The sequence below is a fragment of the Chitinophaga sp. 10T418 genome (assembly GCF_056394125.1).
Window position 1 is genome coordinate 402,340 of sequence record NZ_JBFTHG010000001.1, and the last position, 230,686, is coordinate 633,025.

At 44.7% G+C, this 230,686-nt stretch carries 190 protein-coding genes and 9 tRNA genes (2 of these 199 running past the window's edge); 136 read left to right on the forward strand and 63 right to left on the reverse strand.

Going from position 1 to position 230,686, the window contains the following annotated elements:
• The 5 genes from AC1DCV_RS01665 to AC1DCV_RS01685 all read left to right on the forward strand — a co-directional run.
• Positions 1-56, forward strand: the 3' end of a protein-coding gene (locus AC1DCV_RS01665; RefSeq protein WP_477021549.1) for a SusC/RagA family TonB-linked outer membrane protein. It extends 3,265 nt beyond the left edge of the window; 56 of the gene's 3,321 nt are visible here — the last part of the coding sequence; its start codon lies beyond the left edge, outside the window; its stop codon occupies positions 54-56.
• A 43-nt stretch (positions 57-99) separates the two neighbouring features.
• Positions 100-1,569 carry a SusD/RagB family nutrient-binding outer membrane lipoprotein gene (locus AC1DCV_RS01670; protein WP_477021550.1) on the forward strand — a complete coding sequence of 490 codons (1,470 nt, stop codon included), beginning with the start codon at positions 100-102 and terminating at the stop codon, positions 1,567-1,569.
• Positions 1,570-1,722: 153 nt separating this feature from the next.
• A complete protein-coding gene (locus AC1DCV_RS01675) occupies positions 1,723-2,034 on the forward strand; it encodes a DUF3467 domain-containing protein (protein WP_133808729.1) in 312 nt (103 codons plus the stop codon).
• 10 nt (positions 2,035-2,044) lie between these two features.
• Complete coding sequence (locus tag AC1DCV_RS01680) at positions 2,045-3,118, forward strand: Ldh family oxidoreductase (RefSeq protein WP_477021551.1); 1,074 nt, start codon at positions 2,045-2,047, stop codon at positions 3,116-3,118.
• Between the two features lie 80 nt (positions 3,119-3,198).
• On the forward strand, positions 3,199-4,521 hold the full coding sequence (locus tag AC1DCV_RS01685) for an aspartate kinase (RefSeq protein WP_477021552.1): 1,323 nt from the start codon (positions 3,199-3,201) through the stop codon (positions 4,519-4,521).
• Positions 4,522-4,592: 71 nt separating this feature from the next.
• Here the strand turns inward: AC1DCV_RS01685 and AC1DCV_RS01690 are convergent, their stop codons facing one another.
• The 4 genes from AC1DCV_RS01690 to dinB all read right to left on the reverse strand — a co-directional run bounded on the left by AC1DCV_RS01690 (position 4,593) and on the right by dinB (position 9,847).
• Positions 4,593-5,051 (reverse strand): RES family NAD+ phosphorylase, encoded by a 459-nt coding sequence (locus AC1DCV_RS01690; protein WP_441572535.1) that lies wholly within the window; start codon positions 5,049-5,051, stop codon positions 4,593-4,595.
• Between the two features lie 18 nt (positions 5,052-5,069).
• A complete protein-coding gene (parS, locus tag AC1DCV_RS01695; RefSeq protein ID WP_166649941.1) occupies positions 5,070-5,522 on the reverse strand; it encodes a type II RES/Xre toxin-antitoxin system antitoxin in 453 nt (150 codons plus the stop codon).
• Between the two features lie 42 nt (positions 5,523-5,564).
• On the reverse strand, positions 5,565-8,522 hold the full coding sequence (locus AC1DCV_RS01700) for a DNA polymerase III subunit alpha (protein WP_477021553.1): 2,958 nt from the start codon (positions 8,520-8,522) through the stop codon (positions 5,565-5,567).
• A gap of 110 nt (positions 8,523-8,632) precedes the next feature.
• Positions 8,633-9,847 (reverse strand): DNA polymerase IV, encoded by a 1,215-nt coding sequence (dinB, locus tag AC1DCV_RS01705; RefSeq protein ID WP_477021554.1) that lies wholly within the window; start codon positions 9,845-9,847, stop codon positions 8,633-8,635.
• A gap of 317 nt (positions 9,848-10,164) precedes the next feature.
• Between dinB and AC1DCV_RS01710 the strand changes: the two genes are divergently transcribed.
• Positions 10,165-10,836 (forward strand): SdpI family protein, encoded by a 672-nt coding sequence (locus AC1DCV_RS01710; protein ID WP_477021555.1) that lies wholly within the window; start codon positions 10,165-10,167, stop codon positions 10,834-10,836.
• 99 nt (positions 10,837-10,935) lie between these two features.
• Here AC1DCV_RS01710 and AC1DCV_RS01715 read toward each other — a convergent pair whose 3' ends face one another.
• A complete protein-coding gene (locus AC1DCV_RS01715) occupies positions 10,936-11,382 on the reverse strand; it encodes a hypothetical protein (protein WP_477021556.1) in 447 nt (148 codons plus the stop codon).
• A gap of 109 nt (positions 11,383-11,491) precedes the next feature.
• On the opposite strand from AC1DCV_RS01715, the gene AC1DCV_RS01720 reads away from it, so the two are divergent.
• The 22 genes from AC1DCV_RS01720 (at position 11,492) to rpoC (ending at position 31,482) form a co-directional block, all read left to right on the forward strand.
• Complete coding sequence (locus AC1DCV_RS01720) at positions 11,492-12,244, forward strand: XRE family transcriptional regulator (RefSeq protein ID WP_441572528.1); 753 nt, start codon at positions 11,492-11,494, stop codon at positions 12,242-12,244.
• Positions 12,245-12,543: 299 nt separating this feature from the next.
• Entirely contained in the window at positions 12,544-12,870 is a 327-nt protein-coding gene (locus AC1DCV_RS01725) for a cupin domain-containing protein (protein ID WP_477021557.1), read from the forward strand.
• Between the two features lie 71 nt (positions 12,871-12,941).
• Positions 12,942-13,139 (forward strand): 30S ribosomal protein S21, encoded by a 198-nt coding sequence (gene rpsU, locus AC1DCV_RS01730; RefSeq protein WP_079470678.1) that lies wholly within the window; start codon positions 12,942-12,944, stop codon positions 13,137-13,139.
• Between the two features lie 86 nt (positions 13,140-13,225).
• The gene (locus AC1DCV_RS01735; protein WP_477022071.1) at positions 13,226-14,167 is read left to right on the forward strand and encodes a tyrosine-type recombinase/integrase; all 942 of its coding nucleotides are present in this window, start codon (positions 13,226-13,228) and stop codon (positions 14,165-14,167) included.
• Between the two features lie 161 nt (positions 14,168-14,328).
• The gene (locus tag AC1DCV_RS01740; protein WP_133808740.1) at positions 14,329-14,628 is read left to right on the forward strand and encodes an HPF/RaiA family ribosome-associated protein; all 300 of its coding nucleotides are present in this window, start codon (positions 14,329-14,331) and stop codon (positions 14,626-14,628) included.
• A 235-nt stretch (positions 14,629-14,863) separates the two neighbouring features.
• Positions 14,864-14,937, forward strand: a tRNA-Thr gene (locus AC1DCV_RS01745).
• 55 nt (positions 14,938-14,992) lie between these two features.
• Positions 14,993-15,074 (forward strand) — tRNA-Tyr (locus tag AC1DCV_RS01750).
• Between the two features lie 199 nt (positions 15,075-15,273).
• Positions 15,274-15,346: transfer RNA gene (locus tag AC1DCV_RS01755), tRNA-Gly, on the forward strand.
• 21 nt (positions 15,347-15,367) lie between these two features.
• Positions 15,368-15,442: transfer RNA gene (locus AC1DCV_RS01760), tRNA-Thr, on the forward strand.
• A 112-nt stretch (positions 15,443-15,554) separates the two neighbouring features.
• Positions 15,555-15,628: transfer RNA gene (locus AC1DCV_RS01765), tRNA-Lys, on the forward strand.
• A 72-nt stretch (positions 15,629-15,700) separates the two neighbouring features.
• Positions 15,701-16,888, forward strand: a complete 1,188-nt coding sequence (gene tuf, locus AC1DCV_RS01770) for an elongation factor Tu (protein ID WP_441572526.1) — start codon at positions 15,701-15,703, stop codon at positions 16,886-16,888.
• Between the two features lie 103 nt (positions 16,889-16,991).
• Positions 16,992-17,062 (forward strand) — tRNA-Trp (locus AC1DCV_RS01775).
• Between the two features lie 111 nt (positions 17,063-17,173).
• Positions 17,174-17,374: a preprotein translocase subunit SecE gene (gene secE, locus AC1DCV_RS01780; RefSeq protein WP_106527941.1), complete on the forward strand. Its 201-nt coding sequence runs from the start codon at positions 17,174-17,176 to the stop codon at positions 17,372-17,374.
• The gene (gene nusG, locus AC1DCV_RS01785; protein ID WP_089902937.1) at positions 17,375-17,941 is read left to right on the forward strand and encodes a transcription termination/antitermination protein NusG; all 567 of its coding nucleotides are present in this window, start codon (positions 17,375-17,377) and stop codon (positions 17,939-17,941) included.
• Positions 17,942-18,028: 87 nt separating this feature from the next.
• On the forward strand, positions 18,029-19,228 hold the full coding sequence (locus AC1DCV_RS01790) for a transglutaminase domain-containing protein (RefSeq protein ID WP_477021558.1): 1,200 nt from the start codon (positions 18,029-18,031) through the stop codon (positions 19,226-19,228).
• Between the two features lie 130 nt (positions 19,229-19,358).
• Positions 19,359-20,555 carry a transglutaminase domain-containing protein gene (locus AC1DCV_RS01795; protein ID WP_477021559.1) on the forward strand — a complete coding sequence of 399 codons (1,197 nt, stop codon included), beginning with the start codon at positions 19,359-19,361 and terminating at the stop codon, positions 20,553-20,555.
• A gap of 221 nt (positions 20,556-20,776) precedes the next feature.
• Entirely contained in the window at positions 20,777-21,220 is a 444-nt protein-coding gene (gene rplK, locus AC1DCV_RS01800; protein ID WP_331964243.1) for a 50S ribosomal protein L11, read from the forward strand.
• Positions 21,221-21,264: 44 nt separating this feature from the next.
• A complete protein-coding gene (gene rplA, locus AC1DCV_RS01805; RefSeq protein WP_089902929.1) occupies positions 21,265-21,954 on the forward strand; it encodes a 50S ribosomal protein L1 in 690 nt (229 codons plus the stop codon).
• Between the two features lie 58 nt (positions 21,955-22,012).
• Complete coding sequence (rplJ, locus tag AC1DCV_RS01810; protein ID WP_133808747.1) at positions 22,013-22,540, forward strand: 50S ribosomal protein L10; 528 nt, start codon at positions 22,013-22,015, stop codon at positions 22,538-22,540.
• 124 nt (positions 22,541-22,664) lie between these two features.
• Complete coding sequence (gene rplL, locus AC1DCV_RS01815; protein WP_441572523.1) at positions 22,665-23,033, forward strand: 50S ribosomal protein L7/L12; 369 nt, start codon at positions 22,665-22,667, stop codon at positions 23,031-23,033.
• A gap of 219 nt (positions 23,034-23,252) precedes the next feature.
• Entirely contained in the window at positions 23,253-27,062 is a 3,810-nt protein-coding gene (rpoB, locus tag AC1DCV_RS01820; protein ID WP_477021560.1) for a DNA-directed RNA polymerase subunit beta, read from the forward strand.
• Between the two features lie 121 nt (positions 27,063-27,183).
• Positions 27,184-31,482 (forward strand): DNA-directed RNA polymerase subunit beta', encoded by a 4,299-nt coding sequence (rpoC, locus tag AC1DCV_RS01825; RefSeq protein ID WP_477021561.1) that lies wholly within the window; start codon positions 27,184-27,186, stop codon positions 31,480-31,482.
• 174 nt (positions 31,483-31,656) lie between these two features.
• Here rpoC and AC1DCV_RS01830 read toward each other — a convergent pair whose 3' ends face one another.
• Positions 31,657-32,214 (reverse strand): hypothetical protein, encoded by a 558-nt coding sequence (locus AC1DCV_RS01830; protein WP_477021562.1) that lies wholly within the window; start codon positions 32,212-32,214, stop codon positions 31,657-31,659.
• A gap of 130 nt (positions 32,215-32,344) precedes the next feature.
• On the opposite strand from AC1DCV_RS01830, the gene AC1DCV_RS01835 reads away from it, so the two are divergent.
• The 7 genes from AC1DCV_RS01835 to AC1DCV_RS01865 all read left to right on the forward strand — a co-directional run bounded on the left by AC1DCV_RS01835 (position 32,345) and on the right by AC1DCV_RS01865 (position 39,182).
• On the forward strand, positions 32,345-33,031 hold the full coding sequence (locus AC1DCV_RS01835; RefSeq protein WP_477021563.1) for a DUF4397 domain-containing protein: 687 nt from the start codon (positions 32,345-32,347) through the stop codon (positions 33,029-33,031).
• 222 nt (positions 33,032-33,253) lie between these two features.
• Positions 33,254-34,285, forward strand: coding sequence for a glycerophosphodiester phosphodiesterase family protein (locus tag AC1DCV_RS01840; protein ID WP_477021564.1), 1,032 nt, complete (start codon positions 33,254-33,256; stop codon positions 34,283-34,285).
• Between the two features lie 115 nt (positions 34,286-34,400).
• The gene (locus tag AC1DCV_RS01845) at positions 34,401-35,009 is read left to right on the forward strand and encodes an OmpH/Skp family outer membrane protein (RefSeq protein WP_477021565.1); all 609 of its coding nucleotides are present in this window, start codon (positions 34,401-34,403) and stop codon (positions 35,007-35,009) included.
• Between the two features lie 79 nt (positions 35,010-35,088).
• Complete coding sequence (locus AC1DCV_RS01850; protein ID WP_477021566.1) at positions 35,089-36,513, forward strand: APC family permease; 1,425 nt, start codon at positions 35,089-35,091, stop codon at positions 36,511-36,513.
• A 755-nt stretch (positions 36,514-37,268) separates the two neighbouring features.
• A complete protein-coding gene (locus tag AC1DCV_RS01855; protein ID WP_477021567.1) occupies positions 37,269-37,874 on the forward strand; it encodes a DUF4254 domain-containing protein in 606 nt (201 codons plus the stop codon).
• Positions 37,875-37,885: 11 nt separating this feature from the next.
• Positions 37,886-38,926 (forward strand): glycosyltransferase family 9 protein, encoded by a 1,041-nt coding sequence (locus AC1DCV_RS01860; protein WP_477021568.1) that lies wholly within the window; start codon positions 37,886-37,888, stop codon positions 38,924-38,926.
• Between the two features lie 185 nt (positions 38,927-39,111).
• Positions 39,112-39,182: transfer RNA gene (locus tag AC1DCV_RS01865), tRNA-Gln, on the forward strand.
• 499 nt (positions 39,183-39,681) lie between these two features.
• On the opposite strand, the gene AC1DCV_RS01870 is transcribed toward AC1DCV_RS01865, so the two are convergent.
• The 10 genes from AC1DCV_RS01870 to AC1DCV_RS01915 all read right to left on the reverse strand — a co-directional run bounded on the left by AC1DCV_RS01870 (position 39,682) and on the right by AC1DCV_RS01915 (position 55,704).
• Positions 39,682-39,951, reverse strand: a complete 270-nt coding sequence (locus tag AC1DCV_RS01870) for a hypothetical protein (RefSeq protein WP_477021569.1) — start codon at positions 39,949-39,951, stop codon at positions 39,682-39,684.
• A 98-nt stretch (positions 39,952-40,049) separates the two neighbouring features.
• Positions 40,050-41,927: an IPT/TIG domain-containing protein gene (locus AC1DCV_RS01875; RefSeq protein ID WP_477021570.1), complete on the reverse strand. Its 1,878-nt coding sequence runs from the start codon at positions 41,925-41,927 to the stop codon at positions 40,050-40,052.
• Between the two features lie 13 nt (positions 41,928-41,940).
• Entirely contained in the window at positions 41,941-44,049 is a 2,109-nt protein-coding gene (locus AC1DCV_RS01880; RefSeq protein ID WP_477021571.1) for a hypothetical protein, read from the reverse strand.
• Between the two features lie 8 nt (positions 44,050-44,057).
• Positions 44,058-44,699, reverse strand: a complete 642-nt coding sequence (locus AC1DCV_RS01885; RefSeq protein WP_477021572.1) for a hypothetical protein — start codon at positions 44,697-44,699, stop codon at positions 44,058-44,060.
• A gap of 1 nt (position 44,700) precedes the next feature.
• A complete protein-coding gene (locus AC1DCV_RS01890; protein ID WP_477021573.1) occupies positions 44,701-50,196 on the reverse strand; it encodes a hypothetical protein in 5,496 nt (1,831 codons plus the stop codon).
• 11 nt (positions 50,197-50,207) lie between these two features.
• Positions 50,208-51,950, reverse strand: coding sequence for a hypothetical protein (locus AC1DCV_RS01895; RefSeq protein ID WP_477021574.1), 1,743 nt, complete (start codon positions 51,948-51,950; stop codon positions 50,208-50,210).
• A 97-nt stretch (positions 51,951-52,047) separates the two neighbouring features.
• Positions 52,048-52,899 carry a hypothetical protein gene (locus AC1DCV_RS01900; RefSeq protein WP_477021575.1) on the reverse strand — a complete coding sequence of 284 codons (852 nt, stop codon included), beginning with the start codon at positions 52,897-52,899 and terminating at the stop codon, positions 52,048-52,050.
• 49 nt (positions 52,900-52,948) lie between these two features.
• A complete protein-coding gene (locus AC1DCV_RS01905; RefSeq protein WP_477021576.1) occupies positions 52,949-53,680 on the reverse strand; it encodes a hypothetical protein in 732 nt (243 codons plus the stop codon).
• A gap of 101 nt (positions 53,681-53,781) precedes the next feature.
• Positions 53,782-54,399, reverse strand: a complete 618-nt coding sequence (locus AC1DCV_RS01910) for a hypothetical protein (protein WP_477021577.1) — start codon at positions 54,397-54,399, stop codon at positions 53,782-53,784.
• Between the two features lie 240 nt (positions 54,400-54,639).
• Positions 54,640-55,704, reverse strand: coding sequence for an SDR family oxidoreductase (locus tag AC1DCV_RS01915; protein ID WP_477021578.1), 1,065 nt, complete (start codon positions 55,702-55,704; stop codon positions 54,640-54,642).
• 103 nt (positions 55,705-55,807) lie between these two features.
• On the opposite strand from AC1DCV_RS01915, the gene AC1DCV_RS01920 reads away from it, so the two are divergent.
• Together AC1DCV_RS01920 and AC1DCV_RS01925 are read left to right on the forward strand one after the other, a co-directional pair.
• Positions 55,808-56,644, forward strand: a complete 837-nt coding sequence (locus AC1DCV_RS01920; RefSeq protein WP_477021579.1) for a helix-turn-helix domain-containing protein — start codon at positions 55,808-55,810, stop codon at positions 56,642-56,644.
• A 265-nt stretch (positions 56,645-56,909) separates the two neighbouring features.
• The gene (locus tag AC1DCV_RS01925) at positions 56,910-58,385 is read left to right on the forward strand and encodes an RICIN domain-containing protein (RefSeq protein WP_477021580.1); all 1,476 of its coding nucleotides are present in this window, start codon (positions 56,910-56,912) and stop codon (positions 58,383-58,385) included.
• A 78-nt stretch (positions 58,386-58,463) separates the two neighbouring features.
• On the opposite strand, the gene AC1DCV_RS01930 is transcribed toward AC1DCV_RS01925, so the two are convergent.
• Positions 58,464-59,588, reverse strand: a complete 1,125-nt coding sequence (locus AC1DCV_RS01930) for a fatty acid desaturase family protein (protein WP_477021581.1) — start codon at positions 59,586-59,588, stop codon at positions 58,464-58,466.
• 189 nt (positions 59,589-59,777) lie between these two features.
• Here AC1DCV_RS01930 and AC1DCV_RS01935 point away from each other — a divergent pair, with 189 nt between their 5' ends.
• Both AC1DCV_RS01935 and AC1DCV_RS01940 read left to right on the forward strand, forming a co-directional pair.
• Positions 59,778-60,566 (forward strand): TerC family protein, encoded by a 789-nt coding sequence (locus tag AC1DCV_RS01935; RefSeq protein WP_477021582.1) that lies wholly within the window; start codon positions 59,778-59,780, stop codon positions 60,564-60,566.
• 182 nt (positions 60,567-60,748) lie between these two features.
• Entirely contained in the window at positions 60,749-61,141 is a 393-nt protein-coding gene (locus AC1DCV_RS01940; RefSeq protein ID WP_477021583.1) for an acyl-CoA thioesterase, read from the forward strand.
• Positions 61,142-61,143: 2 nt separating this feature from the next.
• Here AC1DCV_RS01940 and AC1DCV_RS01945 read toward each other — a convergent pair whose 3' ends face one another.
• Genes AC1DCV_RS01945 through AC1DCV_RS01955 form a run of 3 tightly spaced genes read right to left on the reverse strand, consistent with a single transcriptional unit; the run spans position 61,144 to position 63,047 of the window.
• On the reverse strand, positions 61,144-61,539 hold the full coding sequence (locus AC1DCV_RS01945) for a DUF1634 domain-containing protein (RefSeq protein ID WP_477021584.1): 396 nt from the start codon (positions 61,537-61,539) through the stop codon (positions 61,144-61,146).
• Positions 61,540-61,549: 10 nt separating this feature from the next.
• Positions 61,550-62,383, reverse strand: coding sequence for a sulfite exporter TauE/SafE family protein (locus AC1DCV_RS01950; protein ID WP_477021585.1), 834 nt, complete (start codon positions 62,381-62,383; stop codon positions 61,550-61,552).
• Between the two features lie 10 nt (positions 62,384-62,393).
• A complete protein-coding gene (locus AC1DCV_RS01955) occupies positions 62,394-63,047 on the reverse strand; it encodes a FadR/GntR family transcriptional regulator (RefSeq protein ID WP_477021586.1) in 654 nt (217 codons plus the stop codon).
• 194 nt (positions 63,048-63,241) lie between these two features.
• Here AC1DCV_RS01955 and AC1DCV_RS01960 point away from each other — a divergent pair, with 194 nt between their 5' ends.
• The 3 genes from AC1DCV_RS01960 (at position 63,242) to AC1DCV_RS01970 (ending at position 67,876) form a co-directional block, all read left to right on the forward strand.
• Complete coding sequence (locus AC1DCV_RS01960; RefSeq protein WP_477021587.1) at positions 63,242-63,970, forward strand: SGNH/GDSL hydrolase family protein; 729 nt, start codon at positions 63,242-63,244, stop codon at positions 63,968-63,970.
• Positions 63,967-65,613: an FAD-dependent oxidoreductase gene (locus AC1DCV_RS01965; RefSeq protein WP_477021588.1), complete on the forward strand. Its 1,647-nt coding sequence runs from the start codon at positions 63,967-63,969 to the stop codon at positions 65,611-65,613. The genes AC1DCV_RS01960 and AC1DCV_RS01965 overlap by 4 nt, the downstream gene beginning before the upstream one ends.
• Positions 65,614-65,941: 328 nt before the next feature.
• Complete coding sequence (locus tag AC1DCV_RS01970) at positions 65,942-67,876, forward strand: hypothetical protein (RefSeq protein ID WP_477021589.1); 1,935 nt, start codon at positions 65,942-65,944, stop codon at positions 67,874-67,876.
• Positions 67,877-67,981: 105 nt separating this feature from the next.
• Here the strand turns inward: AC1DCV_RS01970 and AC1DCV_RS01975 are convergent, their stop codons facing one another.
• Complete coding sequence (locus tag AC1DCV_RS01975; RefSeq protein WP_477021590.1) at positions 67,982-68,314, reverse strand: magnetosome magnetite crystal formation protein family; 333 nt, start codon at positions 68,312-68,314, stop codon at positions 67,982-67,984.
• A gap of 244 nt (positions 68,315-68,558) precedes the next feature.
• On the opposite strand from AC1DCV_RS01975, the gene AC1DCV_RS01980 reads away from it, so the two are divergent.
• Together AC1DCV_RS01980 and AC1DCV_RS01985 are read left to right on the forward strand one after the other, a co-directional pair.
• Entirely contained in the window at positions 68,559-69,041 is a 483-nt protein-coding gene (locus tag AC1DCV_RS01980; RefSeq protein WP_477021591.1) for a hypothetical protein, read from the forward strand.
• 77 nt (positions 69,042-69,118) lie between these two features.
• Positions 69,119-69,189 (forward strand) — tRNA-Gln (locus AC1DCV_RS01985).
• 374 nt (positions 69,190-69,563) lie between these two features.
• On the opposite strand, the gene AC1DCV_RS01990 is transcribed toward AC1DCV_RS01985, so the two are convergent.
• The 3 genes from AC1DCV_RS01990 to AC1DCV_RS02000 form a co-directional block, all read right to left on the reverse strand.
• Positions 69,564-70,088 carry a recombinase zinc ribbon domain-containing protein gene (locus AC1DCV_RS01990; protein ID WP_477022072.1) on the reverse strand — a complete coding sequence of 175 codons (525 nt, stop codon included), beginning with the start codon at positions 70,086-70,088 and terminating at the stop codon, positions 69,564-69,566.
• Complete coding sequence (locus AC1DCV_RS01995; RefSeq protein ID WP_477021592.1) at positions 70,085-70,249, reverse strand: recombinase family protein; 165 nt, start codon at positions 70,247-70,249, stop codon at positions 70,085-70,087. The genes AC1DCV_RS01990 and AC1DCV_RS01995 overlap by 4 nt, the downstream gene beginning before the upstream one ends.
• Before the next feature lie 421 nt (positions 70,250-70,670).
• Positions 70,671-71,537, reverse strand: a complete 867-nt coding sequence (locus AC1DCV_RS02000; protein WP_477021593.1) for a LysR family transcriptional regulator — start codon at positions 71,535-71,537, stop codon at positions 70,671-70,673.
• Between the two features lie 123 nt (positions 71,538-71,660).
• Between AC1DCV_RS02000 and AC1DCV_RS02005 the strand changes: the two genes are divergently transcribed.
• The 11 genes from AC1DCV_RS02005 to AC1DCV_RS02055 all read left to right on the forward strand — a co-directional run bounded on the left by AC1DCV_RS02005 (position 71,661) and on the right by AC1DCV_RS02055 (position 89,760).
• On the forward strand, positions 71,661-72,068 hold the full coding sequence (locus AC1DCV_RS02005) for an EthD family reductase (protein ID WP_477021594.1): 408 nt from the start codon (positions 71,661-71,663) through the stop codon (positions 72,066-72,068).
• Between the two features lie 1,020 nt (positions 72,069-73,088).
• Positions 73,089-76,310, forward strand: a complete 3,222-nt coding sequence (locus AC1DCV_RS02010; RefSeq protein ID WP_477021595.1) for a SusC/RagA family TonB-linked outer membrane protein — start codon at positions 73,089-73,091, stop codon at positions 76,308-76,310.
• A gap of 20 nt (positions 76,311-76,330) precedes the next feature.
• Positions 76,331-77,827, forward strand: coding sequence for a SusD/RagB family nutrient-binding outer membrane lipoprotein (locus AC1DCV_RS02015; RefSeq protein WP_477021596.1), 1,497 nt, complete (start codon positions 76,331-76,333; stop codon positions 77,825-77,827).
• Between the two features lie 28 nt (positions 77,828-77,855).
• Positions 77,856-80,186: an arylsulfatase gene (locus AC1DCV_RS02020; RefSeq protein ID WP_477021597.1), complete on the forward strand. Its 2,331-nt coding sequence runs from the start codon at positions 77,856-77,858 to the stop codon at positions 80,184-80,186.
• A gap of 2 nt (positions 80,187-80,188) precedes the next feature.
• A complete protein-coding gene (locus AC1DCV_RS02025) occupies positions 80,189-80,317 on the forward strand; it encodes a hypothetical protein (protein ID WP_477021598.1) in 129 nt (42 codons plus the stop codon).
• Between the two features lie 19 nt (positions 80,318-80,336).
• Entirely contained in the window at positions 80,337-81,401 is a 1,065-nt protein-coding gene (locus tag AC1DCV_RS02030; RefSeq protein WP_477021599.1) for a sterol desaturase family protein, read from the forward strand.
• Positions 81,402-81,548: 147 nt separating this feature from the next.
• Entirely contained in the window at positions 81,549-82,121 is a 573-nt protein-coding gene (locus AC1DCV_RS02035) for an RNA polymerase sigma-70 factor (protein WP_477021600.1), read from the forward strand.
• A 74-nt stretch (positions 82,122-82,195) separates the two neighbouring features.
• Positions 82,196-83,170, forward strand: coding sequence for a FecR family protein (locus AC1DCV_RS02040; RefSeq protein ID WP_477021601.1), 975 nt, complete (start codon positions 82,196-82,198; stop codon positions 83,168-83,170).
• Positions 83,171-83,335: 165 nt separating this feature from the next.
• Positions 83,336-86,677 (forward strand): SusC/RagA family TonB-linked outer membrane protein, encoded by a 3,342-nt coding sequence (locus AC1DCV_RS02045; protein ID WP_477021602.1) that lies wholly within the window; start codon positions 83,336-83,338, stop codon positions 86,675-86,677.
• Between the two features lie 28 nt (positions 86,678-86,705).
• Positions 86,706-88,328 (forward strand): RagB/SusD family nutrient uptake outer membrane protein, encoded by a 1,623-nt coding sequence (locus tag AC1DCV_RS02050; protein ID WP_477021603.1) that lies wholly within the window; start codon positions 86,706-86,708, stop codon positions 88,326-88,328.
• 34 nt (positions 88,329-88,362) lie between these two features.
• Positions 88,363-89,760 (forward strand): alpha-L-fucosidase, encoded by a 1,398-nt coding sequence (locus tag AC1DCV_RS02055; RefSeq protein ID WP_477021604.1) that lies wholly within the window; start codon positions 88,363-88,365, stop codon positions 89,758-89,760.
• A 72-nt stretch (positions 89,761-89,832) separates the two neighbouring features.
• Here the strand turns inward: AC1DCV_RS02055 and AC1DCV_RS02060 are convergent, their stop codons facing one another.
• The 10 genes from AC1DCV_RS02060 to AC1DCV_RS02105 form a co-directional block, all read right to left on the reverse strand.
• Positions 89,833-91,437 carry an NAD(P)/FAD-dependent oxidoreductase gene (locus tag AC1DCV_RS02060; RefSeq protein ID WP_477021605.1) on the reverse strand — a complete coding sequence of 535 codons (1,605 nt, stop codon included), beginning with the start codon at positions 91,435-91,437 and terminating at the stop codon, positions 89,833-89,835.
• A 386-nt stretch (positions 91,438-91,823) separates the two neighbouring features.
• Entirely contained in the window at positions 91,824-92,672 is an 849-nt protein-coding gene (locus AC1DCV_RS02065) for a hypothetical protein (RefSeq protein WP_477021606.1), read from the reverse strand.
• 8 nt (positions 92,673-92,680) lie between these two features.
• The gene (locus AC1DCV_RS02070) at positions 92,681-93,637 is read right to left on the reverse strand and encodes a Fic family protein (RefSeq protein WP_477021607.1); all 957 of its coding nucleotides are present in this window, start codon (positions 93,635-93,637) and stop codon (positions 92,681-92,683) included.
• A 272-nt stretch (positions 93,638-93,909) separates the two neighbouring features.
• A complete protein-coding gene (locus AC1DCV_RS02075) occupies positions 93,910-94,389 on the reverse strand; it encodes a macro domain-containing protein (RefSeq protein WP_477021608.1) in 480 nt (159 codons plus the stop codon).
• 71 nt (positions 94,390-94,460) lie between these two features.
• The gene (locus AC1DCV_RS02080; protein ID WP_477021609.1) at positions 94,461-94,865 is read right to left on the reverse strand and encodes an SMI1/KNR4 family protein; all 405 of its coding nucleotides are present in this window, start codon (positions 94,863-94,865) and stop codon (positions 94,461-94,463) included.
• Between the two features lie 9 nt (positions 94,866-94,874).
• Positions 94,875-96,608, reverse strand: a complete 1,734-nt coding sequence (locus tag AC1DCV_RS02085) for an alpha-L-arabinofuranosidase (protein ID WP_477021610.1) — start codon at positions 96,606-96,608, stop codon at positions 94,875-94,877.
• 75 nt (positions 96,609-96,683) lie between these two features.
• Positions 96,684-97,940, reverse strand: a complete 1,257-nt coding sequence (locus tag AC1DCV_RS02090) for a glycan-binding surface protein (protein WP_477021611.1) — start codon at positions 97,938-97,940, stop codon at positions 96,684-96,686.
• 18 nt (positions 97,941-97,958) lie between these two features.
• A complete protein-coding gene (locus AC1DCV_RS02095; RefSeq protein WP_477021612.1) occupies positions 97,959-99,608 on the reverse strand; it encodes a RagB/SusD family nutrient uptake outer membrane protein in 1,650 nt (549 codons plus the stop codon).
• 18 nt (positions 99,609-99,626) lie between these two features.
• Positions 99,627-102,818 (reverse strand): SusC/RagA family TonB-linked outer membrane protein, encoded by a 3,192-nt coding sequence (locus AC1DCV_RS02100; RefSeq protein WP_477021613.1) that lies wholly within the window; start codon positions 102,816-102,818, stop codon positions 99,627-99,629.
• A 201-nt stretch (positions 102,819-103,019) separates the two neighbouring features.
• Positions 103,020-107,120, reverse strand: coding sequence for a hybrid sensor histidine kinase/response regulator transcription factor (locus tag AC1DCV_RS02105; RefSeq protein ID WP_477021614.1), 4,101 nt, complete (start codon positions 107,118-107,120; stop codon positions 103,020-103,022).
• 394 nt (positions 107,121-107,514) lie between these two features.
• Between AC1DCV_RS02105 and AC1DCV_RS02110 the strand changes: the two genes are divergently transcribed.
• Both AC1DCV_RS02110 and AC1DCV_RS02115 read left to right on the forward strand, forming a co-directional pair.
• Positions 107,515-107,760, forward strand: coding sequence for a hypothetical protein (locus AC1DCV_RS02110; RefSeq protein WP_477021615.1), 246 nt, complete (start codon positions 107,515-107,517; stop codon positions 107,758-107,760).
• A gap of 59 nt (positions 107,761-107,819) precedes the next feature.
• Positions 107,820-108,440 (forward strand): hypothetical protein, encoded by a 621-nt coding sequence (locus AC1DCV_RS02115; protein ID WP_477021616.1) that lies wholly within the window; start codon positions 107,820-107,822, stop codon positions 108,438-108,440.
• Positions 108,441-108,843: 403 nt separating this feature from the next.
• On the opposite strand, the gene AC1DCV_RS02120 is transcribed toward AC1DCV_RS02115, so the two are convergent.
• Together AC1DCV_RS02120 and AC1DCV_RS02125 are read right to left on the reverse strand one after the other, a co-directional pair.
• Complete coding sequence (locus AC1DCV_RS02120; RefSeq protein ID WP_477021617.1) at positions 108,844-109,587, reverse strand: hypothetical protein; 744 nt, start codon at positions 109,585-109,587, stop codon at positions 108,844-108,846.
• A gap of 260 nt (positions 109,588-109,847) precedes the next feature.
• A tRNA-Gln gene (locus AC1DCV_RS02125) sits at positions 109,848-109,918 on the reverse strand.
• Between the two features lie 234 nt (positions 109,919-110,152).
• Here AC1DCV_RS02125 and AC1DCV_RS02130 point away from each other — a divergent pair.
• The 7 genes from AC1DCV_RS02130 to AC1DCV_RS02160 all read left to right on the forward strand — a co-directional run bounded on the left by AC1DCV_RS02130 (position 110,153) and on the right by AC1DCV_RS02160 (position 120,443).
• Positions 110,153-111,691 (forward strand): hypothetical protein, encoded by a 1,539-nt coding sequence (locus AC1DCV_RS02130; protein WP_477021618.1) that lies wholly within the window; start codon positions 110,153-110,155, stop codon positions 111,689-111,691.
• Positions 111,692-111,788: 97 nt separating this feature from the next.
• Positions 111,789-112,340: an RNA polymerase sigma factor gene (locus AC1DCV_RS02135; RefSeq protein ID WP_477021619.1), complete on the forward strand. Its 552-nt coding sequence runs from the start codon at positions 111,789-111,791 to the stop codon at positions 112,338-112,340.
• A 90-nt stretch (positions 112,341-112,430) separates the two neighbouring features.
• Positions 112,431-113,471 carry a FecR family protein gene (locus AC1DCV_RS02140; protein ID WP_477021620.1) on the forward strand — a complete coding sequence of 347 codons (1,041 nt, stop codon included), beginning with the start codon at positions 112,431-112,433 and terminating at the stop codon, positions 113,469-113,471.
• A 108-nt stretch (positions 113,472-113,579) separates the two neighbouring features.
• On the forward strand, positions 113,580-116,939 hold the full coding sequence (locus tag AC1DCV_RS02145) for a TonB-dependent receptor (RefSeq protein ID WP_477021621.1): 3,360 nt from the start codon (positions 113,580-113,582) through the stop codon (positions 116,937-116,939).
• A gap of 12 nt (positions 116,940-116,951) precedes the next feature.
• Positions 116,952-118,343 (forward strand): RagB/SusD family nutrient uptake outer membrane protein, encoded by a 1,392-nt coding sequence (locus tag AC1DCV_RS02150; protein ID WP_477021622.1) that lies wholly within the window; start codon positions 116,952-116,954, stop codon positions 118,341-118,343.
• Positions 118,343-119,383, forward strand: coding sequence for a cyanophycinase (locus AC1DCV_RS02155; protein WP_477021623.1), 1,041 nt, complete (start codon positions 118,343-118,345; stop codon positions 119,381-119,383). Before AC1DCV_RS02150 ends, AC1DCV_RS02155 begins: the two co-directional genes overlap by 1 nt.
• 22 nt (positions 119,384-119,405) lie before the next feature.
• Complete coding sequence (locus AC1DCV_RS02160; RefSeq protein WP_477021624.1) at positions 119,406-120,443, forward strand: isoaspartyl peptidase/L-asparaginase family protein; 1,038 nt, start codon at positions 119,406-119,408, stop codon at positions 120,441-120,443.
• 65 nt (positions 120,444-120,508) lie between these two features.
• On the opposite strand, the gene AC1DCV_RS02165 is transcribed toward AC1DCV_RS02160, so the two are convergent.
• Positions 120,509-120,781 (reverse strand): hypothetical protein, encoded by a 273-nt coding sequence (locus AC1DCV_RS02165; RefSeq protein ID WP_477021625.1) that lies wholly within the window; start codon positions 120,779-120,781, stop codon positions 120,509-120,511.
• 177 nt (positions 120,782-120,958) lie between these two features.
• Between AC1DCV_RS02165 and AC1DCV_RS02170 the strand changes: the two genes are divergently transcribed.
• Positions 120,959-121,405, forward strand: coding sequence for a hypothetical protein (locus AC1DCV_RS02170; RefSeq protein ID WP_477021626.1), 447 nt, complete (start codon positions 120,959-120,961; stop codon positions 121,403-121,405).
• Positions 121,406-121,408: 3 nt separating this feature from the next.
• On the opposite strand, the gene AC1DCV_RS02175 is transcribed toward AC1DCV_RS02170, so the two are convergent.
• Together AC1DCV_RS02175 and AC1DCV_RS02180 are read right to left on the reverse strand one after the other, a co-directional pair.
• The gene (locus AC1DCV_RS02175) at positions 121,409-122,158 is read right to left on the reverse strand and encodes a LytR/AlgR family response regulator transcription factor (RefSeq protein ID WP_477021627.1); all 750 of its coding nucleotides are present in this window, start codon (positions 122,156-122,158) and stop codon (positions 121,409-121,411) included.
• A complete protein-coding gene (locus AC1DCV_RS02180) occupies positions 122,155-124,860 on the reverse strand; it encodes a sensor histidine kinase (RefSeq protein WP_477021628.1) in 2,706 nt (901 codons plus the stop codon). The genes AC1DCV_RS02175 and AC1DCV_RS02180 overlap by 4 nt, the downstream gene beginning before the upstream one ends.
• A 180-nt stretch (positions 124,861-125,040) precedes the next feature.
• On the opposite strand from AC1DCV_RS02180, the gene AC1DCV_RS02185 reads away from it, so the two are divergent.
• Positions 125,041-125,619 (forward strand): Crp/Fnr family transcriptional regulator, encoded by a 579-nt coding sequence (locus AC1DCV_RS02185; RefSeq protein ID WP_477021629.1) that lies wholly within the window; start codon positions 125,041-125,043, stop codon positions 125,617-125,619.
• Between the two features lie 63 nt (positions 125,620-125,682).
• On the forward strand, positions 125,683-126,096 hold the full coding sequence (locus tag AC1DCV_RS02190; RefSeq protein ID WP_477021630.1) for a DUF4267 domain-containing protein: 414 nt from the start codon (positions 125,683-125,685) through the stop codon (positions 126,094-126,096).
• A 38-nt stretch (positions 126,097-126,134) separates the two neighbouring features.
• Here AC1DCV_RS02190 and AC1DCV_RS02195 read toward each other — a convergent pair whose 3' ends face one another.
• The 4 genes from AC1DCV_RS02195 to AC1DCV_RS02210 form a co-directional block, all read right to left on the reverse strand.
• Positions 126,135-127,118: a hypothetical protein gene (locus tag AC1DCV_RS02195; protein ID WP_477021631.1), complete on the reverse strand. Its 984-nt coding sequence runs from the start codon at positions 127,116-127,118 to the stop codon at positions 126,135-126,137.
• Between the two features lie 175 nt (positions 127,119-127,293).
• On the reverse strand, positions 127,294-127,767 hold the full coding sequence (locus AC1DCV_RS02200; protein ID WP_477021632.1) for a PRC-barrel domain-containing protein: 474 nt from the start codon (positions 127,765-127,767) through the stop codon (positions 127,294-127,296).
• Between the two features lie 32 nt (positions 127,768-127,799).
• On the reverse strand, positions 127,800-128,426 hold the full coding sequence (locus tag AC1DCV_RS02205) for an OmpA family protein (RefSeq protein ID WP_477021633.1): 627 nt from the start codon (positions 128,424-128,426) through the stop codon (positions 127,800-127,802).
• A gap of 254 nt (positions 128,427-128,680) precedes the next feature.
• A complete protein-coding gene (locus AC1DCV_RS02210; RefSeq protein ID WP_477021634.1) occupies positions 128,681-129,436 on the reverse strand; it encodes an RNA polymerase sigma-70 factor in 756 nt (251 codons plus the stop codon).
• A 12-nt stretch (positions 129,437-129,448) separates the two neighbouring features.
• Between AC1DCV_RS02210 and AC1DCV_RS02215 the strand changes: the two genes are divergently transcribed.
• Genes AC1DCV_RS02215 through AC1DCV_RS02240 form a run of 6 tightly spaced genes read left to right on the forward strand, consistent with a single transcriptional unit; the run spans position 129,449 to position 139,111 of the window.
• Positions 129,449-130,417: a FecR family protein gene (locus AC1DCV_RS02215; protein WP_477021635.1), complete on the forward strand. Its 969-nt coding sequence runs from the start codon at positions 129,449-129,451 to the stop codon at positions 130,415-130,417.
• Positions 130,418-130,434: 17 nt separating this feature from the next.
• A complete protein-coding gene (locus AC1DCV_RS02220; RefSeq protein ID WP_477021636.1) occupies positions 130,435-133,764 on the forward strand; it encodes a SusC/RagA family TonB-linked outer membrane protein in 3,330 nt (1,109 codons plus the stop codon).
• A gap of 18 nt (positions 133,765-133,782) precedes the next feature.
• Positions 133,783-135,522: a RagB/SusD family nutrient uptake outer membrane protein gene (locus AC1DCV_RS02225; RefSeq protein ID WP_477021637.1), complete on the forward strand. Its 1,740-nt coding sequence runs from the start codon at positions 133,783-133,785 to the stop codon at positions 135,520-135,522.
• A gap of 18 nt (positions 135,523-135,540) precedes the next feature.
• Positions 135,541-136,878, forward strand: a complete 1,338-nt coding sequence (locus AC1DCV_RS02230; RefSeq protein ID WP_477021638.1) for an alkaline phosphatase family protein — start codon at positions 135,541-135,543, stop codon at positions 136,876-136,878.
• Between the two features lie 59 nt (positions 136,879-136,937).
• On the forward strand, positions 136,938-138,629 hold the full coding sequence (locus AC1DCV_RS02235) for an RHS repeat domain-containing protein (protein ID WP_477021639.1): 1,692 nt from the start codon (positions 136,938-136,940) through the stop codon (positions 138,627-138,629).
• Between the two features lie 5 nt (positions 138,630-138,634).
• Positions 138,635-139,111 carry a hypothetical protein gene (locus AC1DCV_RS02240; protein ID WP_477021640.1) on the forward strand — a complete coding sequence of 159 codons (477 nt, stop codon included), beginning with the start codon at positions 138,635-138,637 and terminating at the stop codon, positions 139,109-139,111.
• Positions 139,112-139,368: 257 nt separating this feature from the next.
• Here AC1DCV_RS02240 and AC1DCV_RS02245 read toward each other — a convergent pair whose 3' ends face one another.
• The 5 genes from AC1DCV_RS02245 to AC1DCV_RS02265 form a co-directional block, all read right to left on the reverse strand.
• Positions 139,369-140,301 (reverse strand): hypothetical protein, encoded by a 933-nt coding sequence (locus AC1DCV_RS02245; RefSeq protein ID WP_477021641.1) that lies wholly within the window; start codon positions 140,299-140,301, stop codon positions 139,369-139,371.
• Positions 140,302-140,313: 12 nt separating this feature from the next.
• Positions 140,314-141,315 carry a redoxin domain-containing protein gene (locus AC1DCV_RS02250; protein ID WP_477021642.1) on the reverse strand — a complete coding sequence of 334 codons (1,002 nt, stop codon included), beginning with the start codon at positions 141,313-141,315 and terminating at the stop codon, positions 140,314-140,316.
• Positions 141,316-141,549: 234 nt separating this feature from the next.
• Positions 141,550-142,302, reverse strand: a complete 753-nt coding sequence (locus AC1DCV_RS02255; protein ID WP_477021643.1) for an SOS response-associated peptidase — start codon at positions 142,300-142,302, stop codon at positions 141,550-141,552.
• A 6-nt stretch (positions 142,303-142,308) separates the two neighbouring features.
• On the reverse strand, positions 142,309-142,803 hold the full coding sequence (locus AC1DCV_RS02260; protein WP_477021644.1) for a hypothetical protein: 495 nt from the start codon (positions 142,801-142,803) through the stop codon (positions 142,309-142,311).
• Between the two features lie 15 nt (positions 142,804-142,818).
• Complete coding sequence (locus AC1DCV_RS02265; RefSeq protein ID WP_441572435.1) at positions 142,819-143,238, reverse strand: LexA family protein; 420 nt, start codon at positions 143,236-143,238, stop codon at positions 142,819-142,821.
• A gap of 462 nt (positions 143,239-143,700) precedes the next feature.
• On the opposite strand from AC1DCV_RS02265, the gene hisG reads away from it, so the two are divergent.
• From hisG to AC1DCV_RS02375, 22 genes are all read left to right on the forward strand, one after another.
• Complete coding sequence (gene hisG / locus AC1DCV_RS02270; protein WP_477021645.1) at positions 143,701-144,555, forward strand: ATP phosphoribosyltransferase; 855 nt, start codon at positions 143,701-143,703, stop codon at positions 144,553-144,555.
• 15 nt (positions 144,556-144,570) lie between these two features.
• Positions 144,571-145,851, forward strand: coding sequence for a histidinol dehydrogenase (gene hisD / locus AC1DCV_RS02275; RefSeq protein WP_477021646.1), 1,281 nt, complete (start codon positions 144,571-144,573; stop codon positions 145,849-145,851).
• A 23-nt stretch (positions 145,852-145,874) separates the two neighbouring features.
• Positions 145,875-146,948: a histidinol-phosphate transaminase gene (gene hisC, locus AC1DCV_RS02280; protein ID WP_477021647.1), complete on the forward strand. Its 1,074-nt coding sequence runs from the start codon at positions 145,875-145,877 to the stop codon at positions 146,946-146,948.
• Positions 146,945-148,081 carry a bifunctional histidinol-phosphatase/imidazoleglycerol-phosphate dehydratase HisB gene (gene hisB / locus AC1DCV_RS02285; protein WP_477021648.1) on the forward strand — a complete coding sequence of 379 codons (1,137 nt, stop codon included), beginning with the start codon at positions 146,945-146,947 and terminating at the stop codon, positions 148,079-148,081. The genes hisC and hisB overlap by 4 nt, the downstream gene beginning before the upstream one ends.
• 336 nt (positions 148,082-148,417) lie before the next feature.
• On the forward strand, positions 148,418-149,830 hold the full coding sequence (locus tag AC1DCV_RS02290) for an anthranilate synthase component I family protein (protein ID WP_477021649.1): 1,413 nt from the start codon (positions 148,418-148,420) through the stop codon (positions 149,828-149,830).
• 1 nt (position 149,831) lies between these two features.
• Positions 149,832-150,401: an anthranilate synthase component II gene (locus AC1DCV_RS02295; protein WP_477021650.1), complete on the forward strand. Its 570-nt coding sequence runs from the start codon at positions 149,832-149,834 to the stop codon at positions 150,399-150,401.
• A gap of 78 nt (positions 150,402-150,479) precedes the next feature.
• Positions 150,480-151,475, forward strand: a complete 996-nt coding sequence (gene trpD, locus AC1DCV_RS02300) for an anthranilate phosphoribosyltransferase (RefSeq protein ID WP_441572427.1) — start codon at positions 150,480-150,482, stop codon at positions 151,473-151,475.
• Between the two features lie 11 nt (positions 151,476-151,486).
• Entirely contained in the window at positions 151,487-152,287 is an 801-nt protein-coding gene (gene trpC, locus AC1DCV_RS02305) for an indole-3-glycerol phosphate synthase TrpC (protein ID WP_477021651.1), read from the forward strand.
• Between the two features lie 7 nt (positions 152,288-152,294).
• Positions 152,295-152,930 (forward strand): phosphoribosylanthranilate isomerase, encoded by a 636-nt coding sequence (locus tag AC1DCV_RS02310; RefSeq protein ID WP_477021652.1) that lies wholly within the window; start codon positions 152,295-152,297, stop codon positions 152,928-152,930.
• Positions 152,931-152,936: 6 nt separating this feature from the next.
• Positions 152,937-154,145, forward strand: coding sequence for a tryptophan synthase subunit beta (gene trpB, locus AC1DCV_RS02315; protein ID WP_477021653.1), 1,209 nt, complete (start codon positions 152,937-152,939; stop codon positions 154,143-154,145).
• An 8-nt stretch (positions 154,146-154,153) separates the two neighbouring features.
• Complete coding sequence (gene trpA, locus AC1DCV_RS02320) at positions 154,154-154,927, forward strand: tryptophan synthase subunit alpha (protein ID WP_477021654.1); 774 nt, start codon at positions 154,154-154,156, stop codon at positions 154,925-154,927.
• 4 nt (positions 154,928-154,931) lie between these two features.
• A complete protein-coding gene (gene hisH / locus AC1DCV_RS02325) occupies positions 154,932-155,525 on the forward strand; it encodes an imidazole glycerol phosphate synthase subunit HisH (protein WP_477021655.1) in 594 nt (197 codons plus the stop codon).
• 1 nt (position 155,526) lies between these two features.
• On the forward strand, positions 155,527-156,672 hold the full coding sequence (hisA, locus tag AC1DCV_RS02330; RefSeq protein ID WP_477021656.1) for a 1-(5-phosphoribosyl)-5-[(5-phosphoribosylamino)methylideneamino]imidazole-4-carboxamide isomerase: 1,146 nt from the start codon (positions 155,527-155,529) through the stop codon (positions 156,670-156,672).
• Between the two features lie 11 nt (positions 156,673-156,683).
• Entirely contained in the window at positions 156,684-157,439 is a 756-nt protein-coding gene (gene hisF / locus AC1DCV_RS02335; RefSeq protein WP_477021657.1) for an imidazole glycerol phosphate synthase subunit HisF, read from the forward strand.
• A 21-nt stretch (positions 157,440-157,460) separates the two neighbouring features.
• Positions 157,461-158,057: a bifunctional phosphoribosyl-AMP cyclohydrolase/phosphoribosyl-ATP diphosphatase HisIE gene (hisIE, locus tag AC1DCV_RS02340; RefSeq protein WP_477021658.1), complete on the forward strand. Its 597-nt coding sequence runs from the start codon at positions 157,461-157,463 to the stop codon at positions 158,055-158,057.
• Positions 158,058-158,292: 235 nt separating this feature from the next.
• Positions 158,293-159,378, forward strand: coding sequence for a redoxin domain-containing protein (locus AC1DCV_RS02345; protein ID WP_477021659.1), 1,086 nt, complete (start codon positions 158,293-158,295; stop codon positions 159,376-159,378).
• Positions 159,379-159,448: 70 nt separating this feature from the next.
• Positions 159,449-160,588 carry a redoxin domain-containing protein gene (locus tag AC1DCV_RS02350; RefSeq protein WP_477021660.1) on the forward strand — a complete coding sequence of 380 codons (1,140 nt, stop codon included), beginning with the start codon at positions 159,449-159,451 and terminating at the stop codon, positions 160,586-160,588.
• 144 nt (positions 160,589-160,732) lie between these two features.
• A complete protein-coding gene (locus AC1DCV_RS02355) occupies positions 160,733-161,092 on the forward strand; it encodes a BlaI/MecI/CopY family transcriptional regulator (protein WP_211971861.1) in 360 nt (119 codons plus the stop codon).
• A gap of 13 nt (positions 161,093-161,105) precedes the next feature.
• Positions 161,106-162,716: a M56 family metallopeptidase gene (locus AC1DCV_RS02360; protein WP_477021661.1), complete on the forward strand. Its 1,611-nt coding sequence runs from the start codon at positions 161,106-161,108 to the stop codon at positions 162,714-162,716.
• 170 nt (positions 162,717-162,886) lie between these two features.
• A complete protein-coding gene (locus tag AC1DCV_RS02365; RefSeq protein ID WP_477021662.1) occupies positions 162,887-164,194 on the forward strand; it encodes a M56 family metallopeptidase in 1,308 nt (435 codons plus the stop codon).
• A gap of 110 nt (positions 164,195-164,304) precedes the next feature.
• Entirely contained in the window at positions 164,305-164,757 is a 453-nt protein-coding gene (locus AC1DCV_RS02370) for a redoxin domain-containing protein (RefSeq protein ID WP_477021663.1), read from the forward strand.
• A gap of 5 nt (positions 164,758-164,762) precedes the next feature.
• Positions 164,763-165,272: a DsbA family protein gene (locus AC1DCV_RS02375; protein ID WP_477021664.1), complete on the forward strand. Its 510-nt coding sequence runs from the start codon at positions 164,763-164,765 to the stop codon at positions 165,270-165,272.
• On the opposite strand, the gene AC1DCV_RS02380 is transcribed toward AC1DCV_RS02375, so the two are convergent.
• Complete coding sequence (locus AC1DCV_RS02380) at positions 165,255-166,301, reverse strand: formylglycine-generating enzyme family protein (protein WP_477021665.1); 1,047 nt, start codon at positions 166,299-166,301, stop codon at positions 165,255-165,257. The two genes, AC1DCV_RS02375 and AC1DCV_RS02380, sit on opposite strands and share 18 nt — an antisense overlap.
• Positions 166,302-166,558: 257 nt before the next feature.
• Between AC1DCV_RS02380 and AC1DCV_RS02385 the strand changes: the two genes are divergently transcribed.
• A complete protein-coding gene (locus AC1DCV_RS02385; RefSeq protein ID WP_477021666.1) occupies positions 166,559-167,923 on the forward strand; it encodes a GH1 family beta-glucosidase in 1,365 nt (454 codons plus the stop codon).
• 108 nt (positions 167,924-168,031) lie between these two features.
• Here AC1DCV_RS02385 and bamG read toward each other — a convergent pair whose 3' ends face one another.
• Positions 168,032-169,261, reverse strand: a complete 1,230-nt coding sequence (gene bamG, locus AC1DCV_RS02390) for a BamG family beta-barrel-assembly machinery protein (RefSeq protein ID WP_477021667.1) — start codon at positions 169,259-169,261, stop codon at positions 168,032-168,034.
• Between the two features lie 9 nt (positions 169,262-169,270).
• Complete coding sequence (locus tag AC1DCV_RS02395; protein WP_477021668.1) at positions 169,271-170,605, reverse strand: hypothetical protein; 1,335 nt, start codon at positions 170,603-170,605, stop codon at positions 169,271-169,273.
• Positions 170,606-170,852: 247 nt separating this feature from the next.
• Between AC1DCV_RS02395 and AC1DCV_RS02400 the strand changes: the two genes are divergently transcribed.
• The 4 genes from AC1DCV_RS02400 (at position 170,853) to AC1DCV_RS02415 (ending at position 174,399) form a co-directional block, all read left to right on the forward strand.
• Positions 170,853-171,851, forward strand: coding sequence for a Kelch repeat-containing protein (locus tag AC1DCV_RS02400; protein WP_477021669.1), 999 nt, complete (start codon positions 170,853-170,855; stop codon positions 171,849-171,851).
• Positions 171,844-172,194, forward strand: a complete 351-nt coding sequence (locus AC1DCV_RS02405) for a DUF4907 domain-containing protein (RefSeq protein ID WP_477021670.1) — start codon at positions 171,844-171,846, stop codon at positions 172,192-172,194. The genes AC1DCV_RS02400 and AC1DCV_RS02405 overlap by 8 nt, the downstream gene beginning before the upstream one ends.
• Before the next feature lie 217 nt (positions 172,195-172,411).
• On the forward strand, positions 172,412-173,671 hold the full coding sequence (locus tag AC1DCV_RS02410; protein WP_477021671.1) for a sensor histidine kinase: 1,260 nt from the start codon (positions 172,412-172,414) through the stop codon (positions 173,669-173,671).
• On the forward strand, positions 173,668-174,399 hold the full coding sequence (locus AC1DCV_RS02415) for a LytR/AlgR family response regulator transcription factor (protein WP_441572404.1): 732 nt from the start codon (positions 173,668-173,670) through the stop codon (positions 174,397-174,399). The genes AC1DCV_RS02410 and AC1DCV_RS02415 overlap by 4 nt, the downstream gene beginning before the upstream one ends.
• Before the next feature lie 537 nt (positions 174,400-174,936).
• On the opposite strand, the gene AC1DCV_RS02420 is transcribed toward AC1DCV_RS02415, so the two are convergent.
• A complete protein-coding gene (locus tag AC1DCV_RS02420; RefSeq protein WP_477021672.1) occupies positions 174,937-175,680 on the reverse strand; it encodes a hypothetical protein in 744 nt (247 codons plus the stop codon).
• Positions 175,681-176,002: 322 nt separating this feature from the next.
• Between AC1DCV_RS02420 and AC1DCV_RS02425 the strand changes: the two genes are divergently transcribed.
• Complete coding sequence (locus tag AC1DCV_RS02425) at positions 176,003-177,130, forward strand: cysteine desulfurase family protein (protein ID WP_477021673.1); 1,128 nt, start codon at positions 176,003-176,005, stop codon at positions 177,128-177,130.
• 117 nt (positions 177,131-177,247) lie between these two features.
• Here AC1DCV_RS02425 and glmM read toward each other — a convergent pair whose 3' ends face one another.
• Entirely contained in the window at positions 177,248-178,630 is a 1,383-nt protein-coding gene (glmM, locus tag AC1DCV_RS02430) for a phosphoglucosamine mutase (protein WP_477021674.1), read from the reverse strand.
• Between the two features lie 167 nt (positions 178,631-178,797).
• Here glmM and AC1DCV_RS02435 point away from each other — a divergent pair, with 167 nt between their 5' ends.
• From AC1DCV_RS02435 to flxY, 30 genes are all read left to right on the forward strand, one after another.
• Positions 178,798-180,816, forward strand: a complete 2,019-nt coding sequence (locus AC1DCV_RS02435; RefSeq protein ID WP_477021675.1) for an LTA synthase family protein — start codon at positions 178,798-178,800, stop codon at positions 180,814-180,816.
• Positions 180,817-180,927: 111 nt separating this feature from the next.
• The gene (locus tag AC1DCV_RS02440; RefSeq protein WP_477021676.1) at positions 180,928-181,671 is read left to right on the forward strand and encodes a class I SAM-dependent methyltransferase; all 744 of its coding nucleotides are present in this window, start codon (positions 180,928-180,930) and stop codon (positions 181,669-181,671) included.
• A gap of 2 nt (positions 181,672-181,673) precedes the next feature.
• Positions 181,674-182,252, forward strand: coding sequence for a phosphatase PAP2 family protein (locus tag AC1DCV_RS02445; RefSeq protein ID WP_477021677.1), 579 nt, complete (start codon positions 181,674-181,676; stop codon positions 182,250-182,252).
• Entirely contained in the window at positions 182,249-182,980 is a 732-nt protein-coding gene (locus AC1DCV_RS02450; RefSeq protein WP_477021678.1) for a ZIP family metal transporter, read from the forward strand. The genes AC1DCV_RS02445 and AC1DCV_RS02450 overlap by 4 nt, the downstream gene beginning before the upstream one ends.
• A gap of 23 nt (positions 182,981-183,003) precedes the next feature.
• The gene (locus AC1DCV_RS02455; protein WP_477021679.1) at positions 183,004-184,293 is read left to right on the forward strand and encodes a hemolysin family protein; all 1,290 of its coding nucleotides are present in this window, start codon (positions 183,004-183,006) and stop codon (positions 184,291-184,293) included.
• Positions 184,294-184,441: 148 nt separating this feature from the next.
• Positions 184,442-185,977: a flexirubin biosynthesis tyrosine ammonia-lyase FlxA gene (flxA, locus tag AC1DCV_RS02460; protein ID WP_441572395.1), complete on the forward strand. Its 1,536-nt coding sequence runs from the start codon at positions 184,442-184,444 to the stop codon at positions 185,975-185,977.
• A gap of 46 nt (positions 185,978-186,023) precedes the next feature.
• Positions 186,024-186,752: a flexirubin biosynthesis SDR family reductase FlxB gene (gene flxB, locus AC1DCV_RS02465; protein ID WP_441572394.1), complete on the forward strand. Its 729-nt coding sequence runs from the start codon at positions 186,024-186,026 to the stop codon at positions 186,750-186,752.
• A gap of 151 nt (positions 186,753-186,903) precedes the next feature.
• Positions 186,904-188,130, forward strand: a complete 1,227-nt coding sequence (locus AC1DCV_RS02470; RefSeq protein ID WP_477021680.1) for a beta-ketoacyl-[acyl-carrier-protein] synthase family protein — start codon at positions 186,904-186,906, stop codon at positions 188,128-188,130.
• Positions 188,131-188,224: 94 nt separating this feature from the next.
• Positions 188,225-188,482, forward strand: coding sequence for a phosphopantetheine-binding protein (locus tag AC1DCV_RS02475; protein ID WP_441572392.1), 258 nt, complete (start codon positions 188,225-188,227; stop codon positions 188,480-188,482).
• A complete protein-coding gene (locus AC1DCV_RS02480; RefSeq protein ID WP_477021681.1) occupies positions 188,482-189,357 on the forward strand; it encodes an LpxL/LpxP family acyltransferase in 876 nt (291 codons plus the stop codon). Before AC1DCV_RS02475 ends, AC1DCV_RS02480 begins: the two co-directional genes overlap by 1 nt.
• 75 nt (positions 189,358-189,432) lie before the next feature.
• Positions 189,433-189,858, forward strand: coding sequence for a hotdog family protein (locus tag AC1DCV_RS02485; RefSeq protein ID WP_477021682.1), 426 nt, complete (start codon positions 189,433-189,435; stop codon positions 189,856-189,858).
• Positions 189,859-189,864: 6 nt separating this feature from the next.
• The gene (locus AC1DCV_RS02490; RefSeq protein ID WP_477021683.1) at positions 189,865-190,620 is read left to right on the forward strand and encodes a hypothetical protein; all 756 of its coding nucleotides are present in this window, start codon (positions 189,865-189,867) and stop codon (positions 190,618-190,620) included.
• A 3-nt stretch (positions 190,621-190,623) separates the two neighbouring features.
• Positions 190,624-191,043, forward strand: a complete 420-nt coding sequence (locus tag AC1DCV_RS02495) for an acyl-CoA thioesterase (protein WP_477021684.1) — start codon at positions 190,624-190,626, stop codon at positions 191,041-191,043.
• Positions 191,044-191,054: 11 nt separating this feature from the next.
• On the forward strand, positions 191,055-192,200 hold the full coding sequence (locus AC1DCV_RS02500) for a beta-ketoacyl-[acyl-carrier-protein] synthase family protein (RefSeq protein WP_477021685.1): 1,146 nt from the start codon (positions 191,055-191,057) through the stop codon (positions 192,198-192,200).
• Between the two features lie 13 nt (positions 192,201-192,213).
• Positions 192,214-193,275, forward strand: a complete 1,062-nt coding sequence (locus AC1DCV_RS02505) for an SAM-dependent methyltransferase (RefSeq protein WP_477021686.1) — start codon at positions 192,214-192,216, stop codon at positions 193,273-193,275.
• 49 nt (positions 193,276-193,324) lie between these two features.
• The gene (locus AC1DCV_RS02510; RefSeq protein ID WP_441572387.1) at positions 193,325-194,581 is read left to right on the forward strand and encodes an NAD(P)/FAD-dependent oxidoreductase; all 1,257 of its coding nucleotides are present in this window, start codon (positions 193,325-193,327) and stop codon (positions 194,579-194,581) included.
• Positions 194,574-195,203 carry a hypothetical protein gene (locus tag AC1DCV_RS02515; RefSeq protein WP_477021687.1) on the forward strand — a complete coding sequence of 210 codons (630 nt, stop codon included), beginning with the start codon at positions 194,574-194,576 and terminating at the stop codon, positions 195,201-195,203. Before AC1DCV_RS02510 ends, AC1DCV_RS02515 begins: the two co-directional genes overlap by 8 nt.
• A 19-nt stretch (positions 195,204-195,222) precedes the next feature.
• Complete coding sequence (locus AC1DCV_RS02520; RefSeq protein ID WP_441572385.1) at positions 195,223-195,489, forward strand: phosphopantetheine-binding protein; 267 nt, start codon at positions 195,223-195,225, stop codon at positions 195,487-195,489.
• Positions 195,486-196,679: a beta-ketoacyl-[acyl-carrier-protein] synthase family protein gene (locus AC1DCV_RS02525; RefSeq protein WP_477021688.1), complete on the forward strand. Its 1,194-nt coding sequence runs from the start codon at positions 195,486-195,488 to the stop codon at positions 196,677-196,679. Before AC1DCV_RS02520 ends, AC1DCV_RS02525 begins: the two co-directional genes overlap by 4 nt.
• Positions 196,680-196,820: 141 nt before the next feature.
• Positions 196,821-197,885 (forward strand): beta-ketoacyl synthase N-terminal-like domain-containing protein, encoded by a 1,065-nt coding sequence (locus AC1DCV_RS02530; RefSeq protein ID WP_477021689.1) that lies wholly within the window; start codon positions 196,821-196,823, stop codon positions 197,883-197,885.
• Complete coding sequence (locus tag AC1DCV_RS02535; protein ID WP_477021690.1) at positions 197,879-198,658, forward strand: polysaccharide deacetylase family protein; 780 nt, start codon at positions 197,879-197,881, stop codon at positions 198,656-198,658. Before AC1DCV_RS02530 ends, AC1DCV_RS02535 begins: the two co-directional genes overlap by 7 nt.
• A complete protein-coding gene (gene lolA2, locus AC1DCV_RS02540; protein WP_477021691.1) occupies positions 198,651-199,283 on the forward strand; it encodes a flexirubin biosynthesis/transport protein LolA2 in 633 nt (210 codons plus the stop codon). The genes AC1DCV_RS02535 and lolA2 overlap by 8 nt, the downstream gene beginning before the upstream one ends.
• On the forward strand, positions 199,261-199,884 hold the full coding sequence (gene lolB2, locus AC1DCV_RS02545) for a flexirubin biosynthesis protein LolB2 (protein ID WP_477021692.1): 624 nt from the start codon (positions 199,261-199,263) through the stop codon (positions 199,882-199,884). Before lolA2 ends, lolB2 begins: the two co-directional genes overlap by 23 nt.
• Positions 199,885-199,911: 27 nt before the next feature.
• Positions 199,912-200,271, forward strand: a complete 360-nt coding sequence (locus AC1DCV_RS02550) for an ApeI family dehydratase (RefSeq protein ID WP_441572380.1) — start codon at positions 199,912-199,914, stop codon at positions 200,269-200,271.
• Complete coding sequence (locus tag AC1DCV_RS02555; RefSeq protein WP_477021693.1) at positions 200,272-201,465, forward strand: DUF2062 domain-containing protein; 1,194 nt, start codon at positions 200,272-200,274, stop codon at positions 201,463-201,465.
• Entirely contained in the window at positions 201,458-205,333 is a 3,876-nt protein-coding gene (locus AC1DCV_RS02560; RefSeq protein ID WP_477021694.1) for a 1-acyl-sn-glycerol-3-phosphate acyltransferase, read from the forward strand. The genes AC1DCV_RS02555 and AC1DCV_RS02560 overlap by 8 nt, the downstream gene beginning before the upstream one ends.
• Positions 205,320-206,837 carry a phytoene desaturase family protein gene (locus AC1DCV_RS02565; protein ID WP_477021695.1) on the forward strand — a complete coding sequence of 506 codons (1,518 nt, stop codon included), beginning with the start codon at positions 205,320-205,322 and terminating at the stop codon, positions 206,835-206,837. The genes AC1DCV_RS02560 and AC1DCV_RS02565 overlap by 14 nt, the downstream gene beginning before the upstream one ends.
• 2 nt (positions 206,838-206,839) lie before the next feature.
• Positions 206,840-208,531, forward strand: coding sequence for a C45 family autoproteolytic acyltransferase/hydolase (locus tag AC1DCV_RS02570; protein ID WP_477021696.1), 1,692 nt, complete (start codon positions 206,840-206,842; stop codon positions 208,529-208,531).
• 14 nt (positions 208,532-208,545) lie between these two features.
• Positions 208,546-208,923: a holo-ACP synthase gene (gene acpS, locus AC1DCV_RS02575; RefSeq protein WP_477021697.1), complete on the forward strand. Its 378-nt coding sequence runs from the start codon at positions 208,546-208,548 to the stop codon at positions 208,921-208,923.
• A gap of 11 nt (positions 208,924-208,934) precedes the next feature.
• Positions 208,935-210,227 (forward strand): flexirubin biosynthesis putative acyl-CoA ligase FlxY, encoded by a 1,293-nt coding sequence (gene flxY, locus AC1DCV_RS02580; RefSeq protein WP_477021698.1) that lies wholly within the window; start codon positions 208,935-208,937, stop codon positions 210,225-210,227.
• 89 nt (positions 210,228-210,316) lie between these two features.
• On the opposite strand, the gene AC1DCV_RS02585 is transcribed toward flxY, so the two are convergent.
• The 3 genes from AC1DCV_RS02585 to AC1DCV_RS02595 all read right to left on the reverse strand — a co-directional run bounded on the left by AC1DCV_RS02585 (position 210,317) and on the right by AC1DCV_RS02595 (position 211,635).
• Positions 210,317-210,697, reverse strand: a complete 381-nt coding sequence (locus tag AC1DCV_RS02585) for a helix-turn-helix domain-containing protein (RefSeq protein WP_477021699.1) — start codon at positions 210,695-210,697, stop codon at positions 210,317-210,319.
• A 53-nt stretch (positions 210,698-210,750) separates the two neighbouring features.
• The gene (locus AC1DCV_RS02590; protein WP_477021700.1) at positions 210,751-211,044 is read right to left on the reverse strand and encodes a type II toxin-antitoxin system HigB family toxin; all 294 of its coding nucleotides are present in this window, start codon (positions 211,042-211,044) and stop codon (positions 210,751-210,753) included.
• 102 nt (positions 211,045-211,146) lie between these two features.
• Entirely contained in the window at positions 211,147-211,635 is a 489-nt protein-coding gene (locus AC1DCV_RS02595; protein ID WP_477021701.1) for a DUF6702 family protein, read from the reverse strand.
• A 70-nt stretch (positions 211,636-211,705) separates the two neighbouring features.
• Between AC1DCV_RS02595 and AC1DCV_RS02600 the strand changes: the two genes are divergently transcribed.
• The 3 genes from AC1DCV_RS02600 to AC1DCV_RS02610 all read left to right on the forward strand — a co-directional run bounded on the left by AC1DCV_RS02600 (position 211,706) and on the right by AC1DCV_RS02610 (position 215,515).
• Positions 211,706-212,287 (forward strand): HupE/UreJ family protein, encoded by a 582-nt coding sequence (locus tag AC1DCV_RS02600; protein WP_477021702.1) that lies wholly within the window; start codon positions 211,706-211,708, stop codon positions 212,285-212,287.
• Positions 212,288-212,295: 8 nt separating this feature from the next.
• Positions 212,296-214,620 (forward strand): M1 family metallopeptidase, encoded by a 2,325-nt coding sequence (locus AC1DCV_RS02605; RefSeq protein WP_477021703.1) that lies wholly within the window; start codon positions 212,296-212,298, stop codon positions 214,618-214,620.
• An 85-nt stretch (positions 214,621-214,705) separates the two neighbouring features.
• Positions 214,706-215,515 carry an alpha/beta hydrolase gene (locus tag AC1DCV_RS02610; protein WP_477021704.1) on the forward strand — a complete coding sequence of 270 codons (810 nt, stop codon included), beginning with the start codon at positions 214,706-214,708 and terminating at the stop codon, positions 215,513-215,515.
• Between the two features lie 257 nt (positions 215,516-215,772).
• Here the strand turns inward: AC1DCV_RS02610 and AC1DCV_RS02615 are convergent, their stop codons facing one another.
• The 7 genes from AC1DCV_RS02615 to AC1DCV_RS02645 form a co-directional block, all read right to left on the reverse strand.
• On the reverse strand, positions 215,773-217,395 hold the full coding sequence (locus tag AC1DCV_RS02615) for a RagB/SusD family nutrient uptake outer membrane protein (protein WP_477021705.1): 1,623 nt from the start codon (positions 217,393-217,395) through the stop codon (positions 215,773-215,775).
• A gap of 26 nt (positions 217,396-217,421) precedes the next feature.
• Complete coding sequence (locus tag AC1DCV_RS02620) at positions 217,422-220,538, reverse strand: SusC/RagA family TonB-linked outer membrane protein (RefSeq protein ID WP_477021706.1); 3,117 nt, start codon at positions 220,536-220,538, stop codon at positions 217,422-217,424.
• Positions 220,539-220,926: 388 nt separating this feature from the next.
• Positions 220,927-222,507: a SusD/RagB family nutrient-binding outer membrane lipoprotein gene (locus tag AC1DCV_RS02625; protein ID WP_477021707.1), complete on the reverse strand. Its 1,581-nt coding sequence runs from the start codon at positions 222,505-222,507 to the stop codon at positions 220,927-220,929.
• Between the two features lie 12 nt (positions 222,508-222,519).
• Positions 222,520-226,002 (reverse strand): SusC/RagA family TonB-linked outer membrane protein, encoded by a 3,483-nt coding sequence (locus AC1DCV_RS02630; protein ID WP_477021708.1) that lies wholly within the window; start codon positions 226,000-226,002, stop codon positions 222,520-222,522.
• Between the two features lie 5 nt (positions 226,003-226,007).
• Entirely contained in the window at positions 226,008-227,033 is a 1,026-nt protein-coding gene (locus AC1DCV_RS02635; protein ID WP_477021709.1) for a FecR family protein, read from the reverse strand.
• A 115-nt stretch (positions 227,034-227,148) separates the two neighbouring features.
• Positions 227,149-227,733, reverse strand: coding sequence for an RNA polymerase sigma factor (locus tag AC1DCV_RS02640; protein WP_477021710.1), 585 nt, complete (start codon positions 227,731-227,733; stop codon positions 227,149-227,151).
• A gap of 139 nt (positions 227,734-227,872) precedes the next feature.
• The gene (locus tag AC1DCV_RS02645; RefSeq protein ID WP_441572360.1) at positions 227,873-228,748 is read right to left on the reverse strand and encodes an AraC family transcriptional regulator; all 876 of its coding nucleotides are present in this window, start codon (positions 228,746-228,748) and stop codon (positions 227,873-227,875) included.
• Positions 228,749-229,062: 314 nt separating this feature from the next.
• On the opposite strand from AC1DCV_RS02645, the gene AC1DCV_RS02650 reads away from it, so the two are divergent.
• Positions 229,063-230,082, forward strand: a complete 1,020-nt coding sequence (locus tag AC1DCV_RS02650; protein WP_477021711.1) for a LacI family DNA-binding transcriptional regulator — start codon at positions 229,063-229,065, stop codon at positions 230,080-230,082.
• A gap of 314 nt (positions 230,083-230,396) precedes the next feature.
• Positions 230,397-230,686: the 5' portion of a SusD/RagB family nutrient-binding outer membrane lipoprotein gene (locus tag AC1DCV_RS02655; protein WP_477022073.1), read on the forward strand. 184 nt of this gene lie beyond the right edge of the window; only the first 290 of its 474 coding nucleotides appear in the window; its start codon is at positions 230,397-230,399; its stop codon lies off the right edge, out of view.

Sequence of the window (230,686 nt, forward strand, 5' to 3'; positions counted from 1 at the left end):
AATACCAGATTCCTTCAAACAGGAGCATAGGTCTGAAATTAAATCTGAATTTCTAACATAGTAGTGAAGCGGATTGATGATTTAACTAAAATTATTATTATGAAACTGTATAATAGAAGATTTTCGAAATTTATCCTGGCGGGCGCATTGATTTTGGTAACTGGCGGAAGTTGCACCAAAAGCTTTGACAGAATAAATCAGAATCCAAATACTCCGGAAAAGGTGCCTGGCAACAATACGCTGGCATATTCGATTGCTTATTATGGAGAATTCCTTTATGATTTATGGGGAGATATGAATGAACCCGAATGTTTTGGTGGCCATCTGGGTAAGATCCAGTATATAGATGAGTCACGTAATGTATACAGGGGAGTAGTGATGGAGAATTTATGGACATATCATTACAGAGTTTTAAATAACCTTCAGATCACCATTAATGATGCCGTAACCAACAATAAAGTGAACGTGCAGGCGGCAGCACTTACTTTTAAGGCCTATGTGGCACAAATAGCCACAGATAGCTGGGGGAACATACCTTACTCCGATGCACTGAAAGGTAATTCTGGTGTTATTACGCCAAAATATGATGACCAGAAAGCTATTTATGCGTCATTACTGGCGGATCTGAAAACGGCTAATGATCTGTTTGCGAAGAACAGTCCTGATGTGCTGGGTGACGGAGATTTCCTGTTTTCGGGCGATGTAACCAAATGGCGTAAATTCTGCAATTCCGTTCGGTTAAGAGTATCCATCCGTTTAAGCAAGGTGGATCCGGTAACGGCCAAATCCAATATTGAAGAAATTGCCGGGGATCCGGTGAAGTACCCTATCATGACAGACAACAGTGATAATGCATTCCTGACCTGGCCTGGAGGTAAACCTTACAATGAACCATGGTCATCCAATAAATCGGATGATGGCCGTGATGATCATGCTGTAAGCGACACGTTGGTAAATATTCTCAGCCGGTTGAAAGATCCGCGGTTGTCAGTTTATGCCAAACCTGCCAGCGATGGCCAGTTCCGCGGTGTAGGAATAGGCATACCAGATAATGACAGACTGCCTTCCCTTGCGCTTTATTCCAGGATCGGCGCCCGTTTCAGAGACAATAAGCAAGGGTTTACGCCGTACATGCGTGTAGCGGAAGTGAAATTCATTCTGGCGGAAGCTGCAGCCAATGGCTGGAACGCAGGTGTTAGTGCTCAGCAGGCCTATGAGGCTGGTATTGACGCCTCTCTCGCAGAGAACCAGATCACCAACGCAGCGTATAAAACCAATTCAGGCGTAAAATGGGATGGTGATGTGAAGAAAATATATCTGCAGAAATGGATTGCGCTGTTTAAAGATGGTCATGAAGCGTGGGCGGAAACCAGGAGAACAGATGTCCCCGTATTACCTGCTGCAAAGGGATCTCCTTATCCGGGCCATACACGTGTATCCTTTCATCTGCCTTATCCCAACAGTGAAACTACATTGAATAGCGCAAATAGCGGACCTACTGTGGGCCAGGTGAAAGATAACTTCTGGGGTAAGCAAATGTATTGGGACACAAGAACAGGTATAAATTGATGCCTGAAAAGGAAAGAGGGACATTGTCTGTCCGATATTTAGCGGACAAATTCGATAAAGATGACTAGTAACAGACGCTAATTTGCTGTTTCTAAAAAAAGAGGACTCATTTGAGTCCTCTTTTTCTATTTTTGTACGGCAAAAACGTACAACATGGAAAATCAGGAAGAACAGAATCAGCTTAATATAGAGTTGAATGAAGAAATCGCCGAGGGTCAATATGCGAATCTTGCTATCATTACTCATTCAAACGCCGAATTCGTGGTAGACTTTGTGAATGTGATGCCCGGTCTGCCTAAGGCGAAGGTCAAATCCCGTATAATACTTACCCCGCAGCATGCCAAGCGCTTTATGAAAGCGATGCTGGATAATATTAAGAAATACGAATCTGTACACGGCCCCATCCAGGATCAGGAGCAGGTATCTGTACCATTGAATTTTGGTGGACCCACCGCTCAGGCTTAATTCGTTGCAGATGGAACATATTTTTTCTTATCATCATTTGAGGGAATTTACCCGCGAGGTGTTTATTCACATGGGTTGTAGCCTCGAACATGCTGCATTAGCCAGTGAAGTATTGGTATCGGCAGATTTGCGTGGTATAGATTCTCATGGAATAGCCCGTTTATCGGGCTATGTTCGTTTATGGGAGGCAAAGCGGATCAATGCACGTCCTGATATTCGCATTGTGCATGAAACGCCCAGCACCGCTGTTATTGATGGGGATGCCGGTTTGGGACTGGTGGTAGCGCCTTTTGCCATGGAAATAGCTATGCAGAAAGCAGCTGCAGTAGGTACTGGCTGGGTAAGTGTGAAAAATTCCAATCATTTTGGTATTGCCGGCTATCATGCCATGATGGCTTTGGAAAGGGATATGATAGGCATGGCCATGACCAATGCCAGTCCGCTGGTAGCACCTACTTTCTCTACAGAGCGGATGTTGGGCACCAATCCTATCGCAGTAGCCGTTCCGGCTAAAGAGCAACCAGCTTTCGTGGCTGATTTTGCTACTACCACTGCAGCCAATGGTAAACTGGAGATCCTCCAACGCAAAAATGAAGAAGCGCCTTATGGCTGGATACAGGATAAAGAAGGTAACCCCAGCAAAAATCCTCACGAACTTAAGGACGGTGGGGCTTTGCTGCCACTGGGTGGTGATCGCGAACATGGAAGTCATAAGGGGTATTGTTTGGGAGCAATAGTTGATATATTTTCGGCCGTTCTTTCAGGAGCTAATTATGGTCCCTGGGCGCCTCCATTCGTGAGTTTTCTGCCATTGGCGCCTGATCCGGTAGGAGAAGGACTGGGACATTTCTTCGGTGCTATGCGTGTAGATGCATTCCGGCCGGCAGAAGAGTTTAAGATGAATATGGATACCTGGATCAATCGCTTCAGAGCTGCTGAACCGATAGCAGGGAAAAAAGTGTTGATACCCGGAGATCCGGAAAGAGAAATGCAGCACGAAAGACTGGAAAAGGGAATTCCTGTAATAGCCCCTGTGGTAAAGGATATGAAGGAAGTAGCTGCAAAGTTTAATTTGAATTTTTAAATCATAATCGTTCATAAAAAAACACCAGGAATAAAGCCCGTGCTGGATTTCAGGTAGCTAAAGCAAAACAAAACATTCAGATGAAAGTGTTAAAATTTGGTGGAACCTCCGTGGGAAAACCAGAGCGTATGCAGTCGGTATCGCAACTGATCACAGCAGATAATGATCAGAAAATTGTGGTCCTGTCTGCACTGTCAGGCACCACAAATTCCCTTGTGGAAATTAGTCAGTCACTGTCAGGAGGTAAGAAGGAACAGGCGAAGCAGCAGATAGATAAGCTGGAGAACCACTACCGTACCTTTTGCGATGAACTGGTGAAGCAGGAAGCCGGCCGCGCAAATGCCAAGGCGATTGTTGATGAACACTTTGAATTTCTGAACATCATTCTGAAGATATCCTTTAATGAAGCGCTGAATAAAGATATTCTTGCACAAGGCGAATTATTATCTACCCGCCTGTTCTGCGTATATCTCGAAGAAGCTGGTATCCCTGCAGTACTGTTGCCTGCACTGGATTTCATGAGTATTGATGAATTTGAAGAACCAGAAATTCCAAAAATAAAAATCAAACTGGCTAACCTGATCAGCCAGCATAAAGGTCAAACGGTATTTATTACCCAGGGATATATTTGTCGCAATGCACGTGGAGAGGTGGATAACCTGAAACGTGGCGGCAGTGACTATTCTGCATCCCTGATCGGTGCTGCTATCCAGGCAGATGAAGTGCAGATATGGACAGACATTGATGGTATGCACAACAATGACCCGCGTGTGGTGAAAAAAACTTTCCCCATTGAGCAGCTCTCTTTTGATGAAGCGGCGGAACTGGCGTACTTCGGTGCTAAAATCCTCCATCCGGCTTCTATCTGGCCTGCACAACATTTCAATATCCCGGTGAAATTGCTCAATACCATGCAACCGGAAGCCAAAGGCACTATCATCACTGAAATGCCTAATGGTAACGGGGTAAAGGCAATTGCAGCGAAAGATGGCATCATTGCTATTAAAATCAAATCCAGCCGAATGCTGCTGGCATATGGTTTCCTCCGCAAAATTTTTGAAATATTCGAAAAATACCGCACTCCAATTGATATGATCACTACTTCTGAAGTAGCGGTGTCTGTAACGATCGATAACGAGCAATACCTGGATCAGATCCTGAAAGAACTGCAACCATTCGGTACTGTAGAACTGGATTATCATCAAACCATTGTATCTATTGTTGGTAACGAAGTAGCGGCTACTCCCTCCATTATCACCAAATTATTTGATGCCATTGAAGAAATTCCTTTGCGCATGATCTCTTATGGTGGCAGCAGACACAATATCTCTATCCTGATTAATGGTCAGTTTAAAGAGAAAACATTGCAGGTGCTGAATAAAGGGCTGTTTGGTCTGGAATAGACATAGGATATGAACGTATAAAAGAAATGCCACGGATATTATCCGTGGCATTTCTTTTATACGTTTGAAAATTATTTTTTCAGCCGCTGGTCAAAGACAAATGGCTGTGTATTGACGATTGTTATACTCTCTGCATCCGGATGAAGGGGGTTAATCAGGTAATTATATTCATCTGCTATCACAACAGAAGGAATCCTCAGTACCGCATATTTAGCGGTATCTGCCCATTCATCACCAATACCCTGCAGCTCCGGATCCGGACCAAGTGACTGCCAGCCTGAAGGCAGGTCATGTTTGGTCAACACCTTAATGGCAAGGTTATCCGGGATGTTGATAGTAGCAATACAGAAATCCTGTACTATATTTTTCAAAGGAATATGCACAAGCACTTCCAATGCGGATAATGCTCTGCTGCCAGCGGTGTACACAATGGAATGCCCTGGACTGTTCCAGCGTCCTCCGTACAGACGCGCACCTGTTCCACTCAGATCATTGATGTAAGCGCACTTACTGATCCTGTATACTTCCATGTTGATTGATTCGTTGATTTATGCAAAGATGCCATGCTCAATGCGCCCCAGCTCATCTTGTATCAGCTGAAACCCAAAAGTGGTATCTAAAAGCGAAATAGGGGTTTGATAGTTGAAGGCAGGTAAAGATGTTCTCATCCATTCCTTGAAATTTTCAAGCTGACCGAACACTTCGGTCCCGCGTTGATAGAGCTGAGAGAGCAAAATGGCACGCTCAGAGGTATCGGCAGACAATTTTGCATCGTCTGCGTAGCGCTGTAGTGTTCTTTCTGAAACATGTACTACCTGCGCAAGTTCTGATAAAGAAAAAGAAAGCTGTCTGCTCAAATTTAATAATGCTTGTTTAATAATTCCACTACGGGAAAGTTGTATAAAATCAAAATAGCCGCTACCGGCAATGAAAGCCGCCCCAGGTGCTTCTACTATCAGTAATGCATTTTCCTGCACGCGGTATCCTTTTACGTGTTTCATAATACCCGACATTTGTCGCAAAAATACAACATTTTGTCGGTTTTATGCTTTTTTATCTTCAAAATACCCAATCTTCCACATCTTGTTGATTTCCAAGGTTATTACATCATGTTCTTTCGCCACCTTACCTTGTAAAACATAAAAACCACCTTTTTGAAAGGGATATTGCCGCAGACTATCAGGGAAATGCACGGTATCCACAAAAGTGCCTTCTTTATCCAGAAAAGTACCAAAACACATGGGCTCTCCTTTATTGCTGCGTAAAAATTTAGTGGTCACCAGGTAGCCCAAAGTAGTAACCGGCAAACCCACATATTTTCCGAACTCACGGGCAGGCATATACGTACTTTGATTGTGTTGCAATACACTGAAAGGGGATTGTAGCGGAAAACCCAGCAGATCAATCTCATCAAAGGCATCTTCATGCGCATGATACGCCAGGGTAGGGAGTTCACAGTTAACAGTCGTATTTCCAAACAGCGGGAGACTATGGGTATTATTGGTTTCTTTACTTTTTACGAGCATACTGCTTTTCCACAATAATTCTTTTTTAGTGTAGCCTGTAAAGTTGAAACAGCCGATGCGGATCAGTATTTCCAGTTGCTCCGGCGTTGGTGAGATGCGGTTGGTAAAGTCTTCCAGATGTGCAAATGGTCCATAGGCTAACCGGTCGGCCAATATTCTTTCTGCCAGTAATTGTTCGAGTCCTTCTACGTGAATCAGCCCCACATATACATCCTGGCCTTTGATATTTGTGGAATATTCACTGTTATTAATGCAGGGCGGATGCATGGTTACTCCTGTTTTCTGCAGCTCCCGGAAATAAAGTTCCCGGTTATAAAAGCCGCCAAAGTTATTGATGACAGCCACCATGAACTCTGCCGGGAAATATGTTTTCAGGTACAGACTCTGATAACTTTCTACTGCAAAACTGGCGGAATGGGCTTTGGAAAAAGAGAAGTTGGCGAAGCTGGCTATTTGTCGCCATACTTCCTGCGCCACTTGTGGGGAATGGCCACGTGCGGCACAGTTTTCAAAAAATCTATCTTCTATTTGTTTAAAATTATTAGCGTCTCTATACTTTCCTCCCATGGCGCGGCGGAGTGTATCCGCATCTGCCAGTTCCAAACCGGCAAATCGATGGGCTACTTTAATTACATCTTCCTGGTACACCATAATACCAAAAGTTTCTTTCAACAGTTCTTCAATCACCGGGTGCAGGTATTCCACTTTATCGGGATGGCGATATCGTTGTACATATTCTTTCATCATGCCCGATTGTGCTACACCGGGGCGGATAATAGAACTCGCTGCTACCAGTGCCAGATAATTATCGCATCGCAGCTTCAGTAGCAGCTGTCGCATGGCGGGAGATTCTATATAAAAACAGCCAATTGTATTTACGGTGGCCAGGTTATTTTTTACACGGGTATCTATCTGGAATGCTTTGACATTATGGATGTCGATATCCACATGTTTGTTTTCTTTTATGATGTCGATGGCATCGCGTATATGCCCAAGTCCGCGCTGGCTGAGGATATCAAACTTATACAGTCCTATGCGTTCTGCCTGCCACATATCCAGTTGTGCCGTTACAAAACCTTTCGGTGGCAAATAGGTGGTGCAGTAATGATGAATAGGTTCATCACTGATCAGTATTCCTCCCGCATGAATGCTGAGATGGTTGGGGAATGCAGGTTTTCTATCCATCAGGTCGCAGTAATGCGCTATTTTCTGATGGATGTCATCTGCCTCCAGTTGAACATGAAATCCATTCTCCAGTATTTTGTCAATCTCTTTTTTGGGTAGTCCATATACTTTGCCCAGTTCCCGTATAATGGCATTTGTTTGGAAAGTGGTGACGGTACCCAGTAACGCTGTATAATCTTTTCCATAGGTATCAAAAACATACCGGATGATATGATCACGATCGCGCCACGAAAAATCAATATCAAAATCCGGTGGAGAACTACGGGAAGGATTAAGAAAGCGTTCAAAATACAGGTCCAGCTCTATGGGATCTACATCCGTAATTTTTGTACAATAGGCAATAATGGAATTAGCGCCGCTGCCCCGGCCTACGTAGAAAAATCCCTGTTCCTGTGCATACCGGATGATATCCCAGGTGATCAGAAAATACGATTCGAAATCCATTTGAGCAACAATGGCCAGCTCTTTTTCAATACGGCTAAGCGCTTCTTCATGATCATCGCCATACCGGTAGTACATGCCTTCCAGGGCCAGTTCCCGCAATTTGGCGCGGTCTCCTTCCACGCTTCCTGTAAAATGCTTTTTGTTGCGGGGAATGTGAGGGGTTACGTCCATTTCCACCTGGCAGGCTTCCATTATTTCCACTGTATTTTGTACAATATGTGGATAGTCTGAAAAATGTTCCACCATTTTTGAAGGATGTACGAATTGTTCTGCCGGATGGCCCGTCATATCGGGCGTTAGTTGTGAAATAAGAATATTCTGATCTACTGCCCGCAGCAGGCGATGTAGTTCAAAATATTCTTCATCCTGGAAGGTTACTGGTTGCAGAATAACCAGTTTATCCCGGATAGATGAGGTATTTGTTCTGAATAATTTATTACGCTCCCAGGGCTTTACGCCGATTAATTCGTGTGCTGCCAGTTTTTCCGGAGCGCGGCTTCCCCAAGCGTAAATAACAAAGGTATGAGGGATAAAAGGTGCCTGGTCAGGAAACGGAATTTCGTGTTGCAAATGTTCGGACAGAAAATGGTTGATGGCATACCAGCCTTGCTGGTTACGTGCCAGCAGGATATATTTAAAATCGTTTTCGTTTCTGCATTCCAGGCCCAGTATAGGTTTAATCAAATATTTATTGCAAAGTTCCACGAACTCCCATGCATCGGAAGTTATGTTGATATTCGTCAGTGCCAGGGTGCGAATGCCCAGTTCATATGCTTTTTCTACGAGCATTTCTGCATGCATAGTGCCATAGCGCAGGCTGAAAAATGTTTTGCAATTGAGATACATAATTGAATTGGGTGTTCCTTTTTACGTGCTGTTATTTTTTATCGGGAGATGTTGAACTTTACCATGCAATATCATCTACACTCCCGAACGACTGTTATCAGCCAGCGATATTAAACTTTGAAATACGGCATGATATCTTTTTTCGGTGCCGGCTGTTTTTTTCGATCAGGTGGTATCACATTGGTACCTTTCATCAGATACTCCCATCCAAAACGATTTTTGATTTGATCAATGGCCTGATAAAGCGCGATCATTTCTTGTTTATCGTCAAATAAACTGATCTGGTAGTTTCCCTGCACCAGGTGGCTGAAACGTACGCCAATAAGGCGTACGAGCAAACGACGGTCATATAGTTTTTTAAACAGTTCTTTTACTTTTTCCAGCAACACATGATCGGCACAGCAGTAAGGAATTGACATTTGTTTGGTAACGGTTTCAAAATCGGAATAGCGTAGTTTCAGGGTAATGCAGCCGGTAAGTTTATTTTGCTGTCTTAATTCAAATGCTATTTTTTCCGTCATGCGTACTAATTCTGCATGTAGAAATTCCATGTCAATGGTGTCTGCAGGAAAAGTACTTTCTGTAGAAATAGATTTTTGTTCATAAAAAGGCACTACCGGCGATTCATCGATACCATTGGCTTTTTTCCAAAGCGCTATTCCGGTTTTCCCCATCCATGCTTCCAGCAGGGAGATGGGCACTTCACTCAGTGTTTTCACGGTTTCTACGCCACGGCGCCTTAGCTGGGCACCGGTTTCGCGGCCTACCATCGGAATCTTTTCCACCGCCAGCGGTGCCAGAAAACTTTTCTCTTCGCCAAACAGTATTTCCAGTTGACCGTTTGGCTTAGCCTCATCAGTGGCTACTTTGGAGATCAACTTGTTGGACGCCAGTCCGAATGAAATAGGTAGCCCTGATTCTTTCATGATGGCTTTCCGCAGCTCTGTCGTCCATTTCAGGGAGCCGAAGAATTTATCCATGCCGGAAAGGTCCAGGTAAAATTCATCGATAGATGATTTCTCATATAGCGGTGCTTTGCCGGCAATGATCTCCGTGATCTCCCTGGATTTTGCACTGTACAATTCCATATCCCCACTGCGTACAATGGCATGCGGACAAAGCCGCAATGCTGTTTTCATGGGCATAGCAGAATGAATACCATAGCGTCTGGCCTCATAGCTGCAGGCAGCTACCACAGCACGATCACTGCTGCCGCCCACCAGCAGCGGTTGTCCGCTTAACCGGCTATCCCGTTGGCATTCCACTGACACAAAAAAACAGTCAAGGTCGAAATGCGCAATGGTACGCTGTTGTAACGTAATCATAATAACGTTGGTTTATGGATAAACAAAGGACGGAACAGCTAGACCGTATAAAAGCGATACGGATGGCGGACCGGGCAAAGGGAGAGGATAGTAAAGCAGCAGGCCTGCCAGCCGGAATCACTTTTATCTGCGACTGCTAAATTACTAATTATTTTAGTAATACTAATAAATTTAGTAAAATATTATTGGGATTTCTCTAAGAATCAATTTTCGTAACTTTAATAAACATAACTGGCATCCAATATGTAATAGATAAGAGAATGGAAATGAAGGAAAAAGGGAGTATGTGAGTGGTTTTACATTTAAACTTATCTCCAATGAAACAGCCGGATTTTACCAAAGAATTGCTTATCCTCGCGTTGCTGCTGGTCCCCATGGGCTACCTGGCTATTATCTGGAATTCGATACCTGCAGTTGTCTCTACAAATTTAAGCGCATCAGGCGCCCAGGAAATGGGATCAAAGAGAGACTTCCTGTTGCTGATGATCTTCCTGTTTTTTACAAATGCTCTCATCTATTTCCTGTTTCGCTATATTCCAGCTGCAGGAGAAAAGCAGATTACACCGTCTGCCATAGAAGTGGAGCACAAAGAATATTATCGCATTCGATTTTTGATTCATTCTTATCAGGCAGTTTTTACCTGCATTATCATTTTCCTGGTGAGCCAGGGAAAATCGTTCATCATGGAACGCTGGGCATTTATAGGAGTGGGATTGCTGATTACCGGCATCGGTTTTTATCTGCGTAATCTGAAGCCCAACAATTATGTAGGTGTAAGAACACCATGGACATTACAAAGCCCTACTGTATGGACAGAAACCCATCTGATGGCCAGTAACCTGTGGGTAAGTGCAGGTGTAGTAATCATCATAGCCGGATTCTTCCTGTCGTTGATCACCGGTGTATTTATCATTTTCTTTGTGGCGATTGTACTGGCGGCATTGCCGTATATCTATTCGTTCAGATTGTACAACAAGGACAAAGGTTAATTAGTTATTCAGTGGTCAATCAATAAAAAGAAAATGGCGTCCCTGACAAGGACGCCATTTTGCTTAATCGTTTTTATTATCTGACTGTCAGGGCAGTTATTAAAACCATCCTTTACCGAGTGCTGCACGGAAAGGCCATGGGATAAGTGCTAGTATCACCACCAGTGCGAGACCAAAGAAGATCAGGCCCAGTTTATGTTTTTGTGCATCGGAGGCTGCTTTCTTTATTTTGGATTTACCGATGTGTACGAGAGCAATGGCGATGATGGCCATCGTTTCATGTTCTACGGTAAAAAATCGCAGTACAGGATCTTTCATCGCAGCGCCCATGTCTGATATGCCGGCTTTAGATAAAGGACTCACGAAGAAAAGAATGAGTCCCACTAACAATTGCAGGTCACAGAATATCATGAAGAAAAGTCCTGCTTTACTGTCTGCTGCAGTGAATGGTGTTTTGCCTGTTACGCCCTTTAATGAACGGACAACGGCCCAGATCCCAGCGAGTAATAGCGCCCATCTTAAAAACGAGTGTATGTAATTTAACATATCGAGTTGGATTTTACCGGGCAAAAATAAGCGAAGCGACCCGAATATATTTGGTAATTCATAAAAATATTTGCTAATTTTGTTAGCAAGGTACTAAATTATTTAGGTTATGTCCGTAGTATGTCAGAATTTGAAATATCTGCGTAAGCAAAAAGCCTGGACGCAGCAAGAGTTTGCCGATAAACTCGGTATTAAGCGATCCCTGCTGGGTGCATATGAAGAGGAGCGAGCTGAACCCCGTACAGAAATCCTGGAACAGGTAAGTGATATGTTCCGGGTATCTATCGATGATCTGCTCCGCCGCGATCTTGGCTCCCAGAAAGACAGTTTCCTGGAAAAGCGTCGTCAGCTGAAGTTGGGCAGTGCCCGGCAGGCAATACAGTTTGTACCGGTAAAAGCAGCTGCCGGTTATCTCGCTGGTTATAATGATGATGAATTTATAGAGGAACTGAATACGTTTACATTGCCTATGCTGGGTGCCGGGGATTACCGGGCCTTTGAAATAGCCGGAGACTCTATGTTGCCGGTTACCTCCGGTTCTGTTATCGTTTGCCATAAGGTAGACGGATGGGAAGAAATTAAGAACAATGAAACCTATGTGGTGATTACTTCCCGTGAAGGCATTGTTTTTAAACGTATCCTGAAGAATAACCGCTCCAAATCAAAAATCACCCTGGTATCAGATAACCCACAGTTTGAGCCATATGGAGTGGAAATGGAGGAGGTGCTGGAATTATGGCAGTCTGATGCCGTAATCAGCAAAGCAGGGCAACAAAGCCGTATGAGTGTGAACCACCTGGCGGATATGGTTAGCCATCTGCAGGATCAGGTGAGTTTGTTAAAGAAGAAGCTGAAAGACTAAAAAAACTAAGTTTCGGGGATCTCAGGAAAGATAGGCGCGGTGACTACCGGGTAGATCTCTCCTGAGATTCCTGTTTGTATAGCACAGCATCATTATGCTCCCGAAATGCTGTGATCTGTCAGGTAACAGGTCTTTTGCCGTCTGTCTTCCTTCGCTTGCGCTGCCGCTACCATCAGATTTCATCGTTGGCCAGCCCATACTATTGTCATCTGCGCCCAATGCCAGCGCCTATCTTCAGTTCAAATTCCCAATTCTTTCTTAATTTCGGGTTATCTCAGCACATGTTAAATAACCAGCGTATGAGGTTTCATGTTTCTTTTGCCGAGTCCTTAACACAATTGCAGAAAAGCGAAGATGACTTCGCGGTATTGTTTGAACACGGTTCCATGCGGGGGATTATCTTTGGCCCGGATGAGATAGATGGACAGGAACCTCATGTTCAGGACGAAATCTACCTGGTAATGCGGGGAAGCGGGGAATTTGAAATGGAGGGTAAAGTGGTACACATTGGGGTGGGCGATTTCCTGTTTGTGCCCGCCGGGGCTACACATCGCTTCCGGAATTTTACGGCCGATCTGCTATTATGGGTGATATTTTATGGTCAGGAGGGAGGGGAGACAGAATAATTCTGATAGTCTTTTGTTTTTTCACAAATCTTGTTTTATCTTTGCGTTCCTAAAAATAAGAGGCAAAAATTATGTTGATCATTGATTCTAAAGATTGCGAAAACATAGACAAGGCGCTTAAAAAATATAAAAAGAAGTTTGAGAAAGCTCGCATATTACTGCAGCTGAGAACGCGCCAGTCTTTTACTAAACCATCTGTTAAACGTCGTAACCAGGTGTTAAAAGCCGTTTACAAGCAACAGTTGGCTACCGGTAAGTTTGAAGATTAATATTGCATTGGCAATAAGCTGAGTGCAACTCAAAATATTTGATGATTGTAAGGTTATTTAATAACTTTACAATCATCAATCTTTTTGTGTTGAACGAACCATTATATTCCTTAGCAGAGCGCTTTATAGCCTATATCCAGCTCGAAAAACGGTACTCAGCGCATACCTGCACTGCCTATCGTAACGATCTTTTACAGTTTATCGATTATATTACCCTCAGCTACAACAGTACCGCTGTAGAGGACCTTACTCATGTAATGATCCGTAGCTGGCTGGCCCGTCTCATGGAGGATGCCATGACGGCCAAAAGCGTAAACCGCAAAATCTCCACACTCAAATCCTTTTTCAAATATTGCCTGCGTCAGGGTCTGGTTAAACAGTCGCCTATGACCAAAGTGATTGCGCCCAAAATAAGCCGCCGTTTGCCGGGTTATATTGAGGAGAAGGGCATGCGTGCCCTGGAAGATAATATCAGCCCCGTTTCCCTTACTTCCGTTCAGATTTTTGCCAATGATTTTGAAGGTACTACCCATCGGCTCATTTTTGAAATCTTTTATCAGACAGGTATCCGTTTGTCGGAGCTGATTTCTTTACAGGAGTTCAGGGTAGACAAAGGGAATCTTTCCATTAAGGTAATGGGGAAAGGCGGAAAGGAGCGGATCATTCCTATTAGCCAGGGGTTGCAGATGCAAATAGGCGACTATATGGATCAGAAGCGTAGTTACCTGGAAGAATTTGAAGCAGGGGTATTGCTGGTGCATCCACACAGCGGCCAGCGACTATATCCCAAATATGTGTATCTGACAGTACGGAAATATCTCACAGAACATCAAATCACTACTTTAAAAAAGAAAAGCCCGCATATACTTCGTCATACGTTCGCTACTCATCTTGCAAACAATGGTGCAGATCTGAATGCCATCAAAGAATTGCTGGGTCACTCCAGTCTCGCTGCCACACAGGTTTACACGCACAATACGATTGAGCAGTTGAAGAAAGTATATCAACAGGCACACCCGAAAGCGTAGCAGTTATTTTTGGCTTTTAACAAAATATTACGCGGCTATTCCGCATTGCATTGCAAAAGTGACTATATTAGTAATCCAGTTCATTATACTAAAAGAGAGTGCCTATGACCTTCCTTTACTAACTAGAACTTAGATTGTTAAATATTTAAAAAATTAGTGCTATGAACGTACAAATTCAAACTGTGCATTTTGATGCTGATTCCAAATTGATCGATCATGTGAACAAGAAACTTCAGAAGTTAAACACCTTTTATGACCGTATCATTAGTGTGGATGTATTTTTAAAAGTGGATAATTTAGCCCATCAAATTAAAGACAAAATAGCCGAGATCCGAGTTCGAATACCCCGTCAGGACTTGTTTGTCAAGCACGAGTCTAAGTCCTTCGAAGAGTCTTTTGACCTTGCCTTCGAATCCCTTGTAGAGCAGGTGAAAAGAAAGAAGGAAAAGAAATTTCAATAATTTTCTGAAATAATTTTGGAAATATTAATCTCTTTGCTACCTTTGCCATCCCGATTCAAAAAGAGGGTCGGTAAAGGTAGCAAAGTTCTTTATGGTAGGGCGTTTTCAGGGAAGCAGATAAATTTTTAAATATTTGTAACAAACTGAAAAAAAGATTTTGAGAATTGAAAAATTCGTTTAATTTTGCGCTCTCTTTCAACGAGTTACTTTATTGAAAGAATGTTTTTTGAAAGATGCCAGCATAGCTCAGTTGGCCAGAGCTACTGATTTGTAATCAGTGGGTCGGGGGTTCGAATCCCTCTGCTGGCTCATCGATTTTTATTTGGTTATTGAGATAACCGGATGACAAAATCCAAAGATGTTAGGGCAGGTTCCAGAGCGGCCAAATGGGGCGGACTGTAAATCCGCTGACTACGTCTTCATAGGTTCGAATCCTATCCTGCCCACAAATACAGCGTGTTCCGCTTTTGCCCTTCGCAGAGGCGGAACATAGTTGTTGAGTAGAAGGTGAGTAATTCAGAAGTAGTAGACAGAATACCCTAAACCTGTGGTACAACAGCCTTTTAAAGTTCTTATTTTTATTCTAATAATTCTATAAGTGGAAAGTTGCAGTGTTGTTTGCCGGAAACTTAGTGAATTAAAAATGCGGGAGTAGCTCAGTTGGTAGAGCGACAGCCTTCCAAGCTGTAGGTCGCGGGTTCGAACCTCGTCTCCCGCTCGCATTAAAGCAATTTTTTAAGCTGTTGTAGCTCAGGGGTAGAGCACTTCCTTGGTAAGGAAGAGGTCGTGAGTTCAATTCTCATCAACAGCTCCATTGAATTTTAGAAGAATAGTTGTAGTGACTTTTTTAATCGCCTCAACAAACTCCATAAAATTCGAATTTCGGAATTCGAATTTGTAAATTCTGCACTCCGAAATTAAAACTTAGCGTTGTAGCTMAATGGAAGAGCGACCCATTTTTATTTAGGGGAGGCCATGAGTTCAATTCTCATCAACGGTACAAGTTTGTAAAACCGTTTTTTTAAAACAACAATCAATACAATCTTTACAAACCATCTAAAAAGAAAATACAATGGCAAAAGAAACCTTCAAGCGGGATAAACCCCACGTAAACATTGGTACCATCGGCCACGTGGATCATGGTAAAACTACTTTGACTGCTGCCATTACCACAATTTTGGCAAATAAAGGTCTGGCAGAGAAGAGAGGATATGATGAGATCGATGCTGCTCCTGAAGAAAAAGAAAGAGGTATTACTATCAATACAGCTCACGTTGAGTATCAGACAGTTGCTCGTCACTACGCTCACGTTGACTGTCCTGGTCACGCGGATTATGTGAAGAACATGATCACCGGTGCTGCTCAGATGGACGGTGCTATCCTCGTGGTGGCAGCTACAGATGGTCCTATGCCGCAAACAAGAGAGCACATCCTGCTGGCTCGCCAGGTAGGTGTACCTCGTATCGTGGTATTCATGAATAAAGTTGATCTGGTAGACGATCCAGAACTGCTGGAACTGGTAGAAATCGAAATCCGTGATCTGCTGTCTTCTAACGGTTTTGACGGTGATAACGTTCCTGTAATTCAGGGTTCTGCAACTGGCGCTCTCGCTGGTGACGAAAAATGGGTTGCTGCTATCGATCAACTGATGGATGCTGTTGATACTTACATCCCACTGCCTCCACGTCCGGTTGATCAACCGTTCCTGATGTCAGTAGAAGATGTATTCTCTATCACAGGTCGTGGTACAGTTGCTACAGGTCGTATCGAGCGCGGTCGCATCAAAGTTGGTGAGAACGTTGAAATCGTAGGTCTGCAGGAAGAACCACTGAAATCTACTTGTACTGGTGTTGAGATGTTCAAAAAACTCCTCGACGAAGGTGAAGCAGGTGATAACGCTGGTCTGTTACTCCGCGGTATTGAGAAAACTCAGATCCGTCGTGGTATGGTTATCTGCCAGCCAGGTACTATCAAACCTCACTCCGAATTCAAATGCGAAGTATACGTACTGAGCAAAGAAGAAGGTGGCCGTCACACTCCGTTCTTCAACAAATACCGTCCTCAGTTCTACTTCCGTACTACTGACGTAACAGGTGAAGTTGAATTACCAGCTGGTGTTGAAATGGTTATGCCTGGTGATAACGTTAGTCTGACAGTTAAGCTGATCCAGCCTATCGCTATGGACAAAGGTCTGAAGTTCGCTATCCGTGAAGGTGGTCGTACAGTAGGTGCTGGTCAGGTTACTGAAATCCTGAAATAAGCAACTAAATAATATTAAGAAGCCATTAGCTTTGGCGATTAAATGTCAGAAAATTTATATAGATTTGCTGGCTGCTAAAAGCTCACTGCTAATGGCTTTATACACGGGTATGGTGCAACGGTAGCATACGGGTCTCCAAAACCTTTGATCTGGGTTCGAATCCTAGTACCCGTGCAAGGTTTAAAAAATATAATTAAATGGTTGAATTGTTGTTATTACAAAATAAAACAAGTCAACCATTTTTTAGGCTTTAAACAATTGACCATAAATAGTTAACTTTATAGAATGAATAAGATCAGAAATTATTTCCGCGAGTCTTATCATGAATTGGTTTACAAGGTGTCCTGGCCTACCTGGCAAGAGCTCCAGTCATCTACCATGATTGTACTGATAGCAACAATATTTGTTACCGCGCTGGTATGGGGTATGGATGCCGCTTCCAATTTTGTGTTAACACACTATTACGAAATTTTCAAAGCTAAATAAATGGATGCAGCCAATCTTCCTGCTCAGGAAACAAAGTGGTATGTACTCCGCGTTGTTAGTGGCAAGGAAAAAAAAGTGAAGGAATACCTGGATATTGAAGTACGCCGCTCCGATTGGGGGAACGTAATCAGCCAGATCTTCCTGCCGGTAGAAAAAGTTTATAAAGTGCAGGCTGGTAAAAAAGTGATGCGCGAAAAAAACTTCTATCCCGGATATGTGATGATCGAAGCGGTAGATGGTAAAATGACCGATGAAGTAATACAAGCCATACGTAATGTATCAGGCGTTATTCACTTCCTTGGAAAAGAAAAGCCAATCGCACTCCGTAAAGCTGAGGTAAATAAAATGTTAGGTAAAGTGGATGAACTGAGCGATCAGGGATTAACCATGAGTGAACCTTTCATCGTAGGTGAAACCATTAAGATTATTGATGGTCCATTCAACGACTTTAACGGCGTGATCGAAGAAGTAATCGAAGACAAGAAAAAACTGAAAGTAACTGTAAAGATCTTTGGCCGTGCTACTCCGGTAGAGCTGAACTTTATGCAGGTAGAAAAACTTTCTTAATTTTTTATACAACATCTTTATTGAAGAGCGTTCCGGAACACCGGAGCGCTTTTCTCATTTACCTATGGCCATGAACATCAAATAACCATGAATATCAAATGCCTGGTAATGGGTGCCATCTGCTTCTTCCTCCTCGGAAGCATAAAGGCCCAGACTGTAGCCCAAAAAACCGTTAAACCGGTGGCCTTTGCCGTTAATTTTGCACGCGTGCCTGATTCGGTGACCACCACGCCAGCCGCAATGGCGGCCTACCTGGTAGCCCACAACAAAAGCCAGGTTGCCATACTTAAATCCCTTTACAGCTGGATGTCTGACCATATCAGCTATGATATGGTGAATACCTTTAAACCAGATTATTATAAAGATACCGCTGAAGCCATCAACAACACCCTGAAAACCCGCATCGCTGTTTGCCAGGGATATGCCAGCCTGTTCATGGACATCTGCCGCCGCGCCAATATTCCTGCGTGGCTGGTGAGCGGATATACACTCAGTGCGGGGAGGCCTAATAATGCCAGTCATGTATGGGTGGCTGTGTTTACAGAAAATAAATGGCTGTTGACTGATCCTACCTGGGGATCCGGCTATGCAAGGGATAATGAATATGTGCAACAGATTAACTGGCAACATTTTCTCATAGCTCCAGCTGTATTTATTAAAACACATGTACCCTTCGATCCTTTGTTCCAATTCCAGGACCAGCCCTTACGACACGATGAAATCCGGGATGGAAAGTGGACCGCAGGCAGCAGTCGCCCGGTATTTAATTACAGGGATACGCTGGCGGCGTATGCGCTAATGCCGGAACTGGCCCGGGCTGAGAATTCGGTGAACAGAATAACGCAGTATGGCATTACTAATCAGCTGATCTCTGTAGAATTAACCAATCTCCATAACACAATAGCATACAGTAAACAAAAGAAACTGGTAGATGAGCAAAATCAGCAGGCCCATATTATAAATCAGGCTAGCAGCCGGTGTAATGATGTGATCAATTCCTTTAACAGGTATATAATTTTTAGAAACAACCAGTATACCCCGGCAAAGTCTGATAAAGAGATCCGGGAATGGGTGGACGGTATGGCTACAGAACTGAATGACATCACTAAAATGCTCAGTAGTGTGAATGCAACGGAGCCTCCTTATACCACCAATAAAATGGAAATAGAAGCTTCTGCTGCCGGACTAAAACAACGTATCGCAGAAGAACAGGTCTTCCTGACGAGATACCTTAAAACGGGAAAATTATTCAGGAAAACCTTGTTTTATAAAATGAACTGGCGATAACTTTACATAGTTGGATATATAGTCGGATATTCAGATAGAGGAAAAAAAGTTTTCTCTTTTTTATATTTTTAGGATGGTCCCGGGCCTTGCCCCGACCTTTAAACACAATCTCCCTATATCTTATTATTGTATGAAATCAGTTATTTCTGTCTTGCTCGGGCTGCTGCTATGTACATCAGCTGACGCGCAAACCGGCAAATCTGTTAAACCAGCCACCACGCTGGCTATTCCCCAGATACCCGAATCAGCCACGACGTCTCCCGCAGCAATGGCCAAGTGGTTACAGGCGCATACCACTAATAGTATGGCTTTACAGCAATCATTATTCAGCTGGATGGCTAATAATATTGTCTACGATGTGGCCAATATGAATCAGCCTAACAGTTACAGGGATTCGGCGGCGGCAATGCTCAGAACATTGCGTACCCGCAAAGGCTTATGCACTGACTATGCGGTATTATATGCACAGGTATGCCGGGAAGCAGGCATTAATGCTATTGTGGTAACCGGCTACGGTTTGCTGAATGATATTATGATTCCCACGGGTTCACATGACTGGGTAGTAATAAAAAACGGTACGCAGTGGACCATTACAGATCCTACCTGGGGAGCAGGAGCGGTAGATAATGGTCGTTTTATCCAGAAGATCAACTGGAGCTGGTTCCAGGCACTGCCGCAACTGGCAGTGAAAACGCATATGCCTTATGATCCCATGTGGCAGATGTTATCATTTCCCTTGCGTCATGACGAGCTGAACAGCCAGGGTTTTGCGGCAGCAACGAAACGGTCCGTGTTCGCTTTCAATGATAGTTTGAATGCCTGGTCACGGCAGTCGCGTCTGGAACGGTTGCAACATGCCTCCGCCAGGATCCGGCAGTTTGGCGGGGCAGCGAATCCATTTATTATGACGGAGCTGGACTGGATGGATCAAACCATTAAGGTATTGGCTGCCAACCAGGAGATAGAGGTAAGGAACAGGCGGGTAGACCAGTTTAACGCTGTGAACCGGGATTATACTGAGGTGGTGAAGTTGTATAATGAGTATGTGGGCTTCAAGAACAGGCAGTTTTTGCCGGAAATGAAGGATGAGTTATTAAAGAAGATGATTGATGGGATTGCCGGTCGGCTGACGGCTGCTGAAAAGTCGCTTTCGGGGCTGGATGTTCCTGACGATGCGATTAAGCATAATATGGACGAGCTGTTGCAGGCGATAATGGAGATGAAGGAAAAGGTGATGCGTGAGCAGTCTTTTGTAAATAAATATATAAAAACAGAGAAGGGTAAGCGGCAGGAATTGTTTTACGCACAAGTGGCGGAGAAATCGTAACTTTGCCGGCTTCGGATAATAAGGAAAAAATTCGGGTAATGCAATAGATTTGTAAAAAAAATCCTTTCCGAAGCAAAAAGGATGCCCAATTTCAAATACTTTTTGACAATTTCGTAATAATATATACCTTTGCATCCCCTTTAAAAGGTTATTTTAGTTCCTTTTAGTTTTGGGAGTCTTCTGTTTTGCAGGGGGCGTTTAACCAAATTAAATTAAAAAACATGGCAAAAGAGATTTCAACGTACGTGAAATTGCAGGTGAAAGGCGGCCAGGCCAACCCTGCACCTCCAATTGGTCCCGCACTGGGTTCCAAAGGTGTGAACATCATGGAGTTCTGCAAACAATTCAATGCCCGCACCCAGGATAAAATGGGTAAAGTATTGCCTGTGTTGCTGACTGTTTACACTGACAAATCATTCGAATTTGTAATTAAAACTCCTCCGGCACCAGTACAGCTGCTGGAAGCTGCTAAATTACAGAGTGGTTCCAAAGAACCAAACCGTAACAAGGTGGGTAAAGTTTCCTGGGCTCAGGTACAGGCTATCGCAGAAGATAAGATGGCTGATCTGAACTGCTTTACGCTGAACAGCGCTATGAAAATGGTAGCTGGTACTGCGCGTAGCATGGGTATTACTGTTGATGGTAAAGCTCCTTGGGAAAACTAATTGTTTCACCCTGTTGAGGCAGGATCTTAAAATCATTTTGACAAATGGCAACTAAAAAGAGAAAAGTAGCTGACGCTAAGCTTGAAAAAAATAAGGTTTACAGCCTGAAAGAAGCTTCTAGCCTGGTTAAAGATATTAACTGTACTAAATTCGACAGCTCTGTCGATTTACATATCCGCTTAGGCGTTGATCCTAAGAAAGCAGATCAAGCCATCCGTGGTTCCGTAACGCTTCCACACGGTACTGGTAAGACTAAGAAGGTTTTAGTGCTCTGCACACCTGATAAAGAAGCTGCTGCAAAAGAAGCAGGTGCTGACTTCGTTGGTCTGGATGAATTTATCCAGAAGATCGAAGCTGGTTGGACTGATGTTGATGTAATCGTAGCTACTCCTTCTGTAATGCCGAAGATCGGTAAACTGGGTAAGATTTTAGGTCCCCGTAACCTGATGCCAAACCCTAAGACCGGTACTGTTACTAACGACGTTGCAGCTGCAGTAAACGATGTTAAAGGCGGTAAAATCACTTTCAAGGTTGATAAAGCTGGTATCATCCACGCTTCTATCGGTCGTGTATCTTTCGCATCTGATAAAATTGAGCAGAACTCTCTGGAGCTGATCAATGCTATCATCAAGCTGAAACCAGCTACTGCAAAAGGTACTTACCTGAGAGGTCTGTCTATGGCAAGCACCATGAGTCCAGGTATTGTTATCGATACTAAATCTGTTCAAAACTAATTGATCACGAGTTGTAGTCGTTATCTGTAAAGATGGGGCTTGCTACAAACGTTTTAATATGAATAAAGATCAAAAACAAGAAGCGATTGAACTGCTGAAAAGTAAGTTCTCTCAATACAGCAACTTTTATATCACTAATACTGAATCATTATCAGTAGCACAGGTAAATGGCCTGAGGAAAGTATGCTTTGATAAGCAAGTGGAAATGAAGGTGGCTAAAAACACCCTGATCCGCAAGGCACTGGAATCTCTGGATAGCGAAAAGTATGCAGGTTTATATGAAAGCCTGAGCGGTGTAACTGCCCTGATGTTCTCTGACAGCCCGAAAGAGCCGGCTCTGATCATCTCTGCTTTCCGTAAAGCTAACAACAAGCTGGAAAAGCCTGTATTGAAAGCTGCTTTTGTTGCAGATGAAATCTTCATCGGTGACAACCAACTGGTTCCTTTGACCAACATCAAGACCAAGAACGAGCTCATCGGCGAAGTTATCGGTCTCTTGCAATCACCTGCAAAACGCGTTATCGCTGCTTTGCTGGAAAAAGGCAAGAAAGAAGAAGCTGCAGTGGAAGCACCAGCAGCAGAATAACTCTTTTTGCTTTGAACTATTCGCTTGCTAAAAGCTGATAGCTAAAAGCTAAAAGCACAATCGGCTTCCAAGTCACAATATAATTAACAACAACATTACAAACATTACATTAAAACATTATAAAATGGCAGACGTAAAAGCATTAGCTGAACAATTAGTAGGTTTAACTGTTAAGGAAGTACAAGAACTCGCAGACGTTCTGAAATCAGAATACGGTATCGAACCAGCTGCTGCTGCAGTTGTAGTTGCTGCTGCTGGTGAAGCTGCTGCAGTTGAAGAAAAAACAGCCTTCAACGTAGTTCTGAAAGCTGCTGGTGCAAGCAAACTGAACGTTGTTAAGATCGTTAAAGATCTGACCGGCTTAGGTCTGAAAGAAGCGAAAGAACTGGTAGACGGTGCGCCTAAATCTATTAAAGAAGGCGTGAGCAAAGCTGAGGCTGAAGACCTGAAAGCTAAGCTGACTGAAGCTGGTGCTGATGTTGAGATTCAGTAATTCTTTGCTTAAGTATACATCTTTTAAAGGTCAAAAGTGCTTTTGCACTTTTGGCCTTATTCCCTTTGGGAAAGTGTCTTTTTCAGAGAGTCAAAACGGGGAATCACTAATAAGGTGACTTTGACCACGTGCAGAAGGCATAAATAAATTGGGATGGTATTGGCAAAGAAATCTTAATTTCCCTAATTCTTACAAGTCATATAACTGCTAACTTCGAATATGTCTCTAAAAAAAGCCCAAACAAACGAAAGAGTAAATTTTGGAAAGATCAAACAAGTTACTGAGACACCGGATCTGTTGGCTATCCAAATCCAATCTTTCAAGGATTTCTTCCAATTAGAAACCACACCAGACAAGCGAAACAACGAAGGACTTTTTAAAGTATTTAAAGAGAACTTCCCGATTACGGATACCAGAAATATCTTTAATCTGGAATTCCTTGATTATTTCGTGGATCCTCCGCGTTATACCATCGAGGAGTGTATTGAGCGTGGGCTTACTTATTCCGTACCGTTGAAAGCGAAACTCCGCCTCAGCTGTAATGATGAGGAGCATGTGGATTTCCAGACGATTGTCCAGGACGTGTTTTTAGGAAACATTCCTTACATGACTCCAAGAGGTACTTTCGTTATTAATGGTGCTGAGCGCGTGGTTGTATCCCAACTGCATCGTTCACCTGGTGTTTTCTTTGGTCAATCTGTACATCCGAACGGAACCAAGATCTACTCGGCAAGGGTGATCCCGTTCAAGGGCGCATGGATGGAGTTTGCAACGGACATCAACAACGTGATGTACGCTTACATCGACCGTAAGAAGAAATTCCCGGTTACCACCCTGTTGCGTGCCATCGGCTATGAAACAGATAAGGATATCCTGCAGCTGTTTGGCATGGCAGATGAAGTAAAAGCAGACAAAAAAAGTCTTGATAAATATGCTGGCAAAAAGCTGGCTGCCCGTGTTTTAAGAAGCTGGGTTGAAGACTTTGTGGATGAAGATACCGGTGAAGTGGTGAGCATCGAGCGTAATGAAATTATGCTGGAGCGTGATAGCATCCTGGATGAAGCGAATATCGAAACCATCGTAGACATGGGATTGAAAAGCGTTTTCGTGCAGAAAGAAGAGGTGAGCGGCGATTTCTCCATCATCTACAATACATTAAACAAGGATACATCTAACTCCGAGCTGGAAGCTGTTCAGCACATCTACCGCCAACTGCGCGGTGCTGATGCGCCGGATGATGAAACTGCAAGGGGTATCATCGATAAATTGTTCTTCTCCGACAAACGTTACGATTTAGGTGACGTAGGTCGTTATAAGATCAACAGAAAATTAGGTCTTCCTACTCCGTTAGACATGAAAGTGCTGACGAAGGATGACATCATCTCCATCATCAAGTACCTGGTACAGCTGACCAATGGTAAGGCAGAAATCGATGATATCGATCACCTGTCTAACCGTCGTGTGCGTACTGTAGGCGAGCAGTTATATGCTCAGTTTGGTGTTGGTCTTGCACGTATGGCACGTACTATCCGTGAAAGAATGAACGTACGTGATAACGAGGTATTTACCCCGGTAGATCTGATCAACGCCAGGACTTTGTCTTCCGTGATCAACTCCTTCTTCGGTACTTCCCAGTTATCTCAGTTCCTGGATCAAACAAACCCGTTATCAGAAATCACGCACAAACGTCGTATTTCCGCTCTCGGACCCGGTGGTCTGAGTCGTGAAAGAGCAGGCTTTGAGGTGCGTGACGTTCACTATAGCCACTACGGCCGTCTTTGTACCATTGAAACACCGGAAGGACCAAACATCGGTCTGATCTCTACACTTTGCGTTCACGCAAAAGTGAATGAAATGGGCTTCATTGAAACACCTTACCGCAAAGTAAGAGATGGTAAAGTAGATATGCATAAAGTGGAGTTCCTGAGTGCTGAAGAGGAAGATTCTGTGAAGATTGCACAGGCGAACGCCCCACTGGATGATAAAGGCCACTTCTTAAACGAAAAAGTAAAATCCCGCGAAACCGGTGACTTCCCTATTCTCGACAGAGAAGATGTGGAATTCATGGACGTGGCGCCTAACCAGATCGTAGGTTTGAGTGCGTCGTTGATTCCGTTCCTGGAACACGATGATGCCAACCGTGCGTTGATGGGATCAAACATGCAACGTCAGGCGGTGCCATTGCTGAACCCTGAAGTGCCTATCGTAGGTACCGGATTGGAAGGCAAAGCTGCGCGTGACTCCCGTTTGCAGATTACTGCGGATGGTAATGGTGTGATCGAATTTGTGGATGCAAATGAAATTCATGTTCGTTACGAGCGTGATGAAATGCAGAAACTGGTGAGCTTTGAAGACGATCTGATCGTTTACACACTGACCAAATTCGTTAAAACCAACCAAAGCACCTGTATTAACCTCAGACCTTGCGTTAAGAAAGGTCAGCGTGTTAAGGATGGCGACTTCTTAACAGAAGGTTACGCTACCCGCGGTGGTGAGCTGGCACTGGGACGTAACCTGAAGGTAGCGTTCATGCCATGGAAAGGTTACAACTTTGAGGATGCGATCGTAATCTCTGAGCGTGTTGCACGTGAGGATCTGTTTACTTCCATCCACATCGATGAATATGAACTGGAAGTTCGTGATACCAAACTGGGTGAAGAAGAACTGACTCCGGATATTCCTAACGTAAGTGAAGAGGCTACCAAAGACCTCGACCAGAACGGTATCATCCGTGTTGGTGCACACATTAAAGAAGGCGATATCCTGATTGGTAAAATCACTCCGCGTGGTGAATCTGATCCTTCTCCTGAAGAAAAACTCTTAAGAGCGATCTTCGGTGACAAGGCTTCTGATGCGAAAGATGCTTCTCTGAAAGCGCCTCCATCCACAGAAGGTGTGGTGATCGACAAGAAATTGTTCAGTCGCGCCAAGAAAGATAAGAACTCCAAAACCCGTGAGAAAGCAGCTATCGAGAAACTGGAGAAAATTCACCAGAAGAATGCGGAAGATGTGCTGGAAGTGCTGATGAGCAAATTGCTGGTATTACTGAAGGATAAAACCTCTCAGGGTATTACCAACACTTACGGTGAAGTATTGATTTCTAAGGGTTCCAAGTTCTCTCCGAAGAACCTGGTAAATATTGATTTCATGAACGTAAATCCACTGGGCTGGACAACAGACGAAGTGGTGAACGATCAGATCAATACCCTGCTGCATAACTATAACATCAAGTTCAACGAAGAGCTGGGTCGTTACAAACGTGAGAAGTTCAACATCTCTATCGGAGATGAGCTGCCAGCGGGTGTACTGAAACTGGCAAAGGTTTACCTGGCCAGCAAGCGTAAGTTGAAAGTGGGTGATAAGATGGCGGGACGTCACGGTAACAAGGGTATCGTTGCCAAGATTGTGCGTGATGAAGACATGCCTTTCCTGGAAGATGGTACACCACTGGATATCGTACTGAACCCACTCGGGGTACCTTCCCGTATGAACCTTGGACAGATCTACGAAACCGTATTAGGTTGGGCTGGTCTGAAACTGGGTGTACGCTTTGCGACTCCGATCTTTGACGGTGCTACTACAGATGAAATTGCTGATTATATCAAAGAAGCCGGTTTACCTAGCTTCGGTCACGCTTACCTGTGTGATGGTGAAACGGGAGATCGTTTCCACCAGAAGGCAACCGTAGGTGTTATCTATATGCTTAAACTGAGCCACATGGTGGATGATAAGATGCACGCCCGTTCTATCGGACCGTACAGTCTCATTACCCAACAGCCGCTGGGTGGTAAAGCCCAGTTTGGTGGTCAGCGTTTTGGTGAGATGGAGGTGTGGGCACTGGAAGCATATGGTGCATCCAACATCCTGCAGGAACTGCTTACTATTAAATCAGATGATATCGTTGGTCGTGCCAAGGCATATGAATCTATCGTGAAAGGTGACAACATACCTAAAGCAGGTGTGCCTGAATCCTTCAACGTATTGATCCATGAATTGCGTGGTCTGGGTCTGGATCTGAAATTTGACTAAGAGCTTTTAGCTACCAGCCATTAGCAGCAATGCTAATGGCTGATAGCTTGGATATTTCGCAGGAATAAAATTTTTGTCGCTGGCTTATCACCAACGGCTAACAGCTAAAAGCTAATTACAGATGGCTATCAAGAAAGAAAATCGTCCTAAATCAAATTTTAACAGCATTACCATCAGTCTGGCTTCTCCGGATGTTATTCTGGAGCGTTCATACGGTGAGGTGCTGAAACCTGAAACTATCAACTACCGTACTTACAAACCGGAACGTGATGGTTTATTCTGCGAAAGAATATTCGGGCCTGTAAAGGATTACGAATGCTATTGCGGAAAATACAAACGTATCCGTTATAAGGGTATTGTGTGTGATCGCTGCGGTGTAGAGGTAACGGAGAAGAAAGTACGTCGTGAAAGAATGGGCCACATTCGTTTAGTGGTACCCGTTGTACATATATGGTATTTCAAATCCCTGCCTAACAAGATCGGTTACCTGCTTGGAATGTCTTCCAAGAAACTGGAAACCATCGTGTATTACGAGAGATACGTAATCATCCAGGCGGGTATGAAACAGGAGAAAGGCATGAACTACGGTGATTTGCTCACTGAAGAAGAATACCTGGATATCCTGGACACCTTACCAAAAGACAATCAACTGTTACCGGATGAAGATCCTAACAAGTTTATTGCTAAAATGGGTGCGGAAGCGGTAGAAATGATGCTGGCCCGTATTGATCTGGACAGCCTTTCTTATCAATTGCGTAACCAGGCAGCTACTGAAACTTCCCAGCAACGTAAAGCGGAAGCGCTGAAACGTCTGAGCGTGGTGGAAGCTTTCCGTGAAGCAAATGGAAGAGTAGAAAACCGTCCTGAATGGATGGTAATGCAATATATCCCGGTAGTACCTCCTGAACTGCGTCCGTTAGTTCCTTTGGATGGTGGCCGTTTCGCGTCTTCCGATCTGAACGACCTTTACCGCAGGGTAATTATCCGTAACAACCGTCTGAAACGTTTGATCGAAATTAAGGCACCTGAGGTGATCCTTCGTAACGAAAAACGTATGCTGCAGGAAGCAGTGGATTCCCTGTTCGACAACTCCCGTAAATCCAATGCGGTGAAAGCGGAAGGTGGTCGTGCACTGAAATCACTGTCAGACGTACTGAAAGGTAAACAAGGTCGTTTCCGTCAGAACTTGCTCGGTAAACGTGTGGATTATTCCGGACGTTCTGTTATCGTGGTAGGACCTGAACTGAAACTGCACGAATGTGGTTTGCCTAAGGATATGGCGGCTGAATTATTCAAACCGTTTATTATCCGTAAACTGATTGAAAGAGGCATCGTTAAAACCGTGAAATCAGCTAAGAAGCTGGTAGATCGTAAAGAAGCGGTGGTTTGGGATATCCTGGAAAACGTACTGAAAGGTCACCCGGTTATGTTAAACCGTGCGCCAACCCTTCACCGTTTGTCCATACAGGCTTTCCAGCCTAAACTGGTGGAAGGTAAAGCGATACAGTTGCACCCACTCGTGTGTTCTGCGTTTAACGCGGATTTCGATGGTGACCAGATGGCGGTACACGTGCCTTTGAGCAACGCTGCTGTTCTGGAAGCCCAACTGCTGATGCTGTCTTCTCACAACATCCTTAACCCACAGAATGGTACGCCAATCACCCTGCCTTCACAGGACATGGTTCTTGGTCTGTATTACATTACCAAGGGTAAGAAAACGATGGGTGATGTGGTAGTAAGAGGAGAAGGTAAAGCTTTCTACTCTGCTGAAGAAGTAATCATCGCACTGAATGAAGATCGCATCGATCTGCATGCTCACATCCGTGTTAAAGCTGATGTAAGAACTGCAGATGGTACGCTGGAAAGAAAACTGATCGATACTACGGTAGGTCGCGTACTGTTCAACCAGCACGTACCTAAAGCAGCCGGTTATGTTAATGCCCTGCTGACCAAGAAATCACTGCGTGAAATCATCGGTGATATCATCAAAGCAACAGATATTCCTAAGACTGCGAAGTTCCTGGATGACATCAAACAATTAGGTTTCCGCATGGCGTTCCGCGGTGGTCTGTCATTTAACATTAATGACCTGATCATCCCAGACGTTAAGCAAGACATGATTGATGGTGCTGCCGGTGAAGTAGAAGAAGTTTGGGATAACTATAACATGGGTCTGATCACCAACAACGAACGCTATAACCAGATCATTGATATCTGGTCTCGTGTGGATACTAAGGTGACTGAAACCCTGATCCGTGAGCTGGCAGCAGACAAGCAGGGATTCAACTCTGTATACATGATGTTGGATTCCGGTGCGCGTGGTTCCAAACAGCAGATCAAACAGCTGGCTGGTATCAGAGGTCTGATGGCCAAGCCGCGTAAGAGTGGATCTACCGGTTCAGAGATCATCGAAAACCCGGTATTGTCCAACTTTAAAGATGGTTTGAACGTATTGGAATACTTCATCTCTACGCACGGTGCCCGTAAGGGTCTTGCGGATACGGCGTTGAAAACAGCGGATGCGGGTTACCTGACCCGTCGTCTGGTGGACGTTGCGCAGGATGTGGTAATTAACGAAGAAGATTGTGGTACCCTCCGTGGTATTGCTACTTCAGCGCTGAAAGATAATGAAGAAGTGATTGAAACACTGTACGACCGTATTCTTGGACGTACTTCCCTGCACGATGTATTTGATCCTCATAATGATGATGAACTGATCGTAGGTGCTGGTTTAGAAATCACAGAAGAGATTGCACACAGAATTGAAGAAAGTGCTATTGAAACCGTAGAAATCCGCTCCGTACTGACTTGCGAAAGCCGTCGTGGTGTGTGTGTGAGATGTTACGGTAAAAACCTGGCGAGCGGTTACACTGCACAGAGAGGTGATGCTGTAGGTATCATCGCTGCACAGTCAATCGGTGAGCCTGGTACACAGTTGACACTGCGTACCTTCCACGTGGGTGGTGTGGCCGGTTCTACTTCCGTTGAATCCGGTATGCCAGCTAAGTTTGATGGTACTGTACAATTCGATGGCTTACGTACTACCACCTATGAAAACAATCAGGGTGAAAAAGTACAGATCGTTATCGGTCGTACCGGTGAGTTGCGTATCATGGACGTGAAAAATGATCGTCTGCTGGTAACCAACAATATCCCTTACGGTTCTACCCTGTTGGTAAAAGACGGACAGAAAGTAGTGAAAGGTGATATGCTCTGTACATGGGATCCGTTCAACGCCGTTATCGTGTCTGAAATCCCTGGTAGCATTCGTTTCGACAGCATCATTGAAGGTATCACCTTCCGTGAAGAAGCGGACGAACAAACCGGTCACCGTGAGAAAGTGGTAATTGAAACCAAAGACAAGAATAAGATTCCGTCTATCCTGGTAGAAGGTAATAAAGAAGTGAAATCATACAACTTACCAGTAGGTTCGCACATCGTTATCACTGAAGGTGATAAGGTGAGAGCGGGTCAGGTAATTGTGAAGATCCCACGTATTATCGGTAAACTGCGAGATATCACGGGTGGTCTGCCACGTGTAACTGAGCTCTTTGAAGCACGTAACCCAAGCAACCCTGCCATCGTTTCTGAAATTGATGGTGTGGTAGCATTCGGTAACATCAAACGTGGTAACCGCGAAATCATCATCGAAAGCCGTGAAGGTCAGATCAAGAAATACCTGGTGCCATTAACACGTCATATCCTGGTTCAGGATGGTGACTTCGTGAAGGCCGGTACTTCTCTCTCCGATGGTTCTACTACTCCTGCGGATATCCTGTCTATCAAAGGGCCGTTTGCCGTACAGGAATACCTGGTAAATGAAATCCAGGAAGTATACCGTTTACAGGGTGTGAAGATCAACGACAAACACATTGAGGTGATCGTTCGTCAAATGATGCGTAAAGTAAACATCGAAGATCCGGGCGATACCCGCTTCCTCGAAGGTGATACTGAAGACAGATTTGACTTCTTTGAAGAAAACGATATGATCTTTGATAAGAAGGTGGTAACGGAAGCAGGTGAATCTGCTAACCTGAAAGCTGGTCAGATAGTGACCCTGCGCCAGGTTCGTGAAGAAAACTCCCTGTTACGTCGTGCAGATAAGAAACTGGTTGAATTCCGTGATGCAAGTCCGGCTACTTCCAGCCCGCTCCTGCAGGGTATTACCAAGGCTTCCCTCGGTACCCGTAGCTGGATCTCTGCTGCTTCGTTCCAGGAAACAACCAAAGTACTGTCACAGGCTGCTATCAACGGTAAGACCGATGATATGATGGGTCTGAAGGAGAATGTGATCACAGGTCACCTGATCCCTGCCGGTACTGGTTTACGTGAGTTCGAAAACATGATCGTAGGTTCCAAGGAAGAATACGACATCCTGGCCTCTTCTAAGGAAGTGTTCCAGTTTGATGAAGAAGAATAGTGCTGTAAAGCATTTTCAAACATATAGAAACGGGTGTCTCCATTTGGAGACACCCGTTTTTTGTTTGTGCTGGTTCGTGCTGTGTGCGGGTTGATTCTCCCGAAAGCCAATACTACTTTATCCATAAAAAAAGGACCGCATTGTTTGCGGTCCCCGTTATGAAAGCATTGCAACTTATTGCTTGCCAGCATCTTGTTGCGCATCCTTTTTATCATGCTGTAAATCCTTTACATCATGTTGTTTATCTTTTCTATCCTTATTTAGCTGGCGTTTATCCTGCTGAATATCCTTGTTGTCGTGGTTCCGGTCTTTCCGGTCTTTGTTCAGATCTTTGTCATCCTTGCCCAGGTCTTTTTTGTCGTGGTTAATGTCTTTGCGATCATGCTTCAGATCAGCCTGGTCTTTATTCAGGTCTTTGGTATCCCCGTTTTTGCGGTCTTTAGCGATATCTTTCTTGTCTTTGTTCACATCTTTCCGATCATGATTTAAATCTTTATGATCTGCATTGATATCTTTTTTATCGTGATTGATGTCCTTGTTATCATGTTTTACATCGTTGCGGTCGTGCTGAATGTCCTTTTTGTTGTTGCTGATATCTTTATTGTTGTGTTGAATATCCTTGCGGTCGTGGTGTATATCCGCCTTATCATGGGCAGTACGTTGCTGGGCGCTGATGGTCATGGAAGCAAGGCTTAATGCAAGGGCAGGTACCAGGATAGTTACAATTTTCATTTCTACGGTTTTATTATGTGGAAAAAAATGTTTGAGATGAATAGACTGCCAGGAATAATATTTGTTTAAAGGGGGCCTTTTAAAAACTAATTAAAACCTATTTTTGAATCCGTAAAACGAAGCGGATTTCATGAAATATCTGATCATTCCAATTATCATTGTGCTGGCATTGCTGGGAGCATGTACGAAAAATAGTGACAGCGCAGTGCCTGATACCCATGGCAACTTTGCATTTGTTAATGCAATGCCTGGCGATGTGCAGTTTAACATCAGGCTGGATACGAATACCTTTGCCAGTAATGTAGCTTATAAAATCAGTACCGGGTATAAATCGTACCGGGCGCAGAAGTATAACCTCATCATTACCACTGCTGCCCGACCTGACGTTATTTCCTATAAAGGAGAGATCTTTTTAAGGAATAATCGTTTCTACACTGCGTTTGTAGGAGCGGATAGTCTGAAAAGGCCCATTTTGATTGTTACAGAAGATGATTTGACGCCTTTAAGAGATGATAGCGCAAAGGTCAGGGTAATTGATTTCAGTGAGGGATTTAAGCCGAACAGAACGCCGCTGGGAATGGATATTTATTTTGGTAAACCTATATTTTTCAAAGGACTTACCTTTCCTGCGCAAACAGCTTTTGCACCATTGGTCGGAGACAGCAGTTACACCGTAAATTTCAATTATGTAGATGCCGCCACCGTGCTGAAAACTATTTCACTGAAAACGCAGAAAGGCAAAGTGTATACATTGGTAACCGCCGGCTATCCACTGGATCCGGCCAGGTTTGATGTACTGACCATACAACATAATTAAGCAGAAAGCGGAAAGCAGAAAGCAAAAAGCTATTGAGGCGAATGACCGAAGTAACAGAATAGTGAGCTATTCCTTTCGATCATTCGCCTCAATAGCTTTTTGCTTTCTGCTTTCCTCATTATGCTTTTCCAAAGCTTTATTTTAATTTAACGGAGTAATTGTTCTGCAAGGGGATGTAAATAAATAAATTGCGCGTTATTTTCAGAGACAAACGTTGGTAATATGAATGACTACAAAAAAATATTTCTGCTTGGAGGAATGGCCATGCTAGGAACTGTAGCAGCAGGCGCACAACAGGCAGCGGCGCCTTACCTGGATGCCTATACGATCCCCGTTAAGAAAAAGAATGCAGTAATAGGAAAGATATATGATAGAAACGGGAACTTGGGCTCAGCTGTACTCCTGGAAGATAAGTCGGGTTTATTCACGATCAGCGGGAATGAACTGAAACTGAAAAGGAAAGTCAGTGTAGGTGTGGATAGTCATGTTACCTATCCTGTGCGTATTAAAGCAGGGGATGATACCGCTGATTTTCTGCTGGTAGCAGATGATTTTATCCGCAACAAGGTAGTGGCTCACCGGGGCGTCTGGAAGCATCATGAAGGCAGTCAGAATAGCCTTACTTCTCTGAAAGACGCCATCAAGCTGGGGTGTGAAGGATCTGAGTTTGACGTTTGGTTATCTTCAGATGATCAGCTGGTAATATCGCATGATCCGGAGATAGGAGGAAAGAAGGTAGAAGAATCTACCCTGGCGGATTTACAGGCCGTACAACTGAAGAACGGAGATAGGGTGCCTACATTGGAAGAATATATTAACACCATCATGGAGCAGCAAAAAACCAGGCTGGTATTGGAGTTGAAGCCATCTGCCAAAGGAAAAGGGGAGCAGTTGGCTACCCAGGCAGTAGCAATGGTGCACGCCAAAAAAGCACAGGCCTGGATGTTTTATATCAGCTTTGACTATAATATCTGCAAGAAAATAAAGGCGCTGGATCCTACAGCGAAGATTGCCTATCTCAATGGAGATAAAACGCCGGCCCAATTGCAGGCGGATGGCATATGGGGACTGGATTACAACCAGCAGGTATTTAAAAAAGATCCGCAGCTGATTACGACCGCAAGGCAGCAGCAGGTCACCACAAATGCGTGGACTATTGACAATCCGGAGATCATGGATGGATTACTGAGGGATGGTATTGATTTTATTACCACCAACGAGCCTGAAATCCTGTTAGAGAAGGTAAAACATTAATATTAGTTAAAACCGAGCTAAAAAAACTAATCGGAATATGAAAATCCGGTAAAAACGTTATTTTAGCCGTTCCATTTTAAAAATGTACTAAAAAGAAGCAAATCCACCTATTAACATGCGCACTCGTAAACAATTAGTGACTAAAGGATTTATAGCGGCATTAGCAGCCGGATTATTAATGTCTTGCCAGAATAAAGCTGGTAACAACACACCAGCTACCACACCAGCAGCAGGCACAGGTACTCCGGCAGCAGGTAGTTTCAAAATTGCGTATGTAGATTTGGATTCACTGGAAACGCATTTCGAGTATTTCAAGGAAAAGAAGGGCTTGCTGGAACAGAAGCAGCAACAGATGGACAATCAGCTGAAAGGTAAGGCCCGCGCTTTACAGGCTGAATATGAAGATCTGCAGCGTAAAGCAAATACGCTGACACAGGAACAGGGAGAGGCTGCACAACGCACTCTGATGTCCAAGCAACAGCAGCTGGAGCAGGAAGCGCAGAACCTGCGTGCTTCTTACGCAGAACAGGAAACTAAATTTAATGAGGAATTGCAGAAAAGACTGGATGATTTCCTGAAGACTTTCAATGCAGACAAGCGTTTCGCTTACATATTCTCTTATCGTAGTAATGCCAGCAACATTCTGTATAAAGATCCTGCTTACGATGTAACAGGGGACGTTATTAAAGGAATGAATGACAATGGTGCTGCTGCGACAAAATAAGCGCATAAAACCATCGAATTTTTTTTCTACCTTATAGTCCCGGTTCCCTTATGAACCGGGATTTTTTATAAACAACCATATGGAAATCAACCAAACTAAATCTTTCAAACCATCCCTGGGATTGTTAGATGCGACCATGATCGTAGCCGGTTCTATGATAGGTTCCGGTATTTTTATTGTAACGGCAGAGATAGCGCGCAGTGTAGGCGGCGCTGGCTGGATTACTGCCATGTGGGTACTGGCAGGTATCGTTACACTAATTGCCGCCCTGAGTTACGGAGAGCTATCCGGTATGTATCCCAAAGCAGGTGGGCAGTATGTATATCTCCGGGAGGCTTACAACCCTTTTATTGCTTTCTTATTTGGCTGGACCCAGTTTGGCGTGATTCAGACTGGTACTATTGCGGCTGTGGCAGTGGCCTTTGCGAAGTTTACCGCTTATCTTATTCCCGCTTTCAGTGAAAAAAATATTTTGTTAGATGCCGGCTTCGTGCAGATTTCCGCTGCACAGATAGTGGCCATTGTGTCTATCATCTTACTAACGTTTATCAATACACGTGGTGTTCACCATGGTAAAGTGATACAAACAGTATTTACGCTGGCCAAGCTGTTATCCTTATTTGGACTGATTATTTTCGGATTTGCTGTTGGCGCCAAAGCGGAGATCTGGAACGCTAACTGGCAACATGCCTGGGATGCTGCCGCAGTTACTTCTCAGAATGGAGAGGTAGTCACTGCCGCCTTATCGGGACTGGCTTTATTTGGTGCGATTGCAGTATCCATGAAGGGCTCTCTGTTTTCGAGCGATGCCTGGAACAACGTTACCTTCATTGCAGGAGAAATTAAAAACCCAGCAAAAAATATTGGTCGTTCCCTGTTCCTCGGAACGCTGATTGTGACCATCATTTATGTGAGCTGTAACCTGATGTACCTGGCAGTATTGCCACTGAATGAAATTGCTTTTGCTGCCAACGACCGTGTAGGCGTGGCGGCGGCCGCGAAAATCTTCGGTTCTTATGGTGCTTATATTATTGCTGTGATGATCATGATTTCCACTTTTGGCTGCAATAATGGTCTGATATTATCCGGGGCAAGGATCTATTATACTATGGCAGAAGATAAGTTGTTTTTCAAAAAAGCCGGGGAGTTAAACAAACACAGTGTGCCTGCCTACGGATTATGGATACAGTGTGCATGGGCGTCTATGCTCTGTCTTACAGGCAGATATAATGACTTGCTGGCGTTGGTAATATTTGGTGTATTAATATTCTATGTGCTGACCATTATGGGCATTTTTATTTTAAGAAAAAAGCGCCCGGAAATAGAAAGGCCTTACAAGGCTTTTGGTTATCCGGTATTACCGCTGATATATATCATCGTGGCATTATCGCTGGCTGCCTTGTTGCTGGTATTTGAAAGCAACTATACCTTACCAGGATTAGGCATTATTTTATTGGGTATTCCGCTCTATTATATCGCTATGGCACGTCAGCCGAAGGCGTAGTTTAGCTAAAACGGACAAAAAAATCAGATATTTACAACGAAAGTTGTATGAAAAAATGTGGCCACTGCAGTGTATACTGCAGTGGCCACATTTAATTTGCACTAAGACACACGGGACATGGTGATGTCTGAGAATTGAACCCTAATATTTAGAAAACCCGGTAATTTTAGAGAATATTAAACAAAGGAATTGTCAACATAAGCAAAGGAAATCCCATAAAAATAGTGGTAAGAGACCACTTCAATTTATGAAATTCAACGTCTGTGATCTGGCCCTGTAATTTGTGACCTGGATTTTTGTTAACAATTGCAGTGATTATTTATTTTTTTATTTATGCCCTCAAATAAAACGTTTAGCCATTAGAGTGATTGATATTTACTTCATGCAAAAAACATTCAAAAAAACATAAACAACTATAAAAATATTATTGCCAACATATGGTGTGTAACAACATCATTTTAGGGTAAAAAGGAACTTAAGGTGGTATAACCTTGACGGCATTTCAACCCCAAGATAACCATTAAAAGCCTTCACGATTTGCATTCTCGAACATTCACATGACAATCTTTTACAATAAGCGTATGGTTTCTACCATGCGCTTCTTTTTTAGCTATTAGCTGTTAGCAGTTAGCTTTTAGGAGGATGCGGGGGCGTTTCGGGGTAAAAAAGGTTGGATTAAATATTTTCGGAATGTTAACTGCTAAACTAACTGCTAAAAGCTAAAAGCTAATAGCTGTTTTTTGTACATTTGCGCCATGTTTACACAACTGTGCAATAAGATATTTAACCAGAGTATCGCGGCCTACCATGAGCGCAACGATGTGCATCAGGCTATTTCCAATCCTTATGAAAAGAGCAGTATTGAACACCTGCTTTTCCTGAAAAACTGGATAGACACGGTGCAGTGGCACCTGGAAGATATTATCCGTGATCCTAAAATAGACCCGGTAAAAGCCCTGGGCATTAAACGCTGGATAGACCGTTCCAACCAGGAACGCACCGATGTGGTGGAATATATCGACAGCTATTTCCTGGAAAAATTCAGCAAAGTGGCGACTGCGGCAGATGCCAGCATTAATACGGAAAGTCCGGCCTGGGCAATAGACCGTTTGTCTATCCTGGCGCTGAAGATTTATCATATGCAGGAAGAAGCCAGCCGTGCAGATGCTACACCCGAGCACCGGGCGGCCTGTCAGAAGAAACTGGATATTCTCCTTAAACAGCAACAGGATCTGGGAACAGCCATAGAAGCGCTGCTGGCAGATATTGAAGCAGGTAAAAAGTTCATGAAAGTGTACAAGCAGATGAAGATGTATAATGATCCTTCTCTCAATCCTGTTTTATACAAAACCGAAAAATAAACCTGCAATCATTGGGCACTGTTAAAACGATATTGGTTACCCGGTTGTCTGCCTTGGGCGATGTAGCCATGACCATTCCTGTGATGAAGCAGGTACTGGACTATAACCCCGATGTGGAGATTGTTTTTGTGACCAATCGTAACTGGGGTGCGTTGTGTGCAGGAATTCCCCGGCTTACCTTTTTTCCGGCCGATGTAAAAGGAATACATAAAGGGGTAAAAGGTTTATACCGTTTATTCCGCGAGGTAAAAAAGGCGTATCGAATTGATGGAGTAGCCGATTTGCATAATGTGCTGCGATCAAAAATTATCCGGACCTTTTTCCGTTTGACTGGTACCCCGGTAGCATCGATAGATAAGGGCCGTGCAGAAAAGAAAGCGCTGACACGCCGGGAGAATAAAGTATTGCAGCCACTTACCCCTACTATTGAGCGTTATGCCGTTGTTTTCAGGCAACTGGGGCTTCGTTGTGAAATGGGCAATAAACCCGTTTTTCCGCCCCGTCCTTTGGCGGAATCTATTACGGCTGTCACTGGTATTAAGGGTGCAGAAAAGTGGATAGGAATGGCTCCTTTTGCCACTTACCGGGAGAAAATGTATCCGCTGGAAAAGATGACAGCGGTGCTGGAAATACTGTTGCAGGAACCGAAACAACGGGTACTGCTGATGGGAGGCGGGAAACAGGAAGTGACACTGCTCACAGAGTTATCTGCAAAATATCCGGAAGCTATTGTGATAGCGGGGCGTTTTTCATTAACAGAAGAGATGACGATCATCAGCCAGCTGGATGTGATGATCAGCATGGATTCCGCCAATATGCACCTGGCCTCTTTATTTGGGGTGCCGGTGGTATCGGTTTGGGGCGCTACTCATCCTTTTGCAGGTTTTATGGGATATGCACAACCGGTAGATAATGCTGTACAGATCGATGATCTTTCCTGCCGGCCTTGTTCCGTATTTGGGAACAAACCTTGTTTCAGAGGGGATTACGCCTGTATGGAGTGGATAAAACCAGTACAGATAGCGGAGAAAGTAAATGAAATAATTTTATAACGTTTGCTGTAAAGGATTTTGTTGCCAGGGAGGCATAGAAACCGTACGGATATTAGGGCGGTGAATAAGCGGAGTTTGTGATATAGTACTGTAGCGGGTTTTAAAGGATATTTAAAAAATATTGCAAGTTTTTTTTGCAGAAATAAAAAAAGTTATACTTTTGCCATCCCAAACAACAAGGGTATTGCCCAATAGTATAATGGTAGTACAGCAGATTTTGGTTCTGCTTGTCTTGGTTCGAATCCAGGTTGGGCAACTACGATAAAAGAAAAGGCCGGAGAATTTCTCCGGCCTTTTCTTTTATACAGCATTAGCTGATGACATTCATTAAAAGGGATCAAGTTGAAGACCAGTGAGATAGTGTAAATTTTAAGCATAAAGTTTATAAGGCATAAGGAACCCCCATCATTATAGTCAACATTACCCACAAAGTGTATTGTTATTATGTAGATTCTGTCGGATCTCTGCCTGACAACCGCTATGTACCTATAGAAGTACTGCAGCAGAGGTGGACTTGATGTGGACTTGATGTGGACTTGAGGTGGACTTGATGCGGGGATGACTTCCGGATGTACAACCGAATCAGAAGATAGATGGAGATCAGAACCAGCCATAGCAGCGCTGTTGTAACAGGCTGTAGCTTGGCGAATGGTGTTTAGAGAATATTGAAAAAAGATATTCCCCAAGTTTTCAACTTAAAAGCAGAAAGCCGCAGTGATTGCGGCTTTCTGCTTTTAATGAATGTTTTTTAACGCTTAATTACAAGGGCCGAACCATGCCCAGGCAGACGAAAATCCTGGGTATTGAGCCTGGTTAGTGGTTATTGCCTGATACAGGTTACCGTTGTAAACCACTCTCTGTCCCGGATAATACATGAATCCATAAAAGAAAGGAGGGACACCCACGCAGGAGACTCTGGCTGCAGCCTTTTTAGCTGTAATAGTGGATTTGGGGCCTGCTGCGTTCACGCTGGTCAGGAAAAGGGCAAAACATAACAATAGCAAATAGCTCACTTTGGTTTTCATAAACTAGAATTTAGGTGTATTCAAAAATATCCTGAGCCACCGCTATCTCCTCACAGTGGCGAGGAAATTTATGATGATCGTTATTGGGCCCGGAAATGTTAGAAACTCATCCTGTAAATCTTATGTCCTCCGTAATCTACTACGTAAATATTTCCTTGTTTGTCTGACAATAGGCCTGCAGGCGCTATAAAGTGGACTAGTTTGCCATCACTGAATACAGCAGATAATGTGCTTGCCAAACCATCTTTGGAAATTTTACGGATATGACCATTAGCGGCGCTGCTGATGTACATATTACCGTTTATGTCTATCGCTACGCAAGTGGGATTATTGAATTGGGCGCTGGCAACTGCACCATCAATATTTCCGGCGGTTCCGTTACCAGCCACGGTGGTTGTGGTGCCATCCATACTTATCCTTCTTATCCGGTTATTCCCTGCATCTGCCACATACAGGTAGGATGTTGCAGGCGATGCCTGGTAAAATGCTATCCCTTGTGGTTGTTTGAAACGGACGGCCGTGCCAACGCCGTCTGCGAACCCTTCGGTACTGCCAGCCAATGTGTTGATGGTTTGAAAATCTGTGATTTTGCTGATCCGGTGACTGTATTTTTCGCTGGTATATATCAGTGTGTTATTGGTTGCATCAATCGCTACACTATTGGGTTCCCAAAGAATCGACTGACTTCCGCTGCCGGCATACGTGAATACCAGCCTTTCACCGTCTATAACACGTATCCTGTTATTGCCGGCATCTGCCACTACAAGGCCATGTGCATACCGTGATGCCAGACCTTGCGGACGATTAAAGCGTGCCTCTCCGGCGCCTCCATCCGCAAAGCCTTGTGAACTGCCCACATAGGTGCTAACTACTCCCTGCGGACTGATGACGCGGATACGGTGATTGCCTTCCTCACTGATATAAATATTACCGTCAGCATCAGCGGCGATACCATATGGGTTATTAAATTTTGCTGTAACATTGTTACCGTCCTGGTAACCTTGTTCGCTACCAGCTATAAGCGTTACCCTGGCTGTTACAATTCCTTCGTAAATACAAGAGAGATACCGGCTCGTGAGGGTGTTTGTTTGTACAGCTATATTTACATTAGCAGGGTCGTGCAGCTGGATATTGTTTTTTATGGGCAGTATGAATTTTACCTGGGTATTAGTCCATGAAAGAATAGCCGGGGTTATTTCAGTATCCCGATAGTTTATTTTTATGGAAGAAGGCAGGCTGCGATCGCCAAAAAAATTTCCTGCGATCGTGATGGTATCTCCGGCTGTTAATATGGTCTCGCCATATTTTGAGGTTAGCGTACGAGCCTGCGGAATCACCTGCAGCTGGTAAGTATTGCTTGCGTTGTCGCGGCTGGTTATCCTGAAATCAGCGAAGTTTAGCGGTACGTTTGCCGTTACAGTGGTATCATTTTTTATAAGTATCTGCTCTCCTTTGGCAGGATCGTATTGGGGATGGCCGACCCGCACGATGTCATCAAAAGCAATATTTACATTATTGACGTAAACTTTGATATCAGCATTGTTTCCTGAAACGTTTTGTACGTTGATGGCGTAACCTGATCCGTCATACCAGCCATGTTCTGCTTTTGTGATCAGGGGGTTAGCTGTTGCAGTAAAAGTAAATACGGGACCTTTGGCTGTCTGACCACCTACTGATACAGTTACCGGCCCGGTGCTCCCACCTTGCGGCGCGTAGACTTCCAGTGAAGTATCAGTCGCCTTTTTTATCTCGGCAGGTTGCCCGTTGAATTTTATTGTGTCTTCTCTCAGGATAAGGCTGAATCCCTTTCCTTTGATTGTGACGAGCGTATTGACTTTACCGCTATTCGGAGTGATGGCGTCAACTGATAGTTCATATCCCAGTAGTGTATTATTTACTTTCCTGCATCCGTAAAAGATAAGTATGAGAAAGGATATTGATAACAACATTGCCTGTATGACTGACATCCGTTTCATGATCTTTTTTTTATCATTTCACCTGTATTGTTTTTATCTCACTCAAAGCCGATTCTTTTCCATTCAGATATACTGCTTTTATGGCGTATTGGTAATTGCCTGTTGAGGGAGTATCTTCATAACTTTTGCTGTTACCGGTAATATTTCCAGCCATCTTCAGCCCTGTATTATTGAGTCCTTTAAACAGCACATAATAACTGATATCCTGACCCGGCGGGTTCCATTTAAGCAGCACCTTATTTTTATCCTGTGCTTTTGTAACTTCAAAATTGTTGATGTTACCTTTATAGCCTTTATCATAGGTATACACCTGCAAAGGGAAAGATTTTCCAGCGCTTAACTGGCTGCTGTCGAGTGTTTCAATGGAATATGAATAGTGATGTTGCGGTGTAATTCCGCGATCTGTAAAAGCAGTATCTGTAGCTGGTAATGTTGATAATAATTCCCATGTATCTGCACTGTCTTTTTTCCGGTACAACAGTTGCCTGGCAGCGTCGGCGCTTGCACTTCTGTACCATTTTATGATCACACTGCTGTCGGTAACCATAAAGCCATGAATGACGGCCGACACAGGGGGTATTTTATCCGGCTTATTCAACTCAAGTATAGAAGAGGCCAGACTTGCATTCATAGCGCGGTCGTAAGCGATCACTTTATAGTATATTTTTTTTGTTAGCGTTTTTAGCGTGATGGAATCGGTAAAAAGACTGTCTGTACTGAGCTCTTTATTCAGTGGTGTAAATTGATGATCAGGTGCATTGGCGAAAAATATTTTATATCCTGCGAGGTCGGCTTCTTTGCCCCAGTTCCAGTGAATATTTACCCGGCCGCTGGAATCGATACCACCGGTAAGTCCCTGTGGCTGTGCCGGCGGTGTATGATCATCCACACTTGTATAGGCAGGCATGGAACGGCCAGCATTTCCGGCAGTATCTACCACTGCCACTATATAATAATTGGGTGCTAAGCCAGCAGGGCTTTCATCAATAAAGCCTGTTGTTGCAAATGGAAGAAGGTCTTTATTGATGGGGGTATAAGGACCTTCCAGGTTAGTGCTTCTTCCAACTACATAACCTTTAAAATCGGGTTCTTTATTTTTTTTGCTCCACTGAATTGATATTTTTTGTGTGCCGGGTATATTTTTTATTGAGGTAATCAGGGGTGGTTGTGGAGAAGTAAGATCAAGTCCTGCAGTGATAATAGTGGGAGATGGATCTGAAACATCTCCAAAGGCATTGATACCGCTTACCCGGTAATAATACTTTTTATAATTTTGTGAGATGGAATCGCTGTATTCAACCACCTGTTTTAAATTCGTTGCATGCTGGAATGCCACATATGGCATTTGAGTAAGACGGCGGAACTGTTGGCCATTCTCCGATCTTTCAACTATGTAGCCGGAATAACTGTTGGCAGGTGAAGTATTCCAGAATAGTTTGATGAAACTGTCGCCTGGGACGGCGGTAATACCGGAAAATTTTTGTCGGACATATTTTTCCGATCCATTGATCAAAATGCGACCGGTGTCCCGGGGCAAACCCTGGAGTTGATTGCCTGCGGGATATACCGAATACAGATAATAAAGATCTTTTTTTACATTCCTGTCTACAAACCGCAGCCCCAGACCGTTTGCTATTGCAGGACTGAAATCTGCCAGCATCATCGCGTAACCATAATGGTTTTGCTGCTCATTATATTTATCAAAAATAGTATTGAAAGAATTGCCTTCCTTGCTGTTGTTAAATGGCACCGTTTTTCCGTAAAGGATCTGGGCAGCGAGCGTAGAAAGCGTATCATGAGATGATTTGAAATAAGCAGCCCACTCATTTAGTTGCCAAAGGTGAACAACAACTGAAGAAGAATCTATCCGTTTAAATACATTTTTCCCGCTCTTCGTGAAAACCATTCGCCGGAATACAAAGCCGTTCTTTTGGGAAAGCATCCATAATATCGCATTACCGGGCGCCCAGCGCACCACAATAGAATCACCGTAGTTGTTAGCGATAATGTGCATGGCAGCATCGGTAGAATCTTTCCGGGAACGAACTATTTTATCCGTTTTCTTTTGTGAAAATGCCGGAAATGAAAAGCACAGTAGTAAGAGAATAAGTATTGGTTTCATCAGCGTAATTATTTTTTGTAGATCTGTATCGTTGCCTTTACAGGGTTTCCTTCTATTTGCGAATAGGGAATATTTGTGAAATCTGCAACGCCAAGGTCAGACCGTAGTAATCTGAGGCTTCCGGAAATAGGGTCATTGTAACGCACATCTGCATTCACCCGTGTTGAATAATCATTGAAGTTTACGTAGGTGCAATTCATCGTCAGCTCATCGTAAAGGCCTTGAAATTTGTCGATATCCTGCTGGATAAGGTTGACAATGTTTTGCTTATCGCTTTCACTCATATTAGCAAAGCCTGCCCAAAAAGATTGACGATCCAGCAGTTCCGCCAGTTTATTCCTTAATGCTATTCCAAATAAAAGACGATCAATTACTACCAGGCCGGGAATATCATATTGGATAATGATATCCTGGTTGGCCATCAATACACCAGATGAGAGGTTACTGATCGAAGGAGATAATACGCCGGTTGTTTTAATGCCATATGGCGTAGTTCCTCCCTCAAAAATGTCGGAGAGCGTACTTTTTTGTATTTCTGCCTTCGTTGGTGCGTTGAGTATATTGTTGAACTTCTGTGCATGCGTGATAAAAGCAATCAATAAGAAAAAGCATAGTATCGCAGTATGTTTCCTGAATATTTTCATCTTCATGTTATTTAGATTGGTTAAATAATAACGTTGCCGGAGAAACGAGTTTAATGATATCAGTGGACAGCTGTAGCTGGTCGTCAACAGCAATTTCCTGTTTTGTCAGCGGCGGATCATAGCTCCTGATATCAATAGGACGCAATGGTGTGCAGTAATAGTCGGTGCCGGCGCAGGGAATCCCGAGATGCTGTACTTCGCGATAGGTGATATTGGAAACATTACGAAGATCGTTCAGATTAAAACCGGCCTTGCGGATAGGATCATACAAACAGGGTACTGCATGATTACGCAACCATCCGTTGTAGCTGGCATTTTCCTTGAAGTTCACCAGCGGCAGGGAGAAATATACGGTTGATCCACAATTATATTTGTCACTTACAAAGCCATTGGCATCATATTGATCAAATGTTTCCACCGCTTTTAACCTGTTTGAGGGGGAGCCTCCGGGAGCATAAGCGGTAACATCTGAGAAGAACATGGCATTGAGTTTCTCTTTCAGTGTATTATACTGACTGGTACGGAAATAGTATTGGTACAGTACAATGTCAACGGTTTTATCAGAAAGCTTCAATTTATGATTGTTATTAAAGTTGGTCAATTGATCACTTTTTGATGGCGTGAGCCCGGCGAAGCGATTGGCAGAAATAGTCGGTGTAGCCCCCGGTTTTGCAGATAATTCCCTGTTTACGGAAGTTAGCATCGGGAGGTTTTGCGAAAACATTTCGTAATTATCCTGCGCGCTCATTTTTTTACGTTTAATAATTTCTACTTTTACCAGGCATTGATTTGGTAGACTGGGTATTTCAAAAGTCAGGTACCGGCTGCCGTTCAGCACCAGCGGTTTTTCGCTGGAGGCGATCACGCTTTTATTTTTTAATGCAGAAAAGCGGACAACGAGGTCATATTTTTCAGAAGGACTTTTTGTACATACATAATTTTTGTCGAGGATGATGGCGCCTTGTTTGGATTCTCCCTGTAAAAAGTAACGTTGGTTTGGGAATGGATAAGCACCCACACGATTTTTTGCGTCGGTGATCAATTCATCCAGCTTGCATTCGCCGGTTTTGAAAGCAACTGATTCGCTTGCATTTACTACACTGCCCTTGTAAAGCACATCCTGCCATTGATCGTTTATTTGTTGCTGCACTTTCACTTTTACGTCAAACCTGTATTTAGTCTGGGGCAATAGCGCATCTTCCGGACTTAGCACCAGGTCTTTATGATCGTCGTCCACAAACACGGGATAACTGTAAGGGTTTTTATAGTCAGCAAATACACGGTTATCGGCGAGATTGTTTACCTGGCAGTTTTCTAAAACCATGTGGTAGGTACGCAGTTCGTCATCCCCGTTATTATTCTTTGTTATCAGCTTGAAATCTTTTTCAGCGGGATAATTGAAAATTGCTTCAGGGTTGGCATTGAGTGGTACTTTGTCAGCCTGATCTGCAGGTCTTAGCTCCTGTATTAGCGGCATGGTGAATACCTGTGTTGGGGGGACGCATTTGTTGCCAATGGCAATGTGAAAGTTAACGTTGCCTTTTACAGCCCCGCCAAGTGCTTCATATCCCATTTGGGCGTATCCGTCAAACCAGTACGGTTTGGGGAGTCCACCACGTAATAGTAGGTTGGCATGTACATCTGCGGCTTTTACTTTTCCTTGATAAAAGAACAGGTCTACCTCCAGCCCAAGCTCTGCTTTAAGTCCTGCATATACCTGCCCTATGGCATACCAGCCGTTCATGCCTGGTAAGTCTGTTTCTCCTCCGCAGCCTTCTGTATAACGTGCCAGATTGATATCGAATCCGACACCAGCAGTTGCCGTCAGATAGAAAACCAGGTAATTCAATGTTTGTTTAAGTTTGAGACTTGCCCCTGTAACCATTCCGCCGGCAGCGGGATCGTAGGAAAGTTTCCGGTAACCTGCTAATTGGGACACATCTACTATATCGGGATCGGGATCGGGAATGGAGGCGTCAATTTGATTCCCGGCCATAAAATACGCCTTCATGTCAAGTAGGTCTACGATAGACACTCCTATACGGTTCGCCGGTTCGCCCAGCTTCAGATAATAATTGTGGTTGCCAACATCCGCCATCATCACAAACCATCCATCTCCCTTCACTAATGGCTCTATAGGTGGATAATTCAATTGTACCTGACCGGACATGGAATATACTTTGTCAGCAATTCCAATATGCCAGTCGATGATACCCTGAACCGGGGCGTTGCCATCGGGTACATTATCAGCCAATGCTGTCATCAGTTCAGCATATATTTTCCCGTCTATTGAGTTTACGCTAAAGCCGTTCTGGGTGTTGAATGTCATTCCTATTTCACCAAAACCTGAAAAAAGGTATCCGTCATTAGAACATACGCCTACTTTTGCTTTGAAGCCCAGGCTTCCGCTTTGCGGTTTGAAGGCTCCTTTTTCGTATTGATCCATGTGCTGAAAATAGTCCCTGGCTGAAACATTGTCATTGGCTGTGCGGGTCATATTGTAATAGGCGCCGCCGCCAAAGCCGTTAATGCTGATGCCTGGAGCAACAACGAGGGGCGTAAATTTTACGGAGGCATCAAAATACCAGTAATTAAATGATTTGTTACCGAACCTGACGTTTGAATGGACTTTCACTGCATCAAGACCGGTAAAGCTGGCATCCAGGAGGCCGGATATTCCGTCGCCGTACACAGGGTCATCATKGAAAAATTCCAGTGTACCCTGATCAATATGAACCAGTCCTGCCAGGTTACCGGAAATGCTTATTTTGTCAGGATGAAGATCCAGCCGCTTCCAGGTGGGTCTTGCTCCCGGGAGAATATCCGCTGCAACGGTTAGCGTAGTAGTGGCCTTGGGTAAAAGCTCGTTATTGATATCGCTTAAGTTGAGTCCAAAATCAAATTGTAATCCCGCCTTCATCCCTGTGAACACAGGATGAATATTGGAAATACTAATGGGAAATCCTGCCATAGAATGTTGTGGTGAAGCGAATCCCAACACCGCCTTCTCTACTGTTGCATAAGGTGCCTGGGTTTGCACTACTAAATGTTCCACTTTCACGAGATCTATGCCTATCTTATATCCCTGGATATTGCCCGCCAGGCTTAAGCTGCCAGAGAGGTCAGCAGATGCTGCTATACTTTTTGATTCATTATTATTGGTTACCCGTATGCTACAATTGCTCAGGTTTATATGTGCCCACCAGGCAGAAAAATCCAGGTCATTTTTTTGCTTTAGTGCAAATTCGTAGGACAGATCATTCCCGTTATCAATGGCTGATAAGGTACATGAGTAATCTATCTGGCTTTGGATATTATTCTTATCAGAAAGCGGCAATACCACTTTCCCATAAAGCCCACCTGACTTATATGCAGAATTCAGTAGTTTTATATTGATCTTGTCAACTGAACAATACCAGCCGCCAAGCGATCCATCATCCAGACTTACCACATTGTCGGCGCCTATTATACCGGTAACGCCGTCTTTGTCAAGCACAAGATTGGTAGCGCCAATGTTTAACTGATTACCAGTGTTTTTTGTGTTTTTTACGATGGAAGGCAGCGCTACAGAAACAGTGGGTATAAAGAATCCTGTCCATAGCGCATTGCCTATTACCGGATTTTTTTCACTCAGGTCGGCATCGCTAAAGGAGGTGGGCATGCCCGCTGGATTTCTTAAAGTGGAGTGATCATAAAAAGCGCCGGGTTTCAAATTAAATACTACATCATTCAATGCATTTAACTTGAATGGATCCATTGTTATGGAGGCCGTCCAATCGCTCCAGCTTTCTGCATCAGCATGTATCACTGCTTTTTCCTCCGTACCGTCTGTTTTTGTAAGTAGCGACACGGGGAAATCGTAGGTGGCATGGATGTGAAATTTTTTTGTATTGTCTCTTTTGGAGAGCAGTACATATGTACCGGGTTCCTGATCGGAACGGTAGCTTTTAAAGGTCAGGTTGATGGCCGGAACCTGGAAATCCTGGTTCAGTACAAACAGTGCATCGCCGCACATGGGTGAATTATTGCTGAAGCAAACATGCCTGGCAGACAGGGACAAAACATTGTTGGCATCTGCCAACTGTACAACGGCAATAGCATCATATGCCGCCTGTTGTGGGGTGATCTGCAGGTCCACCACGCCAATGTTAACAGCGTCTGGCGCCCCGATGGAATTTAAACCAAATGGTAACGGTATGCCTGCGCCGTTTTTTATGGCATCTAGATTATAATTTTTTATCTGGTCTATAAATGACTGGTAATTGGCAGTGGAAATAACAGGAGCGCCGCCATTGTTCATGAAATCGAAACCGTTTGCCTTTTTTCCGGAAGCAGTTCCTTCAATAGCAATACCGTCTTTATTTACCACCACATCTTTGAAGGACACTTGTATAGGCACGTTATTAACCAATACGGTGCCATCGCCGGATGCTTTAGTACCCTCGGTAAGGCTGCCGATCCGGATGATAAGGGAGGCCATGGTAAAGCTTCCTCCGGCTTTCAGTGCTGTATTATGATTGGTTTTATCAAGGGATGCAATGTTGGTAGCGCAGGAACAATTACCGTCCCTGATGAATGCAGGTTTTTCGACTACCGCGACAGGAGGCGTCTGGCCGTAATTGAATATAGCCATTTCGCTGCGCCCGTTATTTTCAAATGCTGTTTTCCCGTTGAGGTCCCGTGCCTGTACCATAACGGCATAATCACTTCCTTCATCCAGCTGAAAAGTGGTAAGGTTGGTAAATTGGAAATTGTTGATTGGTATATTGGATTGTTTCATGAATAACCCGGCGCCATATTGAACAGCATTGGTAAGCGATACGTTGGGGTCTTCACCTGGAAGTGTTTTTACCAGGTATAGATCGTAGACCAGTGCTGCACTTTGCATATTGCCGACAGGCCTTGTCCAGGTAATATTTACGTTTTGGTTGGGAGATGGTAGTATATTTTCATCAGGTATGGGAGATAATATTTTAGGGGGTACCACATAACCCACATTATAGGAAAAGCAGGAGCCGGCAGCTTGTGGATCGCTTACAGGAATATAGCCGCCATTAGGTTCGCGGACATATGCATATATGCAGAAGGAATAAAATCCTTCCGGCATCATGCCGAGTTGGAACAGATTGGAGTAAGACCTGTCGTCAAGGTTGGTTTGCAGATTATTGAGATCCAGGTAATTTTCATCCAACTGGTTTCCGGGTACCACCACGGTTTGCAAGCCTGGCACATGAATAGGGATAGTAGAAAATACATTGGGCTTTGTCTGGATATATTGGCCCCTGTCATTTTGGAAACGTCCCCGGATATAAACATCAAGTGGTGTTTGCGACTTATTAGTAAAGGAAATGACAGGTTTATTCGTATAGTCGGCTATGTAAGCTGAGTAAGGCGGCACCACCTGCACCGTTACAGCAATGGGATAACTTTGACTCTGTATACTCAGTGTGAAGCTGAGAAAGTAGAGAGAAGATATCAATAATATTTGCAGAACTTTTTTCACCGGATTATTTTTTAAAATGACATATTATATCTCGTGGATATCATTAATTGCTGCCGTGATGTATTTCCAGTCGTCTGATTATTCGTTACGTTGGTGTAATTGGTTGTCAGTTGTACTGAATGTTTTCCGAGAAACACCACTCCGATGGCAGGGTTCAGGGAGAAGGTTTTTCCCGTTGATTGATGGTTGAGTGAATTGGCGAAGTATCCTCCGGATAAAGTCAGGCTCACAGATTTTATTGCTTTTTTCTTTTCTTCCTGTTGCGGAACAATATTTTTTGTAACACCGAGATTGCAGCCTATTGTAGCTGAATTATTCCCGGTAAAGCGTGTGTTGAAATAATTTACGGCACTGCTGATGTTAATCCGCTGCTCCGGGAAGATCAGTGCATACACGAGGCTACTCATGGATGAGGTGAAATCCTGGTTGCTTTGCGCCTCATTGCTGTTATGCAGTTTTTGAAAACTTGCCTGTAAACTGATAGAATGTTGTAAGGCTTTTCTTTTGAGGAATAAATGCGGCGAAATCGAAATAGATTGATTCACCTGGCTGATGCGAACGGAATCATAACGGATAATTGTACCGGGGTCGGTTAGTTGTGGTATGATCTGCTGTGATATGCCATAGTTAGAATAGTTGATATCGATTCCGAAGGCGGAAGACGGCGAAATGTTGAGCGCGATATTTCCGATGGTGCGTTTGCTGTCGTTTACGCTGGTTTTTGCCAGGTTGTTCCGTTGCCAGCCAATATCGGATCGCAGATGTATTTTGTTTTTAAGAAAAGTATAACCGACCCCGAATGTATATTGTTCAATATCTGTTTGCATGTAAAAAGCCCCCATGGATTGGTAATCGGGATCCACCCTTCTGTATTTGAAGTTAACGTTGCCGGTTTTGAACTGGTAACGGATGGCGGCTTCTCCGGCAGAGGAAATCCGCGAACTGATGCGAGGCGCAAAGCTGGCCAGTTTGGCCCATTGGTTATCGGTTTCCAGGAAACCACTTGTTATATCGTTCGTATAATAACTTCCTGCTGCATCTACATTGATGTACAATACCTTTAAAATGGTAAGCTGTCCCTTTAATCCCAATACCTGGTTTGCAGCAGGTTTCACTTGTATACCGCTCAAAGACGAAATAGAACTACTGTCATCTTTGGCCTGCAGATAGGAAAGTTCCAGGTAGTTGGAGGCTGATCCATAACCCACCATTGCCGCGAATCCTTTTCGTTTGTACAAGGGAATGTTGTTATTCAGGTTATTGTATAAGGAGATATCGGTTACCGCATCGTTTAACTTTCCGTATATAAATGCCATCCTGAATTTTCCGGGAGTAAGTTCAAAACCCGCTCCCAGCATTTGCTGTCCGCTTAGGGTGAATTGGGAAAAATTCAGCGAACGCCAGCCCAGGTGCAGTTTTATCCATTTATAATACGGGCTCATACCAAAACGATTGAAGGGCGTATTGAAACTTTTATTCTGGCTGGCTATGAGAATGTTTATAGGGATTGCATAGCCGTATAAGGTAAGAACAGGATTAGCCTGTATGAAATAACTCGGAGTATGGCCAAAAGATATTGATGAAAGGGTGTCCCTGGTGCCGGAAAAAGCAGTATAATAATTGAGCCCGGCTGAAACACTTCCATGCAGCGTTACAGGAGGATTTTTTTTGAGATTCTCCAGATTCTGTGCATGCAATTCACCTGTAATAACAGGGAGCAGGAACAATATTATTTTAACGACGTTGCGTTGCATATTTTAGCTAGTTGCGGTTGTTCAGGGCAGGGGGCCTATGCGCTGGCAAACCTGATCATAATTACTCCGGTGGCAACTGACACCTCCCGGCTACATGTTAGTTTTTAGCTATTACAGGAGTAGCACCTACTGGTCCATATATAGGGGCTGTTTGTATGTAGTTAGGGAGTCTTGCATACATTGATCTTGAATCCACCCACATCTTATCGCCGGAAGGAGAGAGTACGCCAAAGTAAGGCAACAGTTTCCTGTTTTCTTCATTATAGCCAGACATATACACCATAGCACCCTGTTGCACATATAGTACTTGCAGTATTCCTGGTGTAGGTATCTGAGGAGTAGCTGTTTCAGGTGCATAATTTCCGTTTCTGAAATAAACTGTCACATTATTATTACCACTTTTCCGGAACTCAATAGTATTCAGATCAGGATAGGAATCCTTAAACATCCCATGCCAGGCAGTACCCGTTAAAGAAGGTGCAGCAGTGGGGAATAACTCCAGTGAAATAGAAATAAGGGCGTTAGGCTTATTCGCATCTGCAGTCGTGCTGGTGAGTTTTTGTCTGTTTGCTATCACCATTGTCTGGTGGTCATTAATTTCAGGAAAGTCAACAATGACCCGAGTGCTGTGGTCTGCGTCAGTACTGTCTATGCGCGTGATAACACCATTGATGCTATCTTTTTCTATGAATGTGTTGTTGCCATTAAACACAAAGAAGGAATACAAGACAGCGGTGGTATCTGAATTGAATTTAAGACAACAAGGAGGGTCGTATTCGCGACCGGGGCTTACAATATGATAGGAGCCCACCCACTGCGTGTTTGTCAGGAACGAGTGAGAATTATTTGGCTGCTGCTGCGGTGTGGTGTTATCCTTTTTGCAACTGATGAATACCAGTATCGATATGATGAAAAAAATGGTAAGGTTTAATAATAGTTTCGTTTTCATATCTTTTTAGCATTTAATAGTGATCTGATTGCGCTGCACTTTAAATGTATTATTGCAGCCAGCTTACCATTTTAGCATATAGTTTATCTGTCCAGTTACCGCCACAATGGCTATTGCAACTGTTATCCGTGATGCCTTCGCTTAATATTTTAAAAGGAGAGCTGTTGGGTATGGCATCAAATAGCGCCTTGCCGGCCAGGTCACCTTCATTATTACCGCTGCAGACAATGCTGTATACAGGCAGATGAAAATAGGTGGATTGTGTGGAGCCACAGGCTGCCAGCAGGCCTTTGCAATAAGCAAGTCCTGCATAATCGGCAGTGTAAGTAAGCAGCATAAAGCTGGCATAGGAATAGCCGCCTATTACGGACCTGTTTTTATCAATGCTATATTTGGTGGCCAATGCATTTATGCATTTATCGTAATCGTCTCCGATCATTTTAGCGCTTGCATTCCAATCGGCCAATCCAGGTGTTTTGCGATATTGTACAATGGCTGCAACGTAATTACCTTGCGCCGCTCTTTTACACAGATCATTTTCCGGAGCGCCCTCCATGCTGCCAGGTGATGGGTGGTTTTCATCATTCCCGCTGCCCATTACCAGTATCCCCTTGAAATCAGCCACATTATTCTTGACAAATACCTTATAGGTAATACCATTGCGGGTTTCGATAGTCTGATTTATATCATCGTTGTTTATTTCAGCCACATTGTCATTCTTTTTGCATGATAATATGCTGATGATCAGCAGGTAGACGAATAATATTTTGGAGGGGTTCATCTGTCAATGTTTTAAGAGGTCCTTCATCAAAGTTTTATAGTAAAAGCATATCAGAAAAACTTCAGTTAGCCGTTTACAGGATTGAGTGAGTAGGCGGAGAATTATAGCCGCTCCATTCCTGTTTCAAGCAGCTTTTCACCAGCTGCCAGAAAAGTTTGTTGCAGATTTTTATTATCGGTAGCTGCTGCGGCCTGTTGAAACTCCAGGGCCACTACAGCCAGTTCAACTGCCGACCATTCAGGATGAGGATCCGGATCAGGGGGATAGGGGCCTTTCGGTTTTTTAATTTTGGGCGGATTTGGGCAGAGGTCATCCACGAACCTGTTAAGATAATGCGCTACGAAGTCGACAGATTGTTGACTTTCGTTGGGCTGAACGGCTGCGGCTACGTCATGTATGAGAAGAACGCGATCAATTACCGCACTGGCAAGTGAATGAACAAAGACAATACCTGGTGGAAGGGGTTGTGGATTGAGGGCAACATGTGAAAACGGTCCGCCGCCGAAGATGTCCCATACCTCGGGGCGGCGTCTGGCAATAATCCGCCAGGATTGGACACCTAATCCGAATGTCACCATAGACTCCAGCGCCTGACGGATGATAGGGCCCCATGGACCGGGTGGCTGGGGATCATCAGGGTTGGGGTAGGCATCTCCATAAATCAGTTGGCTGGCTAATGAAACCAGCTTTTGCGGGGTGAATGTTGTGATGTTTTTCATAGCATAATTTTTTGTAGGTATGCTATTAGTCGTGATTTAATTATGCAGGGGAAACAACCATTTAATTATTTTTTTGGATACGCTGGATAGGGCGTAAACAGGAATGAAGTGGTGGGTAAGCAGGTGCATACCAGGATTATTAAGAAGCCGTTACCAATGCATGCCCGGAAAGTGTTCTACTTTTTGACGGTATTACATTCGTAACGACATTCTCTTTTTATCAGTTATCTGTTGAAATCATTACGGAATGACTTTCATCTTTCTGAAATTGTCAAAAATCTCCATGAACATCGCTTCGGTATCTACAAACCCGTGGAATCCTGCTCTTCGTGCTTTGGAGCCATCGGCAAAAAAGTCGTAGTCCCAGGAGAACACAAAGTCCCCGAATTTCCAGGAAGAAACTTCTGCGTAGCTGTATTTCAGACCATACTTTTCCATCATCGTATTCCACAGCGGTTCTTTATCTGCCATGACTACATCGAGTTGCATCGGTAACGGATCTGCTGCTTCCAGGCCAAAGTAGCGGGCAATACGCGGCCAGAGGTCGGACCAGCGGAACAGGTCACCATTGTTGATATTAAATGCCTGGTTAGTGCCGGCAGGACTTTCTGCCGCCCAGGTGGTGGCTTTGGCCAGGAGATTCGCGTCTGTCATTTCCATCAGCTTATGATAAGCACCCGGTTTGCCCGGGAAACGGAGTGGGAGACCCAGTTCTTTGGAAATGGCAGCGTATACAGCAATGACCATGGCCAGGTTCATAGGATTACCCAGTGCAAATCCACCTACTACGGAAGGGCGGATAGCTGACCAGGTCCAGGATTTTCCGTGCTGCATATTTTCCAGGAAATGCTGCTGCGACATGTTGAATTCCGGTGGCATGAAGCTACCGGCATCGGTTTCACGGGCGGGCGTTTTAAACGGACCAAGATGAGCGCCATATACTTTGTATCCCTGCATCAGGCTGATGTGCTGTAATTGTGTAGCTACGGGTTCCACTACTTCGACTACGTTCCTGAGCATGGTCATATTAGGTGCCACCAGTGCCGCCCAGCTGTCGCGGTCCTGGTAAGCGGCATAAAATATATGCGTTACCGTAGTCAGATGTCCCAGTTTCTCGCGGGTGTCTTCCCGGCTCATTAAGTCCACTGCAATGTGTTTTACCTGCGCCGTATCTTCTCCACCTCTTCTGGATAAACCAATAATATCCCATGATTGCTGTGTTAAGAGGTAGTCAGATAAATTACGTCCTATTACTCCCTGTGCACCTACTATCAGTGCTACTTTCCGATTATTATGCTGTTCCATATTACTGTTGTATTTTTAGTATCGATTTTGATAACACAAAGATCGCTACCGGGCAGATCACCACATTTGTACATCACGGGGGATAATTGGTATATTTCAACGAATGAAGAGATACATACAACTTGAGTACCTGAAAGTATCGCACTTTACAGCTACGGAATGGCAACATCCGGTGCATAACCACAATCACTTTGAACTGATTTTTGTGCATCAGGGCAGGGGTACGCATTGTATATCAGGGATGAATTATCCTTATACCGGTCCTTGCCTCTTTTTGCTGGCACCTTGTGATGCCCATCACTTTGAGATCACCACACCCACCACTTTTACCTTTATTAAGTTCACCAACGTATATCTCCACGGGAGCGGGCACCTGCGGTTTCAACAAAGCTGGAATCAGGAATTAGATAAATTACTGCTGCAGGCCCGTGAGCAAAGAATGTTTGGTGCTGATACCAGCAGGATGGAGCAGCTGGTGAAGCTGATCACTACAGAATGGCAGGCAGTGCAGGATGAAAATAACGAAACCATTTTCTTCCTGCTACAGGCATTGTTTACCATGATTAAAAAAGCCGGTGACAACGAGTTACCGCAAAAAGGAGCTGCTAACGGCGCCCGTGTAACAGCTATTCTTCATCATATTCATGAACATATACATCAAACAGATGAAGTGCAGATAGAGCAGCTGGCTGAAATTTTCGGATACTCGAAACATTACCTGGGAGCTTTTTTTAAGGAACAAACCGGGAGTACACTGCGGGAATATGTGAACCAGTACAAATTACACCTGTTGGAAAACAGGTTGCACTATAGTGCTTTTTCGTTGAAGGAAATCAGTCATGAACTGGGATTCAACGACCAGAGTCATCTGAATAAATTTTTCCGGAAATATCATGGAGTAAGTCCCTCTGCCTACCGTGAGCAGGTACAGGCTTCCTAGCGTAGACACCGCCTGTAATCCGCAGCGACGGTTTTTCACTATCATACAAAAACAAAAAGGGAAAGTCATTTGACGAAATATATCAGGAGAATACGCATCTGCGTTGATCACTGTCTCCTGCTTTTAAACGAATACTAATTTACCCCCTGTTTTAAACGATTTTCTCCCCCGGCCTCCTTGGGTAACAGCCTTATATTGCCAACGTTATTTCCACGACTAAGCTGATATTATTAACCCTCATCTTTCACGTTTAAAGTGCTTAATTATGAAACGATTACTATTCTATCTCCCCTTGACCCTCCTTTTTTTCGGCTGTTCAAAAAATATGAAGGAAAACATCCCGAACAGCCTGACAAAGGAGAAAATTGTTACCACTACTTCACTGCTGGAGGCAGCCTCCTCCGACTTCAAAGGTGTTAACTGGGCGGATCCGGCAGACAACTTCAAAGATGATTTTGTAGTACCAAGCGGACTGGTATCTTCCGACAGTTACGCCACCACCAAAACCAAAGCAGCTAATATTATTAATGCTTTTAAGCAACGGGGCGCCAATACCATCCGCATGCCGATTAATCCACCGTCCGTGCTGCAAGCCTGGTGGGGCAGCTATACCGCTGCTATTGACACTGCGGCCAATAGTGGCATGAAAGTAATTCTGTGTTACTGGGAAGGAAGCAGTTCCCGCGACGGTGTAGTTGATAACACTACACAGTTCTGGAATATGTGGCAAACAGTAGTGAATAAATACATCAATAACAGCAATGTTTATTTTGAAGTCTTTAATGAACCGCATGGCTATAGTTTATCCAATCTGAACAATTTGTATGCAGACTGGCTCACACATTACCCCAATGTGCCTAAAAACAGGATACTGCTGGATGGGGCCGGATATGCGAGCGATGTGAATGGGGTGGGTGCAGACAGTCGGTTGAATACCTGTTTATTATCCTATCATGACTACACCTGGTTTGATAACAGCAAAACAACGGTAGCTGATTGGGAGTCGGCGATATCAGGCATCAGTTACCCGGAAAGAACAGTGGTCACAGAGTTTGGTATTCCTATGACTAATGGAAAAGATTATCTGGGCGCGCCGGGGCAGGACCGGGAGATTGCTTACTTCCAGGGAATTACCAACCGCGTGCGTTCCCGCGGTATAGGTTGTGTGTACTGGCCCGGATTAAGAGATGGAGATGGTTACAGCTTATTAACATTAAGTGGTACTACGGTTACCACCAATAATGCATCAGGACTGTCCCGCTTGCAGTATGCCTGGGGTAATAACAATATTACGCAGCCTGCCGGAGTATTTGACGGCAGTGCATGGTATAAGGTTGTTTGCCGGCAGAGTAATAAAGGCCTTGATGTTAACGGTTCTTCGACTACCAACGGTGGAAGCATTGTGCAATGGGATTATTGGGGTGGTACAAATCAGCAATGGAAATTAACCAGTCTGGGTAATGGGTTGTTCTCCATCACGAACCGTAACAGTAATAAATCGCTGGATGTGAATGGTAGTTCTACAACCGGGGGCACAGGGATTGTGCAGTGGGATTATTGGGGCGGTACCAATCAACAATGGAAAGTGGTGGATATGGGCTTTGGATATTACCAGGTGACCAATGTCAACAGTGGGCTGGCGCTGGATGTAAACGGTGCATCCAACACGAATGGTGCGGACATTATTCAGTGGTATTGGAGCGGTAATGCCAATCAGCAATGGCAGATCGTAAAGTTATAAATACAAAAATATCATCGGGTTTTTCGCGGAAGAACATTAAGAAGGAGGCTGTCTACAGACAGTCTCCTTCTTAATTAATTAATGTTTGCGGCCACCGGCAACACCCAGTTGTTTCAACATGCGGCCATGTTCCCACAAGGCATGTATGAAAGTAGGTTGTACCTGGTATGGTAAATTAAATGCTGCCGCTTTTGCCTTTATAATAGGGGCGAGTTTCCGGTAATGTACATGACAAATGCCGGAAAACAGGTGGTGTTCGATCTGGTAATTTAATCCGCCTATGCACCAGGATAATACGCGACTGCGCGGGGCATAGTTGGTCGTATTCACGACTTCATGGATGGCCCAGCTGTTTTCCATTCTTTTCACATCATCCACTACCACCGGTGTAGCAAATTCAGACGAAGTCATGACATGCGCAGGCTGGAAAATGCAGGCGAGTAATAGTCCTGCAGTAAAGTGCATGAGGAAAAAGCCCGTCAGCACCCAATACCAGGGCATACCGGAAAATAATAACGGTAATACGAGAATATATCCATAGTAGAATACCTTGAATACGGAAATTCTGAACATGGCCTGTTTTAATGAAACTTTTTGTTTTACGAGCAGGCCATGATTTTTATAACGCAGTACCTGTAAATAATCTTTGGCGGTCATCCAGAATAAGGTCATCAGCATATAGAAGAACCAGGCGTAGATAAACTGATACCTGTGATACCAATGGCGTGGCTGGTTGGGAGAGAAACGCAGAAATTTGATACTATCAATATCTTCATCTAATCCGGTTACGTTGGTATAGGTATGGTGCAGCACGTTGTGCTGTATTTTCCAGGTAGCGGCATATCCGCCGATTACTTCCAATATATGGCCTATGAAATTATTGACACTTTTTTTAGGAGAAAAGGCGCCATGATTAGCATCGTGCATGATGGTGGCGCCTATGCCAGTCATGCCCAGCCCGGTGAGCAACCACAACGCCAGGTACAGCCAGATATTACCGGCGCCGGCACCTACTACCATTAAAGTATACGGTACAAAATACAGGGAAAGCATCACGATAGTTTTAATCCACATCTCTCTATTGGCATAAATAGAAATTTTATTTTCGGTGAAATATTCCTGTACTGCAGCCATAGCAGCTTCTATAAAGCTGTTATTACCGCGCGAAGCAAAGCGCACTATATGCCATTCATCTTTTTTCATTTTCATCTTTTAATAAGGAAACAGAAGTATGTAATTGTAAACAAGCAGGAGGAAGAAATGCTATTCATTGTGTAATGGGTGTAAGGTACGGTAATTTGTTTTAGCAGGTATTTAGCAGATTTTATCACTAGTGAAAAAGAAAGTATATTACGGTTTGCACATGCAACAACCTATATATAACTGTCAATTATGGAACACTTGCTTACCGCAGATGCGCTGATTAGTCTTTTGACGCTAACCGTACTGGAAATAGTACTTGGTATTGATAACATTGTATTTATTTCTATCCTGGCAGGGAAGCTGCCGGCAGACAAGCAAAAGAAAGCACGGCGCCTGGGATTGGGACTGGCTATGTTTGTACGTGTTTTATTACTGTTATCTATCAGTTGGATCATGTCGCTGACAAAACCGCTTTTTAATGTGGGTGACTGGATAGGTATACAACATCCGGATTGGTTGGAAAAGATGGCTATTTCCGGCAGGGATCTTATTTTGCTGATAGGTGGATTGTTCCTGATCTACAAAAGTACCGCCGAGATACATGAAAAGCTGGAAGGTGGAGAGCATGGAGAAGCAAAAGGAAAAGCCATGAGATTTGGTCAGGTAATTGTGCAGATATTATTACTCGATATTGTGTTTTCGCTGGATTCTGTCATCACCGCTGTGGGGATGGCAGATCATGTGGAGATTATGATTGCTGCTGTGGTGATAGCAGTAGGTGTGATGATGCTGGCTTCAGAATCCATCAGTCATTTCGTTAACAGGCATCCTACAGTGAAAATGCTGGCGTTGTCTTTCCTGTTGCTGATTGGTGTTTCCCTGATTGCAGAAAGTTTTGATCAGGATATTCCCAAAGGATATATTTATTTCGCGATGGCATTCTCCGTATTTATAGAAGTACTGAACCTGAAAATGAGATCACGTTCGGAAAAGCCAGTGAAGCTACATTCGCCCGAATTACCGGAAAAAGATAAATAAGTTATTCATCTGCTGAAGAATAAAATTATAACGGGAAAGGGCATACGATTTTATTGGGGTGTACTGCTTTCCCGGATAATTAACTTCCATGGCAGAATAATTTGCAGGTTAGCCGGAAAAGTGGTACATCGTATGAAAGAATGGAATAGCTTTGCTTTTTTACCAGGAACAAAACTATCGTCATGAACTTTTACACACGGAAATGGGTAAAGCCGGAGGATCTGAATGCACACGGAACTTTATTTGGCGGCAGCCTGCTGCGCTGGATCGATGAAGAAGCTGCTATTTATTCCATTATTCAGCTAGGGACCAATCGCTGCGTGACAAAGTACATGTCTGAAATTAACTTTATCAACTCTGCCAAACAGGGCGATATCGTGGAACTGGGCATCAAGGCCACCCACTTCGGCCGTACCTCACTTACCCTTACCTGCCAGGTGAGAAACAAGATTACGCAGAAAACGATTCTCACGGTGGACAGAATGGTGTTTGTTAGTGTAGATGAATATGGTAAACCCGTACCACATGGCAGAACTGCTATCACGTATACGGATGAGCGACTGAGAGAAGAATAAATTTATATTTTCAGTCCGCCGAACATACTGAACAGAATGATGCCCAGTACGATCATGGTAATCACCACATAGAGCTTATCTTTTTCTATAGCAAAAGCGATCAGGGAGAAAAAGATGCGGAGAATGGGAGTTGCCAGTAATACGAGTACGCCCAGTTGTATTATTTCGGTGGCGTTGCCGGTAGCTACACCATGGAAGATGCCCCGGAAAGAGGTGTAATCCGCGCCTTCTCCCTTAAACACACTATACTCCGGAATGCTGGCAGCACCTTGCTGTACCAGGTATAAGATACCTCCCAGCAGCGCAATACAGCTGGCTGTGATAACGCCTATCCTCAGTACCTGGCCAATGAATAATTCAATATCTCGATCTACTAATAATTTCTTCAAAGGTTTCATGCTGCTGTTGTTAAAACTGGTGATGTAATCCGTTATAGATCATTTCTATGGCTACAAACGTAATGGCCACCCCAAAAATGATCCGCAACGTAGTAGGGTTAATCAGGGTGAGTATTCTCGCGCCTGTGAAGGCGCCGCCCAATACACCCAGTATCACCGGGAAAGCAATGCCCGGATCTATATATCCCCTCTGCAGGTATACCACTGCACTAGCCGCCGCAGTAACACCTATCATGAAGTTGCTGGTAGTGGTACTTACTTTGAAAGGAATGCGCATGGTACTGTCCATTGCCAGCACTTTCAACGCACCGGAGCCAATGCCCAGCAGGCCGGAGAGCACGCCGGCGACCAACATAATAGAAAATCCGCCGCCTACATTTTTCAGTTTGTAATTGACTTCACCATTAGGTGTAGGATAGCTGCTGTTGAGCTTCAGCAGGTAAGATAATTTGCTGCCGGTTTGTTCTGCATGTACATTCTTTTTGCGGATGGTCATGGCTGCAGAAAATATAAGTACCACGCCCAGTAAAATGGCAATGGCATTAACCGGCATAAACACGGCGATGAGTGCACCTGCCACCGCACCTGCGGTGGTGGCTATTTCCAGGAACATGCCGAGCCTGATGTTAGTGATACCTTCTTTTATGTAAGCCGTAGCGGCACCGGAGGAGTTGGCGATAGACGCCAGCAGCGCGGTACCTATGGCGTAACGGATGTCTACGTGAAATATAAGTGTGAGCAGGGGGATGAGAATTACGCCGCCGCCCAATCCGGTGATGGAACCTAAAAGCCCTGCCATGTAAGCGCTTCCCAACAGGATAACGCTGAATATCAGAATATTCATCTTTCAAAATTTAATAATTGTTGTCCAGGATATCTTCCATTACCTGCCTGGATAATTTGGCGTTGCCGCTTTTGATGGCTTTATATAAAGCTTCATGCAAATGATGACTGATTGCAAAATGGCTGATGCTTTGAGTGTCGCGCTTAGCAAAGAAATCGCGGATCACGGCAGTGAAGCTGCGGAACAGGTCTGCCAGTACGTTGTTGCCGGAAGCTTTGGCGATGGCAGTATGAAAGGCAATGTCTGCATCCATGCATTGCTGGTATTGTTGTTCCAGGATGGCTTTTTTGCGTTGTTCCAGCAGGAGTTTCAGTTGTTGGATATCTTCCTTGGTATGATTTTCTGCTGCGAGTTTTACGATTTCATAATCCAGCATACGTCTTACCTGGTTAATTTCTTCGAAGTCTGCCCGGCGCAGGCGCTGGTCCAGCGATTCCGCTTTAATGGTTTCATTCACAAAGGTGCCGGCGCCCTGTTGTACCCGCAGTACCCCGCTCATGGCCAGGGTTTTAATTGCTTCGCGGATGGTGGAGCGGCCCACCGCGTATTGCACCATCAGTTCCGGTTCTGCCGGTATTTTCTGTCCAGGCTTGTATTTCCCCTGAGAAATATCTTTCTGTATGGCGTTGATGACGCGGTCTGATAATTTGGATGTCTGATCCATGAATTCACATTTACAATACAAAGGTATGATGTTTAGTTAAACATCAGATGTTTTATTTTTCAAAAGAGAAAAGCGCATTTGTTTTTCGCTGTGTACAACATAGTTGTAACATTTCCTGCTTTTGTACAGAGAGATTATTATCTTACCTATTCAAACTCCGGAGCCGGCAACGGCATTAAAATAAAGTACTAAGCATGCATCGCAGAAATTTTCTACAAGCTGGTTTGCTGACTGCTACCTTTTCTTTACCCGACGCTTATTTTCCTGGCAACGTCTATGCTGCCACTAACGAGGGATTTATTGTAAATGCCGGAATAGGCGGCAATAATACCGTGGATCTGCTCGGCCGCATAACGCCCGACTGCCTGGAACATAAACCGGAACTGACCATTCTCATGATTGGTACCAATGATATGAATTCCCGCAAGCATATTCCATTACTGCAGTATGAAAAAAATCTGCGGGAGATCGTATCAAAAATAGTGGCTATTAAAAGCCGGGTTTTGCTGATGACTATCCTGCCGGTATATGAGCCCTATTTGCATATCCGTCACCCGGCTGCTTTTTATGAACCGGAAGGTCATACCGAACGAAAACGACAGGTGAATGAAGTGATCCGCAAGGTGGCGGCAGATTACAGGCAGGATCTGCTGGATATGCATTTTATTTTTCAGCAAACAGGCGACATCGGTGAAGGAGCAGAAAGCTTGATTAAAAATGTTGCCAACAGTAATGTAACAGATGGTGTACACCCAACACCCGCAGGCTACCGAACTATGGCAGTGGCCATTTTCGAATACATTCAACAGAAAAAGCTGCCCCGCAACCGGATCGTTTGTTTCGGTGACAGTATCACTTTTGGCGATGGTGGCATAGAAGGGAAAAGCTATCCCGCGTATCTTAAAAAATTATTATTTGCATGAGAAAAGTAGGTTTACTGATCACGGCACTGTTGTTATCCACATTATTTTCCCGGGGTACTGTGCCTGTTTATAAGGCAGATGTGATTATTTACGGTGGTACTGCTGCTGCGGTCATCGCCGCCGTGCAAGTACATAAGATGGGGAAAAGTGTGATCGTAGTATCTCCTGATAAACATCTGGGTGGCCTCTCTTCCGGGGGACTCGGCTTTACTGATACTGGTAATAAATCTGTTATTGGTGGCCTGGCACGGGATTTCTATCACCGTATCTGGCTGCATTATCAGCAACCATCCGCCTGGAACTGGCAAAAGCCTTCTGAGTACGGGAATAAGGGACAAGGTACGCCAGCTATGGATGGCGCTGCACGCACCATGTGGATCTTTGAGCCACATGTGGCAGAGCAGGTGATGGAAGATTATGTCCGGGAAAATAACCTCGTTATTTACAGAGACGAGTGGCTGAACCGGGAGCAGGGGGTAACAAAGAAGGCCGGCAAAATACAGGCGATCACTACTTTGAGTGGGCATACTTACAGCGGTAAAATATTCATTGACGCCACTTATGAAGGCGATCTGATGGCAGCAGCAGGGGTGAGTTATACTGTGGGCCGGGAGGCAAATGCTACTTATGGCGAATCCTGGAATGGAATACAGACGGGCGTTTTGCATCACGGGCATTATTTTAAACAGCAGATCAGTCCTTACCGAATTGCCGGAGATGCCGGCAGTGGGCTGTTACCGGGTGTATCCGCAGAAAATCCGGGTGAAAAGGGAGCAGCGGATCATAGAATCCAGGCTTATTGTTTTCGTTTATGCCTGACCGATAACGCTGCCAACCGGATATCTTTTCCCAAACCGGTCGGGTATGATGCTGCTAAGTATGAATTGTTGGGCCGGGTGCTGGACAGTGGCTGGAATGAAGTATTTAATAAATTTGATCTTATCCCCAATCATAAAACCGATGTGAATAATCATGGTCCTTTCAGCATGGATAATATCGGCATGAATTACGACTATCCGGAGGGAAGCTATGCCCGCAGAAAGGAAATTATCCGGGAGCATCAAGTGTATCAACAGGGACTCCTGTATTTTCTGGCCAACGATCACCGGGTGCCGGCGGCTATTCAGGCCCGTATGAAAACATGGGGCTTATCGGCCGATGAGTTTAAGGATAATGGGAACTGGCCGCATCAGCTGTATATCCGGGAAGCCCGGCGTATGAAAGGGGAGTTTGTGATGACAGAGCAGACCGTTGTCGGTAAAAGCGAGGTACCTCAATCTATCGGCATGGGCTCTTATACATTGGATGCGCATAACGCGCAGCGCTATGTGAAAAAAGATGGCTTTGTACAAAATGAAGGAGATATAGGTGTGGATATTAAAGCGCCATATAAAGTGGCTTATGGGGCAATACTACCCCATCAGCAGGAATGCAGTAATCTGTTGGTACCTGTTTGTGTGTCGGCTTCCCATATTGCCTATGGCTCTATCCGGATGGAACCCGTATTTATGATATTGGGGCAAAGTGCTGCCACGGCTGCGGTACTGGCGATTACAGAAAATAAGGCGGTGCAGGAAGTCGATTACGAAAAATTAAAAGCGGAGTTGTTGAAAGATCAGCAGCACCTGGAAACGGGACTGTAAGCGTAAAGTGTTCTATCATCCCTCTATTCATTAAAAATGCAGTAAACCGGTATTGACCCGGTTTACTGCATTATCTTTTTTTATAATGAAGTAAAAAAAGAATTTGGGGGTAAATTAACAAAAGAGGAAAGGCCGTATATATGCGTTGGTAAGTTCAGGCGTAGGATGCCGGTTTTTCAATTTTTCCATATGATCCTTTTCCATAAATGAACTCTGATGCAAAAATATAGTGCTGTAGCGGACTTCAGGCATTTGTAGTATCTACAAGGTGACTACAGCATTCCTTTTTTTATATCTACAAAACAACTACAAATAGTATTTTTGCAGGATGAACTGTATCAAATGGAGGCTGGTATTTGTGTTATGTGCCATCATTAGCCTGCTATCTACTGCTACTTTAGATGCCCAAACCGTGCTGGATTCATTAAAGCAGGTATTGACGCAACGGACGTTAACGCCGGAGGAACAGGTGTTAACAAGATTGAAACTGAGTCGTGCTTTAATAAGCCATGATCATAAAGAAGCGCTTGCAAATGCGCAGGTAGCTTTATCGATGAGCCGTTCTTTAAAGGATAGTAAGTATGCCGCACAATGTCATTCTTCCCTGGTGTCGTTAATGTTTGGACAGGAAGAAGTGAAGAGGGTGCAGCTACAGCTGGACAGCGCTTTTCTGCTGGCAGAGCAGTCAGGCGATCCGTTGACGATGGAGAATGTATGGTACCGGAAAGGATGGCTGGAAAATAGGATAGGCAAGCCACATGATGCCGTGAAGAGCTTTCAGCAGGCATTAAAGTATGGTGTTGGGCAACCGGCAAACAGTTTAGAGACCAGTATTTTATATAATCTTTCTTCCATTTATGCAGACTGGGATGATCTGGAAAACCAGTCGCGCTACGCCTTTGCAACCCTCGATGCCACAAAGCGCTTCCCCGATCCGGATGATATGTGTAATGCTTACCAGGCTATTGCCGGCAGTTATGAGAACCGGTTTGCCCGTGATACCAGTGCCCGGAAGCTGCTGGATTCCTCCCTGTATTACAACCGTATCGCCATACAATACTACCAGCAAAATAAGAACAGGATCAGCTTTCCGAGTATATTGGGGCTGGTAGCGTTGAATACCGCTAATCTGTATGCGGAATATTTTCCACGCAGCTACCGCGATTCTGCCCTGCATTATCTGCAAATTTCCCTGGAAATAGGTACCGCTACTGATCAGCAGGAGGTCATCGCCAGTAGTTATGGAATGATGAGCAGCTTTGAAATAGAAGACGGGCATTATGATCGTGCCTCCCATTTTTTAATGGCAGGGTTAGAAACTTTGCTGAGGTCTACTTCTCCCGATAATAAGGTGATGGCGCATCTCATGAGTGCTTTGTCGGAGGTGGCGGAAAAGAAAGGAGATCTGTTGGGGGCGCTGCACTACTCCCGTGAGCACAGTAAATATTATGCAGCGGCTTTTGACGCAGAAAAAATGTCCATCACCAAAAGACTGGAAGCGCAGTACCAGGCGCAGCAAAGAGAGCAGGAGCTGAGTGCATTACAGGAAAAGGCGGCTTTCAATAAAAAGCTGAACATCGTATATGTGATATTGATAGTGGCCTGTATACTGGTGCTGGTATTTCTTTTCCGTTCTTATCATTTCCGGTTGAAATCTACTATTCAACAGCAGGCGTTGCTGGAAAAAGAAAAACAGGATGCCGTATTACAGATGCGGTTGAAGGACGAAGAAGCCAGAGCGCTGGCACTGGAAAAACAGGAAGCCGCCCTGCAGGCAAGACTCCAAAGTGAGGAAGCCGCGCGGCTACAGGCCGAACAGCAACTGATGCAGGCCCAGAAAGAACAACTGCAGAAAGACTTACTGGCCGGAGCTTTACAGGTAGAACAGAAGAATGAACTGCTGCAAACATTGCAGGAGAAACTCTCTGAAAAATCGGGCGATCGCAACCTGGTAGGGCAAATTACACGTATGATAGATCAGCATAGGCGTATGGATGAAGACTTTGAAACGGCGAAGACAGAGCTGGAAAATATTCATCCGGAATTTTTCAGCCGCCTGCAGGAGAAGGCTGGTAATACTTTGACCCGCCTGGATCTGAAGCATTGCTCTTATATATCCATGGGTTTATCTACCAAAGAAATTTCTTCCAGGATGGGCGTAGCACCAAAAAGTATCCTGATGTCGCGCTACCGGATTAAGCAAAAACTGGGGCTGGGCAAAGAAGAAGGACTGGATGCCTGGTTGATGAATATGGTACAGTAGCTACATATAAAGAATGAGACTGACTATAACAGCCAGTCTCATTCAAGGGTTTACCTCATTCACAAGGAAAATCTTTACACCCGGCACTTACCAGGGGCATTTTCTTTAGTTCTGCAGGAAAACAAACTTGTTTTCAAACATTTTTCCTATTACAGGTATAGGTTGTTGTACATTGTTGTTGGCGTTGATGATGCCAAAAACCATAAATACCACGGGTAAGAAACCTGCAAAAGAGAGTATACTACTCAGCGCTGCGGGTAAAACAGCGATCACAATTCCGAGTGCAACAGACCAGATGATACTGGCTATCACAAGACCCAGGGCCTGTTCCAGGTGATAATTAACCAGGGCGCTTCTCTCTTCTTTACTTTTTACATAAGCAATGATCCATCCTATCAGGGTGATGTAAGCAATCATAGCCCATTGATTTGTTTTCATAGTTTGTTGCGTTTTTTTTGGTTTAACGATGATGTATGGCAAAGGTAAAATGACCTGATAGCAGTTGGTGTTTTATGTCTACTACACAATGTCTACACGTTCGGAGATAAGGTACTACAAAGTAACTACATCTATCTTTATAAATTAAAAATCAATTATTTGAACATTCTATTATTTTATATTTTTAGAGAAGCACACACAGCGGGACGGTCAGGCGTGGCACAATGATTGTTGCGCAGCTGGTATGAAAAAAGCAATTATACCTTCCATATTTCAGGTTATTGGTTTGGGAATAGTTACCGGGATGCGTAGTGCGATGGGGCCTGCCTTCACGAGCTATTCATTGAGCCAGGAACCTTCCGATAAACTACGTCGCTCACCTCTGGCCTTTATGCAAAAGCCGGGTACTGCGCGTTTTTTACAAACCATGGCGGCAGGGGAGCTGGTGGTAGATAAAGCCCCTGGTGCAGGAGATCGTATAGCCGCTGCCGGTATTGCCGGCAGAGCGCTTTCAGGTGCATTGGTAGGCGCTACCCTTTATCAGGCCAAAGGAGGCAAAGCCTGGAAAGGTGGACTAATAGGAGCCGTGGCAGCAGTAGCCGCTGCCTATGCATTCTTCTATCTGCGCCGGGAAACAGGCCGTAAATTTAAAGTAAGAGATGCTGCATTGGGAGGCGTGGAAGATGCTGTGGCAGTGGGTATAGCGGCAGTGTCGATACGGAAATAATGATCTGTTCCAGGAATTATTTTTTGCAAGTGTTGTTTTATTTAAGAAAAAAACTACATTTGCATCCCGTTAAACAATGCCTAATAGTATAATGGTAGTACGATAGATTTTGGTTCTATTTGTCTAGGTTCGAATCCTGGTTGGGCAACAAAGCGTGATACAATTTTACTATAAAATTGTACCACGCTTTTCCTTTTTAAAGAACTGATTGTCAGGTGCCACAATTAATATTCTCCTCTAATCTTATTTTTTTGAGGTACAGTCTTATCATTATTATTCCTCTTATAGTAGTCTAAAACAAACCTATGTGATTATCAGATGAATAACTCATTTTTCATTTCTTTCGTTCTTGAAAAATTCGGCATCCGGGATGCCTGAGCAAACTATATTCGAACTTTATAATTATAAGTGGGGAGGTGTTTGCTTCCTACCCAGGCATGCTTGTGATATTTTAGCGAGGTCGTGTAGCCAATGAAGAACGTTTTTCGAAGTCTCAAAATCAATTGTATTTCCCTTCTTGTGCTAAATTAGCTTAATCTTTGCGCACATTGAATCATCGAAATTGGAGCGAAAGTTTTGAATTCCGGGTTCATGTATGGTTTTGTCCTGTATTGAAGAAAAATGAGTTTCCAGATCAGACGTACCAAAAATGATTCGAACCCTTCTTTTCAGATTTCGGCTAAATACAGCTTCGATGAAAACGAGATTTCTGGCAAGTATTAAATTGATTAATCTTCTTTTTAAGCCAGGGTCAGCACACTCGTAGAGATAATCCAAATGAGAAATTTGGGATGCAGCCTGATCAAGATTTAATTTTTGCCTGTATAAACCAACATAATCATCCGTTGCCTTCAGATTTGTTATTCCATCCAGGAATAGCGCATTAATTTTGTCAGACCTTACCCTGTAATGGCAAGGGGCGTGGCAATGGTAATAATAATATCGCTTTGTGTGGCCCTTGGAGGCACTACCATAAAGCTTTCTATGGCAACAGGGGCAGTATATAAACCCACGTAATGGTAATAGATTATTTATGGGTTTGTCTATATAAGGTCCCCTTTTTTCTGATCTAGTATGCGTTGCACCTGGTCAAACAGCTCTTCATTTACTAATGGTTCATGAACTCCTTTCACTTCGTATTTTTCTTTGCCGAGGAGTTCGGGAATTTTAACTCTTCCACAGTATACAGGGTTCTTTATTATACCCAAAAAGTCCCTAAGTTACAATGTAAACCTTCATTTATGCTTTGTTTATACAGTCTGCCAATAGAAGTATTCTGTTTCACAATGCGAGTAAATACTATCGGAAGGCGTCCCAGCCATCGTCCTTCTTGTTTGACCCTATGCAACTGCAACCATTTTGATAGCAGTTGGCATCGCTTTTTATGAATCTTGTAATGTTCCACTTTTGACGATTCTTCGCCACTGATATCTTTGATATCAGAAAAAAATGAGTGATAAGAAATCGTTGTAGGCTTTTTGTGTATTTTAAATCGTCAAAGCTCCCCAATGTAGCTATGAAAAGCTTTAATTTTTTCCAGGAAAGCATCCAAAGATTAGTTTAAGGTGCTAATAAAAGCTGAATCAGATTGAATAATTGCCAACGACACTTACCAATAGGTGTAAAACTTCAAACCTTAGTCAGCATCTTATATAATTTTGCTACGGCTTTTTTTTCATAGGCTTCTGCGAGTGAAATAATCATAATAGTTCGCCTCATATTTTTCCCAACAATGGGGATACCCACTACGGCCTGGTCGTTTACACTGGTTTCACTCAATATGGTATGCCAATGCCCGGTTTTTACAATTTCAAATAGCGTAGGTATATCATTTATTTCCATACAAATATTCGGGGTCAGATTTTTTTTCCTGAATGACTCCTCAATAAACTGTATGGTGCTGGAACCATCGAAAGGTAATACCAATGGCAGCCTGGCTACTTCATTAAGTGAGATATTGATTTTTTTGGCCAGCGGTGATTTTTTAGACGTTACCAATACCATATTTGATTTTAAAAGTGTTTGATATTTCAACTGAGCATTATTGGTTTTTTCATTGAATGTTAAAATAAAATCGAATTGATGCAGGTTAAGTTTTTCGAGAAGATCTTTTGTGGTGCCAAATACCACCTGGATTTTAATATTTGGATGCTGATTTGCAAATTCAATCAATGTTTTGGCAAAGAGGATCCGCATGGAGTAAATTACACCAATAACTATTTTTCCGGTATTCAAATTTTTCAAATCCTGTAACAGCAATAAACCTTCATTAGCTTTATTTATGCTCTGCAAGGCATATTTACCAAATAGGTTACCAGCTTCAGTAAGCGTAATTCTTTTTCCAATACGGTTAAACAGTGGCACATTTAATTCATCTTCCAGTTGCTTAATTTGTTGTGATAAAGTACTTTGGCTAATATTCAAAGCCTTGGCAGCCTCGGTAAAATTTAATGAATCTTTAGCTTTCAAAAAATATTTGAGTTGTCTTAGTTCCATTTTTCTAAATCGGTTTTTTAGATTGTTTTCATCTAAAAATAACGTTTTGACAATAAAAGCAATATGTGAATATTTGTGTAATAATACTTAAACAACACCTTTTAACTTTTTAATAAATTAATTATGAAATTAAAACTAATGGCATCGTTTTTCCTTTTGACTGCTTGTTTTACTGCGTTCGGCCAGGAAAAGCAGAGCACAGATGTGGCCGAAAAAGGCTTAATTAAAATATCCGTCTTGTACCCCTATGCCGAAGGTAAAATCTTTAATATGGAGTATTATGAAACGAAGCACATGCCTATGGTAGCAGCGTATTTAGGAGCAAATTTGGTTAAATATACCATTGAGAAAGGGCTTGCCGATGCGATTCCTAACCAACCATTGCCGTTTATGGTCATTGGCACATTTTATGTCAAAAGCTTAAAGGCTTACCAGGCGGCTATGGGGCCAAACAGAGATGCCATTCGTGCAGATATTCCAAAGTATACAAATATCATTCCTGTCATTTTTGTGAGTGAGGTTGTAAACTAAGTAAAAGAGGCAAGTAATTTACTTATCAGAACGCGCGCATAAAAACTCAATTTCAGAGGCTTTGTATTTAGTCGGCTTGGGCGGAAACGGAAAGGATGTTTTATAAGAAAGTACTAAAATGTGCTAACCCAGCTACTGATTTTTTAAGTTTTTACTTAGATAACTTAATACGTTTTTAGACGGCTTATTACACGAGTAATAATTTTACACTGTCGACTCTCTGTTTGAGATTTGGGAATACTACAAGAGCACACGGGCGGTATTAGCGATTTGTTGAAAGAACGTGTTGATAAGAAGATGGTATTTGAGCGGTTTAAACTAAGGGGCTCCCAACCCTGCTCACCCTCTAAGTGTATGGACGGGATACTAGAAGCCCTTCAGTTCTAAGACCTGTTTGTTCGGCGATGGGCGGACCCCATACCTCTTTTATCTCGAAGTTAGATTAGAATTTTTTTCAAGGTAAGCTGTTGATTGTCATATATTTGAATTTGCTAATCTCCGTAAATCCATCAAGAAAAAGGTTCGGATTTTGTACTGCTTGGGCAACAAAGCACGCTTCACATCAACATGTGAAGCGTTTTTATTTTCACCCTGTCCCTGCGTTGCAGTGATGTTAGTTGCAGATTATTTTTTCGCAGACCCCTTGCGTTTTCCAAAACCCCGTTGTATATTTGTCTACAATTATAGTAGACTAATAGAAATTTACCACCACCAAACGCCGGTATCTCCGGCAAAAGTCTTTGTCCCACCATACAAAGCAAAGCTGAATGATTCTTTAATGACGTTGCTTCAATCAAGCAACCGGGAGTTACTATTAAATATTTTCAACCATGAATCAGCTATTGCACAACAATAGACGCAGTAAAAAAGTGAACGCCGGCAAAACAAGATCTGTTTGCTGTTGCTGCTGTTGTTGTTAGGCCTTTCCTAATCATCCCAAAATGAATGCATCTGTATGGCGCGCAATAGGGCCATCAGGATACTTATTGCCCTGTCTGTCCAACATCTAATTTAATTTGTATGTCCAAAAATTTACGATCCGCAGTCTGGTATGCTGCGTTATTATTCTTCGGCAGCCATGTGTTTGCGCAGGCGCCTGTGTTATTAAAAGGAAAAGTAATTGATAGTAAAACACAGGAAGCGTTGCCCGGCGCCTCCGTACGTGTTAAGAATGGAAAATCAGGTACACAAACAGATGCTACCGGAACATATCAGCTAAGCCTGACAACCTTACCAGGTACCATCATCGTTACCTTTGTAGGATATCAGCCCCAGGAAGTAGTCATCACAAAGAATGATCTTAACAACGTGATAAAGCTGGAACAACAGCAGGCTTTATCAGAAGTGGTGGTAACAGCTGTAGGTATAAAAAGTGCCACCAGGTCACTCGGCTACAGCGTAGGCGAAATAAAAGGCGCCGCATTGAAAGACAGCCGCGAGCCTAACATTGTATCTGCCCTGAGCGGCAAAGTGCCTGGTGTGCAGATCAATAATTCCGGTGGTTCTCCCGGAGGATCATCTACCATTAAAATCAGGGGGAATAGTTCCTTACTGGGAAGTAATGCACCGCTATTTATTTTAGATGGCGTTCCTATAGATAATTCTATTCAGGACATACTTCCCATTTCCAACAGCGTTTCCCTGGCCACACCTTCCAATCGAGGGATTGATATTAACCCAGGCGATATTGCCAGTGTAACGGTGCTGAAAGGCCCCGCTGCGGCTGCATTGTATGGTATCAGGGCCTCCAATGGTGCTGTAGTGATCAACACCAAAAGAGGAACTGCTCTTACAGATAAAACATTTGGTGTGAGCTATAGTGGCTCCTTTACCGTTGATAAAATTAATCGTCGTGTGCAACCGCGACAAACAAGTTTTTCCAATGGTATTGGCGGACAATATGTGAAACCCGGTACCACCGGATCTGATGAAAACTGGGGCGCATTACTGGATACATTGACCTACAGTTCACTGCCCAGCAACTTTGACAAAAATGGAACGATTGTAGGAAAGAGCGATCCCAGCTCCAATGGCATTCCGGTAAACAGGTATAATAATATTGATAACTTTTTCGTCAACGGCTATACGAATGACCAGCATATCAGCTTCTATGGCAATACCGGGAATGCAGGATATTATTTCTCTTATGGAAATCTGAAACAGACAGGTATCATTCCTACAACTGATTTTTTCAGACATACTTTTCGTTTCAATGGTGACTACACTGTGAATGACCGGCTGAAAGTATCCGGTGGACTCAACTACATCAAGGATGGTGCAGATAACCGGGCACTGATGGGTGGATTTAATACGAACGTTGTTCGTGCATTAATTAACTCACCGGCAAATTTTGATATTACAAACGGGTACTCCAAACCCTGGGAACATCCGGAGTCATATAAGCTGCCGCCCACCAGCGCCAAGCCCTGGGGCGACAGCCGTTCCTACGCAAATGGCATCGGATGGGACAATCCATACTGGTCGCTCAACATGAACCCGCAATCGGATGAACTCAACCGATTTATCACTTTTGCAGAGGCAAGCCTGGATATCACCAGCTGGTTAAAGGCCACCGCCCGCTATGGCATTGACTATTATACCGATGTAAGAAAAGGTGCTTTTAGTCGTGGTACCTCCGGCGTGGCAACAGGCACTATCAACGATGTGAATTACACCCGGAGAGATAATAACCTGGACGTATTGCTGGTGGCTGATAAGAGAGTGAACAGAGATCTGAACCTGACAGTAGTGGCAGGTTACAATTATTATAATTCCTGGAAGAACCAGGTAAATACCCGCGGTGATGGCCTGACCATCCCAGGCAATTTTAATATCTCCAATGCTTCTTCTACCCAAACATTTAATCAAACTATCCGAAAGAAGCTGGTGGCGGGGTATGCAGATGTAAAACTGGATTTCAAGAAATGGTTATACCTGGAACTGACCGGCAGAAATGAATGGACCTCTACACTGGCAAAAGGTAAGAATACTTTCTTTTATCCTTCTGCCAGCACCAGTTTCATCTTTACAGATGTGCTGCACTGGAATAACAGCATCCTGAATTTTGGTAAGATCCGCGCTACTTACGCACAGGTAGGAAATGATGCCGATCCCTATTCTCTTGAAACCTACTATGTGCCTACTACCAGTGCCGGCTGGATACAGAGTGCGATCAGCTTTCCTTTTAATGGAAAGCAGGGGCTCAGTTATAGCTCCACCATCGGTAATCCTGATCTGAAACCAGAACGTATCAGTACCTGGGAAGTTGGACTGGACCTGCATTTCTTCCACGATAAAACACAACTGGAAGCGGTGTATTATAATAACAGCAGTAAAGATCAGATTATTCCGGTTACGCTGCCATACTCTACCGGTGCCGCCTATACGCTTATTAATGCCGGAAATATCGTTAACAGAGGTGTAGAAGCAAGTTTGCAACAACGCATTGTTAGCGGCAGAAAATTCTCCTGGACTGCCACCGCATTATTTAACAAGAATATCAGCCGGGTGAATTATATCACGAATAATATTTCCAGTGTTAGTTTGGGTGGTATCTGGATGGAAGCACGTGGTCAGGCCGGACAGCCGTATGGCGTATTTTACGGTACCGATGTGAAACGTAATGCAGCCGGTAAACCCATCATCAATGACGATCCGTCCAGCGCTAACTATGGCTACCCATTAGTGAACAGTGCGTTTACAAAAATAGGAGACCCCAATCCTGATTTTAATGTGGGTTTGCGGAATGAACTCAGATATGGCGCTTTTACTTTTTCCTTTTTGCTGGATGGCCGCTTTGGATTTGACATCTTCAATGCACCGCGTTTACAGATGGTATTTAACGGTGTAGATGAGTCTACGGTAGCAAGAGGCAGCAAAACTGTTTTTGACGGTGTTACCGCATCGAAAGGAGCGCCTAACACGATTGAAGCAGTGTTGTCCCAGGCATGGTACAGAAACACTTTCAATATACAGGGACTTTACGTAGAACATGATCTCTACTGGATCAAACTGAAAGATGTAAACCTGACTTATGCGTTACCGCAGCAAATACTAAAGCCTGCACATATATCTGCTGCCAGTGTTACGCTGACTGCGAGAAACTTCCTGCTGTCTACCAATTATACCGGCAGTGATCCGGATCTGGGTAGCCGGAATGGCTTGTCAAATGCCGCCGGTATTGACTTCTGGACAACGCCCAGCACACAAAGTTATGGCTTGGCATTGAATGTATCTTTTTAACCAACTAAGTAATCCTGAACATGAAAATATATCATCAACATATCGGCCTTTTATTCATTGCAATGAGTATGCTGTTAATACCGGCGTCCTGCTCGCTGGAAGGAACCAATGTTAACCCCAACGCCTCTACGCAGGTATCTGTGAGCGCCGTATTAACCGGGGCAGAAGTGGCACTGGGATTTAACCTGGGCGTAAATGCAGGGCTTATTGCCAACATCTATATACAACAGGCTTCGGGCGCTAATGGGGATGCGGCTTCCTTTGATAATTACGCTTCCTCTATTCAATATTTTGATCAGACATGGAAAGGTTTTTATGCGGATGTATTGGATGAACTGAAGATTGTAAAGACGACTGCGGCGCAGCAGAAACTTCCTTATTATAGCGGTATTGCCCGTATACTCAGCACCTATGCTTATGGAACATTAACAGATCTGTTTGGAGATATTCCCTATAGCCAGTCACTCTATGGCAACAATGTTACCAACCCTGTTTATGATAAGCAGGAAGATATCTACAAAGCATTGCAGGGACAGCTGGACTCCGCTATCCTGGAGCTTTCTGTTCCGGTAACAGACAACCAGGGCGCGTTACCGGCCACGGATGATGTGATATATGGTGGCAATGTGGAACGCTGGAAATCGTTGGCGTATACGCTGAAAGCAAGATATGCGATACATCTTACTAAAATAAATTCCGCAGAGGCGGCGCAGCAGGTGTTGAAAGCATTATATGATGGTACACGATACAGAGGCATAGCAGATAATTCTTCTGATGCCCTGGTGGTATTTGGTGCTTCTACTACGAACGCGAATCCTTTTTATCAGCAAAATTCCAACAGGCCGGGATGGATAGGACTGGGAGCATCTTTCGTTAATCTGTTAAATGGCAATGAAGTAACAGATGCTGCTACCAAGCCGGAAGGGCCACTGGTAGATCCAAGACGGGCTTATTTCGCTACGCCTTATCCCACCGGCAGCGGTACTTACAGAGGTAGCGCACCGGGAGTGCCAGGCGCTTTTTCGGTCATTGGTTCTTTTTATGGTACCGCTACTTCACCTGTTATCATCAGCAGTTTCTCGGAAGCAAAATTCCTGGAAGCAGAAGCCAGGTGGCGCATCAATCCTGCGGATCCATTGGTGAAAACTTCCCTGGAAGCGGCGATACGTTCTTCGTTTCAGCGGGTGATCAGCAACCCTGCTGATCCCTATGCTACAGCAGATAAACAAACCGCCTATATAACGGCCAAGACTACACTGAGTGGCGTTGCCAGCAGTGATCTGAATACGATTGTCACGCAAAAATATATCGCGTTATTTCTGCAGCCGGAGGCATGGTCAGATTATCGTCGTACAGGATATCCGGCATTGCCGCTGGCTAAGAACGGTACCAGTGTAGCCAATCCAAATGGACAGATACCGAGGCGAATTCCTTATCCGCAGAACGAACAATCACTGAATAAAAACACGCCGGCAGGATCAGGATATCAAACACCTGCGTTGTGGTGGGACAAATAATCTATCAGCCAACTTAACTCATTAACAAATGAAATTTTCATTCCCTTCCGGACCTTTTATTTCATTGGCCCTGCTGAGTATCGCAGCAGGCGCCAATGCGCAGCATAGCCCGCAGCAGCGTTATGCCGGCAAGATAGGGCCCACGCTTTCGCAAACGGTTATTAGTCCTGCTCCATTTAATCCGGTGGCGCCTGCAGGCGCGCCTAATATCATCTACATTATGCTGGATGATGTGGGCTGGGGCGCCAGCAGTGCATTTGGAGGACTGGTATCCACACCGGTTTTTGATAGTCTTGCTAATAATGGCTTACGATATACCAACTTTCATACGACTGCCATCTGTTCACCTACACGTGCTTCGTTGTTAACAGGCCGTAATCACCATTCGGTGAATGTGCCTACGGTGATAGATGCAGCAGTGAATCTGCCAGGGCATAATGGTTATATGCCATTTGAAAAAGGAACTGTGGCGGAAATATTAAGAGAAGATGGTTACAACACCTACGCCGTAGGAAAATGGCATGTTACACCCAGCCCGGATCTTACACCGGCAGGGCCTTTTAACAGATGGCCTACCGGGCGTGGATTTGATGCTTTCTTTGGCTTTATGGGGGGCGAAACGGATCAGTATACGCCGGCACTCTGGGAGAATACCGTAAAAGTAGAACCCGATCTGCAGGGAAAGCATCTGACCACGGTATTGGTGGATAAAGCTATTTCCTATATCGCAGGACAGCATTCGGCTGCACCTGATAAACCCTTCTTCCTCTATTTTACGCCCGGCGCCACGCATGGTCCGCACCAGGTAGATAAGTCGTGGGTAAACCAATACAAAGGTAAGTTTGATGCCGGCTGGGATGCTTACCGGGAGCAGGTATTGGCCCGTCAGAAAAAACTGGGACTTGTACCGGCCAACGCCACGCTGCCACCACGAAATCCGGGCGTGAAGCCATGGGAATCACTTTCCCCTACAGAAAAGAAAGTGTTTGCCCGCTTCTTTGAAGTGTATGCAGGATTCTTATCGCACACCGACTACGAAGTTGGGCGATTAATTAATTATTTACGTGAAACTAAACAGTTGGATAATACACTGATTGTGCTCATTATCGGCGACAACGGCGCCAGCAAAGAAGGCGGTCTCAGTGGTCATGTGCATGGCATTAATGAATATATTGACGGTAGTTTGTTTACGGAAAGTTACGAGAGCAGAATAAAAGAGATTGACAGCTTGTATGATAAAATCGGCAGTGCAGATTCCGGTCCTAATTATCCCGTAGGCTGGGCGCAGGCAGCCAACACACCTTTCCGCTACCTGAAGCAGGATGCTAACAGCGAAGGCGGTACGCGTAATCCACTCATTATTTTTTATCCGAAGCTGATTAAAAAAGGTGGTATCCGTACGCAGTATTCACATGTGAACAGCGTTACTCCTACGGTGCTGGAACTGGCGGGATTAAGTATTCCCAAAGTCATCAACGGTTATCCACAGGATACACTGGAAGGTATAAGTCTTGCTTATACCGTTAACAAGGCCGCCGCTCCAGGCAGGCATCATGTACAGTATTATGAAATATCCGGTGGCCGTTCTGTTTATAAAGACGGGTGGAAAGCCGCTGTGAGTCATAGTCGTGGTACTCCATTCTCTGGTGATAAATGGGAGTTGTATCATCTCGATGAAGACTTTAATGAGCAACATGACCTGGCTGCCAGCAATCCGGCAAAATTAAAAGAGTTGCAGGATCTTTTTGATGCAGAGGCATGGAAGTATAACGTGTATCCATTGTTGGGAGACACTTCCCGTCTTACGCCGGCTATTCTTACCAGGGGCCCATTGGACGGACGTGCACGCGCCATCCTGTATCCCGGGCTAACACAGGTGCCTTCACGTTCTGCACCATTTCTTTCTGAACAATCATTTGAAATTAAAGCAGACGTGGAACTGAATGATGCAAAGAACGAAGGTGTGTTGTTAAGTATTGGTGGCCGGTTTTCAGGCTTCACTTTTTTTGTGCAAAATGGAAAACTGAAAGCGGTACATAACATCAACGGTAAGCTGACAGATCTTACTTCCGGCAAAGATCTTCCGAGCGGTAAAGTGATCCTGCGGTATGCGCTGACGTACTCGCCGGCGCAGCGGTTGACAGATCCTGCAGGTACGGAAGCCTTGTATATCAATGAAGAAAAAGTAGCGGAACGGGCTATCACAAAGGCGGATGCTACCATCACTCCTTATGATGAAGGCCTGGATGTAGGCAGGGATCAGGGTTCTGCGGTGTCACCGTTGTATAAGTCGCCCTACAATTTCACCGGTAAGCTTAATCATATAGAAATTATACATCCTTCATCTTTAAAACCTTAATTATGACAATCACAGATGTAGCTATACTGACAAAAAAAATTGCCATCGGGATATTTATATTCCTGGTACCGCTGGTCATCATTTCGGGTACCATCTGGTTGCTGCATTTTTTACTTAATCAACCTCATTAATCACGAAAAAATACATCTTATGACAACAACAGCAAAAACACCAACACAGGTGATTCTGAAGGATTCCCTGATTAGTCTGCTGCTCTATGTATTGCCCATATCGCTGATGTTTGGGTGGTTTTATATCAATGGCAGCAAGCCATGGGCAACAGGAACAACGGAACATCTTTCTTTCCGGGCTCCTGCATTCCTGGAGGCGGTATTTAATAACCTGAAAACCTGGGGACTGCCGGCCATTATGCTGGTAGTGGGTATCGTAGAATTTTCTGTTGGGTTGTATGAAAACAGGTGGACTAAGAATGAACGTATCCTGGATATAGTGTGCTTCATTTTACCGAGGATTGTGTTGCGTCCTATGATTGCTTACTTCGGTTTGCAGCTGTTGCCACTGGTACTACCCAACGCAAAAGATGCATTTGTGTGGGTGCCGTTCTGGTGGGCTTTTGCCATCATGGCGGTAGCCGATGATCTCACCCAGTACTGGTATCATCGCTTGCATCATCAGTTGCCGCTCTTGTGGAGATTTCATCGTACACATCACTCCGCACCCTATATGGGCATGGCGATGACGAGCAGACAGAATATTATTTACACCATGTTTTTTTCGCAGATATACCTGACTGTTACGTTGACTTATTTCGGATTAGGCTATGCTGCCCTTTTTGTAGGCGGTATTAAATCACTGATTACAACAGCGGCACATTCCAGCATCAAATGGGATAAACCATTTTATACGATCCGTTGGCTGAATCCCGTTGCCTGGGTGATGGAGCGCCTTATATCCACGCCGGCTACGCATCATGCGCACCATGCGGATACGACAGATGATGGCATCGGAAATTACAAAGGCAATTTTGGAAATATGTTTTTTATCTGGGACCTGATATTTGGGACCGGTATTATTACGCGTCAATATCCGGCCGCATATGGATTGAAGCATTATAAGGAGGAAGAATGGTATGCGCAGTTGTTGTGGCCTATTTTTAAATCGAAGAAGGAAGGTAGCGAGTTGGCGAAGAACGGACCGGAAGTAGGAGATGAGATTCCGGTGGCCGCAGTGGCGCAACATGCGGCGGCGGTGTAGTGTATTTAAAAGATAAATGGCAAAAGGGGAAAGTTCCGTGAAGGGGCTTTCCCCTTTTGCCATTTATCTTTTTTAGCGGGGCGATAGTAATTTAAACTATATATTTACCCCCGTATTCCACCATCATCTTAAAAATTAATATCAGCCATGCCAGCCAACGAGGGGCTAACAGATGAAGAGTTGCTGTTGTTGCTGCAAAAAAATGACGAACAGGCATTGACGTTGTTATACAAACGGCATTGGCAACCGCTGTTTTTATCTGCCTACCAGGTGCTGAAAGACAGGGAAGCCTGTAAAGACCTGGTACAGGAGCTGTTTACAGAGCTCTGGCAAAAAGCTGACCGCATCCACCTCACCGGCTCTCTTAAAGTATATTTATCTGCCAGCATCCGTTACAAAGTGTTCCGCTACATCCGCCAAAATCCGGTGCGGGAAGAATTGTTTGAGCATATGCTGGAGAGAATGGAAACTGCTTCACCGGAAAGTGAACTGGCGGTGAAGGAATTACAGGTTTTGTTGAACTCCCTTATTGACACCCTCCCGGAAAAATGCCGGGTCATTTTCCGTATGAGCCGGGAACAACATCTTTCTTATAAAGAGATAGCCACCCAATTGAATGTATCCGTTAAAACGGTGGAAAACCAGATCCATATTGCCCTCCGTAAGTTGCGTACTGCGCTGAACTACGCTATTGTAGTACTTTTTCTCCTGCATAAATAAGCCCGTCCGAAAAATATTTTTGTGTGCTTTGGGGGTATGCCTTCTTTTTTGTCACTAGATATAAAATACCCATAATGGACAGGCAGGAATTTTTTTCACTGATAGATAAATGGATGGACGGATCGGCCAGTGACACCGAAATAAGGTCGTTGATGAATTACTACCATAGTTTCCAATCAGCTGCGGACTGGGATGAATCGCAGCTGGGGGCCAAAGCCTTGCTGGAAGCTGAAATGGAGCAGCAATTGCTGCTGGCTATCAGGAGCGCTGCACCGGTGGCTACGCCGGTGAAGCGTATCCCATGGCTGAAGATCGCGGCAGCGGTGCTAATGCTACTGATACTCGGTGGCGGCTGGTGGTATCGCACAGAAATCCGGCCACCTGTTCATACCGTGTCATCCAAACTATTTGTGACCAAAGCAGGGGAGCATCAGAAAATGCAACTGCCGGATGGTACTACGGTGTGGCTGAGTCCCGCCTCCTCCCTGCAATATGCAGATACATTTTTTAAAGGCAGCAGGGAGGTGGTACTCACAGGAGAGGCTTTCTTTGAAGTGGCTAATTCTCCCCAACAACCCTTTATTATTCATAGCGATAAGGTGGCTACGCGCGTGTTAGGGACCTCCTTTAATATACAGGCTTTTGAAGCACAACCAGATGTAGCCGTAACGGTATTAACGGGTAAAGTGGCTGTAACCGCAGGCGCCGCGGCAGCAGTGCCGGTAGCGCCACAACAAAGAGCCGTATTCAGTAAGGCCACCGGGTTAATTACGAAAGAAGAAAATGTATCTACCGCGGAACTGTTGAACAGGCGGGAAGGTATTTTGAAATATGACAGGGCCAGTTTAGCGGCGGTAGCTACCCAACTGGGTTATTATTACAACGTCACCATTGAAATAGCAGGCAATACGTCCAACTGTTTTTATTTCGGAGAATTCAATACACACGGCACTTTGGAGAAGGCGTTGCAGCAGTTGTGCCTGACGTTGAATGCCACTTTAGAAAAGAATGGTACAAAATACATTATCCGGAAATCCGGCGAATGCTGACCACTTATGAAATAAACTGAATTCCCATGTTAAAAGAAGCGCATCCCACTTAAGAAAAACCTCCCCGGAGGGAGGCTGAAAAGTTAAGTCCTAACGCTAGTATGCCACACTGGCCTGGTAACCGATGGCAGCTAGTATTTACTCAACCTTAATCTACGTAAAAGTATGAAAAAATGTGTACCTGTAATAGGCATGCTAATGAAAATGTCATTGTGTATTGTAGTCGTTGTATGTAGCACCGCACTATCACTGCTGGCCAATCATACCGAAGCCCAGCTCCTTGAAAAAAGGATTACCCTGAAAGTGGAAGGAGGGGTGTTGCACGATGCCCTGGATGAAATAGGCGCGTCTGCCAATCTCTCTTTCAGCTATGCGGTCAACAAAGAAATCTTTAACAGCGTAGTCACGATCAGGGCGCATCACCAGAAAGTGGGCAACATCCTGAAAGAACTGCTCGCCCCTTTTGCCCTGGAATATTTTATTGCAGATGATAAAGTCATCATCCGGCGAAGCAACGATCTGATGACCAGCATGCTCCTGGATTCCGCCTCCATGCTGCTGTTTAAAGACGTGAAAGGCAAGGTGGTCAATGAAAGGAACGAGCCGCTGCCAGGGGTTTCTATCCACGTAAAAAATGCATCCGTAGCTGCTGTTACCAATGATCAGGGAGAATATCACCTGAAAGGGATTCCCGAAAATGCGATCCTGGTAGTTTCTTTCATGGGATATAATACCCAGGAAATAGCCACCGGAAAGGATACGGAACTACGGATTGTACTCACAGAAGACACCAAAAAATTGGGTGAAATCATTGTAGTAGGATACGGCTCTCAGAAGAAGACGAGTCTTACCAGTGCCGTATCCAGCGTGAAAGGCGCTACAGTAGCAGAAAGACCAGTACCCAACGTAGTCAACGCATTGCAGGGACAAGTACCCGGTTTGTTTGTACAGCAAACAGATGGCATGCCCGGTACCAACAACAATAAACTGAGTATCCGTGGTATCAGTACCTTATCCAATAACCCGGTGCTGGTATTGATTGACGGCGTAGCCGGACAACTGGAAACGATCAATCCGCAGGACATTGATAACATCAGCGTCCTGAAAGATGCCTCTGCCACCGCCATCTACGGGGCACGCGCCTCCGGCGGGGTGATACTGGTGACTACCCGCAAAGGCCGGCTGAATGCCAAACCTTCTTTATCGTATGATGCGTATGCGGGCATACAGCAACCTACCTATCTGCCTAAGTTGGTAGACGCGGTATCGTTTATGCGTAAATGGAATGAATCACAACTGAATGATAACCCGGATGCCACCGTGCGTTTTTCGGAAGCCAATATTCAAAAGTATGCCAGCGGCGAACTGCCCAGCACGGACTGGATCAAGGCCATCTTCAAGCAGAATGCATTGCAGATGCAACATAATGTTGGTGTCTCCGGAGGAACAAAAAATACAGATTACTTTGTATCATTAGGTTACCTGAAACAGGAAGGACTGGTACAGGGTGTCATGAATGAACGCTTTACTTCCCGCATCAACATTAACACACAGATCCTCGATAACCTGAAGTTCGGTATCAACACGGTATATATGAATGCACCTAAAAGTTTTGCAGGTGCCGGCATTTATACTACCGCCATGCATTGGGCATATATCCTGAACCCTACGGAATGGGCATATACGCCGCAGGGACGTGATAGGAGCTATCGTGGTGGATCTCAGCCGGTAGCGATTATCAATCATGGTGGGTTTGAAAACTATAAAGACAACTACTTTAATACCAATATGACCCTGGACTACGGCATCACTAAAAACTTATCGGTGAAAGGCCAGTACTCCTACAACAGCCGTGATATCAAACACAAAATATTCAGGGCTACGTATAAGTTGTACGATGATAACGAAAACCTGGTGACTACGCAGCAGTCGCCCAACTCCCTGAATGACGACTATAACACCGCCATCAACCAGACGTTTATAGGCACATTGAATTACGGTTTGCAGGTAAAGCAGCACGACTTTAAAGCATTGTTAGGTTACAGCCAGGAAAGCATGAAATATGATGCGTATTCACTGGGTCGCCAGGATTTTCTGAACAACGATATTCATGTCATCAATGGCGGCAGCATTAAAAAAGACCAGTGGTCTACCGGCGGCGGCGCTTACGAATGGGCCATTCAATCGATGTTTGGACGGTTGTCTTACAGCTTCAAAGATCGCTATCTGCTGGAAGTAAATGGTCGTTATGACGGATCTTCCCGTTTTAAAAATAACCGTTGGGGTTTCTTTCCTTCTCTTTCAGCCGGATGGAGAATTTCTGAAGAAGATTTCCTGAAATCTTCCGGTACCATCAGTAATCTGAAGCTGCGTGGATCTTACGGAAAAGTAGGTAACCAGAATGCAACGGGAACGGATACACGTGGTATTTATTCCTGGGCCAGCATTATTGGTACCGGCGCTACTTATTTTAATGATAAGGCGCAAACCACAACCTACTATAACAATACCGCCAATCCGGATCTTACCTGGGAAGAAAAAGTAACAGGTAATATTGGTGTGGACGCAGGATTTTTTAATGAGAAGCTGACATTCACCGCCGATGTGTTTAAAGAGAAAACAACCGGTATTTTATTAACACCCAGCGTGCCTTCTACTTTTGGTCGTGAAGCGCCGGTGATGAACCTGGGTCGTATGAGTAACTGGGGCTGGGAAGTGTCTGCCGGTTATCAGAACCGTGATAACGAGTTGAAGTATGGTGTAATGGTTAACTTCTACGATACCCGCAACAAGATACTGGACCTGGGCGGTACGCCGGATGTGTTGCAGGAAAACCCGGTGATGGTAGGACAGGCCCGCTGGACCTGGTATGGCTACAAAGCGCTGGGACTGTACCAGTCGGATGATGAGGTGAAGAACTCGCCGGTATACAAGCCACAGAACAAAGCGGGAGATATTAAATACCAGGATACCAATGGTGATGGAAAAATTACACCGGAAGACCGTGTGATACTGGGTGATGCAGATCCGCACATGATGTTTGGTGTGAATGCCAACTTCTCCTGGAAACAGTTTGACCTGACGATGTTGTTCCAGGGAGTGTTGAAAAACAAAACCTATCTCACAGGATATGCTGTAAGTCCTTTTAACTACGGTGGTTCCTTTACTACTGACCTGATGGACTCCTGGAGACCGGATAACAAAAACGCCCGTTACCCGCTGATGCGGCAGGATTTGAGTGTGAACTACGACTTCTCCGACTGGTGGTTATATGATTCGAAATATGTGCGTTTGAAAAATCTGCAGTTAGGATATAACGTAGCGAAAAATGTGCTGCAACGTACAAAGATCAGTCAGCTCCGTTTTTATTTCATGATGGAAAATGTGCTGACGCTTAAATCAAAAAGTTTTCCGAAAAACTTTGATCCGGAAATCGACAACTGGCAGTCAGGCGTGAACTTCCCGCAAATGAAGACGTATACCCTGGGCCTGAATCTGAAATTCTGAGTACGCCATCACCTGTAAAAACAAACACATGAAACGACTATCAATTATCATCATACTGTGTACTTTAACGGTTTTATCTGCCTGTAAAAAGTTCCTCGACAAATCACCGTTAGATCAATACTCTGACGACACCTACTGGACAACAGAACAGGATGCTGTAAAGTTTGCATCACGGATATACGAATTTCTGCCCTCTGCCGACTTCTTTGTGTGCTATGAAGGCATGAGTGACAACGCTTTTTCCAAAACTGCTTCCTGGGGTAATACCCTGCGCAATGCGCAGCTGATAGGCAACAGCACTTTTGTGGCTACTACCGATTACCTGGGCGATGAGTGGCAATATGGACAGGTGCGGCATTGCCTGGAGTTCCTGGATCATGTGGATGCGGTGCCGGACATGAATGAAAACTTAAAGAAACGACTGAAAGCCGAAGTAAAAGTATCGCTGGCTTACCGCTACTTTATGATGACCATGCTATTCAGAGATGTGCCGTTGGTGACCAAAGTATTTACTACGCCTGCCGCATCAGATGTGCCGCAGGATAAGAAGGCGGTGGTGCTGACGCAAGTCATTAAATGGCTGGATGAAGCCGCCGCTGATTTACCCGCGTCTTATACCGGCGAAGATAAAGGCCGGTTTACACAAGGGGCTGCCTGGGGATTGAAAGCGCGGGTACTGCTGTACAACGGAGACTACGTTGCTGCTGCGGCGGCTGCCAAGCAAGTGATAGATAGCAAAGTATATTCGCTGTATCCTGATTATTATAACAGTTTTCAACAGGAAGGTGATTACTCGGCAGAAAGCATCATCAGCTATATCCATGTAAAGGAATTACGTGCCAATGGTTTGCGCGATATTCTCGGTATCAACTCCGTTTCCGGAGGCACACTGTACCTGGACCCATTGCCTTCCCTGGTAGACGATTATGAAAGCGCAGCCGGTTATTATCCGTTTACAAAAGATCCTGCCTATGATGTGCATGCGCCCTGGAAAAACCGTGATCCGCGTTTAAACGCCACGATATACTATCCTGGCAGCACCCTCGCAAATGACAAAGCATACGATCCTATCAATAATCCCATCGATAAAATAGGGGGTGATAAGGCCACCTATACCGGTTATGCTTTTAAGAAAATGTTTGATAAAACGGATCTGGAAGCAAGAGATAATGGGGGCAACGACTGGAAGATCCTGCGTTATGCAGAAGTATTGCTGACGTATGCAGAAGCCGCTAATGAAGCAGGGGGGCCATCTGCCGATATTAACAGCGCGCTGAATGAAATCAGGAGTCGTGCTAAGATGCCGGATGTAGCCGCTACATTCGCATTGAATGGCTGGACTATGTCGAAAGAAACGCTGCGTACCTTCATTCGTCATGAACGGCGTATAGAGCTCGCAGGAGAGGGGCATCGCTATTTTGATATCCTCCGGTGGAGAATCGGGCAACAGGCGTTAAATGGGCCTATTTATACCCTGGATGCCAGCGCCGGGTTGACCGACATTCCTGCTACCGGTGGCAAAACAAATAAGTATCCTAAAACCAAACTGGAAGACCGGCATTTTTCAACAGACAAGTTTTATGTATGGCCGGTTCCGCAAAGTATCCTGGATCAGGCACGCAAGCTGCAACAACAGCCGGAATGGAAGTAATTTCTTATTGTTTATATTTTCAACTCATTAGCTTGTGAAAAAGAATCAGATTATCAGCGTATTGGCCGCATGGCTGTTGTTAGTAACAGGTGTGGTGCAGGCGCAGCAGAACAAATCCCTGCATCAGTTGCAGCAGCAGTTTGTGGACCTGCGTTTCGGGATGTTCATTCACTTTAACATCCCTACTTTCATGGACGATGACTGGGCAGACCCGGAGGCATCTCCTGCTATTTTTAATCCGAAGAAGCTGGATTGTAATCAGTGGGCGGCGGCAGCCAAATCAGCGAACATGTCGTACGGATGTTTAACGACCAAGCATCACAGCGGTTTTGCCATCTGGGACACTAAAACCACTCCTTACAATGTGATGAATAGTCCGTTGAAAAGAGATGTAGTGAAAGAATATACCCAGGCATTCCGTGCGCAGGGGTTGAAAGTAATGCTGTATTACTCCATCCTGGATACGCATCATAAAATCCGTCCGGGTCAGATTACGAAAGCGGACATCGAAATGATCAAGGCCCAGCTGACGGAGTTGCTGACCAATTACGGCGACATTACCGCGTTGGTGATAGATGGCTGGGATGCTCCGTGGTCAAGGATTTCCTATGATGATGTTCCTTTTGAGGAAATATATGGTTTAATTAAACGACTGCAGCCCAACTGCCTGGTGATGGATCTGAATGCGGCCAAATATCCAGCAGAAGCCTTGTTTTATACCGACATCAAATCATATGAACAGGGAGCTGGTCAGCATATTTCTACTGATAATAATAAGCTGCCTGCATTATCCTGTCTGCCTATCAACACAGCCTGGTTCTGGAAAGCTGATTTCCCCACCACGCCAGTGAAAGATGCGGATAAGCTGGTGAATGATAACATTGTTCCTTTCAACAAAGCCTGGTGTAATTTCATTTTAAATGTGGCGCCTAACCGTGATGGGTTGATAGACAATAACGCATTGGCAGCATTGAAAAAGATTGGTCAGCAGTGGAAGAATGCAGGAGCGGTAAGCGCTTTACCTGCATATGCAGCGCCTATTATATCTTCCAATATTGCCAAATTCCAGGCGGCTAATTCCAGTTGGAGTACTGACATGAACATCATGGATTTTGCGAATGATGATAATTTCAGGACTACATGGCAATCGAACCGCAGCGTGAAGCAGCCCTGGTTTGAAGTGGAACTGAATAAAGCGCAGGGTTTTAATATGGTGACGATTGTAGAAGACAAAGCGCGTATTAAAAAATATCGTCTGGAGTATAATGAAAATGGTGTGTGGAAGCCATTGCCATCAGAAAGTGATGATGCGGGCCGGGTGAAGATTCATCGTTTCCCGCGGGTATGGGGAAATAAGGTGAGGATCCTGATAGATGAATTCTCTGAAACGCCTGCGATAGCAGAGTTTGGAGTGTTTAACGAGCAACGGTAAGTTGATTTTTTATTTGGAAATTTTGTTTTGAAGTCCGTCTTTCAAAACAAAATTTCCAAATGAATTAATGGGTTATTTTTTTTCCTCATGATATTCCTGCTCTGTGTTGATAGACCAGATATTGGATTTGGTAACAATACCATTTGAGATATTGTCTACCGCTACCATGGCCGTGAGCATAGAGTGGTCGGAGTTATTGTATTTGTGCATGCCGTTGCGGCCTACGAGGAACAGGTTTTCGAAAGAATCTATATAAGTTTTTAGTTCCTCAAAACGTTCGTAGGTGCCCCAGTATGCCGGGTATGTTTTTTCCATTCTGAGTACGGTGGCGTCCAGTACATCTGCCTGTTGCGCCAGGCCTATCTTACAGAGTTCTGTGATGGCCGTTTGCCGGATTTCTTCATCGGACAGTTCCCAGAAATCATCTCCTTTATTACAGAAGTATTCCATCCCTACCCAGGTGGTGTCGGGGTCTTTCACCATATAGGGACTCCAGTTATTAAAGAGTTGGAGACGTCCTACTTTCACATCTTTTTCCTGTATATAGATCCAGGTATCTTTCAGTTCCAGTGGTTTGTACTGGCCTGTTTTTTTATCTTCGAAGCTGAGATTTTTTAGTAAGATACCGATGGTGATGAAGTCACGATAATGCAGTCCTGCCGCAATTTCTCTGACATTGGCGGGGACATCGGTTTCCATGTCGGCTACCAGTTCCTTGATGGGCATGGTAGAAAAGAAATAATCACCTTCCAATGTGACCACTTCGCCGGTTGTGCGGTCTAATACATCAATGGCCGTGATCTGGTTGCCGGATGAGTGAATTTTTTTCACGTCGTGCTGCATGAGTACTGTGCCGCCTTTGTTGATGACCTGGTGTGCTACTTCTTCCCAAAGCTGACCCGGGCCGTGTTTGGGATAGAGGAATTGTTCTATCAGGCTGGTTTCAACATTTTTTTGTTTAAGGTCTTTGGGTTTGCCGGCGGCTACGGCTGATTTTACAGCATGTGAAATCGCTTTGCCGATGGAGATACCTTTGATTCGTTGTGCGCCCCATTCTGCAGAAATGGAGCTACATGAAATGCCCCATACTTTTTCGGTATAGTCTTTAAAGAAGAGGTGATACAGGGTTTTACCGAAACGGTTAATCATAAAATCTTCCAGGGATTTTTCATTTTTTCTTGGAAAAATCTGTGCCCACAGGTAAGAGAACATGATGCTGATAGTAGTGGTAAATCCCAGTTTACGCAGGGTGTCAATGGATAACTGGATGGGATAGGTAAAGAATCTTTTAAGGAAATAAATACGCGAGAGGCGTTGTCTCACCAGCATGATCAGGTCCGGGTTAGGGGCTATCAGCGTATCGGTGTTATTGCTGTTGTTGCGGGGAGCTTTTACTTCTCTGGTTTTTGATTGGTAGCTGATAGAAAATATTTCCGCGGCTTCTTTATCCAGCGGCATCATGTTCATCCACCAGTCCATTACGCGATCGGATTTGGAGAAGAACCGGTGCCCTCCAATATCGATGCGGTTACCTTTGTAGTTGACCGTTTTGGAAATGCCGCCGATGTCGGTGCTTTTTTCCAGCACTACAGGTAGGATACTGGTGCGCTGCAGTAATTCATAGGCAGCAGTCAGCCCGGCAGGGCCAGCGCCAATGATGATAGCTTTCTTTTGCATGAGCGAATGAGGTTGTTGAATAAATGATTTCTGAGGTGAGCATGTTGTGGTTACCTAATTGTCTGAGATGAAGTGTTGGAGTGGCATCCCACGCGCATAAAGATGGTGGAACCTGTTAAACGTTGGCATAGCAAAATGGTTTTATGCAGGTATTTCCGGTGAAGGAATTACCTGTTTTGAGGGTGTATATATTTTTTGGGTTAGCAGCAGAACATGAAGGCTGCTCGCACTATACAAGTATAGGAGTTGTTACTGAAATGCGATAGCAGCAAGGGTGGTTTGGCTTTTAGCCATTAGCTTTTAGTTTTTAGTAAATGCAGCAAAGACCAACATATATTGATCTTTGCTGCATTTACTAAAAACTAAAAGCTAATGGCTCAATGCTATTAAAATTTCCATTTGTAAAAATAGATGGGCGCATTTTTACCTTCGCTGATGGTCACGTAGCCGTCATTCCCTGGTGTAATGGTGACGCCTTCTCCCTGCTTTTCTGCTACATAGGGTAGTTCTTTGGCAGGTTTTGCCATGGCTTCTTCCACACTTTCATTGCTGTTGCGATGCCAGTAGTAAATGGCGCTTAAGGTTTTGATAACTATATGGTGGCCGTCTTTGGAAATATCTCCGGAAGTAACCCAGGAATAAGGCAATTTGATGAGTTTTTCCAGCACGACTTTATCGCCGTCTTTGAAGAAAAGTTGTTTTGTTTTATACAGACTTACTTCTTTTTCTCTTTTGCTGACGATATAAATTTGTTTACTGATAGGATCAATCATCAGCGACTCTGCATCACGTGCGCCATTAGGGAATTTGAGCGTCAGCACATCGGGCGTAATGGTTTCGTGTTCTGCAGGTAATTTTTCCGGCTCAGGGAAGCGGTATATGCGGATATGTTTCCGGACGCCACTATTGTCGCCAATATCGCCTACATATACATACGACTTGCCTTTGACCGGTCCAATGCCTTCCGCAATATCTTCCCAATCGCGGTTACTGACACCATCCAGTTTAATGGTAGAGATGAGTACCCCTTTGTTGTTGAGCAGGTATACTTCCGGTTTATTGCCGCTGTCGTTATGGGTCCAGTAGCAGCCTTTTAAAGGTATGCTGGAAGCAATACCGGAGGCTTCCCTGATTTTATCAGTGGCGAGTTGGCCGAGTATCTCCGGAGTGGCTGTTTGAGCCAGGGAGGTAGCGGAAAGGAGCATGGAGAGAATGCAAAGGGTTAGTAAGCGCATATGTTAAATTACAGAAATTTATAAACAGCGATTCTTCTATCACCGGATTTTTCCAGTATTTTTTTATCTACTGCCTCTTTTAAGTCCCGACTGGCAGTTGCACTTGAAATGTCTTTATTATCTCTGAGATAGTCTTTTCTTGAAAAAGATGAATTTCCGATTTTCTGTTTAAACAGACTCATTCTATCAACTGCTGTTATTGTCGTATTCTGATTCAATAATAATTCTTCTAAAGATTCCTCTATCACTGCGAGCATAAATTCAATAAAAGGAGTGGAGTGGCCTGATTTATCCGAGATGCTCAGCGCTTTATAATATTCAACCTGTCTTTTCTTTACAACTGTTTCAATTGGCAGGTATTCAAAAACAGGATATTGCTCTTTGAGAATTACTGTTTGCCAAAATCTTCCCATTCTTCCATTTCCATCGACAAATGGATGTATGAATTCAATTTCGTAGTGGAAAACACAACTTTTGATCAGTACCAGGTCTTTCCCGGTTTTTAAATAAAAGAACAGCTCATTCAATAACGGTTTCACCATTGTTCCAGGTGGTGCTACATGGGTGATTTTTGAACCTTTTATAATGCCTACTGCTTTACTCCTGATTTTCCCTGGAGCAGCAATAAGTCCCGTCATTAATATTTTATGTGCTTCCAGAAAGGAAGGTAGACTCTTAGGTTTAAATTTATTTAAACCATCATAAAGTAAGATCGCATTTTTTACTTCGAGGATATCTTTTTGAGGAGCCAATACCCTTTTATTATTAATGATATCAGTTATTTGTTCCACTGATAAGGTATTTCCTTCTATTTCCAGAGAAGATTGTATGGTTTTGATCCTGTTAGTTTTTCGTAAAGTAGCGGGGGCTTTTTGTAAATGCGTGGCATTGACTTCCCCGATTTTTTCAGAAACAGAGGCGATTAATTCGAGTATTCTATTGGTTATTTGATATGGAGGAGTCATTTTTTAATAATGATAGTATCATATGATACTATCAAAGATAGTATTTTTGAATTAAAATGTTTGCTATATTGGGTTTTGTTAAATATGCTCAGATGTAATATTGAAAATTAATGATACTATAATATATAGTTTATTTATTGTATATTATATACCTGCTTTTAGAATAATACAAATGCATGCTGTGAATAAGTTGGCTATTCACTGCATAAACCAATAAATTCCAAATGGTAATGAACCAGCAGTTATTCTCGTCGTGGCATTGATAGCTACCTTCACACTGGTAAATCATACACATAAACCTGCGTTCCCCTGCCTTTAAAAGCTTCGAGGATCAACGGTTCTATTTTATCCCAGGTGCCGCCCGCGAGGCCGCACCCAATCCTGGGCATATGTACGGTTGCCTGCTCTTTTCCCGCAAAGGCAGCTACTTTATGTAAAGCGGTTTGGATGGCTTCATAACGTACAGGAGGCAGCACATCTGTAGTGTGACGGGTCGTAATTTTATGTTGCCCGATCATATTTATAACCCATAGGTTCTCCTCTACGGCAACAATTTGAATATCTCCTAATACTGGTCTGGGATCTGCTTCAAAGGAGGCTAAGTATTGTTTTTTAGCAGAAGGCCATTTTTTTGAAACAGGTAATACAAAACCTTTTCCCCATGCGCCGATATCATTGCATACATGTGCGATAATTTTTTTTCCATCACCAACAGGTGCGGTAGCATCTCCGGTTAAATATTGAATGGGCATAACAAATCTTATTTTCGATGGCAATATAATCGAAAAATTCAGGTTGGGATAAATAGTGACGTTGAATAATATCAGTATAACAATTGAGAATCTTTATTAATCAGCAGTATCCCTTCTTTAAACGACAATGCTATGGGATGTTGCTGATCTGTATCTCTGAATATGCCGGTTTTGTTTTTCAGGAAGCCGATTGTATAACCGTTTATCGTAGCGTCAGAGAAGCCAATGAAATTCTTGTTTCCATTTTTCCTGTAGGATGCCAATATCCTGTGAATAGGCCATATGGAGTACATGCTGCCACGTACCGCCATATCAGCAAATCCATCCACTTGTAGATACAACTCCATAAAATCTCCGGGAAATCTAAAGCCTAAAGCATTTTCTGTCTCCATAATCATTTCTATCAATGCTCCTTTGTTCAGTTTAATGCTTTCTATTTTCCATTGTTGAATAATGCTCTCTGTCCAACTTTTCATAAACGATGGTTATTTTTTATCAATCACAACATATACTACCGACATAGGAGGTAAAGCTACTTTAATACCTCCCTGAGTACCAGCCGCATTGGCTTTTACGGCATCATAATTTTGAGGACCACCAGCGGTACCGGCAGGCCCGTTGTCGTTTACCAATACCTTGCGACCAAATCCGCTAACGCCTTCACCGCCGGAGAGGGTGTACCAGTAGTATCTGCTGCCTGCATTGAAGTTTTTAAATTTCAACTGTACCTTCTTTTGAAGATTGCCTTTATTCACCAGTACGGCAGATATTTCTCCGGAACTGAAGGTAGACGCATAAGATATGACACTGGTATCCGTAGACGTAGCATTGATGGCTCTGTCGCCCAATGTCTTCTGAAGGAAATACAGGTAATAAAATGCAGGTCTTGGTTCCCAGCGTTGTTCGCCGGAAGCAGCGGCGCCATCGCTAAAAAGGCCGTGATCATTTCCATTATCCCAGGCATTGGCAAGATCCCAGCGACTGGCCATCCCGAATTTATTTTTCATCAGTTCTTCCAGCACCAGCACTGCATGTATGCCGGCTACCTGTGATACCATTTGTTTGGATCCGGTAGCGAAAATATTCCATTCCGTTAGTGCAACAGGTTTTTGTGTTACACCGGCTGCCTGTACGGAAGTGTTTACATGATTGTAAATTATTTTAGTGACCGTGCTGGCGGTGGCGAGTATTTCCAAAGGCGTGGAGTTGGTATTGAAGGGAGTATAATAGCTGTGTACAATATAGAAGTCGGCTGCGTTACCCGCCTGCTGTAATACGCCACTGTTCCAGCTTTTGTCGGTAGCCGTAGCCCATGACGCTGGTTCCTGTTCAAGGAGCTGTACGCCGATGTAAATGGTTTTGCCAATTTCTGTAGCAGCTTTGCGCAGGGAGTCGATAAATACTTTTGCGTGGCGACCATACAGGTCGCCTGTGATCAGGAGTGGTTGTCCGTCTTTGTTTTGCGATACATCAATACGATAGCCGGCCTGCCAGGTACCGTTGCTTTCGTTGCCTATTTCCCAATATTTGGTGCGGCCATTATCGTAACGTACCCAATCGGCAGCAAGATGTGCCGCAGCAGCTACGGGATTGTTGCTGTTGCCATACCGGGCGTATCCATAGTTCAGCGTGATGATGCCTTCGTTGTTGGTTTGTTGCAGCATCCGGTAGTAGTTGTCCAGCGACAGTGTCCAGCCATCGTTATTGCGGCCATACCAATAGCCTGCATTCGCCATTGTGCCATTCATGTCGGGAATATTGACAGGAGCGTCTGTTGGCGGATTACCCGGGGTACCATTCCAGAAATAGATGCTACTCAGATTGCCTCCGGGAAAACGGATAATGCCGGGATGCAATTTGGTGATGTGTCCCATTAACGTTGGTTCTGTCACCATCTGCGTCATATATAAATTACTGTTGTTGCCAAACAGTGCAGGCGAAATTTTCGTAATAATCGTAGAGGCATCTACAGTAACGGTAGTATTCACATCCGCAGGAGCAGCCGTTTCGTTAAATGGGGGAGCAGTAAACGTTTTTGCGGTCCATCCATTTTTAAAAAAGCCTTCTGTGGCGGCCGTGGCGGGGTCTGGTGGCGTGACTACCGTAACAGTGGTGTCGGGTTTATTGCCCTCGCCTGTTGGGGTGGAAGACTTTTTACCACATGCGCCTAGGGCGAAGAGCAACAGGCATATCCATACCATATCATTTGCTTTTTTCATCTGATCAGATTGTTCGGTCGTTGAAATACCGGGCATCACATGATGGACGCCCGGTTGAATTGACCTACTTAAGAATTATTTTATTTTAACGATTCTGAAATTATCATAAGCTGTATTGTATACCTCTACGCCTGCAGCTTCAGTAATGATACGGTAGCCGAATGTTACTTTTGCATCGGGTTTCAGCAGGTCGCCCATAACGGCAGCGTTGGCGCCGGTGCCTTCAATACCATCGGCAGTGAGCTTAAAGTCTGATAGTTTAACAGTAACGGTCTGCCATTTGTTATTGGTATCGAACGATTTGTTGGTAGCCGTTAACCAGGGCTGATAGCGGAAGCAATACTTATCATTGAAGCGAAGCACGTTGATGCCTGCGGTCCAAGGTTCTTTGGTATTGATTTCAAATTTCAGCGCGTACTGCGATGCTTCTTTTGTCAGTACATCTGTGGAAAACATAGCTACATCATTGAAGTTACCGGAGCGATTGCCATTCCACCATCCGCCGTCATTAGCGCCTACACCTCCGAAGATATTCTGGAGGTATGCGCCCCTGGTGCCGGGAAAAAGAGTGGCATCGCTGGTTCTGTTAGCTCCCCACCAGGCCCAGTTGAATACAGGTGTTTCACCGGTTTCTCCATCGTTGGTTAAATTGCTGATAACATCACCGCTGGCATGATCATTCAGTGGTCCGTCAGACATCGCCTTGCCGTATTTGGCTTGTATCACCAGTCGGCCGGTATCGGTGCCGAGGTTGGGCATGATAAGCCCCACTCTTGTGCCGCTGGCATTCGTTACAAACGAAGTAATTTCTCTGCCCCCCGGTAGTGTGATCTTATCTATCAGGAACAGGCTGGAGCCATATATGATCAGTGAATCACCAGCCAGCGCATTTTCATTGGAGATAGATGTGATAGCCGGTGGTGGTATATCTAATACAAAAGAGTAAGCAACTTCACCATGCGTAGTGGTAACTTTTATCTGGCTAGGCACTTTCGGATCAGTGGCCTCAGTGGGGGCATTGCCCGGAATACTGAGAATGATGTGTGTATTGGTATTATAGGTAGGATTAGCGTATGCACTCATGCCGTTGAAAGTGATACTGACTACACCACCCAGGTTTTGACCGGTGATCAGGATGAGGGTGCCTGGTAATGCTTTGGTAAAGGCACTATCCTGCAGGGCGGAATCCAGCAGCGTTACTTTGGTGATCACCGGGGGACCGGACAGCTCATTGTTTTTAGAACAGGAAACGAGCAGGCATAATATTACTGCCAGCATTCCTGTAATTAGTCCGCCGTGTTTTTTATATGAGTTAAGATGATAGTTAGTCATACGTGTACTTTTTGAAGATTAATAGGAATAAGGCACCGGTGGTTTCCTGAGATTGGGTGCTGCTGATAATTCAGCTGCGGGATAAGGTAACAGGAAGTTGCTTTCCGTAACAGGGTAGAAAGCGGGTGTGTCGGAGGTAATGGTCCAACTGGTGGCATTGGTGGCCGTATTAGGTATAATCCGGTAGGTACCTTTATCCTGGGCATTCAGCAAGGCAATGGCTTTTTGCGGATTGTAATAATGCAGGCGTAAGATATCGTACCATGCCTGACCTTCCATTGCCAGTTCCAGTCTTCTTTCTTTATAAATATCATCCCAGGTGATGCTGACCTTATCAGCCAGCCCGGCGCGTTTGCGGACCGCGTTGAAATACTTCAGTGCTTCTCCGTCTGAAGTGCTGGCTGCATTGCCCAGTATAGCTTCTGCATACATCAGGTATACATCTGCCAGTCGCAGCATATAGGTATTAATTTCCGTATGCTGTTGGGTTACTTTGCCATCATTATCTTCTGGTCTGCCTACTACATATTTTTTGACCCAGGCGCGTGTATTGTACCTGTCGGTGCCGTTAAAATTCCATGGTACCTGTAATTCCTGTATGATCTTTTTACCGGGATTATTAGGGTCATCTACTGACTGATGGATGTAGGAATAGTGGTCGCCGGGGAACATAAAGGTACCTTTACGTCTTTTGTCATTGGGAGAATATAACCTTAACTGGTCCAGCGAAGCGCCGAGATCAGCTCCCCAGCCATCGGCAAAGCCGGTGATTTCAGAGCCGAAGGCGAGAAATGCCTGCACACTGTTTTGTGTACCCCAGTCGCCGTCATATTTCCATTGCAGGGAAAACAGGCTTTCGGAATTATTGTTATTTTTTGTGAGGAATAAGTCTTCATAATTGTTCAGCAACGAAGCGCCACTGTTGACAATAACATCGTTGGCAAACCATTTGGCGCTATCGAGATCAGCCTGTTTGCGTGTCATAGAGCTGCCTAGGCCCGCGCGGGTGAGGTATATTTTTGCGAGCATGCCTTCTGCGGACCATTTAGTGAGACGGCCTTTCTGAATAGGTGTAGCAGGTAAATTGGCGGCAGCAAAACGCATCTCCCGGATAATAAATCCCCATACCGTTTCCACTGTATTGCGGGTAACGGAGGTATCTGTTACCAGCTTATAGTTATCCTCGATTACCGGTACCGGCCCCCAGTTTTGTACCAGGTAGGAATAGGCCAGTCCGCGCATGAAACGTCCTTCTGCAATGGCGGCATTTTTCACATTGGCAGGTACTGATGCTGCCGTGTATTTGGTGATGTTATTAATCGCCATATTGGACTGCGCTACCACGTTGAAGAAAGCCGTCCAGGAACTGTATACTTCGGGTGTAATGTCTGTGGTCTGCATCCGGATGTTATCCACCTGGTAAGAGCCAGACATGAGTACACCGGCTCTTCCATCACCGAGGCCATTGGCAGCTTTATCGTTATATGCAAACCATACGATGCCATACAACGGTGCGGTGCCAGCCATTACCTGGTCGGAGGTCTGGTAGAAATTAACATCCACAATGGCATCTTCCGGAGGTCTGTTTAAGAAGCTCTTACTGCAGCTGCCCAGGATAACCAATAATGTGAAAGCGGTCAGGTATCTTTTATAAAAATGATTGTTCATTGTAATTTTTTTACTGCATTAAAAATCAACACCTACGCTGGCGGAATACATCCTGGTTAGAGGATAGCGGCCGGCATCCACGCCATAGAACTGGCTGTTTAGCTGCACTTCTTTGCCAAGAGAAGCACCTACTTCCGGGTCATAGCCTTTGTATTTGGTAAAGGTGGCCAGGTTCTGTACGCCGATGGATAACCGCACCGCTTTGATCACCGGTTGTTGTTTGATGAGAGAAGCAGGCAGGGTGTATCCCAGCTGAATATTTTTGATCCTGATATAGGAGCCATCTTCTACAAAGAGGTTGGTGAAGCGGTTGCCATTGCCGTTTACATCCGTACCGGTAATTCTTGGTACGGTGGTACCAGGATTCTGGAGGGAAGCTTTTGTGCCATCGCCGGTTACACGTGCATAATCAAATGCTTCCACCAGCAGGTTGCGTCCCAGGTTGATATTGTTGGGATTCAGATTTTCATAGCGCAGGTAGTTGTAGATGTCGTTGCCTTGTGTGCCGGTAATCAGGATGTTAAGATCAAATCCTTTATAGGAAAAGGTGTTGGACATACCGAAAGTGAGCTTGGGCCATGGGTTGCCGATATTGGTCTGATCACGGGAGTCGATGATACCATCCCCGTTCAGGTCTTTATATTTTATATCACCTACCCATACACCGCCATCTTTGGCAACATCCAGCCTGCTGCCATCGGCTTTTGCAGGGACCGCACTTTTGTTAATTTCATCTACAGAGGTGAACAATCCATCTGCTACGTAGCCGTAAAACAGCCAGGGCGCCTGGCCTACAGTAGCACGTGCACTGAAGTTATTCATATACCATGCAGAGCGGGTAATCACCGCTGCATCGGAATAGAATTCGGTGATTTTTGTTTTGAAAGAGGATACGTTGAAGTTGGTTCTCCATACAAAACCACTGCTGCTCTTTATGTTTACGGTATTCAATGTGATGCCGAAACCTTTGTTCTGCAAGGTGCCGATGTTCACCGTAGGAGGAGTAATAGCACCTTCTCCCTGTGTTCCCATATAGGCTGGCAGCGGATTTAGCAGCAGCAGGTTGTTTGTTTTTTTGATATAGTAGTCAGCTTCCAGTTGTATCCTGTTATCCAGTATGCTGAGATTAAATCCAATATTTTTTGTGGTAGTAGATTCCCATTTGATATCAGCGTTACCGTATACGTTGGATTTATATCCATTTCCCCAGGGGGTGGTAACTGCACCCAGACTGGAGTATTGTCCGCCGCTACCGGTGCTGCCGGTAGTGCCATATTCCGCGCGTATCTTCAGGTCATTGATGAAGGGAACATTTTTCATAAACGGCTCACTGGTAATACGCCAGGCGGCAGATATAGAAGGGAAGTATGCCCACTGGTTATTAACACCGAAGATGGAAGAGGCATCTGCACGACCCGCCAGTTGGAGAATGTATTTGTCGTTATACACATAATTAATACGTCCGAGGTATGATTCCAGCGCGCCGGAACCTTTACCACTACCGGTGGTTTGTCCCTGTGCATTACCCAGGTTAATGGAGGGGATCTCGTTGCTGGCAAAACCGATACGGGTAGCGCTATAGCTCTGGTAGTTCCAGGCCTGCGCTTCATGGCTCGCCATCACACTGAAGCTATGTTTCTTAATTGTTTTATTGTATTGCACCAGTTCATTCAGGTTCCAGTAGAAGTTTTTGTTGGTACTGATACTCATGCTGGCATTTTCATTTGAATTATATCCCAGCTGATAGGTGGGTGTAAATTTGGCGCCATCTGCATATTCAAAGTTGCCGTTAAAGCTGGTACGGAAAGTAAGGCCCGGGAGAATATTGATTTCTGCACTGAGGCCGCCCAAACCACCTGTTCTCTTGTAGTCGTTGCTAATAAGACTTGCGATTGCCAAAGGATTCAGCGGCGCAAACTTTGCATTGCTGCCATATTCATTTTCTGTAGCGCCGCCCCAGGTGCCATCCGCATTTTTTACCGGGATATTGGGCGCCAGGTTGATCGCATTACGGATCACATCTTCACTGGTAGAAGCCAGCTTTTCTTTTGTCTGGTAGAAGTTGAGAGAGGTACTTAATTTAAGCCAGTCAAAAGCTTTGTTGTCCAGGTTCAGGCGGAAGGAATATCTGTTGAATGCAGATCCGGTAGCCACACCCTGCTGACTGAAATATTCACCTGCCATATAGTAATTGGTCGTTTTGGTACCATTGCTGACGGTGATCTGGTGTTTTTGCAGCGGCGATACTTTGAAGAGTGCCTCCTGCCAGTTGGTGCCGGCGCCAAGCACCGAAGGGTTTTTGAATTCTGCGGTGGGCGTGCGGTTCAGCAGTGTAGCAATTTCGTTGTTCATGATGGCAAATTGCTGCAGGCTCATGGTTTTGATGGGGTCTGGCTTTTCCTGGGCAGTATAGAGATAGTTGTATCCCACTTTCAGCCCTTGCTGACCCCTTTTGGTGGTGACCAGTATTACACCGTTAGTTGCACGGGAACCGTAAACAGCTGTAGCGGATGGACCCTGTAATACTTCCATGGACTCTATATCTGAAGGGTTAATACCCGCGAGCGGATTAACGGAGCTGGTAGCGCCATAGGAAACGTTGGCAGGCTGTATCTGCACTCCGTCAATAACATACAAGGGTTCATTGGTGTTACCAATGGTATTAACACCGCGGATATTGACAGAGATGCCACCTCCGGGTTGTCCCGAGTTTTGTGTAACGTATACACCCGCTGCGCGGCCCTGTAAAGCCTGATCCAGGGTGGTGTTGATTGTTTTGTTGATGTCTGCGGAAGAAATGGATACCTGCGCGCTGCTCTGATCTGTTTTCTTCATAGTACCATAACCCACCACCACTACATCCTGCAGGGCACTCCGGGTTTCATTCAGCACCACATTCAACGTGGAGGCATCGCCTACTTTTATCTCTTTGGCGGTAAAGCCAATAGAGGTAAAGACTAATACCTGACCAGGGGCAGCAGCGATGCTAAACTTGCCATATTGGTCTGTGGCTACCCCGGTGTTGCTGCCTTTAAAGATGACGGATGCGCCGGGAACAGGTTGTCCTGATTCATGAGCGGTTACTGTGCCGCTAACTTTTTTTCCTGATGGAGGTGGATTTTGTGCTTTTGCTGTAATGGCAAAGGCACAGTAAGTGATCGTTAGCCATACCCATAGGAATGGCCTTCCAGTAATACTGGCTCTTTTCATACGTGGAGAAATTAAAAATTTTAAAAAAGAAACGAGTGTCGATTTTGGTTTGCTACTTCATAGACTTATTCATTCGTGGTAATGGAAATAAAGTTATTTCTATTACCACGAACACAGGGTAGTGGGATGTGTATAATTCAGGATATTTTGTTGCATGCAGGGGGTATCAAATGTATCTTTCAGGGGGGTATTTTGTTGCAGTTATTCTTTTTTCATTGTTGTGGCATAGGCAGAAGGGAGCATGCCGTACGTCATTTTAAAATATTTTGTAAAGTACTTCGGGTTATTAAATCCTACTTCATAAGCCACCTCTGTTATATTCATTTCTGTTTGGGTAAGCAAATAAGCGGCGCGTTGTAAACGTACACCCCGGATAAATTCTATAGGTGGCTGTCCGGTGATGGCATAAATGCGGCGGTAAACAGATACCCTGTTCATAAATAGTTCTCTGCTGAGTTCTTCCACAGAGAAGCCTGGGTTAGAAAGATTCTTTTCCACAATTTCCAGCGCTTTCTGCATGAACTTTTCATCAGCAGATAATACGGCACCGGTAACAGCAGGAGGGGGTAGCATCATCATTTGTTTGGCTGGCGCCCTGCGTGTCAGCAGGTTACGCACCCTCGACAGCATAATCTCAAACCTCACAGGCTTTACGATATAGTCATCGGCGCCTTTTTCCAGACCGTGGAGTTGTTCTTCTTCGCCCGTCATAGCTGTTAATAATATGACAGGGATCTGCCGGGTACGGTTATCGCTTTTGATTTTTGTGCATAAGGCGATGCCATTCATCACCGGCATGTTTACATCACTCACCACCAGGTCGGGGTGAGCGGATAGCGTTTTTTGCCAGCCGGTCAATCCGTCTGGTGCTTCTATAATATGGTAATACGCCTTCATGTTTTCTTTCAGATAAAAACGGAAGTCGTCATTATCTTCTACCAGCAGGATGGTTTGCTTTTCCTCTTTCTTTGATATGGAAGGTACTTCAGGAAGTACCGATTCCTGCGGCTGTTCATATATATCCAACGGGCCCGTTTCTGTTATTTCGGCCATTGCTTCCACTTCTGGTTGTGTTGCCACCGGCAGCATTTCAAATGGCAGGTGCAAGGTAAAGCAGGTGCCTTTATTCACTTCACTGTTTACCACGATGGTGCCCTTGCAGAGTTTTACAAATTCTTTGGTAATGGCCAGCCCGATACCACTGCCCTGGTTGACAAATCCTCCGGGAGAATCGCTATGGAAAAACTGTTCGAAAATTTTTTCATGCCTCTCCGGGGGGATGCCTATACCGGTATCTGCCACTTTAATTTCCAGCAGGGCCTGGTCACCTGTGGTGCTGAAGCTGGTGAATACTTTAACGGCGCCTCCTGCCAGCGTAAACTTGAAAGCATTGGAGAGCAGGTTATAAAGAATCCGTTCTATTTTATCATGGTCAAAGCTGGTATACAATGTTTCATTGTCTGCATGAAAAAAGAACTCTACCTGTTTGCGCTCTGCCAGGTCTGTAAAAGAATATACTACCTCCCTGATAAAGCCAATGATGTCGCCGGCAGCCGGATTTAACTTCAGCTCCTGCATTTCCATCTTCCGGAAATCCATCAGCTGGTTGGCCAGGTAGAGCAGCCTTTTGGCATTACGGCGTATCAGGTATAATTTATGGCGGAAGTTATGATCATCTTCATGGGAGATCACTTCTTCCAATGGCGCCAGTATCAGGGATACCGGTGTTCTGAATTCATGACTGAGGTTCGTGAAAAGTTTGATCTTCAGCATGTCCAGTTCATGCAGCTGCCGGGCTTCTCTCCGTTCCTGCTGTAATGCAAAGCGGCGTTGTGCACGTTGTAATACAATCTTTCTCAGCAACAACAGGATGGCAGCAATGAGCAGTACATAGCATACATAGGCCAGCGGGGTTGCCCAGAAAGGAGGTAATATGCGGATGCGCAGTGATATGCCTTTCCAGGGTTGGGTGTTGTCATCGTTTACCGCTTTCAGTAACAGCGTATAGTTGCCAGGGTTGATGTTGGTATAAGTGATACGCCGCGACTTCCCATCGGTAGTTTGCCATTCTTTATTAAAACCTTCCAGTTTATAAGTATAGGTATACCTGTTTTTATCAGTGTTGGTAAAATCCAGTGCTGCAAAATCAATGGAGAAATCATTTTCATTGTGGCGCAGCACAATTTCACGTATTTCCGGCATGGCAGCCGGTAATATCACATGGTTGTTCCGTTTTTCATTTACAGCAATGGTACGATTAAACAGTTGCAGACTGGTAAATACGATAGGAGGTTCTTGTCTGATCTGTTTTACTTTAGCCGGATCCAGGATGTTGAAGCCATCTGCTCCGCCAAATAATAATTCGCCGGATTTTAGCTTGAGCGCAGCGTTTATATTAAATGCATTTCCCTGCAGGCCATCTTTTTCATCATAATTATGACAGCTGATGCTAATCGTACCTTTTGGATCGGATTGTACTATTATTTTACTTAATCCATTGGAGGTACTTGCCCAGAGATGATGATCATTATCTTCCAGCAGGGAAATAATATTATTATCGGGTAAACCATCCTGCATGCGGAAATTGATGAACTGCTGTTTCTCCGGGTTATAGGCATTCAGTCCGTCGCGGGTGCCTACCCACATGATGCCGCGGCTGTCGCAGAGCAGGGAGCTGGCGTTGTCGTTGCTCAGTTGATGAGTCTCGCGGAGGTAGTGTATATACACTCCTTTTGCTTTGTCCAGTACATCGATACCGTAGGCGGTTGATATCCAGAGATTTCCTTTTGTATCTTCTGTCAGATCGGTAATATAGTTGGAATGTACGGAGTTGGGTATGTTTACATTGTTATGGTAGAAGGTACCGGTAGAGCGGTCAAATCTGTCGAGACCGCCGCCCAGTGTGCCTATCCAGAAGTTTTGTTGTTTGTCTTTGAAAATCTTCCAGACGGTTTTATTGCTCAGGCTCTTGCTGGTGGTATCGGTACGATAATGTGTGAAGGTACCATTACGATAGTTGTCGAGGCCCCCGAAATAATATCCGATCCACAGGCTGTTATCATCGTCCACATAAAGACTTAAGATTACATAATTGCTAATGCTATTGTTGTTGAGGGGTTGATGTGTCATTCGTGTAAAGGTGTTAGCGTGCCGGTCGAAATAAATTAATCCGGCGCCATTAGAACCTATCCATATGTTGCCGTTCCGGTCTTCCGCAAAACAGTTTACATCATTATAACTCAGGCTATGTGCATCTGCATATTTATGCACATAGAGGTCAAATTTCATCATGTTTTCGGCATAGTAGCTAACCCCTCTTTTATAGGTGCCGCACCAGATAATGCCCCTATCATCCTTGTATAAAGCGTAAATGGCGTTTTCTGCCACGCTTTTTACATCTTCTTCTCTTTTCTGCAGGTAATAAATCGTAAAGTTTTCTTTGTCCAGCACATTGATGCCGCCATGGTCTGTTCCAATCCAGATCTGTCCTTTTTCATCCTGGACAATGCTGTTGACGATATCATTATTTAAAGCGCTGTTTTTTGATGATAACCGCCGTACCGCGCCATTTTTGCTATTGATATATACGACACCGAAATCACTGCCGGGCATGTATACCCACATATCCTGCTGTGCATCTGTAAACAACCGGAATGATATCGGTTTGTTATCCACGAAATGGGTAATGGCGTCTGAGTGTGTCAGCAGCTGGCTGGTGTTGATATTCAGCATATCTAATTCACCATCCAGGTAAAGCACCCCGAGACGGTTGGCGGCTGTTTTCGTAATATCGGCTACCGCTATGCCGGCATGATGGAGGATTCGGGTAACAGCCCCCTTCTTTTTTTCATTGATACGATATATGTTGCCATCCTGGTAGCCTATCCAGAAGGAGCTGTCGGCTTGCTGGGTGCAGGTAATACCTGTTACCGGAAGCCCTTTGCTTTTCAGCCAGGCGGCGGCATCTGAAAACTGTTCTTTTACAGGATCATACAGCACATCTCCATTGCGGGTGCGGATATACAGCATGTTACCCGGAGCGGCTGTAATCGCGTATACATAATCATCAGCAATAGAAGTCGGGTCGGCCGCATTATGCCGGAATATTCTGCAGGTGAAGCCATCGTACCGGTTAAGGCCACTCATGGTACCAAACCACATAAATCCGCGGCTATCTTTGAAGATGCAGTTGACCTGGTTGTTGGAAAGGCCGTTGTTTACATTCAGAGAAGAAAACTCCTGGGCATTGGCATACAACAGCAACGACATTAACAGTGAGATCAGTATAGTTCTTTTTAGCATAACGTGTCGGAGGCGATAGCATAAATATAAACATATTAGGCTGATAATATACAAGTGTATATGAGACACTTAAGCAAAAAAGCCGGTTGGCATCATGTAACCGGGAAAACCTAAGGCATACTCAAATGTTCCCCTGATTTGATTTTTCTACTTATCAGGAGCGAGGAGGCGGAAATGGAGAAGATTTCCGGCTGCTCTTTTTTGCCAAATGATAGCTTACACTATTTTTCCTGCTATTATAATGGCAACATGTAAAAAAATATGTTATTAAAAGCCTGCGAATGATAATCGCAATTTCAGTAACGATAAAATTAGATCAATATGATGCACCAGGAAATGCATATAAGGCGTAATTTTGGTATAGATCAATTTTCGTTACATTTGTACATTACACATGACCAATACATCTTATCATATAATCCGTAAAGCCTTAATCGATCAAAGAATTCGTGTCGCTCACTCCCCGCAGGAAGCCACAAAGTTGATTGATGATTTGGGTATTAGACATATTCTAATTACTGATATGGATGAAAATGTAATATCAAAATCATCAGTTAAGAAATTTGCACCCAAGAAGCAGCTCGTTGCAAAAAGAATGGGTGCTAAGAAAATGGTTGCCCCAAAAGGTACTGTTAAATAACCCCTCCCGTTATTTATTAATAAACACCAAAACTTATCGTAAGTAAATCCTCCTGCTTAATGGCTACATCAGAGTTATTATATTCTTCTGATCCCGGTTTAATTATTGGTTTTCACGGTTGTGATGAAGACATAAGAGATCGTATTGTGCTGCATCAGACTATGCTCAAATCAAGTAAGAATAAATGGGACTGGTTAGGAGAAGGAATGTATTTTTGGCAGAACAACTATGAGCGTGCTATACACTATGCAAAAAATCCACCTCCTAAAGTGAAAATTGAAAAACCGGCGGTACTTGGTGCGGTATTCAGTCTTGGTAATTGCCTGGACTTATCAGATAAACGATTCATCGATCTGATTCAACTTTCATATGAGAGCCTGAAAAGTTCTACTTTAAGTGAAGGTACATCGCTTCCGGTCAACAAAAACTCAACTGGTGATAATTACTCAACAGATAAAGTAGTTAGAACACTGGATTGTGCTGTTATAACAAACGTTCATAGCATCACAGATCAAACAGAGCAACCTGTTTTTGACACAGTAAGGGGCGTTTTTATTGAAGGTGGTCCCGTATATGATGGCGCTGGATTTAACGATAGAACTCATGTTCAAATTTGTATTAGGAATCCAAATTGTATAAAGGGATTCTTCGTGCCCAGAAAACGCCTGAAATGGCCTTAGATATTGAAGCAATGATTTTTAAAACGAGGATTATATTTTTCATGGTATAGATAGGTTGAAATGGGGGCAATTTCTACAAAGAAAACAAATAATCGAGTAACGACAACGTGCTAAAAATGAATTACCCACAAACATGTATTGTCATTATGTAGGCTCTGTCGAATCTATGCTTGACACCCGCTATACACCTATAGAAGCAGTGAAGGAGAGGTGGACTTGATGCGGGGGTGAGTTCCGGATGTATAACCCCGATGAAATTGAATCAGAAGACGGATGGAGATGAGCACTGGCCATAGCAGCGCTGCTTCAGTATCAGGCTGTAGCTGCGGAAAGAAATATACTATTGAAAGGAAGCGGGTATAAAGAGTTTATTCATCAAAATATCTCCGGGGGCAAGATCGCTTTATTCCAGTTGAATGACAGATGTAGATATGTGTGGCCAGGCAAGTTTGGGAAGCAATTTCGTCTGCTTTGGATAAGTACGTTTATGAGCATATTTGGGTACTTGTGGTGCTGCCACCGCAATAATATCGGCGGCCATATATTGGCTGTTGCCCGATGGGCCATCTTTGTACATCGCTCTTACCTGGAAAACGACTACCAGTGAACCCTGCCCGGGTACATCCAGCGAAACATTTGTTTCCTGGAAAGTGGTATCCGTATCTATCATTAGCGTCACCGTTTCGCTACCTGCCACCTGGCGTGATTTGAAATCAATACGCGTAGCGATCACTTTTACTTCCAGGGCAACAATGCCTTTATGCCCGACGATGGTTTGTGCGGGAATATTTAATATCCCATTAGGGAAAAGCCGGGGAGCCACCGTAAAAAAATGATCTACTCCGGTATGCTGATTGAAGCGGAAGCCTGTGATGGCTTCATGATGATCGCCGGCAGCAATGAGCATCTTATTCAGCCGATTGATGTGGGCGCCGTCACAGGGGATATCCAGGTTCGGGTAGAAAGCTTTACGGATAAAAGCGGCTTTCCTGCTGGCGATGCCAAAGCGCCGGGATGCGCGGCGGGTAGCAGCCGTTTGCTGCACGCTTTCAGGCATACTGCGCAGGAAGTAGTTGCCATTGCGCTTATACCCAATGAGATTGCCGAGTTTTCCCGTAAAAGAAATGACAGACATTTGTTTTGCCATGGGAGATTATTTTGATTACTATAAATATAACACAATCCGGGGAACCTGTTTTCGGGCCAGATGGAAGATTAGCTAAAGGGAGTGTATGGCGTATTGTTTAATATTCAACGAGAGTTCGGGAGGTATTTTAGAATGGCAGGGGCGTTTAGAGAATATTGAAGAAAGATATTCCCCAGCGTTTCAGTTTGATTCGTTTTTTGCTACAAAAAGTGAGCAGGAGGTAAACAAAAAATGCACTCCTGGAGTGCATTTTAGTATTGTTGCCGAACCTGGATTCGAACCAAGACAAACAGAGTCAGAGTCTGTCGTACTACCGTTATACTATTCGGCAATAGTAAATCAGGACCGCAAAAGTAGAACTTTTCTGATAAATACCAAATTTTTACCTCATTTTCTTCCAAAAAATTGCAGTAAATCCTTGATTGCCATACTTTCATCTCTCACTGAATTGCTGTTTCAGTCGCTTCTCCTATACTTGTACGCGTAGTACAACCCTGAATCAAACACCCTCATTAAGGCACAAACCATAGATCCTGCCGGTCGGATCAAATATAAAAGTTAAACTATGTTTTTATCACCCTCCCTGCCCGTTAATACGCCTGCCAACAGCTTCGGTGCCTTTATTTTCGCCGATCGCCGTAATCGCCTGCTATTGGTTATAGCCGTAGCTACAGCTGTTATCAAGATGGTTATATTCAAACATTTTTTCCCCTACCTGGATTTTACCTCTGATACCGGCTCGTATATGCAAACGGCCCTGCAAAACCTGGATCATAATATATGGCCTATCGGCTACTCCAGGTTCCTGTGGCTGTTCCACCAGGTATCGCATTCTGAAACGGCGCTGGCAGTGTTGCAGTTCACCCTGTTGGAAACAAGTGCTTTCTTCTTTTATTTCAGTATCGTATATATTTTTCACCCGGATAGCTACTTCCGGTATGGGTTCTATGCCTTTCTGCTCATTAACCCGTTATTTCCTTTTCTGAGTAACTACTTCATCTCTGATGCGGTATTCCTGTCGCTGGGGCTTACCTGGATAACGCTGCTGCTATGGATGCTGCATAAGCCCACTACTTTAATACTGGTGCTGCATGGTCTGGTGCTGGGACTGGCTTTCACGATTCGTTATAATGCCATGTTTTATCCGTTTGTGGCGCTGATCCCTATATTGTTGTCCCGGTATAAGGTGTGGCAGAAGGTAGCGGCTATTTTGCTGCCTATGGTGCTGATAGCATCTTTTGTGTTGTTTATCCGGCAGCGCTCTTATGAACATGCCGGGATACGGGAGTTTTCAGTTTTCAGCGGATGGCAGCTGATGAATAATTCCATGTACATGTTACAGTACCGGAAGCTGGATTCAACGGATGTACCACCGCAGTTCGCGGTCATGCATAAGCTGGTGTATGCCTATTGTGATAGCCTGAGGAGAAGTGAAAGAAAGAAACATGTGTTTGAAGGATCTGTATTTATGTGGGATAATATAGGACCGCAGAAGTCTATGTTGCGGAACTACTGGACAATTAATAAAGATAAGGACGCTTATACCGCCTGGGCTGCGCTGGCGCCACTGTTCAGGAGTTACGGAGCGTATATGATCAAAAAGTATCCGGCAGATTTCTTTCATTACTATTTGCGGGAAAATGCCATGCTGTATATACTCCCTGAGCCGGAGGTATTGAATGCTTATAATCGTCCTTATATGGGTTCTGACCTGAAAAATGTGAGTGCTTTTTTTAAGGATGGCAAAACGGAAAAACCAGAAAGCAGGTACAACGACCTGCAAAGCACGCTCATGGCATTATTTCCTTCGTTAATCGTTATTTGTCATTTACTGTTCCTGGAAGAAACCATTCGCTACCTGATCAGGAAAGGTATCCGCAGGTCCAGCCGGAAGTTTAATATCGCCTTGCTGCTATGCTGGACATTTATCCTTATCAATTTTGCTTTCAGCGTGCTGGCAGCGCCTATTGTGTTGCGTTACCAGGTATTATTGATTGTGCTGTTACTGGGATATACGCTGCTGCTCACAGAAATAACAGACAGGCCATCTTCCTACCATGAAGAGGCGGAGCTGGAGAAAGAGCGGGTTATGCTGGGGATATGAACGAAATGCAGCGATAAAGATTTTTCGCAGTATCTTAACCGGAGGATGCGCGGAGTCAACAAATGATTCCGGTAAAGCATCCGGTATATGATATTGTATGTCTTATGAAGAAGACAATAGCACTTATTGGGAACGCCTGAGGAACGGCGATAAACAGGCGTTGTTTGCATTGTATAACAACACTTATTCACATCTGCTGAGATTTGGATTGAAAATATGTGGCAGCGATGAACTGGTAAAAGACTGTATCACACAGCTGTTTTTACAGTTGTGGAGCCGGCACCAAAGCCTGCGCCCTGTTACCAATGTACCTGCTTATTTATTTACCGCCCTCAAAAGACAACTGCTGGACCAACTGGCCTACCAGTCCAGGATCCATGCCGCCATTCACCGGGCAACGGATAAAGAGGCGGAAAATGAACTGTCTTATGAAGAAATCATTATCCAGGTACAACAGGATGAAGAACTGAAACATCGCCTGCAGTTGGCCATGAAAGCTTTAACCCCCAGGCAGATTGAACTGGTGAGATTGAAATTCTTTGAAGGCCTGACCTATGAACAAATAGCCGCCCAAACTTCCCAAACCGTGAAAACGGCCTACAATACCATTTATGATGCCATCAAGGCACTCAGGAAAATGCTGAAATAAGCAGCTTTCCTTCTCCCGGAAAAAAAAGTTAAAAAATCCTTAGGAAAAACGACGCATTCTGCCGTCTGTATAATCAAAGGCATTACCTACATGAATTTCCAGGAGTACGAAGTCATCGATTTTGCATGTGATGAATCTTTTCAGCGCTACTGCCTGGAAGAACATGATAAGGATGTGTTGTTCTGGAAAGACTGGCTGCGCCAGCATCCTGAAAAGCAGGAAGCAGTAGCGGAAGCCCGCAGTATTGTGGCGTTGTTGTCTGCCAGGCAGGGCAACCGGTTAGAGCAACTGAAACATCTGGAAGATGGGATTGCGCGGTATGATCTGCTGCAACAGGCACTGGGCGAGGAATCCGGGCAGGATACTGCCCACAGGCGCTTTCCGCAGGTGTTAAAGTATGCCGCTGTGATAGGAGGGATGCTGCTGTTAGCCGGAGGCATAGCACTTTTTTATCAGCATAAGGTTCACCCGGAAGAAGCCGTGGTGATCAATGCCGGTAAAGAACCCCGGAAAACGGTGGTACTGTCAGATGGCTCCTCTATTGTTTTACGGGAGAATAGTACCGTACAGTTGTCTTCCGGATTTAACCGGGATAACAGGCAGCTCACCCTCACAGGGGAAGCCTTCTTCGATGTAACACAAAATGCCCGGCATCCATTTATCGTACATACTGCTGCCGTAGATATTAAAGTATTGGGCACCGTTTTTAATGTAAGTGCCTATCATCATCACCAAACTGAAACCGCTTTATTTAAAGGGAAAGTAGAAGTTACGCTGGTCAGCCATCCCGAACAGAAAATTGTATTGCAACCAAATCAGAAATTAACAACAGATATAACCAAACCTTTTGCCATAGCGCCATTGGATGCAGATCCGGTGGACCACAAAGCCAAAGAAATTGCCTGGGTAAGAAATCGCCTGGAAATCGAAAATGAACCCCTGGAAGTGATTGCAGCGAAGCTGGAGAAGTGGTACGGCATCCCGGTGGTATTTGCAGATGAAGAAGTGAAAGAATACCGTTATTCCGGCACCTTCGAAAGCGAAACAATACTCAAAGCACTGGATGCTTTGCAGTTATCTTATCCCTTTAGCTTTAAAATGCAGAACGGAAAAATTATTATCAGCAAATAAAGAATCGTACATCAGCCAAAAATAAAGAAGGGGAAGTGCTGGAACACTTCCCCGGAAAAAGGTCAGAAAATGTCGGGATTGATCATTTACTAAACCAACATCAAAGGTATGTTAAAACTTGTATTCCTGGAATGGAAGGGGAAACCTGTTCCCGCCGGCAAACTGCTGCTCACTATGAAATTGACAATCTTTCTTTTTTTGACCTGCCTTCAGGTGCAGGCTATTTGTTTTGCGCAGGAAACGATTACCCTGCAGGTAAAAGAAACAAGTATTAAACAATTGCTGAAAACACTGGAACATCAAACGGCTTACCGCTTTGTGTTTCATGATAAGACCCTACCGGAAAATAAAAAAGTGACGGTGGCCGCAAAAGATGCTACGCTCGATGCCGTGCTCACACAGGCATTTTCCGGTACCAATCTCGCCTATACGCTGAAGGAAGATGGCCTTGTAGTGGTATACGCCCAAACCACCACTGCTACAACGGTGGCGGATAATATCACCATCACCGGTACCGTCAGGGGGAGAGACAACCTGCCCCTGCCCGGTGTTACTGTAAGAGCTACTGGTACTACTGCCGGCACACTCACCAATGTGGACGGTACCTATCAACTAACGGCACCAGATAAGGTAACATCGCTGCAGTTCTCCCTGATAGGATATGTGAGCCAGGAGGTAGCGATCAACAGCCGCCGCGAAATCAATATCACACTCATTGAAGATATCAGGACACTGAACGCGGTAACGGTTACCGGTTATACGAATTATGCGAGGGATAAGTCTACCGCCGCCTCCGGCGTAGTAGGGTCGGATAAAATTACACAGGTACCCATGGGGAGCTTCGACCAGATCCTGCAGGGACGTGTACCCGGCATGGTAGTAGCCGCCGGCTCCGGACAGCCTGGCAGCAGCGCCAAAGTAACCATAAGAGGCGTAGGAACCATTAACGGTAACTCTTCCGCATTATATGTAATGGATGGTATCCCAATAGAAGCCGGTGTATTTCAGGGCATCAACCCGGAAGATATTGCCTCCGTAACAGTATTAAAAGATGCTTCTGCGAAAGCATTGTACGGATCACGCGGCTCCAACGGCGTCATCGTCATCACCACTAAAAAAGGACAGCCCGGAAAAGTAGCGATCTCCTATAAATCGCAATACGGTTTTTCCAATATGACTACGCCGAAATATGAGATGATGAATTCGAAAGAGATCCTGCAATTCCAGGAAGAAGTGGGATTGGAGACCGGTGAAAGTAATGGACCAGGTTGGGATTATTCTCCCAAAAATCCTGACTATGCTACTAAAACGCCCGCAGAGAAACAGGAAGCAGATCGTATTATTGATAGCCTGGGCAACATGAATACTAACTGGAGGAAAATTTTCCTGCAAACAGGAAAGTTCCAGGAACAACAACTGAGCGCCAGCGGAGGTAATGATAATGTAAGATTTTATAGCTCGGTGAATTACTTTGATCAGCAGGGTATTGCCAGAACATCTGCATTAAAACGTTACGCCCTGAAAAATAATGTGGATTTCAACGTGGGGAGATTAACGGCGAATATTAACATCGGTCTCGCCTATACGGAGTCGTCTTTCATTCGGAATGAAGCCTCCAGTAGCGGCGAAAACACGCTGGCAGCGGTATACTACGCTATGCCATATGAATACCCTTATGCGAAAGATGGCACCCTGATGACCCGATACAACCGCGATGAATATCCAACACTGGATCCACGCGAAGGCAGTAAAGCACTGGAAGCCATGCTGAATACTTCCAACAAGGAAAATCAGATAAAGAGTATTATCGGTACTTCCCTGAACTATGAACTGGCAAAAGGACTCATTGCAAAAACAAGACTGGGACTGGACTTCAGAGAAACAACATCTGAGGCGTATGTAAACCCGGATTCATACTCCGGCTATAAAGTAGATAATGGTGCTAAAGGTAGTTTCGATGAAGGTACCACTCGGAACTTCACACTGGTCAGCACTTCCGGCTTAACCTATGCTAAAGTAACCGATAAGCATGATTTCGAAGTATCCGGTTATTTTGAATTCACCAAAAACAACTACCGCGCTTTCGGTTATACCGGGTATGACCTGGACGGAAGATTCCCTGCTACACCGGCAGCTATCACACCAGGTTCTCCCTTTGCGCCAACCTTGAGTGGCGGCAGAACAAAAAGCGCATTGGCTTCCTACATTGCAGTAGGTCGTTATACCTTCAATGAAAAGTATACCCTGAACGCCAGCTACCGCCGTGACGGTGCTTCTACGGTGCCGGTAAATAACAGGTGGCATGGATTTTATTCCGTAGGACTTGGCTGGGAAGTGAAACGTGAAAACTTCCTGAAGGATGTTGATTTTGTAAATAACCTGCGCTTCAGGGCCAGCTATGGTACTTCTGCGAATCCGTTTTCAGGCAATGGCCCCTTTTCCTACTTCCGTACTTTTAAAACAAATCAGTATGGTGGCAACCCGGCCATTTATCCTTATCAACCTGGTAACCCGGCCTACGATTGGGAATACGCCAAAGAATTTAACGTGGGCTTTGACCTCGGCATATGGAATAATCGTATCCGTGTAGTGAGTGATGTATACAATAAAGTAACCAATAACCTGTTTGTAGATCAGCCACAGTCTATCACTTCCGGGTTTTATACGATTTCTCTCAACTCCGGTTCTATGCGTAACAGAGGAATAGAAATGGATATCCAGGGAGATGTGATCCGTCGGAAAGATTTCAGCTGGACGGTAGGTGTCAACTTCGCCTATAATAAAAATGTAGTTACGGATCTGGGGGCAGCTAACGAATTCACACAGGGACTTTCGCAGATAGTAAGAGTGGGCTTGCCATACGGTTCTCACTATGCTCCTAAATGGGCGGGCGTGGATCCTGCCAATGGTAATCCGCTTTACTATGATCGTAGTGGAAATAAAACGACCAATTATAATGAAACTGCTTTAAGCGTAGCCGAATTTGGAACTTATATACCACCGTTCACCGGAGGGTTTAATACCGGCCTCACCTGGAAAGGATTTTACGCGAATGCGCTGTTTACGTTTGCCGATAAGAGCATGCGCTATCTGAATGAAGATTACTATAATGAAAATCCTTCTTTCGCCAGTAGTAATCAATCCAAACGCATGTTGTACGACCGCTGGAAAAAACCGGGCGATAACGCCATCCTGCCAAGAATTACAGCCGGCAGGAATTACTCTTCAAAAGATATACAGGACGCTTCCTACCTGCGGTTAAGAAATGTAAGTATTGGCTACAATTTTCCAAAGGAAATCCTTGGGCACATAAAGTTTGTACAAGGCATCCAGGTATTTGCACAGGCGCAGAATCTGTACACCTGGACTAAATGGAAAAGTTTTGATCCGGAAAATAGTAATGGGGACGGTATGTTTGACTACCCCAGTGCGCGGACTTACACTTTTGGCCTGAATGTTAATTTCTAAAACAAGAAACTCATGATGATCCGTCATTTAAGATACCTGGTGTTGCTGTTGCCTTTCTTAATTCTTTCCTGCAACAAGCAACTGGACCTGCAACCTACCGACAGTATTATTGATCCGGAAAGAACCTTCCGCAATGTGGCCGACCTGAACAGTGGGCTGCTGGGAGCTTATTCGGAGTTAACATACAACACCATCTACAGCGTATCGCTGCTCACAGATGAATGTACCCTCCCGAATGAAAACAACCTGGGTAGGGGCGTGGCTTCTTACCGTTGGCAGATAGACCCGGGTAGCACCACTATCACCGGTTCTTTTGGGGAATATTATATCACCATAGACCGGGTGAACCGTGTATTGGGAGCTATGAACCGCGTTCCTGCCAAGGGGAATGATATTGCATTGAAAGACAGGTACCGCGGTGAAGCTTTAGCACTCCGCGCTTATTGCCATTTTCAATTATTACAGAGTTATGCGGAAGCATACGATCCGGCTGCCATGGGCGTACCGTTTATGGATACTTCCATCGTTAGCTTTCCTGCCCGCAACACTTTTGGTGCTGTGATGGCTGCCATAGAAAAAGACCTGCAACAGGCCAGTACATTAATTCCTGCTGATGCGAATGATAACTCCCGTATTACATTGACCGGTGTATCTGCCATTCGCGCCAGGGTAGCGTTGTACGAAAAGAAATGGGATGATGCGATTACGTACTCCACGGCAGCGATTAATGCCCTGCCACTGGCCAGTGCTGCCGATTTTCCGGGCATCTGGACAGATACCAAACAATCGGAGGTGATCTGGAAACTGAAGCAGGTAGCCAATGTGAACAGTCCTATAGGCGCTGTTTATTATGATGGAGATGTTGTTTATTATGCTCCTTCTTTTGAATTAATTAACACATTTGATAAGGCTAATGATGTCCGCTACGGCGCTTATATCCTCTTTGATGATACCCGTGGAACCGGTACTTCGGAGTATATCGTCAATAAATATTTTGGCCCCGATGGCAACGTTGGACTCACAGATATCAAGCTTTTCAGAACCGGTGAAATGTACCTGATCAGAGCAGAGGCGCTGGCAGAGAAAAGTAAAGTAGCTGATGGCGCTATCGATCTGAACGACTTACGCGCCGCACGTATCAACGGATATACGCCGCAAACCTTCAATGATAAAGATGCATTGATTGCAGCTGTTTACACCGAACGTTTTAAAGAACTGGCTTTCGAAGGGCAACGATTATTTGACCTGAGAAGACGCGGTTTATCTGTTACCAGGGAGCCGGCAGATGCGATCAACGCGCTGGGAGCAGTACTCCTGAAACCCGGTCAGAAAGGATATGTATTTCCTATTCCTGATGCAGAAACGAAAGCGAATAAAAACATGAAACAAAATCCAGGCTACTAATGAAAATAAGCACCCTTCTTCCATTCATAACAGCAACGGCTATATGTTTTAGCGCCTGTAATCAGCATACAAAACAACTCCCTGCCATACCGGGTCGTCCGGGATCTATAGGCATCATTGGCGATACCGCCGATGTTACCACACCCGTACAGGTCGGCGTAGCATTGATTGGCGGTGGCGGCAATGTGGATGGCGCTTTCCAGTGGATGATAGCACGCAGCGGTGGTGGCGATGTAGTAGTCCTCACCGCCTCCGGGAATGGTGGCTACAACCACGACATTGATTCGCTGGGGAAAGTGAATTCCGTAGAAACACTCAATATCACCAGCCGCGAGCTGGCCAACAATGATACCGTTGCTAACATTATCCGTAACGCCGAAATGTTGTTTATTGCAGGCGGCGACCAGTCGCGCTACATGAACCAATGGCGAAATACCAAAGTAAATGCGGCCATTAATTACCTGCTGCAGGAGAAGAAAGTACCGGTAGGTGGTACCAGCGCAGGCTGTGCTATCCTGAGCGGTCTTTACTACAGCGGTGAAGGCGGTAGTGCCGTTTCGGATTCTGTGCTGGCCAATCCGTACGACTCACTGGTAAAGCTATATAACAACGATTTTCTGCATGCTCCGTATTTAAAGGATGTGATCAGCGATCAGCATTACCTGAAGCGTGGCCGCGAAGGCAGACACGTTACTTTTATGAGCCGTATCATCAAAGATCATGGTATCTTTCCGAGGGGAATTGCACCGGATGAAAAAACAGCCGTTTGTATTGATGAGCAGGGGATGGCCAAAGTATTTGGCGTAAGCAAAGCCTGTTTCATTTTAACTGATAGCCTGAAAAAACCAGAACTTTGTGAAAAGGGGCAGCCGTTGCAATGGAACCATAACGGTCAGGCATTGAAGGTATATGAAATCCCGGCCAGCGCTTCCGGCAACGGTAGTTTCTCTGTAGCGGATTTTGATCCGGCCAAAGCCAGTGGTGGCACCTGGTATTGGTGGTGGGTGGAAAACGGTCACCTGAACAAGAAAGCCATTTGATTACTTCTTAATAAACGTTGATATGAAAGGTAGGTTTTGTTATTTGTTTTTCCTGGTGCTGGGTATGCATCTTTTCTCACCAGCAATGGCGCAGGAAAAATCTTCCTATGTATTGGTGATTCATGGTGGGGCAGGCACTATTCTCCAGAAGAATATGACACCGGAAAAAGAAGCCGCTTATAAAGCTTCCTTAAAACAGGCGCTGGAAACAGGATACAAGGTGCTGCAATCCGGTGGTAGCAGTTTGGATGCGGTAGAGGCTACCGTAAGAGTGCTGGAAGATGATTCTCTTTTCAATGCCGGTAAGGGCGCTGTTTTTACGCATGAAGGCCGCAACGAACTGGATGCTGCTATCATGAATGGTAAAACCAGGGCTGCGGGCGCGGTAGCAGGTGTTACCACGGTACGTAACCCGGTAAGCGCTGCCAGGGCAGTGATGGAAAAATCAGAGCACGTGATGATGGTAGGCCCCGGCGCAGAAAAATTTGCCAAAGAAGCCGGACTGGAAATAGTGGATCCTTCCTATTTCAGAACAGAGACCCGCTGGAGAGATCTGCAAAAAGCGTTGCGCGAGGATTCTATTTCCGCAGCTAAATCCAACGCCTATACGAATCCGGAGAAGCTGGGCATCAAAAACAAAGACTATAAATTTGGTACCGTAGGCGCCGTAGCGCTGGACAAACAGGGAAACCTCGCTGCAGCCACTTCTACCGGAGGTATGACAGATAAAAAATATGGCCGCATCGGCGATTCACCCATTATTGGCGCCGGCACATACGCCAATAACCAGACCGCGGCTATTTCGTGTACGGGTTGGGGTGAGTATTATATCCGTAATGTGGTAGCATATGATTTATCTGCACTCATGGAGTATAAAGGACTGAGTGTACAGCAGGCTGGTAATACTGTTATCAAAAAAGTAGGTGATATGGGCGGCGATGGCGGCCTTATTGCATTAGACAAGAAAGGTAACATGACCATGTCTTTTAATACAGAGGGTATGTACAGAGGAGCAGTTACAAAAGATGGCAAAATTGAAATCGCTATTTATAAAAATTAAATGATTTACGGATGCCGGTATATGCCGCCTGAATGGGCTGGCAAGTACTCGCATCCGTAAATATTTTACCCTTTCAGGGGCCCTTTTTCTGAGTCATCTTCTTCCGGATTTTCATCGTCTATATCCTCATCCGTAATGTCCTCTTCTTCCAGTAACTCGTCTATTTCCAGATCATCATCTTCCTCATCGAGTAGTTCATCGGAAGTGTCTGCTCCCTGCCGGGATTGCTCGTCCTGGTTGCCTTTTGGCGGCACGGGCTGTTGTTTACCCTGAATAATATCATCAGGTTGCAGATCATCATCGCGCAGCGGGCCGGGTGTGTTAGGTTGTGTTGTCATGATCAGAAGGTTTATATAAGGGGTCCAAACATCGCACCATACAAAAAGTATTGGTTGTCAGCATTTAAAGAATGCCCCGTTGCGTAAATAAATACACAGTTATAATCACATTAGGGAATACAGCGAAAAGTGATATTTTTGAGCCGTCAATTGTAAAAAACAAGACCCTACTATCCAATGAGACGATTATTATCCGTACTAACCCCGGTATGTTTATTGTTAGCCGCCTGTAATGCCAGCCACCGCGATGAGCCTTATGCCGGCAACTGGACACAGATCACCCGTATTAACAACGAATACGTGATATACGTTCCCTGCGCCCTGGACCTTAGGAAAATGAAGGTAACCGATTCTGCTATTCATGAAGTGTTGCCCATGGAGGTAAATGACTGCCCTATTGTTAATATAACTACAGCAGGCGAAGGCTACCACCTGAAAGGAAAAGAGTCCATCTACACTTTTAAGTGGGTGGATCAGAAAAAAGGGACCGCAGAATGGACGATTCAGTACTCGGCTTCTTCGCCGGAAGAGAAGGTGTTTTTTGTAAACAGTATCCACGAGAAGGATTTCAAAAAAGTGCATCAGCCCGAAAGTGATTGTAATACCAGCAGCGATGCGAGGTAGTGGCTATTTCATCAGCAGTTTAAGTACTTCTTCTTTTCGCTGCCTGGAAACAGGTACCTGGCTGCCATCTTCCATGGAAATGGCGCCACCTTCTGTTTTTATCCAGGCAGTTATTTTGCGGCTGTTAACCAGGTGCGACTGATGGGTGCGTATAAAGTGCTGGCCGGTTAAGAGGTCGTTATACTCTTTGAGTGTTTTGCACACAATTATTTTTTTTTGTCCGGAGATATATACATGCGTGTAGTTACCTGCAGCTTCGAGGCGTATAATATCTTCCGGTGCAGCAAAAATAATTTTATCTGCCAGGGGGAAGGCGATGCGGTTTTCTGCCATAGGCTTGCCTATATTGGCGATTAATTCCCGGAGCCGGTTGTTTTCCTGCTGCGGAATAATTTGTGTAATGGCTTTTCCCACAGCGCCGGATAGTTCCAGCGCATCAATAGGTTTCAACACATAGTCAATGGCACAGGCTTTTACGGCAGCAATGCCGTAATGGTCATAGGCCGTTACAAAAATCACTTCAAAGTTTCGGGGGGCCGGAAGGGATTGCAGTAACTGGAAACCAGAGCCACCAGGCATTTCAATGTCCAGGAAAATGAGTTGCGGTTCCAGTTGCTTAATGAGTTTTAATGCAGTTGCGGCGGAATTGGCTTCTCCGGTTATCTCTACTGACGGACAATATTCTGCCAGCAGTACACGGAGGTTATCCCGGCTCTTATCTTCATCGTCAACAATGATGCTTGTTATTTTCATGCAGGTTCAATTGGAATAGTTAACAATGCCGTAGTGCCGTTCCCGTTACTAATATGCAGATGAGCGGATTGTCCCGCTATGCTGAATAGCTGCAACCGTTCCCGCACCAGTTTTAATCCCATGCTTTTATGTGTACCCTTGTCAATGTCCGCCGGGTAAAACCCGTTTCCATTGTCGTGTACAGAGATCAGTAAAGTAGCATCCTTTTTTATGGTTTTGATATGCAGTGATCCGGCTTTCCCTTTAGCGGCAATACCGTGTATAATAGCGTTTTCCACCAGTGGCTGTAATACCATACCGGGTATTTCTACCAGGTCGGCGGCAATTTCTTCTGCTGTATCCATGTCAAAGGAAAAGTCAAAACGTAGCTGTTCCAGTTCACAATATAAACGAACCGTATTCAGTTCATCTATGAGTGGCAGGGTGTTTTTTTCTGCATTATGCAATACACTTCTCAATAGCAGCGAAAATTTTACGAGGTAGGTATTGGCTGCTTTGTATTGAGCAGTATTAATCAGCGATTGAATAGAGTTAAGTGCATTGAAAATAAAGTGTGGATTCATCTGGGAACGGATGGCCTTTACTTCCAGCTCGCGGATGGCGGTTTTCATGGCTTCCGCTGCTTTGATGTTACGTATGCGTACCCGGTAAATCCATATGCCGGCTAAAGTTGTCAATAGGATGGAGCCGAAGCTCCATCCTATGATGTTCATCATATTTGATTGTTGTGTGGTGGAGAAGCGGGGCATTTTTGCCGCGGCTTCGATGGCGTTCTGCAGTTCCTTCCATACATTATTTGAGGTGGGAATGTGGTCATCCACTATTCTTCCCCACTGGTCCAGTACAACCACGTTACTTTGGTTGCTATTGCTTAGTCCGTATACCGCATATTTATCAGCGCCCTTATCTTGCAGTTCAATACAGGTAACATTGGGATACGCGCTGAGCTTATCTGCTCTTTCCAGGTTGGAGAAGGACTCTTTTATCCATGCAAATACAAATGTTACTTCCGGATGACCCTTTATAATGCTCACCAGCACCGTATCCTGATAGTAAGCGCCATCTTCAAATATCACACAGGTAGTTTTGCCTGCCTTTGTGTCTATCTCATAGGTTTTGCCATTGGCCAGTGGCAGCCTGGAGAAAGGTAAGCGGTTGCCCGGCGCCCAGCGTTCCATCAGTTGCCAGTCTTTTATGATCGGGACTGTTAAGCTGCTGTCATCGCAGTTGTGGATAAAGTCTTCGAAGTAAGGCTTCAGCCGCCGGTTGGCAGTCCAGCTTTTTTTCATCAGTTCCTCATGGATCCCTTTGGCCAGCTTAAAATACAGTGGATAGCCTTTTAGCGTAGATAGCAGGGCAAAGTAATCACTGTAAAAGGAAAATGTTTCCATACCGCCGCCCGCAGATATGCCGATGCGTGCTTTTTGATAAATGAGGAACCAGTCGAAATAATACTTGTAGAAGTAGTTGCCGGGATAGGGGTTCATAAGCACCGGCATATTATCGATGCCACTGGTGATTATTTCCGGTATCTGCTGAAATGGCCTGAGGGAGCTATCTACCTGGAAGTTATGTGTATAAAGGAAAATCAACCAGTCATCCGCAATACGATATTTCCAGGCGGTTTTATAGTAGTCAAGGCTGACGGGTGTCGCCTTTCCTTCATACGATTTCAGTATGGTATTGAATTTAGCACTGGCTGTTTCCTGCGTTGTAAAGACTTCCGTTAATCTTTGAGACCAGCTCATATTACTGAGACCATTGTTATTAATGTCGAAGACACTGGAAATATCGTCGGCCAGTTTGCAGCTCCAGGCGGCATTACCGGTTAGGCTCATAGGTAAGGAAGTATCAGCCGCTGCATGAATAATCAGTGTATCTCCCGGCATTAAAAAGAGTGCAGTGGTATTTTTTTCTGTGAAAAAGTAACCTGTTTCGGGTTTGGTTAACAGCAAGGAGCAGGAGAATTCCCCCCGGTCGTTTACCGGAACATGGAAGGTACTATCGCCTATCTGAATGGAGGCTTCCTGGTTGCGTGCCTGCTTCAGGATACCTTTTACCAATACATTGCCATTCACCGGAAAAGAGGCCGCAATGAGCAGGTGTGAATATGGCCCGGTATTTCCCGGAATCCGAAGTGGTGCGCCATTTTCCGGACTCCGGTGGTCCAGCACTTCCTGTACCATTGTCCGGAGCTCTTCCACTTGCATGGGCGAATAGGTGGAGGTAGCATATATACCCACCCGCGTTTGTGGGCTATAGTCGGCCAGCGTCACTGGTACAGGAGGCTGTTTTTTATCTGCTTCCAGCGACACAATTTTTCCAGCCGCGTTGATTTCCAGTTGGAAGGTGCCTTTAGGAGGCTTTTTATCCAGCCCCTGTTGATAAGCAGGATAATAACTGTCAGATCCCATCCAGCTATTAGCAGCTCGCTGGGGTTTATTGAAAATAATCCTTTCCTGGGTGATGCTATATTGCTGGTTTCCGTTGGGTAATTGCCGCTGCAGACGGTACCGCAATACATACCGTTCGGTAAACAGCATGAATGGTTCCTGTTTGGCATAAGGGCCATTTTCTGTGCCCAACGTTGTCTGTATATCGAACCAGTCGCCCGGTTCCAATGCAAAATACCCCGGCTTATCCTGCGCCGGCAACAGGTAGGGCAGGCATAACAGCAATAGTAAATAAACTGTTCTTTTCATGATACAATAATTTTATTGTACCAAAGCTATCTGTATCAGAAGCCCGGTTTCTATTCACCTAGCAGATGGTAAGGCTGACTGAATATCCTGTGAATATATAACCGAAATAGGTATACACATAACTTTTATAAAAACGCTGCTGCTGATGATAGCTTCCATAAATGTTTTATTTTTATAAATATGAGCCAACAATTAGTCAATTCAATAAAATACCTGATCCGGTTGACTGAGGAAGAAGAATTGCTTTTACCAACGCTTTTCAACCGGGTAACCTTAAAAAAGAATGAATACTTCCTGCAGGAAGGAAAAGTGTCCGGCCACGTGGCCTTTATAGAAAAAGGACTGGCGGGATATGTAATGACCCACAACGGGGAGGATGTTCATTTTTACTTTTCCCGCGAAAATGAATGGGTAGGTAACTACGAAAGCTTTCTTTCCCGGCAGCCCTCTACTAAAAGCATCATTGCACTGGAACCTTCTGTATTGTGGACGATTTCTAAGGAGAACCTGCAAAAAGTGTTTGATACAGTAAAAGAAGGTGACCGTATGGGCAGACTGATCATAGAAGACGTTTTTGTGAAGTCGTCAAAACAACTCACTTCTTTGTATACCGGTACACCGGAAGAACGCTATCACGAGTTCTTTGAGTTGTTCCAGGATATCCAGCACCGTGTTCCACAATATATGATCGCCTCTTTTATTGGTGTAAAGCCACAATCCCTGAGCAGAATCCGGAGCCGGATGGCAAATAAGCATTAGTTAACCCAGGTGAACGAAATTGTATTTTCAGAAGCGGAAATTTGTGTTATAAAATCATCGCATATGACACGTTTCAATTTCTTTAAGTACCTGACTATTGTATCCGGTTTAACACTGGTTTTTATTGGCTGCAGATTCCTGTTACAACCGGAAGGGGCAGAGGCTGGATTTGGACTGCATTTCAATGAAAACGGAGATTATTCTTTCCACTACATAAAAGGTATCCGCGACCTGTTTACAGGTACCGTGATCACTTTGCTGGCTGCGTTAAATATGCGGAAGGCGCTGATGATCGTATTGCTGTCCGGTATTTTTATTCCGATTGTAGATATGACCCTGGTGCTGCAGGCTACTCATGGCAACGTGATGACCGCTATGCCGCATATTACCGCTATCGTTTTAACAGCTTTGGCTGCAGTAGGTATCTATTTTTCAGAACGCCCGGTCAGCACAAAGCAGCTGCCTTTACCGGCATAAATCAACGACAGCCGGTGTTCATCAGTGGACACCGGTTGTTATTCGTTTACCGGCTGGCTTTTACGGAATATATCTCCCCAGGTTTTAATATAGTCGGGAGATAAGGTCGCGGACTTCTTAGCTATGAATACGGCATGAAAAGACTTTGTCCCTTGTACAATATAGTATAGCTGGGATTCATGGGAGGGATCACCTGCATCATCCGGTGATTCTATTTTGAACAGGGCCCGGCGGCGGCCAGGCAGATTCTCTTTACTCAGCAAGGTGACTTTTGCTTTGGCCGATTTTCGGATGGCCGCATCCGTGAAGCTTTTGATGGCCTGGTCGATGTTGTTGATCTTCACATTTTCCATGGTCATGGCGTAAATCATCTGACTCCACTTTTCAGGTGTTTCATCATCCGGTAAGTATTGCCGGGTCACGAAATGATCTACTTCCGTATCGGATATCAGCTTCCATTTTGAGGCGCCGGGAAATGCTATTTTAAGCCGTTCTTTTCGCATGGCCCTACCGGTTTGTAATGAATTCCCAATCTGGTGAAACAAGGGCGCATAAACGGCTGAAAACGCCGATAGTGTAGTAGCGCTCAGCAGGTAGGCTTTTTGATCGCTATAGGCGATGAACAGGGTGGCAAAAAAGGTATCCGGTAAATTTGGCTCCATATGTATTTCATCCAGCCATACGGTACGCTTACCATTGCTGATGATACTGCCGGAGTCCAGGAGTTTAAAGAAAGGGTTATGACTGGTGTAGTTGAGCAGTTTTTTTACAATGTTATCTACATTGGATGCAGGCTCTCCGAGGATGCTCACATTGAAGTTTTCCGGCGCTTTCTGGCTGCTGTCGCCGAAAGTCCGCTGCGCCACAAATTTAATGGCAGGTGCTTTGTTGTTTTTCCAGATGGTCCATCCCTTGGGTACTCCCACCGCAAAATTATGTAGGGTATCTCTGTAGTTAACTAATTCCTGTCCGTTGGAAAAGAAAGGAAGTAATAGAAAACACCAGGTTAGTATTGGTTTCATTCCAGGCTATTTATCCACAAATAAACATCTTTTTTCAGACCCGGCCTGCACTAAAAGTGACTGGCGCATAGTGCAATGCCACCGGAAAACTACCTTAAAATAAAAACAGCCGCCTCCAGGTGAGGCGGCTGCTTTATGTGGGTTAACACATACGGATGTATATGAAGGCAAGTATTTATACACGATCATCTTTCGGATACCTGGGTGCATAAAACCGGTCCTGGTTAAATTGCTCATGGTCGTAAAAATCACTATTGGTATTATTGATGCCCGGAACTACAAATACATTCCGGATATCCTGTTCGGTCTCGGGTGTAACGATCACCCCTTTTTCGTAAAATGGTAAAGCAGTAATATGAGTGGAGGATATTTCCGGCAGTAATACCGTATCATTTTTTTCATGAAGCACTGCTATTCCTATTGGAAACAATACTTTGCGATCTGTTAATCCTACGTTGTTGCCTTTGAGGTTAATTACGAGATAACGTACCCGCCTTGATTGCGGGTTAAACAGCAGATCTTCGACTCTCCCCAGCTTATGTCCCTGCAGGTCTTCCACATCCCAGCGTCTGATATCTGGTTGTCCTTTCACTATTTCAAAGTTGCTGCCGCTTAATTCTTCCAAACGATTATTTTCAGTAATAGACATGGCAATAAATTTTTGTGATGATGAAATCAATATTACTTACCAGGGAAGGCCACTATTTCCACACTCCGGTTCTGCTGTCTGCCTGCTGCGTTATTATTATCAGCCAATGGTTTTGTTTCGCCCAGTGAATGCACAGAAATTTTATTTTCTGCTACATCTCCATGCTGTATAAGCCAGATTTTTACGGCTGCTGCACGTTCTGCCGCCAGCTGTGAATTATGATCGGAGCTGCCTTTTGCATCTGCGTGTCCATATACACCTATCTGTGCATGCGGGAAACGCTTGTTAAGAGATGCGGCTATCTGTTTTAACTGGCTGTCTGCGTCGCCTTCCAGTGTACTCTTGTCTGTGGCGAAAAGAATATTTTCTCCCAGACTATATATGGTATACTGGTCATTACTTCTTACTACAATTCCTTTGCCGGTTACTTCCTCATATTGCGTATCCGGAGCATTGAAGTTAACATTGTTCCAGTCAGGGTCGGCTACCACTATAGGTTTGCTGGTACTTGCAATGGTGTCGGTAGTAGCAATCACAGATTGATCTTTATTATTGCTGCGCATGAGGAAGAAAAGAATTACGGCAACGATTAGTAATCCTATTATCAACCATATCCACATGGAACTTTTTTTCCTGGGTTGAACTTCTAAGTGTGCCATATAAATGTAATTAGGGTTTGTGTATATTTTGGATGAGTTCATCCAAAAAGTTTCGTTAGATATAAGACAATCATTATACCAATGCCGGAAACAAGCCGTCAGCAAGGTGTGCGGTTGGGTTTAATAAGCCTGATGCACAAGTGATTAGCGGGTTTGAACGCCATTGTATCGCAGCATGTGTATAGTGGTAAAGAGCCCGGTTGGGGAATCCCGGTAGCCCCTGTTTATGGTCTTTTTCCTACGTATTGCGGAAATTATATACCTGCATAAACCGACATCGCAATGAGCAGCATGCCAACATGATGTTCTGCTCTCAGTTCCCTGCGTAATACCTGTAAAGCCTTACTCATGTGCTTTTCCACTGTTTTTACAGAGATGCCCATTTCCTGTGCAATTGCTTTGTAACCCATATTACCGTAGTAGCTAAGCATAAAAACTTCTCTGCATTTCTGTGGCAATGTATTAATACTACGCGCGATCTGATTTTTTAATTCATGTTGTTCCAGTTGTACAGGCTGTACTACTTCCTGTTGATAAGCTTGTCTGATCAATACCTGGTGATGATTTTCCTGCAGTAATTTATTACGTAATAAATTAGACACCTTATATTTTACAGCATTGTTCAGATAACCGTTGATATTCACATCTGCTGCTATTTCATCTCTCCTGAGATATAAACTGATAAAAATATCCTGTATAATATCCTTTACCTGCTCGCGATCTTTCAATATGCGGAAAGCCTGGTTGCTCAGTGCCACCACAGTAGATTCATACAACTGCTCAAATGCTTTTGTATCGCCCTTTCTGGCCTGTTGCCATAAGTCGTTGCATGTATGGTGACTGTTGGAGTAGATAAGAATGTGGTTTTGCGCGCAAAGATATTTACTGTGAGAAGCTTTGTATGTTAATTTATGGTAAACAACTTTTCCAATGTTAACTAAACATGAATTCCTCTTTTTTTGTAAGAACAGAGTGGGGGTAAATAGTCGTTGAAGTGATAAGTATAGCAAACACGCATACTAATGACGCCATCGCGCCTGCAATATTTACTGGAAAAATACCTTAACGGAACGGCCACTGATGCAGAGCTGGCAGAATATGATCATTGGTATGAACAACAATATGGCGATGATGCGCCGGCCTTTACTGCGGCAGAAAGAAAAGATATGTACAAAGTGATTGCGGCAGGTATTAAGCCCAAAAACAATGTCATTTATCTTCGCTGGGCAGCGGCCGCAGCAATATTGCTGGCGGCAGGCGCGCTATGGATGTTTAAAACAACGTCGCTGCCTGTACGAAAAACAATGGCCCGTGTAGTGGAGGTAAAAATGGATAGCACGGTTATTAATAATAATACTCAACAGCAAAGAACGATTAACCTACCGGATGGCTCACAGGTAGTTTTATACAAAGGCGCCACCATACGTTTTGCTGCACCATTCGGGCAGCATAACAGGACCATCCTGCTATCAGGGAAAGGATTTTTCAACGTCACAAAAAATGCACCGCTGCCATTCACGGTACTAAGTCGTGGGGTAGCTACCACCGCACTGGGTACTTCTTTTACGATTGCCACTATTCATCATGAAGTAAAAGTAGTGCTGCATACCGGTAAGGTAATGGTGAAAGCCAATGAACAAACGCGTTATCTGCTGCCTGGGCAAGAGTTGGTATATAATACAGCTACCAATGCTTCCAGCTTGCAGGTGCCGGTAAATAAAACAGTAACAACACCAGCTATCGCGTTTGGTTCCCTGCGCGGCTTTACCGCCACATTTGACCAGGTGCCGTTATCTGGTGTACTCGATACTATAGCCAGGGGATATCATGTAAGCATCACAAGAAATGCCGGTTCATTTGATGACATCGCTTTTTCCGGCGTCATCAGGGACACCGATTCATTGTCACAGGTGCTGCATCGCATGTCGATGTTGCACGATTTAAAAATAATATCAACACGTACAGGTTACCGTATAGAAAAAAATCACTAACTAAATATTTGCGCATTATGACACATCGCTACCTGCTAGTGAAGGGCGGAGCTTTGCCCCTTAACAACCGGCAGTCAACGTTTCAGTACGGCTGTAAATTTTTCGGCCTGCTGTTACTGATGGCTTTTATCAACCTGCTGCCTGCACAGGCACAAAAGAAAACATGGATCAAAGGTTTAATTGAAGATGAAAAGGGACAGCCCATTCCAGGTGCTTCCGTGCAGCTGAAGAGCGGGGCAGATAGCCTTAAAAGCTTTACCGTGACAGATGCAAGAGGTGTTTTCACTTTCGATAATTCCCATCAGCAAGGCCCTTTTGTTTTCACGATCGCTTATGTGGGATATATGACGCAAACGATCACTAAAAACAGCCTGGATCCGCAAAAAGAACAATCGCTGTATGTAGTACTGAAGGAATCTTCTTCGGCACTCAGTGAAATAGTAGTAGTGGGCTACGGCACACAAAAGAAAGTAAATCTTACTGGTGCAGTAGACCAGGTAGGAAAAGAAGTATTTGAAAACAGGCCGATGACCAGCGCTACCAGGGGATTACAGGGAGTGCTGCCTAACCTGAACATTCGTATGACCGATGGAAAACCTATCCGTGGTGCCACCTATAATGTAAGGGGCACCACGTCTATTGGTGCCGGTGGCAGCGCCCTGGTACTGATAGATGGCGTTCCGGGGGATCCTAATTTATTAAACCCCAACGATATTGAAAGTGTATCGGTGCTGAAAGATGCGGCTTCTGCTGCCATCTACGGCGCCCGCGGTAGCTTCGGTGTGGTGCTCATCACCACAAAGACTCCTGCGAAAAACAATACGCAGCTGACTTATTCCAGCAACTACTCCCTGAATGACCGCACCATCAAACCGAAATTTGTTACTAACGGGTACGAATGGGCCAAAAACTTTGATGAAGCCTACTATGCCTGGAACGATTATAAATCACACCCGGCCAAAGCTAACAGCGTATTCCCCTTTTCACTGGACTACCTGGATGAACTGAAACGCCGCAACGATGATCCTTCCCTGCCTAAAACAGCGATCGATCCTACTACCGGCAACTACGTATACTACGGTAATACCGACTGGTTCCAGGAATTGTACGCCGATAAAAATCCGTCTACAGAACAAACGTTGTCTGCCTCCGGTGGCAATGCAAAATCAGAATATTATCTCTCCGGCAGGTACATGTCACAAAATGGTATTTTCCGTTATAACCCGGACAAATTTAAAATGTATAATATCCGCGCAAAAGGTGCGGTAAGACCATTTGACTGGTTGAAGCTGGAAAACAATTTTGATTTCTCCCAACGCACTTATTTTTTTCCTATCCTGAATCACCCCAGCAATACGCCGGTGTGGAGAAGGATTTCCGATGAAGCATTCCCGGTAGCCATGCTGAAAAATCCCGACGGCTCGCTGACTGAAAATGCGGCCATTGTTTTTGGTAGCTTCTTAACAGGTAATAACTATTCTGATCAGACGCAGCTGCTGCTGAGAAATACTTCCCGCTTTACCACCTCGTTTCTGCATGATAAGCTACATGTAAACGGTGACTTTACGTATGCTTATACGTCCAGTGTAGAAACACGTTTGTATACACCGGTACCTTATAGCAAAATGCCCGGTCAAACATTGTTGCGTGGCGAAAGTAAAATGAATGAAGAAAACGATCGGACTACTTATACCGGTATGAACTTTTACGCCGACTACGAACAGCGCGTATCTAAAAATACGTTTAAGCTCCTGGTGGGTTATAACTATGAAAACACCTTATACAAATCCAGGTTTTATCAGCATGACGGTATGATTAATACTACCTTGCCTGATTTTTCCCTGATGAATGGACTGAACTATACGCTTACCGGTGGTGGCTATGAATGGCGCACGCTGGGTGGTTTCTTCCGCCTGAACTATAACTACGATGAACGTTACCTGCTGGAAATCAATGGCCGCTATGATGGTTCTTCCAAGTTCCCGGAGTCGCAGCAGTTTGGCTTCTTCCCTTCTGCTTCTGCCGGATGGCGGGTGTCTAAAGAGAAGTTCTGGAACGTATCACCCAATGCTATCAGCGACTTAAAATTAAGAGGATCTTACGGCGCATTGGGAAATGGTAACGTTAATCCATACCAGTTCCTGCAAATGATGTCGGTGAGTAAATTGCAGATGTCGATCAACGGCGTGATACCAGACTATACGCAGCAACCCAACGTAATTCCTGACGGACTTACCTGGGAGAAATCCACCACACTGAACGGCGGTATCGATGTGTCATTTTTGAAAAGCCGTCTGAAAGTCAGCTTTGATAAGTATACCCGGAAAACAACCAATATGTTTACCACGGGATTGCCTGTTCCTGCGGTGTTTGGCGCCAGTGTGCCCAAAGGCAACTATGCTGATCTTCAAACAAAAGGATGGGAATTATCGGTGAACTGGACGGATCAGTTTAAAGCTGGCAGCAAGCCATTTAGTTATTCCTTTGGCGTGGTATTATCTGATTACCAGTCTTACATTACCCGCTTCAATAATCCCAAGAAGCTGATCAATACTTATTACGAAGGTATGCGTGTGGGAGATATGTGGGGTTTTGTGAATGATGGATACTTCCAGAATCAGGATGAAATCAAAAACTCAAAAGTCGACCAGTCTTTCATTAAAGTATCTAATGCCAATGTATTAATGCCCGGAGATATCCGCTTTAAAGACCTGGACGGCAGTGGCAAAATAGATGAAGGACAAGGCACTTTGGATCATCCGGGAGATAAGGCGATTATTGGTAACACCGAACCACGCTATGCTTTTGGTATTACCGGTAGCGCCAACTGGAATAATTTCTTTCTGAGCTTTTTCTTCCAGGGTATTGGAAAACGCGACTGGTGGCCGGGAACAGATGCTTCTCTCTTCTGGGGACAATACAACCGTCCTTACAGCTGGATGCCGGAAGAAATCATGGATAAGCGCTGGTCTGAAACCAACCGCGATGCTTATTTTCCCCGTTTCAGAGGATATACTGCACTCAACTCCAATGCAGAGCTCACCGTGCAGCAAGCCAAATATGTGCAGAATGTAGCGTATATCCGTTTGAAAAATCTGACGGTTGGTTATAATCTGCCACAGGCATGGTTATCAAAAGTGAAAATGAAAAATGCGCGCATTTTCTTCACCGGGCAAAATCTGTGGACATGGTCGCCAATGTATAAGATCATGAAAACACTGGACCCTGAAGTGATTGAAGGATCCGATCCGGAACTGAATAACAATGCCGGTGGTATTGGCGCCGGTAACGGGATGTCGTATCCGATGCTGAAAACATATACCGTTGGTTTGAGTGTAACTTTTTAATGATTAATGCTTATTAAGATGAAAAATAGTATTTACCTGTTATTGATCCTGGCCATGGTATCCTGTAAGAAGGATCTGAACCTGAAACCATTTGATAAACTGAGTCCTGATAACGCGTTTAATACAGAGGCGGATTTGCAGCTGTATGCTACTTCTTTCTATAAAATATTACCTGATGGGAATAGTATTATCAGGGGAGATGTGATGAGCGACGTGATGGCCGGGAAAGACGTGAATACGTATATCATCCCGGGTGCTTTTACGTCTACTCAGTCCAGCGGCTGGAGCTGGGGCGACCTGCGTAATATCAACTATTTCCTGGCGCATTACGGGCAGGCGAAAATTCCGGATGAAGCCAAAAATCATTATGCTGGTCTTGCACGCTTTTTCCGGGCCATGTTTTACTTTGAAAAAGTGAAACGTTTTGGTGATGTGCCGTGGTATAATAAAACCCTGGAGATCAATGATCCGGAGTTATATAAAGGCCGCGACCCCCGCGCCATGGTGATGGACAGCGTGCTGGCAGATCTTGATTTCGCCTGTGCCAACATTCGTGCTAAAAAAGATATCACCTGTTCGCAGATTACCAAATGGGTGGCATTGGCTTATAAATCCAGGGTGTGTTTATTTGAAGGTACTTTCCGCAAATACCATAAGGATATGGGCTTACCGAAAGATGAAAATAAATGGCTGCAGGCTTCACTGAACGCTGCAGATTCTGTGATAAATGGTGGACAGTACTCCCTGAACACAGCCGGTGATCCTGCCATGAATTACCGCAACCTGTTTATTAACGAAACACCCAACGTCAACGAAGTAATACTGGCCTATGTGTGTAATAAAAGTTTGCGCGTGTTCAATGATGCCAACTGGTATTTTACCAGTGCTACCTATGGTAACAGGATCAGCTTAGTAAAAACATTTGCAGACACCTACCTCAATATTGACGGCAGCCGCTTTACGGATACACCCGGTTTTGATAACCTGCCATTTAATGAAGAGGTAAAGAACAGGGATCTGCGCCTGCAGCAAACGATCCGCATGGGTAGTTATAAGCGCGATGGACAAATTGCACCGCCTGATTTTACGTATACCTATACTGGTTATCAACCGTTGAAATTTACGCTGGACTCAAAGGCTACAGATGGCGTGGGAGAAAACAATAACTCCATTCCGATTATTCGCTATGCAGAAGTGCTGTTGAATAAAGCAGAAGCCAAAGCAGAGCTCAACAAGGGGCTTTCTGCAGAAGACTGGAATGGCACTATCAAGCTGCTGAGACAACGCGCTGGTTTGAAAAATACAGACATGCCATTAACTCCTGATCCTTATCTGGCCGCCAAATTTTATGGCAGTCTGGAGACACCTATTCTCATGGAAATCCGCCGCGAACGTGCTATTGAGCTGATCATGGAAGGATTTCGCTTTTATGACCTGATGCGCTGGGGCCTGGGGCCATTACTGGTAAGTCCTTATGTAGGTTTATATGTACCTGCCATGGATGTGTTGATGGATTTAAATGAAGATGGCAAACCGGATGTTTCTTTCGTAAAAAAAGTACCTGCGACAAAAGTTCCCGGCGTATATTATTTCCTCATTGATGGTGATCAGACAAAATTATCTGGTGGTACCAGCGGTAACCTGATCTGGCTGAGCAATATTAGCCGGAGATGGGATAACTTTAAATACGTATATCCTATCCCGTTTAATGACCTGTCATTGAACCCGGCACTGCACCAGAATCCTTTATGGGACTAATATTTAAATAATTATAGCATGAAAAAATTAGCAGGTATAGCGTTGCTGCTGATGATGGGACTTTCCTCCTTTTCACAGAAAGCAAGTCATGTAGTACTGATAACGATTGATGGTTTCCGCCCGGATTTTTATACAGATCCATCCTGGGGCATGGTAAACCTGCGGATGATGAAAGAGAAAGGAGTATATGCAGATGGCGTAAACAGTGTGTTTCCTACTGTTACCTATCCCAATCATACGTCCCTGATTACCGGTGTAACACCAGCAAAACATGGCATTTACTACAATACGCCTTTTGAGCCAACGGGTGCTACCGGTACCTGGTATTTTTATTACGACAGTATCAAAGTGCCTACGTTGTTTGACGCCGTACACAAGGCAGGGAAAACTTCCGCCAATGTTATCTGGCCGGTAACCGTAGGAGCGCCTATTGATTATAACATCCCGGATGTATGGCCTATTGGTAAAAAAGACCGCAGGGATATCATGGCGAAATTATCCACACCTGCCCATCTCTGGCAGGAAGTACAGGACAATGCTACCGGTAAACTGGGTGTAAAAGATTTTGCGATGGAAGATGAAGAAATGATCCTGGATGAAAATGTGGCGCGCATGTCGGCTTACCTGATCACTACTTACAAGCCTGCATTTACCACATTGCACCTGGCCTGCACCGATCATTACGAACATGAGCAGGGGCGGGACGGATTGCTGGTGAGAAAAGCAGTAGCAGGAGCAGACCGGGCGCTTGGTACCATTATAGAATCACTCAAACGGGCAGGGATATACGATAGTACTACTATCATCGTTACCGGTGACCATGGCTTTGTGAATATCAGCAAAACATTTTCTCCCAATATATTACTGGCGAAAAATGGCCTGTTGAATAATGTAGCTACTGGCGATTGGAAAGCGCAGTTTCATAGCTCCGGTGGTGCCGCCTTCCTTCACCTGAAAGACGAAGGAGATGTGGCTACTACAAATAAAGTACTGGCCATCTTAAAAGCCTTGCCCGCAGAACAGCAGCAATTATTCAAAGTGACCAACCGGCAGCAACTGGATGCGGTAGGAGCCAATCCTCATGCGGCGCTGGCATTGTCGGCCGCTCCCGGCGTAACGATTGGTGGCGCCATTACCGGGGAACTGGTAAAAGCCGCCAAAGGAGGTACCCACGGTTATTTCCCTGACTTTAAAGAGATACAAACCGGCTTTGTAGCCTTTGGTGCCGGGATTAATAACGGAGGTCATGTGAAAGAAATGAATGTGACAGATGTGGCGCCGGTAGTGGCGCAGCTGTTGGGATTATCATTGGGAAATATGGATGGTAAAGTACCGGTGGGCGTGTTGGCAAAATAGTTATAGCATATTGAATAGGGAGGGCGTCTCAAGAATAATTGAGGCGCCCTTCTAATTTTATGTATGCTGCTACCATGGAAACCCCTGTGGCAGCTAAGGAGACCGCATTGTTTAGTAATATAGATAATACCCGTACCGCTAAACCTGTTGGTTATCCAGAAGATGAAAGTGCCGGAAAAAATGTTGCGGTAGCAAAGCTAACAGCAACGGGTACTGGTAAAAAGATAGGTCCTTCCATCGTGTTGCGTGTGATGACTGGCGATACCATTCAGCTCAGTGCAAAGGCTTTCTACAAATCCGGTAGCCCCAGGGAAAAAAATTCTTTTGCTGCCTCCGCGGAAAATATGGTGACAGACTTAGTACAGGCATTTAATGGTGGTAGAGGAGGGGACAATGGCGCCCATGGTGCCGGGGAAATTGGTCAGCTCACCCCGTTCAATAGCAATTTCTATAATAATGACTACCGCCGCTTGAAGGAAAAAGAACCTGATCAACCCAATGCCGACAGACCGAAAGCATATCTTAATTTTGTATTGTTCGATGAGCAGTTTAAATTGGTGGACGAAAATAGTGGCGTTAAACAGGTAAAAGCAACACCAGACGAGTTGCAAACGCTTAGCCAGGATAAAATGACGGTTAAGAAAACGGGATTTCTCTATGTGTATACCAGCAATGAAAGTATACAGGATGTATATTTTGATAACATAATTCTAGGAATTAATTCCGGACCTTTATTGGAAGAAACGCATTATTATCCCTTTGGATTGACGATGGCGGGAATCAGCTCAAATGCCTTGAAAGGCAGTAGTTATCCAGAGAATAAAAAGAAGTTTACTTCTCAGGAGCTGGAAGACGGACTGGATCTTAACTGGTATCAGTTTAAGTATAGGAGTATGGACCCGCAGATTGGAAGATTTATGCAGATCGATCCTTTAAGCAGCAAATATTCCAGTAATACGCCATATGCTTATGCAGAAAATAAAGTCACCATGGGAATAGATCTGGAAGGTCTTGAGCTGTTGCCGTTTAATAGTGCCTGGTTCAAATCGGCTGTTTCCTATCAAGCCATTTATGGCACTAATGTCACTACCCAGGAGAGAAGAGTGGATATTTCTCATAGTAATGTGCCGGCAGTGTATAAAGATGCATCTGGTATCCCGTTGTTTACTGCTTCAAGTGTAGGTGTAACTCCAGAAGGTATGACTAGTTCCCCATCCGGATCAACGTTCAGACCGAGCAATAATTTGCCAGCAAATCCAGAATGGGCATGGGGACAACCAGATCCTGAAACAACAGGAAATACCGGAGGATGGTCAATGGGAAATGATCTGGAGAAAAATAAGGAATTTGCAGATAAAAGCGCAGGTGTTGCCTCCGTACCACAGGAAGCCCATGCCTGGATTACTACATATAGAGATAATGTTCCCCTCTGGGAGGCAAATTCAGCATTAAAGGAAAATGTTTCGAGTTTTAATAAGGCAACATCTCTTTCAAATGGTATTTTTGGTTCCCCTAAACAGAAAGCAGAAATGACCAATTTTATCAATGATGGATCGCTCCCCTCTATTGATATGAAAGACTTTAAAGGGTCACTGCAAAAGGGAATGAACATCATGAAAGCCGGTATGCAGATAATGAATAAGAATGGTATTGAAATTGATAAATCTACACAGCGGACCTATGATATTTATAAAACGCTGCTCGAGTTTTTTAATAACAATAGCACAAATAGCAATAGATCGTTAAACTGATGAATATGAGATATATAAAGCATTTTTTTGTATTGGTGGTGTTTACCTCTGGTTGTAGCAGAGAGACAGAGGAAGATAAAATGCGTAGAACAACCAATGATATAATTGCCACTATTGAAAAGGATCAGTTTACTGATTTTAGATTTTTTATTGGACCCAAACTCTTGTCTATAGGAAAAGATGATGTAAGGGTGTTTGATGACTTTACAAAATTTAAGGGACTCCTGGGTACATCGGGAGAGAAGAAAGATATTACAATAAATATTACAGATCTCTATAATGATATGGGCCAACGAATTGTAGACGTTCCGATAAAAAGTGCCTATACAACATCACCAGATAGCATTTATCATCTTAATCTGCTTTTTGGCCCTCCAAATATCTTTCCTTTAAACAAAATAACCGGTTATAAATTAACGAGAGGAAATGTAATCCCTGAAGGGTTTCGCAAAGTGGAGAAACCGGTTAGTTCTGGAAAGTAATTTTCATGAGTGAGGGAAGGCAGACCATACTACCTGTATGACCCGTTTAGCGGGCTGCGATGATTAACACGATTATCTCTCACGAAAAGTAAGTTTTATGGTGAGATAGTAAATAGCAGACAAAAGAAAATGTATCAAAAGTAATTTGATGGGTTTGGGAATCATGTAAACGAAATTTCTCTCCATCGATACCCGAATGAAATCAGGTGAAAATTACTTTTGATACATCCCTGCTGTTAGCATCTATCGGCAGAAGACTATTCTTCGTGTTGAACAACCGGATAGTGCATATTGAGGCTAAATTTAAGTAACATCGCCAGCCCCTCTTCCGGTACATCGGGCATAGTGGCCATCTGAAAATAACCATTACGTATCACCATCGTTCGTGTGTTTCCCGGCAGGGCATATAAGCGTCGGAAAGCAACTAGCTCCTTCGCTGTTAAATGGTATTGCTTCAGTGGAGATGCAGGTGCAGCACCACCTTGCAGATTAAGCCCGATAAATGTATAAGTGCTATCGCCGGCAAACTTTTGCGCGAGTGAACAGAAGCTGCGGTATGCCCGCATACTGGCGGTGTCGCCAGGGGCGTAGGTTTGTATGACCCACATCTGTTGGCCGGGAGCTGAAAGATCCAGCTGTCCGCCATTATCATCCGACAAGGTTAAAGCTGGTATCGGTTGCCCCTGTCGCAGGCTGTTCCAGATGTTTAACAGAGAGTCGTATTTGATCCGTTGCTTTGCAGGGACCATCAATGCGAGATCTTCTTTTACATTCCGGATCGTTTCGTTATCAGTATTTTCGGTAATACTCCTGGCCACTACCTGTTGATAGTAAGCCCATCTTACCCGATCGCTCTGTACGTTGTAGAGTACATATTTCAGGCGCATAGTCACGCCGCTGTCGAAGGCAGTTGCGGTACCGGCAATACTACGTAACCGGAAAAATCCATCCAGGTAAGTATTGATGCTGTTATCATTTCCTGGTGTGGCCAGTAGAGCATCGTCCGGGTTTAGCTGCGGTAATAACTTTGCGGCGGCTATGCCGGCAGCGCCGCTGTCCTGTGCCGCCTGCGCAATGATTTTTTGGATGGCAGCCAACTGATCGTGTATGCTTTTACGTGATGGTGTTTGCTGTGCAGTAGCAGATAGGCTCCAACATCCGAACAACCATAGTATGATGCTATATTTCATGGATCTTTTTGTTTATTTGATTTGTGCCAGTGCTTCATCCAGCAATTGTTCCAGTGATTTTCCTGTGCGGTCCCAAACCGTCACCACTTTACCATCGGCACCTATGAGCACTGCAAAGGGAACGAAGCCGAATCCAAATATTTTGCGGAAACCATCTTCATCAAATCCTTTGGGGTCACGTGCCTGTGGCCATGGCATTTGTTCCTGTCCTAATGCTTTTTTCCAGGCAGCATCTACCGCATCAACGGAGATGCTGAGAATTTCCACTCCTTTTTCATGATAGGTCTGATATACTTTTTTGAGATGCGGTATTTCCATGCGGCAGGGATGACACCAGGAGGCCCAGAAGTCGATCATCAGCACTTTCCCGCGAAAGCGGTTGTAATTCACGGTGTCAGCATTCACACCCAGTGCTTTGAAATCCGGTACCACGCGGCCCGGTTGAGATCTGGACATAATGTCTTCGCGTAGCACCACTTTTTTTCCATACCAGGATTTCCGGGCATCAGGCCCCATTGCGTCCAGGAAGGATTTTACGCGGGAATAGGGATACTTCCCCCAGTAATTGGCCAAAAAGGCGCCCACTGCTGAGTTGGGGTAGATGGTCAAAAACTCCGCAGTACGATCGGGATTCGATGGGTTGGTCATATCCTGCAGGTAATACTGATACTCTTTATTCAGCTTCCCACCTTTTAACTGCCTGCCATTTAGCCCAAAGTAGTCTGTCTGCAGCTGATAGGTAGTATTTTCCAGGAATACATTGGTATTACTTCCATTGTTGATACAGAGGGTTATTGGTTGTGCATAATCCAGTTTCCCTCTGACTACAAACGCATGAGCCTTGATATCGCCTTCTGCCAGTACGATCTGCTGATTTTCTATGGCCAGCAATTTTATCTTACCATATTTTACGTCCTTTACGTACCCCCTGATCTCAAACCCTTGTGCCAGGCCTGGTAGCCGCAGCAGGAGCAATAGCAACAGGCAGTAGGCGCTACTCATTATTTTATTCATATTTGTACGCGTTTTGTATACGTAAGACAACGAACATCCCGGAAAGGGTGAATGCGGGACGGAAATACTTTTAATATTGGGGCACGGGTATAGACACCGCCGGTTGTTTTCGGATGTTGTGGGAGCAATACAAACACAGAGCTCTTCATCCCGCAAAACGGAGAGACAGTTTTAGCAGCAGGGTTAGTAGCTGTAAGGGGAGATACATTTTATTCCCGGGCCATGCGGGCCATTTTATACCTGTATGGCTGGCAGGCCTTCATATGCAGCAGGGGCAATAACGGCGGCCTCATCGGGTTTTACCTTGCGTACAGAATTTACGGGCCAGTAATCCAGCTGACCGGCAGGCAATTCATATTGCAGAATTTCACGTATATCCGTATCGGTTAGTCCTGGTTTTAGCCATTCCTGTGCGAGTTGATTGGTGAGCATCAACGGCATCCTGCCGGCATTGTCGCCGCCATTATGGATTTGCGCCATCAATGGGTTAGCATGACGGGTAAGTAGTGTGAAAGTCGGGATACGCCCTGGTTTATCCACATCCCAGGAGTTGGAGAGCGCCCATAATCCTGCGATGAAAAAAACATCCTGTTCTTTTGATTTGATATAGTAGGCTACTTTATTTTTCCAGCCACTGATCTGCCGGTATTCAAAGAAACCGGTGGCTGGTACCAAGCAGCGTTGATGCCGGATGGCATTCCACATGGTGCCATTTTCCAGTACTTTTTCGCTGCGGGCATTCAGGAAAAGTTGTCGTTGTCTTTTTACCTTTTCTATAGTGTCCAGCATTTTAGGTACAGGACCCCAGGTATACTTTTCCAGCTTTAATCCATTGTTGTTGGTAATCACCGGCCATTGGGGGTATGACATCCCGATCTTATGCCAGGTAGGATCAAAGTGAATATCGAGGTCGCCGCTGGCTTGCAGCTGTGGCAGATATTTAAAGATGCTCTCTATGTTGGCAGTAAAAGCGATATCGTAACACATAATTATTTAGTCGTATTCTATCTCTGATAAAGGTACTTTTATTTCTTCAGCTCCATACTTCAGGGTAAAATAGAGCTCCCCGTAATGCAGGAATAATTCTGCACTGACTTCTTCTTTACGTTCCGGTCTCCATTTTGTTTTGAGAGAAATATATCTTCTCACCGCCGGATCCATATACAATGGCGGATTCCATACTTCCTGCTGTAACAGTGAAGCATATACTTTGTAGCCTGGTGGCTGTGATGCGGCCTTATACAATTTCTCTATTTCTTCCGGATGATGCGCCTGGTAAATATATTTCCGGTGATCAAAACGGATATGCTGAAAATGTATGTTGGCTTCTCCTATGTCTTTATAAGGAGTGATCAGGAATACTTCCCGAATGTGCAGGTCGTTGTGGTCTCTTCCCGCCGCATAACTCTGGCGGACAAATAACGTAAAACCATTTTCGAGTAGCGCTTTTACCAGCGCAGCAGATAATAATGCCAATGGATTATGCATAACTGTTGAATTTCACTATTTACGCATATCTACAATCACGGCGGTCACTACGCCCCATACCTGGAAGTCTGCATCTTCTGCTATGATGATGGGTTTATAAAAAGCATTTTCCGGGTGTAATACCCAGTTACGGCCGGCCTTTACCAGTCGTTTTACGGTATATTCCCCATCGAGGGCTGCTACAATAATATCGCCGGTAGAGGGGCGGATAGAACGGTCCACAACGGCCATACAGCCATCGGGGATATTGGCTTCTGTCATGCTATCGCCTTTCACTCTGATAATGAAGGAGGTAGCGGGGTTGGGCTGCAGGATACGGGAAAGATCAATTTCTTCTTCCTGGTAATCCAGAGCAGGAGTGGGGAACCCTGCGGGGATGCTGGTATTAAAGAATGGCAGGGTTATACTCAACTCTCTCAGTTTCAATGCTTCCATATAACTATCGTTTTAATAAATACTAATATTATTAGCAAAATAAAGCTAAAATTATTAGTTAAAGAAATCAATTAACAGATCGTTTGCAAGGGGCGAAAATGCGCATGGGGACTAAGTGGTGGCAGATCAGTGAGATGTATATTTTCCCTGCTAAAACAGGTGCAGTGAGAATTTTTTTAGCGCTGTTGTTTTCCATAAAATGGTCTGCTTCATCCTGATTTATATCAGAACTTATATATAAGCACTTATATATAAATTTCACGTTAATTCCAAAAAAAAACCTTTGAGTTTTCATTTTACTTACTATTTTTGCACTCGAATTATGAACACAAACATACATATCCATCATCACCACCATTTCTTGCCAACGCGGTAGGCTGGGATGATAATGTGTATATCACTATATTAAATCATCAACAGGGGCTTACCGGAAAGGTAAGCCCCTTTTTATTTTTACCCAGGATGAAATTGAAAATTGCAATCCAGAAATCCGGCCGCCTGCACGATGATTCCATCAAATTATTGAAGGAATGCGGTATCGACATCAATAATGGTGTTAACAAGCTGAAAACAGAAGCGACCAACTTCCCGCTGGAAGTGTTTTTCCTGCGGGATGATGATATTCCGCAATACATTGAAGATGGTGTGGCAGATATTGGAATTGTAGGAGAAAATGTAGTGCTGGAAAAACAAAAACAGGTAAATATTGTTCAGAAGCTGGGCTTCGGAAAATGTCGCTTGTCGATGGCCGTGGAAAAATCAGTGGAGTACACTTCCGTGAAAGACCTGCACAACAAAAGAATTGCGACCAGCTATCCCGTGATAGTGGAAGAATTCCTGCAACGTAATGGTATCACTGCGGAAATTCACGAAATCAGCGGATCGGTGGAAATAGCACCTGGCATTGGTTTGGCCGATGCTATCTGTGACCTGGTGAGCAGCGGCTCTACTCTATTCATGAATGGTTTGAAAGAAGTGGAAACCGTACTGAAATCAGAAGCAGTGCTGGCAGCTTGTCATGACCTGAAACCGGAACAACAGCTGCTGCTGGATAAATTATTGTTTCGTATACAGGCAGTGAAAAAAGCGAAGAATAATAAATATATCCTGCTCAATGCACCCAATGATAAACTGAATGAAATCATTGGACTGCTACCAGGTATGAAAAGTCCGACAGTACTGCCTTTGGCAGAAGCTGGCTGGAGCTCCGTTCACTCTGTACTGAATGAAAATGATTTCTGGGATATTATCGAAAGCCTGAAGGCCGCCGGTGCACAAGGTATCCTGGTAGTGCCCATTGAAAAAATGGTGATCTAAAAAACTGTGTAAACGATGCAAACAACCAGATTTCCTGATAAAAGTACGTGGAATACCCTGTTGCAACGGCCTGTGATGGATACATCGGCACTGGAAAAAAAGGTGAACGATATTCTGCAGGAAGTACGCAGCGGTGGCGACCAGGCCATCAAAAAATTTGCAGCTGAATTTGATAAGGTGACGCTGGAAAATATACAGGTATCACCCGCTGCTTTTGCAGCAGCAGCTACTACGCTGGAACCTGCACTGAAAGCCGCGATACAACAGGCGGCAAAAAATATTACTACCTTTCACCGCGCACAGCAGGAAAAGGTACAGATGATAGAAACCATGCCCGGCGTACAATGCTGGCGCAAACCGGTGGCTATTCAAAAAGTAGGTTTATATATCCCCGGTGGTTCGGCTCCATTGTTTTCTACTATCCTGATGTTGGGTATACCCGCCATGATAGCAGGTTGTAAAGAGATCGTACTTTGTACGCCCTCATTGCATCCCGCCATATTATACACGGCACAGCTGATAGGCATTGAAAAAGTATTTACGATTGGTGGTGTGCAGGCCATCGGCGCTATGGCCTACGGTACCGAAACGGTTCCACAGGTGTATAAAATATTTGGCCCCGGTAATCAGTACGTGACCTGTGCCAAACAACTGATCAATAAAAGCGGCGTAGCCATAGATATGCCGGCAGGCCCTTCTGAAGTGGCGGTGCTGGCGGATGACAGCTGTATCCCTGATTTTGTGGCCGCTGATCTGCTGTCACAGGCGGAACACGGTCCTGATAGCCAGGTAGTACTGGTAACCACCAGCGAAAAAGTGATCACCGATGTTACCAATGCCCTGAATGCACAGCTGGAAAAGCTGCCACGCAAAGGCATTGCTACCGCAGCATTGGAAAACAGTAAAATGATCCTGGTAGCCGATATGGATACGGCGATGGAGATGCTGAATGCATATGCACCGGAACATTTGATTTTAGCCTGTAACGGGGCGGAAAATCTCGCCGACAAGGTAACAGATGCAGGATCTGTTTTTATGGGGAATTATACCCCTGAAAGTGCCGGCGATTATGCGTCCGGTACTAATCACACCCTGCCTACAAATGGCTATGCCAGGGCATATAGCGGCGTATCGCTGGACAGCTTCGTGAAAAAGATTACTTTCCAGCAGATTTCTCCCGAAGGGCTGCAGCATATTGGTGCTACTATAGAAGCCATGGCAGCAGCAGAGGGACTGGAAGCACATAAAAATGCCGTCACCGTAAGATTGCAACAGCTGGAAAATTCCCGCTCATAAATAACTAATAACAATTCATTAATATGTTCAATCTCGATACCCTCGTAAGGGAAAACATAAAAAGACTGGTACCGTATTCTACGGCCAGAGACGAGTTTAAAGGAGAGGCGACCATCTTCCTGGATGCAAATGAAAATAACTTCGGATCACCACTGCCGGTAAATTATAACCGCTACCCCGATCCGCTGCAATGGAAGCTCAAATATAAAATGGCCGATGTGAAAGGCGTACCGCCACAAAACATTTTTATCGGCCATGGCAGCGATGAAGCCATAGATGTGCTTTACCGCTGTTTCGTCAACCCGGGTACGGATAATGTAGTCCTTTGCCCGCCTACCTATGGCATGTATGAAGTGAGTGCACACATCAACGATGCGGTGATCCGAAAAGTGAGTCTCACGGAAGACTTCCAGCTGGATATCCCTGCATTGCAACAGGCGATCGATGGAAATACCAAACTCATTTTCATCTGTTCTCCCAACAACCCTACCGGTAACTCTATCAACCGCTCAGATATTGAATTACTGCTGAATAATTTTGATGGGATTGTAGTGATAGATGAAGCATATATTAACTTCTCCCGTCAGAAAACATTTATCCAGGAGCTCACAGAATATCCTAACCTGGTAGTGCTGCAAACCATGTCCAAAGCATGGGGACTGGCAGGACTCCGAATAGGAATGGCTTTCGCCAGTGAGGATATCATCAATACTTTCAATAAAGTAAAGCCTCCCTATAATATCAGTCAGGCTACCAGCGAACTGGCTTTGCAGGCCCTGGACAACGTTAGCCAGGTAAATGAATGGATCCGCGAAATAGTGATAGAACGTGATCTGCTCTCTGCTGCACTGATACAACTGCCGGAAGTACTGGAGATCTACCCCAGCGATGCCAGCTTTATCCTGGTGAAAACCACGGATCCAAAAGGCATTTACAATCATCTCATTGAAAAAGGTATTGTGGTGCGTGACCGCTCCAAAGTAGAGCTTTGCATGGGCTGTTTACGTATCACCATCGGTACACCCGCTGAAAACCTGCACCTGCTGGAGGTATTGAAATCTTTCAACCTGAAAAAAGAAACACCTGTATCTGCATGAAACGAGTTCTCTTTATAGACCGTGATGGTACCCTGATCAAAGAAGTACCACCAACTTACCAGATCGATAGCCTGGAAAAAGTGGAGTTCTATCCCAAAGTATTTGTGAATATGGTCCGGATAGCTGCTGAGCTGGATTATGAACTGGTAATGGTCACTAACCAGGATGGCCTGGGAACGGCCTCCTTCCCGGAAGATACCTTCTGGCCTGCCCAGCAGATGATCATGAAGGCATTTGAAAATGAAGGGGTAAAATTTGATGAAGTATTCATTGACCGCTCTTTTCCGGCAGATAATGCCCCTACCCGGAAACCACGCACCGGTATGCTCACCAAATACCTGGATGGCAGCTACGACCTGGCCAACTCCTTTGTTATCGGTGATCGTATCACCGATGTACAGCTGGCCAAGAACCTTGGAGCCAAAGCCATCTGGATCAAGGACGACGCCGGTTTGGGCGCCGCCGAAATCAGTGACGATGTGGCTGCCCTGCAACCCGTGATAGCACTGGAATCTACCGACTGGAACCGTATCTATGAATTCCTGAAGCTGGGATTAAGAACGGTAACACATGTACGGAAAACAAACGAAACAGATATCAGCATTGAACTGAACCTGGATGGTACCGGCAAAGCCAATATCCACACCGGCCTGGGCTTTTTTGATCATATGCTCGACCAGATTGCCCGCCACGGCGCTATGGACCTGAATATTACCGCCAAAGGGGATCTGCATATAGACGAACATCATACGATTGAGGATACGGGTATTGCGCTGGGAGAAGCCATTGCCAAAGGCCTGGGAGATAAACGCGGTATCGAGAGATACGGTTTCTGCCTGCCCATGGATGATTGCCTGGCCCAGGTAGGCATTGACTTTGGTGGCCGTAACTGGCTGGTATGGGAAGCGGAATTTAAAAGGGAGAAAATAGGGGAGATGCCTACCGAAATGTTCTATCACTTCTTCAAATCCTTCTCAGATGGCGCAAAAGCCAACCTGAACATCAAGGCAGAAGGAGAAAATGAGCACCATAAGATTGAAGCCATTTTCAAAGCCTTCGCCAAGGCCATCAAAATGTCGGTGAAGCGCAACCCGTATAATATGCAGTTGCCCAGCACCAAAGGGGTACTTTGAGGAGCTGAAAGCAGAAGGCATAAAGCAAAAAGCTATTGTCCTGAAAATCGATCATTCGCTTATAAATCCCGGATAATAGCTTTTTGCTTTATGCTTTTTGCCTTCAGCTCAAAAAAATATTTGCATTTTCTGAAAAAAAGTTTCAAATTTGTCTCGCTATGCAAAATATCATTACAAACAAACATTGGTGGTGGCACGGAATCAATTCCTGATCTGTGTTACAGTGCCATGTTTCGTTTAGAAATATATTTGGAAGGCCCGCTGTTACACAGCGGGCCTTCCGCTTTTTCAGCCCTTCCCATTTTAACATAAAACAAACACTTCACCCAATACATCATGCGTACCATCCAAGTAAAAACGAGATCCAAACAGATGCTGGCAGACATTTTCACGCCAGTGGGAATATATCTGCGGTTGCGCGATAAATTCCCGGGTTCTATCCTCCTTGAAAGCACCGACTACAGGGCCAGTGACAACAGTTATTCGTTTATTTGTGTGAAGCCGATTGCAGGTATTGAAGTTACCTCTACCTCACACTTCGAATTCAAGTATCCTAACCTGCCAGTTGAAAAGAAAGAACTGAAGAATAAACAACAGGTACTGGATGAAATGGAGAAGTTTCTCGGCAACTATTCTTTCAGCGGCAACCACCCGGTGCCAATGGCACAGAGCCTCTTCGGCTACACCACCTTCGATGCCGTTCAGTTCTTTGAAACCATCGAATTCAATAAAAAGAAACAGCAGGCGGATAATACCATCCCGTTGATGCGTTACCGCTACTATCAATATGTAATAGCGATCAATCACTTTAAAGATGAACTCTATCTTTGTGAAAACCAGGTAGAAGGCGTTGACAGCGAGTTTGAACTGCTTGAATCACTCATCCGCCACAAAGATTCCCCCGGGTATCCGTTTGCCACTACCGGAGAAGAAGAAAGCAATATGACGGACGCGGAATATATGCAGATGGTAGAACAAGGCAAACAACACTGCTTCCGCGGAGATGTTTTCCAGGTAGTACTTTCCAGAGCTTTCCAGCAATCCTTCAAAGGCGATGAATTCAATGTTTACCGCGCCCTCCGCTCCATCAACCCCTCTCCTTATCTTTTCTTCTTCGATTACGGCGATTATAAATTAATGGGTTCCTCACCGGAAGCGCAGATCGTGATTACGGATGGTAAAGCGACCATTCACCCTATTGCCGGTACTTTCCGCCGTACCGGAGATGATGCACAGGATAAATTACTGGCAGAAAAACTGTTGCAGGATCCGAAAGAAAACGCGGAACACGTGATGCTGGTGGATCTGGCCCGGAATGATCTTAGCAGAAATGCAACGGAGGTAGAAGTAGCTTCTTACAGACAGGTACATTTCTATTCCCACGTTATTCACCTGGTAAGCGAAGTAACCGGAAAGGTAGATCCGAAGCTGAATCCGTTTACCCTCCTGGCATCTTCTTTCCCGGCAGGTACGCTGTCAGGAGCACCGAAATACCGCGCCATGGAAATCATTGATCAGTACGAACCCACTGCACGTGGTTTCTACGGTGGTTGTATAGGCGCTGTTGGTTTCAACGGCAACTTTAACCACGCCATTATGATCCGCTCCATACTCAGCAAGATGAATACACTGTACTATCAGGCCGGCGCCGGCGTGGTAGCTAAATCGGTGGCTTCTTCTGAACTGGAGGAAGTAAACAACAAACTCAATGCGTTAAAACAAGCCATTCTGCTGGCACAAAAAATTTAGTATGAACATCCTCGTCTTTGATAACTACGACTCTTTTACATACAACCTCGTTCACCTCGTGGAAAAAATCATCAACGGTAAAGTAACTGTGGTACGTAATGATGAAATTCCACTGGAAAAAGTAAACGACTACGATAAAATAATTTTATCGCCCGGCCCTGGTATTCCGGAAGAAGCAGGATTATTACTGCCACTCATCAAAGAATACGCACCCACCAAATCCATCTTCGGCGTTTGTTTGGGACAACAGGCCATCGGACAGGCTTTTGGCGCTTCGCTCACTAACCTGAAAGAAGTATATCACGGTGTAGCTACCAACATAAATATCATTAAGGAAGATGGCCGCCTGTTTAAGGGTTTGCCCAGGCAAATACTGGCCGGTCGCTATCACTCCTGGGTAATTGATGAATCCACCCTGCCCGCTGAATTGACCATCACCGCCAAAGATGAAGATGGTTTTATCATGGCTTTGCAGCATAACAAATATGATGTAAGCGGTGTACAATTCCATCCGGAAAGTGTACTTACCCCGGAGGGAGAAAAGATTGTGAGAAACTGGTTAAGCCTGTAATGACAGCCATTCATCCTAACCAATTTCAGTAAAACATCCATCTAACTAACAGCTAACTGCTAAAAGCTAACAGCTAACATGAAAAAGATTCTTAATTACCTCTTCGAACATAAAACCTTTAGCCGCGAAGCTGCTAAAGATATCCTTATCAGCATCTCCAAAGGCATGTATAATGAAAGCGAACTGGCTGCTTTCATGACGGTATACCTCATGCGCAGCATCACCATCGATGAGCTGCTGGGCTTCCGTGATGCATTGCTGGAACTCTGTGTTCCCGTAAATCTGAACGGTTATGATGTACTCGACATCGTAGGTACCGGCGGGGATGCAAAAAATACCTTTAATATTTCTACCTTGTCGTGCTTTGTGGTGGCAGGAGCTGGCGCAAAAGTAGCCAAACACGGTAACTATGGCGTATCTTCTGTCAGTGGTGCTTCCAATGTAATGGAGCTGGTAGGCTACAAATTCAAAAGTGATGATGCCAAACTGAGAACAGAACTGGAAGATTCAGGTATTTGTTTCCTCCATGCACCGCTGTTTCACCCTGCGCTGAAGCATGTTGCCGGTATCCGCCGTCAGCTGGGTATCCGTACGTTCTTTAATATGCTGGGTCCATTGGTAAACCCGGCCCTGGCAAAACATCAGCTGATTGGCGTATATAGCCTGGAAATGGCAAGGGTATACAACTACCTGTTCCAGCAAACAGACAAACAGTTTGTGATTGTTCACAGCCTGGATGGCTACGATGAAATATCACTCACCGCAGATACCAAAGTGATCACCAACAAAGGTGAACAGGACTGGACCCCGGAACAGCTGGGTAAACGTAAAGTACACCAGGAAGATATCTACGGAGGTAATACCACAGAAGAAGCCGCAAAGATCTTTATGAAGATCCTGAAAGGAGAAGGTACCTGGGCACAGAATTCCGTTGTATTTGCTAACGCTGCAATGGGACTGTACAGCCTCGGAAAATATAATTCGTATGAAGATTGTTTCGCCGCCGCGGTAGAATCCCTGGAGTCGGGCAATGCGCATACGGCATTTAAAAAACTGATTGCATTGCAGTCGTAGGAACGTTTATCATGAAGAATATTTTAGCAGAAATAGTTGCTCATAAACACATTGAAGTAGCTGCCCGCAAATTACAGCGCAGCGCGTCGGACCTGCAACAGTCTCCCGGGTTTGCCCGCGAAGCATTATCACTCTGTCAGTTTCTGCAACAGCCGGAAAAGACAGGTATTATCGCGGAATTCAAACGTCGCTCTCCTTCGAAAGGAGTGATTAACGGAAACGTAACGGTACAACAGGTAACAACGGCTTATACCCGCTATGGCGCCTCCGGCTTATCTGTACTTACAGATGAGAAATATTTCGGTGGCTCCTCCGATGACCTGCAACAAGCCCGTAGCTTCAACCAGATCCCTATTCTGCGTAAAGATTTTGTGATAGATGAATACCAGATCCTGGAAGCAAAAGCTATTGGTGCCGATGTGATCCTGCTGATCGCAGAATGCCTGGATGCTGCACAGGTAGCGTACCTGGCAGCATTTGCGCACAACCTGGGACTGGAAGTATTGCTGGAAGTACACAGCGAAGCACAACTGGAAAAAGTAACAGCACATACACACCTGGTAGGTGTGAATAACCGTGACCTGATCACTTTTGAGGTAGACTTTAACCGCTCCTGTGAACTGGCGCCAAAAATCCCGGCCGGTAAAGTGAAAGTAGCAGAAAGCGGTATCAACGATCCCGCTGCGATCGTCACCCTGAAAGCTGCCGGATTCCAGGGCTTCCTGATTGGAGAACATTTCATGAAGCAGGAAGATCCTGCCCGTGCATTCGAAAATTTTGTACAAACACTCCATGACCTGGAACACAAATAATCATCCTATGCGTATAAAAGTTTGCGGCATTACAAGAATAAATGATTTGCAGGCGCTGGTAGCTAACAGCGTGGATTATGCAGGATTTATTTTTTATGAGAAATCACCCCGTTTTGCCGGCAACAAAATAGACGCAAGATCAGTAAGGGAAACAACCGGTATTCAAAAGGTAGGTGTATTCGTAAATGCTTCACAGGAACAGATACAACGCACCATCGCCGATTACGACCTGGACCTGGTACAGTTGCACGGCGATGAAACACCGGAGTTTTGTGCCGCCATCCGGCAAACCATTCCGGTGATCAAAGCTTTTCGTATAGGAGATAACGTTAACTGGAAAACGGAGCTGGCGCCGTTTATTCCTGTAACAGATTATTTCCTTTTTGATACCGCCTCCGTAAAAGGATATGGCGGCACCGGCGAACGCTTTAACTGGGAACTGCTGACTACTTACCCTTTTGACCATCCCTTCTTTTTAAGCGGTGGCATTAGCCCGGATCAGGCAGCAGACATCAGCGAAATACAATTGCCGGCCCTGTTTGCAGTAGATGTGAACAGCAAGTTTGAAGACAGCCCCGGTGTTAAAAACATCGCGTTGGTAGAACATTTTGTAAAACAAATTCATTCATCAATAATAAAATAAGCGGTCATGGATATTGCGATTAATACCGGCAACTCCAGGTATCAGGTGGATAAGAATGGCTATTATGGCAGATTTGGTGGGGCATACATTCCTGAAATGTTATATCCCAATGTTGAGGAATTACAAACCCAATATCTCGGCATACTCAGCGATCCCTCCTTTCAACAGGAGTTTGAAGCCCTGCTGACAGATTACGTAGGCAGACCTTCCCCTTTATATTTCGCTAAACGTTTGTCTGAAAAATATAAAGCAAAAATTTATCTCAAAAGGGAAGACCTGAATCATACAGGCGCACATAAAGTAAACAATACCATCGGCCAGATCCTGCTGGCAAAGCGTTTGGGTAAACACCGTATCATCGCTGAAACCGGCGCCGGACAACACGGCGTAGCTACGGCTACAGTATGTGCACTCATGGGCATGGAATGCGTGGTGTATATGGGCAGCATCGACATTGAAAGACAGGCCCCCAACGTAGCCCGCATGAAAATGCTCGGTGCTACCGTGGTACCTGCTACCAGTGGCAGCCAAACCCTGAAAGACGCTACCAACGAAGCTATACGCGACTGGATCAACAATCCGGTAGATACACATTATATTCTCGGTACCGCTGCCGGTCCGCACCCATACCCTGATATGGTAGCACGTTTCCAGTCGGTGATCAGCGAAGAAATAAAAAAGCAACTGCTGGCTAAAACCGGTAGCGAAGATCCTAACTATGTAGTGGCCTGTATAGGTGGCGGCAGCAATGCAGCCGGCGCTTATTTCCATTACCTGGACCGGGAAAATGTAAAACTGGTAGCGGTAGAAGCAGGTGGTAAAGGTGTACACAGCGGTTTTTCTGCCGCCACTACACAACTGGGTACTATTGGTATTATCCATGCCAGCAAAACCCTGCTCATGCAAACAAAGGATGGTCAGATCGTAGAACCACACTCTATCTCCGCAGGACTGGATTATCCGGGCATCGGACCTATGCACGCCCACCTGTATGAATCAGGCCGCGCAGAGTTCCTGTCTGCTACCGATGACGAAGCCCTCGCTGCTGCCTATGAACTGAGCCTGCTGGAAGGAATTATTCCGGCTATGGAATCAGCACATGCCCTCGCGAAGCTGAAAGACCTGACCCTGAAGGAAGATGATGTGGTGGTAGTATGCCTTTCCGGCCGCGGTGATAAAGACCTGGATACCTATATCCGTCACATGAATAAATAAAATGGATTATGCAAAATCGTATTGATCAACTGTTTGCCAAAAAGCAACACGGCGTTTTAAATATATATTGCACGGCTGGTTTTCCGCAGTTAAATGATACCCTGCCGGTAATGACATCCCTGCAACAGCATGGGGCGGATCTCATTGAACTGGGGATGCCTTTCTCCGATCCCCTGGCCGATGGCCCGGTGATCCAGGACAGCAGCACCAAAGCCCTGCAGAATGGAATGAGCCTGCACACCCTCTTCGATCAGCTGGCTGGTTTCAGGAAGAGTATACACGTACCCGTTATCCTCATGGGTTACTTTAACCCGGTATTAACTTACGGCGTAGAAGCCTTTTGTGCCAAATGTGCGGAAGTAGGTATAGACGGTATCATTGTACCGGACCTGCCCATGGCGGAGTTTGAAAATGAATACAGACCAGTATTTGAGAAATATAACCTGCACCTCATTTTCCTGGTAACACCTGAAACAAGCGAAGCCCGGATCCGGAAAATAGACAGCCTGAGCAAAGGGTTTCTCTATGCCGTATCTTCTTCTTCCACTACGGGGAAAGATAAGGATATGAATGATCAGCAGGCGTATTTTGAGCGACTGAAGAAATTGCAACTCACCAACCCCGTATTAATTGGTTTTGGTATAAAAGATAAAGCTACTTTTGATACGGCTTCGGCGCATGCCAATGGTGCTATTATCGGCACCGCCTTTATTAAAGCCATTGAACACAGCCAGAATATTGACGAAACGGTGAAAACGTTTATTTCGGGAATAATTCAGTAATAACATGAAAACGGTTATCATAAAATACAACGCCGGTAATATTCGCTCAGTGCAGTTTGCACTCGAGCGTTTAGGCGTTAACGGTACTGTTACAGATGATCACGAAGAGATCATGGCAGCCGACAAAGTGATTTTTCCCGGTGTGGGAGAAGCCAGCACGGCCATGCAGTACCTGAAAGAAAGAAAACTGGACAAGGTCATTGCCGGCCTTCAACAGCCTGTACTGGGCATTTGCCTCGGTATGCAGCTGTTGTGCAAACACTCGGAAGAAAACGATACGGACTGCATCGGTGTTTTTGATACGCCCGTGAAGCGCTTTCAGTCGCCAGTGGAAAACCTGCTTAAAATACCGCAGATAGGCTGGAATAATATTACCGGCCTGCATAGCGCGGTGTTTGAACATGTACCCGAAAATGCCTACATGTACTTCGTGCACAGCTATTATGCTGCACTCGGTGCAGATACCGTAGCCATCACCAATTATGTAATTAACTACAGTGCTGCCCTGCAGAAAGATAATTTCTACGCGGTACAGTTTCACCCGGAGAAATCTGCTGAAGCAGGCGCGCGTATTATAGAGAACTTTTTGAACCTTTAAGATGAATATCCGCCAGATCAGTGCAGATGATACCTTGCAGCTTCGCAGGGATGTGATGTATCCTAATGAACCATTATCTGCTGTAAAAGTAGACCATGATGCAGATGGATTACACTTCGGTGTTTTTGATCATGGACAATTGGTAACAGTAGTATCCCTTTTCCTGGGCCGTGACAGTGCCCAGTTTCGTAAACTGGCTACCACGCCGGCTGCACAGGGAAAAGGCTATGGCAAAGCGATACTCACGCACCTCGTTGATATCTGCAAAAAAGAACGAATAAAACTGCTTTGGTGTAATGCCCGTGAAACAGCCGTTAGCTTTTATGATAAGCTGGGCTTCACCACAAAAGGCGATTATTTTATAAAGAGCGGTATCTCCTTCGTTAGGATGGAACTACCGCTGGACCTGAATAATATGACAGCTAAACGTTTCGAAATAATACCCGCCATCGATATCATAGATGGTAAATGTGTAAGGCTCACCCAGGGCGACTATAGCCAGCAGAAAATTTACAACGAACACCCGCTGGAAGTAGCCAAGGAATTTGAAGCCATTGGAGTGAAGCGTCTGCACCTGGTAGACCTTGACGGCGCTAAAAAAGGACAGGTAGTTAATTGGAAAGTGCTGGAGAATATTGTGGGTAAAACCAGCCTGATAACAGATTTTGGCGGCGGTATCAAAACCGGAAAAGATATTGACATCGTGTTCGAATGCGGTGCCGCATTAGCCACCATTGGTAGCGTGGCGGTAAAGCAGCCGGAGTTATTTTTCAGCTGGGTAGCACAGTACGGTGCCGGTAAAATATTTTTAGGCGCCGATGTGAAAGGAGAAAAAATCGCGGTAGGTGGTTGGCTGGAAACAACCGATCTCTCTGTATTTGATTTCCTGGAAAGCAATATTGCACAGGGGGTTACTAATATCTTTTGTACAGATATTGCTAAAGATGGTCTGTTACAGGGCCCGTCTACAGCGCTGTACAAAAAAATTATTGAACGCTTTCCGTCAATTAACTTTGTGGCCAGCGGTGGCGTAAGTAATATTGAAGACGTGGCAGCCTTACAGGAAATAGGCTGTAGCGGCGCTATTATCGGTAAAGCTATCTACGAGGGTAACATCTCTATGGAAGCATTAAAAACATTCCTGTAAATTATTAGCACATGTTGACCAAACGCATCATACCATGCCTGGATATCAAAGACGGACGTACCGTTAAAGGTATCAACTTCGAAAATATCCGCGATGCCGGCGATCCGATTGAACTGGGTGCTTTATATGCCACACAGGGCGCTGATGAACTGGTATTCCTGGATATTACGGCTACGAATGAACGAAGAAAAACACTGGCCGAACTGGTTACCCGCATTGCACGCCATGTGAATATTCCTTTCACTGTAGGTGGTGGAATTTCCTCTGTGGAAGATGTAAATGTACTACTGCAATCAGGCGCGGATAAAATATCCGTAAATACCTCCGCATTCAAAGACCCGGCACTGGTAGACAGGCTGGCCCGTGAATATGGTAGTCAGTGCATTGTGCTGGCCATTGATACCCGTTTCGAAGACGGCGACTGGTACGTGTACCTGAATGGTGGCCGCGTGAAAACAGATGTGAAAGCTTTTGACTGGGCCAAAGAAGCGGTAAACCGCGGCGCTGGTGAAATCCTCCTCACTTCTATGAACAACGATGGCACCAAAAAAGGGTTTGCACTCGATATTACCGCGCAACTGTCTCAAAATCTCAACGTGCCTGTTATCGCCTCCGGTGGCGCAGGTAACATGGAACATTTTGTAGACGTATTTGAAAACGCACAGGCGGATGCTGCACTCGCTGCCAGCATCTTCCACTATAAAGAAATAGAAATACCTGCGCTCAAAACCTTTCTTTACAACAAAGGGGTGAACGTAAGATTTTAGTGATACCTGAAATAAGTTAACATGCAGATAGATTTTCAAAAGTCGTCCGATGGCCTGGTTCCGGCTATTATACAGGATGCCGTGACTTGCAAAGTACTGATGCTGGGCTATATGAACCGCGAAGCACTGGAAAAAACCATGGCGGAAAGTAAGGTGACTTTTTTCAGCCGCTCCAAGAACCGTCTGTGGACAAAAGGAGAGGAAAGCGGTAATTTCCTGATCGTAAAAGACCTGAAGGTAGACTGCGACCAGGATACTATTCTCGTTAAAGCCAGCCCTGTAGGTCCGGTATGTCATACCGGCGCTGATACCTGCTGGGATGAGCAAAATATAAGCAACGATTTCCTGGCTACACTGGAAGGAATTATCGCCGACAGAAAAAACAATCCTACCGATAAATCCTATACTGCCAGCCTTTTTGCACGCGGCATTAATAAGATTGCACAAAAAGTAGGAGAGGAAGCGGTAGAAGTAGTCATCGAAGCCAAAGATAATAATGATGAATTATTTTTAAATGAATCTGCAGATCTCCTCTTCCATTACCTGATTCTTCTTCAGGCGAAAGGGTTCCAGTTGTCAGATGTTATATCGGTGTTAAAACAACGGCATAATAAGTAGTTGGCTCCGCCAACTGTTAAAATTTTTATCCATGATATGGATGATTGTCGGGATTTTATTTCTATTTGTTACAGCATGAATAGTAATTCATAAGCCTGTAAAATAGCATAGATAAAATCACGACAATCATCATAAGCCTGGTCAAAAAAATTTAACAACGGGCGAAGCCCGCCACTCTCTCAGTATAAAATCTCTTCGTATATTACACCCCTCTAACTAATTAAAATAATTMGTAATGAAACAGATTTTCCTGTTAGCCGCTGTAGTGCTGTTTTCCGCAGGAGTGTATGCCCAACAGGTGTCGGGCATTGTGAAGGGAGGCAATGGCAAAACCATATATCTTTTTGATGACCAGGATAATAATCCGGATGATTCAGTAGTGATAAAAAATGAAGAGTTCAGCTTCCGCGTGAAAGGTGGCAAAGAGCCATCCGTGTATGCTTTGATTATGAGAGAAGTGAACTACCCGATGCTGTTTGTAACAGGGGGTAGTGAACCGGTTCATTTTACCACTTCTCTGGCTACCTATCCGATTGCAGCTGCCTTGAAAGGCAATGCCAATACGCAGGCGATGCAGCAGTACCAGAAAGCGTTTGAACCATTGATTAAAAGAGCAGAGGAACTCAATACCACCGCTAAAGAAATTAATCCTGAAGATGAGCCGGGCAAAAATGCTTTCCGCAAAAAGGCGGATGAATTCAGCAAGGATGTGGTAAAAACAGGTAAGGACTTTATCAAAGCACATCCGGCCAGCATTGCCAGTATCTGGTTGTTGATGAATGAATTACGCTCAAGGCTGGAGCCGGAAGAATTCCAGGAACTGTTCAGTTCCCTTGATAAGTCTATACAAAACGGACAATACGGAGAAAGCGTAACCGCCTATATAAAAAGTCTGAAGGCTAACGGCGTAAATGTTGCCGCAGACGACTTTTCCCAGTCAGACACGAAAGGCCAGCCGGTGAAGCTTTCCTCTTTCAGGGGTAAGTATGTGTTGGTAGACTTTTGGGCCAGCTGGTGTGGACCCTGCCGCCAGGAAAATCCGAACGTAGTAAAAGCGTATAACAAATACAAGGATAAGAACTTTACCATCCTGGGCGTTTCCCTGGACGATAACCGCGATCGCTGGTTACGTGCCATCAACCAGGACGGACTCCATTGGACGCAGGTATCTGACCTCCGTGGATGGGGCAACGAAGTGGCCGTACAATACGGTATTCAGTCTATTCCTTCCAATTTCCTGGTAAGTCCGGATGGCAAGATCATTGCCCGTAACCTGCGTGGAGAAGAGCTGGAAGCGAAACTGCAGGAACTGCTGAAATAGCCGCTTATCAAAATCAGGTTGACATTGATCAGCCGATTTTACAAATTTGTTGTTCGTAAAACAAAAACCAATGAAAAAAACGATTGTAGGTATTGCCCTTTTAGTGCCGGCAGTAATATTTGCCCAGGATAAGAAAGGTTCGTCTGCAGGCAAGCCTTATACTATACAGGGAACTGTTTCTCAGCAACAGAACCCGGCTACTGTTTACCTGAGAATGCGTAAGGGTGGCGAGAATTTCGTAGATAGCGCACAAATCAAAGACGGTAAATTCGCTTTTAACGGTTCCCTGGAAGAACCAGGTCTGGCCAGCCTGATGCTGGTACAGAAAGGAACTGAAAAACCGGTATCTATGGGCCGCGATATGCTGGCAGTATTCCTGGATAAAGGTGCGATCACCATCAATACTACAGATTCTATCAGCAAAGCCACTGTAACAGGTTCTAAAGCCAACGATGATTACAAAAAGCTCAATGAACTGCTGAAAGATGTAAACGAGAAAGGTGCTGCACTGCAGAAACAATACCGTGAGCTGGCTAAGAACAAAGACGAAGAGGGTATCAAAAAGCTGGAAGCACAGTATGATGCACTGGACGCAGAAGAGAAGAAAATAGAAAATGACTTTCTGTCTAAAAATACCAATTCCCCTATCTCCATGTTCTTACTGAACCAGGTAGCAGGATATGATCTGAACCCCGCAGAAATTTCTCCGCTGTTCAAGAAATTAAGTAAAGAAGCAAAGAATTCTCCTTCCGGTAAAGAATTCTCCAAGCGCCTGGAATCTGCCCGTAAAACAGCAGTAGGCCAACCAGCGATCGAATTTGCGCAGGCAGATGCAGCAGGCAAAGATATCAGTCTCTCTTCTTTCCGTGGTAAATATGTACTGGTTGATTTCTGGGCCAGCTGGTGCGGTCCCTGCCGCGCTGAAAACCCTAACGTGGTAAAAGCTTACGATCAATTCAAATCCAAAGGCTTCGAAATCCTCGGTGTTTCCCTGGACGATAAGAAAGATAAATGGCTGGCAGCAGTTGAAGCGGATAAGCTCACCTGGACACATGTTTCTGATCTGAAAGGCTGGAAAAATGCAGCAGCTGACCTCTACGGTGTACGCGCCATCCCACAGAACGTGCTGATTGATCCTAAAGGTAAAATAGTAGCTAAGAACCTGCGCGGTGATGAACTCGTTGCCAAACTGGGAGAAATACTGAAATAATTAATGACGTTCGCAGAACGTAATGGAAGGGGATGTATCAATAACGATACATCCCCTTTTTTATCTTCTTCAAAATAAATTTGTTCGATCTACGACAAGTTCGTAGATTTACGAAAGAATCGTAATTAACTATAAAATGATATCATGGAAAAACTGACCCAGCAAGAAGAAACAGCCATGCTGGCTATCTGGAAAGTAGGGAAAGGTTTTGTGAAAGACTTCCTGGAGGCACATCCGGCGCCGGTACCACCATATACTACCCTGGCTTCCACCATTAAAAATCTGGAGAAAAAAGGTTTCCTGGAAAGCCGGAAAATGGGTAACGTATATGAGTATACGCCTTCCATTGAAGAAGCTGCCTATAAGCAAAAGTTCATGAACGGATTTGTAAAAGATTATTTCGAAAACTCATATAAAGAACTGGTATCCTTCTTCGCTAAAGAAAAGAAGATCAGTCCGGATGAGTTAAAAGAAATTATCAACATGATAGAAAAAGGCAAATAATAAACTGTTGGCTATGGTACCTGCTATTTTGATATATCTGCTGAAGGCAAACATCGCACTGACAATGTTTTTTCTCGCTTACCGTTTGGGTTTGCGCCGACTCACCTTCTATACGTTGAACAGGCTGTTCCTGTTGACCGGTATAGCATTCTCTTCGCTGTTCCCTTTTATATCCATAGATACATTTGTGAATAAGCACCAGGTGATTGCAGGAACGGTATTAACCTATGTACCGGATCTTACTGCATGGCAAACGCCTGCACCGGTGTTTACGGTATGGACTGCATTGGTATATATCTTCTGGATAGGGGTATCGGTCATGGCTATACGTTTTTGTATTCAGCTTTTTTCTTTATGGCAAATTCACCGGAAATCGCAACGGGGAACCATTGATGATATTTCTGTGCAACTGTTACAACAACCGGTGAATCCTTTTTCTTTTTTCCGTCATATCTATATTAATCCCTCCCTGCATCAGCCGGAGGAGCTGCCGGCTATCCTGCACCACGAAAAGGTGCACGTAAAGCAATGGCATACTGCCGATGCTTTGCTGGGAGAGGTCAACAATATTTTTTACTGGTTCAATCCCGGCGCATGGCTCATGAAAACGGCCATCCGCGAAAACCTGGAGTTCATAACAGACAGGTACCTGCTGCGGCGGGGCGTGGATAAAACCAGCTACCAGTACAATCTTATTAAAGTTAGTGGGATCCCATATGCGACGGCCATCGCAAACAATTTCAATTTCTCACATCTTAAAAAAAGGATCATCATGATGAACAGCAAAAAGTCATCACGCTATCAGATAGTAAGGTACCTGGTACTGGGCTTGCTGGTAGGAGGAACGGTACTGTCACTGAATTATACTAAAGTACCTGCCGCACTTCACCTGATTAGTATTACCGACACGATACCGCCGGTGTCCGGATATGCGAAAACACCACCCTCATCCGTGAAAAACGTGAAGCTAAAGACGCCGCAGAAGGCAGGTGTAGTGAAGTTCGCGCCACCGGTAATAGTATCAGGTTATAAAACACCCGGGCCGCAAAATGCACCAGTAGTGAAGTTCGCGCCACCGGTAATAGTATCAGGTTATAAAACACCTGCACCGCAAACACTCACCTTTGTAATGACTGGCGGTGTGAAGATGGAGCCTGTTTACGTGGTAAATGGTAAGCAGGTGAGTAAAGCGGAGCTGGATGCCATAAAGCCCAGTGATATTGCCACCATCAATGTGGTGAAAGATCCCACACCTGAAATGAAAGAGAATCTGACAAAGGAGTATGGCCAAAATGCTGGTAACGGAATCGTTTTTGTTCAATTGAAACAACCTTCCAATGTAACAGGCGTTACCATTAGAAGTGGAAAGGCAAATGCTGCAATACCGGACGATGTACTGGTTGTAGTAGATGGCGTACCCCGTTCTAAAGGCAAATCCATCAATGATATTCCACCAAATGATATTGAATCTGTTACTGTGCTCAAAAACGAGGGAGCCACAGCACTTTATGGCGATGCCGGGAAGAATGGCGTTATCCTGGTAACTACTAAAGCTGGCCAGGGCGCAAAAGACGCGGATAAAATTGAAATCCGTATCAATGCTGATTCAACGAAAATGAAATAATATATTTATATCCAATTAAAGCCACGGTTCAACGCCGTGGCTTTTTTTTGACGGTAGCTCACCTGCGTCATCCGCCCTCTTTTATCCTCCCTGAATTTTCAATATCTCCGCAAAATAAATTTGTTTATCTACGATTATTTCGTAGATTTACGAACAAATCGTAGTCTGCTATGGTCCCAGCTATTTTGATATACCTGCTAAAGGCGAATATTGCACTGACGATGTTTTTTCTCGCTTACTATTTTGGTTTGCGCAGGTTAACTTTCTATACGCTGAACAGGGCATTCCTGTTGCTGGGTATTCTATTCTCTTCTTTGTTTCCCTTTATCCCTATAGGCTGGTTTGTGAATAAACATGAAGTCATTGCTGCCTATGTACCCAACTTTACGGCGTGGCAGGTACCTGCAGCATCGTTCACCATATGGTCTGCATTGGTATATATTTTTTGGGTGGGAGTATCGGTCATGGCTATACGTTTTTGCATACAGCTTTTTTCCCTGTGGAAAATTCACCGGAAATCGCAACATGGTAAGATCGATGATATTCCCGTACAACTGTTACAACAACCGGTGAATCCTTTCTCCTTCTTCCATCACATCTATATAAATCCCTCCCTGCATCAACCGGAAGAGTTGCCGGCCATCCTGTACCACGAAAAGGTACACGTGCGGCAATGGCATACTGCTGATACTTTGCTGGGGGAGCTCAACAATATTTTTTACTGGTTCAATCCCGGCGCATGGCTGATGAAAACGGCTATCCGCGAAAACCTGGAGTTCATAACAGACAGGTACCTGCTACAGCAGGGCATGGATAAAACCAGCTATCAATACAACCTTATTAAAGTTAGTGGGATCCCTTATGCGACGGCCATCGCAAACAATTTCAATTTCTCACATCTTAAAAAAAGGATCACCATGATGAACAGCAAGAAATCATCCCGCTACCAGGTAGTACGTTACCTGGTGTTGGGCCTGCTGGTAGGAGGAACAGTATTGTCGCTGAATTATACCAGGGCAACAGCTGTTATGCCGTTTCCCATTGTTAAAGATACGGTGCCACCACCTCCACCTCCGCCACCGCCTCCGCCACCACCACCACCTGGTGTGCCGACGCCACCACCGCCACCACCGAAACCTGGCAGCAAAAAGGTGATTCCACCACCACCACCGCTGCCACCTGCTGGTACTACCCATGCCACCAATCTTCCCGACCATATCACTTTTAGTGACAGATCTATTCCTGATGATGTGGTAGTAGTGGTAGATGGTAAAAAATCTTCCAGGGCGGAAATGAGTAACATACCTCCAAAGGATATAGCAGCTATTGATGTTTTAAAGGGAGGAAAAGCGGTGATCTTCAAAGGAGAGCCGGTGAATAAAAACGTGATCATGATCACCACCAAAGCTGGTAGTACAGCCACTGTTGAAGGTACCAGGGAATATACCATGGAATCAGATTCCATCATCATCAAATAATTCACGCCATCAAATAAACAAAAAGCCACGGTCCGCCACCGTGGCATTTTTGTTTATGCACAACTTTATCGGCCGCCTGCTGTTTATATAGGTGATCAATTTACCTGCATATGTTACAAAAAGGCGAAACTGCTCCTGACTTTACATTAAGCTCCACTCCCGAAAAAACGGTTTCTTTAAAGGAACTGCGCGGGAAAAATGTGATCCTGGCTTTTTACCCGGCCGACTGGAGCCCGGTATGCAGCGACCAGATGGCGTTGTACAATGAAATGCTCAAGTACTTCGAAAAGTATAATGCTGTGATGCTCGGGATTTCCGTAGATGGCGCCTGGTGCCATCATGCTTTTGCCAAAGCCCGGCAACTGCACTTTGATCTGCTGGCCGACTTTGAACCTAAAGGGGCAGTATCACGTTTGTATGGTGTATATGAAAATGGGGTGAGTCAGCGTGCGCTCTTTGTAATAGATGCCAATGGCATTATCCAATGGAGCTATTTATCGCCTATTGGTCAGAATCCAGGTGCCGATGGTATCCTGCAAGCATTGGAAAACATTAAAAACTAACGGTAATGCCTACCCTGATTCCTCCGGTGAATGCACTGGACCATATCCTCGGTGTGCAAAATGCCACCATAGAACTGGTAGAATACGGCGATTTTCAGTGCCCTTACTGCCGGGAAGCTTTCTTTGTAGTAAAACAATTGCAGGAACGCTTTGCCAACCGGCTACGCTTTGTTTTTCGCAATTTCCCGCTCTCAGAATCTCATGAATATGCTATGGATGCCGCATTAGCAGCGGAAGCTGCTGCTAACCAAAACCGGTTCTGGGAAATGCACGATGCGATCTATGACCGGCAGCCTGAACTAAATGAAGCGCTGTTATTAAGACTGGCGGCCGATCTTGAAATAGACCTGCGGAAATTTGCAGATGATATGGACTCGTCCAAATTATTAAGCAGGGTAGAAGCCGACTTCGAAAGTGGTGTTCGCAGTGGCGTAAATGGTACCCCTACTTTTTATCTGAACGGGAAACGTTATAACGGCGACTATAGGGTGCTGTCCTCATTTCTGGAGGACTGAACGTGCACAACGGAAGCCCAGATTGGATAACCCGGATTCAGGCGTGCTTTTCATGCGCGCCGATACCCGGTAACCCCGGCAATATTCATCACTACACATATAGGAACCACCCCTGATCACTCTCTTGGCCTGACCCGGATCATCCGGGTCAAAGCCGGCTGCTGGCCCCAAAGGGTTGTGCACGCCCTTTTCTCCCTGCACATAATAATTGGCATCGTACCAGTCCTCACACCATTCCCATACGTTACCGGACATGTCGTACAACTGGTAACCATTAGGACTATACGATTTTACCGGTGCTGTACCGTAGTAGCCATCGGTTTTAGTATTCTTATAAGGAAAATTGCCATTCCATGTATTGGCTTTGGGTTTGCCGCTGGTCAGCGCTTCATCACCCCATGGATACAACTTCCCGGAGAGGGCGCCACGGGAAGCATATTCCCACTCTGCTTCTGTAGGGAGCCTTTTTCCGGCCCATTTGGCATAAGCCTGTGCATCCAGCCAGGAAACCTGCGTAACGGGCTGATTGCCCCTGTTATCGATGTTGCTGCCGGGACCTTCCGGATGCTTCCAGCTGGTCCCTGGTACAAATGTCCACCATTGGGAAATATCATTGAATGGAACGGCATGATCCGGTGGCGTAAATACCAGTGCACCTGGTGCCATCATCCCTGCCAGTGCACTACTGTCCGGCTCCGGACTACCTGGCGGCATGCTGGCCATTAACTCTTCTTTACTGATAGGTTTTTCGGCGGTGGTAATATAACCGGTAGCTGCTACAAAGTTGGCAAACTCCTGGTTGGTCACTTCATGTTCATCCATCCAGAAACTGGCCACGTCTACGGAGTGCTTGGGATATTCATCTGCCATGCCGGTAGAGTCATCAGCCCCCATGAGGAAGCTGCCGGCAGGTATGAGTACCATCTTATTCAGTGTGTCTTTTTCGGTGCCGGCAGCTCCCTGCCTGCCAGGGCTTCCTGCACAGCTGCTCAGCAGAGCAAGTCCAAGCACCAGGTTTATCTTCAACATGTTATTAACCGTACGTTTAGTCTTTTTTCAAAAATAATATTTAAAAAATGCTTTTCGGCAAATTTTGTCCTTCCCGGGATTATACGGATTTTGATGATTATCAGGTTATTCAAGACAAATAAAAATCGGTATAATCAGTATAATCCCGGGAAAGATAAAATTCGACTTAACAATTATATAATTACTTTTCCCCGAAAACTGTCGTAAACTGCATGCTGTTACGGGGTCGCTAGCCCCCGGTTTTATTGGTATCGCATATGCAAAAAACTGCTGTACCCTTTACACGCAAGGATTTCGGGGAAGACTTTCTTTGGGGTGTCACAATTTCCGCTTTTCAGAATGAAGGTGCCTTCGATACAGATGGCAAAGGGCCTTCTATTTGGGATACTTTCTCCGGCCGCAAAGGCAAAATCAAAGATAAAAGTCATGCACAGGTAGCCACCGATTTCTACAATCGCTATACCCAGGATATACTGCTGGCGAGGCTGCTGGGCTTCTCTGTGTTTCGTTTTTCCATTTCCTGGTCACGTATTATACCTAAAGGTACCGGGGCGGTTAATCCTGCCGGAATCGACTATTACCACCGGGTAATAGATGCCTGCCTGGAACTGGGCCTGGAACCCTATATCACCCTGTATCACTGGGATTTGCCCCAGGCGCTGGAACATAAAGGAGGCTGGAGCCATCGGGGAGTAGTTTTTGCTTTTGAAGAATTTGTAAGAATATGTGCCCGCGAATATGGCAATAAGGTAAAGAACTGGATCGTATTAAATGAACCATTTGGTTTCACGGCCCTGGGCTATATGCTGGGCGTACATGCTCCCGGTAAGTTCGGGCTGTCCTGGTTTTTGCCGGCAGTACACCATGCAGTGCTGGCGCAGGCAGAAGCCGGACGTGTTATCCGCGATGAAGTAGCAGGTGCTAATATCGGCACCGCCTTGTCCTGCTCACAAATTATTCCCAATTCAAATAGTGAGGCCGATCTGCTCGCAGCACGCCGTGCAGATGCCCTGTTTAATCGCTTGTTCCTGGAACCCTCACTGGGCATGGGCTATCCGGTGGAGGATTTTCCATTGCTTAAAAAAATAGGGCGCCGTTACGCCCTGTGGCGCGATTGGGACCGGCTGGCATTTGATTTTGATTTTATTGGGGTACAGAATTATTTCCCACTCGTGGTGAAATACAATTCTTTTATGCCTGTCGTGAAAATTTCTGAGGTAAAAGCTAAGTCCAGGAATGTGCCCCTCACCGGGTTAGGCTGGGAAATTAATGGTAACGGACTATACGAAGTATTGAAACAATTTGCGGCTTACAAAGGCATTAAAAAGCTGATTGTAACAGAAGGGGGAGCAGCCTTCCCGGATACTCCCGCAGCAGATGGCCGCGTGGAAGATGTGGCCCGTATTCAGTATTTCCAGGAATACCTCGCGGCGGTACTGAAAGCCCGTCAGGAAGGCATCCGCGTAGATGGTTATTTTGCCTGGACCCTCACCGATAACTTTGAGTGGGCAGAAGGCTATCGCGCACGCTTTGGCCTCGTTCACGTGAATTTTGAAACACAGCAACGTACTATCAAGGACTCCGGCTACTGGTTCCGCCAATTGCTGAATGCAGAAAGCTAAAAGCAGGAAGTAAAAAGCTATTACAGCGAATGAATGACGCGACTAGATTTCATATTCGCTTTGATCATTCGCTGTAATAGCTTTTTACTTTCTGCTTTTAGCTTTCTGCTATTGTGATAACCGCTTAAAGAACCAGATATCTCTCAGGCTGAAGTTAAACACTGCATTCACATATGTTTCTTTTACCAGCGCTGTGCCGGTAGTGCCGCGCTGTCCTGCTTCCAGGCCTACATAATATCTTAGCTGTCCGTTTTTACTGGGCAACGATACTCCCAGCGTACCGGATATATCTTTTATCTGTGTACTGCTCACCACCAACGGTGATCTGTTATAACTGAAACCTGCCTGTAATACTGTTCCCTCAAAGGTTTGGTTAAAATACTGGCGTTTCAGCGTATATTCTATACCGGTAGAGATACGTTCTCCGTCCTGGTAGCTGTAGGTAGGGCCTTTTTCATTGAGACTGTTCCACAACTGGTGGCGATAATCTGCTACCCAGGTGAAAGTACCATTGGTAAGGGAAATACCAGCGCCATATTCAGCCGGCAACGTAAAATAGGAAGGGTCCTGTTCTTTGTTGTAAAGGGAAGTACCGTTCTGATCTACGATATTCAGTGTTTCCTGCAGCTTCATCTTGGTTTGGAAGCGATAGGTGGCGCCCAGTCCCAGTTGCCAGTCCTTACTTATTTTGCCAACGTATTGCGCACCTGCTGTAAAGTTGGGTTTGAAACCATATTTATCGCGCTGGGTTTGTAAGGAGTCAGAACCTGTATATTTTGAGGTATTCAGCGGACCAAAAAGAAATGCGGTAGATACCCCCACAGAGAAGTTTTTGCTGAGCTGGAAGCCATTGGAAATATAGGCCCTGTTAAAACCGCCGGTACCGGTGGTTGTTTCAGTGACAGGGGCGCCGGTGCCGGTCATAAACTGCTGGTTCAGCAATTTGTAATCTACCGTACTGAAAGGCGCAATTCCTGCGCTGATGCCCCAGAACTTGGCTGCTTTGAATCCAAGTGCCGCACGTTTAAAGTTAACATCACCGGCGCTTTGTGAGATACCACTGCCGCTGTAATTCACCTGTTGCGCTTTCAGCGACACATCAAACATAAAGTTTTGATTAGGCAGGACGCTATAGGAAGCCGGGTTGAGCTCATTGAGGTAGCCGGAGTGACGGCGGGCAATGCCGGTACTTCCCAGCCCGAAATTGCGGCTGTAATCCCTTGTCTCCAGGTCTCCTATGCCATAGGCAGAGTAAATGGAATTAAGGCCATGTTGTGCTTTCGCTGCTGTACCGCACAACAGGAGTATAATAAAACCGCTATATATTTTGATTCGCATGAGTATCCTTTATTTGTACAACAGATAGTATAACTGTATTTTAGCCCGGTTCTGAATATTTTGCTGGTCACCAATCACCAGCCTGTCCAGCGTTGTTCTGCCATCGGTAGCGCTGGGAGTAAGCAACAGGCCTCGCGAATAAAAATCTGATACCGTTTGTTGTTTAATAACATAGTTGGTAATATCGAAGGTATAGTTGGTGTTTACATTAAACTGATTATCGATGGTGAGCTGACCATAGGTAAGCGTATCTGTAACGTTGTTGTTCTGATCCAATTCACAAAGTGCTACTCTTGGCGGCAGGCGGTCGTTTACGTAGGTACCCACCACCGGTTTCAAGGTCATGTATACTTTCATGATCTTGAAAAACTGACCCAGGTACACCAGGTTTTTGATGTATGGAATGTCAATGCGTGTAGCTATTCCCGTTATAGGCTGACAAAAGCCCTGGTTACTGGTGCTGGCGGTAGGTAATGTTTTCACTGTTCCATCGAACGGCGCCAGTAAGGTACCGGTACGAACTGTTTTTACCTGGTTAAACTGCAGATTAGCCGCCTGCATTTTAAAATCAACATACCTGACGGTAGTGATCTGCTCATTGATATGATAGTACAGCCGCATCACGAGACTGGTATCATTCGCTGTAAACCCGTTTACCGTTTTACTGTTAGGGCCTCCTCTTACATTCAGCCCTTTAAAGAAAGCCAGCCAGGTAGGACTGGTGGTGACATCACCACTTTTGTCGCGTATCATGGTAAACAGTTGGTTACCCAGTTGATCGGACATATGTGCGGTGATGATTTTATCGATGCCAGGTCGTATTACCCCTTTGAAATTCCCTATAGGCGTGCTTTCTGTAGAAAAGTTACTGCTGTTGTACAGGTAGTAAAAGTTAGTAGCTGTTTGTATGGTAGAAGTCACCCGGTACACCTGTAACTCCTGTTCCTGGGTAGTGTCGCCGGAAACATAGCCGTTCTGATGCATGATCAGCACCATGGAATCGTACTTCGAGCCGTTAATCGGAATATCTACGGAGGTAGGCTGTGCAATCTGGAAAAAGGACTGGACAGTAGAAGTACCGAATAGCGGATCTGTTCTTTTACCAGCCAGCATTACTTCTGAGCCGGAGGTGGGCATAGAATCCTGCCGTATTGTTTTCATCTGTATAGAAAGCGTATCAGAAAGTACATTGTCTGTATTCTGGTTATTATCTACAATATTATTATAGGTAAACCCTGATTTCTGGCAGGATGAAATGGCAGCCACCAATAAAAGTGCCGGAAGATATCTGCGTATACTTCCATTTACACGCCTGAAAAATAAATGATACATGGTATTGTTCATGGTGCGCAATTTTAGACAGGATCAATACTTTCAGTTGCTTTAATATGCCAATGGCCAAAATTTATCGATGAATAACGAAATATATCCTTTATGCTGCCGGTAGGGCAGGAACAAGCATTTGCCGCCAAAGATTCCAACTGGTAGATGAAATAACGGTATCCGTCATCTAAAACAGCGGGAACAGCTATTTCCTGTTTGCCGGAATGCTTCGGCGGATAATTTTGGCAGCAGTAAAAAGAACATGCTAATGCGATATTTAAAAGGTTATAGTTTATTATTGATGGCTTCCCTGGCAGCCTGTTCGAAGAGTTCAAACACCACCACACTGGTAGGAAACTGGATTAAACGTTCCGAATTTGAAGGTGTTGCCAGAAATGCAGCTGCTTCTTTCGTAATTGATAATAAAGCCTATGTAGGAACCGGGTACGATGGACTTAACAGGTTGACAGATTTCTGGATGTACAATGTAGATCAGAATCAGTGGACGCAAATAACTACCCCTTTCACTGGCCCCGGTCGTAGTAACGCGGTAGGCATGGCTATAAGTGGAAAAGGCTATGTGGGTACAGGTACTGACGGATTAACCAAAATGAACGACTTCTACGAATACGACCCTGTTCAAAACAAATGGACTACCAAGAAACCTTTCCCCGGTACCGGCCGTTATGGTGCAGTGGCTTTCGGATTGAAGGATAAAGGTTACATCGCTACGGGTTATGATGGCAACTGGTTAAAGGATAACTGGGAGTACAGTCCTGCTACAGATACCTGGACACAGGCACAGAGCCTCAACAGTGGAAAAAGACAGGATGCTTCTGCTTTTGTGATCGGCAACAAGGCTTATGTATGTATGGGTACTGCCAATAACAGTGCGGTAACCGACTTCTATTCTTTCGATGGCGATTCCAAAACCTGGACTACCCTGAATTCCATTGCCAATGTGAGCGATGATAGCTTTGATGATTCCTACAACTTCGCAGGTAGTGGCGCTGCCTCTTTTGCGATGAAAGGTAAAGGTTATGTTGTTTCCGGTGTGAAAGGCGGTTTATCTGCAGCTACCTGGGAATATACGCCGGAAACTGATCGCTGGGTACAGAAAACAGACTTTGAAGGAGCTGCCCGTCAATATTCTACCGGATTTGCGGTGAAAGATCGTGGTTTCGTGGTACTCGGCGTAAGCAGTACCCTGCAACTCGATGATATGCGTGAATTTGATCCAACTGCAGAGTATAACAAAAATGACTAAGCGTAATATTATTATCGCTGCCGGTATTGCCGTGATAGCGTTGGCTTTTTTTGCCTGGAAATCCGGTCAGAATAAGATCACTCAAAAGAGTGATTCAGATATGCTGGCTGTAGTGGTGGAACCATTTGAAATAAATGGTGGATGGGGGTATAAAGTAAATGTAGATGGTCATACTTACATTTACCAGGACATGCTTCCAGGTGTAGCCGGACACCGTGTTTTTCGCACCAGGGAAAACGCCTTGCGGGTAGGAAATGTGGTAGCCGACAAGTTAACGCATCATAAAATTCCTGCTATGACACAACAGGAATTGATCAATATGAAGATTACCGAAGCGGAGTAAATTTATTCAGATATTCAACTGCTTTACTATCCTGATATTTAGTTCTGTTACACATGGTACCGGAATAAAGTATGCAGATGGTAAAGCAGTCTTATGTCTGTGATTTTAAGTAGATTTTAATTTCTTTATTAAATTTAACAATCCCTTATACTGGATTAACAAATTTTAACACAAGCCTAACCCTATCTGGTGTAAGTTTATCGCATCAAATAAAGTGATGCTAAATTTTAAACGGATACTCAAAAGTCGTCCCTTCCTCATTTCACTGCACGTCCTTGGATGGGCATGCTTTTTATTTTTCCCGTTTTTCATTTATCGGATTCAGATTTTACATACTGGTTTCTTTATCAAAGAATTGGTAGATAACCTGTTTCTTATCGGCATTTTTTATCTCAACATCTATGTGCTGATTCCCCGGTTTTTTAACGGGAAGAAGATTGCCGTATACCTTTGCAGCATCATTTTACTGATTGTTTTTATCACCGCACAACAGGCTACACTTAACTTCTACTTTTTTAAAAACTATGCGCATCGTCCAATGATGACTTTGCGCATGGATAGAAAATTTAACAATTCAGAAGTAACATCGTCGGGCTTTCCTCCGTTTCACCGTCGTCGTATGATGATAGAGGCGGAAGAACGCTCCAGAGCAGGGGCAATTCCTGTTGTGGCAGATGATGAAACGCATGTAGATACATTTGTCCATGCCACGGCGGCGGGATATCCGGGCATCCCTTTAATGGAACCGGATGCACCAACTATCCTGGAGTACCTCTTTTTCCCTGAAGTACTTCGCAGATCCGGTTTTTTTGCGCTCCTGATGTTATTCATGAGCGGATTTATAAAGATTGCACTCGAGTGGTTTAAAAGTGAAAAACAGCGGGAAGAGCTGAAAGTAGAGAAATTGAATGCGGAATTAAAATTTTTAAAGTCGCAGATTAATCCTCACTTCCTTTTTAACTGTCTAAATACTATTTACTCCCTGGCTCATAAACAGTCGGCGCAAACAGAACATGCCATTTTGAAACTGTCAACCATCATGCGGTACATGATTTATGAGTCCAATGAAGCCAGGGTATTGCTGTCACAGGAGTTGAAATACCTGCACGATTACATAGAAATACAACGATTACGGTTGCCAAAAGATATAGAGATCAACTACCAGCTGAATGGAGAAGCAGACACGTTGCAGATAGAGCCCATGTTGCTGGTCCCTTTTGTGGAAAACGCATTTAAACACGGCATCAGTTATACAGAAGATTCTTTTATAGATATAGATATAGCTACAACTGAAGATATGATCAGATTAACAGTCAAGAACAGTCACTTTAAAGAACGTGTTGCCGAACGGGGAGGAATAGGCCTGGATAATGTATTGAAACGCCTGGAGCTGCTCTATGAAAATGAGCATGAGATTAATATCAGGGAAACGGAGAACCAATTTATTGTTGATCTTAAAATTGTGTTGAAAAAATGATAAAGTGTATAGCAGTGGATGACGAGCCGCTGGCGCTGGAAATCATGGAAGATTATATCCGCAAGGTTCCGTTCCTGACCCTGGCGGGCAAATTCGAAAACGCGGCCACCGCGTTACGATTTATCCAGGATGAACCGGTAGACCTGGTATTCCTGGATATCAAAATGCCCGATATCACCGGCATTCAATTCCTCAAATCGCTTAAATACCCTCCCATGGTAGTTTTCACTACTGCCTACGGAGAGTATGCACTGGACGGCTTTAATCTTGATGTGGTAGATTACCTGTTGAAACCCGTACCATTTGAGCGTTTTCTCAAAGCAGCGGCCAAAGCCAGCGAAACATGGTCTGTCAGCCAACAGAAAAATGTAAGCGCCGGTAATACCGCCCTACCCATGGATGCTACCTGGGTAAATGACTACATCTTCATAAAAACAGAGTACAAGATCATCAAGATCAACCTGGAAGACATTCTTTTCATCGAAGCACTGAAAGACTATACGAAAATCTATACACATAATCTGCCCGTTCTTACACTGCGCAGCCTTAAATCATTCGAAACACGTTTGCCGGCCGACAAATTCATCCGGGTACACCGCTCTTACCTGGTATCTCTCAATAAAATAAACTGCGTAGAGAAAAATACCGTGATGATCGCCAACCAGTCTATCCCCATCTCCGATGGCTACAGAGACAGGTTTTATGATGTGATTAATAGAAATTCCTAATATATTTTCCGGATCCCGGACGACATAAACTGGTGAGTAGTACGATAATATTTCATTATCGTACTACTCACCGGTTATTTGGGGGGATAGTGTAAGTTTTAAGCATACAATTTAGTCAATCTATAAAGGAAGAATTCCACACATCTAAGGCTACCAGCTGCCCGAAAGCCTGCATCACGGATATTGTGGGCGGAATTTTATCTTCAACGTCGCTAAATACGCTTTTAAGATATAGTGCATAAGGAACCCCCATCATTATAGTCAGCATTACCTCTTCATTATGTAGTTTCCGTCCAGGCTATACTTAGCACCCGCTTAGTACATATAGTAGCCCTGCAGTATAGGTGGACTTGATGCGGGGATGACGTCCGGGTGTATAACGGGGATGAAATTGCATCAGAATACGGATGGAGGTGAGAACCGGCCATAGCAGGGCTGCTTCCCTACCAGGGGGGAGCTGCGGCAAAAGATGTACTATTGAAAGGAAGCAGGTATAAAGGGTTTATTGATCAAAATATCTCCGGGGGCAAGATCGCTTTATTCCAGTTGAATGACAGCTGGATATGCATGTGTATAGGTAAGGTTGGGAAGCAATATCTTCCGCTTTGGGTAAGTACGTTTATTAACATGCTTGGGTACCCGTGGGGCTGCCACTGCAATAATATCGGCTGCCATATATTGCCTGTTGCCCGATGGGCCGTCTTTGTACATCGCTCTTACCTGGAAAACGACTACCAGTGAACCCTCTCCGGGTACATCGAGTGAAACATTTGTTTCCTGGAAAGTGGAATCGGGGTCTATCATGAGCGTCACCGTTTCGCTACCTGCCACCTGACGGGATCTAAAATCAATACGGGTTGCGATTACTTTTACTTCCAGGGCAGCAATACCCTTATACCCTTCGATGGTTTGTGCGGGAATATTTAATATTCCGTTACGGAAAAGCCGGGGAACCACCGGAAAGAATCGATCTACCCCGGTATGCTGATTGAAGCGGAAGCCAGTCAGGGCCTCGTGATGATCGCCGGCAGCAATGAGTAGCTTGTTGAGCCGATTGATGTGGGCGCCGTCACAATGGATATCCAGGCTGCCGTAGAAAGCATGACGGATAAAAGCGCCTTTCCTGCTGGCGATGCCAAAGCGCCGGGATGCGCGGCGGGTAGCAGCCGTTTGCTGCACGCTTTCCGGCATGGAGCGCAAAAAGTAGTTGCCATTGCGCTTATACCCAATGAGATTGCCGAGTTTTCCCGTAAAAGAAATGACAGACATTTGTTTTGCCATGGGAGATTATTTTGATTACTATAAATATAACACAATCCGGGGAACCCGTTTTCGGGCCAGATGGAAGATTCGCTAAAGGGAGTGTATGGCGTATTGTATAATATTCAAAGATAATCCGATGGGAATTTGAGAATGGCTAATGCGAGTGTATGGGCATTTAGAGAAATATTAAAAAAGATATTCCCCCCGTTTTCAACTTGATCCATTATTTCCATTCATAAAATTCCAAAATCAAAAATCCCAAAATTTTCGGAACTTCGCTCTCTTTTTAAGACCACCATACCACCATTAATTATTATTCTTTTATCAAAAACCACCAACATTGGAAAGAATATATTTTGACAATGCAGCTACCACCTCGCTGGATCCAGCGGTTTTAGAAGCTATGCTGCCATTTATGACGGAAAAGTTCGGTAACCCATCCTCTATTTATTCTTACGGTAGAGAAACAAGGCTGGGAATCGAAAATGCACGTAAATCAGTAGCCAAAACACTGAATGCACACCCGGGAGAGATCTTTTTTACCTCCGGCGGTACGGAAAGCAGCAATACAGCCATTAATGCCGCTGTAAAGGACCTGGGCTGCAAACACATCATTTCTTCGCCTATTGAGCACCATGCGACCCTGCACACAGTAGAATACCTGCACCACCACGATGGTGTAGCCCTTTCTTTTGTGAATGTATTACCTACCGGCCATATCGATATGGACCACCTGCGCGAACTGCTGCAGCAATCCACGGAAAGATGCCTGGTAACCCTCATGCACGCCAATAACGAAATTGGTAACCTGCTGGATATACATGCGGTGGGTAACCTCTGCAAGGAATTTGACGCCATTTTCCACTCAGACACCGTACAAACAGTAGGTCACTATCCATTTGACCTGCGCAATACCCCCGTACACTTTATTACCGGTGCCGGACACAAGTTCCACGGTCCTAAGGGCGTAGGTATCCTTTATATTAATGAAAATGTAAAAATAACCCCGTTCATCCAGGGTGGTAGCCAGGAACGCAATATGCGCGCCGGTACTGAAAACCTCTATGGTATCATCGGGTTTGCCAAAGCACTGGAGATCGCTACTGCACAACATGAAGAACACAGCGCCCATATCAATGGCCTGCGTATGTACATGGCAGAACAACTGCAAAAACATATCCCGGAAGTAAGCTTCAATGGCGATTTGTATGGCCGCAGTCTGTATACCGTATTGAACGTGGCTTTCCCTAAGTCAGAAAAGAGTGAAATGATCCTGTTTAACATGGACATCAACGGCATCTGCGCCTCCGGCGGCAGTGCGTGTACCTCCGGCGCCAGTGCGGGGTCTCACGTCATTCGCGCCATCAATAGCAATCCTAATCTGATTGCGGTACGCTTCTCCTTCTGTAAAAATAACACCAAAGAAGAAGTAGATAAAGCAGTAGAAAAACTGAAAGAACTGATATAGCTTTTAGCTTTTAGCTATTAGCTTTTAGAAAAAAATGCAGCGAAGATGAAAGTATAATACTTTTTTTCTTCGCTGCATTTTTTTCTAAAAGCTAATAGCTAAAAGCTAATCGCTATATCAGTGCATAAATTCTTTGATGTCCTGCATGATCCGTTTGGCAATATTATCTGCTGTTGTTTCATTCTGGCTTTCTGCGTAAATACGGATAATAGGTTCGGTATTGGAAGTACGGAGATGTACCCAGTCCTTGTCGAACTCTATCTTCAGTCCATCTTCTGTATTTAAAGGCTGGTTTTTATACTTCACCTTAATTTTTTCGAAGATAGTTTTTACATCTACCCCTTTATCCAGCTCTATTTTATTTTTAGAGATGAAATAATCAGGATAGCTGTTACGCAGCGCTTTGATGCTCTTTTTACTGTGTGCCAGGTGGCTCAGGAAAAGGCCAATACCAATCAGCGCATCACGGCCGTAATGCAGGTCAGGAACAATGATACCACCATTGCCTTCTCCGCCGATTACTGCATTTGTATCTTTCATCTTCTTAACCACATTCACTTCACCCACCGCAGAAGGGGTATACTGCCCGCCATGCTTCAGGGTAACATCTTTCAGCGCCTGTGTGGAAGACATATTGGAAACGGTATTTCCTTTTCTTTTACTTAATACGTAATCTGCTACGGCTACCAGGGTGTATTCTTCACCGAACATGCTGCCATCTTCGCAAACAAAGCAAAGACGATCCACATCCGGGTCTACCGCGATGCCCAGGTCAGCATTGGATTTATTCACCTCATTGGACAGTGCTGTCAGGTTTTCCGCCAGTGGCTCAGGATTGTGACTGAATTTACCATTCACTTCCCCGAACAGTACTTCTACTTCTTCCACACCCAATGCTTTTAACAATGGTGGAACAAATAAAGCACCTGTAGAATTTACCGCGTCTACCACTATTTTGAAGTTACGCGCTTTGATGGCAGGCACATCCACCAATGGATAGTTCACCACCAGGTCTACGTGCTTCTGCAGGTAAGAATCATCTACCGTGTAGGTGCCGAGCTTATTCACATCCGCGAAATTAAAATCCTCACGTTCTGCAATGTTCAGCAGCTGAGTACCGTCATCTCCGGAAATAAATTCGCCTTTACTGTTCAGTAATTTCAGCGCATTCCATTCTTTCGGATTATGGCTGGCAGTAAGAATAATACCGCCCGCGGCATTTTCCATGGTAACGGCCAGCTCAACGGTAGGAGTGGTAGAAAGACCAAGGTCTACTACATCAAAACCCAGCCCGTTCAGGGTAGATACCACGAGGTTTTTTACCATTTCGCCGGAAATACGACCATCACGGCCTATTACCACCTTACGGTTTTCTGTTTCACGGCTCAGCCAGGTGCCGTATGCCGCTGTGAATTTTACCACATCTAATGGAGAAAGTCCCTCGCCGGGCTTACCGCCTATGGTTCCGCGTATGCCGGATATCGATTTGATCAGTGCCACAAGATTCTGTTTTTAAAGGAAGGCAAATATAAAAAAATCCATTCCAGAAATCCTAATTATGAATAGATGACGTAACATCACCCGCTGCTCACCCTATTTTTCAATTTTCCCCAGTCACTTTTCACTATATTTGCAGCTACGCTTTTAAAAAAACAGCTATACGTTACATGCAATACTCGTGGAAGAATATACCCCGGTATATTCGTTATGTGTTTGTTCAAACGCTTTACCTCTTCCTGCTGATGGTAATGTTCAGGGCTATATTTTACCTGTTCTTCTTCAAAACTACCATTACAGACCACGCAGCCATCGTGAAAGCCTGGAACCTGGGATTAAGGTTCGATCTCAGACTCGCCCTCTATTTAATGATTCCCATACTGCTGATAGCACTCATTACACGTAATGCCTTTTTTACGTCTAAGCCTATACGCCGCATCCACTTTATATATTTCTTTCTGATATACCTGCTGCTCACCCTCCTTTATATTCTTGACCTGGGACATTATGATTACCTGGGCCAGCGCCTGGACCCTTCTGTATTAAGGTTCCTGGCCAAAGGAGAACGCGCAGACAACGCCCGTATGGTGTGGCAGAGTTACCCGGTAGTAAGAGGTGCTCTCGGCATTTTTATTTTCATGTTCCTCGTATATCGCCTGCAAAAGGCCACCTGGAAAAGATTTGCCGCACAACCACTCATTTACCTGCGCAACTGGCCCTTTACCAGTTATGTAATTGGAATGGTATTGCTCTTTGCCGCCGGTTGCTATGGTAATATCGCCTATTTTCCACTGCGCTGGAGCCAGGCCATGTTTACCCGCGACAACGGGGTGACCAGCCTGGGACTTAACCCCATCCTGTATTTTGCTTCCAACTTCTCCGTAAAAGGAGATACTTTCAGTCCGGAGGCCACCAGGAAATATTACCCGGCAATCGCCAATTACCTGAAAGTAGATAACGCCAATGCAGATAGCCTCAACTACGTACGTACCGTTGCCGGCGATGCCTCCAGGCCTAAACTGAACGTAGTACTGGTGATGCTGGAATCTACCGGCGCCGCCGTAACCAGCATGTACGGTAATCCCATGCAGGCTACGCCCAACATGCAACGACTGGCAGATAGCGGTATTCTCTTTAAAAATTTTTATGTGCCTGCCATCAGTACGGCGAAAACCGTGTTTGGCGTACATACCGGCTTACCGGATATCACTTCCGTGAAAACAGCCAGCCGCCACCCTAAAATGCTGGATCAGCGTATTGTGATGGACCAGTTCAAAGGCTACGATAAATTGTACCTGCTGGGAGGAAATACCAACTGGGCCAACATCCGCGCAGTATTTACCAATAATGTGGAAGGGGTACGCATTTACGAAGAAGGTATGTATAAGTCGCCAAAAGCAGATGTGTGGGGTGTTTCCGACTATGACCTGATCACAGAAGCCAGCGGCATCTTTAAAGAAGACAATGATAAAAAGCAACCCTTTGTAGCCTTCCTGCAACTGGCAGATAATCACCCGCCCTATACCACTACCAGCGGCGCGGGCGATTTTAAAAAGCTGACGGAGAAAGACATCGACATGAATAAGTTCAAAAAGTCGGGCTTTGTATCTATCGATCAGTTCAATGCTTTAAGGTATGAAGACTATAATGTGGGACATCTCATTGATATGGCCCGCAAAGATGGTTACCTGGACAATACCATCTTCGTGTTTTTCGGTGATCATAACTGTGTACTCAATCCGTATAGCTTTATGCCGTTACCGGAATATGAACTGTCTACCGGTGGCGTGCATGTAACTGCATTTATGTACAGCCCCAAACACCTGGCGCCACAACAGATCACCATGCCAGGCAGTTTACTGGATATATATCCTACCATGGCTAAAATGGTAGGTATGCCATATAAAAATTATACATTGGGTGTAGACCTGTTCGACAGCACCCGGGTAGATAATAAATATGTTTTCATGACGTACCTGCGCAACCAGATGCCTTTTTATGCTGCACTGGGAGATCGTTACCTGTATGAAATAAATATGGTAAACGATTCCACCGCATTATACGATCTGAAAGGTGATCCGTTGAAGAATGTTCGCGCGCAGCAGCCGGATACAGCGAAAAGCCTCGATAATTTAACACGTGGCTTTTACGAAAGCACCCGATATTTGATGTTTAACAATAAAAAATAGCTGTTAGCTGTTAGCTGTTAGCTTTTAGGCAATGCAGCGAATGATTAACATAACACTATCTACGCTGCATTGCCTAAAAGCTAACAGCTAAAGGCTAAAAGCTAACAAATTATGGAAGTAGATAAACTTTGGTTTAAGGATTGGTTTAATTCTCCCTATTATCATTTGCTGTATAACAACCGCGATGATCGGGAGGCAGCTGCCTTCATTGATAAATTGCTGGCGTATCTGCAACCGGGAACCGGTGCAGAGATGCTGGATGTAGCCTGTGGAAGGGGACGACATGCCAAATACCTGGCTGATAAAGGCTATCATGTAACAGGAATTGATCTTTCTATTGAAAGTATCAATGCAGCTAAAAAACTGGAAAACGACCACCTGAGTTTTTTTCAACACGATATGCGCTTACCTTTTTGGGTAAACTATTTCGATGTGGTATTTAATTTTTTTACCAGCTTCGGTTACTTCGAATCTCAGCGTGATAATGACAATGCGCTGCGTACGCTGAAGAATGCACTGAAGCCTGGTGGCAAGCTGGTACTGGACTATCTGAATAGTAATTATGTAGCGGCCCACCTGGTGAACGATGAAGTGAAAGAGAAGGATAACGTAGTATTTGATATCCGCCGGGAACTGAAAGCGCATAAATTTATGAAGCAGATCAGTATCCTGGACAAAGAAAAAATGCGCCGCGCTACTTACACCGAAAGCGTGAATGCCTTCACCAGGCAGGATTTTGAGGCCATGTTTGCAAAGCAGGGACTTGAAATATTAGAAATATTCGGCGACTATCACTTTAACAGCTATGATGAGCAGCGTTCGCCACGACTGGTTATCGTCGCTACAAAATCATAGCCATGCTTGAGTCGATACTCCGTGAAGACCTCAGATTATTTTTTCATATTAACGGGCAATGGCATAATGCTGTGCTGGATGTTATCCTGCCTTTTGTACGGGAACCTTTTGTGTGGGCGCCTTTATACCTTTTCCTGGGTTTATTTGTGACCATTAACTATGGCTGGAAAGGGCTTTTCTGGATCCTTTTCTTTTTGGTTTGCTTTGGCCTGGCAGATCAAAGCAGCCTGTATCTGAAAGAGGCCATAGGAAGGGTGCGACCCTGCCGGGACCCTGTGGTATCGCACTACGCCCGTGTGTTGGTGGTATACTGCCCTATGAGCGGAAGTTTTACTTCTAACCATGCCGCGAATCATTTTGCGTTGGCTACATTTTGTTTCATAACTTTAAAATCAGCTTTTCGCCGGTTTGCCTGGTTGTTCTTTGCGTGGGCCGCTATTATTGGCTATGCACAGATATACGTAGGAGTGCACTATCCGCTGGATGTAGCCGGTGGTGCTTTACTGGGCATTTTAATCGGACTGCTCAGCGGAAGTTTCTTTCAACGCCGCATAAGACTGGAGTCTGAACTCACATCATGAACTGGAATTATCTGATATTAATACTGGCTGCTACAATTGTTGGTGGGTTGATACCCATGACAATAAAACGTATTCATGCCAATTTTTCTATTTACCTGCTGGCCTTTACCGGCGCCTTTCTTTTTGGGATTATCATCATGCACCTCCTGCCGGAAGTGTATCATGAACTGGGGCATCAGGCAGGACTGTATATTGTAGCAGGATTTTTTCTACAGGTATTCCTGCAGCAGTTGTCACACGGTATGGAGCACGGGCATACGCATGTGCCGCAGGAACACCATCACCATATTGCTGTAGCACCGCTGTTGCTGGGCCTTTCCATACATGCTTTCATGGAAGGGATTCCCCTGGGATTTAAGTATGATGATCATTCCGCACTACCTTCACTGATGGTGGGGGTGGCCGCACATAAAATACCGGAAGCATTAACACTGATTACCGTGATGATGCATGCACATAAGAAACGGGCGGATCTCTGGCGGATTCTGCTCGTATTTGCACTGGTAACACCGTTGGCCGCTATCCTGGCAGGATGGCTGGGCAGTCGTTTCGAAATTGTACAGCATTACCTTTTATACCTGGTAGCGCTGGTAGTAGGTGCATTTCTGCACATTTCCACTACTATTTTTTATGAAAGTGGTACAAAACATCATGAACTCAGCAGGAAAAAGGTCATGGCAATAGCACTAGGATTGCTTTTGGCATTTCTTACCCTGATATTTGAATAATTTTTTATTTTTAGGCTTTATATATGGAAGTCGTCATTATCCTCATCCTTATTTTATTGAATGGCCTGTTCTCGATGTCCGAGATAGCATTGGTCTCGGCCCGGAAGATCCGTTTGGAAAACCAGGCCAATAAAGGGGATGAAAAAGCAAAGGCAGCTTTAAAGCTGGCCAATAATCCGGACACTTTTCTTTCTACCGTGCAAATCGGTATTACCCTGATTGGCATTTTAACGGGTATTTATTCAGGCGAAAACATCAAGACTGATGTGATGGCCTGGCTCAATACATTCCCCGCTATACAGCCCTACAGCAGCGTGGTAGCTACTACCATCATTGTAGTGACTATTACTTATTTTTCTATGGTGCTGGGAGAACTGGTACCTAAACGTATAGGACTGGCGAAACCGGAGGCAATAGCCAAGAATATGGCAAAGCCGATGCAGATCCTTTCCTGGCTTACCTTTCCCTTTATCTGGTTATTGTCTGTTTCCACTACGTTGCTGGTGAAATTATTTAATCTCAAATCCGGCGATTCACATGTAACGGAAGAAGAGATCAAGGCAATTATCAACGAAGGCACCAACTCCGGTGCTATCGAAGAAACGGAACAGGAAATTATTGAACGCGTATTCCACCTGGGCGACCGTAACATCACCTCGCTCATGACTTACCGGAATGACATTACCTGGCTGGATATTAATGAGCCTGCCGGCGACTATCAGCGGAAAATTCATGACAGCCTCCATTCTGTATACCCTGTCTGCGATGGACAGATAGACAGTATCAAAGGACTGATCACCATAAAAGACCTGTACACCGTAGCCGGAAAATCGGTGCCATTGGCTGATATTATCCGCAAACCCCTGTTTGTACCGGAGAATAATACGGCTTACCAGGTGCTTGAAAAGTTTAAAGAAACGCATTTACACGCAGCCTTTATTGTGGATGAGTATGGTACATTCCTGGGGATGATCACCCTGAATGATATCCTCGAAGCCATTGTGGGAGATATGCCGGAAACTGCTGAAAGTGATGATTACGAGATGGTTCTGCGGGAAGACGGCACCTGGCTGGTAGATGCACAGATCCCGTTTTATGATTTCCTCGAAGAATTTGATAAAGAAGACTGGATGACAGAATTTGAGCAGGATTTTGATACGCTGGCCGGCTTCATCCTGCATCACCTGGAACATATTCCGCAAACCGGTGAAAAGTTCACCTGGCGCGACTTTACATTCGAAATAGTGGACATGGATGCACATCGTATAGACAAAGTATTGGTGACACCGCCAACACAGCATGTGGATGAATAAGTACTGACCCCAAAGCAAAATAAGTAATAATCGCATGCGTAATTACCCGTAATTCGTTTGGGACCGTTGTTATTTATTTGGATAAATCTAGCTTTATGCTAATTTTGAGCACTTTTTTACATATACAAATAATTTAATTTAAGATAAAATGGTTGCAATAGGAAGTAAGGCGCTGTCCCTGGATGAAGTGTACAGGGTCCTTTTGGGCGGAGAAGAGCTGACATTAGAAGCAGCAGCTCTGCAGCAGGTGGAAGCTAGTTTTTTATTCCTTGAGAAATTTTCGGCAAAGAAACTGATCTACGGCATCAATACCGGTTTTGGTCCTATGGCCCAATACCGCATCAGCGATGAAGATACCTTCCAGTTACAATATAACCTGATCCGCAGCCATAGCTCCGGTGCAGGCAAATGTATGTCACCATTACATACAAAATCCCTGATGATCGCACGTTTGAGCAGCTTTATGCAGGCGCATTCAGGCATCCATCCGGAAGTAGTACATCTTTTAAAAGATCTGATCAACAAAAACGTATATCCCTGTGTGTTTGAACACGGTGGCGTAGGCGCCAGCGGCGACCTGGTACAGCTGGCCCACCTGGCCCTTGTACTGATTGGCGAAGGAGAAGTATGGTACGAAGATAAATTTCAGCCTACGGCAGAAGTATTTGCCCGACTGAATCTCAAGCCTATAGGCATTCACGTAAGAGAAGGACTGGCCATCATCAATGGTACTTCCGCTATGACAGGCGTAGGACTGGTGAATCTTATCGAAGCCAAGAAACTCCTCGGATGGTCTGTGGTATTATCTGCCATGATCAACGAAATCGTAGAAGCATTTGACGACCACCTGTCTGCCGAACTGAATGCGGTGAAAAAGCATGAAGGACAGCAACAGATTGCGGCTAAAATGAGAGAAATACTGACAGGCAGCAAAATGGTCCGCCATCGCCCTGATCATCTCTATAAAGAACTGGAAGAAGAAATTTTTAAAGATAAAGTACAGGAATATTATTCCCTGCGCTGCGTACCACAAATCCTGGGCCCCGTATACGATACACTGGTACAGTCGGAGAAACTGGTGGTGCAGGAACTGAATTCAGTGAGCGATAACCCCGTAGTGGATCATCACCTGGAAAATGTTTTCCATGGCGGTAACTTCCATGGCGATTATGTCTCTCTGGAAATGGACAAAATAAAAATTGCCATTACCAAATTGTCTATGCTCGCAGAAAGACAATTAAACTATCTTCTGAACGATAAATTGAACCATAAATTCCCGCCGTTCATGAACCTCGGAAAACTTGGCTTCAATTTTGGAATGCAGGGCGTTCAGTTTACGGCTACATCTACTGTGGCGGAAAACCAGACGTTGTCATTCCCGATGTATGTACACAGCATTCCGAATAACAACGATAACCAGGATATTGTGAGCATGGGTTGTAATGCTGCTATCATGACGAGTAAAGTGATAGAAAATACTTTCCAGGTATTGGCTATACAGGTGATGACGATGTTGCAGGCGGTAGACTACCTGAATTGTCAGGATCGTTTGGCTGGTTTTTCTCATAAGGTATACCAGGAAGTAAGAGCAATATTTCCTAAATTTATTGAGGATAGCCCGCGTTACAAGGATCTTCAGAAAATTAAGGAATACCTGATAAAAAATGTGCCCGTAGAGTTTTAGTTCATATTAGATGAGCCATCATTTGTAATCCGAAATTTGTAATTCAATGAAGTGTGCATTAGTAACAGGAGGATCCAGAGGAATAGGAAGGGCAGTTTGTGTAAAAATGGCCGAAGCAGGTTATCATATACTCATCAACTACAAGGGGAATGAAGCAGCAGCACTGGAAACCCTGGAGGCGGTAAAAGCAAAAGGGAGTACGGGTGAACTGTTGCAGTTTAATGTGGGAGATGCCGCAGAAGTACAGCAGGTGCTGGGCGGATGGGTAGAAAATAATAAAGATCAGCAGATAGAAGTCCTGGTAAATAATGCCGGTATTCGCGAAGATTCCCTGATGTTCTGGATGAATGAAGCGCAATGGGGAAATGTATTGAATATCAGTTTGAATGGTTTTTTTAATGTGACGAAGCAGGTATTGAATAACATGTTATTAAAGCGTTACGGACGTATTATTAACATGGTGTCGTTGTCTGGTATCAAAGGGTTGCCTGGTCAGACAAATTATTCCGCTGCGAAAGCAGGGGTTATCGGTGCTACCAAAGCCCTGGCCCAGGAAGTAGCCAAGAGGGGCGTCACTGTAAATGCCATTGCACCCGGATTTATTAAAACAGATATGACAGCAGAACTCAATGAAAAAGAGCTGGCTGCGCAGGTGCCTATGAACCGCTTTGGTACACCGGAAGAAGTAGCGGAAGCAGTAGCTTTCCTCGCTTCCAAAGCAGCGGGTTATATCACAGGCGAAGTATTAAACATCAATGGAGGGTTGCACACCTGAATAGCGTTTAGCTATTAGCCATTAGCTGTTAGCTGTTAGGAAATGCAGCGAAGCGTATGTTATGCTAATTTCCGCTGCATTTCCTAACAGCTAACGGCTAAGCTAATGGCTAAATGCCGGATCAAAGCTAACCGCTAAAAGCTACGAGCTTATGAAAAGAGTAGTGATCACTGGAATGGGAATCTACTCTTGCATTGGAAAGGATATGCAGGAAGTAAGAGATTCATTGTATCAGGGTAAATCCGGTATTGTGCTGGACCCCGAGAGGAAAACTTTTGGTTACCGGTCAGGATTAACCGGCTATATAGAGAGACCCGAGCTCAAAGGGGTACTGGATCGCCGATCAAGGATCATGATGCCGGAACAGGCGGAGTTTGCCTATATGGCGACCAATGAAGCCCTGGCGCAGTCGGGCATTACACCCGAATATATTGACTCCACTCCCATAGGACTATTATACGGTAATGACAGTTCCGCAAAACCAGTGGTGGAAGCCAATGATGTAATGCGGGCAAAAAAAGATACCATGCTGGTGGGTTCCGGTTCTGTATTCCAGACCATGAACTCTACGGTGAACATGAACCTGGCCACTATTTTCAAACTCCGTGGTGTTAACTTTACTGTGAGCGCGGCCTGTGCCAGCGGTTCTCATGCTATCGGCATGGGATATATGTTTATCCGCAACGGGATGCAGGATGCCGTTATCTGCGGAGGGGCACAGGAAGTGAATCTGTATGCCATGGGCAACTTTGACGCTATTGGCGCCTTCTCTGTCAGGGAAAATGAACCTGCCCGTGCTTCCAGGCCTTTTGATCGTGATCGTGATGGACTGGTGCCCAGCGGTGGCGCGGCTACCGTGATACTGGAAAGCCTGGAGTCTGCTCAAAACAGAGGGGCTACCATTTTAGGGGAAGTGATGGGATATGGCTTTTCCTCCAATGGATCACATATCTCGAATCCTACAGTAGACGGGCCGGTACGTTCCCTGGAAATTGCCCTGAAAGATGCAGGGCTTCAACCCGGCGATATCGAATACATTAATGCACATGCTACTTCCACACTGGCAGGAGATGCCAGCGAAGCCAAAGCCCTGCATGAAGTATTCGGCGCTTCCAGACCTTATGTCAGCTCCACCAAATCCATGACCGGCCATGAATGCTGGATGGCGGGTGCCAGTGAAATTGTATACTCCATGATCATGATGAAACATGGGTTTATAGCACCCAATATTAACCTGGAAAATCCCGATGAGGATGCCGCCCGGTTAAATATAGTGAGCAGTACAATTAATAAAAATTTTAATATATTTTTGTCGAACTCTTTCGGTTTTGGAGGTACTAATTCCTCTCTTATTGTAAGGGGGTGGAACGGACAATAAATATTCTTAACTTTGACCCTTGGATCAGGATCGTTAGACCAACTAAGCTGCAATAAATAAATTTAAAAACGACCTATATCTGATTTCGCACTTTATGGACATTAGAGAAATAATAACTGTTACGAATAAGTTTCTGGTAGAGGAGTTTGAAGCAAACGCCGAATCAATTACACCTGAAGCAAATATGAAGTCCACACTGGATCTTGACAGTCTGGATTATATTGATATGGTGGTAGTGATAGAAGATAACTTCGGATTTAAAGTAAATCCTGAAGATTTCCAGGCTATCATCACCTTCCAGGATTTCTACGATTACGTAGCCACTCGTGTACAACAAAAAGAACTGGTATAATGCCTTCCTGGCAAGGAAAGTCAAAAGGGAGTAAGTTTGGATATAGTTGTTTTGTTTTCCTGCTTAATAATGGGGGAGTAATGCCGGCTTATCTGCTGCTAAGGTTCGTGGCTTTCTATTTTTTTGCATTCTCCTGGAGCTCCTCAAAACCTCTCTATCATTATTTCCGTACAAAAATAGGATACGGCAAGTGGCGTTCATTGCTTAGTCTGTATCGTAATTATCATGTGTTTGGTCAAACGCTGATCGATAAAGTAGTAGTGATGGCTGATATGTCCAATAAATTCACTTTTGAATTTGAGGGCGAACACCATTTGCGTGAAATGATTGCCGGTGGCAAGGGCGGTATTTTACTGAGTGCCCACCTGGGTAACTGGGAAGTAGCCGGACATTTGTTCAAACGCCTGCAAACCCGTATCAATATTGTCATGTTTGACGGGGAACACCAGCGTATCAAAGATTACCTGTCTGGCATTACCGGCGACCGTAACATGAATATTATTGTGATCAAAGACGACCTGTCACATATTTATGCCATTAATGAAGCCTTGAATAATAAGGAAATGGTATGTATGCACGCCGACCGTTTTCTGCCTGGTAATAAAACACTGACCACCTCCTTTTTGGGCCAGGATGCCCGATTTCCAATGGGCCCCTTTTTGTTGGCCGCTACTTTCCGGGTACCGGTTTCCGTAGTATTTGCCTTCAAAGAATCTTCCACACACTATCATTTCTATGCGACTGAACCCAAACTGTATCACGGGCGCCGCAATGAGGGAGTGGAAACTTCACTGAATGATTTTGTGCAACGCGTGGAAGAAAAAGTACACCGTTATCCGGTTCAATGGTTCAATTATTACGATTTTTGGGAATAATGCGTGTTTTTACTGTTCATAATTTCGTATAATTCTAGTTATTTCGTGTTTCATATTTAATAATAACTTGCGCAGATGTTTATTCATACAGATGATATAACCGCCTATATTCCTCAGCGTACGCCAATCGTCATGATTAGCGGTATTCTGGAGGTGAATGGTCCTGTAACCCGAACCGGCCTTCACATTGCAGCAGACAATATTTTTGTGGAGGATGGGGTTCTCACCGCCCCCGGTCTGATGGAAAACATTGCACAAACAGCAGCTGCCCGCATCGGGTATATTGCCAAACAGGAAAACAGCCCCGTTCCGTTAGGGTTTATTGGTGCTGTGAAAGACCTGGAAATACTGGAACTGCCTCCTGCAGGACAAATGATTGAAACCACCACGGAAATCGGCGGCGAAGTATTCAACGCCACCATGGTAACTGGTAAAGTGATGTTTGAAGGCCGCGTAATGGCACAATGCGAAATGAAAATCTTTATCAATCCCATAATATAGAATAATATGAACTGTAGAAAATTTATCGCACTACCATTGATGGTTTTAAGCATGTTCGCAATGGATGCCCATGCTCAGAAATTGAAAAATTTTTTAGAGAGCAAAGACTCTTCCTTCCTCTGGCTGGGCGTGGACTTTACCCAGGCTAAACTGATCGGTGATGCGGCGGCAAAAACAGATGCCATTGTAGATCATGAGTTTACTGCTCTTAACCAGGTAATTGTAAATGAACAGAAAAAATATGATGTGCCAGGCGCATTTCATCGTGAAAAGTACAATACCAGCATTACCCAGGTAAATAAGCATAACGAAGGCATTAATAAAGATGCCCTGTTGTCGGACGAGTCCTCTGACTTTGAACGCCTGAAACCGGAAGACATCACCAAAGTGGTGAAATCTTACGATTTTTCCGGCAGACATGGTATCGGTGTAATGATCGTCATGGAAGGCATGAGCAAAACAAGCAAAAGCGCCTCTATGTGGATCACCGTGATAGATATGGACCGTAAAAATGTACTGATGACAGAACGTTACATCGGTAAAGGCCAGAAATGGAGCTTCGCATGGCGTAACTATTGGCTGGCTACCATCAAAAGCGCACTGGGTGACTTTGATGATGACTACAATAAGCTGAAAACCAAATACGCAGATACCAAAGACATAGAAGATCCAAAACCAGTAGTGGCACCTGCAGAAAAGAAAGAAGGTAAAACCGGTGTAGCTACAAAAGAAACAAAGAAACCAGCAAAGAAGAAAGGATAAATCATGACACTCACAGCTTGCACGAACATACTAATACGATTTAATGAAGCAGATCCGCTGGGAATAGTATGGCACGGGCATTATGTGCAGTATTTTGAAGACGGCAGAGAAGCTTTTGGCGAAAAATACGGACTTCGTTACCTGGATATTTTTGAAAAAGGATACTCTGTTCCGGTAGTGAACATACAATGCGATTACAAACGCTCTTTACGCTATGGCGACAGGGTAGTAGTAGAAACAAAATATGTGGATGATCTTGCCGCCAAAATAAAATTTGAATATATTCTTACCAATCCGGCAACAGGTGAAATAGTAGCAAAAGGATCTTCTGTTCAGGTATTCCTGGATAAAGAAACATCCTCCCTGCAACTGTTAACACCTGCTTTTTTCAGTGAATGGAAAAAAACACACGGACTGGTATAACTAAGGGTGATATGCAACAGGTGTATGTAGTAGCAGATAATATTGTGGGGCCTTTGGGCGGTACTACCCGGGATAATTTTGACCAGGTTTTACTGGGCAACAGTGGCATAAGTTTGCAGGAAAATGCAGCTTATGCCGCTGCTCCGTTTTATGGTGCTATGATGGCGCCAGGTCAGCTGGATACATACACCGCTGCATACCACCTACATGGATACACGACATTTGAAAAACTGCTGGTGGCGTCTGTACAAAATGCCCTGCAACAAACAGGGATCACATTAACAGATAAACGTACCGGTTTTCTTATTTCCACTACCAAGGGAAATATAGAACTACTGGAGCAGCAGCCTGAAGGAGCCACCGTACCATTGGCAGATTTGCAGTTGTTTTCTTCTGCTAATAAAATAGCCATACATTTTAAGGCGGCCAACCAGCCAATGGTTATCAGCAGTGCCTGCATATCAGGACTGGTCGCTATTTTAACCGGTAAACGACTCATCGAGTCGGGTCGTTACGATCATGTAGTGGTTGCCGGAGCCGATGTGCTGACCCGCTTTGTATTGTCTGGATTTCAATCTTTTCAGGCAGTAAGTGCCGTTCCCTGTAAACCCTTCGATGCCAACCGTACCGGGGTAACATTGGGAGAAGGTGCTGCCACCGTTATTCTCAGCAGGGACAACAACAACGCCGCTTTTTCATTGGGCGCCGGTGCTATCAGCAACGATGCCAATCATATTTCAGGCCCATCCCGTACCGGTGAAGAGCTGGCAGCAGCCATGCAACTGGCTGTTAACGGTAGTGGACTCACCGCTGCCGATATCGGATTTGTATCCGCACATGGCACGGCTACACTGTATAATGATGAAATGGAAGCGAAAGCATTACACCACGCCGGTTTAAGCCAGGTGCCGGTAAACAGTCTCAAAGGATACTACGGCCACACCCTCGGTGCAGCCGGACTCATAGAGGCGATCATCAGCATGCAGGCCATGAAGGCCGGTGTAATATTGCCAACAAAAGGATATGAAAACTCCGGTGTTAGTATGCCGGTCAACGTTAATAATACCCTGCTGCACAAGCCATCTGCTCACTTCCTGAAAACAGTATCAGGTTTTGGCGGATGTAATGCAGCCATGGTCTTTAATCTTAACAGCTAAACAAGTTATTGTCGTGTTTAATAAAGAAACAAAAACAGCACTGGAAGCGAAAGAAGCTGCATTGCGTCTGGCATTTGCCCCTGTTGCTTTTCAGGCTACCAGGGCATTGCGCGATATGGGCATTTTAACTGCAGTAAGCAACAGCCGTTCTGCAGGCATCACCATTGAAGAAATAATGGAGCAAACAAAAATGTCCCGCTATGCAGTAAGAGTATTGCTGGAGGCAGGTTTAGGTATGGAACTCGTGATCGTAAATGATAAACGCTATACCCTCACCAAAACAGGCTACTTTATTTTACATGATCAGCTTACCCGTATTAACATGGACTTTTCCCAGGATATCTGCTATAAAGGCATGAATCACCTGCAGGAAAGCCTTACAGAAGGAAAGCCCGCCGGCTTGCGTGAACTGGKTCCCTGGGATACCATCTATCCCGGCCTGTCGCTACTGCCACCTGAAGTAGGTAAAAGCTGGTTCGACTTCGACCACTACTATTCTGATCTGGCTACCCCCGCCGCCCTGGATATTGTTTTTGAGAAACATCCAAAACGTCTTCTCGATATTGGTGGAAACACTGGTAAGTGGGCGCTGGCTTGCACTGCCAAAGATCCGGATGTGGAAGTAACCATTTTTGATTTACCGGGGCAGGCCGGACTGGCACAACAGAAAATGAAAGATGCCGGTGTAGAAAACCGCGTACATTTTCATATTGCCAATATCCTGCACGAGGAACTCCCTTTCCCTAAAGGCTTTGATGCCATCTGGATGAGCCAGTTCCTGGATTGTTTTTCTGAAGCTGAAATTGTGTCTATCCTGAAACGTTGCCGCGAAGCGCTCAACGAAGATGGTATTGTATATATACTGGAACCATTCTGGAATCGCCAGCAGTTTAAATCTGCCGCTTTCTGTCTGCAACAGACCTCCCTGTATTTCACAGCGATGGCCAACGGCAACAGCCAGATGTACCACACAGATGATTTCTTTCAATGTATTGAAGATGCCGGCTTAACGATTATCGAAGAAAATGATCAGATGGGCATGAACTATACATTGCTGAAATGTAAGAAGAAATAGAAATCCCAATTGTCACATAATCATCTATAATTCCCAAAATCGATCTCTTATGAAGACTGAGCAAGTTGATGTACTGGTAATAGGAGCAGGTCCGGCAGGAACGGTAGCAGCGTCTATTATTCACCAGGCAGGGTATAAAGTAAAGGTGGTGGAAAAGCAAAAGTTCCCCCGTTTTGTTATTGGCGAAAGCCTTTTGCCCCGCAGTATGGAAGCCCTGGAAGAAGCAGGGTTTATCGATGCCATCAAAGCAAAAGGTTTTCAGCAGAAATACGGTGCCAAGTTCGTGAAAGGCGATGCTACCTGTGATTTTACCTTCCAGGAGCAATACACTCCCGGCTGGACCTGGACCTGGCAGGTAACCCGTGCCGATTTTGATAAAACCCTCGCTGACACCGTAGAAAGTATGGGTGTTCCTGTATCATACGAAACAACGGTGACAGCTATACGTTTTAATGGGTCCGATTCTGTGACAACAGTGGAAGATAAAGATGGTAATCAATCTGAGATTGCTGCCCGGTTTATAGTAGATGGTAGCGGTTATGGCAGGGTAATTCCTAAATTGTTTAACCTGGAGAAGAACTCCAATCTGCAACCCCGTAAAGCATTGTTTGCCCATACGGTGGATGTTCGCCGCTCTATGGCGGATGAACCTAACCGTATTACTGCTGTTGTACATAAAAAGGGTGTCTGGATCTGGATCATTCCTTTTGCTACCGGGGTAACTTCCCTGGGATTTGTAGGAGATCCGGAGTTTTTTGAACAATATCCAGGCACAGATGAAGATAAATATCGCGCTTTACTGGAAGCAGAACCTTATACCAGAGAGCGTTTTCGCGATGTAGAACTGGTATTTGAACCACGGATTTTACAGTCCTGGTCTGCTACTACCGATAAGTTTTACGGTGATGGATTTGTGTTAACCGGAAATGTAACAGAATTTCTGGACCCGATTTTCTCTTCTGGCGTAACTTTGGCCTGCGTATCTGCTCAAACAGCGGCAAAGCTGGTGATCAGGAAACTGAAAGGAGAGGACGTAGACTGGGAAAAAGAGTACATGGAGCCAACCATGCAGGGAGTGAATACCTTCCGTTCTTATGTAATGGCCTGGTATGAAGGTACGCTGGATACCATTTTCTTTAAGAAAGATGCGGATCCGCTGATCAAAGGACAAATTTGTTCCGTACTGGCTGGTTATGTGTGGGATATGAATAATCCATTTGTCAAAAATCACGAGACCGCGCTTAAGCGCCTGGCCAGAACAATAGAATTAACAGAAAAGTTAAAAAGTAGTTCAGAAATTGAATAGTGAGTCGGCATATATTACAGGGAGTTGTATCATTCGTCATAACAAGGTGTATCTGAATGGTACATTGTTATGGGAGGCAGCGGAGGAGCTGGAAGTATCTGATTTTCTGCGGGCAGGTTACGACCGTTTTTCCGGTCAGTATCCTAAATTTCATAAGATGGATGCCCTCAGCAAGCTTGGCTGGCTGGCGGCGGAAGTATTGCTGAAAGATACAATGGTACATACCCTGCCACCGGAACAGGTAGGCATGGTATTATCAAACCGGAGTAGCAGTCTGGATACAGATTTGCGTTACTATGCCACCGTGAAGGATTTTGCCAGTCCGGCGTTGTTCGTATACACGCTCCCCAACATTGTAATGGGGGAGATATCGATCCGGCATGGTTTTAAAGGGGAGAATACTTTTTTTGTGTCAGATACTTTTGACACGGCACTGATGAGCACTTACCCGGCACAGCTGCTGGCAGAAACACCTTTAAAGGCTTGTATCTGTGGTTGGGTAGAAGTAATGGAACAACAGTATGAGGTAGCATTATTCCTCGTGGAAAATAAACGAACAGACAAAGCGCAGCCTTTAACAGCAGCGGCTTTGTCAGCGGTTTATCAACAAACAAATAGTTAATAACTTTAATCAAATTACAGTGGAAAAGTTGATGTCGGATCTGAAAGCGCAGATCATTGAACAATTGAATTTGCAGGAAGTAACCCCGGAGAGCATCGGCAGCGATCAGACGCTGTTTTCTAAAGATGGACTGGGGCTCGATTCTATCGATGCGCTGGAACTGATTGTATTGCTGCAACAGCATTATAATATCCGCATTGCCAATCCTGAAGAAGGACCAAAAATATTCCATTCTGTTCGTTCAATGGCAGAGTATATTACAGCAAATCAAACCGTAAAGGCATGAGTGAAAAGGTGTGGATAGCAGGTGGTGGGGTTATCAGCGGGATAGGCCTGAATGTAAAGGCCTGTTTGCAGTCGTTCCGGGATATGCAGCCGGGAATGGCTGCTATGCAGTATCTGCCTTCTGTTCATCGTAATACCTTTCCGGTGGCGGAAGTGAAGGCAGACAATGCCACACTTGCCGAGATGGCACGCATGCCGGAACATATCAGCAGAACAGCCCTGCTCAGCATGATTGCTGCCCGTGAGGCGTGGCAATCCAGTGGGCTGGGCGATATATCACAGTATCGCGTGGGTTTTGTTTCCGGCAACACCGTTGGTGGAATGGATAAAACGGAGGACTTTTTCCCGGAATTCCTCACAAACCCACGTGGTGGCCGCTTACACCAGGTATTGCACCATGAATGTGGTAGCATTACCGAATTGGTAGCAGATATGCTTGGCATCCGTCATCATGTGTCTACCATCAGCACTGCCTGTTCTTCCGGGGCCAATGCCCTGATGTACGGCTCCCGTCTGATCCGCAATAATATGGTGGATGTGGTGATTGCCGGCGGTACAGACGCGCTCACACGCTTTACATTGAATGGTTTTAATACACTCATGATCCTGGATCAGCAGCCATGCCGGCCTTTTGACGACACCCGCACCGGGCTCAATCTGGGGGAAGGCGCAGGCTATGTTATCCTGGTATCTGATAGTTTGGCTGCACAGCTGCAGCCATGGTGCCGTTTCAGCGGTTTTGCCAACGCCAATGATGCGTACCACCAAACAGCTTCTTCTCCCGATGGCACAGGCAACTACCTGGCTATGAAAGGTGCACTGGACAGGAGCGGACTGCAACCGCAACAAATAGGATATATCAATTTGCACGGCACCGGCACGCAAAATAATGACGTATCGGAAGGAATTGCCATCAACAGGCTCTTTGCGCCGCATTTTCCGGCCATGAGCTCTACCAAATCGTTCACTGGCCATACGCTGGGCGCCAGCGGTGGTATAGAAGCCGTTTTTTCTGCTTTGGCAGTAAAGGAAGGCATCCTCTATCCCAACGCACGCTTCGAACACCAGATGAAGGAAGTACCATTTGCACCCGTAACCGAATATTCAACCGGTCATGACCTGCAACATGTGATGTCTAATTCATTTGGTTTTGGTGGCAACTGTTCTAGTCTGATTTTTTCGAAGGCGTAGTTGGTGCGGTCAGGTAACTTGCATTCGCCAACGCCTGGATTTAGAGCCGAAAGCATAAAGTAAGTGCTTTCAGAACAATGTGAGCTATCCGCTAAACAAACAACGCAAGCTAACTGCTAGCAGCTAAATGCTAAAAGCTATATGAATATCTACATAAATGGCACTGGTTGTATATCTCCGCAGGAAACTGCGCAGGGAGGCTCTTTGCTGGCTACTCCCAGAGAATACGAACAGGTACGCCTGTCTACCGTAGATCCGGATTACAAGCAATGGATTGATGTAAAACAGATCCGCCGCATGAGCCGTGTGGTAAAAATGGGCGTAGGTGCGGCTCACCTGAGCCTGGAAGCTGCAGGCATTACCGCACCGGATGCGATCATCACCGGCACTGCCTATGGCTGCCTCGATGATACCGGTGTATTTTTAACTAAAATGGTGAATCAGCAGGAAGAAATGCTGACGCCCACCGCTTTTATACAAAGTACCCACAACACGGTAGCCGGACAGATTGCCCTGCTGCTGGGTTGTAACGGTTATAACAACACCTTCGTACACCGCGGTTTTTCCTTCGAAAATGCCCTGCTGGACGCGATCATGATATTGAAAGAAGGCTCTGCTCAGCATATACTGGCCGGTGGCGTTGATGAAATTACCAACTACAGCCATCAGCTCCTGTCGCGTTTTGGCATCTATAAAAAGACGCCTGTAAAAACGATGGAGCTGCTGAACAGCCCTGATAGCGGTACTATTGCCGGCGAAGGCGCCGCCTTTTTTACACTGGGCATCACCAAAGAACCCGGCACCGTAGCCGAGCTGTCTGGTGTCAGCACCCTGTACAAACCACTCTGGGAAGGAGAAGTGATAGGTCATATCATGAAATTCCTGGAAGATAATAACAGTACCCCTGCAGACATTGACCTGATCATCACCGGCAGAAATGGTGATATAGACCAGGATGCAATATATGAAGAAGTAGCTGCTGCCCTGTTCCCGGAACATGCAGAAGCCTGCTTTAAACACCTGTGTGGTGAATATCCCACTGCTGCCGGTTTCGGCGTATGGATGGCCAATGCAATCATCGCGGCGCAGGAAGTGCCCGAAGCAGCCGTGTTTTTTGGACGCGCACCCAAACAGATCAAAAAGGTTTTATTATATAATCATCATCAGGGAACACATCATTCGCTGGTATTACTAACCGCATGCTAAACAACAGAGTTGTAAATATCGTAGCCATTATAAGTCTCGGAGTACTGTTATTCCTGGACAAATACCTGGCGCTCGATATTCCTTTCTGGGCTTACGGTTTGCCGGTGCTTATCTTTCTGCCACTCACCATTCACGGCGCTATAAATATAGAAGCCAGTTTTTTTATGAAGGTGGTGTGCAAGGCTGATACGACCGAAAAAGTAGTGGCGCTTTCTTTTGATGATGGCCCACATGGAGAGTATACACCGGTAATACTGGATATACTGCAAAGAGAACAGGTGCCCGCCGCATTTTTTTGTATCGGGAAGAATATCTCCGGCAACGGGGACTTACTGAAACGCATATATGCAGATGGACATGTAATAGGGAACCACACCTATTCACATGATTTCTGGTTTGATATGAAACTATCGGGCAATATGCTCACCGATATGCAGCAGATGGACGCAGTAACGGTAAACGCCACAGGGCTTACGCCACGCCTGTTTCGCCCGCCATACGGTGTTACCAATCCTAACCTGGCAAGGGCAGTGAAAGCAGGTAATTATCTGCCGGTAGGCTGGAATATACGCTCACTGGATACAGTAGCCAAAGATGAAACAGCATTGTTGAACAGGATACTGGAACAGCTAAAACCAGGCGCCGTTATTTTATTACATGATACCTGTAAAATAACCGCCGATATATTACCACAACTGATCCAAGGCATCCGTCAACAAGGATATCAGTTGGAAAGGATCGATAAAATGTTAAAAGTGCGCGCATATGTGTAAATGGATTTTAATTTTGATGTGTGGGATCTTAAGTCTGCAAACGCAGGCGCAAACGGGCTTTAAGTCAGTGGCAGACATGACGCCGCTGAAACAGCAGTTTGCAAAAGCTGCACAAAACACACAAAGCATTCAATGCGATTTTGTACAGGAAAAAAACCTGAGTATGCTGTCGGATAAGATTGTATCCAAAGGCAAATTCTGGTTTAAAAAAGATAATAAAGTAAGAATGGAATACCTGCAGCCTTCTTATTACCTGCTGGTCATCAACGGAAAAGATATCCGGATAAAAGATGCTCAGAAGGAAAATAAAGTGTCAGGAAAAAGCAATAAGCTGTTTGAACAGATCAACAAAATTACGGTAGACTGTGTACGGGGCACCGTACTGGACAATGCCGACTTTACCACCAAAGCCACCGAAAATGCCCAGTATTACAAGCTGGAGCTGGAACCGGTGAACAAAGTGATGAAGGAATATTTTAAGTCGATCGTTCTGCTGGTAGATAAACAGGATTATTCCGTATCAAAAATTACGATGGCGGAGTTATCCGGCGATGATACCATTATCAGCTTTTTACATAAACAACTGAATACAAACATCCCGGATGCGGTATTTTCTGCTAAGTAGTATATTAGGCATTGCCTTGCTGACGGGAGGTTGCAGATCTGTGTATAAAGGGTTACAACCGGCAACTGGTGACGTGAATTGCATCCGTCAGTTCAGTCCGCAGTTTAATGCGACCCTCTATAGTACGCAGGTAGATATTTTAAAGCATCACCTCAGCGGGCTCCTGTTTTTTAAGCAAATGCCAGACAGCAGTATCCGCGTAGTGTTTGCAAATGAAATGGGTTTTAAGTTCTTTGATTTTGAATTTGATAAACAGGGCAACTTTACCAAACACTATCTGCTGGCCAAAATGGATAAAAAAGCAGTGGTAAAAACCCTGCGCCAGGATTTTGCACTGGTATTGCTGCACCCGGATTTACATGCAGCACATGTTGCTACGGATAGCCATTACCGTTATGTGGTAGTGCCTACTGAAAAAGGCAACAACTATTACATTACAGATACCGCCTGTACGCAGCTGGTACGCATAGAAAAATCCTCGCGGCGCAAACCGGCGGTAACCGTATGGATGCAGCACTATAACAATGGCGTGCCGGATACGATTAATATCCGTCATGAACATTTCAAATTTAATATCTCTTTACAGAAGGTCGAGAAATAACAAAACAAACCATAATAATCACAGTACATGTTAGCAGGTAATTTTTATACAGTAACAGCACATGCAGAAGAACCGGGACAAGTAACCGTCACGATTGAACTGAATGCGGCGCATCCCATCTTTCAGGGCCACTTTCCGGAGCAGCCGGTAGTGCCGGGTGTATGCATGATGCAAACTATTACAGAAGTACTGGAAGGTGCCGTGAAACAGAAAGTGTCGATGAAGAAAGCCAGCCAGATGAAATTTCTGCAAATGATTGATCCGGTGAAACAACCATTGGTAGATGTTACTGTAAACTACAAAGTGGACGAAGCAGGATGGAAAGTGAATGCTACATTGAAACGGGAAGACAAAACATTTATGAAGTTCCAGGGTATATTTAATTAAGTGACAAACCAGCCTACACATAACGCAACATTTGAACGTCACCGCGCAGCGGTGTTGATCCCTACGTATAATAACGCCGGCACACTCGGCGCCGTATTGTCTGATGCACTGGAATATACCAATCATGTCATTGTAGTAAACGATGGTGCTACCGATGAAACGCTGGCAGTACTGGAACAGTTTCCTTCCCTGCAACTGGTATCGTATAGTCCTAACCGTGGTAAAGGTATTGCCCTGCGCCGCGGATTTGCGTACGCTATGAAGCAAGGGTATGATTACGTGATCACCATGGATGCAGACGGGCAGCATTTTGCCACCGACCTGCCTGCCATGCTGCAACAGATAGAGGAACGCCCTGGTGCACTGATCATTGGCGCACGTAACCTGCACCAGGAAAATATGCCGGGAAAAAGTACTTCCGCCAATAAGGTATCTAATTTCTGGTTCAACGTGACCACCGGTTTAAAAGGGCCGGATACACAATCCGGTTATCGCCTGTATCCCCTATACCGCATGGGGAACATGCATTATTTCTGTACTAAATACGAATTCGAAATTGAAGTGCTGGTGCGCAGCGCCTGGAAAGGTATTACTGTAGACTGGACACCGGTAAAAGTATATTATCCGCCACCGGAAGAGCGGGTATCGCATTTCCGTCCTGTTCCCGATGTAACGCGGATCACCATATTGAATATCATATTGGTACTGACGACTTTTCTGTATATCAAGCCACGCGACTTCGTCCGTTTCCTGCTGAAGAAGGAGAACTGGAAAAAGATGTGGAGAGAAGAAGTACTGAAAGCGGATGAATCTAATATGCGAAAAGCAATAGCGATTGGGTTTGGTGTATTTATGGGCATCGTGCCTATCTGGGGTTTTCAGCTGCTGGTAGCTATTTTGGTATCTATTAAACTGAAACTGAATAAGGCGCTGGTGCTACTCTCTGCACATATCAGTACACCTCCATTGACGCCGTTTGTACTTTTCGCGAGCTTCCTGGTCGGCAAGTTCTGGGTGGGACAAACTGCCAGTGACCTGATATTTAAAGATGGTTTTAACTTCGACACAATTAAAGATAACATGCTACAGTACGTGTATGGCAGCATTACGCTGGCAGTACTGGGAGGACTGTTAGTGTGGGCAGTGAGTTTGGGGATGTTGACAATATTTAGAAAAGAGAAAAAAAATGGGTAGCTTTTTTGTAGCGATATATAACTTTTTTGAAAAGCACAAAGGCTGGCTGTGGACTTGTACCATTGCCAGCTTTCTGTTGGTGGGATATTTTGCTGCACAAATAAAACTGGAGGAGGATATCACAAAAATTTTACCGCAGGACAAGAAACTGGACAAGCTGCAACAGGTGTTCCAGGACTCGCGTTTTGCGGATAAACTGATTGTTACCATCTCTCAAAAAGACACTACACAAGAAGCGCAACCAGATAGTTTAACGGCATACGCAGCAGAACTGGCTTCCAACGCGGGTGCGCAACTATCTCCTTACATCCGGCAAATACAATCACAGGCAGAAGATTCCATGGTTATGGGATTGATGCAGGTCATTCAACAACACCTGCCGATCTTCCTGGAAGAAAAAGACTATGCGAAAGTAGATAGCCTGCTGGAAACAGTACAGCTCCAAAAAACACTGCAATACGATTATAATACGCTGATATCACCAGCAGGACTGGTATTGAAGAAAATGATCCAGGCCGACCCGGTGGGTATTTCCTGGATAGGGGTGAAGAAATTGCAGCATCTGCAATATGATGATCAGTTTGAATTATACGATAACTATGTGATCACGAAAGATCACAAACATGTGCTGATCTTTATTACTCCGGCTAATCCGCCGGGCGCCACCAGAATCAATGCACAATTCCTGAAGGGACTCGATAATATAAAAGATAGCATTGATCAGCGTTACCCGGGAGTAGCAGCATCGTATTTTGGCGGTACTGCGGTATCTGTAGGTAATGCTACACAATTAAGACAGGACACTTTTCTCACACAGGGCATTACCGTTGTTTTGCTGGTAGTGCTGATAGGGCTGTTTTTCCGGAAAAAACGTTCCCCCGTGCTCGTGATGCTGCCGGTAATTTTTGGTGGCCTGTTTTCACTGGCATGGATATACGTTTTGAAAGGCCACATCTCTGTAATGGCCATGGGAGCCGGCGCAGTGGTATTAGGTATTGCGGTGAATTATTCCCTGCATGTGTTTAATCACTTCCGACATTCGCAGGATATCCGTGAAGTGATCAACGATCTGGCTACCCCAATGACGTTGGGCAGTTTTACAACGGTGGGTGGTTTCTTATGTCTGCAGTTTGTACATTCTCCCATGCTCCGCGATGTGGGCTTGTTTGCCGCTCTCAGCTTGGTGGGGGCCGCTTTATTTTCCCTGATATTTCTGCCACACTGGATCGTTATCGGACATAAACCGCAAACGATACATACGCATAAAGAGAACTGGCTGGATAAATTATCTGCCTATAAGCCTGAAAAAAATAAATACCTGGTAGGTGCTATCTTCCTGCTCACCATTGTATTTTTTTATACGGCCCGCAACGTATCTTTTGAAAGTGATATGATGCGCATGAACTACATGACGCCACGACTGAAAGCAGCGGAAACACAACTGAACGCAGTGAACTCCTATATCGCACAATCGGTGTACGTAGTATCAGATGGGCATGACCTGGAAAGTGCGCTTGAAAACGGGGAGCAGCTGATGCCGGTGGTAGAACAGCTACAGGCAAAAGGCATTGTGAAAAAGTATGCCGGCGTGCAGGCGTTACTGTTATCTAACAAGGAACAGCAAACGCGTATTGATCGCTGGAATAAATATTGGACAGCAGACAAAAAGCAGCAGGTATTGGCCTACCTGCGAAGTAAGGGCAGTACGCTGGGTTTCAGTGCAGCCGCTTTTAATCCCTTTGAGGGCATGCTGAGTAAGGAGTTTCAGCCTTTATCACCCGATGCGCTGAAAGTGTTGCGGAGCGGCAATCTTGGCGATTTCATTATACAAAAAAACAACACTACTTCACTGGTCACCCTGCTGAAAGTAGATCCAGCCCATAAACAGGCGGTATACGATGCTTTGGAGAGCTTACCCGGTACTACGGTGCTGGATAAACAATATGCCGCTAATCGCCTGGTGGAAGTCATCAAAGATGAATTCAACAGTATTGCCTGGATGACTTCCCTGCTCGTATTTTTTGCGCTGTTGTTGTCTTATGGTCGTATTGAGCTGGCACTGATCACCTTTATTCCAATGGCCGTAAGCTGGATATGGATATTGGGTATCATGGGCTTGTTTGGCATCAAGTTTAATATTGTAAACATCATCCTTTCTACTTTTATTTTTGGTTTGGGAGATGACTACAGCATCTTTATGATGGATGGGCTGTTACAGGAATACAGAACAGGCAAGAAAACCCTGTCTTCTTTCAAATCATCGATATTCCTGTCTGCTATTACAACCGTACTGGGTTTAGGCGTGCTGATCTTCGCGCAGCATCCTTCCCTGAAATCTATTGCACTTATTTCCATTATCGGTATCGGTACTGTGGTGCTGATTTCGCAGGTGATGATACCTTTCCTTTTTAACTGGCTGATCACTAACCGGGTGCGTAAAGGCTATGCACCATGGACATTGAAGGGATGGACACTCTCTGTATTTTCTTTTATCTACTTTACTACTGGCTGCCTGCTATTGACGGTGATCGGCACAGTATTGATCCGCCTGAATCCCTTTAATAAAGAAAAAGGCAAAGTATTATATCATCATATTCTTTCTGCCTATACCCATAGTGTATTGTATATTATGGGCAATTTGAAGAAGCGTATTATTAATCCCGGTAATGAGCAACTGGAAAAACCGGCAGTGATTATCAGTAATCACCAGTCTTTCCTGGACATACTTGTTTCTACCATGTTGCATCCAAAAGTAATTCTGCTGACCAATCAATGGGTGTGGCGCTCACCGGTTTTTGGCGCCGTGGTGCGGTTGGCGGATTATTACCCGGTTGCAGATGGAGCAGAAGGGGCCATCGAAAAATTACGTGAACGGGTAAATCAGGGATATTCAATTGTGGTATATCCGGAAGGCACCCGCTCACCCGACCCGACTATCAAGCGTTTCCACAAGGGCGCCTTTTATATTGCAGAGCAACTGGGGCTGGATATATTACCCATGGTTATTCACGGTACCGCCTATACGATGAGTAAGGGGGACTTCCTGCTGAAAGATGGTACGGTAACAGTAAAATACCTGCCGCGCATTACTCCGCAAGATACTGCCTGGGGTGAAGGCTACAGCGCACGTACAAAATCTATCAGCCGCTATTTCAAGCAACAGTATGAATTGCTGCGGGCAGAAACAGAAGTACCTAAATATTTCAGGGAGCAGCTGAAGTATAACTTTATTTATAAGGGGCCGGTGCTGGAGTGGTATATGCGGATAAAAACAAAGATGGAAAATAACTACGAGTTATTCCATGAGTTATTGCCGAAGCAGGGACGTATACTGGATATTGGCTGTGGATATGGATTTATGGATTATATGCTGACCTGGGCAGCACCGGGGAGGAACATCACCGGTATTGATTATGATGAAGATAAAATAGCTACGGCAGCATATTGTTATACAAAGCCCGCGCAACTGCAATTCATTCATGGTGATATTGCCGCTACGCCTTTTGAATTTTATGATGCTTTTATTTTAAGTGATATACTGCATTACCTGTCTTCAGATGAACAGGAAACGTTGTTGCAGCAGTGTATTGAGAGACTGACACCAGATGGGGTGATCATTATACGTGACGGCGATTGTGATATGGCGAAAAGGCACGAGGGTACCAGGTTTACGGAGTTTATGTCTACAAAGGTAATTGGGTTTAATAAAACGAAGAGCAAGCGACTGTCGTTTTTTTCGGCGGCACATGTGCGTAGTCTGGTCAACAAATATGGTGCGATAGCGGAGGAAATAGATAACACCCGGTACACCTCTAATGTAATATTTGTGATTAAAAAACTTCCCCAGGAAAACTATGCACAGCTATGATGTCATCATTATAGGCAGTGGCCTTGGAGGCCTTGTATGTGGCGCTATCCTCAGCCGGAACGGGTATCGTGTATGCATCTACGAAAAAAACCGGCAAACGGGTGGTTGTCTGCAAACATATTCCCGTGAAAAAGTCATCTTCGATTCCGGTGTACATTATATCGGCGGACTGGCCCCCGGAGAAAATCTCTATAAAGTATTCAAATATCTTGGCATCTACGATAAGCTCCGGCTGAAACGCATGGATATGGATGGTTTCGACCATATCAGCTTTGCCGGCGATGATAAAGTATACCGGTTAGCACAGGGAGAAGAAAATTTTATCCGCACCCTGCTGGCCGATTTCCCGGAAGAAGAAGCTGCCTTGCGCGCTTACTGTGATAAGATCAGCGAAGTATGCAGCAAATTTCCGCTGTACAATTTACGTACCGGCGACTATGAAGAAAAACGTAGTGTACTTAATTTGAACACCGCCGATTATCTACGCAGCATTACCAATAATGAAAAGCTGCAGCAGGTGCTGGCAGGAAACAACCTGTTATATGCAGGTGTGGAAGAGAAAACACCTTTCTACGTACATGCGTTGGTGTTAAACAGTTATATGAAAAGTTCCTGGAAATGTGTGGATGGCGGTTCCCAGATAGGGAAATTACTCTGTCAGCAGATCCGGGAAAATGGAGGCGATATCATCCGCAATATGGCCGTTACGGCCATACAGGGGGAAGGTGATCATGTAGATCATATTGTGCTGCAGGATGGTTCCAGGGCGCAGGCCACGCATTACATCTCTAACCTGCATCCGGCCCAGACAATGGCCATTACCCACAGTGATACATTGCGAAGCGCCTATCGCAACCGCATACAAGGCCTGGAGAATTCCGTGGGTGCTTTTGTACTCAATGTGGTGTTAAAGCCGGGGACTTTTAAATACCTGAACTATAATCATTATTACCATGCCACCAGCAACGCCTGGGCGGGTATTGATTACCAGCCGGAAGCATGGCCACAAACCTACGCGATGTATGTATCTGCCAGTTCCCGGCATGAAACGTATGCCGATTGTTTATCCGTGATGACCTACATGCGCTATGACGAAATGCAACCCTGGCAGCACACCTTTAATACGGTATTGCAGGCAGGTAGCAGGGGCGCCGATTACGAGGCCTTTAAGGAACAAAAAGCCAACCAGTTGATGGATTGTGTAGCACGGCAATTTCCCGGATTCCGCGACTGTGTGCAGTCTTATTATGTGGCCACGCCTTTATCTTATCGGGATTATATCGGTACCAGCGATGGCAGCATGTACGGGATAGCAAAAGATAGTGCAGATCCGCTACGGACCATGGTTTCGGCCCGTACCAAACTATCCAATTTGTATCTTACCGGTCAAAATCTGAACTTGCACGGAATTTTAGGGGTAACTATCAGCAGTGTCATCACCTCAGCAGAATTGCTGGGAATGGATTTCCTGGTGGAAGAAATTAATCAGTCAATACATTCATAACAGTGGAAAAAAAGAAACGAAGCGGCTGGAGAAGACTTGGACGCATACTCTTATACATTATCGGTGTTTTTTTATTACTCTTCATCGGACTGGCTGTTTACCTGGTAGTGGTGAGCAGAGTGAAGCCGCCTGTTATTGCCGATCAGCGCGCATTACAATTACAACGCACACAGATCGACAGCACCTGCTATACTTTAGGTAACAACTGGTTCCGCAAAAGCAACAGTGGTTTGTATGAAATGTACGTGGAAGGCGCCCCGTTTGAAAGAGGCGTGATCAACGGTAAACTCTCCGGAGAATTGATCCGTCGCCAGGAAGATGTATTTGTGGCGCAGTTCAGTAAAATGGTACCGTCTACTTTCTATCTGCATTTCCTCAAATATTTTATTGGCTGGTTTAACCGCAATCTGCCGGATCATGTACCGGAAGAATTTAAAGAAGAAATCTATGGAGAATCTTTCTCTGCTTCCCCTAACTACGATTATATAGGAACTAACTATGCCCGGTTAATGAATTATCATGCCGCGCATGATATCGGACATGCCCTGCAAGGCATGATGCTGGTGGGTTGTACCTCCTTTGGTACCTGGAATGATCAATCCGCCGACGGCAATCTGATCATTGGCAGGAACTTCGATTTTTATATGGGAGATGATTTTGCAGCAGATAAGATGGTGGTATTCTATCGCCCTGAAAAAGGCCATAACTTTATGTTTGTGTCCTGGGGTGGTTTTACAGGAGTGGTATCCGGTATGAATGATAAAGGTTTGACCGTTACCATTAATGCTGCCAAAACTTCCGTACCTACTGCTGCAGCTACGCCCGTATCACTGGTTGCCAGGGAAATTCTGCAGTATGCAAAAAATATCCAGGAGGCATGGGACATTGCAAAGAAACGGAAGATGTTTGTATCAGAATCTTTCCTGATAGGTTCTGCAGAAGATAATAAAGCGGTGATTATCGAAAAAACACCGGAAGGCATGGATATGTATACATCCGGTAAAAACTTTATTACCTGTACCAATCACTTCCAGGGCGATTCATTGGGTAGTCTTACTTCCAATAAATTACAGATCAGAGAAAGTGCCTCTGAATACCGCTATGAGCGTCTCAGAGAACTGATGAAAGAGAAAGGACCTAATACTGTACAAAAAACAGTGAGCATCCTGCGTGACCGCGGTGGCCTGCACAATGCAGATATTGGACTGGGTAATGAAAAGGCCATCAATCAGTTAATAGCCCATCACTCCATTGTATTTGAGCCTAAAAAAGGCATGGTATGGGTATCTACTTCACCCTGGCAGGAGGGGCAGTTTGTAGCCTACGATCTCAATAAGATCTTTGCTATGCACGGTCTTACTTCGGATCATGAAGTATACGACAGCGCACAGAACATTGCTGCTGACAGCTTCCTGGTATCAAAAGATTATCTTGCTTTTAATACCTACCGTAAACTGAGAGACCAGATCAGGGAAGGAGCAACAGTAGATATCAAAGCATTGATTGCGGCTAACCCGGCATATTATCACACCTATGTGCTGGCAGGGGATTACGAATATAAGCGCAAAGCATATGCTATTGCAAAACAATATTATGAAACAGGCTTAACGAAAGTAATTGCTACCAAAGGAGAAGAAGATCATATCCGTAAGCAACTGGCACTTTGTAACAGTAAACTAACAGCTAACCGCTAAAAGCTAACAGCAATATGATCATTGGTATTGGGACAGACATTGTGGAAGTACCGCGCATAGCTGCAAAGCTGGCGAAGGGAGATGGATTCCGGAACCTGGTATTTACTCCTTTTGAAATCAGTTATTGCGAAAAGCAGACAAATCCGGCAGAAAGTTTTGCGGCCCGCTTCGCTGCCAAGGAAGCAGTACTCAAAGCATTTGGTACCGGCTGGGGAAATGGTGGCATCAATTTCGATGAAATTGAGGTCCGCAATGATGAAGCGGGAAAGCCGGAGATTTTTTTAATAGGTAACGGAGCAAACAGATATACCTTGCTGGGCATAAAAAAAATATGGGTTTCTTTATCTCATGAAAAAAGTGCCGCTATTGCAATGGTTATTATAGAAGGATAAATTTAGGAGAAATGTACATACCAGATATTGAACTACAGTCGAAAGCAGCCATCAGGGCTTACCAGGAAAAGGAAGTAATGCGCCTGCTGGGCTACCTGAGGGAGTTTTCACCTTTCTATAAATCATGGTTTAAAAAACATGGTATTGCCGCCGACCAGGTTCAGTCGCTGGAAGCATTCTCCCTGATTCCTCCTGTCTCCAAAGAAGATTTACAGGAACATAACTGGGAATTTTTGTGTGTAGATAAAAGTAATATCGCCGAATACACCACTACTTCCGGTACCCTGGGCCGGCCAGTTATTGTGGCGTTAACAGAAAAAGACCTGCAACGTTTAAGCTACAACGAATACATTTCTTTTTGTTGTGCCGATGGTACCAGCAGTGATATCTACCAACTCATGCTCACGCTGGATCGTCAGTTTATGGCCGGCATGGCCTATTACAACGGCATCCGTAAACTGGGCGCCGGTGTATTGCGCGTAGGCCCCGGTGTACCGAGCATGCAATGGGAAAACATACAACGCATAAAACCTACTACCATCGTAGGGGTGCCTTCTTTTATCGTTAAATTGATTGCTTACGCAAAAGAGCATCAGATAGATATTAACCAGACCTCTGTAAAGAAAGCAGTATGTATTGGTGAAAACATCCGTAACACAGATTTTTCATTGAATGTATTGGGCAAAAAGATTACAGAGCAGTGGGATATCAAATTATATTCTACCTATGCCTCTACTGAAATGCAGACGGCCTTTACAGAGTGCGCCGCAGGCCAGGGAGGCCATCATCATCCGGAATTGCTTTATGTAGAGTTACTGGATGAAAATAATCAGCCGGTTGCCCCGGGCGAAGAAGGAGAGGTGACCATTACCACGCTTGGCGTGGAAGGCATGCCCCTGCTACGTTACAAAACCGGTGATATCTGTCAGTACCATTACGATGTATGCAGTTGCGGCAGACACACGTTAAGGTTATCTCCCGTAATAGGTCGTAAAAAACAGATGATTAAATACAAAGGCACTACCCTGTATCCGCCTGCACTGTTTGATCTGCTGAATGATATGGAAGATGTGAAAGAATTTGTGGTAGAAGTATTCTCCAATGAACTCGGTACTGATGAGATTCTTTTGCACCTCTGGCCCAGAGAAGAATCCGAAGAAATGGACCGCAAGATAAAATCATATCTGCAGGCAAAATTGCGTGTAATACCGCAGGTTAGGTATACCAGTCAGCAGGATATTATGCGGATGCAGTTTCCGGAGAACAGCCGTAAACCGGTGAAGTTTGTGGATAACAGGAATTAGGAATTACGTATACTTCATATAGGTACACTTATTTATATTGGACCTTAGGGATACTATGAACAACTATTTTGAGGATTTAATTACAGGAATCAAACATGTTGCAGAATAAACTCTGCGTCAATTTTTAATTTGTGATAAATTTTCTTCAGAAAATCTACATCCGGATCTCTTTTGCCATTCAGTATTTGAGAGAATTTGGCTTCACCTATATCCAGCATTGTAGCCATTTCTTTTTGCTTGAGTTTCATCTCAAACATTTTCAATTCTATCATCCCGCTGAGTGTAGTAGGCTTAGGTAATGGGTAGCGGGAGTCTTCAAAACGCTCTGCCGCTGCAGAAAGCTGTTGCAATTCTTTCAATTCTGTCTGGTTCAGATTTGAATCTCCTTTTTTCATAAGGATATGTATACGCTGCATAGCAGCCGTATAATCTTTTTCTGTAGAAATGGAAAGGCCGGTTAACTTCTTCATAATATCGTTTTTTCAGTATGCACACATCACCCATGCGCAGATTGGGCCTGTCTTTAAAGGGAGTCAGGTTTTACCTTGTCATATTCTTTATGGGTACCTATAAATCTGATATATACTGTTCGGACACGAAAGATAATTCTTGCTATTAGTCTGTATTTATTTCCACCTATATCAAATACGTATAAGTCTTTGCCTATATAATCTACCGTATTGAAGCTTTCCTTTACATCAGAGAATTTAGACCATTCGGCTAATTTACTGTTATAATACCAGTACAATAAAGGGTCAACAGCATCTGGATGTATAATGGAAAACTCATTGATTGCAGCTTTCGAAATGATCACCATGACAAGAGTTTACACTCCAAAGGTAATTTTAAAATTTCAAAAAATGAAATTAAATTTCAAAAAATGAAATTATTTTATTTCGATTTCAGGAGATGATTTTACTCAAAACCCCATCACCGCCACATCCTTCGGATTATCCAGCTTTACACTCTTCCTTTCTCCCCGCACCAGCACATGAATCATATTCGTTTGCGTAGAATGTCTTTCGTACAACAAGTCGTTCTTCACCTGCACTTTCTTAGGTACAGGTACGTTTTCCGCTTCCAGGAAGCTCCACACCGCATCTTCTTCTATTTTATACCCGATAAACTTCAAGGGAATGTTTTTCCCATCCAGGGTAACCGCCAGGTGCTGTGCTAAATATGCGGCGATGTAGCCCTCTACCTGCTTGCGGTTGGCGGGATGCGTAATATCAAAGGATGTTTTATACTGTGCTTTGAGCGTATTTTCCAGGTCATCTGCGAAAATGCGGCAGCTTACCTGCAGCTCCTTTTTATCGGCATTATGGGAAATCTCCGTTACACTGGCATAGAAAGGGTGCAGTGCTGTCAACCATAAAGTCATCCACCATTTACATAATAATAAACCCACTGGACTAATATTTTTTTTAAAATTAACTTTTACGCTTTATACTTACCAAAATTATAGAAAGCAGTGCACAATGGATGAGTTGTATTTTCAGTTAGGGTGGCAACATATTATAAATTGGGATGCTTATGATCATATTCTCTTTGTAATAGCGTTGAGTGCCATTTACCTGCTGCGTGATTGGAGAAAAGTGCTGGTGTTGGTGACGGCTTTTACAGTTGGGCATTCTATTACCCTGGCATTGAGTGTATTACATATTATCCGTATACCCGGCCCGCTGGTGGAATTCCTGATACCTGTCACCATTTGTGTGACGGCCATCTCCAATATCCTGCGACGGGAAGAAGAGCCGCAGAAATTACAGCTGAACTATTTTTACGCACTGTTTTTCGGATTAATTCACGGATTGGGGTTTTCCAATTATCTGAAAAGTTTGCTGGGCAGCCAGGCAAATATTGTTCAGCCACTCCTGGGATTCAATTTAGGGCTGGAATTCGGGCAGATTCTCATCGTGATGAGTATATTGCTTATATCAACCGGAATCGTGAAAATTGGGCATATTAAACGCCGCGACTGGAATATGTTCCTGTCGTCTGCTACATTTGGAATTGCTTTTTTAATGGTTATACAAGGCGTGAGAGCGCTGTTTTTTTAATACTGTTTATGAGAAAATATCTTTACCTCGCCGGGGTACTGTGCGGCAGCGTATGCGCGTTGCAGGCGCAGAACAACCCGGGATCCAACCATGGCAACCGTTTTGAACAGCTAGGCACTATGCTGCAAACGCCTAACATGTACCGTTCTGCTTCCGGCGCTCCCGGGCCTAAATACTGGCAACAACGCGCCGATTACGAAATAGAGGCACAACTGGACGATGCAAAGCAAAAGCTGACCGGCGCAGAAACGATTACCTACTTCAACAATTCTCCCGACCCGCTCACCTATCTCTGGTTACAGCTCGATGAGAATGAACACGACCCCAACAGCGATAATCAGCAGTTTAACGAAAGCCGCATGTCAGATAAAATGACCCTGGCTACGTTGAACAGCCTGTTGCCTTCCACTAAAGACCTCGGTGTGAAGATCGTGAAGCTCACTGATGCAAATGGTACGGCACTGCCTTATACGGTTAACCAGACCATGATGCGCATTGACCTGCCTAAACCATTGATGCCGGGCGAGAAATACCGCTTCAAAGTATCCTGGTGGTATAACATCTCTGATCGTATGACCGTAGGTGGCCGCGGTGGGTATGAATATTTTGCGGAAGATAAAAATTACCTGTATACCATTACCCAGTGGTATCCACGCTTAGCTGTGTATTCCGATTTTCAGGGCTGGCAAAACAAACAGTTTACGGGAAGAGGAGAGTTTGCACTCGCCTTCGGTAATTTTCGTGTACGCATGACAGTGCCCGCCGACCACGTGGTCGGCGCCACCGGTGAATGTCAGAACTACAAGGAAGTGCTGACACCGGCGCAATACCAGCGCTGGCAGCAGGCACAAACCAGTAAAGAACCTGTGGAAGTTGTCACCCTTGATGAAGCAAAGAAAGCGATGCAGGGCAACGCAGCGAATACCAAGACATGGGTATACGAAGCACAGAATGTACGCGACTTTGCACTGGTATCTTCCCGCCGCATTGTATGGGATGCGCTGGCTACCAATGTAGAAGGCAACAAGGTAATGGCCATGTCGTACTATGGTCCCGAAGCGTACCCGCTTTATCGCCGTTATTCTTCCAAAGTAGTGGCACATACGGTAAAATCCTATTCTAAACATACTATTCCTTACCCTTACCCGGTGGCTATTTCAGTAGAAGCGACCAGTGGGATGGAATACCCGATGATTTGTTTCAACTACGGCCGTGCTGATAAAGACGGTACCTATTCTGAAGCCACCAAAAACGGTATGATAGGCGTTATCACCCACGAAGTAGGGCATAACTTCTTCCCCATGATTGTGAACTCTGACGAAAGACAGTGGACCTGGATGGACGAAGGGCTGAATACTTTCTGCCAGTTTATGGCAGAACAGGAGTGGGACAGCAATTTCCCCTCCGGCCGTGGACCTGCGCATAAGATTGTGGATTATATGAAGATGCCAAAAGATCAGCTGGAGCCGATTATGACAAACTCCGAAAATATTGTGCAGTTTGGACCTAATGCCTACGCTAAACCGGCTACAGCATTGAACATTCTCCGGGAAACAGTCATGGGTCGCGATCTGTTTGATTTCGCTTTCCGCGAATATGCACGCCGCTGGGCGTTCAAACATCCTACACCGGCAGACTTTTTCCGCACCATGGAAGATGCTTCTGCAGTTGATCTGGACTGGTTTTGGCGCGGATGGTTTTTTGGTACTGAGCCGGTAGACATCTCCCTGGACAGCGTTAAATGGTACAGGATGGATGGCAAAGATCCTAATGAAACAGCGAAAGCAGCACAAGCAGCCTATGATAAAGGTATGGATCATGTAGCCAGACAGAAAAACAAGGCTGCTGGTGTGAAATATGCCGTAGATCAGGATACGAGTTTGCAGGACTTCTACAGCAAATGGAACCGCTTTGAGGTAAGCCCCGAAGATAAAGCTGCCTATAGCCAGTTTTACAACGGATTAAGCCGTGAAGAGAAAGCACTGTATGATAGTAAGAAAAACTTCTACCAACTCAGTTTCTCCAATAAAGGAGGCCTCGTGATGCCACTGATCATTGAGTGGACCTTTACCGATGGCACCAAAGAAACAGACCGGATCTCTGCCTATATCTGGCGCAAAGATGAAAATGAAGTTACCAAGGTATTTGCGAAAGATAAGCAGGTGGTAGCTGTAAAAATCGATCCATTGCGCGAAACCGCAGATATCGATGAAAGCAATAACAGCTGGCCCCGTGAAGCCACTCCGTCTAAATTTGAGCTGTTTAAGGCAGCCGGAGCAGTACGCGGCGCCTCTACCGGTGACAACCCGATGAAGAAAGCAAATTCGAAATAATCAGGTGATTTTATATTTTGTGGCGGCTATCATCTCGTATGATAGCCGCCTTATTTTTTAAAACGCCTTTTTAAAAGCCTAAGTTATGAACCGACTAGCCAGTCTTTTGCTATTGATATGCCTGGCGCAAACAGCCAGGGCCGCGGATGTAGATACTGTCAGTATCCGCAGCGATAAAATGCACCGCGCTTACAAATGTGTGGTGATCACCCCTTCTTCCTACAAAAGCGGCACCCAACGCTATCCCGTAGTGTATCTCCTGCACGGTGCCTACGGCGATTATTCAGACTGGGTAAAGAAGGTACCCATCGTGAAAGAATTGGCCGATGCCTACCAGTGTATGATCGTATGCCCCGATGGAGCCGTGACCAGTTGGTATTTCGATAGCCCGGTAGACAGCTCCATGCGCTTTGAAACCTATGTGTCCAAAGAAATTCCTGCCTATATAGACCAGCACTATCAGACTTTACCTGAACCTGCGCATCGGGCTATTGTCGGCCTGAGCATGGGCGGACATGGCGCTTTGTTCCTGGCCATCCGTCATTCAGATGTATTTGGCGCCGCTGGTAGTATAAGTGGTGGCGTAGATATCCGCCCTTTCCCTAAAAACTGGGACCTGGCCAAACGCCTGGGCCCTCCCGGAACAGATGGTGCCAACTGGACCGACTATACAGTTATTAAGCAGATAGATAACCTGAAACCTGGTACCTTATCCCTGATCATTGATTGCGGGGTGAAAGACTTTTTTATTGATGTAAACCGGGATCTGCATAAAAAATTATTGCTGGCAGGTATCGATCACGACTATACGGAGCGTCCAGGGGAACATAACTGGGCATACTGGAGCAATGCCATCAAGTACCAGCTGCTGTTCTTTCACCAGTTTTTTCAGTAAATACTTTACACAGGAAAGCCGGTCCTTAACAGGACCGGCTCTTTACTTTGTCCAATTCTTATGAAAAATTAAATATTTGTTCTCTCTAAAAAAAAGTCCGTCAGCAGGAATACCAACGGCTATTATTTGAATGTGACCTATGTTGATTGAATGCTAAGCGAAATATGTAAAGAACCGCGAAGTTTTTATATAATGCCGGTCCTCAACAGGACCGGCCTTTTTTATGCACGCGATTCAAAATAAAAAGTTGAATAATATCACGGTTTATCCCACCAGAGACGGGTACCGGCATTGTCAAGCCCACCGAGCAATGTCACTGCTTTATCCACTTCCGCTTTGTTGGAAGTATACTCTGTATTCGGGAATGGTAATCTTCTGATCTGGATGGTGGTACTCACCAGGCCATTACTGTAGTTGTTTACCACGGTGAATAATTTAGGATATCCTGTTCTGCGGAATTCAGACCATGCTTCCTGTCCTTCGGGGAACACGGAAATCCATTTCTGTGTGATAATACGTTCCAGCTTTTTGTCAAAGGTTGCTGCGTCATCCCACTTAATAGTAATATCGGTAGTAGCAGGTGCATTGTTAACAGCAAACTGCGGATCTACGTAGGCAATAGGCTTGCTGGTATTATCATTCAGGTAGTTGGAAATGCTGGCAGCATCTGCATCCCATTGTGCCAATGAGATACCCACTCCTTTTTCATACAGTTGCTGGGGTGTTCCACCAGTGTTTTTCCAGCCTCTTAAAGCTGCTTCTGCACGGAGGAAAAATACTTCTGCAGATACCATCAGCTGTATAGGTGTGTTGTTACGGAAAGTTTTAGTTTCTCTAACCGCAGGAACGGAATAACCAGTGTAACCAGGTTTTGCAGTAATAGTACTACCAATACGGATACCTTTATATGTGTTAGGATAACTAACAGAGTGGTCAAAGTATTTTGGAAGACGCGGATCTTTATAACCAACGAGGAAGGATTCCATAGATGCGCTCATGGAACAATCTGTCCAGGAGGTGACAATGGTGAACAACGGGTGTCTCAGACCAAAGCCGGAAACCTGCACGTTATCTTTGTTGATTTCCATTACGCCTCCGTTAGCAGGGTCCAGTGCTTTTTCACCTTCCGCCTGTGCACGGGCAGCATCCACTTTTACAATGCGCAGCGCCAAACGTAAACGTAAGGAGTTGGCAAACTTAATCCATTGCTTGTAATCACCGGCATACACCATATCAAACTTACCGAACGGCGTTAAGCCAGGATGTGCAGCTACGAAAGCTTTCAGTGTAGTATTAGCGGTGTCCAGCTCTTTAAAGAAACGATCGTATATCACAGATTGTGCATCATAAGAGGAAGTAGTACCACCACTACCATAACTGCTGTATGGAATAGGGCCATAAACATCCGTTACCCGGTGCATGGCTTCTACTTTCAGGATCAGCGCTACTGCCCAGAAATCAGGCGCAATGGTTTGTGCTCCTCTGCGTTTGATTTCATTAATAGGCGCCATCACGTTGTTATAAGCCAGGTTGAAAGTGGAGTTATTCCAGCCATCAATCATCTTGTACGACAGGTTACTCTGGTTTCCCTGGAAATCATGGGGAGGGGTGAGGTAGCCGGAGTAAGCATCCGCATTCAGATTTTGTTGTAGCTGATAATCTGCGGTGGTGTTACCAAAGTTGAAATAGATAGAAGACTGAATCTGCGGAAAGAATCCACCGATAAAGTTGAAATCTGCTTTCAGGTCGTCTTCACCTAACCCGGTTTTATCGGTATTATATTCCTCGAATTTTTTTGTACAGGCACTCATGGCCAGTATGCCTGCCGCAAGCGCGATAGCAGTTAACGGTTTGTATAGTTTGAATCTGATCTTTTTCATCTGCTTTGATTTAAAGGTGAACATCATTAAAATCCAACATTCAGGCTAAAGCCATAACTACGGTTAGCAGGCATACTGAAAATGTCTACACCAGAAAGACCGTTACCGGTAGACATGGTGATTTCAGGATCATATGGCGCCTTTTTGGTAATGTACCAGAGGTTTCTGCCAATCAGGGTCATACGGATGCTTTTCACGAAGCCATGTCCAAGTGCGCTGGATGGGATCGTGTAAGCAAGCGATGCTTCACGTAATCTTACAACAGTGCCATCATACATGTACTCGCCGGTTACACCATCACGTCCGCCTATTACACCATACCAGGTGGCGGCATCAATTTTGGTTACTTCTTTTTTAGTTTCTGTATTGATACCGTTGATGGTTACACCACCATTTTTACGCGCATCGCCGGTTTCAGCAGATACACCGTATTTATCCAGCAGCGCTTGTGTCAGTGACATTACTTTACCACCAAATTTGCCATCTACCAGGAAGTTCAGGCTGAAGTTTTTGTAGCTAAGGTTGTTGCTCCATCCACCCTGCCATTTAGGAGTAGGGTTACCTATCAGCACGTTGTCGGAAGTAACCACTGGTTTGCCATCGGCGCCAATCTGTACACGGCCCTGATCATCACGCACCAATGTTTTACCATAGATGTCGCCATAAGAACTTCCTTTTGACAGGATTAAAGCATAGTTGTTAGAGTTGGGAGGAGTGAGTACAAACTGATCAATGTTTGGCGCCAGTTCTATCACTTTGTTTTTATTCTGAGAGTAGTTGATAGTGGTATTCCAGTTGAAATCTTTGGATTTAATCACATTGTAACCTAACATCAATTCCACACCTGAGTTCTGGATATCTCCTGCATTGATGAAGCGGAAGCTGTAACCGGTTCCTGGTGGTACGGCAATCTGGAAGTATTGATTTTTGGTGTTGGTTTTATAGTAAGTGAAATCAAAGCTTAATCTGTTCTGGAGGAAACGCCATTCTGTACCTAATTCAAATGATTTTGTTCTTTCTGGTTTCAGGTCAGTGAATGGTGCCTGGTTGTTGAACACGAAGGTTCCGCCTACAGCACCTAACCTGTTTCTTGGGTTAGTTACATATACTGGAACAGAGTTACCTACATCAGCAAAGGAAACACGCAACTTACCATAGCTTACCGGTTCTGGTAAGTTCAGCAGCTGATGTACCATCAATGAAGCACCTACAGAAGGGTAGAAATAAGATCCATTTGGTGTGAATGCCAGTTTGGAAGACCAGTCGTTACGACCGGAGAAGTCCAGGAATACGAGGTCTTTAAATGACAGGTTCACGTTACCAAATACCGCCTGTAATTGTTCGTGATTTTCTGGTGCGGTGAGAATTAAACTACCTGGCGTCATGTTTTGCAATGCAAAGAAATTGGCTACATACAGATCACCGTTGAAAGAATCACCGAGTGTACCTTTGGTACGGACATCGCTGATACTGGTACCTAAGAGGGCATTCAGTTTAAACTGACCAAAAGATTTATTCAGGTTTACGATGAAGTCACCATACATCTGTGTAGTAGTGAGTTCGCTGGTGATGTAACGGCCATTAGGACCAGATAATACACCCTGTGTACCTGCGTAAATTTTTCCATCATAGTTATCAGTGGTGCGGTCTATATTACCACGTGCCTGTACATATAACCAGTCAGCAACATCATACTTGCCGGAGAGGCTGGCCAATGTTCTGTTACGTTTAGCTTCGCTGCCATTTCTGTTAACGATCCAATATGGATTTTGCTGCAAATCCTCATCAAAAGGCCAGTTTTGCAGATCAATCTGACGGTCTTTATCAAATTTGGTATAGTTTGTTTTGTAAGGCGACATATCTACACCTCTTGGGAACAGGTACAAACCGGTCAGCGGGTTAAAGTATAAACCGTTTACAGGGCCGTTGTCCAAAGATTGAGTGACGATATTCACATTACCATCCAGTGTTAATTTATCATTCAGAAATTTGCCGGTTTCTCTGAAAGTAAAGTTATTACGTTTCAGGTCATTGCCTGGCATTACGCCCTGTGCAGTAGTATTGGCGTAGGAAATGAAAGTTTGTGCTTTTTCTGTACCACCGGAGAAGTTGATAGAGTTGATCCAGGTATTACCCGTGCGATAGAAATCACCGATATTATCATGCGCATTGGTAATGTCTTTACCCCAGCTCTGTGTAGATCCTGGTTCAGTAGGACCATATGAATTCTGCAGTTTCGGAGTATAAGCAACTTTATCCAGGGTGATGCCGCTGGAAAATTCTACTTTGGAATTACCTGCTTTACCTTTTTTAGTGGTAATGAGGATAACACCATTGGCGGCCTGGCTACCATATAACGCGGATGCGGAAGCACCTTTTAATACAGAGATACTTTCGATATCATCCGGGTTAAGGTTGGAGATACCATCACCACCATCACGACCAGGAGAGTAGGTAATGTTACCATCACCACCCCAGGTACTGTTAGGTTGTTGTGTGGTATAGTTGGTCATTGGAATACCATCTATTACATACAACGGTTGGTTGGAACCCTGTGCGGATTTGCTACCACGGAGGGTTACTTTTACGGAACCACCTACGCCGGAACTGCTCTTGCTGATGTTGATACCAGGAGCTTTACCATTGAGGGAGTTCATTACGTTCGCATCTTTAATCGTGCTGATTTCTTCGTTGCCGATGCGCTGTGTGGAGTAAGTGAGTGATTTGGCCGCTTTCTTTACACCGAGTGCGGTTACTACCAGTTCATTTAATCCTTTAACGTTGTCATTGAGTCTTACATTCACAGATTGGCTGTTACCTACTGTTACTTCGGTAGGTTCAAATCCGATAGAGGTGAATACCAATACATCACCTGATTTTGCGGCAAGGTGATAGGCACCCTGGTTATTTGTCTGAGTACCTTTGGTGGTTCCTTTTATTTGTACGGAAACACCAGGAAGTAAAGTTCCTTTGGCATCCTTTACGGTGCCGCCGATTTCTTTTTCCTGATAAGCGCTACGGAATGAAGATGTGGGCGACCAGGAATTGCCGGCTGCCTTCACATATGCACTGTCTGCTAATATGGAAGTGAGCGCCAGACCGGTCATAGCACACACTTTCATAAGGCGTAGGTTTTTTTTCATACTTGCCTTTTTTTTGGTTAATAAATGGGATTTGTATTGTTGAATTAAACTGACCATTTTTAATAGCGTGCATTTGTTAGAAAATACGGAGCCGTTAGCATGGCGCGCACCATCCTTCGGGTCCTGATATTATACTTGTTTTACTGTTGGCTACCTGTCTATAGGGGCGTGCAAAGCCTCATTGCTCATGGCAATGTGTAATCCGGGTTGAGTCGCAGCAGTATATTGTTATGTGTTTTCCTTACATGAAATGTTGTTTTTATAACGTCCTATTTTTACAGGCAGCATAGCTAATGAGCGCTGAAATGTTGCGCTACAGGAAAGGAGTCGTGTGTACGTATAAATAGTACTATCGGGTTTTCAAAAATTCTTAACTTTTTTTTAATTCTTAGCGAAGGTCCCACCAGAGCGGCGTTCCACCATTGTCTACACCTTTTAATGTGCGTACGGCACGGGCTACTGCCTGAGGATTCGTGTTCAACTCCCGTTGTGGCATGGGTAAGCGGCGGATGAATTTCTCTGAAGAGATAGTACCATTACTATTATTGATCACTACCGGAAATAATTTAGGATAGCCGGTGCGGCGAAATTCGCTCCAGGCTTCCTGTCCTTCCGGAAACATGGCAATCCATTTCTGGGTGATGATGCGCTCCAGCTTTGTTTGTACATTGTCGCCCTCATTCCATTTAATGGTGATAGTGCTTAAATGTCTGTCGCCGGCAGGTACATTGTTATCTGCATTTTGTGGATCAATATAGGGCCTGGGCTTGTCCACATCATTATTCATATAGTCGTTAACGTTACTTATATTGTATTGTTTGAAAGAAGCGGTAATACCAGCTGAATAGTTCGCTGAGGCTGTACCCGCGCCCTTCCAGCCATACAATGCTGCTTCCGCCTTCAGGAAATATGCTTCGGCCGTTGTCATGAATTGTATTTTACTTTCAAATCTGACAAGCGGAGAAAATCCGCTGTATTCTTCTTTTGCGGAGATTTTAATACCATTACGGATACCATGGTATACATTTACACCATCATCGGTAGGTACAAAATAATGGGATAGGCGCGGATCTTTATAACCTGTAAGAATGGATTCCATCGGTGCACTCATTCGTAAATCTGCCCACGTATAACACATAATATTCAGTGGGTGCGTAACCGGCGAAATATTCACCGCAAAATTATCCTCCGGTGCAGATTGCAGTAAGCCCAAAGGATGACTAAGGGCAGCTTCTCCTTCTTCTTTGGCCTTTTGGGGGTCTACACCTGAAATACGTATGGCCAGCCGCAAACGCAGGGTGTTGGCAAATTTTACCCACTGGGTATAATCGCCTTTATATACGAGGTCAAATGCCTGAATGCGTTGTGGTGCTCCTCTTTTAATATAAGCAGTGAGTGTGTCTATACCTTGTGCTAAATCTTTGAAAAAAGCATAGTAGGCTTGTTGCTGAGAGTCGTATTCTATCCCCATTTCTCCGTTGGTTTCACCATAATGGGTATAAATAATTGGCCCGTAAATATCACTGAGGCGATGCATGGCTTCTACTTTGATGATCTGGGCCCAGGCATAAAAATCAGTGAAGGTATCCTTGGATTTCATCTGTGCAAAGTCGCAGGTCTTCATCACACGATCGTAGGTAACTACCCAGGGATTATTATTCCAGTAATACAACAATCCGTAATTAGTGTTATTAACATTCCCTTCAAATGGAGTAGGGGCCATCATATAACCGGAAAATACGTCTGCATTCAGGTTCTGTTGCAGTTGTGCGGTAGGAGGGTCGTTGTAAATGAGCAGGTTTAACTGCGCCTGCGATAAAGGTTCCCCCATCAGCCGGAAGTCGGCTTTTAGTTCATCCTCATCAAAATCGTAGGGATTTTTGTTAATCTCAGCAAACTTCTTCGTACAGGCACTTGCCAGCAAAACAGCCAATAGGGCAAATAATGTGGTGATTTTCCAGTTTTTCATTTGTGAGTATTTTTAAATTCCTAATCTCAGGTTGATGCCCATGCTGCGCACAGGTGGTAATCCGAATACATCTACGCCCTGCAAACCATTGCCGGTGCCCATAGATACTTCCGGATCAAATGGTGCATGTAATTCAAAAAAGAACAGGTTCCGGCCAATGATACCCATGCGCATATTGCGGATCCATTTCCACTTTAAAGGAATGCGATAGCTCAGGCTCAATTCCCGTAAACGGATATTGGTGGCACTGTACATATACATTTCCCCGATACCTGCTCTGCTGCCAATGGTAGTGTAATAAGTTTGCGCGTCAATTTTCCCGGTATAAGGACTTCCGTCTTTATTAACTGCCTTAATGCTTACCCCTCCGTTATCCCTTGCCAGGGCGCTTGTTTCACTTACGCCATACCAATCTAAAACTGCCTGGGTTACACTCATTACTTTTCCGCCAAAACGGCCATCTATCAGAAAGCTCAGATTTAAATTTTTATAGTCTATGCTGTTATTCCATCCCAGTGTAAAATCCGGATTGGGATTCCCTACTTTTTTAAATGCATTACGCGTTTGTAATTTGCCCGCAGCGTCCAGCATATAAGCCCCCTTTTCATTCTGCACCAGCTCTTTGTTGGAGTAAATATCTCCCCAAGAACCACCTTCCATGATAAAGGAGCCGAACATATTTACACCAAAATCAGTCAGCACGAACATGCTGCTGGTGTCTGCTCCAATGATCCGGGAATTGGTAAGCGATACGATCTTATTTTTGTTGGTCGCAAAATTAATCGTGCTGGTCCAGGAAAGATCTTTATTACGTATAGGCATTAAAGTTAGTGTTGCTTCCAATCCCTGGTTCTGTATATTACCCATGTTCAGATAATAGGTGTTATACTTGATACCCAGCGGGGCCGGCACTTCCATGTATTGTTTGTAGTTATTATTTTTGTAGAAAGTAATATCTGCGGTAATCCTGTTTTTGAACAGATGTGTTTCCAGTCCTATCTCAAAGGCACGGTTATCTTCCGGCTCCAGGGAAAGACCCGGATAAAGGATCCGCTGATTAAGCATTACCCGGCTCACACCGGCAATGGTTTGCAAAGAAAACTGCGCCGGCCGGGAAGAATAAGCGGCAATGTCGTTGCCTACACGCGCATAGGAAATCCGTGAGCGCAGAAAATCTATGGGCGCCGGCATTTTAAACATATCGCTCCATACAGCAGAGAGGCCAGCAGAATAATAAAAATATCCTTTATCCATCGTAGAGGTGAAAGCAAAAGTGCTGGACCAATCGTTTCGGCCTGTGAGATCCAGGAAGAGGAAATTTTTAAATCCCATCTGCACATTGGCAAACAGGGCCTGCAGTTGCTTCTGATCTACACTGTGCTGCGCATCCATAGAATTGCCCGTAATATTGGATACGGAGAATTTATTCGGATAAATCAGGCCGGGATCAGCATTGGGATTGGAGCCATTGAAAGTACGTTCATGTGCTTTGGTATCTGTAATACTGGCGCCGATATTGCCTGCCAGGTTCAACCACTTATTGATTTTCTTGCTGGCATTCACCATCAGGTCTCCATAGAGCTGGGTATTAAATTCTCTTTCCAGTGTATAGCGTCCGTTGGAGCCGGCCAGCACGATCTGTGTGCCGGCATACGCTTCCAGCTCATACTGATCCAGTGATTTATCAAAGTTGGCGCGTCCTTTCACCGCTAACCAGTCGTTGAGCTGCCAGGTAAGCGACAAAGTAGCCAATCCCCGGTATCGGGTGTCCAGTCGCAGGTTACGCAGCAATGCCCACATCGGGTTTTGCTGATCATCCTGCCCTATCCATCCTTTATCATTCCGGATGTCCCACCAGTTCTGCATATACAGGCTACGGCTGGCATCGTAATATTCGAAGTTGTTTTTATAATAACTAAAATCCTGTCCCCGTGGAAAAGTATACAGCCCGGAAATAGGACTGTAGTATAATCCGGACGACAACCGGTTCTCTGTATTTTGTGCAGTAAAAGAAACGTTGGCGTCCATTACCAGTTTTTCATTCAGCAGTTTTAATGTTTCGCGCAGGTTGACAGTATGTCTGTTGAATTTATTGGTAGGCAATATGCCTTTATTGGTGGTGTTGGCGTAGGAAAAATAACTTTGTGCTGTTTCGGTGCCGCCACTGAAGGCGATGGTATTGGTCCAGGTGGATCCGGTATTATAGAAATTTTTTACATGGTCAGGAGCCTGTATGGGCTTACCCCAACTGCCGAGGGAGCCGGGTTGCGGCTTACCTACCCGGTCGATCCCGGGAGGATCTGTTTGTCCGTAACGGTATTGTAAAGAAGGAAGGAGAGAAGGCGTTTCCCTGGTATAATCAGAGGAAACATCAATTTTACTTTTGCCGGGTTTACCTTTTTTGGTAGTAATGAGGATCACGCCATTCGCGGCCTGACTGCCATAGAGTGCCGCTGCGGAAGCGCCTTTCAGGATGCTGATGCTTTCAATATCATCGGGATTGATATTGGAAATACCGTCTCCGCCATCCCGGCCGCCGGCACCGGTAATATTGTGTGATTGTCCCCAGACATCTGTTGGTTGGGAAGGCGTGTAATTAGCATAAGGTACTCCATCTACAATATAGAGTGGCTGATTTTCCCGGGTAGATTTATTGCCACGTAAAACCACCCTTACGGATCCTCCAATACCGGAAGCACTGCGGGTAATAGTAGCGCCGGCTGTTTTCCCGTTTAAACAGTTAATCACATTGGCGTCTTTCACCAGTTGCAGATCGTCTCCATCCAGTTGTTGTGTGGCGTAAGGAAGTTCTTTGGCTTTTTTCTGCAGGCCCAGCGCAGTTACAACCAACTCGTTCAGTGCTTTCACGTTTTCCTGCATACGTACATTGATGTCATCTTCTGTACCTACCAGTACTTCGCGGTTTAAAAAACCTACGCTACTAAACACAAGCATATCGCCGGTGCTGGCTTTTAGTGTAAAACCAGCATCGGCGTTTGTTTGGGTCCCTTTATTAGTATGTTTAATCTGTATGGTTACTCCCGGGAGCGGCGTGCCTTTATTGTCGCGTACTATTCCTTTGATGTCCCTTTCGAGTGATACATGATTTAGCAGATCTACAGTGGGTGAGGGTCCGGTGTCACTTGCTGCGCCTACAATGATTTTGTTATTGATTCGGGTAAACTTTAATCCTGACTGAGTTGACATTAACGCGAGCACCTCATCGATGGGTGTTTTGTTGCAGTTTAAGGTGATCTTTTTCTTCAGGTTAAGATCAGTCTTGTCGTAGTGAAAGTTTAGCCCTGTTTTTACCGAAATTTCGGTCATTACATCTTCCAGGTTTTTGTTTTTTACCTGGATGGTGACAACAGTCGGTGGCGGGTCGGGTGTTTGCGTGATAGCGCTAGTCGTAGTGTTCAAGCTCCCCGCCAACAATAGCGTCAGCATCAACCCCATGGATACAAACCATTTCACGGGGCATGGCCTTACCCTCATATGGACTAGTTTTTGTTTTGCAGATAAACGGTGTCGTTTTTAATGGTATAGGAAAGTGATTTAGCCAGGCTGATGATGTCCATTACTTCTTTCAGGTTCTCATTTTTGAAAGATCCATTGTAATTCCATTCTTTTTTGTTGCTTTCATTCATAACGGTAACACCATAACGATTTTCTATTCCTGTTACTACTTCATTATAAGGAGCATCTTTAAATACCAGGTAGCCTTGTTTCCAACCGGTAATTTCTTCTGGTTTATTGAAAATGGTTTTTATGAGACTGAGTGAAACCCGGTCATAGCTGATCTGTTCGCTGGGAAGCAGGATCAGTGAGCTTGTTTTAGCCGTATTGTTATTTAATTGGTCAACTTTTACTTTACCACTTACCAGGGCTACAACTACTTTATGCTCGCTGGCATAGGCCCTGATATTGAAAGAAGTACCTAAAGCGGTGGTAGCCAGTTCGCCGGCATTCACCACGAAGCGTTTGCGCGGGTCGGCGGCTACGTTAAAGAAGGCTTCACCTTCTTCCAGGAAAATAGTCCGGCTGCTATCACTGAAATGTTCGGGATAGCGCACTTTGCTACCCGCATTGAGTTCCATGGTACTGCCGTCTTCCAGTGTAATACTTTCCCTATGTCCTTTGATGGTAGCGATTTCAACGAATCCGTTTCTGATCACGCGGTTGGCGTGGTTAACAGCCATTGGTGCGGGTATTTGGCCGGTGGCCTGCTGATGTTCTTTTGATGACTGGTTAAACCAGAAAAGGCCGGCTGCAAGCAATACGGCTGCTGCTGCCGCTGCATACCAATAGCGGGCATTCATCCGGCGTACCGGTGTGGCAGGCGTAATGTGCAGGTTCAATTGCCCTTTTATCTGATCAAGTTCCCGGTCAAGCTCTTTTTCTTCTATGTAGGTGGACTGATGACGATTGATATTCTCAAACCATTGATCTACAATAGCCGCTTCCTCCGGTGAGCAACTCCCCTGATTATATCGCTCCAGCAATATTTTTATCTGTTCTGTGTCCACCTTGTTGGCGTTTTATGCGTTCTTAAGTCGTAATAACGTGGAAAAGGTACCATTGCTCCTCGCTTTTTTTTCCTGGTTAATCGTTTTTGCACTGGTACCGGCATCAAGCCGATGACTATATAAAGAAATATACGAGTAGCAAAATGATGATAAGGTCTGTTCTTGCGTAGTTGGCCCTTAATATTTTCAATGCTTTGGTAATCTGGTTTTTAACTGTTTGTTGAGACAGACCTAAATGCGTGGATATCTGTTCTACGGTCAGATTCTCAAAGCGGCTGAGCATAAAGATTTCTTTCATGCGCTCCGGTAAATGATTGATCGCTTCGAACAGTTCCTGTGTTCTGGCCTTATTATCCACTGTTTCCGTAATTGAATGCGGCTGCGCATCGAAATGCTCAATCAGCTGCTGCAGGTATTTGCGGTAGGTGGCGTTTTTACGGTAAATGTCTATGATTTTGTGGCGGGCTACCTGGTACAGATAGGCCTTCAATGATTCTTTCAGAATCAAAGATTGGCGCTTTTCCCATAAGGAAATAAAGAGCTCCTGCAGTACATCTTTGCTGATCTCTGCCGCATCCAGTTTGCTGTGTATAAATAAATACAATGGCTTACTATAGCGGTCGTAGATGGCATTGAAGGCAGCGCAATCATCGCTTTTAAGCAGCGATACTAACTGGTTATCGGAAAAACTGCTGTACATCGAATTACAGTAGTAATTAAGCGTTTTGGTTGATAATTACTGGAAATGAATGTAAGAAGAAAATTTTGATATTTTCATATTTGGTTACTTGCTTTTTAAAATAACTAAATAACCAAATAATAAAATAATTATATTTTTATCATGCTTCTTTCAGACGCAGTTCATTTTTATATTCTTTTGGTGTTTTACCTACTATTTCCTTGAAGAAACGATTGAAATTGGAGAGATTCTTAAATCCGCAGGAATAAGCGATTTCAGCGATGGACCAGTCTTCTTCTGTCAAACGCTTACAGGCATGGCCTATGCGTACTTCATTCAAAAACTGTACAAAGGACTTTTTAGTGCGGTTCTTAAAAAAGCGACAAAAAGATTGTGGTGACAGATTAGTAATACTGGCCACATCCTGCAGGGATATTTCCTTGGAGAAATTATTCATTACATATTTGAAAACTTCATCAATCTTATGGTTATCCTTTACATTATAAGCATGTGAATAACCCGTGCTGGCCAGGTAATAGCAGTCACGTGTTTCTGATAATGTTTTTAGGATGTGCAACAGGGAAATAATCCTGTCCAGCCCTTCTTTCCTTGGCAGCGCCAGTATTTCCGGCTTCAGCTGCTCATGGGTGGCACCGGTAATTTTCATGCCCCGCTGGGCACGATGGAAAAGCTCACTGAGCGCCTTTGTTTCCGGCAATCCATAAAATTTCTCGCCGAAAATATCTTTAGGGAAATAGATCACTACAGACCTGGCTTTCAGGTTGTCATCTCCCTTATAATATTCTTCTTCATTATACCACACATGTGGTATATGCGGTCCAAGAAACACCATGTCGCCTTCTTCAAAGCTCTCGATGCTATCCCCCACTATTCTCTTCCCGTGGCTTTCCGTAACATATACCAACTCACATTCCGGATGGAAATGGAAAGGTGTATTAAAATAAGGATCACTTCTCTCTATAATGGTGATCTGGTTATCGGCAAAAGCCCCAACTTTAATAAGGATGGGTTTCATTCATGTATTAATTTAAGCTACTATATTACTGTGGCAGTCCTATACTTTATTACCATAACCATTATTCCCACCAGGTGGAACCTTATGTGTGCAGGTGAGCAGTATTGAGATCGTCCTATGAATGATGCCAAATTAATAAAAAGTGGTTAAAAAAATATCATTCTCCCCAAAATAACCAATTTATGTGATAGAAAACTGACATGGTCGCTTTGAATAAGTTTTCAGTACTTCCTTGGAATAATTAACACAACAACGTAATTTCCAAGTTCATTTTGTAAATTACGTCAGGCTAAATCGATGTAGCATTTTTTTCTATGAAAGGGATCTCTATTAAAGATATTGCAAAACAAGCCGGTGTATCTCCTACAACGGTATCTTTTGTACTCAACGGAAAAGCAAAGGAGAAAAGAATCAGTGAACAGGTGAGCAAAAAAATACAGAAAATTGCTACCCGGCTGAAGTATAAGCCTAACCAGCTTGCCCGTGGCCTGCGCACAGGAAAAACAAAAACCATCGGTCTCATTGTGGAAGATATCGCCAACAACTTCTTTGCCTCACTGGCCAAAGTCGTGGAAGACGAGGCCGACAAATACGGCTACAAAGTTCTCTACGGCAGCACAGAAGATAATACAGAGAAAGCAAAAGGCTTGCTGGAAGTACTCAAATACAGGCAGGTAGATGGTTACATCATCACACCCACCAAAAACCTTGACAAGGAAATAGAACTGCTGCAAACGGCCGCCAAGCCAATTGTACTCATGGACCGCTACTTCCCGCATGTAAGCAGCCATTATGTAGTACTCGACAACTTCAAAGGCGCTTACGATGCTACTGCTCACCTGGTGAAACAAGGTTATAAAAAAATTGCCATCGTTACCATCGCCTCAGAGCAAACACAAATGAAAGACCGCCTGGATGGATTTACAGCCGCACTCAAAGACAATAAAATTCCTTTTAATAAATCATTGGTGAAACGCCTGCCATTTGACCTGGACAGGGAAAGCTTTAACAATGAAATAAAAAAATTCCTGACTTCGGTAAAAGATATCGACGCCGTTTTTTTTGCTACCAACTACCTGGGTATTTCCGGTATCGAAAGTATTCGCTCCCTGGGATGGAAGATCGGTAAGGAAATAGGCCTGATAGGATTTGATGATCATGATCTTTTCCGTCTCCACAGCCCGTCTATCACGTGTGTATCGCAACCCATAGCCGCCATCGGCAAACATATTGTAGAAGTACTGATGAATGAATTAAATCATCCTTCTGCTTCGCCACAACAAATTGTATTGGCACCGGAACTGATCGTCAGAGAATCTTCTTCACTCACGTAATCATCTCTTTTTATATTTTATTCTTAACGCCGGCATCACGCCGGCGTTTTTTATGTTTGACCGGCAACACTTTTTTACTTCACAGTGTTAATAATATTATTACCAAAACAATCTAACTACCAAATGACCATGTAGAATTATCTATTCATCTATCTACACCGGGTGGTGATGACACCCCTGCCAATCAGAAAGGGTTGCCCAACGGGTATGATAATTCCTCTGATCCCGTGTATGGAATTGGTTCTACAGGAGATGCCAACATCGCGCACTATTCGCAGCCTAAGCAAATTATTGCGTAGCCCAATTCTCCCAATATCTTCATCACCTTTTCAGAAGTGCAGTTGATGAAGGCGGAAGCAGCAGCCGGGGGCTGGATTGCAGGCGACCCGGTACAGTTCTTTATTAATGGTGTGAAATCCGGTATCTGGCAATGGGGCTTATACTCCAGCAGCATTGTATACAATGATGTTGCAGCAACGGCTTATGTTACTGCACAATCTTTAGCCGTAGCATCCGGTAGTTTGGCGGCTAAGCTGGACGCGATCAACACCCAATATTACATCACTACCTTCCTGAATGAGTATGAAGCGTATGCTAACTGGCG

Excerpts from the sequence above, each read along its gene's own strand:
- AC1DCV_RS01670 (WP_477021550.1), top strand. The coding sequence starts at position 100 with ATGAAACTGTATAATAGAAGATTTTCGAAATTTATCCTGGCGGGCGCA.
- AC1DCV_RS01675 (WP_133808729.1), top strand. The coding sequence starts at position 1,723 with ATGGAAAATCAGGAAGAACAGAATCAGCTTAATATAGAGTTGAATGAA.
- AC1DCV_RS01680 (WP_477021551.1), top strand. The coding sequence starts at position 2,045 with ATGGAACATATTTTTTCTTATCATCATTTGAGGGAATTTACCCGCGAG.
- AC1DCV_RS01685 (WP_477021552.1), top strand. The coding sequence starts at position 3,199 with ATGAAAGTGTTAAAATTTGGTGGAACCTCCGTGGGAAAACCAGAGCGT.
- AC1DCV_RS01690 (WP_441572535.1), bottom strand. The coding sequence starts at position 5,051 with ATGGAAGTATACAGGATCAGTAAGTGCGCTTACATCAATGATCTGAGT.
- parS (WP_166649941.1), bottom strand. The coding sequence starts at position 5,522 with ATGAAACACGTAAAAGGATACCGCGTGCAGGAAAATGCATTACTGATA.
- AC1DCV_RS01700 (WP_477021553.1), bottom strand. The coding sequence starts at position 8,522 with ATGTATCTCAATTGCAAAACATTTTTCAGCCTGCGCTATGGCACTATG.
- dinB (WP_477021554.1), bottom strand. The coding sequence starts at position 9,847 with ATGATTACGTTACAACAGCGTACCATTGCGCATTTCGACCTTGACTGT.
- AC1DCV_RS01710 (WP_477021555.1), top strand. The coding sequence starts at position 10,165 with ATGAAACAGCCGGATTTTACCAAAGAATTGCTTATCCTCGCGTTGCTG.
- AC1DCV_RS01715 (WP_477021556.1), bottom strand. The coding sequence starts at position 11,382 with ATGTTAAATTACATACACTCGTTTTTAAGATGGGCGCTATTACTCGCT.
- AC1DCV_RS01720 (WP_441572528.1), top strand. The coding sequence starts at position 11,492 with ATGTCCGTAGTATGTCAGAATTTGAAATATCTGCGTAAGCAAAAAGCC.
- AC1DCV_RS01725 (WP_477021557.1), top strand. The coding sequence starts at position 12,544 with ATGAGGTTTCATGTTTCTTTTGCCGAGTCCTTAACACAATTGCAGAAA.
- rpsU (WP_079470678.1), top strand. The coding sequence starts at position 12,942 with ATGTTGATCATTGATTCTAAAGATTGCGAAAACATAGACAAGGCGCTT.
- AC1DCV_RS01740 (WP_133808740.1), top strand. The coding sequence starts at position 14,329 with ATGAACGTACAAATTCAAACTGTGCATTTTGATGCTGATTCCAAATTG.
- tuf (WP_441572526.1), top strand. The coding sequence starts at position 15,701 with ATGGCAAAAGAAACCTTCAAGCGGGATAAACCCCACGTAAACATTGGT.
- secE (WP_106527941.1), top strand. The coding sequence starts at position 17,174 with ATGAATAAGATCAGAAATTATTTCCGCGAGTCTTATCATGAATTGGTT.
- nusG (WP_089902937.1), top strand. The coding sequence starts at position 17,375 with ATGGATGCAGCCAATCTTCCTGCTCAGGAAACAAAGTGGTATGTACTC.
- AC1DCV_RS01790 (WP_477021558.1), top strand. The coding sequence starts at position 18,029 with ATGAATATCAAATGCCTGGTAATGGGTGCCATCTGCTTCTTCCTCCTC.
- AC1DCV_RS01795 (WP_477021559.1), top strand. The coding sequence starts at position 19,359 with ATGAAATCAGTTATTTCTGTCTTGCTCGGGCTGCTGCTATGTACATCA.
- rplK (WP_331964243.1), top strand. The coding sequence starts at position 20,777 with ATGGCAAAAGAGATTTCAACGTACGTGAAATTGCAGGTGAAAGGCGGC.
- rplA (WP_089902929.1), top strand. The coding sequence starts at position 21,265 with ATGGCAACTAAAAAGAGAAAAGTAGCTGACGCTAAGCTTGAAAAAAAT.
- rplJ (WP_133808747.1), top strand. The coding sequence starts at position 22,013 with ATGAATAAAGATCAAAAACAAGAAGCGATTGAACTGCTGAAAAGTAAG.
- rplL (WP_441572523.1), top strand. The coding sequence starts at position 22,665 with ATGGCAGACGTAAAAGCATTAGCTGAACAATTAGTAGGTTTAACTGTT.
- rpoB (WP_477021560.1), top strand. The coding sequence starts at position 23,253 with ATGTCTCTAAAAAAAGCCCAAACAAACGAAAGAGTAAATTTTGGAAAG.
- rpoC (WP_477021561.1), top strand. The coding sequence starts at position 27,184 with ATGGCTATCAAGAAAGAAAATCGTCCTAAATCAAATTTTAACAGCATT.
- AC1DCV_RS01830 (WP_477021562.1), bottom strand. The coding sequence starts at position 32,214 with ATGAAAATTGTAACTATCCTGGTACCTGCCCTTGCATTAAGCCTTGCT.
- AC1DCV_RS01835 (WP_477021563.1), top strand. The coding sequence starts at position 32,345 with ATGAAATATCTGATCATTCCAATTATCATTGTGCTGGCATTGCTGGGA.
- AC1DCV_RS01840 (WP_477021564.1), top strand. The coding sequence starts at position 33,254 with ATGAATGACTACAAAAAAATATTTCTGCTTGGAGGAATGGCCATGCTA.
- AC1DCV_RS01845 (WP_477021565.1), top strand. The coding sequence starts at position 34,401 with ATGCGCACTCGTAAACAATTAGTGACTAAAGGATTTATAGCGGCATTA.
- AC1DCV_RS01850 (WP_477021566.1), top strand. The coding sequence starts at position 35,089 with ATGGAAATCAACCAAACTAAATCTTTCAAACCATCCCTGGGATTGTTA.
- AC1DCV_RS01855 (WP_477021567.1), top strand. The coding sequence starts at position 37,269 with ATGTTTACACAACTGTGCAATAAGATATTTAACCAGAGTATCGCGGCC.
- AC1DCV_RS01870 (WP_477021569.1), bottom strand. The coding sequence starts at position 39,951 with ATGAAAACCAAAGTGAGCTATTTGCTATTGTTATGTTTTGCCCTTTTC.
- AC1DCV_RS01875 (WP_477021570.1), bottom strand. The coding sequence starts at position 41,927 with ATGAAACGGATGTCAGTCATACAGGCAATGTTGTTATCAATATCCTTT.
- AC1DCV_RS01880 (WP_477021571.1), bottom strand. The coding sequence starts at position 44,049 with ATGAAACCAATACTTATTCTCTTACTACTGTGCTTTTCATTTCCGGCA.
- AC1DCV_RS01885 (WP_477021572.1), bottom strand. The coding sequence starts at position 44,699 with ATGAAGATGAAAATATTCAGGAAACATACTGCGATACTATGCTTTTTC.
- AC1DCV_RS01895 (WP_477021574.1), bottom strand. The coding sequence starts at position 51,950 with ATGCAACGCAACGTCGTTAAAATAATATTGTTCCTGCTCCCTGTTATT.
- AC1DCV_RS01900 (WP_477021575.1), bottom strand. The coding sequence starts at position 52,899 with ATGAAAACGAAACTATTATTAAACCTTACCATTTTTTTCATCATATCG.
- AC1DCV_RS01905 (WP_477021576.1), bottom strand. The coding sequence starts at position 53,680 with ATGAACCCCTCCAAAATATTATTCGTCTACCTGCTGATCATCAGCATA.
- AC1DCV_RS01910 (WP_477021577.1), bottom strand. The coding sequence starts at position 54,399 with ATGAAAAACATCACAACATTCACCCCGCAAAAGCTGGTTTCATTAGCC.
- AC1DCV_RS01915 (WP_477021578.1), bottom strand. The coding sequence starts at position 55,704 with ATGGAACAGCATAATAATCGGAAAGTAGCACTGATAGTAGGTGCACAG.
- AC1DCV_RS01920 (WP_477021579.1), top strand. The coding sequence starts at position 55,808 with ATGAAGAGATACATACAACTTGAGTACCTGAAAGTATCGCACTTTACA.
- AC1DCV_RS01925 (WP_477021580.1), top strand. The coding sequence starts at position 56,910 with ATGAAACGATTACTATTCTATCTCCCCTTGACCCTCCTTTTTTTCGGC.
- AC1DCV_RS01930 (WP_477021581.1), bottom strand. The coding sequence starts at position 59,588 with ATGAAAAAAGATGAATGGCATATAGTGCGCTTTGCTTCGCGCGGTAAT.
- AC1DCV_RS01935 (WP_477021582.1), top strand. The coding sequence starts at position 59,778 with ATGGAACACTTGCTTACCGCAGATGCGCTGATTAGTCTTTTGACGCTA.
- AC1DCV_RS01940 (WP_477021583.1), top strand. The coding sequence starts at position 60,749 with ATGAACTTTTACACACGGAAATGGGTAAAGCCGGAGGATCTGAATGCA.
- AC1DCV_RS01945 (WP_477021584.1), bottom strand. The coding sequence starts at position 61,539 with ATGAAACCTTTGAAGAAATTATTAGTAGATCGAGATATTGAATTATTC.
- AC1DCV_RS01950 (WP_477021585.1), bottom strand. The coding sequence starts at position 62,383 with ATGAATATTCTGATATTCAGCGTTATCCTGTTGGGAAGCGCTTACATG.
- AC1DCV_RS01955 (WP_477021586.1), bottom strand. The coding sequence starts at position 63,047 with ATGGATCAGACATCCAAATTATCAGACCGCGTCATCAACGCCATACAG.
- AC1DCV_RS01960 (WP_477021587.1), top strand. The coding sequence starts at position 63,242 with ATGCATCGCAGAAATTTTCTACAAGCTGGTTTGCTGACTGCTACCTTT.
- AC1DCV_RS01965 (WP_477021588.1), top strand. The coding sequence starts at position 63,967 with ATGAGAAAAGTAGGTTTACTGATCACGGCACTGTTGTTATCCACATTA.
- AC1DCV_RS01970 (WP_477021589.1), top strand. The coding sequence starts at position 65,942 with ATGAACTGTATCAAATGGAGGCTGGTATTTGTGTTATGTGCCATCATT.
- AC1DCV_RS01975 (WP_477021590.1), bottom strand. The coding sequence starts at position 68,314 with ATGAAAACAAATCAATGGGCTATGATTGCTTACATCACCCTGATAGGA.
- AC1DCV_RS01980 (WP_477021591.1), top strand. The coding sequence starts at position 68,559 with ATGAAAAAAGCAATTATACCTTCCATATTTCAGGTTATTGGTTTGGGA.
- AC1DCV_RS02000 (WP_477021593.1), bottom strand. The coding sequence starts at position 71,537 with ATGGAACTAAGACAACTCAAATATTTTTTGAAAGCTAAAGATTCATTA.
- AC1DCV_RS02005 (WP_477021594.1), top strand. The coding sequence starts at position 71,661 with ATGAAATTAAAACTAATGGCATCGTTTTTCCTTTTGACTGCTTGTTTT.
- AC1DCV_RS02010 (WP_477021595.1), top strand. The coding sequence starts at position 73,089 with ATGTCCAAAAATTTACGATCCGCAGTCTGGTATGCTGCGTTATTATTC.
- AC1DCV_RS02015 (WP_477021596.1), top strand. The coding sequence starts at position 76,331 with ATGAAAATATATCATCAACATATCGGCCTTTTATTCATTGCAATGAGT.
- AC1DCV_RS02020 (WP_477021597.1), top strand. The coding sequence starts at position 77,856 with ATGAAATTTTCATTCCCTTCCGGACCTTTTATTTCATTGGCCCTGCTG.
- AC1DCV_RS02025 (WP_477021598.1), top strand. The coding sequence starts at position 80,189 with ATGACAATCACAGATGTAGCTATACTGACAAAAAAAATTGCCATCGGG.
- AC1DCV_RS02030 (WP_477021599.1), top strand. The coding sequence starts at position 80,337 with ATGACAACAACAGCAAAAACACCAACACAGGTGATTCTGAAGGATTCC.
- AC1DCV_RS02035 (WP_477021600.1), top strand. The coding sequence starts at position 81,549 with ATGCCAGCCAACGAGGGGCTAACAGATGAAGAGTTGCTGTTGTTGCTG.
- AC1DCV_RS02040 (WP_477021601.1), top strand. The coding sequence starts at position 82,196 with ATGGACAGGCAGGAATTTTTTTCACTGATAGATAAATGGATGGACGGA.
- AC1DCV_RS02045 (WP_477021602.1), top strand. The coding sequence starts at position 83,336 with ATGAAAAAATGTGTACCTGTAATAGGCATGCTAATGAAAATGTCATTG.
- AC1DCV_RS02050 (WP_477021603.1), top strand. The coding sequence starts at position 86,706 with ATGAAACGACTATCAATTATCATCATACTGTGTACTTTAACGGTTTTA.
- AC1DCV_RS02060 (WP_477021605.1), bottom strand. The coding sequence starts at position 91,437 with ATGCAAAAGAAAGCTATCATCATTGGCGCTGGCCCTGCCGGGCTGACT.
- AC1DCV_RS02065 (WP_477021606.1), bottom strand. The coding sequence starts at position 92,672 with ATGCGCTTACTAACCCTTTGCATTCTCTCCATGCTCCTTTCCGCTACC.
- AC1DCV_RS02070 (WP_477021607.1), bottom strand. The coding sequence starts at position 93,637 with ATGACTCCTCCATATCAAATAACCAATAGAATACTCGAATTAATCGCC.
- AC1DCV_RS02075 (WP_477021608.1), bottom strand. The coding sequence starts at position 94,389 with ATGCCCATTCAATATTTAACCGGAGATGCTACCGCACCTGTTGGTGAT.
- AC1DCV_RS02080 (WP_477021609.1), bottom strand. The coding sequence starts at position 94,865 with ATGAAAAGTTGGACAGAGAGCATTATTCAACAATGGAAAATAGAAAGC.
- AC1DCV_RS02085 (WP_477021610.1), bottom strand. The coding sequence starts at position 96,608 with ATGAAAAAAGCAAATGATATGGTATGGATATGCCTGTTGCTCTTCGCC.
- AC1DCV_RS02090 (WP_477021611.1), bottom strand. The coding sequence starts at position 97,940 with ATGACTAACTATCATCTTAACTCATATAAAAAACACGGCGGACTAATT.
- AC1DCV_RS02095 (WP_477021612.1), bottom strand. The coding sequence starts at position 99,608 with ATGAACAATCATTTTTATAAAAGATACCTGACCGCTTTCACATTATTG.
- AC1DCV_RS02100 (WP_477021613.1), bottom strand. The coding sequence starts at position 102,818 with ATGAAAAGAGCCAGTATTACTGGAAGGCCATTCCTATGGGTATGGCTA.
- AC1DCV_RS02105 (WP_477021614.1), bottom strand. The coding sequence starts at position 107,120 with ATGCTAAAAAGAACTATACTGATCTCACTGTTAATGTCGTTGCTGTTG.
- AC1DCV_RS02110 (WP_477021615.1), top strand. The coding sequence starts at position 107,515 with ATGACCAATACATCTTATCATATAATCCGTAAAGCCTTAATCGATCAA.
- AC1DCV_RS02115 (WP_477021616.1), top strand. The coding sequence starts at position 107,820 with ATGGCTACATCAGAGTTATTATATTCTTCTGATCCCGGTTTAATTATT.
- AC1DCV_RS02120 (WP_477021617.1), bottom strand. The coding sequence starts at position 109,587 with ATGGCAAAACAAATGTCTGTCATTTCTTTTACGGGAAAACTCGGCAAT.
- AC1DCV_RS02130 (WP_477021618.1), top strand. The coding sequence starts at position 110,153 with ATGTTTTTATCACCCTCCCTGCCCGTTAATACGCCTGCCAACAGCTTC.
- AC1DCV_RS02135 (WP_477021619.1), top strand. The coding sequence starts at position 111,789 with ATGTCTTATGAAGAAGACAATAGCACTTATTGGGAACGCCTGAGGAAC.
- AC1DCV_RS02140 (WP_477021620.1), top strand. The coding sequence starts at position 112,431 with ATGAATTTCCAGGAGTACGAAGTCATCGATTTTGCATGTGATGAATCT.
- AC1DCV_RS02145 (WP_477021621.1), top strand. The coding sequence starts at position 113,580 with ATGTTAAAACTTGTATTCCTGGAATGGAAGGGGAAACCTGTTCCCGCC.
- AC1DCV_RS02150 (WP_477021622.1), top strand. The coding sequence starts at position 116,952 with ATGATGATCCGTCATTTAAGATACCTGGTGTTGCTGTTGCCTTTCTTA.
- AC1DCV_RS02155 (WP_477021623.1), top strand. The coding sequence starts at position 118,343 with ATGAAAATAAGCACCCTTCTTCCATTCATAACAGCAACGGCTATATGT.
- AC1DCV_RS02160 (WP_477021624.1), top strand. The coding sequence starts at position 119,406 with ATGAAAGGTAGGTTTTGTTATTTGTTTTTCCTGGTGCTGGGTATGCAT.
- AC1DCV_RS02165 (WP_477021625.1), bottom strand. The coding sequence starts at position 120,781 with ATGACAACACAACCTAACACACCCGGCCCGCTGCGCGATGATGATCTG.
- AC1DCV_RS02170 (WP_477021626.1), top strand. The coding sequence starts at position 120,959 with ATGAGACGATTATTATCCGTACTAACCCCGGTATGTTTATTGTTAGCC.
- AC1DCV_RS02175 (WP_477021627.1), bottom strand. The coding sequence starts at position 122,158 with ATGAAAATAACAAGCATCATTGTTGACGATGAAGATAAGAGCCGGGAT.
- AC1DCV_RS02180 (WP_477021628.1), bottom strand. The coding sequence starts at position 124,860 with ATGAAAAGAACAGTTTATTTACTATTGCTGTTATGCCTGCCCTACCTG.
- AC1DCV_RS02185 (WP_477021629.1), top strand. The coding sequence starts at position 125,041 with ATGAGCCAACAATTAGTCAATTCAATAAAATACCTGATCCGGTTGACT.
- AC1DCV_RS02190 (WP_477021630.1), top strand. The coding sequence starts at position 125,683 with ATGACACGTTTCAATTTCTTTAAGTACCTGACTATTGTATCCGGTTTA.
- AC1DCV_RS02195 (WP_477021631.1), bottom strand. The coding sequence starts at position 127,118 with ATGAAACCAATACTAACCTGGTGTTTTCTATTACTTCCTTTCTTTTCC.
- AC1DCV_RS02200 (WP_477021632.1), bottom strand. The coding sequence starts at position 127,767 with ATGTCTATTACTGAAAATAATCGTTTGGAAGAATTAAGCGGCAGCAAC.
- AC1DCV_RS02205 (WP_477021633.1), bottom strand. The coding sequence starts at position 128,426 with ATGGCACACTTAGAAGTTCAACCCAGGAAAAAAAGTTCCATGTGGATA.
- AC1DCV_RS02215 (WP_477021635.1), top strand. The coding sequence starts at position 129,449 with ATGACGCCATCGCGCCTGCAATATTTACTGGAAAAATACCTTAACGGA.
- AC1DCV_RS02220 (WP_477021636.1), top strand. The coding sequence starts at position 130,435 with ATGACACATCGCTACCTGCTAGTGAAGGGCGGAGCTTTGCCCCTTAAC.
- AC1DCV_RS02225 (WP_477021637.1), top strand. The coding sequence starts at position 133,783 with ATGAAAAATAGTATTTACCTGTTATTGATCCTGGCCATGGTATCCTGT.
- AC1DCV_RS02230 (WP_477021638.1), top strand. The coding sequence starts at position 135,541 with ATGAAAAAATTAGCAGGTATAGCGTTGCTGCTGATGATGGGACTTTCC.
- AC1DCV_RS02235 (WP_477021639.1), top strand. The coding sequence starts at position 136,938 with ATGTATGCTGCTACCATGGAAACCCCTGTGGCAGCTAAGGAGACCGCA.
- AC1DCV_RS02240 (WP_477021640.1), top strand. The coding sequence starts at position 138,635 with ATGAGATATATAAAGCATTTTTTTGTATTGGTGGTGTTTACCTCTGGT.
- AC1DCV_RS02245 (WP_477021641.1), bottom strand. The coding sequence starts at position 140,301 with ATGAAATATAGCATCATACTATGGTTGTTCGGATGTTGGAGCCTATCT.
- AC1DCV_RS02250 (WP_477021642.1), bottom strand. The coding sequence starts at position 141,315 with ATGAATAAAATAATGAGTAGCGCCTACTGCCTGTTGCTATTGCTCCTG.
- AC1DCV_RS02255 (WP_477021643.1), bottom strand. The coding sequence starts at position 142,302 with ATGTGTTACGATATCGCTTTTACTGCCAACATAGAGAGCATCTTTAAA.
- AC1DCV_RS02260 (WP_477021644.1), bottom strand. The coding sequence starts at position 142,803 with ATGCATAATCCATTGGCATTATTATCTGCTGCGCTGGTAAAAGCGCTA.
- AC1DCV_RS02265 (WP_441572435.1), bottom strand. The coding sequence starts at position 143,238 with ATGGAAGCATTGAAACTGAGAGAGTTGAGTATAACCCTGCCATTCTTT.
- hisG (WP_477021645.1), top strand. The coding sequence starts at position 143,701 with ATGAAATTGAAAATTGCAATCCAGAAATCCGGCCGCCTGCACGATGAT.
- hisD (WP_477021646.1), top strand. The coding sequence starts at position 144,571 with ATGCAAACAACCAGATTTCCTGATAAAAGTACGTGGAATACCCTGTTG.
- hisC (WP_477021647.1), top strand. The coding sequence starts at position 145,875 with ATGTTCAATCTCGATACCCTCGTAAGGGAAAACATAAAAAGACTGGTA.
- hisB (WP_477021648.1), top strand. The coding sequence starts at position 146,945 with ATGAAACGAGTTCTCTTTATAGACCGTGATGGTACCCTGATCAAAGAA.
- AC1DCV_RS02290 (WP_477021649.1), top strand. The coding sequence starts at position 148,418 with ATGCGTACCATCCAAGTAAAAACGAGATCCAAACAGATGCTGGCAGAC.
- AC1DCV_RS02295 (WP_477021650.1), top strand. The coding sequence starts at position 149,832 with ATGAACATCCTCGTCTTTGATAACTACGACTCTTTTACATACAACCTC.
- trpD (WP_441572427.1), top strand. The coding sequence starts at position 150,480 with ATGAAAAAGATTCTTAATTACCTCTTCGAACATAAAACCTTTAGCCGC.
- trpC (WP_477021651.1), top strand. The coding sequence starts at position 151,487 with ATGAAGAATATTTTAGCAGAAATAGTTGCTCATAAACACATTGAAGTA.
- AC1DCV_RS02310 (WP_477021652.1), top strand. The coding sequence starts at position 152,295 with ATGCGTATAAAAGTTTGCGGCATTACAAGAATAAATGATTTGCAGGCG.
- trpB (WP_477021653.1), top strand. The coding sequence starts at position 152,937 with ATGGATATTGCGATTAATACCGGCAACTCCAGGTATCAGGTGGATAAG.
- trpA (WP_477021654.1), top strand. The coding sequence starts at position 154,154 with ATGCAAAATCGTATTGATCAACTGTTTGCCAAAAAGCAACACGGCGTT.
- hisH (WP_477021655.1), top strand. The coding sequence starts at position 154,932 with ATGAAAACGGTTATCATAAAATACAACGCCGGTAATATTCGCTCAGTG.
- hisA (WP_477021656.1), top strand. The coding sequence starts at position 155,527 with ATGAATATCCGCCAGATCAGTGCAGATGATACCTTGCAGCTTCGCAGG.
- hisF (WP_477021657.1), top strand. The coding sequence starts at position 156,684 with ATGTTGACCAAACGCATCATACCATGCCTGGATATCAAAGACGGACGT.
- hisIE (WP_477021658.1), top strand. The coding sequence starts at position 157,461 with ATGCAGATAGATTTTCAAAAGTCGTCCGATGGCCTGGTTCCGGCTATT.
- AC1DCV_RS02345 (WP_477021659.1), top strand. The coding sequence starts at position 158,293 with ATGAAACAGATTTTCCTGTTAGCCGCTGTAGTGCTGTTTTCCGCAGGA.
- AC1DCV_RS02350 (WP_477021660.1), top strand. The coding sequence starts at position 159,449 with ATGAAAAAAACGATTGTAGGTATTGCCCTTTTAGTGCCGGCAGTAATA.
- AC1DCV_RS02355 (WP_211971861.1), top strand. The coding sequence starts at position 160,733 with ATGGAAAAACTGACCCAGCAAGAAGAAACAGCCATGCTGGCTATCTGG.
- AC1DCV_RS02360 (WP_477021661.1), top strand. The coding sequence starts at position 161,106 with ATGGTACCTGCTATTTTGATATATCTGCTGAAGGCAAACATCGCACTG.
- AC1DCV_RS02365 (WP_477021662.1), top strand. The coding sequence starts at position 162,887 with ATGGTCCCAGCTATTTTGATATACCTGCTAAAGGCGAATATTGCACTG.
- AC1DCV_RS02370 (WP_477021663.1), top strand. The coding sequence starts at position 164,305 with ATGTTACAAAAAGGCGAAACTGCTCCTGACTTTACATTAAGCTCCACT.
- AC1DCV_RS02375 (WP_477021664.1), top strand. The coding sequence starts at position 164,763 with ATGCCTACCCTGATTCCTCCGGTGAATGCACTGGACCATATCCTCGGT.
- AC1DCV_RS02380 (WP_477021665.1), bottom strand. The coding sequence starts at position 166,301 with ATGTTGAAGATAAACCTGGTGCTTGGACTTGCTCTGCTGAGCAGCTGT.
- AC1DCV_RS02385 (WP_477021666.1), top strand. The coding sequence starts at position 166,559 with ATGCAAAAAACTGCTGTACCCTTTACACGCAAGGATTTCGGGGAAGAC.
- bamG (WP_477021667.1), bottom strand. The coding sequence starts at position 169,261 with ATGCGAATCAAAATATATAGCGGTTTTATTATACTCCTGTTGTGCGGT.
- AC1DCV_RS02395 (WP_477021668.1), bottom strand. The coding sequence starts at position 170,605 with ATGAACAATACCATGTATCATTTATTTTTCAGGCGTGTAAATGGAAGT.
- AC1DCV_RS02400 (WP_477021669.1), top strand. The coding sequence starts at position 170,853 with ATGCGATATTTAAAAGGTTATAGTTTATTATTGATGGCTTCCCTGGCA.
- AC1DCV_RS02405 (WP_477021670.1), top strand. The coding sequence starts at position 171,844 with ATGACTAAGCGTAATATTATTATCGCTGCCGGTATTGCCGTGATAGCG.
- AC1DCV_RS02410 (WP_477021671.1), top strand. The coding sequence starts at position 172,412 with ATGCTAAATTTTAAACGGATACTCAAAAGTCGTCCCTTCCTCATTTCA.
- AC1DCV_RS02415 (WP_441572404.1), top strand. The coding sequence starts at position 173,668 with ATGATAAAGTGTATAGCAGTGGATGACGAGCCGCTGGCGCTGGAAATC.
- AC1DCV_RS02420 (WP_477021672.1), bottom strand. The coding sequence starts at position 175,680 with ATGGCAAAACAAATGTCTGTCATTTCTTTTACGGGAAAACTCGGCAAT.
- AC1DCV_RS02435 (WP_477021675.1), top strand. The coding sequence starts at position 178,798 with ATGCAATACTCGTGGAAGAATATACCCCGGTATATTCGTTATGTGTTT.
- AC1DCV_RS02440 (WP_477021676.1), top strand. The coding sequence starts at position 180,928 with ATGGAAGTAGATAAACTTTGGTTTAAGGATTGGTTTAATTCTCCCTAT.
- AC1DCV_RS02445 (WP_477021677.1), top strand. The coding sequence starts at position 181,674 with ATGCTTGAGTCGATACTCCGTGAAGACCTCAGATTATTTTTTCATATT.
- AC1DCV_RS02450 (WP_477021678.1), top strand. The coding sequence starts at position 182,249 with ATGAACTGGAATTATCTGATATTAATACTGGCTGCTACAATTGTTGGT.
- AC1DCV_RS02455 (WP_477021679.1), top strand. The coding sequence starts at position 183,004 with ATGGAAGTCGTCATTATCCTCATCCTTATTTTATTGAATGGCCTGTTC.
- flxA (WP_441572395.1), top strand. The coding sequence starts at position 184,442 with ATGGTTGCAATAGGAAGTAAGGCGCTGTCCCTGGATGAAGTGTACAGG.
- flxB (WP_441572394.1), top strand. The coding sequence starts at position 186,024 with ATGAAGTGTGCATTAGTAACAGGAGGATCCAGAGGAATAGGAAGGGCA.
- AC1DCV_RS02470 (WP_477021680.1), top strand. The coding sequence starts at position 186,904 with ATGAAAAGAGTAGTGATCACTGGAATGGGAATCTACTCTTGCATTGGA.
- AC1DCV_RS02475 (WP_441572392.1), top strand. The coding sequence starts at position 188,225 with ATGGACATTAGAGAAATAATAACTGTTACGAATAAGTTTCTGGTAGAG.
- AC1DCV_RS02480 (WP_477021681.1), top strand. The coding sequence starts at position 188,482 with ATGCCTTCCTGGCAAGGAAAGTCAAAAGGGAGTAAGTTTGGATATAGT.
- AC1DCV_RS02485 (WP_477021682.1), top strand. The coding sequence starts at position 189,433 with ATGTTTATTCATACAGATGATATAACCGCCTATATTCCTCAGCGTACG.
- AC1DCV_RS02490 (WP_477021683.1), top strand. The coding sequence starts at position 189,865 with ATGAACTGTAGAAAATTTATCGCACTACCATTGATGGTTTTAAGCATG.
- AC1DCV_RS02495 (WP_477021684.1), top strand. The coding sequence starts at position 190,624 with ATGACACTCACAGCTTGCACGAACATACTAATACGATTTAATGAAGCA.
- AC1DCV_RS02500 (WP_477021685.1), top strand. The coding sequence starts at position 191,055 with ATGCAACAGGTGTATGTAGTAGCAGATAATATTGTGGGGCCTTTGGGC.
- AC1DCV_RS02510 (WP_441572387.1), top strand. The coding sequence starts at position 193,325 with ATGAAGACTGAGCAAGTTGATGTACTGGTAATAGGAGCAGGTCCGGCA.
- AC1DCV_RS02525 (WP_477021688.1), top strand. The coding sequence starts at position 195,486 with ATGAGTGAAAAGGTGTGGATAGCAGGTGGTGGGGTTATCAGCGGGATA.
- AC1DCV_RS02530 (WP_477021689.1), top strand. The coding sequence starts at position 196,821 with ATGAATATCTACATAAATGGCACTGGTTGTATATCTCCGCAGGAAACT.
- AC1DCV_RS02535 (WP_477021690.1), top strand. The coding sequence starts at position 197,879 with ATGCTAAACAACAGAGTTGTAAATATCGTAGCCATTATAAGTCTCGGA.
- lolA2 (WP_477021691.1), top strand. The coding sequence starts at position 198,651 with ATGTGTAAATGGATTTTAATTTTGATGTGTGGGATCTTAAGTCTGCAA.
- lolB2 (WP_477021692.1), top strand. The coding sequence starts at position 199,261 with ATGCGGTATTTTCTGCTAAGTAGTATATTAGGCATTGCCTTGCTGACG.
- AC1DCV_RS02550 (WP_441572380.1), top strand. The coding sequence starts at position 199,912 with ATGTTAGCAGGTAATTTTTATACAGTAACAGCACATGCAGAAGAACCG.
- AC1DCV_RS02560 (WP_477021694.1), top strand. The coding sequence starts at position 201,458 with ATGGGTAGCTTTTTTGTAGCGATATATAACTTTTTTGAAAAGCACAAA.
- AC1DCV_RS02565 (WP_477021695.1), top strand. The coding sequence starts at position 205,320 with ATGCACAGCTATGATGTCATCATTATAGGCAGTGGCCTTGGAGGCCTT.
- acpS (WP_477021697.1), top strand. The coding sequence starts at position 208,546 with ATGATCATTGGTATTGGGACAGACATTGTGGAAGTACCGCGCATAGCT.
- flxY (WP_477021698.1), top strand. The coding sequence starts at position 208,935 with ATGTACATACCAGATATTGAACTACAGTCGAAAGCAGCCATCAGGGCT.
- AC1DCV_RS02585 (WP_477021699.1), bottom strand. The coding sequence starts at position 210,697 with ATGAAGAAGTTAACCGGCCTTTCCATTTCTACAGAAAAAGATTATACG.
- AC1DCV_RS02590 (WP_477021700.1), bottom strand. The coding sequence starts at position 211,044 with ATGGTGATCATTTCGAAAGCTGCAATCAATGAGTTTTCCATTATACAT.
- AC1DCV_RS02600 (WP_477021702.1), top strand. The coding sequence starts at position 211,706 with ATGGATGAGTTGTATTTTCAGTTAGGGTGGCAACATATTATAAATTGG.
- AC1DCV_RS02605 (WP_477021703.1), top strand. The coding sequence starts at position 212,296 with ATGAGAAAATATCTTTACCTCGCCGGGGTACTGTGCGGCAGCGTATGC.
- AC1DCV_RS02610 (WP_477021704.1), top strand. The coding sequence starts at position 214,706 with ATGAACCGACTAGCCAGTCTTTTGCTATTGATATGCCTGGCGCAAACA.
- AC1DCV_RS02615 (WP_477021705.1), bottom strand. The coding sequence starts at position 217,395 with ATGAAAAAGATCAGATTCAAACTATACAAACCGTTAACTGCTATCGCG.
- AC1DCV_RS02620 (WP_477021706.1), bottom strand. The coding sequence starts at position 220,538 with ATGAAAAAAAACCTACGCCTTATGAAAGTGTGTGCTATGACCGGTCTG.
- AC1DCV_RS02625 (WP_477021707.1), bottom strand. The coding sequence starts at position 222,507 with ATGAAAAACTGGAAAATCACCACATTATTTGCCCTATTGGCTGTTTTG.
- AC1DCV_RS02630 (WP_477021708.1), bottom strand. The coding sequence starts at position 226,002 with ATGAGGGTAAGGCCATGCCCCGTGAAATGGTTTGTATCCATGGGGTTG.
- AC1DCV_RS02640 (WP_477021710.1), bottom strand. The coding sequence starts at position 227,733 with ATGTACAGCAGTTTTTCCGATAACCAGTTAGTATCGCTGCTTAAAAGC.
- AC1DCV_RS02645 (WP_441572360.1), bottom strand. The coding sequence starts at position 228,748 with ATGAAACCCATCCTTATTAAAGTTGGGGCTTTTGCCGATAACCAGATC.
- AC1DCV_RS02650 (WP_477021711.1), top strand. The coding sequence starts at position 229,063 with ATGAAAGGGATCTCTATTAAAGATATTGCAAAACAAGCCGGTGTATCT.